Annotated in this window: 212 protein-coding genes, 7 tRNA genes, 3 pseudogenes and 1 riboswitch (1 of these 223 running past the window's edge); of the genes and pseudogenes, 102 read left to right on the top strand and 120 right to left on the bottom strand. The window is 70.3% G+C overall.

Features of this window, described 5'->3' with window-relative positions:
* Positions 1-3 precede the first annotated feature (3 nt).
* Positions 4-807: a prepilin peptidase gene (locus Vlu01_RS14885; protein WP_203999214.1), complete on the bottom strand. Its 804-nt coding sequence runs from the start codon at positions 805-807 to the stop codon at positions 4-6.
* A gap of 575 nt (positions 808-1382) precedes the next feature.
* Between Vlu01_RS14885 and Vlu01_RS14880 the strand changes: the two genes are divergently transcribed.
* The 12 genes from Vlu01_RS14880 (at position 1383) to Vlu01_RS14825 (ending at position 10553) form a co-directional block, all read left to right on the top strand.
* Positions 1383-1952 carry a hypothetical protein gene (locus tag Vlu01_RS14880; RefSeq protein ID WP_203999212.1) on the top strand — a complete coding sequence of 190 codons (570 nt, stop codon included), beginning with the start codon at positions 1383-1385 and terminating at the stop codon, positions 1950-1952.
* 131 nt (positions 1953-2083) lie between these two features.
* Positions 2084-2977: a hypothetical protein gene (locus Vlu01_RS14875; RefSeq protein WP_373307396.1), complete on the top strand. Its 894-nt coding sequence runs from the start codon at positions 2084-2086 to the stop codon at positions 2975-2977.
* Between the two features lie 49 nt (positions 2978-3026).
* Entirely contained in the window at positions 3027-3689 is a 663-nt protein-coding gene (locus Vlu01_RS14870; protein ID WP_203999210.1) for an SAF domain-containing protein, read from the top strand.
* A gap of 2 nt (positions 3690-3691) precedes the next feature.
* A complete protein-coding gene (locus Vlu01_RS14865; RefSeq protein WP_203999208.1) occupies positions 3692-4492 on the top strand; it encodes a CpaE/TadZ family protein in 801 nt (266 codons plus the stop codon).
* On the top strand, positions 4482-6017 hold the full coding sequence (locus tag Vlu01_RS14860; protein WP_203999206.1) for a TadA family conjugal transfer-associated ATPase: 1536 nt from the start codon (positions 4482-4484) through the stop codon (positions 6015-6017). Before Vlu01_RS14865 ends, Vlu01_RS14860 begins: the two co-directional genes overlap by 11 nt.
* 4 nt (positions 6018-6021) lie before the next feature.
* Complete coding sequence (locus tag Vlu01_RS14855) at positions 6022-6924, top strand: type II secretion system F family protein (protein ID WP_203999204.1); 903 nt, start codon at positions 6022-6024, stop codon at positions 6922-6924.
* Entirely contained in the window at positions 6921-7784 is an 864-nt protein-coding gene (locus Vlu01_RS14850; protein WP_203999201.1) for a type II secretion system F family protein, read from the top strand. Before Vlu01_RS14855 ends, Vlu01_RS14850 begins: the two co-directional genes overlap by 4 nt.
* A gap of 26 nt (positions 7785-7810) precedes the next feature.
* Positions 7811-8014, top strand: a complete 204-nt coding sequence (locus tag Vlu01_RS14845) for a hypothetical protein (protein WP_203999198.1) — start codon at positions 7811-7813, stop codon at positions 8012-8014.
* 3 nt (positions 8015-8017) lie between these two features.
* Positions 8018-8464, top strand: a complete 447-nt coding sequence (locus Vlu01_RS14840; RefSeq protein ID WP_203999193.1) for a TadE/TadG family type IV pilus assembly protein — start codon at positions 8018-8020, stop codon at positions 8462-8464.
* Positions 8446-8913, top strand: coding sequence for a TadE/TadG family type IV pilus assembly protein (locus Vlu01_RS14835; protein ID WP_203999456.1), 468 nt, complete (start codon positions 8446-8448; stop codon positions 8911-8913). Before Vlu01_RS14840 ends, Vlu01_RS14835 begins: the two co-directional genes overlap by 19 nt.
* Entirely contained in the window at positions 8910-9335 is a 426-nt protein-coding gene (locus Vlu01_RS14830) for a pilus assembly protein TadG-related protein (protein ID WP_203999191.1), read from the top strand. Before Vlu01_RS14835 ends, Vlu01_RS14830 begins: the two co-directional genes overlap by 4 nt.
* 15 nt (positions 9336-9350) lie before the next feature.
* Positions 9351-10553: a LysM peptidoglycan-binding domain-containing protein gene (locus Vlu01_RS14825; protein ID WP_203999189.1), complete on the top strand. Its 1203-nt coding sequence runs from the start codon at positions 9351-9353 to the stop codon at positions 10551-10553.
* Between the two features lie 64 nt (positions 10554-10617).
* On the opposite strand, the gene Vlu01_RS14820 is transcribed toward Vlu01_RS14825, so the two are convergent.
* Positions 10618-11469 carry a Rieske (2Fe-2S) protein gene (locus Vlu01_RS14820; protein ID WP_203999187.1) on the bottom strand — a complete coding sequence of 284 codons (852 nt, stop codon included), beginning with the start codon at positions 11467-11469 and terminating at the stop codon, positions 10618-10620.
* 207 nt (positions 11470-11676) lie between these two features.
* On the opposite strand from Vlu01_RS14820, the gene Vlu01_RS14815 reads away from it, so the two are divergent.
* On the top strand, positions 11677-12462 hold the full coding sequence (locus Vlu01_RS14815; protein WP_239095896.1) for a hypothetical protein: 786 nt from the start codon (positions 11677-11679) through the stop codon (positions 12460-12462).
* 22 nt (positions 12463-12484) lie between these two features.
* Here Vlu01_RS14815 and Vlu01_RS14810 read toward each other — a convergent pair whose 3' ends face one another.
* From Vlu01_RS14810 to Vlu01_RS14780, 7 genes are all read right to left on the bottom strand, one after another.
* Positions 12485-13531, bottom strand: coding sequence for a C40 family peptidase (locus Vlu01_RS14810; protein WP_203999185.1), 1047 nt, complete (start codon positions 13529-13531; stop codon positions 12485-12487).
* Between the two features lie 22 nt (positions 13532-13553).
* Complete coding sequence (locus tag Vlu01_RS14805) at positions 13554-14039, bottom strand: poly-gamma-glutamate biosynthesis protein PgsC/CapC (protein WP_203999183.1); 486 nt, start codon at positions 14037-14039, stop codon at positions 13554-13556.
* On the bottom strand, positions 14036-15313 hold the full coding sequence (gene pgsB / locus Vlu01_RS14800; protein ID WP_203999180.1) for a poly-gamma-glutamate synthase PgsB: 1278 nt from the start codon (positions 15311-15313) through the stop codon (positions 14036-14038). The genes Vlu01_RS14805 and pgsB overlap by 4 nt, the downstream gene beginning before the upstream one ends.
* 2 nt (positions 15314-15315) lie before the next feature.
* Complete coding sequence (locus tag Vlu01_RS14795) at positions 15316-17517, bottom strand: HAMP domain-containing protein (protein ID WP_203999177.1); 2202 nt, start codon at positions 17515-17517, stop codon at positions 15316-15318.
* Positions 17518-17636: 119 nt separating this feature from the next.
* Positions 17637-18698 carry a CapA family protein gene (locus Vlu01_RS14790; protein WP_239095895.1) on the bottom strand — a complete coding sequence of 354 codons (1062 nt, stop codon included), beginning with the start codon at positions 18696-18698 and terminating at the stop codon, positions 17637-17639.
* 233 nt (positions 18699-18931) lie between these two features.
* Positions 18932-20404 carry a dihydrolipoyl dehydrogenase family protein gene (locus Vlu01_RS14785; protein WP_203999450.1) on the bottom strand — a complete coding sequence of 491 codons (1473 nt, stop codon included), beginning with the start codon at positions 20402-20404 and terminating at the stop codon, positions 18932-18934.
* 91 nt (positions 20405-20495) lie between these two features.
* A complete protein-coding gene (locus tag Vlu01_RS14780; RefSeq protein WP_203999171.1) occupies positions 20496-21407 on the bottom strand; it encodes a phytoene/squalene synthase family protein in 912 nt (303 codons plus the stop codon).
* Between the two features lie 63 nt (positions 21408-21470).
* Between Vlu01_RS14780 and Vlu01_RS14775 the strand changes: the two genes are divergently transcribed.
* The 11 genes from Vlu01_RS14775 to Vlu01_RS14725 all read left to right on the top strand — a co-directional run bounded on the left by Vlu01_RS14775 (position 21471) and on the right by Vlu01_RS14725 (position 29107).
* Positions 21471-22625, top strand: coding sequence for a polyprenyl synthetase family protein (locus Vlu01_RS14775; RefSeq protein WP_203999169.1), 1155 nt, complete (start codon positions 21471-21473; stop codon positions 22623-22625).
* 30 nt (positions 22626-22655) lie between these two features.
* Entirely contained in the window at positions 22656-24137 is a 1482-nt protein-coding gene (gene crtI / locus Vlu01_RS14770) for a phytoene desaturase family protein (protein ID WP_203999166.1), read from the top strand.
* Positions 24138-24192: 55 nt separating this feature from the next.
* Positions 24193-24783, top strand: coding sequence for an isopentenyl-diphosphate Delta-isomerase (gene idi / locus Vlu01_RS14765; protein WP_203999163.1), 591 nt, complete (start codon positions 24193-24195; stop codon positions 24781-24783).
* Positions 24773-25714: a MerR family transcriptional regulator gene (locus tag Vlu01_RS14760; RefSeq protein ID WP_203999160.1), complete on the top strand. Its 942-nt coding sequence runs from the start codon at positions 24773-24775 to the stop codon at positions 25712-25714. Before idi ends, Vlu01_RS14760 begins: the two co-directional genes overlap by 11 nt.
* A 141-nt stretch (positions 25715-25855) precedes the next feature.
* On the top strand, positions 25856-26644 hold the full coding sequence (locus tag Vlu01_RS14755; RefSeq protein WP_203999156.1) for a polysaccharide deacetylase family protein: 789 nt from the start codon (positions 25856-25858) through the stop codon (positions 26642-26644).
* Between the two features lie 154 nt (positions 26645-26798).
* Positions 26799-26871 (top strand) — tRNA-Glu (locus Vlu01_RS14750).
* A gap of 33 nt (positions 26872-26904) precedes the next feature.
* Positions 26905-26978: transfer RNA gene (locus Vlu01_RS14745), tRNA-Asp, on the top strand.
* A 102-nt stretch (positions 26979-27080) separates the two neighbouring features.
* Positions 27081-27154, top strand: a tRNA-Phe gene (locus Vlu01_RS14740).
* A 180-nt stretch (positions 27155-27334) separates the two neighbouring features.
* The gene (locus Vlu01_RS14735; protein WP_203999154.1) at positions 27335-28057 is read left to right on the top strand and encodes an adenylate/guanylate cyclase domain-containing protein; all 723 of its coding nucleotides are present in this window, start codon (positions 27335-27337) and stop codon (positions 28055-28057) included.
* Positions 28054-28551, top strand: coding sequence for a Pycsar system effector family protein (locus Vlu01_RS14730; RefSeq protein ID WP_239095905.1), 498 nt, complete (start codon positions 28054-28056; stop codon positions 28549-28551). The genes Vlu01_RS14735 and Vlu01_RS14730 overlap by 4 nt, the downstream gene beginning before the upstream one ends.
* A gap of 229 nt (positions 28552-28780) precedes the next feature.
* Positions 28781-29107: a tyrosine-type recombinase/integrase gene (locus Vlu01_RS14725; protein WP_239095894.1), complete on the top strand. Its 327-nt coding sequence runs from the start codon at positions 28781-28783 to the stop codon at positions 29105-29107.
* 243 nt (positions 29108-29350) lie between these two features.
* On the opposite strand, the gene Vlu01_RS14720 is transcribed toward Vlu01_RS14725, so the two are convergent.
* Positions 29351-30184 carry a hypothetical protein gene (locus Vlu01_RS14720; protein ID WP_203999148.1) on the bottom strand — a complete coding sequence of 278 codons (834 nt, stop codon included), beginning with the start codon at positions 30182-30184 and terminating at the stop codon, positions 29351-29353.
* Between the two features lie 196 nt (positions 30185-30380).
* Between Vlu01_RS14720 and Vlu01_RS14715 the strand changes: the two genes are divergently transcribed.
* The gene (locus Vlu01_RS14715; RefSeq protein ID WP_203999147.1) at positions 30381-30893 is read left to right on the top strand and encodes an SRPBCC family protein; all 513 of its coding nucleotides are present in this window, start codon (positions 30381-30383) and stop codon (positions 30891-30893) included.
* A gap of 37 nt (positions 30894-30930) precedes the next feature.
* Here Vlu01_RS14715 and Vlu01_RS14710 read toward each other — a convergent pair whose 3' ends face one another.
* A complete protein-coding gene (locus Vlu01_RS14710) occupies positions 30931-31320 on the bottom strand; it encodes a hypothetical protein (protein WP_203999144.1) in 390 nt (129 codons plus the stop codon).
* Between the two features lie 154 nt (positions 31321-31474).
* On the opposite strand from Vlu01_RS14710, the gene Vlu01_RS14705 reads away from it, so the two are divergent.
* Positions 31475-32833: an ABC transporter substrate-binding protein gene (locus tag Vlu01_RS14705; protein ID WP_203999141.1), complete on the top strand. Its 1359-nt coding sequence runs from the start codon at positions 31475-31477 to the stop codon at positions 32831-32833.
* A 57-nt stretch (positions 32834-32890) separates the two neighbouring features.
* Here the strand turns inward: Vlu01_RS14705 and Vlu01_RS14700 are convergent, their stop codons facing one another.
* Both Vlu01_RS14700 and Vlu01_RS14695 read right to left on the bottom strand, forming a co-directional pair.
* Positions 32891-33634 (bottom strand): enoyl-CoA hydratase/isomerase family protein, encoded by a 744-nt coding sequence (locus Vlu01_RS14700; protein ID WP_203999139.1) that lies wholly within the window; start codon positions 33632-33634, stop codon positions 32891-32893.
* Entirely contained in the window at positions 33631-34518 is an 888-nt protein-coding gene (locus Vlu01_RS14695; RefSeq protein WP_203999136.1) for a 3-hydroxyacyl-CoA dehydrogenase family protein, read from the bottom strand. The genes Vlu01_RS14700 and Vlu01_RS14695 overlap by 4 nt, the downstream gene beginning before the upstream one ends.
* A 194-nt stretch (positions 34519-34712) precedes the next feature.
* On the opposite strand from Vlu01_RS14695, the gene Vlu01_RS14690 reads away from it, so the two are divergent.
* Complete coding sequence (locus tag Vlu01_RS14690) at positions 34713-35009, top strand: hypothetical protein (RefSeq protein WP_203999133.1); 297 nt, start codon at positions 34713-34715, stop codon at positions 35007-35009.
* Positions 35010-35095: 86 nt separating this feature from the next.
* Here Vlu01_RS14690 and Vlu01_RS14685 read toward each other — a convergent pair whose 3' ends face one another.
* Positions 35096-35875: a class I SAM-dependent methyltransferase gene (locus tag Vlu01_RS14685; protein ID WP_203999129.1), complete on the bottom strand. Its 780-nt coding sequence runs from the start codon at positions 35873-35875 to the stop codon at positions 35096-35098.
* A 54-nt stretch (positions 35876-35929) separates the two neighbouring features.
* On the opposite strand from Vlu01_RS14685, the gene Vlu01_RS14680 reads away from it, so the two are divergent.
* Positions 35930-36310 (top strand): PPOX class F420-dependent oxidoreductase, encoded by a 381-nt coding sequence (locus Vlu01_RS14680; RefSeq protein ID WP_203999126.1) that lies wholly within the window; start codon positions 35930-35932, stop codon positions 36308-36310.
* Positions 36311-36409: 99 nt separating this feature from the next.
* Here Vlu01_RS14680 and Vlu01_RS14675 read toward each other — a convergent pair whose 3' ends face one another.
* Positions 36410-36619 (bottom strand): BldC family transcriptional regulator, encoded by a 210-nt coding sequence (locus Vlu01_RS14675; RefSeq protein WP_007073996.1) that lies wholly within the window; start codon positions 36617-36619, stop codon positions 36410-36412.
* A gap of 258 nt (positions 36620-36877) precedes the next feature.
* A complete protein-coding gene (locus Vlu01_RS14670) occupies positions 36878-37717 on the bottom strand; it encodes a DUF8083 family protein (protein WP_203999123.1) in 840 nt (279 codons plus the stop codon).
* Between the two features lie 275 nt (positions 37718-37992).
* On the opposite strand from Vlu01_RS14670, the gene Vlu01_RS14665 reads away from it, so the two are divergent.
* On the top strand, positions 37993-39075 hold the full coding sequence (locus tag Vlu01_RS14665) for a Glu/Leu/Phe/Val family dehydrogenase (protein ID WP_203999120.1): 1083 nt from the start codon (positions 37993-37995) through the stop codon (positions 39073-39075).
* Positions 39076-39363: 288 nt separating this feature from the next.
* Positions 39364-39576, top strand: coding sequence for a DUF3073 domain-containing protein (locus Vlu01_RS14660; RefSeq protein ID WP_155217192.1), 213 nt, complete (start codon positions 39364-39366; stop codon positions 39574-39576).
* Between the two features lie 146 nt (positions 39577-39722).
* Here the strand turns inward: Vlu01_RS14660 and amcA are convergent, their stop codons facing one another.
* The 5 genes from amcA to Vlu01_RS14635 all read right to left on the bottom strand — a co-directional run bounded on the left by amcA (position 39723) and on the right by Vlu01_RS14635 (position 44484).
* Positions 39723-39959, bottom strand: a complete 237-nt coding sequence (gene amcA, locus Vlu01_RS14655) for a multiple cyclophane-containing RiPP AmcA (RefSeq protein WP_203999117.1) — start codon at positions 39957-39959, stop codon at positions 39723-39725.
* A complete protein-coding gene (gene amcB, locus Vlu01_RS14650) occupies positions 39928-41031 on the bottom strand; it encodes a cyclophane-forming radical SAM peptide maturase AmcB (protein WP_308440944.1) in 1104 nt (367 codons plus the stop codon). Before amcB ends, amcA begins: the two co-directional genes overlap by 32 nt.
* Positions 41032-41207: 176 nt before the next feature.
* On the bottom strand, positions 41208-42362 hold the full coding sequence (gene purM / locus Vlu01_RS14645; RefSeq protein ID WP_203999111.1) for a phosphoribosylformylglycinamidine cyclo-ligase: 1155 nt from the start codon (positions 42360-42362) through the stop codon (positions 41208-41210).
* Between the two features lie 64 nt (positions 42363-42426).
* Complete coding sequence (gene purF / locus Vlu01_RS14640; protein WP_203999108.1) at positions 42427-43989, bottom strand: amidophosphoribosyltransferase; 1563 nt, start codon at positions 43987-43989, stop codon at positions 42427-42429.
* A 162-nt stretch (positions 43990-44151) separates the two neighbouring features.
* Positions 44152-44484 (bottom strand): sterol carrier family protein, encoded by a 333-nt coding sequence (locus Vlu01_RS14635; RefSeq protein WP_373307395.1) that lies wholly within the window; start codon positions 44482-44484, stop codon positions 44152-44154.
* 132 nt (positions 44485-44616) lie between these two features.
* On the opposite strand from Vlu01_RS14635, the gene Vlu01_RS14630 reads away from it, so the two are divergent.
* Positions 44617-46878, top strand: coding sequence for a carboxypeptidase-like regulatory domain-containing protein (locus tag Vlu01_RS14630; protein ID WP_203999102.1), 2262 nt, complete (start codon positions 44617-44619; stop codon positions 46876-46878).
* A gap of 19 nt (positions 46879-46897) precedes the next feature.
* Here Vlu01_RS14630 and Vlu01_RS14625 read toward each other — a convergent pair whose 3' ends face one another.
* The 4 genes from Vlu01_RS14625 to purS form a co-directional block, all read right to left on the bottom strand.
* On the bottom strand, positions 46898-47656 hold the full coding sequence (locus tag Vlu01_RS14625) for a 2-phosphosulfolactate phosphatase (RefSeq protein ID WP_203999448.1): 759 nt from the start codon (positions 47654-47656) through the stop codon (positions 46898-46900).
* A gap of 4 nt (positions 47657-47660) precedes the next feature.
* On the bottom strand, positions 47661-50516 hold the full coding sequence (purL, locus tag Vlu01_RS14620; protein ID WP_203999099.1) for a phosphoribosylformylglycinamidine synthase subunit PurL: 2856 nt from the start codon (positions 50514-50516) through the stop codon (positions 47661-47663).
* Between the two features lie 67 nt (positions 50517-50583).
* Positions 50584-51267, bottom strand: coding sequence for a phosphoribosylformylglycinamidine synthase subunit PurQ (gene purQ / locus Vlu01_RS14615; protein WP_203999096.1), 684 nt, complete (start codon positions 51265-51267; stop codon positions 50584-50586).
* Entirely contained in the window at positions 51264-51527 is a 264-nt protein-coding gene (purS, locus tag Vlu01_RS14610; RefSeq protein WP_203999093.1) for a phosphoribosylformylglycinamidine synthase subunit PurS, read from the bottom strand. Before purS ends, purQ begins: the two co-directional genes overlap by 4 nt.
* Before the next feature lie 407 nt (positions 51528-51934).
* On the opposite strand from purS, the gene Vlu01_RS14605 reads away from it, so the two are divergent.
* Positions 51935-52615, top strand: coding sequence for a S1 family peptidase (locus Vlu01_RS14605; RefSeq protein WP_203999090.1), 681 nt, complete (start codon positions 51935-51937; stop codon positions 52613-52615).
* Positions 52616-52639: 24 nt separating this feature from the next.
* Positions 52640-53200: a YbjQ family protein gene (locus Vlu01_RS14600; RefSeq protein WP_203999445.1), complete on the top strand. Its 561-nt coding sequence runs from the start codon at positions 52640-52642 to the stop codon at positions 53198-53200.
* Positions 53201-53345: 145 nt separating this feature from the next.
* Here the strand turns inward: Vlu01_RS14600 and purB are convergent, their stop codons facing one another.
* A complete protein-coding gene (gene purB / locus Vlu01_RS14595; RefSeq protein WP_203999087.1) occupies positions 53346-54770 on the bottom strand; it encodes an adenylosuccinate lyase in 1425 nt (474 codons plus the stop codon).
* Between the two features lie 103 nt (positions 54771-54873).
* Here purB and Vlu01_RS14590 point away from each other — a divergent pair, with 103 nt between their 5' ends.
* Complete coding sequence (locus tag Vlu01_RS14590) at positions 54874-55116, top strand: type II toxin-antitoxin system VapB family antitoxin (RefSeq protein WP_203999083.1); 243 nt, start codon at positions 54874-54876, stop codon at positions 55114-55116.
* Positions 55113-55514, top strand: a complete 402-nt coding sequence (locus Vlu01_RS14585) for a PIN domain nuclease (protein ID WP_203999080.1) — start codon at positions 55113-55115, stop codon at positions 55512-55514. Before Vlu01_RS14590 ends, Vlu01_RS14585 begins: the two co-directional genes overlap by 4 nt.
* An 805-nt stretch (positions 55515-56319) precedes the next feature.
* Here the strand turns inward: Vlu01_RS14585 and Vlu01_RS14580 are convergent.
* The gene (locus Vlu01_RS14580) at positions 56320-57612 is read right to left on the bottom strand and encodes an acetyl-CoA C-acetyltransferase (RefSeq protein ID WP_203999077.1); all 1293 of its coding nucleotides are present in this window, start codon (positions 57610-57612) and stop codon (positions 56320-56322) included.
* Between the two features lie 54 nt (positions 57613-57666).
* Here Vlu01_RS14580 and Vlu01_RS14575 point away from each other — a divergent pair, with 54 nt between their 5' ends.
* The 7 genes from Vlu01_RS14575 to Vlu01_RS14545 all read left to right on the top strand — a co-directional run bounded on the left by Vlu01_RS14575 (position 57667) and on the right by Vlu01_RS14545 (position 64740).
* Positions 57667-59040 carry a 3-oxoacyl-ACP reductase gene (locus Vlu01_RS14575; RefSeq protein ID WP_203999074.1) on the top strand — a complete coding sequence of 458 codons (1374 nt, stop codon included), beginning with the start codon at positions 57667-57669 and terminating at the stop codon, positions 59038-59040.
* Entirely contained in the window at positions 59040-60038 is a 999-nt protein-coding gene (locus Vlu01_RS14570; RefSeq protein WP_203999070.1) for a MaoC/PaaZ C-terminal domain-containing protein, read from the top strand. Before Vlu01_RS14575 ends, Vlu01_RS14570 begins: the two co-directional genes overlap by 1 nt.
* An 85-nt stretch (positions 60039-60123) precedes the next feature.
* Positions 60124-60876 (top strand): NUDIX hydrolase, encoded by a 753-nt coding sequence (locus tag Vlu01_RS14565; protein WP_239095893.1) that lies wholly within the window; start codon positions 60124-60126, stop codon positions 60874-60876.
* A complete protein-coding gene (locus tag Vlu01_RS14560) occupies positions 60873-61847 on the top strand; it encodes a protein kinase family protein (protein ID WP_203999068.1) in 975 nt (324 codons plus the stop codon). The genes Vlu01_RS14565 and Vlu01_RS14560 overlap by 4 nt, the downstream gene beginning before the upstream one ends.
* 10 nt (positions 61848-61857) lie before the next feature.
* Complete coding sequence (locus Vlu01_RS14555; RefSeq protein ID WP_203999065.1) at positions 61858-62817, top strand: hypothetical protein; 960 nt, start codon at positions 61858-61860, stop codon at positions 62815-62817.
* Entirely contained in the window at positions 62814-64100 is a 1287-nt protein-coding gene (locus Vlu01_RS14550) for an adenylosuccinate synthetase (protein WP_239095892.1), read from the top strand. The genes Vlu01_RS14555 and Vlu01_RS14550 overlap by 4 nt, the downstream gene beginning before the upstream one ends.
* 25 nt (positions 64101-64125) lie before the next feature.
* Complete coding sequence (locus tag Vlu01_RS14545) at positions 64126-64740, top strand: DedA family protein (RefSeq protein WP_203999062.1); 615 nt, start codon at positions 64126-64128, stop codon at positions 64738-64740.
* Positions 64741-64789: 49 nt separating this feature from the next.
* Here the strand turns inward: Vlu01_RS14545 and Vlu01_RS14540 are convergent, their stop codons facing one another.
* On the bottom strand, positions 64790-65428 hold the full coding sequence (locus tag Vlu01_RS14540; RefSeq protein WP_203999060.1) for a TetR/AcrR family transcriptional regulator: 639 nt from the start codon (positions 65426-65428) through the stop codon (positions 64790-64792).
* Positions 65429-65495: 67 nt separating this feature from the next.
* On the opposite strand from Vlu01_RS14540, the gene Vlu01_RS14535 reads away from it, so the two are divergent.
* The 6 genes from Vlu01_RS14535 (at position 65496) to Vlu01_RS14510 (ending at position 71877) form a co-directional block, all read left to right on the top strand.
* Positions 65496-65948, top strand: a complete 453-nt coding sequence (locus Vlu01_RS14535; protein WP_203999058.1) for an SCP2 sterol-binding domain-containing protein — start codon at positions 65496-65498, stop codon at positions 65946-65948.
* A 1-nt stretch (position 65949) separates the two neighbouring features.
* Positions 65950-67164 (top strand): acyl-CoA dehydrogenase family protein, encoded by a 1215-nt coding sequence (locus Vlu01_RS14530; RefSeq protein WP_203999056.1) that lies wholly within the window; start codon positions 65950-65952, stop codon positions 67162-67164.
* 19 nt (positions 67165-67183) lie between these two features.
* Entirely contained in the window at positions 67184-68749 is a 1566-nt protein-coding gene (locus Vlu01_RS14525; protein WP_203999054.1) for an AMP-binding protein, read from the top strand.
* A 196-nt stretch (positions 68750-68945) separates the two neighbouring features.
* Positions 68946-70313: a hypothetical protein gene (locus Vlu01_RS14520; RefSeq protein WP_203999052.1), complete on the top strand. Its 1368-nt coding sequence runs from the start codon at positions 68946-68948 to the stop codon at positions 70311-70313.
* Entirely contained in the window at positions 70310-70942 is a 633-nt protein-coding gene (locus tag Vlu01_RS14515; RefSeq protein ID WP_203999050.1) for a hypothetical protein, read from the top strand. Before Vlu01_RS14520 ends, Vlu01_RS14515 begins: the two co-directional genes overlap by 4 nt.
* A gap of 377 nt (positions 70943-71319) precedes the next feature.
* Positions 71320-71877: a hypothetical protein gene (locus Vlu01_RS14510; protein WP_203999048.1), complete on the top strand. Its 558-nt coding sequence runs from the start codon at positions 71320-71322 to the stop codon at positions 71875-71877.
* Between the two features lie 29 nt (positions 71878-71906).
* Here the strand turns inward: Vlu01_RS14510 and Vlu01_RS14505 are convergent, their stop codons facing one another.
* From Vlu01_RS14505 to Vlu01_RS14460, 10 genes are all read right to left on the bottom strand, one after another.
* On the bottom strand, positions 71907-72590 hold the full coding sequence (locus tag Vlu01_RS14505) for a response regulator (protein WP_203999045.1): 684 nt from the start codon (positions 72588-72590) through the stop codon (positions 71907-71909).
* A 46-nt stretch (positions 72591-72636) separates the two neighbouring features.
* Entirely contained in the window at positions 72637-73944 is a 1308-nt protein-coding gene (locus Vlu01_RS14500; RefSeq protein ID WP_203999043.1) for a sensor histidine kinase, read from the bottom strand.
* A 57-nt stretch (positions 73945-74001) separates the two neighbouring features.
* Positions 74002-79092, bottom strand: coding sequence for a DNA repair ATPase (locus Vlu01_RS14495; protein ID WP_239095891.1), 5091 nt, complete (start codon positions 79090-79092; stop codon positions 74002-74004).
* Entirely contained in the window at positions 79085-81106 is a 2022-nt protein-coding gene (locus Vlu01_RS14490) for a flotillin family protein (RefSeq protein WP_203999040.1), read from the bottom strand. The genes Vlu01_RS14495 and Vlu01_RS14490 overlap by 8 nt, the downstream gene beginning before the upstream one ends.
* Positions 81107-81237: 131 nt before the next feature.
* Positions 81238-81948 carry a hypothetical protein gene (locus Vlu01_RS14485; RefSeq protein ID WP_239095890.1) on the bottom strand — a complete coding sequence of 237 codons (711 nt, stop codon included), beginning with the start codon at positions 81946-81948 and terminating at the stop codon, positions 81238-81240.
* 60 nt (positions 81949-82008) lie between these two features.
* Entirely contained in the window at positions 82009-82605 is a 597-nt protein-coding gene (locus Vlu01_RS14480; RefSeq protein ID WP_203999037.1) for a hypothetical protein, read from the bottom strand.
* Positions 82602-83108 carry an RNA polymerase sigma factor gene (locus Vlu01_RS14475; RefSeq protein ID WP_203999034.1) on the bottom strand — a complete coding sequence of 169 codons (507 nt, stop codon included), beginning with the start codon at positions 83106-83108 and terminating at the stop codon, positions 82602-82604. The genes Vlu01_RS14480 and Vlu01_RS14475 overlap by 4 nt, the downstream gene beginning before the upstream one ends.
* 340 nt (positions 83109-83448) lie before the next feature.
* Positions 83449-84699, bottom strand: a complete 1251-nt coding sequence (purD, locus tag Vlu01_RS14470; protein WP_203999030.1) for a phosphoribosylamine--glycine ligase — start codon at positions 84697-84699, stop codon at positions 83449-83451.
* A gap of 84 nt (positions 84700-84783) precedes the next feature.
* A complete protein-coding gene (locus Vlu01_RS14465; RefSeq protein WP_239095889.1) occupies positions 84784-85371 on the bottom strand; it encodes a putative endonuclease domain-containing protein in 588 nt (195 codons plus the stop codon).
* A gap of 565 nt (positions 85372-85936) precedes the next feature.
* A complete protein-coding gene (locus tag Vlu01_RS14460) occupies positions 85937-87226 on the bottom strand; it encodes an adenylosuccinate synthase (RefSeq protein ID WP_203999027.1) in 1290 nt (429 codons plus the stop codon).
* A gap of 125 nt (positions 87227-87351) precedes the next feature.
* Between Vlu01_RS14460 and Vlu01_RS14455 the strand changes: the two genes are divergently transcribed.
* Positions 87352-88347 (top strand): diacylglycerol kinase family protein, encoded by a 996-nt coding sequence (locus Vlu01_RS14455; RefSeq protein ID WP_203999024.1) that lies wholly within the window; start codon positions 87352-87354, stop codon positions 88345-88347.
* A 123-nt stretch (positions 88348-88470) separates the two neighbouring features.
* Positions 88471-90402: a MinD/ParA family ATP-binding protein gene (locus Vlu01_RS14450; RefSeq protein WP_373307394.1), complete on the top strand. Its 1932-nt coding sequence runs from the start codon at positions 88471-88473 to the stop codon at positions 90400-90402.
* Positions 90403-90497: 95 nt separating this feature from the next.
* Here Vlu01_RS14450 and Vlu01_RS14445 read toward each other — a convergent pair whose 3' ends face one another.
* The gene (locus Vlu01_RS14445; RefSeq protein ID WP_203999018.1) at positions 90498-90926 is read right to left on the bottom strand and encodes a DUF3151 domain-containing protein; all 429 of its coding nucleotides are present in this window, start codon (positions 90924-90926) and stop codon (positions 90498-90500) included.
* Between the two features lie 245 nt (positions 90927-91171).
* On the opposite strand from Vlu01_RS14445, the gene Vlu01_RS14440 reads away from it, so the two are divergent.
* On the top strand, positions 91172-92419 hold the full coding sequence (locus Vlu01_RS14440) for an LOG family protein (protein ID WP_203999015.1): 1248 nt from the start codon (positions 91172-91174) through the stop codon (positions 92417-92419).
* 112 nt (positions 92420-92531) lie between these two features.
* Here Vlu01_RS14440 and fbaA read toward each other — a convergent pair whose 3' ends face one another.
* Positions 92532-93557 (bottom strand): class II fructose-bisphosphate aldolase, encoded by a 1026-nt coding sequence (fbaA, locus tag Vlu01_RS14435; RefSeq protein ID WP_203999012.1) that lies wholly within the window; start codon positions 93555-93557, stop codon positions 92532-92534.
* A 157-nt stretch (positions 93558-93714) separates the two neighbouring features.
* Positions 93715-94098 carry a phage holin family protein gene (locus tag Vlu01_RS14430; RefSeq protein WP_203999009.1) on the bottom strand — a complete coding sequence of 128 codons (384 nt, stop codon included), beginning with the start codon at positions 94096-94098 and terminating at the stop codon, positions 93715-93717.
* Positions 94099-94264: 166 nt separating this feature from the next.
* Between Vlu01_RS14430 and Vlu01_RS14425 the strand changes: the two genes are divergently transcribed.
* The 3 genes from Vlu01_RS14425 (at position 94265) to Vlu01_RS14415 (ending at position 97439) form a co-directional block, all read left to right on the top strand.
* Complete coding sequence (locus Vlu01_RS14425; RefSeq protein ID WP_203999428.1) at positions 94265-94477, top strand: hypothetical protein; 213 nt, start codon at positions 94265-94267, stop codon at positions 94475-94477.
* A 122-nt stretch (positions 94478-94599) separates the two neighbouring features.
* Positions 94600-96183: an LPXTG cell wall anchor domain-containing protein gene (locus Vlu01_RS14420; RefSeq protein WP_203999006.1), complete on the top strand. Its 1584-nt coding sequence runs from the start codon at positions 94600-94602 to the stop codon at positions 96181-96183.
* 320 nt (positions 96184-96503) lie between these two features.
* Positions 96504-97439 carry a DUF368 domain-containing protein gene (locus Vlu01_RS14415; RefSeq protein WP_203999003.1) on the top strand — a complete coding sequence of 312 codons (936 nt, stop codon included), beginning with the start codon at positions 96504-96506 and terminating at the stop codon, positions 97437-97439.
* A gap of 51 nt (positions 97440-97490) precedes the next feature.
* Here the strand turns inward: Vlu01_RS14415 and Vlu01_RS14410 are convergent, their stop codons facing one another.
* The 9 genes from Vlu01_RS14410 to clpB form a co-directional block, all read right to left on the bottom strand.
* Positions 97491-97868, bottom strand: a complete 378-nt coding sequence (locus Vlu01_RS14410) for an ArsR/SmtB family transcription factor (RefSeq protein ID WP_203999000.1) — start codon at positions 97866-97868, stop codon at positions 97491-97493.
* 57 nt (positions 97869-97925) lie between these two features.
* Positions 97926-98456: an orotate phosphoribosyltransferase gene (pyrE, locus tag Vlu01_RS14405; RefSeq protein ID WP_203998997.1), complete on the bottom strand. Its 531-nt coding sequence runs from the start codon at positions 98454-98456 to the stop codon at positions 97926-97928.
* 167 nt (positions 98457-98623) lie between these two features.
* Positions 98624-99442, bottom strand: coding sequence for an SDR family NAD(P)-dependent oxidoreductase (locus Vlu01_RS14400; protein ID WP_373307386.1), 819 nt, complete (start codon positions 99440-99442; stop codon positions 98624-98626).
* A gap of 45 nt (positions 99443-99487) precedes the next feature.
* A complete protein-coding gene (locus Vlu01_RS14395) occupies positions 99488-100153 on the bottom strand; it encodes a hypothetical protein (protein ID WP_203998994.1) in 666 nt (221 codons plus the stop codon).
* Between the two features lie 121 nt (positions 100154-100274).
* Positions 100275-101069, bottom strand: coding sequence for a hypothetical protein (locus Vlu01_RS14390; protein ID WP_203998992.1), 795 nt, complete (start codon positions 101067-101069; stop codon positions 100275-100277).
* A 130-nt stretch (positions 101070-101199) separates the two neighbouring features.
* Positions 101200-101799, bottom strand: a complete 600-nt coding sequence (locus Vlu01_RS14385; protein WP_203998989.1) for a DUF4178 domain-containing protein — start codon at positions 101797-101799, stop codon at positions 101200-101202.
* A 73-nt stretch (positions 101800-101872) separates the two neighbouring features.
* Complete coding sequence (locus Vlu01_RS14380) at positions 101873-102913, bottom strand: hypothetical protein (RefSeq protein ID WP_203998986.1); 1041 nt, start codon at positions 102911-102913, stop codon at positions 101873-101875.
* Positions 102914-102983: 70 nt separating this feature from the next.
* Positions 102984-103370 (bottom strand): hypothetical protein, encoded by a 387-nt coding sequence (locus Vlu01_RS14375; protein ID WP_203998983.1) that lies wholly within the window; start codon positions 103368-103370, stop codon positions 102984-102986.
* A 62-nt stretch (positions 103371-103432) separates the two neighbouring features.
* Positions 103433-106024, bottom strand: coding sequence for an ATP-dependent chaperone ClpB (gene clpB, locus Vlu01_RS14370; protein ID WP_203998980.1), 2592 nt, complete (start codon positions 106022-106024; stop codon positions 103433-103435).
* 233 nt (positions 106025-106257) lie between these two features.
* On the opposite strand from clpB, the gene Vlu01_RS14365 reads away from it, so the two are divergent.
* Positions 106258-106686, top strand: a complete 429-nt coding sequence (locus Vlu01_RS14365) for a hypothetical protein (RefSeq protein ID WP_203998977.1) — start codon at positions 106258-106260, stop codon at positions 106684-106686.
* Between the two features lie 56 nt (positions 106687-106742).
* Here Vlu01_RS14365 and Vlu01_RS14360 read toward each other — a convergent pair whose 3' ends face one another.
* The 5 genes from Vlu01_RS14360 to dnaK form a co-directional block, all read right to left on the bottom strand.
* Complete coding sequence (locus Vlu01_RS14360) at positions 106743-106979, bottom strand: hypothetical protein (protein ID WP_203998975.1); 237 nt, start codon at positions 106977-106979, stop codon at positions 106743-106745.
* A 180-nt stretch (positions 106980-107159) separates the two neighbouring features.
* Positions 107160-107597 (bottom strand): heat shock protein transcriptional repressor HspR, encoded by a 438-nt coding sequence (locus Vlu01_RS14355; RefSeq protein ID WP_203998973.1) that lies wholly within the window; start codon positions 107595-107597, stop codon positions 107160-107162.
* Positions 107598-107625: 28 nt separating this feature from the next.
* On the bottom strand, positions 107626-108798 hold the full coding sequence (gene dnaJ / locus Vlu01_RS14350) for a molecular chaperone DnaJ (protein ID WP_203998970.1): 1173 nt from the start codon (positions 108796-108798) through the stop codon (positions 107626-107628).
* An 85-nt stretch (positions 108799-108883) separates the two neighbouring features.
* A complete protein-coding gene (gene grpE / locus Vlu01_RS14345; RefSeq protein WP_203998967.1) occupies positions 108884-109651 on the bottom strand; it encodes a nucleotide exchange factor GrpE in 768 nt (255 codons plus the stop codon).
* A 46-nt stretch (positions 109652-109697) separates the two neighbouring features.
* On the bottom strand, positions 109698-111569 hold the full coding sequence (dnaK, locus tag Vlu01_RS14340; RefSeq protein ID WP_203998964.1) for a molecular chaperone DnaK: 1872 nt from the start codon (positions 111567-111569) through the stop codon (positions 109698-109700).
* Positions 111570-111788: 219 nt separating this feature from the next.
* Between dnaK and Vlu01_RS14335 the strand changes: the two genes are divergently transcribed.
* The 10 genes from Vlu01_RS14335 (at position 111789) to Vlu01_RS14290 (ending at position 126933) form a co-directional block, all read left to right on the top strand.
* Positions 111789-113654, top strand: coding sequence for a GTPase domain-containing protein (locus Vlu01_RS14335; protein WP_239095888.1), 1866 nt, complete (start codon positions 111789-111791; stop codon positions 113652-113654).
* Positions 113655-113659: 5 nt separating this feature from the next.
* Positions 113660-115336: a GTPase gene (locus Vlu01_RS14330; protein WP_203999424.1), complete on the top strand. Its 1677-nt coding sequence runs from the start codon at positions 113660-113662 to the stop codon at positions 115334-115336.
* Between the two features lie 51 nt (positions 115337-115387).
* Entirely contained in the window at positions 115388-116608 is a 1221-nt protein-coding gene (locus tag Vlu01_RS14325) for a hypothetical protein (RefSeq protein WP_203998961.1), read from the top strand.
* Positions 116609-116757: 149 nt separating this feature from the next.
* Positions 116758-117486, top strand: a complete 729-nt coding sequence (locus Vlu01_RS14320) for a hypothetical protein (protein ID WP_239095887.1) — start codon at positions 116758-116760, stop codon at positions 117484-117486.
* 634 nt (positions 117487-118120) lie between these two features.
* Complete coding sequence (gene pdhA / locus Vlu01_RS14315; protein WP_203998958.1) at positions 118121-119296, top strand: pyruvate dehydrogenase (acetyl-transferring) E1 component subunit alpha; 1176 nt, start codon at positions 118121-118123, stop codon at positions 119294-119296.
* The gene (locus Vlu01_RS14310; protein ID WP_203998955.1) at positions 119296-120285 is read left to right on the top strand and encodes an alpha-ketoacid dehydrogenase subunit beta; all 990 of its coding nucleotides are present in this window, start codon (positions 119296-119298) and stop codon (positions 120283-120285) included. Before pdhA ends, Vlu01_RS14310 begins: the two co-directional genes overlap by 1 nt.
* Before the next feature lie 5 nt (positions 120286-120290).
* Positions 120291-121751 carry a dihydrolipoamide acetyltransferase family protein gene (locus Vlu01_RS14305; RefSeq protein WP_203999408.1) on the top strand — a complete coding sequence of 487 codons (1461 nt, stop codon included), beginning with the start codon at positions 120291-120293 and terminating at the stop codon, positions 121749-121751.
* Between the two features lie 218 nt (positions 121752-121969).
* The gene (locus Vlu01_RS14300) at positions 121970-122107 is read left to right on the top strand and encodes a hypothetical protein (protein ID WP_165521953.1); all 138 of its coding nucleotides are present in this window, start codon (positions 121970-121972) and stop codon (positions 122105-122107) included.
* Positions 122108-122448: 341 nt separating this feature from the next.
* Positions 122449-124947 carry an LppU/SCO3897 family protein gene (locus Vlu01_RS14295; protein ID WP_203998952.1) on the top strand — a complete coding sequence of 833 codons (2499 nt, stop codon included), beginning with the start codon at positions 122449-122451 and terminating at the stop codon, positions 124945-124947.
* A 150-nt stretch (positions 124948-125097) separates the two neighbouring features.
* Entirely contained in the window at positions 125098-126933 is a 1836-nt protein-coding gene (locus tag Vlu01_RS14290) for an NHL domain-containing thioredoxin family protein (protein WP_203998948.1), read from the top strand.
* A gap of 66 nt (positions 126934-126999) precedes the next feature.
* Here Vlu01_RS14290 and Vlu01_RS14285 read toward each other — a convergent pair whose 3' ends face one another.
* The 3 genes from Vlu01_RS14285 to Vlu01_RS14275 are packed head-to-tail and all read right to left on the bottom strand — an operon-like array spanning position 127000 to position 129246.
* Complete coding sequence (locus Vlu01_RS14285; protein WP_203998944.1) at positions 127000-127749, bottom strand: LamB/YcsF family protein; 750 nt, start codon at positions 127747-127749, stop codon at positions 127000-127002.
* Entirely contained in the window at positions 127733-128590 is an 858-nt protein-coding gene (locus tag Vlu01_RS14280) for a 5-oxoprolinase subunit C family protein (RefSeq protein WP_203998942.1), read from the bottom strand. The genes Vlu01_RS14285 and Vlu01_RS14280 overlap by 17 nt, the downstream gene beginning before the upstream one ends.
* The gene (locus Vlu01_RS14275; RefSeq protein ID WP_203998939.1) at positions 128587-129246 is read right to left on the bottom strand and encodes a 5-oxoprolinase subunit B family protein; all 660 of its coding nucleotides are present in this window, start codon (positions 129244-129246) and stop codon (positions 128587-128589) included. Before Vlu01_RS14275 ends, Vlu01_RS14280 begins: the two co-directional genes overlap by 4 nt.
* A 105-nt stretch (positions 129247-129351) precedes the next feature.
* Between Vlu01_RS14275 and trhA the strand changes: the two genes are divergently transcribed.
* Positions 129352-130029 carry a PAQR family membrane homeostasis protein TrhA gene (gene trhA, locus Vlu01_RS14270; protein ID WP_203998936.1) on the top strand — a complete coding sequence of 226 codons (678 nt, stop codon included), beginning with the start codon at positions 129352-129354 and terminating at the stop codon, positions 130027-130029.
* A 71-nt stretch (positions 130030-130100) separates the two neighbouring features.
* Here the strand turns inward: trhA and Vlu01_RS14265 are convergent, their stop codons facing one another.
* On the bottom strand, positions 130101-130373 hold the full coding sequence (locus Vlu01_RS14265) for a DUF6458 family protein (RefSeq protein WP_203998920.1): 273 nt from the start codon (positions 130371-130373) through the stop codon (positions 130101-130103).
* Between the two features lie 115 nt (positions 130374-130488).
* On the opposite strand from Vlu01_RS14265, the gene Vlu01_RS14260 reads away from it, so the two are divergent.
* Positions 130489-131028 carry a SixA phosphatase family protein gene (locus tag Vlu01_RS14260; RefSeq protein ID WP_203998917.1) on the top strand — a complete coding sequence of 180 codons (540 nt, stop codon included), beginning with the start codon at positions 130489-130491 and terminating at the stop codon, positions 131026-131028.
* A gap of 34 nt (positions 131029-131062) precedes the next feature.
* Here Vlu01_RS14260 and Vlu01_RS14255 read toward each other — a convergent pair whose 3' ends face one another.
* The 4 genes from Vlu01_RS14255 to Vlu01_RS14240 form a co-directional block, all read right to left on the bottom strand.
* Positions 131063-131332 (bottom strand): DUF6458 family protein, encoded by a 270-nt coding sequence (locus Vlu01_RS14255; RefSeq protein WP_043961115.1) that lies wholly within the window; start codon positions 131330-131332, stop codon positions 131063-131065.
* A 328-nt stretch (positions 131333-131660) separates the two neighbouring features.
* On the bottom strand, positions 131661-133517 hold the full coding sequence (locus Vlu01_RS14250) for an acyl-CoA dehydrogenase (protein WP_203998914.1): 1857 nt from the start codon (positions 133515-133517) through the stop codon (positions 131661-131663).
* Positions 133518-133674: 157 nt separating this feature from the next.
* Positions 133675-134802 carry a PP2C family protein-serine/threonine phosphatase gene (locus Vlu01_RS14245; protein ID WP_203998911.1) on the bottom strand — a complete coding sequence of 376 codons (1128 nt, stop codon included), beginning with the start codon at positions 134800-134802 and terminating at the stop codon, positions 133675-133677.
* Between the two features lie 100 nt (positions 134803-134902).
* A complete protein-coding gene (locus Vlu01_RS14240) occupies positions 134903-135538 on the bottom strand; it encodes a septal ring lytic transglycosylase RlpA family protein (protein ID WP_203998908.1) in 636 nt (211 codons plus the stop codon).
* Positions 135539-135717: 179 nt separating this feature from the next.
* Between Vlu01_RS14240 and Vlu01_RS14235 the strand changes: the two genes are divergently transcribed.
* Positions 135718-136269: a phosphoribosyltransferase family protein gene (locus Vlu01_RS14235; protein ID WP_203998905.1), complete on the top strand. Its 552-nt coding sequence runs from the start codon at positions 135718-135720 to the stop codon at positions 136267-136269.
* A 21-nt stretch (positions 136270-136290) separates the two neighbouring features.
* Here Vlu01_RS14235 and Vlu01_RS14230 read toward each other — a convergent pair whose 3' ends face one another.
* On the bottom strand, positions 136291-136806 hold the full coding sequence (locus Vlu01_RS14230; protein WP_203998903.1) for an alpha/beta fold hydrolase: 516 nt from the start codon (positions 136804-136806) through the stop codon (positions 136291-136293).
* 102 nt (positions 136807-136908) lie between these two features.
* Here Vlu01_RS14230 and Vlu01_RS14225 point away from each other — a divergent pair, with 102 nt between their 5' ends.
* On the top strand, positions 136909-137340 hold the full coding sequence (locus tag Vlu01_RS14225) for an ASCH domain-containing protein (protein ID WP_203998900.1): 432 nt from the start codon (positions 136909-136911) through the stop codon (positions 137338-137340).
* A gap of 111 nt (positions 137341-137451) precedes the next feature.
* Here Vlu01_RS14225 and Vlu01_RS14220 read toward each other — a convergent pair whose 3' ends face one another.
* Complete coding sequence (locus tag Vlu01_RS14220; protein ID WP_203998897.1) at positions 137452-138330, bottom strand: LLM class flavin-dependent oxidoreductase; 879 nt, start codon at positions 138328-138330, stop codon at positions 137452-137454.
* 107 nt (positions 138331-138437) lie between these two features.
* Positions 138438-139358: a hypothetical protein gene (locus tag Vlu01_RS14215; RefSeq protein WP_203998894.1), complete on the bottom strand. Its 921-nt coding sequence runs from the start codon at positions 139356-139358 to the stop codon at positions 138438-138440.
* A gap of 149 nt (positions 139359-139507) precedes the next feature.
* Between Vlu01_RS14215 and Vlu01_RS14210 the strand changes: the two genes are divergently transcribed.
* On the top strand, positions 139508-140149 hold the full coding sequence (locus Vlu01_RS14210; RefSeq protein ID WP_239095886.1) for a hypothetical protein: 642 nt from the start codon (positions 139508-139510) through the stop codon (positions 140147-140149).
* A 447-nt stretch (positions 140150-140596) separates the two neighbouring features.
* Here the strand turns inward: Vlu01_RS14210 and Vlu01_RS14205 are convergent.
* A tRNA-Gly gene (locus Vlu01_RS14205) sits at positions 140597-140670 on the bottom strand.
* A gap of 329 nt (positions 140671-140999) precedes the next feature.
* Between Vlu01_RS14205 and Vlu01_RS14200 the strand changes: the two genes are divergently transcribed.
* Positions 141000-142001 carry a zinc metalloprotease gene (locus Vlu01_RS14200; protein ID WP_203998891.1) on the top strand — a complete coding sequence of 334 codons (1002 nt, stop codon included), beginning with the start codon at positions 141000-141002 and terminating at the stop codon, positions 141999-142001.
* Positions 142002-142060: 59 nt separating this feature from the next.
* Here Vlu01_RS14200 and Vlu01_RS14195 read toward each other — a convergent pair whose 3' ends face one another.
* Positions 142061-142597, bottom strand: a complete 537-nt coding sequence (locus tag Vlu01_RS14195; RefSeq protein WP_203998888.1) for a pyridoxamine 5'-phosphate oxidase family protein — start codon at positions 142595-142597, stop codon at positions 142061-142063.
* Positions 142598-142674: 77 nt separating this feature from the next.
* Between Vlu01_RS14195 and dcd the strand changes: the two genes are divergently transcribed.
* Positions 142675-143253, top strand: coding sequence for a dCTP deaminase (gene dcd / locus Vlu01_RS14190; RefSeq protein ID WP_093409429.1), 579 nt, complete (start codon positions 142675-142677; stop codon positions 143251-143253).
* 64 nt (positions 143254-143317) lie between these two features.
* Here the strand turns inward: dcd and Vlu01_RS14185 are convergent, their stop codons facing one another.
* From Vlu01_RS14185 to Vlu01_RS14170, 4 genes are all read right to left on the bottom strand, one after another.
* Positions 143318-144352, bottom strand: coding sequence for an NlpC/P60 family protein (locus tag Vlu01_RS14185; RefSeq protein WP_203998885.1), 1035 nt, complete (start codon positions 144350-144352; stop codon positions 143318-143320).
* A gap of 13 nt (positions 144353-144365) precedes the next feature.
* Positions 144366-144499, bottom strand: a riboswitch (cyclic di-AMP (ydaO/yuaA leader).
* A 194-nt stretch (positions 144500-144693) separates the two neighbouring features.
* Positions 144694-145704: a C40 family peptidase gene (locus tag Vlu01_RS14180; RefSeq protein ID WP_239095903.1), complete on the bottom strand. Its 1011-nt coding sequence runs from the start codon at positions 145702-145704 to the stop codon at positions 144694-144696.
* Positions 145705-145956: 252 nt separating this feature from the next.
* Positions 145957-148152, bottom strand: coding sequence for a (Fe-S)-binding protein (locus tag Vlu01_RS14175; RefSeq protein WP_203998882.1), 2196 nt, complete (start codon positions 148150-148152; stop codon positions 145957-145959).
* A gap of 276 nt (positions 148153-148428) precedes the next feature.
* On the bottom strand, positions 148429-148695 hold the full coding sequence (locus tag Vlu01_RS14170; RefSeq protein ID WP_203998879.1) for a cell division protein CrgA: 267 nt from the start codon (positions 148693-148695) through the stop codon (positions 148429-148431).
* A 224-nt stretch (positions 148696-148919) separates the two neighbouring features.
* Here Vlu01_RS14170 and Vlu01_RS14165 point away from each other — a divergent pair, with 224 nt between their 5' ends.
* The 4 genes from Vlu01_RS14165 to Vlu01_RS14150 are packed head-to-tail and all read left to right on the top strand — an operon-like array spanning position 148920 to position 152878.
* The gene (locus Vlu01_RS14165) at positions 148920-149720 is read left to right on the top strand and encodes a DUF881 domain-containing protein (RefSeq protein ID WP_203998876.1); all 801 of its coding nucleotides are present in this window, start codon (positions 148920-148922) and stop codon (positions 149718-149720) included.
* Between the two features lie 7 nt (positions 149721-149727).
* Positions 149728-151917, top strand: a complete 2190-nt coding sequence (locus tag Vlu01_RS27570; RefSeq protein ID WP_239095885.1) for a class E sortase — start codon at positions 149728-149730, stop codon at positions 151915-151917.
* Between the two features lie 2 nt (positions 151918-151919).
* Positions 151920-152222, top strand: a complete 303-nt coding sequence (locus Vlu01_RS14155) for a hypothetical protein (protein WP_203998873.1) — start codon at positions 151920-151922, stop codon at positions 152220-152222.
* Positions 152223-152227: 5 nt separating this feature from the next.
* Positions 152228-152878 (top strand): aminodeoxychorismate/anthranilate synthase component II, encoded by a 651-nt coding sequence (locus Vlu01_RS14150; protein ID WP_203998870.1) that lies wholly within the window; start codon positions 152228-152230, stop codon positions 152876-152878.
* 48 nt (positions 152879-152926) lie between these two features.
* Here the strand turns inward: Vlu01_RS14150 and Vlu01_RS14145 are convergent, their stop codons facing one another.
* Genes Vlu01_RS14145 through Vlu01_RS14110 form a run of 8 tightly spaced genes read right to left on the bottom strand, consistent with a single transcriptional unit; the run spans position 152927 to position 162612 of the window.
* Positions 152927-153562, bottom strand: a complete 636-nt coding sequence (locus Vlu01_RS14145) for a SanA/YdcF family protein (RefSeq protein ID WP_203998867.1) — start codon at positions 153560-153562, stop codon at positions 152927-152929.
* A 47-nt stretch (positions 153563-153609) separates the two neighbouring features.
* Positions 153610-155439, bottom strand: coding sequence for a Stk1 family PASTA domain-containing Ser/Thr kinase (pknB, locus tag Vlu01_RS14140; RefSeq protein WP_203998864.1), 1830 nt, complete (start codon positions 155437-155439; stop codon positions 153610-153612).
* The gene (locus tag Vlu01_RS14135) at positions 155436-156818 is read right to left on the bottom strand and encodes a serine/threonine-protein kinase (protein WP_203998862.1); all 1383 of its coding nucleotides are present in this window, start codon (positions 156816-156818) and stop codon (positions 155436-155438) included. Before Vlu01_RS14135 ends, pknB begins: the two co-directional genes overlap by 4 nt.
* Position 156819: 1 nt before the next feature.
* The gene (locus Vlu01_RS14130; protein WP_203998860.1) at positions 156820-158325 is read right to left on the bottom strand and encodes a peptidoglycan D,D-transpeptidase FtsI family protein; all 1506 of its coding nucleotides are present in this window, start codon (positions 158323-158325) and stop codon (positions 156820-156822) included.
* The gene (locus Vlu01_RS14125) at positions 158322-159809 is read right to left on the bottom strand and encodes an FtsW/RodA/SpoVE family cell cycle protein (protein ID WP_203998858.1); all 1488 of its coding nucleotides are present in this window, start codon (positions 159807-159809) and stop codon (positions 158322-158324) included. Before Vlu01_RS14125 ends, Vlu01_RS14130 begins: the two co-directional genes overlap by 4 nt.
* A gap of 26 nt (positions 159810-159835) precedes the next feature.
* On the bottom strand, positions 159836-161290 hold the full coding sequence (locus tag Vlu01_RS14120; RefSeq protein WP_203998856.1) for a PP2C family protein-serine/threonine phosphatase: 1455 nt from the start codon (positions 161288-161290) through the stop codon (positions 159836-159838).
* Positions 161287-161775: an FHA domain-containing protein FhaB/FipA gene (locus tag Vlu01_RS14115; protein ID WP_013730762.1), complete on the bottom strand. Its 489-nt coding sequence runs from the start codon at positions 161773-161775 to the stop codon at positions 161287-161289. The genes Vlu01_RS14120 and Vlu01_RS14115 overlap by 4 nt, the downstream gene beginning before the upstream one ends.
* Before the next feature lie 6 nt (positions 161776-161781).
* A complete protein-coding gene (locus Vlu01_RS14110; RefSeq protein ID WP_203998854.1) occupies positions 161782-162612 on the bottom strand; it encodes an FHA domain-containing protein in 831 nt (276 codons plus the stop codon).
* Positions 162613-162835: 223 nt separating this feature from the next.
* On the opposite strand from Vlu01_RS14110, the gene Vlu01_RS14105 reads away from it, so the two are divergent.
* The 3 genes from Vlu01_RS14105 (at position 162836) to Vlu01_RS14095 (ending at position 164894) form a co-directional block, all read left to right on the top strand.
* Positions 162836-162921 (top strand) — tRNA-Leu (locus Vlu01_RS14105).
* A 63-nt stretch (positions 162922-162984) separates the two neighbouring features.
* Positions 162985-164100, top strand: coding sequence for an NAD-dependent epimerase/dehydratase family protein (locus Vlu01_RS14100; RefSeq protein WP_203998852.1), 1116 nt, complete (start codon positions 162985-162987; stop codon positions 164098-164100).
* A complete protein-coding gene (locus tag Vlu01_RS14095) occupies positions 164097-164894 on the top strand; it encodes a WecB/TagA/CpsF family glycosyltransferase (RefSeq protein WP_203998850.1) in 798 nt (265 codons plus the stop codon). Before Vlu01_RS14100 ends, Vlu01_RS14095 begins: the two co-directional genes overlap by 4 nt.
* Positions 164895-164954: 60 nt before the next feature.
* On the opposite strand, the gene Vlu01_RS14090 is transcribed toward Vlu01_RS14095, so the two are convergent.
* Positions 164955-166829: a S8 family peptidase gene (locus Vlu01_RS14090; RefSeq protein ID WP_203998847.1), complete on the bottom strand. Its 1875-nt coding sequence runs from the start codon at positions 166827-166829 to the stop codon at positions 164955-164957.
* Positions 166830-167050: 221 nt separating this feature from the next.
* Between Vlu01_RS14090 and Vlu01_RS14085 the strand changes: the two genes are divergently transcribed.
* Positions 167051-167650, top strand: a complete 600-nt coding sequence (locus Vlu01_RS14085; RefSeq protein ID WP_203998844.1) for a hypothetical protein — start codon at positions 167051-167053, stop codon at positions 167648-167650.
* Here the strand turns inward: Vlu01_RS14085 and Vlu01_RS14080 are convergent.
* From Vlu01_RS14080 to Vlu01_RS14070, 3 genes are all read right to left on the bottom strand, one after another.
* Positions 167618-168013, bottom strand: a complete 396-nt coding sequence (locus Vlu01_RS14080) for a hypothetical protein (protein WP_203998842.1) — start codon at positions 168011-168013, stop codon at positions 167618-167620. The genes Vlu01_RS14085 and Vlu01_RS14080 overlap by 33 nt on opposite strands.
* Positions 168014-168216: 203 nt before the next feature.
* Positions 168217-168438 (bottom strand): DUF397 domain-containing protein, encoded by a 222-nt coding sequence (locus Vlu01_RS14075; protein ID WP_203998840.1) that lies wholly within the window; start codon positions 168436-168438, stop codon positions 168217-168219.
* Entirely contained in the window at positions 168414-169289 is an 876-nt protein-coding gene (locus tag Vlu01_RS14070; protein ID WP_203998837.1) for a helix-turn-helix domain-containing protein, read from the bottom strand. The genes Vlu01_RS14075 and Vlu01_RS14070 overlap by 25 nt, the downstream gene beginning before the upstream one ends.
* Before the next feature lie 566 nt (positions 169290-169855).
* On the opposite strand from Vlu01_RS14070, the gene Vlu01_RS14065 reads away from it, so the two are divergent.
* Complete coding sequence (locus Vlu01_RS14065; protein ID WP_203998834.1) at positions 169856-170143, top strand: hypothetical protein; 288 nt, start codon at positions 169856-169858, stop codon at positions 170141-170143.
* Positions 170144-170270: 127 nt separating this feature from the next.
* The gene (locus Vlu01_RS14060; protein WP_373307382.1) at positions 170271-170663 is read left to right on the top strand and encodes a hypothetical protein; all 393 of its coding nucleotides are present in this window, start codon (positions 170271-170273) and stop codon (positions 170661-170663) included.
* Positions 170664-170672: 9 nt separating this feature from the next.
* Here Vlu01_RS14060 and Vlu01_RS14055 read toward each other — a convergent pair whose 3' ends face one another.
* Positions 170673-171503, bottom strand: coding sequence for a PASTA domain-containing protein (locus Vlu01_RS14055; protein WP_239095884.1), 831 nt, complete (start codon positions 171501-171503; stop codon positions 170673-170675).
* A gap of 99 nt (positions 171504-171602) precedes the next feature.
* Positions 171603-172292 carry a PASTA domain-containing protein gene (locus tag Vlu01_RS14050; RefSeq protein WP_203998828.1) on the bottom strand — a complete coding sequence of 230 codons (690 nt, stop codon included), beginning with the start codon at positions 172290-172292 and terminating at the stop codon, positions 171603-171605.
* Between the two features lie 122 nt (positions 172293-172414).
* On the opposite strand from Vlu01_RS14050, the gene Vlu01_RS14045 reads away from it, so the two are divergent.
* The gene (locus Vlu01_RS14045) at positions 172415-173752 is read left to right on the top strand and encodes a hypothetical protein (RefSeq protein WP_203998825.1); all 1338 of its coding nucleotides are present in this window, start codon (positions 172415-172417) and stop codon (positions 173750-173752) included.
* A gap of 53 nt (positions 173753-173805) precedes the next feature.
* On the opposite strand, the gene Vlu01_RS14040 is transcribed toward Vlu01_RS14045, so the two are convergent.
* Together Vlu01_RS14040 and Vlu01_RS14035 are read right to left on the bottom strand one after the other, a co-directional pair.
* Positions 173806-175284 carry a glutamate-cysteine ligase family protein gene (locus tag Vlu01_RS14040; protein WP_203998822.1) on the bottom strand — a complete coding sequence of 493 codons (1479 nt, stop codon included), beginning with the start codon at positions 175282-175284 and terminating at the stop codon, positions 173806-173808.
* Positions 175285-175620: 336 nt separating this feature from the next.
* Positions 175621-176202, bottom strand: a complete 582-nt coding sequence (locus tag Vlu01_RS14035) for a YceI family protein (RefSeq protein WP_203998819.1) — start codon at positions 176200-176202, stop codon at positions 175621-175623.
* Between the two features lie 104 nt (positions 176203-176306).
* On the opposite strand from Vlu01_RS14035, the gene Vlu01_RS14030 reads away from it, so the two are divergent.
* Positions 176307-176813 carry a MarR family winged helix-turn-helix transcriptional regulator gene (locus Vlu01_RS14030; protein WP_203998816.1) on the top strand — a complete coding sequence of 169 codons (507 nt, stop codon included), beginning with the start codon at positions 176307-176309 and terminating at the stop codon, positions 176811-176813.
* Between the two features lie 294 nt (positions 176814-177107).
* Here the strand turns inward: Vlu01_RS14030 and Vlu01_RS14025 are convergent, their stop codons facing one another.
* The 3 genes from Vlu01_RS14025 to Vlu01_RS14015 form a co-directional block, all read right to left on the bottom strand.
* Complete coding sequence (locus Vlu01_RS14025) at positions 177108-179591, bottom strand: ATP-binding protein (protein ID WP_203998812.1); 2484 nt, start codon at positions 179589-179591, stop codon at positions 177108-177110.
* Positions 179592-179782: 191 nt separating this feature from the next.
* On the bottom strand, positions 179783-180937 hold the full coding sequence (locus Vlu01_RS14020; protein ID WP_203998808.1) for an acyl-CoA dehydrogenase family protein: 1155 nt from the start codon (positions 180935-180937) through the stop codon (positions 179783-179785).
* A 77-nt stretch (positions 180938-181014) separates the two neighbouring features.
* Positions 181015-182547 (bottom strand): acyl-CoA carboxylase subunit beta, encoded by a 1533-nt coding sequence (locus Vlu01_RS14015; protein ID WP_203998805.1) that lies wholly within the window; start codon positions 182545-182547, stop codon positions 181015-181017.
* A 215-nt stretch (positions 182548-182762) separates the two neighbouring features.
* Here Vlu01_RS14015 and lysA point away from each other — a divergent pair, with 215 nt between their 5' ends.
* Positions 182763-184073, top strand: a complete 1311-nt coding sequence (lysA, locus tag Vlu01_RS14010) for a diaminopimelate decarboxylase (RefSeq protein ID WP_203998802.1) — start codon at positions 182763-182765, stop codon at positions 184071-184073.
* 31 nt (positions 184074-184104) lie between these two features.
* Here the strand turns inward: lysA and Vlu01_RS14005 are convergent, their stop codons facing one another.
* From Vlu01_RS14005 to Vlu01_RS13990, 4 genes are all read right to left on the bottom strand, one after another.
* Entirely contained in the window at positions 184105-185016 is a 912-nt protein-coding gene (locus Vlu01_RS14005; protein ID WP_203999392.1) for a hydroxymethylglutaryl-CoA lyase, read from the bottom strand.
* Between the two features lie 207 nt (positions 185017-185223).
* Complete coding sequence (locus Vlu01_RS14000; protein ID WP_203998799.1) at positions 185224-186561, bottom strand: acetyl-CoA carboxylase biotin carboxylase subunit; 1338 nt, start codon at positions 186559-186561, stop codon at positions 185224-185226.
* Positions 186562-186727: 166 nt separating this feature from the next.
* Positions 186728-187354: a TetR/AcrR family transcriptional regulator gene (locus Vlu01_RS13995; protein ID WP_203998796.1), complete on the bottom strand. Its 627-nt coding sequence runs from the start codon at positions 187352-187354 to the stop codon at positions 186728-186730.
* 42 nt (positions 187355-187396) lie between these two features.
* Positions 187397-188581, bottom strand: coding sequence for an FAD-dependent oxidoreductase (locus Vlu01_RS13990; protein ID WP_203998793.1), 1185 nt, complete (start codon positions 188579-188581; stop codon positions 187397-187399).
* Positions 188582-188690: 109 nt separating this feature from the next.
* On the opposite strand from Vlu01_RS13990, the gene Vlu01_RS13985 reads away from it, so the two are divergent.
* The gene (locus Vlu01_RS13985) at positions 188691-189356 is read left to right on the top strand and encodes a TetR/AcrR family transcriptional regulator (protein WP_239095883.1); all 666 of its coding nucleotides are present in this window, start codon (positions 188691-188693) and stop codon (positions 189354-189356) included.
* Between the two features lie 20 nt (positions 189357-189376).
* On the opposite strand, the gene Vlu01_RS13980 is transcribed toward Vlu01_RS13985, so the two are convergent.
* Positions 189377-190267 (bottom strand): sulfurtransferase, encoded by an 891-nt coding sequence (locus tag Vlu01_RS13980; protein ID WP_203998788.1) that lies wholly within the window; start codon positions 190265-190267, stop codon positions 189377-189379.
* An 86-nt stretch (positions 190268-190353) separates the two neighbouring features.
* Positions 190354-191139 (bottom strand): SGNH/GDSL hydrolase family protein, encoded by a 786-nt coding sequence (locus Vlu01_RS13975; protein WP_203998786.1) that lies wholly within the window; start codon positions 191137-191139, stop codon positions 190354-190356.
* 137 nt (positions 191140-191276) lie between these two features.
* Between Vlu01_RS13975 and Vlu01_RS13970 the strand changes: the two genes are divergently transcribed.
* Both Vlu01_RS13970 and Vlu01_RS13965 read left to right on the top strand, forming a co-directional pair.
* The gene (locus Vlu01_RS13970) at positions 191277-191915 is read left to right on the top strand and encodes a formylglycine-generating enzyme family protein (RefSeq protein ID WP_203999387.1); all 639 of its coding nucleotides are present in this window, start codon (positions 191277-191279) and stop codon (positions 191913-191915) included.
* Positions 191916-191990: 75 nt separating this feature from the next.
* Positions 191991-193238 (top strand): COG1361 family protein, encoded by a 1248-nt coding sequence (locus tag Vlu01_RS13965; RefSeq protein ID WP_203998784.1) that lies wholly within the window; start codon positions 191991-191993, stop codon positions 193236-193238.
* A 163-nt stretch (positions 193239-193401) separates the two neighbouring features.
* On the opposite strand, the gene Vlu01_RS13960 is transcribed toward Vlu01_RS13965, so the two are convergent.
* Positions 193402-193752, bottom strand: a complete 351-nt coding sequence (locus tag Vlu01_RS13960; protein ID WP_203999375.1) for a hypothetical protein — start codon at positions 193750-193752, stop codon at positions 193402-193404.
* Between the two features lie 322 nt (positions 193753-194074).
* Here Vlu01_RS13960 and Vlu01_RS13955 point away from each other — a divergent pair, with 322 nt between their 5' ends.
* Both Vlu01_RS13955 and Vlu01_RS13950 read left to right on the top strand, forming a co-directional pair.
* A complete protein-coding gene (locus Vlu01_RS13955; protein ID WP_239095882.1) occupies positions 194075-194884 on the top strand; it encodes a helix-turn-helix domain-containing protein in 810 nt (269 codons plus the stop codon).
* Positions 194869-195057 (top strand): DUF397 domain-containing protein, encoded by a 189-nt coding sequence (locus Vlu01_RS13950; protein ID WP_203998780.1) that lies wholly within the window; start codon positions 194869-194871, stop codon positions 195055-195057. Before Vlu01_RS13955 ends, Vlu01_RS13950 begins: the two co-directional genes overlap by 16 nt.
* A 63-nt stretch (positions 195058-195120) precedes the next feature.
* On the opposite strand, the gene Vlu01_RS13945 is transcribed toward Vlu01_RS13950, so the two are convergent.
* The 3 genes from Vlu01_RS13945 to Vlu01_RS13935 all read right to left on the bottom strand — a co-directional run bounded on the left by Vlu01_RS13945 (position 195121) and on the right by Vlu01_RS13935 (position 198704).
* A complete protein-coding gene (locus Vlu01_RS13945; RefSeq protein WP_203998778.1) occupies positions 195121-197874 on the bottom strand; it encodes a DNA methyltransferase in 2754 nt (917 codons plus the stop codon).
* 2 nt (positions 197875-197876) lie between these two features.
* Positions 197877-198125: a hypothetical protein gene (locus Vlu01_RS13940; RefSeq protein ID WP_203998776.1), complete on the bottom strand. Its 249-nt coding sequence runs from the start codon at positions 198123-198125 to the stop codon at positions 197877-197879.
* A 141-nt stretch (positions 198126-198266) separates the two neighbouring features.
* Positions 198267-198704 carry a hypothetical protein gene (locus Vlu01_RS13935; protein WP_203998773.1) on the bottom strand — a complete coding sequence of 146 codons (438 nt, stop codon included), beginning with the start codon at positions 198702-198704 and terminating at the stop codon, positions 198267-198269.
* A gap of 131 nt (positions 198705-198835) precedes the next feature.
* Between Vlu01_RS13935 and Vlu01_RS13930 the strand changes: the two genes are divergently transcribed.
* The 6 genes from Vlu01_RS13930 (at position 198836) to Vlu01_RS13905 (ending at position 204151) form a co-directional block, all read left to right on the top strand.
* A complete protein-coding gene (locus Vlu01_RS13930; protein ID WP_203998770.1) occupies positions 198836-199999 on the top strand; it encodes a sensor histidine kinase in 1164 nt (387 codons plus the stop codon).
* Entirely contained in the window at positions 199996-200643 is a 648-nt protein-coding gene (locus Vlu01_RS13925) for a response regulator (RefSeq protein WP_203998768.1), read from the top strand. Before Vlu01_RS13930 ends, Vlu01_RS13925 begins: the two co-directional genes overlap by 4 nt.
* Before the next feature lie 96 nt (positions 200644-200739).
* Positions 200740-202482 carry a proline--tRNA ligase gene (locus Vlu01_RS13920; RefSeq protein WP_203998765.1) on the top strand — a complete coding sequence of 581 codons (1743 nt, stop codon included), beginning with the start codon at positions 200740-200742 and terminating at the stop codon, positions 202480-202482.
* A 72-nt stretch (positions 202483-202554) separates the two neighbouring features.
* A complete protein-coding gene (locus Vlu01_RS13915) occupies positions 202555-202980 on the top strand; it encodes a CBS domain-containing protein (protein WP_203998763.1) in 426 nt (141 codons plus the stop codon).
* 90 nt (positions 202981-203070) lie between these two features.
* Entirely contained in the window at positions 203071-203499 is a 429-nt protein-coding gene (locus Vlu01_RS13910) for a SufE family protein (RefSeq protein WP_203998761.1), read from the top strand.
* A gap of 19 nt (positions 203500-203518) precedes the next feature.
* A complete protein-coding gene (locus tag Vlu01_RS13905; protein ID WP_203998760.1) occupies positions 203519-204151 on the top strand; it encodes a DsbA family oxidoreductase in 633 nt (210 codons plus the stop codon).
* A gap of 47 nt (positions 204152-204198) precedes the next feature.
* Here the strand turns inward: Vlu01_RS13905 and Vlu01_RS13900 are convergent, their stop codons facing one another.
* From Vlu01_RS13900 to Vlu01_RS13885, 4 genes are all read right to left on the bottom strand, one after another.
* Positions 204199-204747, bottom strand: a complete 549-nt coding sequence (locus Vlu01_RS13900) for a YbaK/EbsC family protein (RefSeq protein ID WP_203999373.1) — start codon at positions 204745-204747, stop codon at positions 204199-204201.
* A gap of 107 nt (positions 204748-204854) precedes the next feature.
* Positions 204855-205052 carry a hypothetical protein gene (locus Vlu01_RS13895; protein WP_203998759.1) on the bottom strand — a complete coding sequence of 66 codons (198 nt, stop codon included), beginning with the start codon at positions 205050-205052 and terminating at the stop codon, positions 204855-204857.
* Positions 205053-205293: 241 nt separating this feature from the next.
* Positions 205294-205926 carry a GAP family protein gene (locus Vlu01_RS13890; protein WP_203998758.1) on the bottom strand — a complete coding sequence of 211 codons (633 nt, stop codon included), beginning with the start codon at positions 205924-205926 and terminating at the stop codon, positions 205294-205296.
* 7 nt (positions 205927-205933) lie between these two features.
* The gene (locus tag Vlu01_RS13885; RefSeq protein WP_203998756.1) at positions 205934-206194 is read right to left on the bottom strand and encodes a hypothetical protein; all 261 of its coding nucleotides are present in this window, start codon (positions 206192-206194) and stop codon (positions 205934-205936) included.
* A 173-nt stretch (positions 206195-206367) separates the two neighbouring features.
* Here Vlu01_RS13885 and Vlu01_RS13880 point away from each other — a divergent pair.
* Positions 206368-210842: pseudogene (locus tag Vlu01_RS13880) on the top strand (HAD-IC family P-type ATPase); the annotation flags it as partial.
* Here Vlu01_RS13880 and Vlu01_RS13875 read toward each other — a convergent pair.
* The 10 genes and pseudogenes from Vlu01_RS13875 to gyrB form a co-directional block, all read right to left on the bottom strand.
* Entirely contained in the window at positions 210774-211727 is a 954-nt protein-coding gene (locus Vlu01_RS13875) for an L-threonylcarbamoyladenylate synthase (RefSeq protein ID WP_203999371.1), read from the bottom strand. The pseudogene Vlu01_RS13880 and the gene Vlu01_RS13875 sit on opposite strands and share 69 nt — an antisense overlap.
* 173 nt (positions 211728-211900) lie before the next feature.
* Positions 211901-212500: a hypothetical protein gene (locus tag Vlu01_RS13870; protein WP_203998751.1), complete on the bottom strand. Its 600-nt coding sequence runs from the start codon at positions 212498-212500 to the stop codon at positions 211901-211903.
* Positions 212501-212566: 66 nt separating this feature from the next.
* Positions 212567-213304, bottom strand: coding sequence for a hypothetical protein (locus Vlu01_RS13865; RefSeq protein ID WP_203998749.1), 738 nt, complete (start codon positions 213302-213304; stop codon positions 212567-212569).
* A gap of 96 nt (positions 213305-213400) precedes the next feature.
* Positions 213401-213473: transfer RNA gene (locus tag Vlu01_RS13860), tRNA-Ala, on the bottom strand.
* A 37-nt stretch (positions 213474-213510) separates the two neighbouring features.
* Positions 213511-213639, bottom strand: a complete 129-nt coding sequence (locus tag Vlu01_RS27565; protein WP_210936323.1) for a DLW-39 family protein — start codon at positions 213637-213639, stop codon at positions 213511-213513.
* Positions 213640-213683: 44 nt separating this feature from the next.
* Positions 213684-213757, bottom strand: a tRNA-Ile gene (locus Vlu01_RS13855).
* Between the two features lie 274 nt (positions 213758-214031).
* A pseudogene (locus tag Vlu01_RS27945) lies at positions 214032-214592 on the bottom strand (DUF3566 domain-containing protein); the annotation flags it as partial.
* Positions 214593-214726: 134 nt separating this feature from the next.
* A pseudogene (locus Vlu01_RS27940) lies at positions 214727-214943 on the bottom strand (DUF3566 domain-containing protein); the annotation flags it as partial.
* A gap of 4 nt (positions 214944-214947) precedes the next feature.
* Positions 214948-218727 carry an intein-containing DNA gyrase subunit A gene (gene gyrA, locus Vlu01_RS13845; protein WP_203998745.1) on the bottom strand — a complete coding sequence of 1260 codons (3780 nt, stop codon included), beginning with the start codon at positions 218725-218727 and terminating at the stop codon, positions 214948-214950.
* A 132-nt stretch (positions 218728-218859) separates the two neighbouring features.
* Positions 218860-220806, bottom strand: coding sequence for a DNA topoisomerase (ATP-hydrolyzing) subunit B (gene gyrB / locus Vlu01_RS13840; RefSeq protein ID WP_203999369.1), 1947 nt, complete (start codon positions 220804-220806; stop codon positions 218860-218862).
* Between the two features lie 537 nt (positions 220807-221343).
* On the opposite strand from gyrB, the gene Vlu01_RS13835 reads away from it, so the two are divergent.
* Entirely contained in the window at positions 221344-221925 is a 582-nt protein-coding gene (locus tag Vlu01_RS13835) for a hypothetical protein (RefSeq protein WP_203998743.1), read from the top strand.
* Between the two features lie 42 nt (positions 221926-221967).
* On the opposite strand, the gene Vlu01_RS13830 is transcribed toward Vlu01_RS13835, so the two are convergent.
* From Vlu01_RS13830 to dnaA, 5 genes are all read right to left on the bottom strand, one after another.
* Complete coding sequence (locus Vlu01_RS13830; RefSeq protein ID WP_203998741.1) at positions 221968-222582, bottom strand: DciA family protein; 615 nt, start codon at positions 222580-222582, stop codon at positions 221968-221970.
* On the bottom strand, positions 222572-223705 hold the full coding sequence (gene recF, locus Vlu01_RS13825; RefSeq protein WP_203998738.1) for a DNA replication/repair protein RecF: 1134 nt from the start codon (positions 223703-223705) through the stop codon (positions 222572-222574). The genes Vlu01_RS13830 and recF overlap by 11 nt, the downstream gene beginning before the upstream one ends.
* A 16-nt stretch (positions 223706-223721) precedes the next feature.
* Positions 223722-224594 (bottom strand): phosphogluconate dehydrogenase (NAD(+)-dependent, decarboxylating), encoded by an 873-nt coding sequence (gene gnd, locus Vlu01_RS13820; protein ID WP_203998735.1) that lies wholly within the window; start codon positions 224592-224594, stop codon positions 223722-223724.
* Between the two features lie 40 nt (positions 224595-224634).
* Positions 224635-225768 (bottom strand): DNA polymerase III subunit beta, encoded by a 1134-nt coding sequence (dnaN, locus tag Vlu01_RS13815; RefSeq protein WP_203999365.1) that lies wholly within the window; start codon positions 225766-225768, stop codon positions 224635-224637.
* A 778-nt stretch (positions 225769-226546) separates the two neighbouring features.
* Positions 226547-228361: a chromosomal replication initiator protein DnaA gene (gene dnaA, locus Vlu01_RS13810; RefSeq protein WP_203998732.1), complete on the bottom strand. Its 1815-nt coding sequence runs from the start codon at positions 228359-228361 to the stop codon at positions 226547-226549.
* Positions 228362-228977: 616 nt separating this feature from the next.
* Between dnaA and rpmH the strand changes: the two genes are divergently transcribed.
* The 4 genes in view from rpmH to yidC are tightly spaced (at most 44 nt apart) and all read left to right on the top strand, a layout consistent with a single transcriptional unit that may run on beyond the window.
* Positions 228978-229115, top strand: a complete 138-nt coding sequence (gene rpmH / locus Vlu01_RS13805; RefSeq protein ID WP_013736606.1) for a 50S ribosomal protein L34 — start codon at positions 228978-228980, stop codon at positions 229113-229115.
* A 33-nt stretch (positions 229116-229148) separates the two neighbouring features.
* Entirely contained in the window at positions 229149-229562 is a 414-nt protein-coding gene (gene rnpA / locus Vlu01_RS13800) for a ribonuclease P protein component (RefSeq protein WP_203998729.1), read from the top strand.
* A gap of 44 nt (positions 229563-229606) precedes the next feature.
* Positions 229607-229846 carry a membrane protein insertion efficiency factor YidD gene (gene yidD / locus Vlu01_RS13795; RefSeq protein ID WP_203998726.1) on the top strand — a complete coding sequence of 80 codons (240 nt, stop codon included), beginning with the start codon at positions 229607-229609 and terminating at the stop codon, positions 229844-229846.
* A gap of 3 nt (positions 229847-229849) precedes the next feature.
* A protein-coding gene (gene yidC / locus Vlu01_RS13790; RefSeq protein WP_203998723.1) for a membrane protein insertase YidC crosses the window boundary here: on the top strand, positions 229850-230686 show its 5' portion. The gene runs 153 nt beyond the window's last position; 837 of the gene's 990 nt are visible here — the first part of the coding sequence; its start codon is at positions 229850-229852; its stop codon lies beyond the right edge, outside the window.

The raw sequence follows: 230686 nt of genomic DNA, 5'->3' as shown, positions 1-230686 counted from the left end.
GATTCACCACACCAGCAGTAACGCGCCGAGCGTGCCGAGGACCAGGTACGGCCCGAACGGCAGGTGGCTCGACCAGCTGGCCCGGCCACTGATCAGCAGGGCCAGGGCGACCAGTCCGGAGAGGGTGAGTGCGAGGAGCAGCCCGAGCACCGGCAGGCTCCAGCCGTACCAGCCCAGCAGGGCGCCCGCGCTCAGCGCCAGCTTGGCGTCGCCGATGCCGAAGCCTCGCGTACCGAGCAGCAGGGTGGTGGCGGCGAAGAAGAGCGCCATCCCGAGCCCGGCGCCGATGGCACGCAGCCACGGCGCGGCCCCGGCACCGGTCAGCGCGGCCAGCCCGAGCAGCAGCCAGACGCCGGCGGCCGCCGGCACGGTCAGCCGGTCCGGCAGCCGGTGCACCGCGAGGTCGATGAAGAGCAACGGCACCGCGAAGGCCAACCACCACGCCGCGACGACCACCTCGACCGCGGGTGGACGGGCCAGCAGCAGCGCGGCCACGGCGGCCAGGACGGTCAGTTCGACGATGGCTGGCGGCGCACCGACCCGTGCGCCGCAGCCACCGCAGCGGGCGGTCGGGCCGAGCGCCGGCCATGGGCGGTGCAGGCTGATCGGCGCGCCGCAAGCGTCGCAGCCGGCCCGGCGATCGGTTCCCGGAGGTACGGCGTGTCGGGCGACGGCGTACCGCAACAGCGGGGTGATCGACAGCGCGGCGGCGGCGAGCTGCCACGGTCGAGGCGCGTTCCCCGACGGCGGCACGTCCGGCGTGACGGTGCGGTCCGGAGGTGCCGGCGACGCGGGTTGCCGGGTCATGTCATCAACCCCCTTACGGAGGGTAGTGTGGCCAGTCGGTTCGAGTGGCGGTCCCGAGCTCCGGCACCCATTGTCATACCGCTGTTCGAGGGTCGGCGTGAATGCCAGCTATCAGTTGATGCAAATCCCATGAACCGCAATCGACGACCAATTCGCGGCGTTTTTCCGGGGGACGGATCGGACCGATTGCCATTTCCCGCCCCATTGCGACTGGTCCGTCGCGTACCCAGTCGGCAGTGGGATCGTCCGGGTCGCCGTCCGCGCCCACCCGAGCCGCACCCCGAGCCGATCAAGGTCGGCAACCTTCCGGTAACCACGCCGCGCCACCACCCTTCATAACTCTGAGTGTTCGTATGAATTGCCTCTGTTGCATCGGCCGGCGTCAGCCTATGCTCGCCCCTTGGATGTGACGCAACCCACGTCCACTACCAACGAGCAGCCAGGCCAGTGCATTCACAGGAGATCCGTAAACGTAAATGTGGCTGCGCATGAACAGGCCGGAGGGATCCCGTCCGGTCGCGCTACCGCACGGCCCGGCGACGGCGTCCGCCGGGCGGCACCGAGGAGGGCACGAGGTGCGAGCACGGCAACTGAGCCGCTGGACGGCCAGCCTGGTCGCGGTCGCCACGGTCGGCACGAGCACCGCCTGCGGCAGCACCCAGGAAGCATCCACCGCCGCAGCACCCGAACGGAACAACTCCGCTGGCGCCGAGCGGGTCGCCGACGAGGCGGCTGCGGAGAAGGCGGCGTTGGCGGCCTACTCCGGCTACCTCGCGGCATCCCGGACCGCGAGTCGGCGCAGCGACCCGCAGGAGCCGGAGCTGACCCGGTTCCTCGCCGACCCACTGCTGACCAGGGTCCGGTTCAGCCTGCGGCAGGCCCGCCAGAACGGCGCCGTCAGCGCCGGCACGCTGCGCTCCGAAGGTCCCACCGTCATCTCGATGGACCTGGAAGCCGACCCGCCCACGGTCGAGATCCAGGACTGCGTCGACGCCAGCAACTACCGGCTGGTCTACCTCGCCGACGACAAGGTCGTCCCGGGCACCCGTGGCTCCCGTCATCTGGCCACCGCCACGGCGGCCCGTTATCCCGACGGTCGCTGGCGGATCAGCAGCGGCGCGGCGCACCAGGACCAGCCGTGCTGACCGGGTGGAGCGGCAGTCGCGGCCACGAACGGCACGCCGACCGGGTCAGCTCGCCCGGCCGACCTGGCCCGGTGCCGGCAAGCCACCGACGCCGACCGTTCGCCGCCCGTACCGTCGATCTCCGGCGGGTCCTGCTCGGCGGCGCGCTGGCGCTGCTGCTGGCAGGCGCCGGCGCGGTCCCGGCGACCGCAGCCGACCCCGGTGCCGAATGTCCACCGGCCCAACCGAACTGCAACGTCTGGGACGACGACCCGGGTACGCCTGGTGGCGGCGGCAACGGTGGCGACAACGGCGGCGGCAACAACGGCGGCGGGGGCGGCAGCGGTGTCTGCCAGTGGGAAGGCCGCACCATCCCCTGCTACGACGACCTGCTCGGGTGGTTCAACAGCGGCGACGGCTGCTACTACAAGCTTGCCGAGTCGCCGCCCACGGAACCCCCCGAGGGACAGCAGTGGTACCTGAAGAGCTGCAACGGTGGTGCTCTGGGTCAGGGAACCCTCGAGCTGCTGGACACGCCACCGCCGGGCTTCGGCGCCCCGCCGGATCCGGAGGAGCTGGCCCGCCGGGCGTTCGCCTCGATCACCCTGCTCGCACCCCGGGCGGCGGTCGCGCCACGCAAGTCCGTCGGCCCCGGACTGGTCGGTCTGCCGGTCTGGATGTGGGCCGAACGAGGTGCCAACCAGTTCGGCCCGTTGAGCGCCGAGGCCACGGATCGCGGCCTGACCGTGACGATCCAGGCCGAGGTGGACCGGGTGGTCTGGGACATGGACAACGGCGACGAGGTCATCTGCACCGGCCCCGGCACCCCGTACGACCGCCGAGGTTCGCATGCCGGGCAGCCGTCCCCCGACTGCGGCTATGACAGCGGCTACACCCGGGCGGACACGTACACGGTCCGGGCGACCACGCACTGGTCGGTGACGTGGACCAGCAACGGCGGTGACAGCGGAAGCATCGGCGGGGTCACCCGCACGACCGGCCCGGTCGAAATCGAGATCAACGAGCTCCAGGTGGTGGCGCGGTGAGTGAGCCGGTCCTGCGCGCCCCGCAGTCGCGAACGAAAGGTTGGCGCCGATGAGCGTGGCGACCCGCAACGGAACTTCTCCGGTGGACGCGCCGGTCGCCCCGCCCCGGGTGGTTCGCCAACGTCGGGTCCGGCCCGGCCTGCTCGGCCTCGCCGTCCTGCTGATCGCCCTCGGTGGGTTGGGGTCGGCGTTCGCGGTGACCTCGGTTCGGGCCACCGGCAGCTACCTGGCGGTGGCCCGGGCGGTCGAGGTGGGCAGCGTGGTACGCGCCGACGACCTGATGTCGGTGCAGGTGGCCGGCGGTCAGGGGCTCGAACCGGTGCCCGCCTCCCGACTCGCCGACGTGATCGGGATGCGCGCCGCGGTCGCGCTGGCCCCGGGCTCCCTGCTGACAATGGCCCAGCTCACCGACGATCCGCTGCTCGGCCCCGGGCAGCAGCAGCTCGCCCTCGGGCTACGCGCCGCTCAGGTGCCCGCGCCGAAGCTGCGACCCGGTGACCAGGTGTTGCTGGTCAGCACCCCGAGCAACGACAGCGGCAAGAGTTCCTCGTCGGGGGGCACCCGGTTCACCGCGACCGTCACCGACGCCGTTTCCACCGACGGGCGGGACGAGGTCGTCGTCTACCTGGCGCTCGCCATCCGGGACGTGCCGGCGGTGGTGGCGCTGGCCGCACAGGATCGGATCGCGGTCGTGCTGACCAAGGCGGCCTGAGCATGGCCATCATCGCGCTGGTCTCGGCCAAGGGCTCGCCGGGGGTCACCACCACCGCGTTGGCCTGCGCGTTGAGCTGGCACCGGCGGCTGATTCTCGCCGAGTGCGACCCGGCCGGCGGCTCCGTCCTCGCCGGTTACCTCGGTGGCGCGCTCGACGGGCCACGCGGCATCGGTGAGCTGGCCGTCGGTGAACTGCGGGACGGCAACATGGAGACCGCGTTCTGGTCACAACTGGTGGACCTCGACGCGCCGCGTCGCGAGCGGCTCCTGCTGCCGGGAGTGGTCGACCCCGCCCAGGCAGGCAGCGTCACCCCGCTCTGGCAGCGCTTCGCCGACTTCTTCGCCGCTCTGGACCGCGGTGATCCGCCGTACGACGTGATCGTCGACTGCGGACGGCTGCACGTCCTGGGCCCGCCCTGGCCGTTGCTGCGCGCCGCCTCGGCGGTGCTGGTGGTGACCCGGGCACAGCTGCCCGACCTGTCCGGCACCCGGGCCATGCTCCAGGCCATCGAGCGGGACTTCGTCGAGCACCGGGTGCCGTCGGGCACGCTGCGGCTGCTGCTGGTCGGCGGCGGTCACGGCAAGAGTGAGGTCAGCAAGGCCCTCAAGCTTCCGGTGATCGCCCGGCTGCCGCACGATCCGCGTACCGCGGAGGTGTTGAGCCTCGGCGGGACGGTGCGGGCCAGCCGGCCGTTGCTGCGCGCGGCCCGCGAGTTGGAGGTGCCGATCGGCGCGCTGCTGGAGCGTCGGCGGGCCCGGTTGGCGTGGCCCGTCTCCCAGGGGGTGCCGGATGCGATTTGAACCGGTCTCGTCGGACCCGCGTCGGCAGCCACCGGGCGCCACCTCCACCGCCCCGCCGCTACCTCCCGTCAACGGTCGGCACCATGAGCCAACGCAGGTGCCGGTTCCGGTCGCCGCGCCGCCGGCAGCCCCACCGCCCCGGCCACGGGTCGATTTCCAGGTGGTACGCGAGCTGCGCCGGCAGCTCAGTGAGCGGCTCACCCGGTGGCAGCGCGGCCGGGAGTTCAGCGTCGCCGAGGAGGACACCGAGCGGGCCCGGCTCGCCGTCGAACTGGTCGCCGAGTACGCCGACTCGGTGCGTCGTGCCGGCACGCCGATGGCCGCCGGTGCGGAACGGCTGCTGCTCGACCAGGTGACCGCCGAGCTGGCCGGTCTCGGTCGGCTCCAGACGCTGCTGGTCGACGACACCATTGAGGAGGTGCACATCCTCGGCTGCGACCAGGTGCGCATCGCCCGGCACGGTGGCGGCGTCGACTGGGCCGACCCCATCGCCGACAGCGACGACGAGCTGGTGGAGATCCTTCAGGCTGCGGCCCGACGGGCCGGTGCGACGGAACGCTCCCTGTCCACCTCGAAGCCCACCCTGGACCTGCAACTGCCCGACGGCAGTCGACTGGCCGCGGTGTTCCTGGTCAGCCACCGCCCGTACGCGGTGATCCGCAAGCACAACACCCTCGACGTGACCCTGGACGACCTGGCCGGCGGCCGGGGCGACCTCGACGAAATGATCGACCCGCTGCTGCGGGACTTCCTCCGGGCGTCGATGCGGGCCGGTCTGAACATCATGGTCGCCGGGCTGGCCGGTGCCGGTAAGACCACCGTGATCCGGGCCATGATGAGCGAGATCCCGCCGGACGAGCCGTACGTGCTGCTGGAGGAGAGTCGGGAACTGCTCCCGGCCCGCCGCAGCGAGCGGCACCGCGCGGTGATGAGCTTCGAGGCCCGGGAGGGGCACGGCGAACGCGGGCCGGACGGTCGACCCGCCGGCGAGGTCAACATCGCCGACCTGATCCCGGTGTCGCTGCGCATGGGCGTGCTGCGGATCATCGTCGGCGAGGTGCGCTCCCGGGAGATCGTGCCGATGCTCCAGGCGATGACCACCAGCCGGGGATCGATGTGCACCATCCACGCACGTACGCCGGCCGGGGTGAGCGAGCGGATCATCGAGTTGGCGCTGTCGCACGGCCGTGAGATGACCGTCGACCAGGCCCGCCGGATGGCCGGCAACGCACTCGACCTGATCGTCTACGTCAACATCGACGACGAGACCGGCATCGGCGGGCGCAAGCACCGCTTCGTCTCCCACGTCGAGGAGGTGCTGGGGGTCGGTGAGGGCAGCCGGATCACCACCACGCAGGTGTTCGGCCCCGGCCCGGACGGTCGGGCGGTCCCGAAGCACCTGCCGGAACGCGTCCGGGACCAGCTGCTGCGGGTGGGCTACGACGCCCGGCTGCTGAGTCGCTGGATCGAGGTCGGCCAGGGTGCCTGGCGGCGGCCCCGGCAGACCCGACTCGGTCGGCGGTGAGCCGGTGCGTACGAACATCGAGCTGATCGCCCTGGTCTCGGGCGCGGCCTGCGTGGCCGGCCTGGTGCTGGCCGTCGTCGCGCTCGTCGGCACCCGCCGACCGCCCGGCCGGGCACCTGGCGCGGGTCCGGGGCTGGACCGACTCTGGCGCGGCTCCGGCACCACCGTCCGTGACCAGCGGGCGCACCAGACCCTCCTGGTGGGCGCGGTGGTCGCTGGCGCGCTGGCCTTCCTGCTGACCGGTCTGCCCGTGGTCGGCCTGCTGGTCGCGGTGGCGGTGCCGGGCACCCCCTGGCTGTTCTCCGTCGGCCGGGCCGAGCAGCGGGCCATCGCCCGGATCGAGGCGGTCGGCGAATGGACCCGCCGACTCAAGGACGTCTCCGCCACCGGGCAGGGGCTCCAGCAGGCGATCATCGGCACGGTCACCACCGCACCGGAGGAGATCCAGGAGGAGGTACGCCTGCTCGCCGCCCGGCTCCAGGCCGGCTGGCTGGCCCGCTCCGCTCTGCTGGCCTTCGCCGACGAGATCGGTGACCCGGTCTGCGACCAGGTGGTGGCGGCGCTCATCCTGCACCTCACCGACCGGGGCGAGCGCCTCGGCGACGTGCTCGGCTCGATCGCCTCGGCGGCCGCAGCCGAGGTCGCGACCCGCCGGGAGATCGAGGCCAAGCGCACCCAGCCCCGGTTCGCGGTCCGCTTCCTGACCGGGATGACGCTGGCCACCATCGCGTACGGACTACTCAACCGCGAATACGTCCAGCCCTATGACACGCCGTTCGGGCAGCTGGTGATGGCGGTGCTCGGTGCCGCCTTCGTGGCGTTGCTGGCCTGGGTGCGCTCGATGAGCCAGCCGCCCCGACCGGCCCGGTTCCTGCCGGCCCCCGACCCGAGCGAGGTGGTGGCGTGAACCTGCATCTCACCCTCGCGGTGGTGGCCGGTGCCACGCTCGGGTTGGGCGTGTTCCTGGTGGTCCGGGAACTGGTTCCGGCGACGCCCGCGCTCGGCCCGGCGCTGCGCCGGCTGCACCAGCCGCCGGGGGCCGCCCACCCCCACCCCGCCGACCGGCGTCTGGACTGGCTCACCGGGCTGGCCCGCTGGCTGCGCCCACCACACCGGCAACTGGCCCTGCTCGATCGCACCTCCGAGCAGTACGCCCTCTCCCTACTGCTGTCCGCCCTGATCGGACTCAGCGCTCCGGCACTGCTCAGCGTCACGCTGCTCAGCGTCGGCGTCTCGTTGCCGCTGGCCGTGCCGGTGCTGGGCAGCCTCGGCCTGGCGCTGCTCTGCGCACTGGTGGCGCACCGCTCGGTGCTGGCCAAGGCCGACGCCGCGCGCGACGAGTTCCGCCAGGCGGTCTGCACCTACCTCGACCTGGTCGCGTTGCAGTTGTCCGCGGCGCACGGCCCGGTGCAGTCGCTGGAGCGGGCCGCCGCGATCTGCGAGGGCTGGGTCTTCGACCGGATATCCGAGGCGCTGCGGATGGCCCAGATGCAGATGCACTCGCCCTGGGACGAGCTACGTGATCTCGCCGACCGGATCGGCATCCCGGAGTTGGGCGACGTCGGCGCGATCATGCGTTCCTCCGGGAGTGAGGGCGCCCAGGTGCACGAGACCCTGCGCAGCCGGGCCGACTCGCTGCGCGACCAGATCCGCACCGACAACCTGGCTCGGGCCGAGGGGGTGACCAGCCGGCTCGACATTCCCGGCGCGCTGCTGGTCTTCGTCCTGCTCGGCTTCGCCATCTATCCGTTCCTGGCCCGCCTCTAGGCCGACCCGATCGAAGGAGCCCCCGAATGTCCGTCCTCACCTATGTACACGTCGCGCTGCGGGCGCGCCTGGCCGAGCTGCGCGGCGACCGTGGCGACAGCCCGGTGCCGACCGCTGTGATCATCTTCGGCCTGGTGGCCGTGGCGATGGCGGTGACCGCCGCCGCCCTCGGCGCGGCCAACGACTGGATGGACAACATCCCGACCCACCAGGACCCGTCGAGCGACTGACCGATGTTCCGTCGCCTCTCCGCCGGCTGGTGCCGGGTGGTCGCCGCCACCCGGCACCGTCTGCTGCCCGGCGACGGCGAGCGGGGCGGCAACCCGGTCGAGCTGGCGGTGGCGCTGCCGGCGGTCCTGCTGATGCTGTTCGCCTCGATCCAGGTCGCCGCCGTCTTCGTCGCCCGGTCGACCGCGCTCAACGCGGCCCAGAGCGGGGTCAACGCGGCGCGGCTCTTCGATGCGCCGGCCGGCGCCGGTGAGCAGCGCGCCACCCGGTTTCTCCGATCCGCCGGAGACTGGCTGGTCGACTGGGAGGAGCCGGGGCCGAGCTGCGTCGTCACGGAGACCGACGTGACCTGCACGGTGACCGGCAAGGCTCTCTCGGTGGTGCCGGGGGTCAGCTTCTCCGTCCGGCAGACGGCACACGGGACGGCTGAACGCTGGACGGAGCCGTCATGAGCCGGGGTTCGGTGTCGATCGAGGTGGCGGTGCTGGCACCGGCCTTCGTGGCGATGATGGTGCTCGGTGGAGTCGCCGGGCGTACCGCGGTGGCCAGCGCGGCGCTGGAGGCCGCCGCACACGACGCGGCCCGGGCCGCCTCAATCTCCCGGGACGCCTCCGCTGCCCGCGACGCGGCGCGGGAGGCGGCCCGTCAGCAGCTCGACTGGCGGGGTGTGGCCTGCACCAGCGCCCCGCAGGTGACCTTCGACGGCTCGGTCGGCGGGCGCTCGGCCACCTTCGACCAGGCGTTCGGCAGCGCCATCGGGCAGGAGGCCACGGTCACCGTCGAGATCGCCTGCACCGTCTCCTACGCCGACATCAGACTTCCGGCGCTGACCATGCCGAACGGGCAGCGGCTCACCGCGTCGTTCACCTCACCGCTGGACCGCTACCGGAGCCGGGGATGAGGGCCGGGCGCGGTGACGCGGGTCGGGTGAGCATCTTCCTGGCCGTGGCTCTGGTCGGGGTACTCGCCATCATCGGCATGGCCTTCGACGGCGCCGGTCAGCTCCGGTCGCTGCAACGCGCCGAGAACCTGGCCGCCGAGGCGGCCCGCGCCGGCGGCCAGGCCATCGACCGGGCCACCGCCATCGAGGGCGGGCCCAAACGGATCAACCGCCGCCAGGCTCGCAGTGCCGTTCGGGACTACCTCGCCACCGCCGGGGCCAGCGATCACACCGTGACCTTCCCGGTGGTCGACGGCGAAACCCTGATCCGGGTACGCGTCGAGGTCACCTATGACCGGGCAATGCTCGGCCTGCTCGGCTTCTCCAACACCGTCACCGTCTCCGGTGAGGCGACCGCACGGGCGCTGACCGGGGCTCCCTAGGGAAGGAAGGTAGCCATGGCCGCATCGGGTGGCACCGCCGTACGGCGGGTCGGTCGGGTGCTGACCGGGTTCGGTGCGCTGATCGCGCTGATCGGCCTGCTGGTCGGCGGCCCGATCGCGCTGCTGGCCTTCGCCGGCAACCCGCTCCCCGACCACGTACCCACGCTCGGGGAGATCGGTACCACGCTGACCAGCCGCGACGATGGGCAACTCTTCCTCCGGGCGTTGGCCATCGCCGGCTGGTTCGGCTGGGCCACCTTCGCCCTCTCGGTCCTCGTGGAGCTGGGTGCCCAGGCGTTGGACCGGCCCGCTCCCCGGCTGCCCGGCATGGGCCGGCAGCAGCGGGCCGCCGCCGCGCTGGTCGGGTCGGTCGCGCTGATCCTCGCCGCCAGCCCCGCCGCCACCGCCGCAACCACGGCGTACGCCGCCCCGGCGTACGCGCCGGTGACGGCACCCGCGGTGTCGGCCCCAGCGGCGACCGGACCGGCGGTGGTCGCCATGGCGGCCGGACCGACGACGACGGCCACGCGGGCGGCGGAGAGCGGCGACACCTCCACCGACGCGCCGGTCTACCGGGTCGCCAAGGGCGACTACCTCGGCGGGGTCGCCGACCGGTACCTCGACGACTTCGACGACTATCATCGCCTGGCCGCGCTCAACAAGCTGCGTGACCCGGACCGGATCCGTCCCGGCCAGCTCATCAAACTTCCCCAGGAGGCGCACGACCAGGGTTCCCGGCCACACGCCACCGGCCGGCTGGTCGCGCCGAAGCCCCGGCCGACGCCCGGCCCGGAGCGCACCGAGCAGACCCGCCCCGCACCGGCCAAGCCGGGCGAGGCGGTGCAACGGCCCGGCGAGACGGTGGAACTGCCGGGCGGCTCGACGGAACAACCCGGTGGCGTGACGGACCGGCCTGGTTCGGCCACGCCCGCGCCGGCCAGTCCCGAAGGGCGGCAGCCGGAGCCGCCGCGCGATGAGACGCCGGACGACCATCCGCCGGTCGTGACGGTGGGTGCGGCCCGAGCCGGCGAACCCGACCGGGTGAACCGTCCGCTCGCCGTCTCCGCCGTGCTGGCCGTGGCCAGCATCGTCGGCGCGCAGATCGGCGCGGTGCTCGGCCTGCGTCGCCGCCCAACCGTGTCCCGCGCCGGCACCCGACACCACCCGCCCGTTCACGTGCCTCGCGAGTTGCCCGTGGGCCGACACCGCAAGGACTGACGGTTCAGGCAGGACCGTGGCGGCCGGGACCACTCAGCGCAAGGGCGTCCGACCGAATGCCGGGTCAGGGCAGTCTGGCCTCCAGGCGGCCGTCGACGATCCGAGTCGGTAGGATCTGCTGGTCGTTCGGGGACGGGCCGTGCACCACCTCACCGCCGTTGAGCCGGAAGGTGCTGCCGTGCCACGGGCACACCACGCACGCGTGCCCGTCGATCTCGCGTACCTCGCCCTCGCCGAGCGGGCCACTCTGGTGCGGGCAGCGCTCCAGCATGACGGTCACCTCGTCGCCGTGCCGGTAGAGGATCACCGACACGTCGTCGACCTTGCGGGTGACGAGTTCCCGCTGCGGCAGGCTCGTCATCTCCGCGACCGGATGCCAGCCTTCGCTGATCAGATGCAGGTCGGAGACGCTCACGTTCACCTGGGCACCCTGCTTGTACGCCAGGTGCCCACCGAGGTACGCGCCGGCACCGGCGGCGCTGAGCCCGAGCCAACCGAGGGTGCGCCCGAGTCCGTGCCGGCCGGACAGGCGCGCGGCCAGCGAGGCGCCGTACAGCGCCAACCCGACGGAGTTCGACGCGGCGTGCACCAGGCCGACCCGACGTTGGTCACGGGAGAGCCCCGCCCAGTCGTTGAGCCCGGCGACCGCCGCCGGCAGCGCGCTCAGCGTGCCGACCGCGGTCAGGGTGGTGGCGGCTCTCCGTTGGCCGGGCATCAGGTCCAGCACGGCCGCGCTGATCCACGAGCCGACCGGCAGTTGCACCATCGCCGGATGCAGTGGATGGCCAAGCCAGACGCCGTGCAGCAGGTCGCGGACCCGCTGTGGGCGCAGCACCCCCTGCACCGCCTGCTGCAACCGGTCACCGAACCGGTCGAGTCCGGAAGCTTGCTCGATTTTCGTCAACAAAGCTCGCACGGGTAACGACTTCCCGTCGTACGCCGACCCAAACCGGTCGTCAGGGACGAACAGCGATAGCCTGCACGGATGCGCAGATCGCCCACGGTTGCCCCGACCCGACGGGACCTCCTGGCGACCGCGGCGGGAGCCGCCCTGCTCGGAACCACAGCATGCAGCCCCAGCCGGCCGGCTCCGCAATCAGCTGCGGATCTCGATCCGGACACCGTGATTGCTCAACTCACCAAGAGCCTCTCGCCGAACGGCGACTACCGCGACCCGGATCAGCGGGAGAGGTCGGCGGCCCGCCGCGCGGCCCGCGCACTGCTCTCGACGCCGGGCCGCGCCGGTGAGGCCGATCCACTCCTCAAGGGGCTCGGTTTCGCCGCGCACCACGGCGTCGATCCGGCCACCGGCCGAGCATGCAGCCTGTATCTCGCCGACGGCTCCGACCGCAGAACCTGGGGCGTGATCCTGGTCGACCGGACCGCTGCCGCGCGTACCGTGATCGAAGTGCCGCACCCCGGCTTCGACATCAACACCGAGAAACTCGGGTTGGCGCTGCAACGTCGGGTGCCGGGCAGCATCCTGCTCGTCGCCGGAGCGCACCGGCAGGCCGCCGAGGGAGCCGCCGATGTCGCGCACAACGACCGGTCACTCTTCCACGTGCTGGCGGTGACACTCGGGGCGGCTGGCCTGTCGCAGATCCAGTTGCACGGTTTCGCCGACCGCAACCTGCCGACCTCCGACGCCGTGGTGTCCACCGGCTCGGCACCGACCAACAAACTGGCCAGCCGGATCGCCGACGAACTGTCCGACCTGAACCTGCGCACCTGCCGTGTCTGGGAGCGGCGGTGCGGGCAGCTCGAGGGCCGGACCAATCAGCAGGGGCGGGCTGCGGCGGACGACGACGGGGTCTTCGTTCACCTGGAGCTGAGCTGGACCGTCCGGCGCGACGCAGCGGCCAGCGATCGGGTGGTGGCGGCGATGGCAGCGCAGCTGACCGACGGATGAGCCGGATGGTCGCGATGGTCGGTCACACGCGGCGGGCGGTGCGCCAGCGCAGCGCCCAGTAGCCGGTGCCATCGAGGATGGATTCCCCACCAAGGTCACCCATGGTCGGTCCGTTTGCCGTGGTACGGCTCGAGATGAAGCGATGATGCCCTCGGTCATCGACTCCGAGGTAGATGCCGGAGTGTTCGATGTTCGCTCCCTGCACCGGTCCGGCGTTGAAGAAGAGCAGGTCGCCGGGGAGTAGGCGATCCAGCTCGCGGGCCCGCTTACCGGTGTTCGGCATCAACAACGTACCGGGGCCGACCGCTGCCATCGCGGTCGACCGACGCGGCAGTCCGGGGCCCGCGTTGTTGGTGCCGAGCAGCGGAAACCCCATTCGGTAGCCGTAGACCATCCGGAGGAAGCCGGAGCAGTCCAGGCTGAGGTAGTGGTCGGGGTGCGGCTTCTCCTGCTTATCGGGAAAGCTCCAGGAGATCCCCAGATAGTCGTAGAAGTCGGAGTTCTCCGCTCGACCATCCGGGTCGATGTCGGAGAGCGGCCCGAAGGCGGCGTCCCCCGAATACTGCCGCCCTTCCCGGTCCTTCTTCGGCTTACCCAGGTAGGTGTATTCCCGGGCCACCGCCAGCACGTCCGGCGAGCGGTCGTCGCGCGCCTTGGCGAACCAGTCCACGAACCACTTCTCGGTTTCCGCGCCGTCCCGCCACGGTCGGGGCGCCAACCGTACCCAGAACTCGGTGTGCAGCTTGGCCTTGGTGAATCGAGGTTCGGCGAAGGTCCGCTTCGGGCCGATCAGGTGCACCGTACGGGAGCCGTCGGTCATGATGGCAACGGTTTCCCCTTGGTCGTCGAGCACCTGCGTCCGGTCCGGTTCGGTGAGCCGAACGTAACGGAGCCCGGCGGCCACCGGGGTCGCGGCCTGCACGACCTGGGCACCGATACTCAGCTCGATCGGAGTCGGCGTGGCCTGCCGGGCCGCGACGTAGGTGAAGGTGCCGCCACCGATCAGGAGGGTGAAGACGGCGACGACCATCAGCACCGCCTGGCTGCCGGAGTACGTCCGGTAATCCATGCCTGTCCTCATCTGTCAGGTCTCAGGTGACCGGCACGAAGCCGGCCACCACACCGCTGAGTGCCACGCCGTAGGTGATGGCGGTGACCATGATGGTGGCCACGACGGTCGCCTTCGGTGGCTGCCGCACGAGCTGATAGGCGATCAGGCCCGGAGCCACGAAGCCCAGCGTCTGATGCGCGAAGAGCAACGGTAGGTCATTCTGCACGACAACGAAGAGCGTCATCTGAAGGAAGACGCTGAGCAGCACGATCGCCGCGAAGAGGCGCTTGCCGTAGAGAATCACCATGCGCTGCATCAGCCGCGTGAGTGCGTACGTGACCACCGTCATCACCACGATCACGCCAGCCTGTAGCGGATCTTCGATCAGCGCCAGAGCGATCCAGCCCGGCGTGATCATGCCGCCGGGCGAAAGGTTGGTGGTCAGGTAGCACAGCAGCGCGAAGACCAGGCCGATACCCAGACAGGCGGTCGCGAGCTGGGCGCTCAGTTCTCCTCCGAACGTCATCGGCGGACTCCTCCCAGGAAGACGGTCTTGGCGTCCACGTCGAACCCGGGAGTGCTCGGCATACGCAGCATCGATTCGGCGCGGGTACGGGCCTGTGGCTCCCAGCTCGGCAGGGCCGCCAGTTCGTGCAGCAGGACCTCACCCTGGCCGTGGATGTTACCGACGGCGACCACCGACCCGTCCGGCGCGGTGGCCGCCATCACCTCGCTGATCAGCCGCTCAGGCGGAAGCTTTCCGCCCAGGTCGACCACCTGACCCTGAAGCTCCGCCGGCACGTTGACCCGGGCGCTGCGGGTCATCTCGCCGATCAGTACGACGCGCTGCGGTCGCACGCGGCCGGCAAGCGTACCCATCTGCCCGTTACGCTCCATCCGATCCGGTCGGCAATTGATCACCATCGTCAACGGCCGGGTGATGAGCTGCTGCTTTTCGAGCTGCTGAATGTTCATGTACGTGGATTCCGGATCGTTGGCGGCGAAGATGTTGGCGAACCGGACTCGCTTGTCCCGATAGAGGACACGGGCAACGGAGAGCACACCCGGGTCGGGCGGCGCCGCCCACATCCCGGCGAGGGCACTGCGGCGATCGACACCGAGTTGCTCGGCCACGGCGAGTGCGATCGCCACGTTCTCCTTGAATGTGATCCAACCGAAGCCCGCCATCTCCTGGTCGGTCACCGACTCGGGATCGACCGCGAGCAACCGGCAGTTCCGCTTGGCCGCCTCCTTCTCCAGGATCGCCAGGCGTTCCTTCTCGGCGGTGATGCAGACGCCACCCTCGGGCATGGAACGGCTCAGAGACCGGGCCACGTCGTCCAGAGTGGGCCCCATCTCGGCCAGATGGTCCTCGCGGACGTTGCACAGCACACCGATGTTCGACCTGATCAACTTGCTCTGGTTGATCTCCTGAAGTGCCGGCATCACCGCCATGCACTCGATCACCAGAGCGTCCGGATGGTAGACCGCAGCGCGGCGTACGATGCCGATCTGCTCCACGACGTTGGCGATACCGAACTTCCGGTGCACCGGTTCCTCGCTGGCGTCCGGAAAGATGAACCGGGCTGCGGTACCCGTGGTCTTGGCCACCACGACCTTGCCACCACCCCGCAGTGCTCCGGCGCAGAGTCGGGTGATGGAGCTCTTGCCGCGGATTCCGTTGACGAGCACCCGGTGCGGGATGATCTTCAAGTTGCGGTAGTGGTTGCGCTGCTCGATCACCCCGGCGACCAGCAACGCGAGGCAGCACAATCCGTAGACGGTGTATAGGTAGAACACGATCAGCCCTTCGTCCCACGGCTGCCGGCCGCCGCCGATCGAGCTCGCGGCAGGACCGTGGTACGGTCCGCGCCGCCACCACGAAGGCGCAGCGCTCCACCGAAGCGGGCGGAGCCGGTGTGACGCACCTGCCGGCAGATTTCCAGGCACATCGCGATTGCTCCGATGTCGTCGTGTCGCTGTGGTGGCACCGGCAGCTCGATGGTTCCGTCGCTCATCCGGTCGGCGAAGTAGGCCAGCCGACGCAGCGGCCGGACGAAGATGAAGAGTTGCCACGCGTGGGTGAGCAAGGCGATACCCGCGACCGCGCCGGCGGTCAGCAGCATCCAACGCCCCTCGATGAGCTCCGGCAGCCGCAGCCCGGCCACATCCTGCTCGATCACGACCGCCCATTCGAGGTGGGTCACCGTTGCCGGTGTGGTCAGTCCCGCGGCGGCAACCAACGCCGGGTCACCGTCGGCGGTCTGCGACCGGCCGACCGTGACACCGGGCAGAGCCTCCACAGCGGCTTGCCTCGCCAGGTCACCCTGCAACGGCTGGAAGGCACGGAATCCCTCAGAGTCCAGGATCGTCCTCAGCTCGGCGTCGACCACCCTTGCCCGGCCATTGACCCGGCGGACCTGGCCAAGCAGGCGGTCGGGGTCGTATTCGCCGACGATCGCGTAACCATCGGTCATCTGTCGGTAGGCGTACACCACGGGCAGCCGGTCCACCGTCCCGTCGAGGTGGATGCCGACCTCGCCGGGCAGAGGCTGGACGGTACGCAGTGGCTTCCGGCCAGCACTTGCCAGCACCGTGCCGTCGCGGTCCACGAGGTAGAGCGACCGCAACCGCGGTTCGGTGCCCACTTCACGGTCGAGCCTTTCGGCTACCTTCGGCAGGTCCGACACGTTCACGCCGTACGAAACCCGGGAGACGGTGGCCAGGCCACCGTCGAGCAGATTGCCGAGCGCGTTGCTGGCCTCTTCGACGCGACTCTCCTCGTCGCGTAGCAATTGCACCGGGATCGTGGGTTCGGCGGCCTGGAGGGCCACCACGACGGCTCCCATCGGCCAGAGAAACGCCACTGCCAATGCGACGCTGAGCCCCTGCAGCACTGTCGGTCGCCAGCGTTTGTCGGACGGGTAGCGGTCGCCGGAGGTCAGTGCCAACGCCCGAGCGACCCGGTGTGCCTCCCTGATCCGTAGCTTGCGCCGATTCGCCGTGACCGCACCGCACGCGTCGGCCTTGGCCTGGTTCAGCAAGGTCCGGACCGGCCGCACCAGCGACAAACGCATGATCCAGAAGCTCAGTAGGGCGACGACGAGCAGGCTGAGTCCCAACACCAAGCCCTTGATCAACGATGTCCCGGTGCTGACCTTCGAGGTGAGCAGCGAAACGATCACCAGGCCGGTGTCGCCCACCGGTGCGGAAGTGACGAGTAGTCGACGATCCGACCACTCCTTGACGATGACCTGCCGGCTCTGTCGGGAGTCGGAGCTGGCCAAGCCGTGGAACACCGTTGGCAGGTGCGCGGGTTCGACCGCGTTTGCGCCCTGCATCAGGCTGATGGTGCCGTCCGAGGTGACGGTATGGATACCGTGCCCGGCGTCGGGATTCAGCCGAAGGTTGCGCATCGTGACCGGCTGCGTCGCCAGCAGCGCCCGGGTTTCGTCCAGCGCGATCCCGTAGATCAGCAGCGGCCCGTCGGCGTCGGTGACCGCGATCGCGGTGCCAATCGGCAGTTCCGCAGGCAGCAGATCGAGCGGCAACCCGGCACCCTTGGCAGCGACCACGCGCCGCGTCCCGGTCTCCACGACCGAGGCTCCGCTGATGTTGCGACCATCGGTGATCACTTTGCTCAGCAGGTCGGCGTCGGTCATCTCACCGCGCGCCTGGACCATCCGGGTCAGTTCGTCCCGTCGGGTGCCGACGTCCAGGCGGATGCTCGACACGAGCTTGGACACGATGTCGCGCTGCGAGTCGACGACGGCCGGCAGCACCCCTCGCTGTGCGTTGACCGCGAACCCGAGGACGGCTGCGACGACGATGAACATCGCGGCGCACAGGTAGACCAGCGAGGGCGCGCTCGTACCCGCCGGAAATGCCGCCGCGGGCAACTGTTGGTCCAGAGCGCGGCGTCGCCACGCCAGCAGCTGCGCCTGGTCGTGGACGGGGTCACCCGACGACCTGTGTGACGCGAGCCGCGCTGCCCTGTCTGACACTGGCAACAACCTTCCGCGGAGAGCGGCCGGCTGATAACCGTCCAGCTCGTCAGCAGGGTGGCCCCCCGACCGGCGCAGATGCTAGCAAGGTTCATTCCAACCCGTGGGGCGCAGGGTACTCACGGCGACGGCGCGACGCCCCGGACCACCAGTCCTCGGGTGTCGGCCGCCCTCGTCAGGAGGTTGCCCTCGATCCGCTCGACTGCGGCTTCGTAGATGCTGCGCCGTCCCGGCGAGAGTGTCGGGTCGGCCAGTCTCCGCTCCAGGTCCACCAACCGGATGTCCGGATTCAGATCCACGAAGGTGGGAATCGCTTCGATAGCCGCCACCTTCCAGGAGCGTGCCTGACCGGTCGCTTTGAACGTCACCCGGACCATCACACCGTCCCGGTTCGCGTTCACGGGTTGAGCGTGCCGGGCGATGTGGTTGCCCATCCCGTAGACGACCCAGGTGTCACCGATCCGCTCGACCGGCTGCACGACGTGCGCGTGATGGCCGAAGATCAGGTCCACATCCTCGATCGCGGCCACCTCGCGAGCCCACATCTGCTGATCTACATCAGGCTCGTGCTCGTACTCGGTGCCCCAGTGCATGCTCACCACGACGATCTCCGCGCCGGCCTGCCGGGCGCGGGCGGCCGCCCGTCGGATGGCCTGGACGTCGATGAGATTGCTGATCCAGCCTTTACCGGCGGGCGGACGCAGCCCGTTGTAGCTCTTCGTGTAGCTGAGGTGTGCGACCTTCACGTCCTTGACGTCGTAGATCTTGGCCGCACCGGCACCACGTTCGGTGCGGTAGCTACCGGTATGCCCCAGGCCAGCCTCGTCCAAGGTGTCGAGGGTGCGCTGGACACCGTCGTACCCCTGATCGATGGTGTGGTTCGAGGCGGTCGAGCAGCCGTCGTACCCGACGGCCTTGATGCTCTGCACGATGTCCGGCGGCACGCTGAACCTCGGGAACCCGATGTAGGGGCCTCCGGGGGGCGACAGCGGGGTCTCCAGATGACACAGCGCCAGATCCGCCTCGGAGATCGTCTGCCGCACCGGTTCGAGCATCGGCCCGAAGTCGAGGCGGCCGGCTCCGTCCCGGCGCGCCTGGTCCCACAGCTCAGGGTGGACGAGGATGTCGCCGGATCCGAGCACCGAGATCGTGCGTCCGGACACCGATACCGGAGCGGCCATCGGTCGAGGGGTGCCGATGGGTTCGGACGAGACAGACGACCAGGGCCCGAGTACGTAGATCGCACCGGACGCGACCGCGAGTGCCGTCACACAAGCCAGGACTGCCCGAAGCGGGCCGCCGCCTGACTGAGAATTACTCACCACCGGGCCAGGCTAATGCGTCGACCGCCTGTCGCTGCGGCCCCCCGACCGCCATCGGGTTCGGACCCCGACGGACGGCCGTGGACGCGGTATCAGCTGAGGTCGCGCAGCGCCTCGGAGATCGCCCGGTGGAAGGTCGGGTACGCGTAGATCATGTGCCGGAGCTGGGTCAGCGGGACGGCCGCGTGCACGGCCACCACCAGACCGGAGAGCACCTCACCGCCAGCCGGGCCGACCGAGGTGGCGCCGATCAGCACTCCCTGGTCGGCGTCGGCGACGAGCTTGATGAAGCCGACCTCGTCGGTGCGGTGGATCCAGCCTCGGGTCGACGACGGCAGCCGGGTGAAGCCGACCTGCACGTTGATGCCACGCTCTCGGGCCTGCTGCTCGGTGAGGCCGACCGCGCCGATCTCCGGATCGGTGAAGGTGACCCGGGGCAGCGCCCGGTAGTCGGCGCGCGGCACCGAACCCGCCGAGCCGCTCGATCCGGTGGCGGCGAGCGAACTGGCCGCGCCGACCGCGCCGCCGACCACGCTGGCGGTACCGCTCGGGTCTGCGCCACCCGCCGCGCGTCGGTGCTGGTCGAGCACGTCGGCGACCACGATGGACGCCTGGTACATGGCGATGTGGGTGAAGGCCCCCTCGCCGGTGACGTCGCCGACCGCCCAGATGCGGTCGGTGACGTGCAGCCGGTCGTCCACCGGCAGGTATCGCCCGCTCGTGTCGACGCCGACCGTGTCCAGCCCAAGTTCCTCCAGGTGGGCGCGTCGGCCGGTCACCACCAGGAGCCGCTCGGCGGTGAACTCCTCCCCCTCGGTGCCGCGCAGGGTGAAGCCCGCAGCGTCGTGCTCGACCCGAGCGGCCTTGACGCCGGTGTGGATCTCCACCCCGTCGGCCCGCAGGGCAGCCGCAGCCGCCTCGGACGACTCCGGCTCCTCGACCGCCAGTACCCGGTCGAGCGCCTCGACCACGGTGACCCGTACGCCGAAGCGGGCGAACACCTGGGCCAGTTCCAGCCCGATCGCCCCACCACCCAGCACCAGCAACGAGGCCGGCAGTTCCTCGACCTCGACGGCCGCACGGTTGGTCCAGTACGGGGTCTCGGTCAGCCCGTCGACCGGCGGCACGGACGGACGGGTGCCGGTGCCCAACACGATGCCGTGGCGTGCCTGGAAGATCTGGTCACCGACCCGCACCCGGCCTGGACCATCGATCCGGCCGCTGCCACGGACGAAGCGCCCGCCCTTGTCGATGAACCGCTGCACCGCCACCTGGTCGTCCCAGTTGTCGGTGGCTTCCGCCCGGATCCGCCGCGCCACCGGCGCCCAGTCCGGCGTGACCTGCACGGTGCCGCCGAGCCCGTCGACCCGGCGGGCCTCGGCGAGCGCGTTCGCCGCTCGGATCATCATCTTGCTCGGGATGCAGCCCCAGTACGGGCATTCCCCACCGACCAGGTCGCGTTCGACGCCGACCACAGCGAGTCCGGCCTCCGTGAGCCGCCCGGCGACCTCCTCCCCGCCGACCCCGAGCCCGAGCACCACCACGTCCACCAGTTCCGGCTGCACCATGCGGCCAGCATCTCCCACCGGCCCGCCGCCGGCCAGCCGGAGCGTCTCGGCCGCCGCGCGGGTGCAGAGCGCGACCGGGTACGCCCACTCACCCCATCGGCGGTCCGGGCACGGCGACCGGGGTGCCGGCCGGGGTCAGCAGGGCGCGGGTGGCCACCCCCAGCCGACGCCGCTGCGGCACCGTGGCCCGGCGGGCGAAGACGTCGTAGTCCTGGGCGGCCACCTCGTCGAGGATCCCGCCGTAGAGCAGGTAGGCGGTACGGATGCAGGCCTGCGAGGCACCGTCGAGCAGGACCACGCCGGGCGCGGCGGCGAGATAGTGCGCCTGGGCGCGCGCCACCTCGTACCGGATCAGCTCACGCACCGGTTCGCTGGCCCGCCCGGCGGCGTGGCAGGCCCACAGGTCTTCCCGCGTCACTCCGAAGGCGGCCAGGTCCTCGTCGGGCAGGTACGTCCGCCCCCGGATGAGGTCCTCGCCGACGTCGCGGATGAAGTTGGTCAGCTGGAACGCGAAACCGAGCTGCCGGGCCGGTTCGCGGGCAGCCGCCGGGTCGGAGCTGCCCAGGATCGGCAGCATCATCGTGCCGATGACCGCGGCCGATCCCTCCATGTAGTCCAGCAGGTGCTGGTAGGTGCGGTAGGAGGCGACGGTCAGGTCCATCGCCATGCTCTTGAGGAACGAGGCGAAGTCCTCCCGATCGAGATCGAAGACGGCGATGGTGTGCAGCACCGCCGGAAGCAGCGGATCGGTCACCCGCGCCCCGTGCAGCCCGGCGACGAACCGGCCGCCCCAGTCGTCCAGCCGCGCCGCGCGCTCGGCCGGTGGCAGGGCGTCGGTCTGATCGACGATCTCGTCGGCGTAGCGAGTGAATCCATACAAAGCGTGCACATGCCGCCGTTTCCATGCGGGCAACAGCCGGGTGGCGAGATAGTAGGTGCGGCCGTGACGTCGGTGCAGTTCACGGCATCTGGCATAGGCATCGGCGAGATCCAGGTCCACCGGCCCTCCTTTGATTCGACGCACCAATCGACGCAACTTGAACCTTAAGGTACGCTCGGCGGCATGGCCAGCGACGAACCAACGGGTAACCTCCTTCGGGTGGTGACTGAGCAGCCGATCGGTGGAATCGATCCGATCGCTGCCGTGCTGGCCGCGTACACGCGGGACATCGTCACGGCCGTCGACCACACCCTGGCCGAGTTCCTGACCGCCGAGGTCGACGCGCTCACCGCGATCGATCCGGCGATGGGCGGCTTCGCCGCCACCGCCAGGGACTGCGTCCTCTCTGGTGGGAAGCGGGTCCGGCCCACGTTCGCCTACTGGGGGTGGCGCGGCGCGGTCGGCGGCGACACTCCGGTCACCCCGGTGCTGCCCGCACTGGCCACCCTGGAGTTGCTGCACACCTTCGCGCTGGTGCACGACGACGTGATGGACGCCTCCGCCACCCGACGGGGCCGACCGACCGCGCACGTGGCGGTGGCCACTCAGCACGCTGCGGCCGGCCGCAGCGGTGACTCGGGGCGCTTCGGTGAGGCGGTCGCCGTACTCATCGGCGATCTCTGCATGGTCTGGGCCGACCAGCTGCTGGCCCTCGCCGACCTGCCGGCAGACCGACTGTTCCAGGTTCGGCACGGCTACGACCGGATGCGGGTGGAGACGGTCGCCGGGCAGTACCTCGACGTGTTCGGCGAGACCGACCCGGAGAGCTGGTCGGTGGACCGGGCGCTCCGGGTGGCCCGGTACAAGACCGCCAGCTACACCGTGCAACGACCGCTGCTCTTCGGGGCCAGCCTGGCCGGCATCGACGGAGACAGCACGCTGGCCGCCGCGTACACCCGCTACGGGCTGGCTGTCGGCGAGGCTTTCCAGCTCTGCGACGACCTGCTCGGTGTCTTCGGCGACCCGACCACCACCGGTAAGCCGGCCGGCGACGACCTGCGCACCGGCAAACCGACGGCGCTGCTCGTCCTGGCCCGGGAACTGGCCACCCCGGCGCAGTTGCGGGCACTCGACGGCGCCGACCGGCGCGCCGCCGAGCCGGAGATCGCCCGACTGGCCGAGGTGGTGGTCGACACCGGCGCCGTGCGACGGATCGAGCGGATGATCGACGAACGGGTCGAGGAGGCGTTGGCCGCGCTCGACGCGGTCGCCATCGACGAGACCGCGCGTACCGCGCTGGTCGGCCTCGCGACCGCCGCCACCCACCGGCGGGCATGATGGGCTTCCTGCACAGAGAGGTGGTCGCCGGTGCGGACCGTTGACGGGCGTACTGATCAGGTGGTGGTTGTCGGCGCCGGCCTCGGCGGGCTGGCCTGCGCGCTGCACCTGGCGGGCAGCGGACGTCAGGTGACCGTGCTGGAACGTGAGGCGGTGCCGGGCGGACGGGCTGGCCGGCTCAGCGTCGACGGCTACGAGTTCGACACCGGCCCCACGGTGCTCACCATGCCCGATCTCATCGCCGAAGCACTGGCCGCGGTTGGTGAGGAGCTCACCGACTGGCTCGATCTGGTGCCACTCGATCCGGCCTACCGTGCCTACTACCCGGACGGCTCCACGCTGGATGTGCTCACCGACACGGCCGCGATGGCGGCGGAGATCTCCCGGGTCTGTGGGCCCCGGGAGGCCGACGGCTACCTGCGTTTCGTCGACTTCGCCCAGAACCTGTGGCGACTGGAACGGGCCGACTTCATCGAGCGGAATCTCGACGCCCCGACCGACCTGCTCACCGGCAACCTGCTCAAACTCGTCGCCACCGGCGCTTTTCGGCGACTGCAAACCAAGATCGACCAGTTCTTCCGGGACCCACGCACCCGACGGATCTTCTCCTTCCAGGCGATGTACGCCGGCCTCGCCCCGCACGACGCGCTGGCCATCTACGCGGTCATCGCGTACCTCGACTCGGTGGCCGGCGTCTTCTTCCCGCGCGGCGGCATCCACGCGGTCTCCCGAGGGCTGGCCGGCGCCGCCGAGAAGCACGGCGTCCGAATCCGATACGGCACCACGGTCAGCCGCGTGGAGACCGCGAACGGCCGGGCCACCGGGGTGGTGACCGCCGACGGCGAATTCGTCCCCGCCGACGTCGTGGTGCTCAATCCCGACCTTCCGGTGGCCTACCGCGACCTGCTGCCGCCGGCCCGGCAGCGCCGGCTCACCTACTCGCCCTCGTGTGTGGTGCTGCACGTCGGCTCGACCCAGGGCTACCGGCGCATCGCCCACCACAACATCCACTTCGGGCGGGCCTGGCAGGGCACCTTCGACGAGGTCATCCGGCGGGGGAACCTGATGTCCGATCCGTCCCTGCTGGTCACCAACCCGAGCCGGACGGACCCGGCGGTGGCACCCACCGGCCGGCACACCTACTACGTGCTGGCTCCGGTGCCGAACCTCGACAGGGCACCGTTCGACTGGCGCGGTGACCTCACCGCCCGCTACACCGACCAATTGATCACGACGCTGGAGGAGCGCGGCTACGTCGGCTTCGGCGCGGGCGTCGAGGTGCTACAAGCGATCACCCCGGCGGAGTGGGCCGAGCAGGGCATGGCCGCCGGTACGCCGTTCGCTTCCGCGCACACCCTGTTCCAGACCGGCCCGTTCCGGCCGTCGAACCTGCACCGCTCGCTGCCCAACGTGGTGTTCGTCGGCTCGGGTACCCAACCTGGCGTCGGCGTACCTATGGTGCTCATCTCTGGCAAGCTTGCTGCCGCCCGGATCACCGGGCGGCAGCAGTGAAGCCCGAGGAGCGAACGATGCCGAGGTCGACGGTCACGAACGGAGGATGGCGCTGATGCCGCAGTCCCGGGAGAGCCATCTCGTCGAACTGGTCGACGGCAGCGGCCGGCCGGTCGGAGAGGCCACGGTGGCCGTCGCCCACCAGCCGCCCGGTCAACTGCACCGGGCGTTCTCCGTCCTGCTCGTGGCGCCCGACGGGCGGGTGCTGCTCCAGCGGCGCGCCGCGACGAAGACCCGCTTCCCGTTGCGCTGGGCGAACTCCTGCTGCGGCCATCCGCAGCCGGGTGAGGCCCTGACCGAGGCTGCCAACCGGCGGCTGTCGGAGGAACTGGGCGCCGGCCCGGTGCCGCTGCGCGAGATCGGCGTCCACGTCTACCGTGCCGAGGATCCGGCCACCGGGCGGATCGAGGTCGAGTACGACCACGTCCTGCGCGGCGAGTTCCCCACCGACGCGTCGCTACGCCCGGAGCCGGCCGAGGTGGCGGAGCTGTGCTGGGTCGAGCCGGACGAACTGGCCGCCGCGCTGCAGCGCGATCCCGACTCCTACGCGCCGTGGCTGAGTGGCGTACTGGATCGGCTGCTGCAGCCCTCGGAACCGCCCGGGCAGCCGGCCGACGACGCGCCGGAGCGGCCGGGTGGCCGATGAGGCGCTGAGCGCAGGCGTCGTCGCCCAACGCTTGGGGGTCGCGGTGACCACGCTGCGTACCTGGCACCAGCGGTACGGGCTCGGGCCCAGCCACCATGTTCCCGGCCACCACCGGCGCTACACGCCGGCCGACCTGGCGCGGCTCGAGGTGATGCGGCGACTCACCGCCGAAGGGGTCAGCCCCGCCGAGGCGGCCCGTTGGGCCCGTCAGGCGCCCGACACCATCGCCTCTGTCGGCACCTCCCCCGGCAAGCGCCGGGCACGGGACGGCGGCGGTACGACCATCCCGGTCGGCCGTGCCGGCCCGGCGGTCCGTGGGCTGGCCCGCGCCGCGATGCGGCTGGACGCCGACGCCATCAACAAGGCGATCACCCGCGCCATCGCCGCAGACGGCGTGGTCACCACCTGGAACCGGCTGCTGCGGCCGCTGCTCGTCGGTATCGGCGAGCGGCACGCCGCCACCGGTGCGCTGATCGAGGTCGAGCATCTGGTGACCCGCTGCGTTTCGGCGGCGTTGGGTGCGGTGGCGTCCGCCGGCCCGGCTTCCGGGCCACCGCGGGTCCTGCTCTCCTGCGCCGACGAGGAACAGCACAGCCTGCCGCTGGAGGCGTTGGCCGCAGCGTTGGCCGAGGCCGGCGTCGGCTACCGGATGCTCGGTGCCCGAGTGCCGGTGACCGCACTGCTCGCCGCGGTCGCCCGGACCGGACCGGCTGCCGTGGTGCTCTGGTCGCATGCTCCGGCCACCGCCGATCCGGCGCAGCTCACCGCCCTGCTCACCGCGCCGAGCCGACCGCTGCTGGTACTCGCGGCCGGGCCGGGCTGGCAGGCCCGGACCCTGCCGGCCGGGGTGGTCAGCCCCACCGACCTGACCGAGGCGGTTTCGCTCACCGTCGCCGTGCACGACTCGCAGCATCGTCCGGCAGCCTCCTGACCGCCGCTTCGGCTGAGGTGTCGCCACCGCCCACGCACGTACGCAGGGCGTTCGCGTACTGACCCACCGTCCATCGACTCGAATCAGGTGAACTAGCGTCGGTGGGTCCGCGTACCCCGAACCCCCTCTCGGGAGCGAACGATGCGTCATCGCGCCCTGCTGGCCGGCCTGACCGGCCTGCTCACCCTTCTCGTCGCCGGCTGCGGCGACGACACCGGCCCTCCGGCGGCCTCAGCACCGGCCAGCCCGCCGCCCTCGGCCGCCCTTCCACCGGAGGCGTCCCCGTCGCCGACCCGCACCGTGGCACCGAAGCCACGGCTACGGCCGCTGCCGGCGAAGCTGCCGGCCGGCCTGGTCCGCACCACCGGCTCGGAGAAGGTGGCGCTCACCTTCGACGACGGCCCGAGCCCGACCTGGACGCCGAAGGTGCTGGACCAGTTGAAGGCGGCCAAGGTGAAGGCCACCTTCTGTGTGGTGGGAACGCAGGTCCGTAAGCATCCGGAGCTGCTCCGGCGGATCGTCCGGGAGGGCCACCAGCTCTGCAACCACAGCTGGAACCACGATCTCGACCTGGCCCGGCGGCCGATCCCCGAGATCCGCGCCGACCTGGTGCGTACGAACCGGGAGATCCGGCGGGCGGTCCCCGACGCGAAGGTGCCGTTCTACCGGCAGCCCGGTGGCCGGTGGACCGCCGAGGTGGTGAAGGTCGCCAAACAGCTCGACATGCGCTCGCTGCACTGGACGATCGACCCGAAGGACTGGGCCAAGCCGTCCGCGACCACCATCGAGAAGCGGGTGAAGCGCTCGGCCCGCCCCGGTGCCGTCGTCCTGCTGCACGACGGGGGCGGCAACCGCTCGGCCACGCTCGCGGCCTGCAGCAAGTTGATCACCGTCCTCAAACGTGACCACGGCGTCAGCAAGATTGCCTAGAACCTTCCCGAGCTGGTGTTTTCCACGGCGCTGTGGCTACCGCCATACCGGTTTGGTCGACCGGTACGCCATCACGTATGCTTTCGAAGCCTCCGGCGGGGCCGGATGGGAGCAAGACCGCTCAACGTTGCGAATGTGCAATGATGGCGGGGCCGCCCTCATCGTCTAGCGGCCCAGGACGCCGCCCTTTCAAGGCGGTAGCACGGGTTCGAATCCCGTTGGGGGCACGGTCCGGCTCAGGCCGGAGGCAACACCAGCAAGGTCCTGTGGAGCAGTTGGAGTGCTCGCCGCCCTGTCAAGGCGGAGGTCGCGGGTTCAAGTCCCGTCAGGACCGCAAGCGCTGACGCCGCGCACCTCGCGCGGCGTTCTGCGTATCGGGGCATGTGACCCGTCCCAGCGGAGACCCCGCAGGTTGGTAGCATGAGCCGAGCACCACGGCCAGGTAGCTCAGTTGGTACGAGCGTCCGACTGAAAATCGGAAGGTCGGCGGTTCGACCCCGCCCCTGGCCACATAGCCTTTCGCCGGGCTACAAGAGCGCCGACCAGCGGAAAACGCCGGTCGGCGCTCTGCTGTCGTATGGATTATTGATCTTGCCTGATTGGCCGCTACTACCCCTCGTGATCCGTCGTACGCCGTCCCCTATCGCACACGGATCGCACACAACTTCATGAGCTGAGGACAGCATGGGCGTGGCAGACGACATCACCGCCGCTGTGGGGGCGGTTGTCAACGCTGACTGGAACGTACGCACCGGCACTGTGGTGCCAACCACAGACACGATCACTCTTAAGAACGGGGCCGTAGAGGTGGACGCGGTCTACCTCTACGCCGACATGGCCAACTCATCTGGGCTTGCAAGGGACTTCGCCCCCAAGACAGCGGCAAAGGTCATCCGCGCCTACTTGGACGCGACGTGCCGCGTCATCAAGTTTCGCGGTGGTCAGATCCGCAGCTTCGACGGGGATCGTGTAATGGCGATCTTCATGGGCGGGTCGAAGAACAGTGAGGCTGCGCAGTGCGCGCTGAACATCAACTACGTGGTTAAAGAGATCGTCCGGCCGGCTCTCGAAGCCCGGCTCACCTCGCTCAAGAGCAAGGGTTTCGAGCTCCAACACTGCGTCGGCGTGGCATCCGGCACCGCGCTGATCGTCCGTGGCGGGGTACGGAACGAGGACAACGACCTAGTCTCGATTGGCCGCCCCCCGAACGTGGCAGCCAAGCTGAGTGACGTGAGGGCCTGGCCCTACGCCTCGTACATCACCTCGGACGTGTTCCGCCGCCTGAAGGACGAGGTGAAGTACAAGAACCCTGGGAAGCCGGACCAGGAGATCATGTGGAGTGGCCCCTATAGCCAAGACGCTGGCGGCGCGCCGGTCACCGTATACCGCTCGTCCTGGCAGTGGAAGCCATGACCTCCACTGATCCGACCGAAACCGCCTGGAAGATCCATGCCGCTCTCGTTGACTGGACAGGCAAGGTAGATGCCAAAGCTTCGTTTGCTCTGACGATCGAGTCGGCTGTGCTGGCAGGAGCGGTTGGCCTGTCTAACTCAGGGTCTAGGTTCGGCAACCTCACTGGCTTTTGGCCACTCCTGATCTTCTGGGCCGGGGCAGGCCTCCTGGCTGTCTCGGTGGTCCTCTCCGTGCTCGTGGTGATGCCACGGACCCGGAACAAGAATGTCCCGACTGAGTGGCCTTCTAACTTCATTTACTTCGGCCACCTCCAGCACTGGTCACCGGAGCCCTTGGAGAAGGCGCTGCGGGATCTTGACCCCCTGCCCATGCTCAGCCGACAGTTGGTTGTCATGAGCAAGATTGCCTGCACCAAGCATCGCCGGGTACAGGAGTCTTTAGGGATCGCTCTCTTCGGCGCGTTTCTCGTGGCTACTGCCGGCATCATTGCCTGATCCTGCTGCGTCAACCTCCGCCCGCAACGCCTTCTGCCATCCCGTCTGCCATCGACCCACCTACCAGGGAGCGGGCCTGCCCCCAGGGGACAAGGTGGAGCGCCCAACCGGACGAACGACCTTGTCCCCCTGGGGGCAGGTCTGCTCGGCTCCGCCTGGGTCGATGGCGGATGGGATGACTCCCCCATCCTGGAGCCGGAGTGCCCCCGCCGGAGGCATGCTCCTGAATTTGCCCAGTCAGGAGGCCGGCCGGCCCGGCCGATGCCGGCCGAAGGTCGCCAGCAGGCCGGGGCCGGGCCGGCGCGGCCCGCTTGCGGGCCGCCTTGATGATCTGACCTTCCACGACCTGCGGCACACCGGTCAGACCCTCGCCGCGCAGACCGGAGCGACCCTGGCCGACCTGATGAAGCGACTCGGGCACTCGTCCATGGCAGCGGCCCGCCGATACCTGCACGCCGTCGACGGCCGAGACCGAGAGATCGCCAAAGCCCTGTCCGAGCTCGCCGCGCATGGCGATGTCGCGCGGCTGCCCCGGCACATCACGATGCGAAGCTAGTCGCACGGCCATCGCACGCCGACCCTCTGCGGTGCCCTGACCAGGGAAAATGCATGTGCCTGAAAATCGGAAGGTCGGCGGTTCGACCCCGCCCCTGGCCACATAGCCTTTCGCCGGGCTATTGCAACGCCGATCAGCGGAAACGCCGGTCGGCGTTTTGCTTTGCATCAAACGCCTGGTTGATCATGAGGTTATTGTCGCGCCACGCCGGGCGGGGTGACAACAACCTCATGATCAACCCCGCTAGTGTTGCCGGCGCTCCGTCACGCCGCTCTGGATCGCTTCCCACACGCTGCGCCCGGCCTGTAGCAGGGTTTCCCCCGCCTGCTCGGCCAACTGTCGCGGACCGGACGTCTCGGCATGCTCGGGCGGGCCCTGATCGGGCGGCTCAGCCCCTTTCCCGGCGGGACCCTCGCGCTCAGCTTTCCCGGCGGGGCCGTGGCGCTGAGGCCGGTCGGCGACCCCGCCGACGGGGCCCACCTGCTGGCCCAGATCATCCGTGGCCCCACCGACCGGCCCCGCGTCTGACGCCATCCGACTCTCCGGGCTCTCCGGGCTCTCCGGGCCGGCGACCTCGTCCCGCCCACCGACGGTCCTGGCAGCGGGTCGCTCGGGCGGTCGGCTCGCCGGGCTGGCGAGCCGGGAGGCGGCCGGTGCGGCCGCGGTGGCCACCTGCCCGGCCTGTGCCGCCGCCCGGTCCACGTCCTCAAGGGCCGCGCTCGCGGTGCGGGCAAGCGCATCGATGACCTGCGGGTTCCGGTCGATGGTGGTCAGCGCGCGGTCGAGGATCGTCACCAGCTTCTCCAGGCGCACCTTCAGCAACGCCTGTGCCTCCACGCCCTCGATGTCGAGTTCGACGCCCTCGACGCGTACCCGGATGCCGGCGTCGAGCTGGAGCAGACCAGCGAGCCGGGCCCGCAGGGACAGGTCGGCGTCCAACTGGTCCACGGAAAGCTGAATCGACCTGACCGAAACCGTCGGAACGTCGAGCAGCACGTCCGGCTCGGGCTCTGCGCCACCGGTTGGACCGGTTGACCGCCCGGAACCGAGCCCGGAGGGCTCTTCGTTGTCTCTCATGTCCCGCCCCGCCTCACCGTCGCGGACCGCCCGGCGACGTCCCGCCGCGCATACCCGCTCTGTGGGCAGCCATCCCGGCAGTCCTCCGGTACACCGGCGCATGATTGATCGACATCCGCGAGTGCGACGGTCATCAGGCGGGACGAACATCGGAGAAAGCTGCGCATCCGGGCATGAGCCGGTATGGTCCGGGCCCATGGGACAGGGGATGGCCGAACCTGCCGACATCCAGCAGGATCTTGAGCGGTTCGCACTCCGCAGCACCCTGTTCGTCCCCGCCTCCGCCGAGCGGGCGTACGAGGTTTTCACCGGCCGGCTCGCCGACTGGTGGGTGACGGAGTACACCTGGTCCGGGCCCGCCGTCCTGGTCGAGCTGGGAATGGAGCCCCGACCCGGCGGGATGCTCTACGAGATCGGGCCTTACGGATTTCGCAACGACTGGGGCCGGGTACTGACCTGGGATCCGCCCCGCCGGCTGGTGTTCACCTGGCAGATCGGCGCGGATCGCGCACCGGTGCCCGACCCGGCACGAGCCAGCGAGGTCGAGGTGCTCTTCACTCCGGCCGAGTCCGGCACCCAGATCGAGGTGGCGCACCGGCACTTCGACCGGCACGGCACGGCCGCCGAGGGCTACCGGCGTGCCCTGACAGCCGGCTGGCACGAACTGCTCTCCCGCTACGCGGCGACACTGATCCATTCGCCGGCATGAACGCTGTGCCGCCCGCCGCGACGAGCGACATGAGCGGTCAGGTGGCCCGATGCCGCAGCGTCGCCACGGTCGAGCCGGCCAGTGTGAGCAGACACTCAGGCAACAGTCCGTCGTCGGCCGCCGCGCCGAACAGCGCGCGGGCGGTGTCGAGGTCGTCGTTGGCGTACGCGCTGACGAAACGGGCCACCCACCGAGCGTCGTACCCGGCCTGGTCGATGTCGGGGAAGTCGAGCGCGCAGGCCCCGGGCGGCACCGGATCGCCGACCATCGTCGCGGCCAGGCACCACGCCACGTCGTACGCGCCGGCCAGGCCGGCCCGGTCGACCACCTCGTCAAAGGTCCCGGTCACCGCGTCGGGGTCTCCGTCGAGGGCCGAGCTGAGGATGGCAGCGGCATCCTCGAACATCTGCTGTGGCGAGTCGGTCACGGAACGCACAGTACGGGTGCCGGTCAAGGAAGCCGCTGCGGTTACTCTCCGCTCATGAGGGAGGCGACCTGCGGATAGACCTGCCTCCACGGTCCCGCCGCCCGTCACGGCACGCTAGTCTGCGCAGCGGACCTTCGCCCGAGGAAGGACGACCATGCACATGTCACGCGGCTCGCGGACGGCCATCCTGGCTGTCTGCGCCACGGTCCTGCTTGCCACCAGCGCCTGCGGGGATGACCAGCCCGAGGAGGCGGCCGCCCAACAGGTGCGCCTCTACGGCACGGACGGCAACATGAACAACTCGTACCCTGAAGAGTTGAAGGATCGTGCCGGTCTGGTCGACGGGATGAAGGGCACCACCCCGCTGACGCCACTGCCGGAGAACTTCAAGAACCGGCTACGGTCCGTGGATCCCACGCTGGCCGACTACCTCTACTCCGCCGAGACGTACGACGCGGTGGTGATCAGCGCACTCGCAGCGCAACTCGCCGGGTCGACCGATTCCGCGGCGATCGCCAAGCAGATCGTGGGCGTCACGAACAACGGCACCAGTTGCACCACGGTGAGCCAGTGTCTGCGACTGGCCCGCCAGGGCACCGACATCGAGTACCGCAGCGTCTCGATCACCCGGGCCGGCTTCACGGACGCAGGCGAGCCGGCCACCGCCAGTTACGCCACCCTGCACTTCGACGGTCAGCAGCTCAACGACGCCAAGACGGAGTTCGTCGGTGCCGGTGACGAGTCGACGGCCAGCAAGAAGGCCCCGCCGAAGGCCAAGCGGCAGGACGGCGACTTCTCCGACTCGCAGAGCGGTGCACCGCTGGTCCTGGGCGGTCTGCTGCCCAAGACCGGTGACCTGGCACTGGCCCACCCGCCGATGGCGGCCGGTGCGGCGCTGGCGCTCAAGGAGATCAACGCGGCCGGCGGGGTGCTCGGCGAGGACGTGGTGTGGATCGACGGCGACGACGGCACCAACCCGACCGTGGCCAAGGCGACCGTGGCGAGCCACGTCGAGGACGGCGTACACGTGATCATCGGTGCCGGTGGCTCGGGCATCTCCGCGGCCGTGCTGCCGGACGTGGTGGAGGCCGGTCTGATCCTGTTCTCCCCCTCGAACACGGCGGCCAGCCTGACCGATGCCGACGACAAAGGCCTCTACTTCCGCACCGCGCCGCCGGACAGTCTGCAGGGGCGGGCGCTGGCCGATGTGATTCTCCGGGACGGCCCGCAGAAGATCGCAATCGTGGCGCGTCAGGACTCCTACGGCGAAGGGCTCCAGGAGGTCGTCCGGGCCGAGCTGGAGCGGGCCGGATTCGGCGGCGACAAGGTCAAGCTGCTCGGCTACGAGCCCGTGGAGGACGCCGAGGCCACGCCGATCAACTTTGCCGAGGGCGCCAAACAGATCAAGGAGTTCGCCGCCGACGCGGTGCTGATCATCGGCTTCAGCGAGTCCGCCGCGGTGATCCGGGCGCTCGCCGACGCAGACGTACCGTTGGCCGCTCTGACCTCCTGAGCCACCCGACGCAGACGGCCGCACCAGACGGTGCGGCCGTCGCCGTCTCCGGGCACCTCAGCGCCCGCGCCGCCGCTCCAGGAACTCCGTCATCCGACGCTGCTTCTCCTCGTCGGTGAAGAGCACCGCCTGACTGACCAGGTCCAGTTGTGGATGCGCGCCGGTCGGGGCGTCGACGGCGAGTTTGGTCAACCGCAGCGCCAACGCCGACCCCTTGGCCATCTCGTCGATCAGCGCGTGGGCCGCCGGCAGCAACTCCTCGGGCGCGGCCACCACCTGGTTCACCAGGCCGATCCGCAGCGCCTCCGCCGCGTCCACTCGCCGGCCGGTGAACAACAGCTCCTTGGCCCGGGTCTCGCCCACCAGCGCCGGCAGCCGGTGTGTGGCGCCGGCACCGGCCAGGATGCCGAGCCGCACCTCCGGCTGGCCGAAAATCGCCCGCTCCGAGCAAATCCGAAGATCGCAGGCGTACGCCAGTTCGGCGCCGCCGCCCAGTGCCGGGCCGTCGATCGCCGCCACGGTGGGCATCGGCAGCGCCCGGATCCGGGCGAAGGCCGCCGAGTTGATCGCGGCCAGTGCGTCCAGCCGGCCGCGCTCCCGCAGTTGGGCGATGTCCGCTCCACCGGCGAAGATCCCGTCGGTGCCACCGGTCAGCAACAGCATCCGGGGGCGGGCCTCCAACTCGGCACAGACCTCGTGCAGGGCCGCGATCAGATCGGCGTCGATGGCGTTGCGTTTCTCCGGCCGGTCCAGCGTGACCACCAGCCGGTCCGGCTGTTCCTCGACCCGCAGCCCGCTCATCGCGTCGCCTCCAGCGGTTCGGTGCCGCCCGCCCGCACACCGTCGGTCCACCGGTAGAAACCGTGCCCGGACTTCTTACCCAGCCGACCGGCGGCAACCAGCTCCACCAGCAGCGGTGGTGGGGCGAACCGGTCACCGTACGCGGCCTGCAACGTGCGCGCGATGTCCAGACGCACGTCCAGACCGACCAGGTCGGTCAGCTCCAGCGGGCCGACCGGGTGTCGGTAGCCGAGCACCATCGCCTTGTCGATGTCGGCGGGGCTGGCGACCCCGTCGGCGACCATCCGGATCGCCTCCAGTCCGAGGGTCACGCCGAGCCGGGAGGTGGCGAAGCCGGGCATGTCGCGTACCACGACGGGGTCCTTGCCCAGGCGACCAGCGAGCGTGACGGCCGCCTCCGTGGTCTGCGGCGCGGTGGCCGGCCCGACCACGATCTCCAACAGCGCCATCGCCCAGACCGGGTTGAAGAAGTGCAGCCCGCAGAAACGCTCCGGCCGGGTCAGTTTCGCCGCGAGGTCGGCGATCGGGATGCTGGAGGTGTTGCTGCCCAGCAGCGCCGGGCGCAGCGCCTCCGCCTCGGCGAGCACGGCCCGTTTGAGCTCGAGCCGCTCCGGTACCGCCTCCACGATGACGTCCGGTGCCGGTGCGACCTCGGCCAGTCCCGCCCGCAGGGTGATCCGTGCCCGGTCGGCGTCGGCCTGCTCGGCGCTGAGCCTGCCGCGCCGCACGGCCCGCTCCCAGAGCTCGTCGAGCCGCCGCAGCGCCGCGGCACCGCGTTCCCGATCCACCTCCACAAGTTCCACGGCGTGACCGCTGCCGGCCGCCACGTACGCGATGCCGAGACCCATCGTGCCGGCACCCACCACCACGAACCGTTCCGTCATCGCGACACCACCGCACAGTGAGAAGGGGCCCTTCGCTGACGCCTGCGGCGCGCGGGGTCGCCGCAACGCCGGTTGTCAGCCCGTACGCTCCGCTCAGTCATGCTGCGACCCTATGCAGCGCCGGCCCCGGTCCCATGCGTGGGGGCGGCCGGGATCGGGTACAGACCGCCGACAACCAAGGGAAGGACGAGCAGATGAGCCAGGCACCGGAGACCGTGAACGGCACGGGCGCCGAGGAGACCGTCGAGACGCGCGGCGACGAGCGCGTCGAGCTGCTGCGTGCCGACACCAACAACGACGGCCGCACCGACGTGTGGGTGGTCGACACCGACGGCGACGGCAAGGCCGATCTTTTTCAGTTCGACACCGACGGGGACGGCAAGGTGGACATCACGATGGTGGACATCGACGAGGACGGCCAGCCCGACGAGGTGGTCGACGGCGACGGTGGTCTCCCCCCGGAGCAACTCCCGCCCACCATCCAGGTCTGAGCGGTAAGGAAGGGCCCCCTGTTATCGCCTCCGGTATAGCAGGGGGCCCTTGTTAACCGCCGCGCCGTCGCAACCGGTTAGCTGGCTCAGGCGGTCAGCTGCAGGGTGGCGAGGTAGTACGGGGCGTCGTGGCTGTCCACGTCGACCAACTGCCAGGGGGAGCCGTGCACCAGCTCGGCGAGTTCCTCCGGCGAACAGACCAGGTAGTCGAACCAGGGTGTACCCAGCTCGCGGTAACGCAGCCGCAGCCTCAACTGCCCGCCCAGGCGGCCCCGTCGCCGATTGTGCTCGTGGTACCCGGTGTGCACCGGATCCCGGGTGCCGTACGGGTCGGTGCCATGGGCGATCACCTGCGCGCCGGGGCGGGCCAGTGCCGCCAGCGCGGCGAGGAAGGTCGGCGCCCGTTCCCGTCCTTCGATCAGGCCCAGGTTGTTGCCGAGCAGCAGGAAGGTGTCGTATCGCCGCCCGCTCGTGGCGTGCTCGTCGACGGTGGCGTGCACCAGGTCGCGTACGCCTCGGCGACGGCACACCTGCAACGCGCCGGCTGAGGTGTCCAGCCCGGTGACCGGTACGCCCCGCTCCTGGAGCAGCAGCGCGATCCGTCCGCCGCCGACACCGACATCAAGCGTTGCCCCGCGTACCCGGTCGACCGCCCGATGGTCGTGCGGCTGCCAGTCCTGCGGTTCGTCGAGATAATGAGCGGCGGGTGCGCCGTTGACCAGCCCGTCGTCCCGCTCGATGATCTCGATGACCGGGCGGGGCAGGCGCCCACCGGCCAGTGGTCGGGGGCCGATCCCGGTCGCCACGGCCAGCGCGTCGCGCAGCAGTTCCCCGAAGACATCACCGATCCGTGGCTCTCCTGTCACGTGCTTCACGCTATCCGGCCGCTCAGCCAGCCACCGCGCCCGTATCCTGTCGGCGTGACCACGTTGGACCGCCTATCAGCAGAGAAGTACATCCTCCTGACGACGTTTCGCAAGGACGGTCGCGCGGTACCGACCCCGGTCTGGGCGGTCCGCGACGGCGACGCTCTGGCGGTGTGGTCGGCGGCCGACGCCGGCAAGGTGAAGCGGATCCGCCGCAGCGGCAACGTCACGGTGGCCCCCTGCGACGTACGCGGCCGGCCGCACGGCGAGGCGGTGCCCGCCCGGGCGAGCCTCTACGACCCGGGTGCGACCAACCGGATCCGTGGTCTGATCAAGCAGAAGTACCGGGTGATCGGCCGGCTGACTCTGCTCGGCAGCAGACTGCGCCGAGGTGAGGGTGGCACGGTGGGCATCCGGGTCGAACTGACCGACTGAGTTTCGCGTTCCGGCTTGCCGGACCTCGTTGATCCGGACATGGCGAAGGGCGGCGGAACGAGTCCGCCGCCCTTCGTAAAGCTCTGCTGTCCGACCTGGTCAGTCCCCCTGGCGCTGCTGCGGGATCTGTCCCTGCAGCAGTGCCCTGACCTCAGACTCGCGGTATCGGCGGTGTCCGCCGAGGGTCCGGATGGCGCTCAGTTTGCCAGCCTTCGCCCAACGGGTCACCGTCTTCGGGTCGACACGGAACATCGACGCCACCTCGGCCGGCGTGAGTAGCGGCTCTGGTTCGTGCGTTCGCGATGCCATCGGTCACTCCTCCACATGTATAGACATCGGCCGGGGTCCCGCCGGCCGACGCGTCTCCCATGGTCCGGCTAGTCCCCGATGTCCGACATGGGCCGAACGGCCGAACGTCCTTAGACGGACGGATGAACCATGCCCGATTTATACGACTTTTACACCACAGAAAGTAACTTATTCGGACTCATGATCACGGTTCGTGATGCGTCAACTACGAGGACCCCTCGCGTTAAGGCCGAGAAATCAGGACATTGACCACAAAGGTCAGTTGCAGCGCTCCAGGAGTTGAACCGCGCGCCACCGCGCAACCAGCTTGTCGTACGCCGCTGACGCTTCCTCCGCCTCACCCCGGGACAACCCGGCCAACCCGGTCGCGACCAGCTCCGGTGAGTCATCCTCGGCCAGCGTCTCGTCCGAGAGCAGATCGACCAACCCGCCGTAGTCCAGTTCCACCACCGAACGCGGGTGGAACTCCTCAAGCCAGCGCGCCGCCTCCTCGACCGCCTCCGTGATCGGCGCGTCGCCAACCGACTTGCGGAGCACCGCGAGCGCCCGGGACGAGCGACGGCGGGCTTTGGAGATCTCCGTCCGGAAACGCAGCGAGCGACGGTCGGGGACGGTCACGTGGTTTCGCTCCTGCGCCTCGAAGAGCACGAACCAGCGCAGTGGCACACCCCAGGTCGCGATCTGTTCGTGCACCCGGGGGACGCCGTGCTCCAGCACCCGGGCACCGCTGCGCCAGTCCTCCACCACCGCCTTGGCCTGCCCGGCCAGCACCGGCGGCACGAAGGCGTCGGCCAGCACCGGCGGTACGCCGTCCCGCGCGCTCAACGCCGCCTCAGCCACCCGGATACGCAGGTTCCACGGGCACACCAGCAGGGTCTCGTCGGTCTCCAGCACGTACGCCTCGTCCGGCAGGTCCGGCAGTCGGGTCCAACCGGCGCCGAGCGCCTCGATCACGGAGGTCCGCTGCCGGCCCGGCCCCTCGACCGGCGCCACGGCCCGCCCCTGCTCGACGTAGCGCCGCCAGTAGGACTGGCGATCTCGGTCGAAGGCAGTCAGGGGCTCGTACACGCGCAGGTATGAAGCGAAGAGCGACGGCACGGCGCGATCCTCCCACGAACGGCAAGCCGAGCGTTGCTCGGCGTCACCGCTCGACGCGGCGCGGCGCGCGATCAACCTGGGCGAAGCCTCCGCCGATGCGTCCTCGCTCGCGACAGCGGCGGGGCCGGGGCGGACCGCCCGCAGGACGGGATGGCCGCTACTCGGGAGAGCGGCGCGACGCGCTCCGATACTAGGCTCGCACCACCGGCAGCATCCCCGCCGACGTTGACCAGGTCCGCGCCTCACAAGGGCGCCCGCCGACACAGGAGCCAGTCATGGGCGTATTCGCCACCACGGACGACCCGGAGTCCACAGGCCACGAGCAGGTCGTGTTCTGTCAGGACAAGCAAACCGGCCTGAAGGCGATCATCGGCATCTACTCCACCGCGCTGGGCCCCGCGCTCGGCGGCACCCGCTTCTACCCGTACGCCAGCGAGGAGGCCGCCCTCGCCGACGTGCTCGACCTCTCCCGCGGCATGGCGTACAAGAACGCCCTCGCCGGGCTGGACCTCGGCGGCGGCAAGGCGGTCATCTGGGGCGATCCGGCGCAGATCAAGAGCGAGGCGCTGCTGCGCGCCTACGGCCGCTTCGTGGAGTCGCTGGGTGGGCGCTACTACACCGCCTGCGACGTGGGCACCTACGTGCCGGACATGGACGTGATCGCCCGGGAGACCCGGTACGTCACCGGCCGCAGCGTCGAGCACGGCGGGGCGGGCGACTCCTCCATCCTCACCGCCTGGGGCGTGTTCCAGGGCATGCGGGCGGCGGCCGAGCACGTCTGGGGCGTACCGACCCTGCACGGCCGGCGGGTCGGCGTCGCCGGGCTGGGCAAGGTCGGCAAGTACCTCGTCGGTCACCTGTTGGAGGACGGGGCCGAGGTGGTCGCCACCGACGTCAACCCACAGGCACTTGAGTGGGCGCGTACCACGCACCCCCAGATCCATCTTGTCGACGACGTCTCCGCACTGATCTCCGCCGACATCGACGTGTACGCTCCGTGCGCCCTGGGTGGCGCGCTGAACGACGACACGGTGGGGGCACTGCGCGCCAAGGTGGTGACCGGGGCGGCCAACAACCAGCTCGCCCACTCCGGCGTGGAGAAGCTGCTCGCCGACCGGGGCATCCTCTACGCCCCCGATTACGTGGTGAACGCCGGCGGCGTGATCCAGGTCGCCGATGAGATCGAGGGTTTCGACTTCGAACGGGCCAAGCTGCGCGCCACCCGGATCTACGACACCACCCGGGAGATCCTCCGTCTCGCCGACACCGACGGCGTACCGCCCGCCGTGGCGGCGGACCGGCTGGCCGAACGACGGATGGCCGAGATCGGCCGCCTGCGCGCGATTCACCTGCGCTGACGACGCGCCTCGGGGGCGGGCTGGTGGTCCCGCCCCCGGCGCCGCCGAACGGGCGGATGATCCGGCACTTTCGTGCCGATTTGCCCCGTGTCACGACCAGTCTCGGCATCGCTCCTTACCGGGTACACTGGGTGACGTCCTGACGACCGCAACGCGCGGTCGTAGTCATAGGTAACCCGAGGTGCCGAACGGTGGCATCCCCATGTACCGTAAGAGCCACGAGAGATTCCTGACGTCATCGGGGCCCGCCTTCGGGCTGCCCCGCATTCTGTGCGAGGGGGTCGAGCCATGGGGCGCGGCCGTGCTAAGGCCAAGCAGACAAAGGTGGCCCGGGAGCTGAAGTACCACTCCCCGAACACCGACCTCGCCGCCTTGCAGCGAGAACTCGGCGGCGGCGGCAAGTCGGACCGCAACTTCGACGACGACTACAAAGAGTACGTCGACGACGACGAGGACCACTCCGACGACGACCCGGACAACTGGGTCCGTCCGACCCGCTGACCCCCGGTCGCATATCTGAGCACGCGGTGTCCCCGCGTGCTCACGTATGTGCCGGCCACGCAGCGGCGTGCAGCACCCGACGAGTCGAGGGCCCACCATGGCCGGACGATGATCCGGCGACGTGGCGGGCCCTCGACGAGGACTGGTCAGCGGGGACGGTTGTTCCAGTTGTAGAACGTCGGGATGTTTTCGAAGTGGTTCCAGGCGCAGACGGCGCTGGCGCCATCGCCACCCGCCACCTCCGCCCGTATCTGACGCGCGACCTCGGCCTCGTGGAGCAGGGCGTTGAGTCCGGCAGCGGCTTCCCGCACCCGGTCGGCGACCCGGTCAGGCTCGTCTCCCGTCACGGTCTCAGGCTCCCGGCGACTGGTGATCTCGGGCATGCTCCAACACTCCCTCCAGTAGGCGGATCTTGCTGTTTCGGCAGTGCTCGGTCTCCGTACCGTCAAAGCGCCCCAGCTCGAAGTAGCGGTTGGCCGCGTGGCCTCCGCCACAGAAACCGAAATACGGGCAGGAGGAGCGGCACGCCTCCACGCCGTCGATGAACTCGCCGACCCACGGAGTGCGCTCCGCGTCCGCCAGGATGGTGTGTAACGGGGTGGCGAGCACGCTTCCACTGGAGAAGTCGCCGTACCGAGGATCGGTGAAGCCCGCCAGCTCGGGCGAAAGCACCACGACCGAGCCGTCGTACGCCACCGTCGGTATCGGGTCGAGCCGGGTAGGCAGCAGATCGCCCGCCGTACCGTCCAGCACTGCGGCGGCGTACCGCAACGACCACTCCACCTCCCGCAGGTGGATCCGGGGATTCCGCCGCCAGGCCGCGACCAGCTCGGCCCAGAATGCGGTCACCACCGGAGCCTCATGGGCATTGTCCCGGGTGTTGACTCCCTCGGTCTCCTCGATGTTGACGCCGAGCACCTCACACCCGAGGTCGAGGAAGTAGTCGTACAGTTCGGTGGCCCGGCCCGGCGAAGGGTCGTTGACCACCGCGAGCGCCGAGAACGGCAGCCCGTGTCGACGCAACGCGGCCACCCCGCGGACGATCCGGTCGTACGCCGGTCGGCCCGCCCGGGTGACCCGTTCGCCGTTGCGGTCGCGCGGCCCGTCCACGCTCACGCTCACCCGCATCCGGTGCCGGGCGAAGAACTCGCACCAGGCGTCGTCGATCAGCGTGGCGTTGGTCTGGACGTGGTGCTCCACCTCCGGCCCGAAGGGCGCCATCAACTCCGCCAGCCGCTCCCGACCGGCGGCCAGCGGCTCCCCGCCGTGCCAGACCACGGAGAACCGGTCGGTGGACGCCCACCGGTTCACCGAGGCGGCCACCGCCTCGGCCACCGCGACCGGCATCTGCCGGTCCGCCGCCCGAAACGGCAGATAGCAGTACGCGCAGTCGAGGTTGCAGAGGGTGGTGGGCTGCATCACCACGTACGACGGGACGGTGGCCAGGCCCCGCATCCCGCCCAATGACCGTCCCCGCGCAGCCATCGCCCTCCTCCGTAGCGGTCTTGGGCTGCCGGGCGCGACCCGGCCGGGGCGCGCCCCACAGCTTCTGAGGGTGCCCTTCAGGCTAGGCGGCGACGGCCACTCGGGTGAAGCCCTGATCAGGTGGTCGAACAATCATCGTAAAGTGATCATCCTCGGGTGTGCTGGCCGACCATCCGCACCTCGCCGGTGCCCTCGATGATCTCGCCGACCTGCCAGGCGTCGACGCCACGGCCGGTGAGCGTGGCCAGCGCGCGGTCGGCGTCCTCCGCCGACACGATCGCGAACATGCCGACACCCATGTTGAAGGTCGCTTCCATCTCCGGGTCCTCGATCCGGCCCTTGGACTGGATCAGGTCGAAGATCGGCTGCGGCTTCCACGTCGACCGGTTGACCACCGCGTCCACGTGCTCCGGCAGGATCCGCACCAGGTTGCCGGGGATGCCGCCGCCGGTGACGTGGGCCAGGGCCCGCACGTCAGCCTCCGCGATCAGCTTGAGGCAGTCCTGCGCGTAGATCTTGGTGGGGGTGAGGAGTTCCTCGCCGAGGGTGCGCTGGCGGCCGAAGTCGTCGATCACCACGTCCAGTCGCATCCGGCCGGCACCGAGCAGCACGTGCCGGACCAGGGAGTACCCGTTCGAGTGCAGACCGGACGAGCGCATCGCGATCACCACGTCGCCCACCTCGACCCGCTCGGAGCTGAGGATCTCACTCTCCTCCACCACACCGACGCCGGTGGCGGAGACGTCGTACTCGTCGGGGCGCAGCACCCCCGGGTGCTCGGCGGTCTCCCCGCCCAGCAGCGCGCAGCCCGCGTACCGGCAGCCGTCGGCGATGCCGGCGCCGATCTCGGCGACCTTGTCCGGCACCACCTCACCGGTGGCAATGTAGTCCAGCAGGAAGAGCGGCTCCGCGCCGCAGGCGACCAGGTCGTCGACGACCATCGCGACCAGGTCGATGCCGACCGTGTCGTGGATGTTCATCTGCTGGGCGATCACCAGCTTGGTGCCGACGCCGTCGGTGGAGGAGGCCAGGATCGGGTGCTTGTACTTCGAGGTGTCCAGCCGGAACAGGCCGGCGAAACCACCGAGGTCGCCCATCACCTCCGGCCGGCGGGTCTGCTTCACCTTCGACTTGAGCAGCTCCACGGCACGGTCGCCCGCCTCGATGGACACGCCGGCGTCCTTGTACGAGACCGAGCGTTTGCGCGCCGGGCGGCCGGCACCGGCCGTCCAGGGCTGACGGTCCCCGTCAGCGCCGCTCGGGCTGCTTCCTGCGCCGCTGCGCTCGGACACGTGCGTCACGGTTCTCCCCTTTGTGGTTCTCGGCTGTCGCGTCGACGGTGACCGGCGCCGCAGCCGGGTGGTGCTACGGGCGGTGTGTGGTCGCCGACGGTTTGAGTTCGCCGAAACTGCTGTCGAGTTGCGGGACGAGGTGCTCGGCCGGCTCGATGTCGTCGGCCGCGTGGTTGGCGACCCGGCGGCCGATCCCTTCGAGCACGTGTTTGCCGATCAGGTTGTCGACGGGCAGCTCGATCGGGTACTCCCCGTCGAAGCAGGCCCGGCACAACCGGGTCTTCGGCTGCTCGGTCGCGGCGATCAGACCCGACAGCGAGACGTAGCCGAGCGTGTCCGCCCCGATGGAGCGCCGGATGTCGTCGTTGTCGAGACCGTTGGCGAGCAGCTCCGCCCGGGTGGGGAAGTCGATGCCGTAGAAACAGGGCCAGGAGACCGGCGGAGCCGAGATGCGTACGTGCACCTCCACCGCACCCGCCTCGCGCAGCATGCGCACGATCGCCCGCTGGGTGTTGCCGCGGACGATGGTGTCATCGACCACCACCAGGCGCTTGCCCCGCACGTTTTCCCGCAGCGGGTTGAGTTTGAGCCGGATGCCGAGCTGACGCAGCGTCTGCGACGGCTGGATGAAGGTGCGCCCGACGTACGGGTTCTTCATCAGGCCGGCGCCGTAGGTGATGCCGGACTCCTCGGCGTAGCCGATCGCAGCCGGAATGCCGGACTCGGGGACCCCGATGACCAGGTCCGCCTCGACCGGGTGCTCCTTGGCCAGTTGACGCCCGATCTGCATCCGGGCGGCGTGCACGTTGCGGCCGGCGATGGTGGCGTCCGGCCGGGCGATGTAGACGTATTCGAAGAGGCAGCCCTTGGGCTCGGGGGCGGCGAACCGGGTGGAGCGCAGCCCTTCGGCGTCGATCGCGATCAGCTCGCCCGGCTCGACCTCGCGGACCACGCTGGCGCCGACGATGTCCAGCGCCGCCGTCTCGCTGGCCACCACCCAGCCGCGCTCCAGCCGCCCGAGCACCAGCGGGCGTACGCCGTGCGGGTCGCGGGCGGCGTAGAGGGTCGACTCGTCCATGAAGACGAAGCTGAATGCGCCGCGCAGCCGAGGCAGCACCTCCAACGCGGCGGCCTCTACGGAGAGGTCGGGTCGGCTGGCCAGCAGCATGGTGACCAGCGAGGTGTCGTTGGTCGAACCGTCCGCGCTCAACCCCTGCTCGGCCGCCTCCCGTTGAAGCTCGGCGGTGTTGACCAGGTTGCCGTTGTGCGCCAGCGCGATGGTCGTTCCCGACGTGGTGGCCCGGATGGTGGGCTGCGCGTTTTCCCAGGTCGAGCCACCTGTCGTCGAATAACGGGTGTGCCCGATGGCGAGGTGCCCGCGCAGGCTGGCCAGGGTCGGCTCGTCGAAGACCTGGGCCACCAGACCGAGATCCTTGTAGACCACCACGCCGGAACCGTCGCTGACCGCGATGCCGGCCGCCTCCTGGCCCCGGTGCTGCAACGCGTACAGCCCGAAGTAGGTCAGGTTGGCGACCTCTTCGCCTGGAGCCCATACGCCGAAGACACCGCAGGCGTCCTGGGGGCCGGGTCGCTGGGGGTCAAGGTCGTGGCTCAGCCGGCCGTCGCCTCGGGGCACCTGCCGCTCCCTCTTGCTGGTCTGGACTGGCCTGGCGGAACCACTGGGGCTGTTCCGCACTCCTATGGCCGGGACCACACTGTCGTCGCCTGACAGTGTACGCGAATCCATGTCGCCACATACAGTCACACTGTCACCGCTTTGTGTCACCATGCTCAGCAGTCACTCCAGTTCGAGCGGCAGATACGCGGACAGGTCCGCTCGCACTCCGCTCGACTTGACGCGACCCTCCGTGACCGCCCGGGCCCATTCGAGGCGTCCGGTGGCCAACCCGAGCCAGGTTTCCGGATCCATCTCCACTGTGTTGGGCGGAGTACCGCGGGTGTGTCGCGGTCCCGGTACACACTGAACTGCACCGTAAGGTGGGACACGCACCTCCACCGATCGGCCGGGGGCGCGGTCCGCGAGGAGGGTCAACAAGGCCCTGACCGCCTCGCGGAGCACCGACCGTTCGGGCGTACGCCCCTCATCGAGCGCCGACAACGCCGCCACTATCGAGGCGGACTTAATGTACGGAGAGGACACGACGGGACGATACGGCGTCACCGCGCCGGCCGTCACGCTGGCCCTGGGTCGCGCCGATCCAGCCAGACAAGGCATAGTTGCCGACGGCGTATTCGTACCGTGATGTTCCCCGGCCCGGCACCCGCCGGTCAGGGGAGGTCAGTCCGGAAGGCGGTGGACGTGTCAACACACCGACGAGCCTGGCACAAGCGGGCCGGTGTGGTTGTGGCGCTGACGATCAGTGCCCTGCTCGCCGTCCCTGCCACACCCGCCTTCGCCGCCACCGTCAACGTCGTGCCCGGCTCGGTGAACGTCAACGCCGGCAGCGACGCCACGGTGACGGTCCAGGTCACTCCCGGCGAGGGTGACACCAGCGCCGAGATCAGCCTGACCGGCCTTCCCGCCGGCGTGAGCTGCGCCAGGGGCTGCGGCAGCATCCAGTTCAACGGACCGGCACCGAGGACTCAACTGCTGACGTTGCGGGCCAACGACAACGCCCGCAACGGTTCCAGCGCCGTCACTGTTCAGGTCCAGCCGGACAGCTCCGACCCGGCGACCGCCAATCTGCAACTGACCGTCCGCGGTGAGCAGGCCCCGCCCCCGCCGCCGACGACGCAGGCGCCGCAGACGGTGCGATCGATCTCCGGCAAGGTCGTCAACCAGGCCGGCGAAGCGGTGTCGGGCGCGTACGTCCTGCTCAAGGACAGCGCCGGCAAGCAGCGGGACACCACCACCAACGGCGACGGCAACTTCCGGTTCACCGGCAGCCGTGACAACCCGATCGCTCCCGGGCGGATCGACATCGGTGCGAGCGCCGAGAACAAGAACGCCGTGGCGAGCTTCACCGCCAACGCCGGACAGAGCATCACCGGGCGTCGGATCACCCTGCCGATCGCGGCCTCGGCCAGTCCGAGCCCCACCCCGTCGGCGAGCGAGTCGGCGGTGCCGACCGAGGATCCCTTCGAGGAGGAACTCGGCGAGGAGGAGGAAACTCCCGCCGAGAGCGCCGCCGCTCAGGCACCGATCTCCAACGAGGACTCCGGCGGCTTCGGCAACTGGCTGCTGATCCTGCTGGGCGGTCTCTTCGTGGCCGTCGGTGTCGGCACGATCGTGCTGCTCTGGATGAAGCGCAAGGAAAACGAGGACGTCGAGCCCGAGGGCGACGTTCCGGCTGGCGCGCCAGCCGGCGCGGTCCCGGCCGCCCGTGGCTCGTTCGCCAGTGCGGACGACCAGACCCGGGTGGTGAACCGGGTCGGCGCCGCGCCGGACCCGACCATGGTCGGCGGCCCCGGTCTGGCCAACGCGCCGACGATGATGCACCAGCCGGTCGTGGACGACGTCCCGCCGGACCCCTACGGCGCACCGCCGCAGCCCTACGGTGCCGCGAGCGGGCCGGCCGGCTGGTCCGGTGGGGGCGGTTATGGCGACGAGCCGGGCGGTTACGGCACCCCCGGCTACGGCAACGCTCCCTCGTCCGGTGGCGGCTACGGCAACGCCCCGTCCTCCGGCAGCGGCTACGGAAACAGCCCGTCGTCCGGCAGTGGCTACGGCAGCCGTGACTACGGTGCCGGCAACGCCGGCTCGGAGTACCCGCCGGCCGGCGGTGCCGGCTACGGCGAGCGGTACGACGAGCCGACCGGCCGCTACAAGGGTGAGGAGACGACCTACCCGGTCCCCGCCGACCCGTACGCCACCGGCGTGTATCAGCCGGAGGCCGGACAGGGTTACGGTCAGCCCGAGCCCGGCGGTTACGGCCGCAACGAGGCCGGCGGTGCCTACGGTCCGGGCGGCGACCCGGCCCGCGGTTACGGGTCGGGCGAGCCGGGCGGCTACGGCCAGAGCGAGGCGCGCGGTTACGGCCAGGGTGAGGCGACGCGCGGCTACGGGCCGGGCGAGCAACCGAGCGGCGGCTACGGGCCGGGGGACTCGACGCGTGGCTACGGACCGGGACAGGCGGGCGGCGGCTACGGTGCCGCGGAGCCGAAGGCCGGTTACGACCAGCCGGCCGGTGGCTACGGTCAGGAATCCGGGCACCAGCACGGTGGCTACGACAACACCAGGTACGACGGCGGTTACGACCAGGGTGGCTACGGCGGCGGCCAGAGCGGCGGCGGCTACGGTCAGGACTCGCCGTCGCGTGGCGGCTACGACCAGGGCGGCTACGGCGGTGGCCAGGCCGGGGGTTACGGCGGCGGACAGGAACCTCCCCGTCAGCACGGCGGCTACGACAACGCCTACGACCAGGGTGGTTACGGCGGCGATCAGGCCGGGGGTTACGGCGGCGATCAGGGCGGCGGATACGGTGACCCGGCGCAGACCGGCCGCAGGCGGCCCGACGCTGGCCAGGACCGCGGCGGACGCCGTCTGGACTGGCTGGACGACTAGGAGCTCACCCAGCGTTTCCTCAGGTCGAGACGGAGAAGACGCCCTGGCGGAGCAGCGGAACGACGTCGGAGGTGTCGAGGCGTACCGCGATGTCGACGTCCTCGGCGAAGCCGCCCTCGATCAGTTCGCGACCGGACACACCGCCGCGGATCGCTGCCGGTACGTCCGGGATGCTGGCCAGCGCGGCCAACGCGACGGCCGCCTCCACGGAGAGGCCGCCCGGCGCACCGGAGAGGGCGTCGAGCACGCTGGCCGCACCGAGTTGGTCCTCCACCGCTGGACGTAACGATCCGTCCGCCCACCGTTCACCGGCGGCCACCACGCCGATCGGGGCGGTGGTCGAGCCGTACCCCTGGTCGGTCAGCCAACGCCCGACGGCGCGGGCGTTGCGCAGGTTGGCCGCGAGCACCGGTAGTCCGGTGGCGCTGGCGGCGGCGCTGATGGCCGACCCGTTCGGCGACGGCAGCACCAGGTCACGTACCACCGGTGCCCGACTGAGCGCGGCCGGCGACAGCGACCACGGATGTTCGCGGGTGACCTGTCGGCGACCGGTCGCGGCGACCGCGCCGACCCGGCGCGCGTAGGCGGCGGCCTGTTCACCCCAGGGGAACGGATGTACGCGCATCCCCCGCCCGACCGCCACCTCGACGGTGGTGGTGAACGACAGGACGTCCACCACCACCAGTACCGCGCAGACCCGGCCGAGTTCGGCCGCACCCGCCAGACCCCAGTCGAATCGGACTCCCGATCCGGGTTGGGCGGATACGGCCGCGGCCAACGCCTCAGCGCTCGTCGGGCGCAGCGGGCTGCTCGGTGTCACCGTGCTGCGGAGCGTCCGTTCCGGACGCCTCGGGGCTGCTCGTCGGGGCCGGGTCGGCAGCCTCGGCCAACTCGACCTGACCGGTACGCACCGGCGGGGTGGCCCGCTCAGCCGGCCGGTCGGCCGCTGCCTCGGTCGGTTCCGCCGCCAACACGCCCTCGACCTGCGCCGGCTCGGCCTGCGTCGGTGCGGCCTGCGTCGGTGCGGCCTGCGTCGGTGCGGCCTGCTCGCCGCCGCTGGCCGGCTCCGGGTTCTGCCCGGCTGCAGTCGTCGCCGCGTCGGTAGCGTCGACCCCCGACACGGCGTCGAGGTCGACGGCCGGCTCGAACGCGCCGACCGGCGCGTCGAAGACGACCTCGGCTGCTGCCGGGGCGGGCACCTCGAACGACTGCACGCCGCCGAACAGGGCGGGCAGGGTGCCGGTGTGTGCCGTACGCAGCTCGTCCAGGCCGATCCGGAACTGGCCGTGCACCTCCAGCGCGCCGCCCGTCGGGTCGGTGACGCCGATCAGCTCCCACGACACGCCGTGCTCCCCGCAGAGCGCGGTGAAGGCCTTCTCGTGGCCGCGGGGCACCGAGACGAGCACCCGGCCGGCGGACTCGCTGAACAGGAAGACGAACGGCATCGAGTTACCCGCGAAGCGCTCCGGCACCGCGATCCGGGCCCCGACGCCATGACGCAGGCAGGACTCCACCAGGCTCTGCGCGAGACCACCGTCGGAGAGGTCGTGCGCGGAGCTGAGGTGCCCGACCCGGGCCGCGTCGGCCAGCAGGCCGGCGAGCTGCTTCTCGCGCGCCAGGTCGACCTGCGGGGGTACGCCACCAAGGTGTTGGTGGGTGACCCAGGCCCACTCCGAGCCGGAGAGTTCCACGTGCGTCTCGCCGAGCAGGAAGAGCTGGTCATGCTCGGCGCCGGGACGCGGAACGAAGCCTGACGCCACCCGGTCGGCCACGTTCTCCAGCACGCCGAGCACGCCGACGACCGGCGTCGGGTGGATGGCCGCGGCTCCGGTCTGGTTGTAGAAGCTGACGTTGCCGCCGGTCACCGGGATGCCCAGCTCGGCGCAGCCGTCGGCCAGCCCGCGTACCGCTTCGGCGAACTGCCACATCACGCCCGGGTCCTCCGGCGAACCGAAGTTGAGGCAGTCGGTGACGGCGATCGGAGTCGCGCCGGTGACCGCCACGTTCCGGTACGCCTCGGCCAGCGCGAGCTTGGCACCCTGGTACGGGTCGAGCCGGGCGTACCGGCCGTTGCCGTCCACGGAGAGCGCCACACCCAACCCGGTGCGCTCGTCGATGCGGATCACGCCCGAGTCCTCGGGCTGGGCGAGCACGGTGTTGCCCAGCACGTAGCGGTCGTACTGCTCGGTCACCCAGGTCTTGTCGCAGAGGTTGGGTGAGGCGATCATGCGCAGCACGGTCTCGCGCAGGGTGTCCGGGTCTGCCGGCCGGGGCAGCGTCTCCGCCCGGTCGGCCTGGAGGAGGATCAGGTCCGCCGGCTCGCGCATCGGACGGGCGTAGACCGGCCCGTCGTCCACCAGCGAGCCCGGCGGTACGTCCACCACCAGGTGGTCCCGCCAGGTGATGCGCAGCCGGCCCGGCGAACCGTCCGGCTCGGGCGCGGTGACCTCGCCGATGGCGGTGGCCCAGACGCCCCACTTCTCGGCGGTCTTGAGTACCGCCTCCAGCTTCTCCGGCGCGACGACCAGCAGCATCCGTTCCTGGGATTCGCTGGCCAGGATCTCGTGCGGCTCCATCGAGGGCTCGCGCAGCGGCACCCGTTCCAGCCACACCCGCATGCCGGTGCCGGCGGAGGCGGCCGTCTCGGTCAGGGCGCAGGTCAGGCCGGCGCCGCCGAGGTCCTGGATGCCGACGACCAGTTCGGCGTCGTACAGCTCCAGGCACGCCTCGATCAGCAGCTTCTCCATGAACGGGTCACCCACCTGCACCGACGGGCGACGCTGCTCGCTGCCCTCGGTGAAGGTGGCACTGGCCAGCACCGACACCCCGCCGATGCCGTCCCGGCCGGTCTTGGCACCCATCAGCACCACCACGTTGCCGGGGCCGGTGGCGTCCTTCTTCTGCAGCCGATCGACCGGCAACACACCCAGGCAGAGCGCGTTGACCAGCGGGTTGCCCTGGTAGCAGGGGTCGAAGACCACCTCGCCACCGATGTTGGGCAGGCCGAGGCAGTTGCCGTAGCCGCCGACACCGGCAACCACACCGGGCAGCACCCGGGCCGTGTCGGGGTGGTCGGCGGCACCGAAACGCAGCGGATCCATCACCGCCACCGGACGGGCGCCCATGGCCAGGATGTCGCGGACGATGCCGCCGACACCGGTCGCCGCACCCTGGTACGGCTCGACGAAGCTCGGGTGGTTGTGCGACTCGACCTTGAAGGTCACGGCGAGCTCGTCGGAGATCCGCACGACGCCGGCGTTCTCGCCGATGCCGGCGAGCAGCCGGTCGCTCGGCGGTGCCTTCTCGCCGAACTGCCGCAGATGCACCTTGCTGGACTTGTAGGAGCAGTGCTCGCTCCACATGATCGAGTACATCGCCAGCTCGGACTGGGTCGGCCGGCGGCCCAGGATGTGCCGGATGCGGTCGTACTCGTCGTCGAGGAGCCCCAGCTCGGCGTACGGCTGAAGTTCCTCCGGGGTGCCGGCGGCGCGGGACACGGTGTCCGTACCGTCGGTCCAGTCGGTGGCCTCCCGGACGGCGGCGTGCCGGGCCGGGGTGACCGGCGGTACGGCGGCCGCCTGCGACTGCGCCGGAACCCCCTCCGGGCTTTCCCGCACCGGGTCCGGATGCGTGGTCATGACGTCTCCTTGTTGCGCTCGCCGCCCGACGGGCGGGTGAGCCGACCGATGATCCCGCCGCGGACGGTCACGCCGGGGCTCCCACCAGGTGCTTCAGCACCGAGGTGAAGAAGCCGAGGCCGTCGAGGGAGGGTCCGGTGAGCGCCTCCACCGCGTGCTCGGGATGCGGCATGATGCCGACCACGTTGCCGGCCTGGTTGGTGATCGCGGCGATGTCCCGCTGCGAACCGTTGGGGTTGCCACCCACGTAGCGCGCGACGACCCGGCCCTCGGCCTCAAGCTCGTCCAGCGTGTTCGCGTCGGCGACGTAGCAGCCCTCGCCGTTCTTGACCGGGATCAGCACCTCCTGGCCCGGCTGGAACGTGTTCGTCCAAGCGGTGCCGGTCGCTTCGATGCGCAGGATCTGATCACGGTTCCGGAAGTGCAGGTGCTGGTTGCGGGTGAGTGCGCCGGGCAGCAGGTGCGCCTCACAGAGGATCTGGAAGCCGTTGCAGATGCCGAGCACGGGCAGGCCGCCACCGGCGGCGTCGATGATCTTCTCCATCACCGGCGCGAACCGGGCGATGGCACCGCAGCGCAGGTAATCACCGTAGGAGAAGCCACCGGGCAGGACGACCGCGTCCACCCCGTGCAACTCCGCGTCACCGTGCCAGAGACGGACCGGTTCGGCGCCGGCGATCCGTACGGCCCGGGCCGCGTCCCCGTCGTCCAGCGAGCCGGGGAACGTCACCACACCGATCCGGGCGGTCACGACCGTGCTTCCGCAGGTTCGTCGGCCTCGACCAGACGGACCGTGAAGTCCTCGATGACCGGGTTGGCGAGCAGCTTGTCGGCGATCTCCCGGGCCCGGTCCAGGTCCGGTTCACCGGTAAAGTCGATCTCGATCCGCCTGCCGATCCGTACCGAGGCGACGTCATTGACGCCGAGCCGGGGCAGCGCGTTTGCGACGGCCTGGCCCTGAGGATCGAGGATCTCGGGCTTGAGCATGACGTCGACGACGACGCGAGGCACTGGGCACTCCTGACTGTGTACGCAGTTGGGTGCCGACCCACAACGGGCGAGCGCAGCCAGCCTACCTGGCAGATGCCGCACCAGCCGCACCGGCCGGACGCCGCCAGGGTGCTGTTCGACTCGACTCGTACGGACCGATCGGGACCGATACGGGTTCGTTGCGATCCCGATACAGCTTCGTTGCCGGGTGCCCAGCCGGCCAACCGATCACGCGACGTCCGGTGGCGGGAAATCCAACTGTTACATCATCATGTTCCGATGAACCTCTTGTGAAACACCTCACCGGGCCCTACCGTACATCGTCAGACGTCGATTTAACGACGTCGCCGGTGGCGGATCACCCCCGTCCGCCACCCCAGGCGGGCCCGGCGAACCCGGGTCCTGTGAACCCCCAAGGAGCCCTCCCGATGCGCATCCGATCCCTGATCGCGGTCTTCGCCACCGCCATGGCCGGCGTGCTCGGCGCCAGCTCCGGCGCCGTCGCCTCACCCGTCACCCCCTACATCATCGGCGGCGGCACCGTCTCCTCGGCGCCATGGGCCGCTGCGGTCTTCAGCAACGGCTCGTTCACCTGCTCCGGCACGATCATCGCGCCGCAGTGGGTGCTCACCGCCCGGCACTGCCTCGGCGGCTCGATGTCGGTCCGGGTCGGCAGCGTCAACCGCTCCTCCGGCGGCGTCACCCGCACCGTAAGCGCCACCTACGGCCAGTACGACGTCGCCCTGATGCGGCTGTCCAGCTCGGTGAGCACCAGCTACGTCACGCTGGCTTCCAGCAACCCGCCGGTCAACTCGACGAACTCGATCTACGGCTGGGGCATGACCTGCTACAGCGGCTGCTCGGCGTCGACCCAGCTCAAGACCGCGAGCGTCCGGGTCACCAGCACGAACGTGAGCGACGCGTACGGCGGACAGGCGATCCGGAGCACCCGGATCAACGGCAACGCCTGGCGGGGCGACTCGGGAGGCCCGCAGTTCTACAACGGTCAGCAGGTCGGTGTCGCCTCCACCGCCGACGGCCAGAGCATCCAGAACTACGGCAGCGTCGCGTACAACCGTGCCTGGATCCGGTCCGTTTCCGGCGTCTGACGGTTAGCGCCCGTGGCGGCGCGGATGGTGGGCCCTGCGCCCGCCGTCCGCGCCGCGTCGTTTTTCATCATCCGAGCAGGTGAACAGGGCTCACGTTGCGCCGCAGCCGCGCCTGCCAGCATCGGAAACGTGCTGGTCGTGACGACGGATCTACTTCCCGGCTACGAGATCCGCCAGATCCTCGGCGAGGTGGTCTCCTCCATGGCCAGGACGCGCAACCCGTACCGCGAAGGGGTGAAGAACCTGCGCGGTGGCGCGTACGACCCGATGGCGCCGGACAACCTCACCCGCTGGCGTACCGACTCGGTTGCCCGCCTCGGCGAGGAGGCCCGGCGGCTCGGCGCGAACGCCGTTGTGGGGATGCGGTTCGACAGCCGCGACTGCGGCGAGATGTGGATGGAGATCTGCGCCTACGGCACCGCCGTGATCGTGGTGCCCAAGGTCCCCGACGTCATGCCCCCCGACCAGCCCCTAGTGGCGGCGGAAACCGCCCAGGACCCAGCCTTCGCCGAGTCCCCCGGCAAGCTCGCCGAACCCCCCAGCGCCCCCACCCTCGGCACCGCCCCCGAAACCCCCACCCGCTAACCCAACCCGCTGCCCCACCCACCCACCCACCCGCTCCCACCTGGTTGATCATGAGGTTATTGCGCTCCTGCCCGGCGTGGCGCGACAACAACCTCATGATCAACCGGCTTTGCCGGGGTGGGTGAGGTGGGTGGGGTGGGGGGGGTTAGAGGATGGGGGGTGGGGTGTAGGTGGCGGCTTGGGGGTGGGATTCGACGATCTTGGTGATTCTTGCGGCGACTGCCTGGATCTGGGCGGGGGCGGCGCCGACGAAGGCGGCACGGTCGGCGACCAGGGCGTCGATCTCGGGGCGGGTCAGGGCGAGCCGGGTGTCGGCGGCCAAGCGGTCGAAGAGGTCGTTGTCGGGGGTGCCCTTCTCGCGCATGGCGAGGGCGACCGACACGGCGTGTTCCTTGATCGCCTCGTGGGCGGTCTCCCGGCCGACGCCCCGGCGGACGGCCGCCACCAGGATCTTCGTGGTGGCCAGGAACGGCAGGAACCGCTCCAACTCCCGATTGATCACCGCCGGGTACGCACCGAACTCGTCCAGCACGGTCAGGAAGGTCTGGAACAGTCCGTCGGCGGCGAAGAAGGCGTCCGGCAGGGCCACCCGGCGCACCACGGAGCAGGAAACGTCCCCCTCGTTCCACTGATCGCCGGCCAGCTCGCCGACCATCGACAGGTAACCCCGAATGATCACCGCGAAGCCGTTGACCCGCTCCGACGAGCGGGTGTTCATCTTGTGCGGCATCGCGCTGGAGCCGACCTGCCCCGGCTGGAAACCCTCGGTGACCAGTTCCTGACCGACCATCAGCCGGATCGTGGTGGCCAGCGACGACGGTGCTGCGGCGGTCTGCGCCAGCGCGGCGAGCACGTCGAAGTCGAGCGACCGTGGGTAGACCTGCCCGACGCTGTCCAGCACCCGGTTGAAGCCCAGGTGCTCGGCGACCCGCCGCTCCAACTCGGTCACCTTCTCGGCGTCGCCGTCGAAGAGGTCGAGCTGGTCGGCGGCGGTACCGACCGGCCCCTTGATGCCCCGCAGCGGGTACCGGGCGATCAGGTCCTCCAGTCGCTCGTACGCGATGATCAGCTCCTCGGCGGCCGACGCGAAGCGCTTGCCCAGCGTGGTGGCCTGCGCCGCCACATTGTGCGAGCGCCCGGCCATCACCACGTCGGCGTACTCGTGCGCGTGCCAGGCCAGCCGGACCAGCGTCGCCACCACCCGGTCCCGGATCAGCTCCAGCGACCGGCGCACCTGGAGCTGCTCGACGTTCTCGGTCAGGTCCCGGGAGGTCATCCCCTTGTGCACGTGCTCGTGCCCGGCGAGCGCGCTGAACTCCTCGATCCGCGCCTTCACGTCGTGCCGGGTGACCCGCTCCCGCGCCGCGATCGAGGCCAGGTCAACATCGTCAAGGACCCGCTCGTACGCCTCGACCACCCCGTCCGGCAGCGCCACGCCGAGGTCCCGCTGCGCCCGGAGTACGGCGAGCCAGAGCCGCCGTTCCAGGCGTACCTTCTCCGCCGGCGACCAGAGGGCGACCAGCTCGGGTGAGGCGTACCGGTGGGCGAGCACGTTCGGGATCGTCGTCACATGGCGCATTCTTCCGTACCCGCCCGGGAGCGGGCACAACGCGGGTTCCGCGCCGGACGCTGATATCATTTTCCGGGATCGTATATACACCTTGGGGGTTGACATGTCCCGCACTGTGATCGACTTGGACGACGAGGCCCTCGCCGAGGCTGCCCGCCACCTCGGCACCACGACGAAGAAGGAGACCGTCAACGCCGCGCTACGAGAAGTCGCCGACCGGCGGCGTCGAGCGGCGGCCGTGGAGCGGATGCGGCAGATGGTTGCCGAGGGAGAGATCGACCTCTCGACAATCGAAAGCACTGAGAACGGCGACCCGTCTGAGGAGCGCTGGAAGGCCGCCGCGTGAGCGAGGGCTATCTGATCGACACCAGTGCGCTGGTGCGGTTTTACCGCAGGCAGACAAGCCCATCCTGGGACCAGACTGTCACCTCAGGACTGGTCGGGCTCTGCGAACCCGTTCGCCAGGAATTCCTACGAGCCGTGGGCGGGCGTCCCGCCTACTACGAGGCCGACAACCTGCTACGGGAGACCTACCCCTATTACCCCGTCCGGGAATCCATCTGGCAGGACACGGCGGAGTTGCAGCAGCGACTCGCGGACAAGGGCTGGCACCAGTGCGCCAGCCCTGTCGATCTCCTCGTCGCGCTCACCGCCGCGCATCACAAGCTCACCGTGCTGCACGCGGATGCCGATTTCGAAACGATCGCCCGCATCACCGAACAGCCCGTACGCAGGATTGACTGACCTCCAACCGTTCACCCTTCCGCGACGCCCTTGAACTTGTCGGTGCCCTCGCGCCAGTCTTGCCTTCGCCCTGCTCGAAGAGCGAGGGCAGCACCTCGTAGGCGTCGGTGCGCACTCGCGAGTACTCCAGGACTGGCCCTGCCCCGAACGCCGTCGCCGGCTGCTGGAGCGATACACCCCGCGAACGCCTCACGCTCCACATCTACCTGGGTATGCAATTGACCGACGCCATCTCGGACCTTCGCCACCTACCCGCCGACACGCTGCACGCCCGCTTCCTCGACTGGCTCCCACCAGCCCAAACCAGAAGCGATCTTGATCGTGCTGGACCGAGGACAGCGGCCCAATGTCGGCAACAACCCACTCACGTGTTGCCAAACCGTCGGGCTCCGGCTGGTCACGACGCCCATGGGCCTGGGGGTGGAGATCTTGTTGCGTTGTGGCCCTTATAGCGGCGTTCGTGGTCCAAGATCGCAATCCTCAGGCCGACCTGGAAATAGCTTGTGGTCGCTGGCGAACGAGTCCACACGCCAACCCATATACCCGTTTTTCCTACAATTTCAGTTCGGAACCTCCCAGGGACTCCGTGCACCGGAGGTTCCTAGATCATTGAGGACCCGGTGTCGCGCTACTGCTCAGCGCGTTGTGCGTATGTTGAAGCAGAGCAAAGGACGCGAAGCGAAGACAGCAGACCCCGGCCGCATGACGGAGCGCGAGCAAGCCTCTGCCGCCGCTTCGGCAGAGCTACCCGCCGGCCGGAAGGGAAAAGCGGTGCACCGGCGGGAAACCCGTCTACGGCTGAAGATCAGCGTTCCAGGATGGCGGTGACGCCTTGGCCGCCGGCGGCGCAGATGGAGATGAGGCCCCGGCCGCCACCCTTCTCGGCGAGGAGTTTGGCCAGGGTGGCGACGATCCGGCCGCCGGTGGCGGCGAACGGGTGACCGGCGGCCAGCGACGAGCCGTTCACGTTCAGTTTGTCGGTGTCGATGGCACCGAGCGGGGCGTCCAGGCCGAGCCGCTCCTTGCAGAACTCCGGTGACTCCCAGGCAGCCAGCGTGGCCAGCACCTGCGAGGCGAACGCTTCGTGGATCTCGTAGTAGTCGAAGTCCTGGAGGGTGAGCCCGGCCCGGGCCAGCAGCCGGGGCACCGCGTACGCGGGCGCCATCAGCAGCCCTTCGTCGCCGTGCACGAAGTCCACCGCGCCCGTCTCCGACCAGGAGAACCAGGCCAGCACCGGCAGGTTGTGTTCGCGTGCCCACTCCTCGCTGGCCAGCAGCACCGTGGAGGCGCCGTCGGTCAAGGGTGACGAGTTGCCGGCGGTCATGGTGGCCCGCTCGGCGTCCGGCCCCTTGGCGCCGAAGACCGGCCGCAGCTTGCCCAGCTTCTCCAGGGTGGTGTCGGGGCGGAGGTTCTGGTCGCGGGTCAGCCCCAGGTAGGGGGTCACCAGATCGTCGAAGAACCCCTTGTCGTACGCGGCGGCGAGCCGCTGGTGCGAGCGCAGCGCCAACTCGTCCTGCGCCTGTCGGTCGACGTTCCAGCGCAGCGCGGTCTGGGCGGCGTGCTCACCCATGGAGAGGCCGGTCCGCGGCTCGGCGTTGCGTGGGATCTCCGGCTTGAACGGCTGGGTCGGGCGCAGCTTCGCAGCGATCTTCAGCCGCTCGCCGAGGGTGCGGGCGGAGTTGAGTTGGAGCAGGACGCGCCGCATGTCCTCGTTGACGGCGAGCGGGGCGTCGGAGGTGGTGTCCACGCCACCGGCGATGCCGACGTCGAGCTGACCGAGGGCGATCTTGTTAGCGATCAGGATGACCGCCTCCAGGCCGGTGCCGCAGGCCTGCTGGATGTCGTACGCCGGGGTGCGCGGGTCGAGCTTCGAGCCGAGCACCACCTCGCGGGTGAGGTTGAAGTCCTTCGAGTGCTTGAGCACGGCCCCGGCGACGACCTCGCCGACCCGTTGCCCGGCCAGACCGAAGCGGGCGATCAGCCCGTCGAGCGCGGCGCCGAGCATGTCGGCGTTCGAGGCGCTGGCGTAGCGCGAGTTGGAGCGGGCGAAGGGGATCCGGTTTCCGCCGATGACCGCGACCCGTCGAACGTTCTGCACGATCCGTCTCCTCGAAAGTGTTGCCGGCACCTTACTCACCAGTAGGCTACGCCTATGACCGACAGGTATGCGAGCTTCGTCCAGTCGGGCGCCGGGCGGGCGCTGGTCAAGCGCCTCGGGCTGCCCGATCCGCCCCGGCTGCGCCGGCACACGCCCGGCGAGCCGATCCTGCCCGGGCTGATCCTGCTCGGTGCCGCCACCGGCGGGCGGCTCACCGAACCGGTCGGAAAAGCCCTGGCCGCCGCCGGGCTCGCGCTGCGCGATCCGGCCACCGCCGTGCCCGATCCAACAACCGGTCGTACGCCGGAGAGCGCCGCCCTCGTCTTCGACGCTACCGGCATCACCGACTCGTCCCAACTGCGTCAACTCTACGATTTTTTCCACCCGCAGGCCCGGGCCGTGCAGCCCAGCGGCCGGGTGATCGTGCTGGGCACACCACCGGCGGAGTGCGGTACGCCCCGCGAGGCGACCGCCCAGCGGGCCCTGGAGGGGCTGACCCGCAGCATCGGCAAGGAGTTCGGCCGGGGGATCACCGCACAACTGGTCTACGTCACGCGGGAGGCGGACGCGGGCACCTGGACCAGCCTGGAGGCGACCCTGCGGTTCCTGCTGTCGGGTCGCTCCGCGTACGTCTCGGGGCAGGTGATCCGGGTCGGCGCCGGTCAGGCCACCGCACCGGCCGACTGGGACCGCCCGCTCGACGGGCAGGTGGTGCTGGTCACCGGCGCGGCCCGCGGCATCGGCGCCGCGTTGGCCCGGGTGCTGGCCCGCGACGGCGCGACGGTGGTGGCCCTGGACATTCCGGCCGCCGGGGACGAGTTGGCCTCGGTGGCCAACGAGATCGGCGGCAGCGCCGTCCAGCTCGACCTGACCGCCGCCGACGCACCGACCCGACTCGCCGAGCACCTGGCCAGTCGGCACGGCCGAGTGGACGCGGTGGTGCACAACGCCGGCATCACCCGGGACAAGACCCTCGGCCGGATGGACGCCGACCGGTGGGACCAGGTCATCGACGTCAACCTCTCCAGCCAGGAACGGATCAACGATCTGCTGCTGGAGCGCGGCCTGATCCCGGCGGGCGGGCGGATCATCGGCGTTTCCTCGATCGCCGGGATCGCCGGCAACCGGGGCCAGACCAACTACGCCACCAGCAAGGCCGGGGTCATCGGGCTGGTCGACTCGCTCGCCCCGGCGCTGCGGGAACGGCAGATCAGCGTCAACGCGGTCGCCCCCGGATTCATCGAGACCCGACTGACCGCCCGGATTCCGCTGATGCTGCGGGAGGCCGGCCGCCGGATGAACAGCCTCTCGCAGGGCGGGTTGCCGGTGGACGTCGCGGAGACCATCGGCTGGCTGGCCTGGCCGGCGTCCGGTGCGGTCAGCGGCAACGTCGTCCGGGTCTGCGGCCAGAGCCTGCTGGGGGCGTGATGGCACGGCGCGCAGGTGACGAGGAGCCGGCCGACCTGTCGGTCGGCGAGTTGATCGATGGTCCGACGGAGGCGTTGACTCCGGAGCTCCTGGCCGCCGCGCGGGTCGCTCCGGTGGAGGCTACGGGTGGGCAGCCGGCGGGGCGGTCCCGGGTCGACCTGCCCCGGCTGCCGGCGGCCGGGCCGCTGTACCGGCGGGCGCTGCTGAACGCGGTGCCCGGGTTGGGTGGCCGGCGTGGTGCCGGGGTGCCGGCGGTCGAGTTGGCCGTGGACGCGGTGGCGGTTGATCCGGAGCGGCTGGCCGACTACGACCGGGTCTGCGGGTTCCGTCTCGCCGACCGGCTGCCCGCGACCTTTCCGCACGTCATGGGCTTTCCGTTGGCGTTGCGCCTGATCACCGCGCCGGATTTCCCGATCCCGCTGACCGGGGTGGTGCACGTCGGCAACCGGATCACCGTACGTCGGCCGGTCACCGTCACCGACCGGCTGGACTTCCTCACCTGGGCGGAGAACCTGCGCCCGCACGACCGGGGACGGCAGGTGGACGTCGTGCTCGTCGGGTCGGTCGACGGCGAGGAGGTGTGGCGCGGCGTCTCGACGTACCTCGGCCGGCAGCGCACCCCGGACGGCGGTGCGCGGCGCGACCAGGGTGAGCGCCCCGCGCCGCCGGCCGCCACCGCCCGCTGGCAGGTCACCCCCCGGGTGGGTACGGACTACGCGAGGGTCTCCGGCGACCACAACCCGATCCACACCTCCCGGCTGGGGGCCCGGCTGCTCGGCTTTCCCCGGCCCATCGCACACGGCATGTGGAGCAAGGCCCGGTGTCTGGCGGCCCTGGAGAACCGCCTGCCCGAGGCGTACACGGTGGAGGTGGCGTTCAAGCTGCCGGTGCCGCTGCCCAGCACGGTCGCCTTCAGCGCCACCGCACTCGACGCTGGCTGGGATTTCAGCCTGCACGACCGGCGCGGTCGCCCGCATCTAGTGGGCACCATCCGCTGAGCGGGGGCCGGGTACTTGCCCGGCCCTCTCTTTTGCGCTAGGTTCTTCTCAAGTTGAGATGTTCTCTGAGTGAGAGTGATCGAGCGTGAACGAGCAGGATTTCCTGGCCGCCTACGACCCGGGCGCCTACCCGGCGGTTGCGGTCACCGTCGACATCGTCGCCCTGACCATCCGCGACGGGGTGCTGCACCTGCTGCTGATCCGCCGCGGCGAACAGCCCTACGCCGGCCACTGGGCGCTTCCCGGCGGTTTCGTCCGGCCGGACGAGGACCTCTCCTCAGCCGCCCGGCGGGAGCTGGCCGAGGAGACCGGTCTCGACGGCGAGCCCCTGCGCCGCGTCCATGTCGAGCAACTGGCCTCCTACGGCGCGCCCGAGCGCGACCCCCGGATGCGGGTCGTCTCGATCGCTCATCTCGCCTTCGCCCCCGACCTGCCGGACGCGACCGCCGGCACCGACGCCGCCGAGGCGGCCTGGGTGCCGGTCGCCGACCTGACCAACCGCCAGCTCGCCTTCGACCACGGCCAGATCGTCTCCGACGGGCTGGAACGCGCCCGCTCCAAGCTGGAATACACCCCGCTGGCCACCCGATTCCTGGCACCCGAGTTCACCATCGGGGAGCTACGGGCCGTCTACGAGACCGTCTGGGGGCATCAGCTGCACGCCGGCAACTTCCACCGCAAGGTGCTCTCGGTGCCGGGTTTCGTGGAGAGCACCGGGGCCAGCACCGAGCGCGGCGGCAGTCGGGGCGGTCCCCGGTCCCGGCTCTACCGCGCCGGGGACGCCCGGCTGCTGCACCCCGCGCTGCTGCGCCCGGCGCGCGAGGAGGAGGTGCGATGACCACCGACGAGGCGATCCGCCTGGTCACCATCGCCCGCGACGACGACGAGTTGTTCGGCGTCGACGCGCCGGAGCGGCGCTATCGGGAACTCGTCGGCGCCCTGCACCCCGACCGGCTGGGTTGGGTGGGCCCGGGCATCCGAGCCGCCGCCGTCGACGCCTTCCACCGGGTCACCGACCGCTGGCGGGCCCGGCGGGTGACCGTGCTACGCGGTTACCGGTGCGGTCGGCCCGCGTACTCCGGAGACCTCGCCGACCTGTACGACGTCGGCGCGGACCGGCTGCTCAAGCTGCCCCGCGACGCGGCCGACAACGATCTGATGGTCCGCGAGCAGCGTGCCCTGCGCACGCTCGCCGAGCGGGCGGACCCGCGCTGGCTGCCGTACGTGCCCCGGCTGGTCGACAACTTCACCCACCGTGACGCCGAGACCGGGGCGGAACGCCGGATCACCGTGCTCGGCACCGCGCCTGGCCTGCACAGCCTGGTCGAGGTGAAGCGTGCCTATCCGGACGGGCTGGACGCCCGTGACGTGGCGTGGATGTGGCGGCGGCTCCTGGTCGCCCTCGGCCTGGCCCACCGGGTGGGCGTGGTGCACGGCGCGGTGCTGCCGTCGCACGTGCTCATCGACCCCGACGCCCACGGCCTGGTGCTGGTCGACTGGTGCTTCTCCACCGAGCCGGGCGGCATCATGCCGGCGATGGTGCCCGATCACGAGGACTGGTACCCACCGGAGGTCTTCGACCGTGGCCCGTGCGGGCCCGGCACCGACATCTTCATGGCCACCCGCTGCATGACCTGGCTGATGAGCCGTCAGGCCCCGCGCCAACTGCTCGACTTCGCCCAGGGATGTCGGCAGCGGTTCCTGAAGTTCCGTCCCGACGACGCCTGGCAACTGCTGCGCGAACTCGACGAGGTGCTGCACCGGCTCTACGGTCCGCGCACCTTCCGCCCCTTCACCCTCAACCCCTAAGGAGGCTGCCATGGGCAGCGGAGCATGGTCCACCGATGTGTACGACGCCGCCGACCGGTACCGCCGGGCCACCGGCACCAGCGCCTTCTCCTACAGCGACAGCGGGGCGCGGGTGGTGCACCCGGCGCTGGACCCGCGTGGCGTGGTCCGCGAGAGCCGGGACAGCGCCGAGCACCCGCACTCCACCCCGGTCGCGGTCCTCTTCGACGTGACCGGCTCGATGGGGCATGTGCCCCGCGTGCTGCAGGCCAAGCTGCCGCAACTGCTGGGGCTGCTGCTGCGGCAGGGGTACGCCCGCGACCCGCAGATCATGTTCGGTGCGATCGGTGACGCCACCTGCGACCGGGTGCCGCTGCAGGTGGGGCAGTTCGAATCCGACAACCGGATGGACGACGACCTCGGCCGGATCGTGCTGGAGGGCGGCGGTGGCGGCCAGATGCGGGAGTCGTACGAGCTGGCGCTGTATTTCATGGCTCGGCACACGGTCACCGACAGCTGGGAGAAGCGTGGTCGACGCGGCTACCTGTTCGTCATCGGCGACGAGTTGGCGTACCCGCAGGTGAAGTCCGCCGAGGTGGCCCGGCTCATCACCGACGACCTGCGCGAGGACGTGCCGTTGCGGCAGATCGTCGACGAGGTCACCCGCCGGTGGGACACCTACTACCTGCTGCCCAGCGGCAGCCACTACTCGGGCAACCGCAAGGTTCTCGACTTCTGGCGCGGTCTGCTCGGCCAGCAGGCGCTGGAGTTGGACGACCTGGGCGCGGTCTGCGAAACCATCGCGCTCACCATCGGTCTCGGTGAGCAGGCCATCGACCTCGATCAGGGCCTGCAGGATCTGGACCGGGCGGGCTCGGCCGCCACCGGCACCGTCTCGAAGGCGCTCGCCCGGTTGACCGGGCGGTCACGGGCCGAGGTATCGCAGCTACCGGCCAACCGGACCACCGGACGCGGAGTCGTACGGCTGTGAACCTTGACGCGGTCCGGCAGCACGTGATCGTGGTGGACCTCGGGTACGGCGACGCGGGGAAGGGCACGGTCGTGGACTGGCTCTGCGCCACCCGGCCGGTACGAACGGTGGTGCGGTTCAACGGGGGTGCGCAGGCGGCACACAACGTCGTGCTGCGCGACGGCCGGCACCACACGTTCGCCCAGTTCGGGGCCAGCACCTTCCACCCCGGCGTCCGGACCCACCTGTCCCGGCACGTGGTGGTGGACCCGCTGGCGCTGGCCGTGGAGGCGGACCACCTCGCCGCTGTCGGGGTACCCGACGCGCTCGACCGGCTGACCGTGGACGGGGAGGCCCTGCTGGCCACCCCGTACCACCGGGCCGCGAACCGGGCCCGGGAGCTGGCCCGTGGAGCCGACCGGCACGGTTCCTGCGGGCTGGGGGTGGGCGAGGCCGTCGCGTACGGCCTCGCCCACCCCGACCAGGCGCCCCGGGTTGCGGACTGCCGCAGCCCGGAGGTGCTGCGCCGCCGGCTGACCGCGCTGCGCGACCGGCTCAGCGCCGAACTCGGTCCGCTGGACGCCCCGCCGGTCGCCGACTGTCTACCCGCGTACCGGGCCTTCGCGGAACGGGTGGAAATCGTCGAGCGGAGCTGGCTCGCCCGGGAGCTCAGGGCCGGGACGTGCGTGTTCGAGGGCGCGCAGGGAGTGCTGCTGGACGAGTGGCACGGCTTCCACCCGTACACGACGTGGAGCACCACCACCTTCGCCAACGCGGAAGGGCTGCTGGCCGAGGCCGGACTGGCGGGATCAGCGACCCGGCTCGGCGTGCTGCGGACGGTCACCACCCGACATGGGCCGGGTCCGCTCGTCACCGAGGACCCGACGCTGCCGCTGGCCGACCCGCACAACCCGACGAACCCGTGGCAGGGTCGATTCCGGTTCGGCCACTTCGATGCTGTCGCCCACGCGTACGCCCTGGCGGTGGCCGGTGGGGTCGACGGCCTCGCGCTGACCCACCTGGATCTCGTCGGTCAGGGTCTCGACCTGCGGATCTGCCACCGCTACACCGACCTGGACCGGTTGGTGCCGGGCCCGCCCGGCGACCTCGACCGGCAGGCACGACTCACCGAACGCCTGCTCCAAACCCGCCCGGTGTACGACGAACCGCCGCCGGTCGACTGGCCCACAGCGGTCGAGCAGGCCCTCGCCACCCCAGTGGTACTCACCTCCCACGGCCCCACCACTGCCGACAAGGAAGGGCACCTTGTTAACGCCTGGTGTAGAGGAAGGGCCCCCTTTTAACAGGCCGTGCCGTGAACATGGGTCCATGGAGACCGCGCTCGAGCTGCTCCGGCAGATCCTCACCTCACCGTGGGTGTATCTGCTGATCTTCGGGCTCACCGCCGTCGATGTGATCTTTCCACTGGTACCGGCCGAGGCGGCAGTCATCACGGTCGCCGTGCTCGCCACCGGAGGCCAGCCGAACCTGGTGCTGGTGATCGTGGTGGCCTTGCTCGGCGCCGCCGTCGGCGACCACGTCTCGTACGCGATCGGACGCGCTGGCGGCGCGCGACGGCTGGCCTGCTTCCCGGCGGACAGCCGCCGTCGGGCCGGGTCGGAGTGGGCCCGGCGGGCCGTGGACCGGCGCGGCGGCATGATTCTCACCGCCGCCCGTTTCGTTCCCGGTGGCCGGACGGCGGTGACCCTGACCATGGGTGCCGTCCGCTACCCGCTGCGGCCGTTTCTCCTCTTCGACGTGATCGCCGCCGGCCTGTGGGCGCTGTACTGCGTCCTGCTCGGCCTCTTCGGTGGGCTGGCCTTCGAGCGCGACCCGCTGCGCGGCATCCTCACCGGCCTTGGCCTCTCGCTAGCGGTGACCTTGCTGGTGGAACTGGCCCGCTGGCTGCGGCACCGCGCCCAACGTCGAGCGGGTGCGGATTAGTTAACAGGGGACCCTTGCTCTACCGGAGGCGTTAACAAGGTGCCCTTCCTTACGGCTCGGGCGGGTGCCAGGTGATGCCGAGCAGCAGTTGCGCCGCACCGAGCCAGGCGACGTTCATCATCCGCGTGGCGGTCTTCTCCGGGTCGGCCTCCGGATGATCGGCCAGCCAGTCGGCCAGTGACTCGCTCGCGCCGACCAAGGCGTACGCGACTACCTCAAGCTCGGTGCCGGCCACCTCGCGCCCTTCGGCGCGCAAGGCGTGGTCGAGCATCCCGGCGACCACCTCCACCAGCCGCGCCCGCATCGCGGTCAGCTCACGCGCGAACGGCTGCTCGGCCCGGGCCTGCCGGTAGAGCACCGCCCAGCCGTCCCGGTGCGCGCCGACGAAGCCGAAGAACGCCCGCAGCCCGCGCCAGAGTCGCTCGTCGGCCGGCAGGTCGGGGGCGGCGGCGCCCGCGATGGCCTCCATCATCCGGGTGCTCTCCCGGTGCAGGCAGGCCACGAAGAGTTCTTCCTTGGTACCCAGGTAGGCGTACACCATGGGTTTGGAGATGCCGGCCACCTCGGCGATCTCGTCCATGCTGGCGCCGTGGTATCCGCGTCTGGAGAAGACCCGTACCGCGGAGTCGAGCATCTGTTGCTCCCGTACGGCACGCGGGAGGCGCTTGAAGGCGGGACCGGTGGACACCTTGCGAGCATACCTACCCATGCGTAAGGTTACGCGCGAGTAGCCATTGTCCGAGAGGTGCTTTCCCATGACTGACTTCGACCCGGCCAACTTCGCCAACGTCGGCCCGAAGGAGTTCGCCCAGCTCGTCAAGAACACGCCGGAGAGCAAGCTGGCCGAGGTGATGTCCGGCGACCTGCGCGGCAAGATTCTCGGCGAGGTCTTCGGGCGGATGCCGCAGTTGTTCCGCGCCGACCGGGCCGGCTCCACCAACGCGGTCATCCACTGGAACATCACCGGCGCCCCCGACGGTGGCACCGACACCTACGAGGTGGTCATCGCCGACGGTGCCTGCACCGTCAACGAGACCCCGCAGCACGACCCCCGGCTGAGCCTGACCCTGGGCCCGGTCGAGTTCCTGAAGGTCGTCTCCGGCGGCGCCAACCCGGTCATGATGTTCATGACCGGCAAGCTCAAGGCCAAGGGTGACCTGGGCCTGGCCGCCAACATCGCGAACCTCTTCGACATCCCCAAGGCCTGAGATGGTCGAGTTCTCGCTCGACCTGAACGAGGAACAGCGGGATCTGCGTGACTGGGTGCACGGCTTCGCCCGCGAGGTCGTGCGCCCGGCCGCGGCCGAGTGGGACGCCCGCGAGGAGACGCCCTGGCCAGTCATCCAGGAGGCGGCGAAGGTCGGGCTCTACGGCTTCGAGTTCCTGGCCACCTGCTGGGCCGACCCGACCGGGCTGTCCCTGCCGATCGCCAGCGAGGAGCTGTTCTGGGGCGACGCCGGCATCGGGTTGAGCATCTTCGGCACCTCCCTGGCGGTCGCCGCCATCTACGGCGCAGGCACCCCGGACCAGCTCGTCGAATGGGTGCCGCAGTGCTTCGGCGACGTCGACTCGCCGGCCGTCGCCGCGTTCTGCTCCTCCGAGCCGGAGGCCGGTTCGGATGTCGCCGCCATGCGTACCCGGGCGACCTACGACGAAGCCACCGACGAGTGGGTGCTGCGCGGGCAGAAGGCGTACGCGACCAACGGCGGGATCGCGGGCGTACACGTGGTGACCGCCTCGGTCGAACCAGACCTGGGCTCACGGGGACAGGCCGCCTTCGTGGTGCCGCCGGGCACCAACGGGCTCAGCGCCACCCGCAAGCTGCGCAAGCTCGGCCTGCGCGCCTCCCACACGGCCGACGTCTTTCTCGACGACGTCCGGGTGCCGGGCCGGTGCCTACTCGGCGGCAAGGAGGCGCTGGACGAACGTCTGGCCCGCGCCCGCTCCGGGCAACGCGCCTCGGGTCAGGCCGCCATGCGTACGTTCGAGCTGTCCCGACCCACCGTCGGCGCGCAGGCGCTCGGCGTGGCCCGGGCCGCCTACGAGTACGCCCTGGAGTACGCGAAGGAGCGGGTCCAGTTCGGTCGACCGATCATCACGAACCAGGCTGTCGCCTTCACGCTTGCCGACATGAGGATGGAAATCGACGCCGCCCGTCTGCTGGTCTGGCGGGCCTCCTGGATGGGCCGCAACAACCGGCCGTTCACCGCCGGTGAGGGCTCGATGTCCAAGCTCAAGGCCGGCGAGGTGGCCGTCTCGGTGACCGAGAAGGCGGTCCAGTTGCTCGGTGGTGCCGGTTTCCTCCGGGACCACCCGGTCGAGCGCTGGTACCGCGATGCCAAGATCTACACCATCTTCGAGGGCACCTCGGAGATCCAGCGGTTGGTCATCTCCCGGGCGATCTCCGGGATGCAGATCCGCTGATCGCCAGGAGGTACGCGGCATGGACCTGCCGTTCATCGTCACCACGCTGACTCGGCGGGGCCTGCTCGCCCCGGGCCGCCCGATCCGCGTCGCATCCCAGCTCAACGCGTTGCGGAAGTGGGGCTGGAGCCTCGCCGGTGAACTACGTCAGGCGGCGGCCCGGGACCCGGACCGGGTCGCGCTCATCGACGACCGGGGCACCGAGCTGACGTACGCCGAACTGCTCGACCGGTCCACCCGGCTCGCCCGCGCGTTGCGCGCCGGACTCGGCGTCCAGCCCGGCGACCGGGTCGCCGTACTCTGCCGCAACCATCCGGGGCTGATCGAGACCGTCGTCGCCGCGACGCTGCTGGGCGCCGACGCCGTGCTGGTCAACACCGGGCTCTCCCCGGCGCAGTTGGCGACCGTGGCGCAGGAGCAGCGGCTGCGGGTCCTGGTCCACGATGACGAGTTCACCGAACTGACCCTCGGGCTGCCGGCGGAGCTGCACCGCCTCGACGAGCAGGCCCGGGAGGCACTGATCGCCACCGCCCTCCCCGGCGAACTCGACCCGCCCGAGCGGGACGGCCGGATCATCGTGCTGACCTCCGGCACCACCGGTGCGCCGAAGGGTGCCCGCCGGCCCACCCCGAACGGGTTCGGCCCGCTGGTCTCCATCATCGACCGGATCCCGCTGCACGTACGGGACCGGGTGTTGATCGCCGCGCCGATCTTCCACACCTGGGGGTACGCCGCCCTGCAGGTCTGTTTCGCCCTGCGGGCCACCATCGTGCTGCACCGTCGTTTCGACCCGGCCGCCACACTGGACGACCTGGTGCGGCACCGCTGCCAGGCACTGTTCGCGGTGCCGGTGATGCTGCAACGACTGATGGAGATGCCGGCGCCGGAGCCCCGGCCGCCGCTGAAGGTGGTCGCCGTGAGTGGCTCGGCGCTGCCCGGTGGCCTGCCGGCGGCGTTCATGGACACCTACGGTGACGTGCTCTACAACCTGTACGGCTCGACCGAGGCGTCCTGGGCGTCCATCGCCACCCCGGCCGACCTGCGCCAGGCGCCCACCACCGCCGGGCGGCCACCACACGGCACCCGGCTGGAGATCCGCGACGACGAGGGCAAACCGGTCACCGCCGGTCGGGTCGGTCGGATCCTGGTCGGCAACGAGATGCTCTTCGAGGGCTACACCTCGGGTGCCGACCGGGAGCGCCATGACGGCCTGCTCGACACCGGCGACCTGGGTCGGATCAACCCCGACGGGCTGCTCTTCGTCGACGGGCGGGCGGACGACATGATCGTCTCCGGAGGTGAGAACGTCTTCCCCGCCGAGGTGGAGCAGCTGCTCACCCAGCTCCCCCAGGTACGCGAGGCCGCCGTCATCGGCGTACCGGACCCTGACTACGGCCAGCGCCTCGCCGCCTTCGTCGGCCTCCATCCCGGCGAGCGACTCGACGCCGAGGCGGTCCGCGAGTACGTCCGACGCTATCTCGCCCGGTTCTCCGTGCCCCGCGACGTCGTCTTCGTCAAGTACCTGCCCCGCAACGCCACCGGCAAGGTGCTCACCCGCGAACTGCGCCGTTACATCGTCGGCTGAGCCCGTACCGCGCTGGTTGCAGGCGGCCGGGACGACTACCGCGACGGGTGGAACCGAAGATCAAACCTGTACCGGATGATTCGCCACGCCGCCGTCCCTAGCGTGTCAGTCGGTGCCTTGCCTGCCCGGTGTCGCATGGGGGGTCACCGGGGGAGGGCAGGGCGCCGACATCTGTCACATCGAGGAAGGTATGTGCGTGTCGACGGGGAGCTGGCTGGGCACCAAGACCGGTGGGGCGCGGTTGTCGAGGCGGGGGATGCTGGTCGCGGGCGGGCTGCTGCTCGCCGGTTGCGGTGGCCGCGAGCGTCCCTCCATCGAGAGCAAGGACGCCGGAAGCGCCAGGGACAAGAACAAGCGCCGGCTGAGGGAGATCCTCGACCGGCAGACTAAGGCCGTGAAGGAAAAGGACGAGAAGGCGTACGTCGCCGACCTGGACAGCTCCAACACCGAACTGGTCGAACACGAGCGGATGGTCTTCGCGAACCTGTGCCAGTTCGAGTTCGCCGAGTTCGGCTACAACACCCAGCGGGCCATCCCGTACGGCGATCACACCTTCGGGCCGGTGTTCCGGATCACCCAGTTGACCGCCGACGAGAGCCCGGTAGGCGCGACACCGGCGGAGACCTTCCGGTACCGGCTCGCGCCGAAGGACGGCCGGCTGGTGATCGCCGAGATCACGCCGGCCACCATCGAGACCCAGAACGACTCGATGCTCAACGGTCCGCTGGCCCACGAGGCATGGAACATGACCCCGCTGCGGGTGGTGCAGGCCGCGAAGGACGTCTGGTTGGTCGGCGACAAGAGCGTGCCGGATCTTGAAAAGTACGCCTCGGCCGCCGCCGCCGAGGCGGCAAACGTGGGGAAACTGTGGGGTGGTCGGGCGCGCTTCCCCGGCAACGTCATGTATCTGACGCGCGACGACGACAACTACCGCGCATGGTTCAGCCTCGGCAGCTCTTCCACCTTCCTGCCCGAGATCAGCGGTTTTCAGTCATCCCGAATAGGCGTCCGGAAGAACGGTCAGGTCTACACGGAACAGCGCGCCGGCGCCGCCACGCTGATCAATCTGAAGAACATCCGGGACTACTACGCGGGTGAAGACCCCCGGGTGACGATGCATCACGAACTGGCTCACTCCGTGACCGCCCAGACAAGAGCCACCACCTCCATCATCTCGGACCTGGGCGCCCCCACCTGGGCGGTCGAGGGCTTCGCCACCTGGGCGACCGGTGTGCGGTGGCCGTCGGAGGCGAGCAGATACCGCAGGCAGCTACGAGCCGAACTGGGGTCGTTCAGGGGCCTGCCGTCCTCGAAAGACTTCTACGGCGCGAAGCGCAGCTTGAACTACCTGTTGGGCTGGTCGATCTTCGCCTACATCGCGCAGATCAAGGGGCGGGACGCGGCCGTCGAGTTCTATGCCCAGGTCATCCCCCTCAATGACACGCTGGAGCCGTTCGTGGAGCTACCGATCTTCGACGGCATCTGCGAACGGACGCTCGGCACCTCGGCGGGCGCCTTCCTCGAGGGGTGGAAGCGTTTCGTGCGCAGGGGGGCAGGGGCATGACCGGTCCCACCGCCTCGCCACCCGGTGGCACCACACCGTCCGACCCGCCACCCGGTTCGCCGGCTGGCGTCCCCGCGCCGACGCGGGTACGGAGTTGGCGTCGTGTGCTCATGGTCGCGGCGATCGTCGGTCTGGTCGGCGCACTGGTCGCCGGACTCGGCGCCTACCTGCCGACCAGCCGGTATCAGGCCACCGCGACGACCGTGCCCTGCCGCCGGGTCGTCTGTATCCCGGTCCTCAAGGCCAGTGCCGTGATTGACGCGCTGAAGGCCAAGGGACACCCCTGTGAGCAGGAGCGGGACGAGTACTGGAAATGCGAACTGATGGTCGGCACCCTCACCTTCGAGACCACCATCGAGGAGGTCGAGGGGTTGATCTCCGACGTGAGCATGCTGGTCGTACGCCCGCCTGACGAGGAGCCGACGGAGGCGGTCATGGACTACCTGCTGTGGCTCGCGGCACTGCCCTACACCGCCGACGAGGCGCTGACCGAGGAGATCCACAACTGGGTGGTCGATCGGGTCGAGGCCAACGAGGACGCCGAAGCGGAGATCGGCGGCTATAACTACTACGTCGTCACGAGCAATCCGGGGTCCATCCGCCTCCGGGTCATCGGAGCGCTGCGATGAACCAACATCCGCCCGTGCACTACTCACCCGACGGCAGACACTGGTGGGACGGCACCACCTGGCGTCCGGTCGCCCCCGGTATTCCGGCTCCGCCCGTGCCATCGGCCGCCGGCCCGTCCACTCAGTCTGTTCAGCCCGCAATGCCGGTGCCGCCGGTCCCACCTGGGCCGCCGATCGCACCTGGACCGCCGGTCCCACCGGTGCCGCCGGTCGCTCCTGGGCCGCCGGTCCTACCTGTGCCGCAGGTCCCAACTGAACCGCCGGTCCTACCTGGGCCGCCGGTCCCGCCTCCTCCGCCGGTTCCGCCCGCGATGCGGGTTCCCGGGCCGCCGATGCCGGTTCGGGCTCCGGTCCGGTCCACCGGCCCGAGCAGAGCGGTGACCGTGCTGGTGACCGTCGCCGCGCTGCTGGTCGGCATGCTCGGTGGTGGCGTCGCCGGGGCGCTGGCTGGCACAGTCACCGGCACACCGCCGGGCAGCAGTGAGCCGCCGCCGGTGCCCGAGAACTTCCCCGAGGGAGACGACCGTTACCTCCCGGGCGTCACCGTCACGCTGGTCGCGAAGCGGTGGCTGGAGCAGGCGAACTCGTGGACCTGCGCGCCGGAACCGGAACCCGACCTGAAACGCGGCAAGTACGAGACCCGGTGCGAGGCACCGGGCGCGGACGGCTCTGTCTACGTCGTCATCAATCATGACGACGACGCGAAGGTGACGGGCATCTGGGTCGCCTGCCGCTACCGCGCCGGCTCGCGGATGTGCCGCACCCTCTTCCAGAGCTTCGCCGACACACTCCTGCAGTCGCAGCGAGAGTTGATCAAGCCGGCCGCCGACTGGGCGAAGAAGAACGTCGACCGGGACAGCTCAGCCGTCTACGGTGGCATCCGGATGGAGATCTCCCTGTCGCCGCACGAGATGCGGGCCGCCCCGTGGGTGTGAGGGTCCGGCCGATCGGATCGTCCGCCGCGTCAGTCCGATCGATGCCCGGGTGTCACCAGACCGGTCTCGTACGCGAGGACGACGGCCTGCGCCCGGCTCGTCAGGTCGAGCTTGCCCATGGCCCGGTTCAGATGGGTCTTCACGGTGGCCTCGGAGATGACGAGGTGGCCGGCGATCTCGGTATTCGACATGCCGCGACCCACCATCTGAAGCACCTCGCGTTCGCGCGCGGTCAGTGCGTGCAACTCGCGCCGCGGCTCGGGCACCGGCCCGGATCCGGGCAGCGACCGGGTCACGTACGCCTCGACCAGGCGCCGCAGGATGCTCGGCGCGAACAGCATGGTCCCGGCCGCGACCGTGGCCACCGCGTCGAGCAACCGCTCCGGTGGCGTGTCCTTCAGCAGGAAGCCGGAGGCTCCGGCGCGCAGCGCGTCGTAGACGTACTCGTCCAGGTCGAACGTGGTCAGGATAAGCACCTTCGGAGCCGGCCCGGCCGCCGAGGCGACGATCCGTTCGGTGGCGGCGATGCCGCCCATCCCCGGCATCCGTACGTCCATCAGGACGACATCGGGTGTGGTCCGCGCGGCCAGCCGGATCGCCTCCTCACCGCTGTCGGCCTCGCCCACCACGACGATGCCGGGCGCTGCCCGCAGCAGCGCGGCGAGCCCGCTGCGGATGAGGACCTGGTCGTCCACCACGAGCACCCGAGTCATCCGCTCATTGTGGACGACGGCGACTGACCGGAACCGCCCGCGGTGCTCACCGCCGGGCGGCGTGCGACTCCGGCGACGGAGGCGGCGGGGACGTGGGCAGGGTCAACCGCACGGTGAAGCCGTGTTCGTCCTGCTCGACCCGGACCGTGCCCCCGTACTGCCGGGCGCGCTCGACCATCCCGATCAGGCCGCGGCCTCCGCCGGTCCCGGCCGGGCGCGGCAACCGGCGGGACCGGTGTCGGGGCCCCTCGTCGGCGACGGTGGCGACGAACTGGTCCGGCTGGTGGTCGAGCGTGACGGTGGTCGCGCCACCCGAGTGGTTCAGCACGTTCGTCAGGGCCTCCTGAAGGAACCGGAACGCGCACAGGTCGGGACCGGGAGGTAGGTCGCGAGGGACGCCGGTCACCACGGTCCGGACCGGCACGCCGGCGGCTCGGATCCGGGAGAGCAGGTCGTCGACGCGCGCCAGCCCCGGCGCGGGCTGCTCCGGCGTGGGCGAATCGGTGATCTCGGGCTGGCCCGGCCGCAGGACGCCCAGCATGCCGCGCATCTCGGTGAGGGCCTCGCCGACGGTGTCCCGCACGGTACGCAGCGCCGAGCGCGCGGCCGGCGGATCGGTGCTCAGGACATACCAGGCGAGTCCCGCCTGGACCGATACCACCGACAGATGATGGGCGACGACGTCGTGCAGGTCACGGGCGATCCGCAACCGCTCGTCGCTGACCGCCCGCCGCGCCAGTTCCTGCCGGTCGCGGCGCAACTCCTCGGTCAGCGCCGCGAGTTGCTGGCCGCGCTCGTTGAGCCGCCGGGCGGCGCTGCCCAGGTAACACACCACCGCCGGCCACACCAGACTCTGCGTGAGGGCGGCGAGGAGGGAGCCCTGCCGGTCGAGCAGGCCACCGTACAACCAGACCAGAGCGGGCACCGACGCGGAGGCGACGGTCGGGCCGGCCGGCCGGGCGGCGGCGACGGTGTAGAGGGCCAGGAGGGCACCGGAGCTGTTCACCACCGGGTGGTATCCGAGGGTGATGTACCCCGCCCAGATGGCGCAGAAGAGCAGCAGCACCGTCACGGGTGCCCGGCGTCGGCCCACCAGCGTCAGGGTCGCCAGGCAGGTCAGCGCCCACGCCGGGCCGTCGAAGTCGCGGTACAGCCCGGTCGAGTCGCCGACGCCGATACCGAGACTCACCGCGCCGGTGGCCGCCGCGAGCGCGCCGTCGAGCAGCCACGGACGCCGTCCGCTGAACCGTCGCATCCGCTCGTACGCGGTCGACCACCACCCGCCGGCCGGCGACGGATGCTGTGGTCCACCCTCCACCAGGTCGTCCGGGAACCCGTCGTGGCCCTGCCGCATCCGGGCACGGTAACCGGTGCGGCGCGTTAAGAAGGGGCCCCTGCTCTACCGGAGACGTTAATAGGGTGCCCTTCCTTTCCCGATGGCGGCGGCTACGCCGCTGACGCGGTCGGCGAGCAGGCCGAGGGCGCCGACGGCGCGGTCGACCGGGTCGTCGCCGGCTCCGCCGAGCGCCTTCGAACGCTGGTAGGCCGATTTCACCTCGGCCCAGCGGTGGGCCTGCTCCGGGGTGAGCCGGCCGCGCAGCTCGGCGAGCTTGAGCAGGTTGGCCTCCGCGCCGGCCGCGAGGGTCTGCGCCTCACCGACGTAGTGGTCGTCGATGATCGCCTCCAGCTCCTCGTCGGTGAGCACCGGCACGATCCGTTCGGCCAGCTTGTTCATGTTCCGGTACGACCCCTGGAGCTGGAACGGCGGTTCGGTACGCGCATCGTCGGACTGCGCCGCCGAGGCGATGTACGCCTGGTTGTTCGCCAGCACCACCTGCTGCGCCCGCAGCAGCTTGCGCAGCACCGAGACGACCTGTTCCAGCTCCACCGGCTCGTACGGATGGGACAACTGGTCGGCTCGCGCGGTGTCGTCGCCACGAGCCATTCGCACCAGCAGTTCCAGGTCGACGCGATCCCGGCCGGAGAGGGGGGCCAGCAACGGGTTCGCGGTGAGCGCGTTCTCGATGTAGCTGAGCGCGAAGACCTCCTCGCGTCCGGAGAGGACGTCGCCGAGGTTCCACACGTCGGCCCGGTTGGCGAGCATGTCCGGCACCCGGAAACGTCGCCCCGACTCGGTGTAGGGGTTGCCTGCCATGCAGACCGCGAACCGCTTACCGCGCAGGTCGTAGGTGCGGGTGCGGCCCTCCCAGACACCCTCCATCCGGCGCTGCCCGTCGCAGAGCGAGATGAACTTCTGCAACAGCTCCGGGTTGGTGTGCTGGATGTCGTCCAGGTAGAGCAGCACGTTGTTGCCCAGTTCCAGGGCGAAGGAGAGCTTCTCGACCTCCTGCCGGGCGGTGGCGTCGGGCGCTTCCGCCGGGTCCAGTGAGGTGACCTTCGAACCCAGGGCCGGCCCGTTGACCTTGACGAAGACCAGGCCGAGCCGACTGGCCACGTACTCCATCAGGGTGGTCTTGCCGTAGCCGGGCGGTGAGATCAACAACAGCAGGCCCGACTGGTCGACCCGCTTGCCGTCGCCGGTCGCACCGAGCTGCCGGGCCAGGTTGTCGCCGATCAGCGGCAGATACACCTCGTCGAGCAGCCGGTTACGGACGAAGGCGTTCATCACCTTCGGCCGGTACTCCTCCAACCGCAGCCGCTCCCGCTCGACCTCCACCAGCGCGTTACGGCGCCGCTGGTAGTCCCGGTACGCCGGCACCAGCTCGGTGCGGAACGTGCGGGTCCGGGCCAGCGTCTCGTCCAGCCGTACGTCCAGCGTGGAGCCCTCGATACGCGGGTGGGCGCCGAGCAGGCCCTCGACCGTGTCCGTCATCGCCGCCGCGCTGTCCTCGCGGGCCAGTTCGGGCCCGCACAGCTCGACGGCGATCGCCTCCGGCAGGTCGTAACCGGACAGGTCGCCGTCGCTGGTGGCCAGGAAGGCGGTCAGCCACGCCTCGATCAGCTGGTACCGGCCGGCCAGGTCGGCACCGAGCGCCCGCAGGTCGTCGTCGAACTCCCGGGACGAGCGGGACTGCGGCCCGCCGAGCGCCCGACGAAACCGGTCCAGCATGGCCCGCGCGCCGCTGCCCGTGACGAAGCGCACCGGCGGTGCGGCGAGTTCCTGGAACAGGTACTCCCCGGCGAGCGCGGTGCCGCCGGGCGGCACCGGAACCCCGGCATCGCGCAGGAACACCTCGATCGCCTCGCCGAGCTGGCCGCAGAGCAGGTCGGCGGCGTCCTCGCCATCCGGACGACCGAACCGCGCCCGGGCCCGAGCCAGCGAGGCGGCGCGGGCCGTCCAGGTCGACCGGGTCGGTTCGTCGGTGGCGTACCGCCAGAAGAGTTGCGCGGCAGCCCGGTCGGCCGGCGGGAAGCGCAGCAGCCCCGCACCGGCGTGCAGGCGCAACAGCACCCGCAGGATCTCGGCGGCGTCGTGATCGTGCACGCCGCGCTCGTATCCCTCGTCGTAACGGGTCTCGGCGATCTCCCGGACCAGGTTCCGCAGCCCGTCGGCGTCCACCGCCGCCGTGTGCAATGCGTCCAGGTCGAGCCCGTCGCGGCCCGCCTCGGCGGCGGCGAGGATCGCGGTGGCCAGGTACTCGGAGCGGTACACCTGCGCCGACTCGGAGACCAGCAGCTGGTCCCAGAACCGGCGGGTCTGCTGGAACTCCTCGTCGCGTACCGGGGCGCGGTAGTCGGTGCCGGTCACCGCCACCACCATCCGGCCCTCGGCCGGCACCACCGCCACGTCGATCGGCTGGGTGTTCACCGCGAAGCGGTGCCGGCCCAGCCGGATCGTCTCACCGCCGTCGGCGTACAGGTCGAGGCGGTCGCGCAGGCCACGCCCGGCCTCCTGGCGGGCGGCCCGGACCCGGCCGTCCAGTTCCTCGGCCCGCACCGCGTCGCCGAGCGTACGCAGCTCCTCGACCACCGAGCGCAGCTTGCCCACCATCGGGTCGGACGCGAAGTAGGTGTTGATCTCGTCGAGTGAGCCGAGCGTGCCGGCCCGCCGCTGCACGCTGACCATGATCCGGTCGGCGGAGGCGACCAGCCGGTCGGCTCGTCGGGCCCGCTCGTCCAGCAGCGCCTGCTTGCGGGAGGAGAACGCCTCGTAGATGTCGGTCCGCCGGGTGGCCAGCTCGGCGAGGAAGTCGTCGAACTCGCCGAACCGGGACTCCAGCTCCTCCACCCGCAGCAGCAGCCGACCGAGCTGCTCGTCGCAGCGTTCGGCGGTGTCCGCCGCCGCCAGCGCCCCGGTCACCGCCTGGCCGAGCAGAGCGAACTCGGCGGCGAAACCGGCCCGCCCCTCCACCGCCGCCAACTCCTGGCGCCGCTTGTCGAGCACCGCCCGGGCCCGGTTGACCGCGCCCAGCACCTCGCCGACCCGGCCCAGGATGCCGGTCCGTACGGTGGCGTCGGCGATGTCCAGCCCGCCCACCACGTCGGTGATGGTCTGCAGGCCGTCGGTACGGGCGGCCAGTTCGTCGCGGACCGTGCTCGCCTCGGCCACCGTGCCGATTTCGGCGGCCCGGGCGGCGAGCCGCTCCACCTCCTGTTGGTAGCCGGTGAACGCCTCGTCCCGGCGGAGGAACTCCACCGCCCGGCGGCCGGCCGCCGCCAACTCCTCGTCCAGCCGGCCGGCCAGCTCGTCGATCCGGTCGTGGTCGACGTAGCGCAGCTCCCGCAGCGTCTCCAGGTGCCCGCGGGCCCGGCGCAGGCCGCCCAGCTGGGCGACCCAGTCGTCGGCGGTCAGCGGCGCCTCACCTCGGGCCCGACGGGCCAGCGAGGCGATCTGCTCGGCGCTGGCGTCCAGCTCCGCCCGCGCCCGCTCGGTGAGCGTCCGGACCTTCTCGTGCTCCTCCAGCACGGCGGTGGCGGTGCGGCGCAGCCCGGCCAACGGCGTGGCCAGGTCGCCGAGTTCGTCCTCGCCGAGCCAGTGGTAGTGGTCGGCGATCCGGGCGCAGGCGGCGATCATCGCCTCGTACACCCCGGCGGTGGCGACACCGTCGACCATCCGGGTTGTCGAGAGGCAGTCCGAGATGCCCCGCACCAGGTCGGCGTTGCCGACCCGCTCCAGCGGCCCGGTTCCGGCCGGCTGCGCCGCCGCGTACGCGTCGGAGACGTACGGCGTCTGCCAGATCTGCATGGGATGGACCCGGGTCGGCTCCTCGGAGGTCGCCCGGAACACCACCAACGTTCCGTCGTCGAAGAGCGAGAAGCCGTGGCACGGGATCGGCGCGGAGACCTCCTTGCGGATCGCGTTGTACGGCAGCAGCAGGGAGCGTCCGTCGGCTCGGGCATGGAAGACGTAGAGCACGTCCTCACCGTTCGGGGACCGCACCACCCGCTCGAACTCCAGGTCCGCGACCTCGGCGTCGAAGGTGCGGGTGACACCGGTGGCCAGGTGGTAGCCGCCGGGAAAGATGATGCCGTGGTCGTCGGGCAGCCGCTGGCAGGCGACGCCGATACCGTCGAGCCGGACCACCTCCCGGGTGAGCGTGTTGAAGACCAGGTGCCGCCACTGGGTCTCCTTGTACGGCCGCAACCGCAACAGGATCAGCGGCCCCACCCGCGCCCAGTGCACGTCGGCGTCGGCCAGGCTCTGCAACGGCTCGTCCACCGGCTCGCTGTAGATGCCCTCGCCGACCTCGGTGTTGTTCTCCACCTTCACGGTCAGCGTGCCGCCGACCGTCTCCACGAAGACCTCGCCGTCGATGGAGATGTGCGGGTGCCGGCCGAGGATGTGGTCCTCGCGGGTCGTCTCGATCCACTCGAAGTCGTGTGACGGCGGGAAGACGTGCTCCCGCTCGCCCCGGCTGTCCAGGTACTCGGGTGTGCCGTCGACGTCGACCCGCCACCGCAGCACCCGGATGTCCTCGGTACGCGGCCCGGTCTGGAACACCGCCAGCAACCGTCCGTCGACCCGACGCAACTGCAGCAGGCGGGCCTGGCGGTAGTAGCGGTACAACTCGCCGAAGTCACGGACGAACTGCGGGTCACGAAGCAGCCCGGGCAGCTCGTCGTGGCCCGCTTCGTCGAACCGGAACCCGGCCACCTCCGACCCGCCCCGGGACTCGCCCGGCTCGCCGGACCCGCCCGGCTCCCGGGTGAACCGGTGCAGCGAGAAGACGTCGTCGACTGAGGTCTCCGGCTTCAACCCGATGAACACGTTGTAGCCGAACAGCATCAGCCCGCCCACCGAGACGATGTCCCGGGGTACGCAGTTGTGCTCCGTACGGATCCGCTCGGTGCTCAGCAGCCGCAGCTCGGTACTGCCGAAAACCTCGAGTCGCCGGGCGTTGAGCGCCTCCGCCCGCCGGGACAGCTCCGCCGCCTGCGTGGCGAGCCGCCGGCGCAGCACCTCGTAGCTACCGTCGTCCAGTCCCGGGCGGGTACCGGCGTCCGCCGCCCCCGGCCCGGTGGGGTCCGGGGCGGCCGGTGCCGGTCCGGCGTCGCCGGGCGTACGCCCGACAGCGGCCGGACCGGCGGTCGGCTCACTCACCGGCGGGCTGCCGTGGGCCGGCCAGGGCGGCGACCGGAGTCTCCGCCACCCCGAGGCGTTGCGCCGCCTTCAGCAGCTCCTGGAGCTTGCTCTTGTCCCCGCCGCCGGAGCGCATCTGCTGCATCAGGAACGCCGACAACGTGAGGTTCTGCAGGCTGGCGGTGTCGACCGAGCCGACCATGCGAGCCAGGTCGTCGGTGAAGCTGGCGCTGCCGTCCAGCCACGGCTGGGCCAGGTTCTTCGCCACGTCCGAGTGGGCCACGAAACCGTCCACGCTCTTGCCGTACGAGATCGAGCTGAGCAGCCTGTCGAAGAAGACGCTGTCCCCACCGACGATGTCGATGTTCGCCTTCTCCAGGCCGGTGGCGACCAGCTTGGCCTGCGCCTCGGCGACCTGGCGCTGGGTGTCCAGGCCGGCCAGCCGGACCTCCTTCTCCAGTTCCAGGCGCAGCCGGTACTCCTCGTGCTCCCGGGTCGCGTCGTCCAGCGCGGCCATCGCGGCGGCCTTCTCGGTGAGACCCTCTGCCTCGCCCTTCAGCTTCTCGCGCACCGCGTCGGCGGCAGCCACGGCCTTCTCGCGCTCGACCGCGGCCTCGGCGCGTCCGACCTTCTCGATCGCCTCGGCGCTGCGCTCCTGGACCTGCACGTCGGCCAGGCCGGCCGCTGCCGCCTCGGCCTGGACGCCTTCGGCCAGCCGGATCTTCGCCCGGGTGTCCAGCTCGGCGGCCTGCTGCCGGGCCTCGGCCAGCACCAGTTCCTCGCGGGCCTTGTGCTTCGCCGCCGCCTCGGCGGCCTCCGCCGCCTTGATGTCCTTGACCAGGTTCTCCTGCGCCTCGGCCTCGGCCTGGATGACGAGCGCCTGTCGGGTCCGCTCGGCCTCCTCGACCACCCGCAGCCGCTTGATGTTCTCCTCCTGCTCGGCCACGGTCTTCTCCACCGCGATCCGCTCCCGGATCACCTCGGCGATGGCCCGCTTCTCGGCCTCGACCTCCTTGTCCTTGGCGATCGTGCTCAGCTCGGTCTCCCGGTCCCGGCCGATGACCTCCAGCAGGCGGTCCTTCTCGATGCGCTCGGTCTCGATGGCGATGACCCGCTCGCGGTTCTTCTCCGCGACCGCGATCTCCCGCGCCCGGTTCTCGTGCTGGACACCCAACTGCTCGTCGGTGCGGATGTTCGCAGTCTCGGCGCGCAGCCGCTCCTCGGCGCGTACCCGGGTGATCTCGGCCTGCTCGCGGGCCCGGACGGTCTCGATCTCACGCTGCTGCTTGGCCTCGGCGTCCGCCTGCCGCCGCTCAAGCTCGAGGATCGCCTCCCGGGCGTCGACGTTCTGCCGGGTGATCTCCTTCTCCTCGCTGCGGCGGAACTCGTTGGTCCGCACGTGCTCCAGCGCGGTCAGCTCGGTGATCTTCCGGATGCCCTGGGCGTCGAGGATGTTCTTCGGGTCGAGCTGCGCCATCGGCGTCTGCTCCAGGAAGTCGATCGCCGCGTCCTCCAGGCTGTAGCCGTTGAGGTCGGTGCCGATCACCCGGATGATCTGATCGCGGAACTCGTCGCGCTTGGTGTAGAGGTCGACGAAGTCGAGCTGCTTACCGACCGTCTTGAGCGCCTCGGAGAACTTCGCGTTGAACAGCTCCTGGAGCGTCTCCCGGTCGCTGGCCCGCGCGGTGCCGATCGCCTGCGCCACCTTGATGACGTCCTCGACGGTCTTGTTGACCCGGACGAAGAAGGTGATCCGGATGTCGGCCCGAATGTTGTCGCGGCAGATCAGACCCTCGTTGCCGGTCCGTTCGATGTCGATCGTCTTGACCGAGATGTCCATGATCTCGGCCTTGTGCAGGACGGGCAGCACGACCGCGCCGGTGAAGGTCACATCGACCCGCCGGACCTTGGAGACGATCAGCGCCTTGCCCTGCTCGACCTTGCGGAACAGCCGGCTGACCATGAACACCACGCCGAGCGCGACGAGCAGGACGACGGCGAGGAGTACGCCTATACCGGTGGTGATGACATCCATGGTTGGGCGCGCGTGCGGTGGCGACCGGCCGACGGGCCGGGCGGGACGCCCGCGCATCCTCCTTTCGGGGCGGCTCAGGGGCGGCATGGGGCGGGCCGGCGGAAGGGGATCGGCCGACTGCCCTCGACGGGTCAGTGGGAGCTATTCGGGATCTGTCTCATCGGGTCGAAGGCGGGTCCGGCGGGCATCACCCAGAAGAACTCACCGTCGGTGTCGTAGTCGTAGATCAACGCGGAGCTGCCGGCCGGCATCTTGTCGTCGCCCGGTTGCCGGACCTGCACCACAGCCGACGAACCGTCGGCCGCGGTCACCTCGGCCTGACCGAAGTCGGCGGTGACCGTACCGGTGCGCACGACGCAGAGGCGACCGACGAAAGCGTGCCGGGTGGCGTCCGTCTCGGTCGGGAAGAGCCGGCTCAACGGCACCGCGACCAGGCGGGTCACCAGCCAGGCGCAGGCTGCGGCGCCCAGCAGGACACCGACCGAGACGGCGATCCGGGTGCCGGAGTTGAGGCCGAGGCCGTCGAGCAGAGCGGTGCCGGCGAGGCTGACGAACCAGGCCACCGCCACGAGCAGGGAGAAGATCACGGCACTGGGCACACCGCCCAGACCGAGACCGGCCAGCACGGTGCCCGGCACGCCGTCGACGTCGAGGTCGTCGCCGAGATCCAGAACACCGGTCAACACCAGCAACCAGTACCCGACCACGACCACCAGGAGAAAGCTGAACAGTACGGTCGGAAAACTGAGCGCCGTGCCGAGAAAACCGGTCACCGCGTCCTCCTCCCCGCCCGGTGGGTCCTGGCCCGCCACCAGCACGATGATCGTGACATGGGGTGTCAACGCCCCACGGTGGCCGATCGGCTGATCCAGGCAACCTGACCGGTCAAGATCGTCGGCCCCTCACCGGAGATTGGCCTCGATCAGGGCATCCAGCGTTGCCGATCGGATCTCGGCATCGGTCGCCGTCACCGCCATGAACCAACTGCACCCGTCCGGTGCCCACGCCGACAGGTACGCGGTGGACGTCGCCGGTTCGTCCGTGGCCAGAACCTCGGCACCGGTCGGCATGGTCACCTTGCGCGGCGTACCGGGCAGGCCCAGCGGCGCCTCGAAGTTGAACACCACGACCAGCCGGGACACCGGACCGCTGCCCTCGTACGCCGACCGGATGCCGGTCGGCACCACCTCCGGCCTGGCCATCCGCAGCACCGCCGCCGTGGCGTCGACCGGTTGCAGACCAGGCGGCAGGCCCCGCAGCTCGGGCATGGCCGGGCTGGCAGACGGCCCGGCTGCGGGCAGCGATCCGTCGCCGTGCCGCGCGGTCGCGGCCATGAACACCGCCATCCCGACGACTGCGCACGAGGCGAGCGCGGCGGCGACGGCTCGTACCCTGCGGCGGCGACGCAGGCGGGTCCGCACCGCCGGCATGGGGTCCGGGGCGGGCGGCCCGGCATCGGCCGTCCAGACCTCGCGCAGCGCGTCCCGGATGTCGGTCACCCCGCCACCTCCCGTTCCGCGCCTACCCGGGTCACCGGCAGACCGGACCGCACGGTGTCGAGGGCGCGATGGCGCAGCGACCGGACGGTTGCCGGGCGACGTCTCGTCGCCGCCGCGATCGACTCGTCGTCCAGGTTGTCGAGATAGGTCATGACCAGCACCACCCGCTGCACCGGGGGAAGCCCGGCGAGCAGCCCGCGTAGGTGACCGTGATCGGCCCGGCCGACCTCGTCGGCAACCACCGACGGTGGCGCGGCCAGGGCCAGCCGGACCCGGCGGACCATCGTCCGCAGCCGGCTCACGTGCCGGCGAACCATCGTGACCTTCGCGTACGCGAGGAGACCGCCCTCGGCCGGGAGGCGGTGCCATACGGTGGCCATCCGCAGGTAGGTCTGCTGGAGGATTTCCTCGGCCTGGTCCGGATCGGCGGTGACCGCGCGGGCGTACCGCCGCAGCACCGGCGCGGAATCGCGTACGAACGTCTCGAACTCGTCGGCGTCCATCCCACCTCCCTCACCGGTAAGTAACGCCACCACCGGTGCGCCGAGTTGCAGTGCCGCCCATCGGGTTTTCGCCGACGGGCGGTACGACTCGCGACAGTGCGGGGATGAGCACCATCAGCGCCGAGCAGACAGACCAGTATGTCTGCCCTTCTCGACCTGGGCAGACCGTAGCAACGATCAGGGTCGCCCCATCGTCCCGAGAGGCATACGAGTTCAATGTCGGCATGCGGCCCCTATGGGCGCACAGCACGGCCACCCCGCCAATTCGTGGCGAAGCAACACCAAAGTGGACCCCAGGTCGCCGTTCCGGCCGAACTGGTGCCCCTTACCCGGAGGCCGGTCAGGCGGGAACGGCTATCCGGCCCTCGACCGCGGCGGCAGCGATGTCCCGGCGGTAGTGCGAGCCGGGCAGCGTGATGCCGGACACCACCTGGTAGGCGGCGTCCCGGGCGGCGGCCAGGTCCGGGCCGGTGGCCGTACCACAAAGGACCCGACCACCGGCGGAGAGCAGGGCGCCGTCGGCGGTCCGGCGGGCGGTGCCGGCGTGGATCACACCAGGCTGCTCTCCCCCGGTGATCACATCACCGGTACGCGGCCCGGCCGGATAGCCCTCCGCGGCGACGACCACCGTCACCGCGGCGCCGGTACGCCAGCGCAGCGGCGGATGGTCGGCCAGCGAGCCGGTGGCGGCGGCGTGCAGCAGCCCACCCAACGGCGTCTCCAGCAGCGCGAGCACCACCTGGGTCTCGGGGTCACCGAAGCGGGCGTTGAACTCGATCACCCGAGGGCCGTCGGCGGTGATCGCCAGTCCGACGTAGAGCAGACCGGAGAAGGGGGCGCCCCGGCGGCGCATCTCGGCCAGCGTCGGGTGCACCACGTCGCGCATGACCTCGTCCACCAGGCCATCCGGTGCCCACGGCAGCGGCGCGTACGCCCCCATGCCGCCGGTGTTCGGGCCGCTGTCGCCGTCACCGGCCCGCTTGAAATCCTGCGCCGGCAGCAGCGGCACCGCCGACTCGCCGTCGGTCACCACGAACAGCGACACCTCGGGGCCGGCGAGGTACTCCTCGACGACCACCCGGCCGCACTCGCGCGCGTGCCCCTCGGCCGCAGCGCGGTCGTCGGTGACCACCACGCCCTTACCGGCGGCGAGCCCGTCGTCCTTCACCACGTACGGCGGGTCGAACCTGTCCAGGGCGGCGGCCGTGCTCGCCTCGTCGGCGCAGGCGAACGCACTTGCCGTAGGAACACCGGCGGCGGTCATCACCTCCTTGGCGAAGGCCTTGGAACCCTCCAGCCGGGCCGCCTCGGCCGACGGCCCGAAGACCGCGATGCCCTTGGCCCGGACCGCGTCGGCCACCCCGGCGACCAGGGGCGCCTCGGGCCCGACGACGACCAGGTCCGCGCTCACCTCGACGGCTAGCCCCGCCACCGCCACCGGATCGACCAGATCCACGGACCGCAACTCCGCCACCGCCGCGATACCCGGGTTACCAGGCGCCGCGATCAGCGCCTCGACCGAAGGGTCATCGGCCAGCCTCAGCGCGAGCGCATGCTCCCGCCCCCCACCACCAAGCAAAAGAACCCGCACGGCCAGTCATCCTACCGACCCATCCACCACTCCCGTTGATCATGAGGTTGTTGCCACCGACACGCGGTACGACGGGCAACAACCTCATGATCGATCGCGCTGGACAGCCCGCTGCATGGCCTGACGCACGGTCCAGGGGATGTAGTCGGCGTGGAGGGTGTCGGCCCAGGTGAAGCGGAGCACGGCCCAGCCCGCGTTGAGCAGTCGGTTCTGCCTACGGCGGTCGGCGAAGACTGCGTCGGGGCCGCTGTGCGGCCCCTGCCCGTCAGCCTCCGCGATGATCCGGTACCGCCGCCAGCCCAGATCACCGACGCCCAGCAGATAGCCGTCGTGGTCCCGGACCTCCACCTGCAGGACGTCGGGCGGGACCCGCCCGTCGACGCAGCGCAACCGGGTCCGCGTCTCCAGCGGAGACTGTGCCCGGCAATCCGCCTCGGCAAGGTAACCACGGGCCGCCACCGCTCCGCACCGCCCCCTGATGAGGCGATGGATGTCGGCGAACTCATCCTCTCTGACCAATCCCTGGTTGAGCGCCGAGTCGACGACGCACACCGCCGGAAAGCGGGTCAGCCTCAGAACGAGATCGGCGACTGTACGTACCGGCCGGGTGGTGACGATCCCGGCGACCGCGACGAGTTCCCTCGGTCTGATCGCGAGTTGGTGCAGCGTCACTCGAGGGTCGGTCGATCTCGCCGACCTCGCGGCGACGCCGGGGACCGAGATGTGAATCTCTTCCGACCGTCGAGCACCAGCGATTTCGTGCAACTCGGCCGCCGTCGTCAGCACTGCGGCCGCATCGGGACCGAATGAAGCGACCGCCGCCCTGATCCGCGCCCGACGGGGCACCCCGTCGTGAAGATCAGCATCTACCAGGTACGCAGCTCTGGCCACCGCGCGCCATCGGCCCGCCCGGCAGAGACGATGCACCTCGTGCACTGTCAGACCGGCGGCACGGGCCTGAACCAACGTGATCACTGAATCCTGCAGGGCCGCCACCTGCCGAGCCACCGTCAACGCATCCACCCGGATGACTGTCCCAGGCTCCCAAGACCGATTAAGCCCCCTGTGGAAAACCCGCCTCCCCCTGTGGAAAACTCCCCCACCCTCACGCGTTGATCATGAGGTTGTTGTCGGCCCCACGGCGTGTCGCGGGCAATAACCTCATGATCAACGCTGAGCGACGGGTGGGGGTGGGGGTGGGGTGGGGTGGGGTGGGGTGGGGTGGGGTGGGTGGGGTTTAGGGGAGGAGGGGGTGGCGGGTTACGTTTTCTTCGCGGCCGGGGCCTACACCGACCACGCTGACGCGGGTGCCGGTGAGTTCCTCGATGCGGGCGATGTAGCGGCGGGCGTTCTCCGGCAGGTCGTCGTCGGTCCGGGCCTTGGTGATGTCCTCCCACCAGCCGGCGTGCTCCTCGTAGATCGGAACGGCGTGGTGGAAGTCGGTCTGGGTCATCGGCATGTCGTCGACCCGCTTGCCGTTGATCTCGTAGCCGACGCAGATCGGCACGGTGGGCAGCCCGGTGAGCACGTCCAGCTTGGTGATCACCAGGTCGGTGACGCCGTTGAGGCGGCAGGCGTACCGGGCCACGACCGCGTCGAACCAGCCGCACCGGCGTTCCCGGCCGGTGGTGGTGCCGTACTCGTGGCCGATCTTGCGTAGGTGCTGACCGTTGTCGTCGAACAGCTCGGTCGGGAACGGACCGGAACCGACCCGCGTGGTGTACGCCTTGCTCACCGCGATCACCTTCGTGATCGCGGTCGGCGGGATGCCGGCGCCCACGCACGCCCCACCGGCCGTCGGATTCGACGAGGTGACGAAGGGGTAGGTGCCGTGGTCCATGTCGAGCATGGTGGCCTGGGCACCCTCCAGCAGCACCGTGTCGCCACGGTCCAGAGCGTCCCAGAGCATCGCCCGGGTCTCCGCGATGTACGGCCGCAGCCGCTCCGCGTACGCCAGGTACTCCTCGATGGTGGCGTCGACGTCGATCGCCTTGCGGTTGTAGACCTTGAACAGCACCTGGTTCTTCTCGCGCAACGCGAGTTCCAGCTTCTTGCGCAGGATGCCCGGGTCCAGCAGGTCCTGGACCCGGATGCCCATCCGGGCGACCTTGTCGCCGTACGCGGGACCGATACCCCGGCCGGTGGTGCCGATCCGCGAGCTGCCGAGGTACCGCTCGACGACCCGGTCCAGCGCCCGGTGGTGCGGCATGATCAGGTGCGCGTCGCCGGAGATCCGCAGCCGGGAGACGTCGACGCCCCGCTCGGCCAGGCCGTCGATCTCGCTGAGCAGCACCTTCGGATCGACCACCACACCGTTACCGATGACGATCACGGCGTTCGGGGAGAGGGCACCCGACGGCATCAGGTGCAGCGCGTACTTCTGTCCGTCCGGGGTGATCACCGTGTGGCCGGCGTTGTTGCCGCCCGAGTAGCGGACCACGTAGTCGACCCGCTCACCCAGCAGGTCGGTAACCTTGCCCTTGCCCTCATCGCCCCACTGAGCGCCGAGGAGCACGATCGCTGGCATCTTCTCGCCTCCAGAAGGCTCGGGTGCCAGATGGCGACCGGTCAGCGAGCCCGGGGTGTCAGGCTAACAAGTAGTGACGGCACGACCGGCAGGGGTCGCGTCGGGAACAGCAGGAGGAGCTACCCGTGTACGACGTGGTGCTGCTCACCCTCGGCTCCGAGCGGGACGCTCCGGGAGCCGGGTGTGGCAGTGGCGGAGCCTGCTGTGGTGGCACCGACCCGGCCAAGGCTCGCGAGGAACGCTGCGAGACGCCGCGCGTACCGGTACTGACCTGCGCCGATGTGCTCACCGCCCGGGGTGCCCGGGTCGAGACGGTCACCGCCCGTTCGGACGCGGAGATCGACGAGGTGCTGAGCCGGCTGGACGGGCCGCCGCGGCCGGACGGGCTCACCTGGCCGGACGCCGATGCGAAAACCCGACTCGTGGTCGCCGTGGCCGGTGACGCACAGTTGCGCGCCGTGCTACGTCGCATGGTCCGGCGGTACGCGCCATCGCCCAGTCGCCGCCCGACCGACCTGGCCGGCAACCGGACCGTGCCGGACCTGCCACCGGTCGGCGTACTGCCGCTCGATCCAGCCCACAGCACGACGCACCGTGACCTCGCCGCCCAGCTCGGGCTGCCCCGCGATCCGGCGGCGGTGGCCGCCGCGGTGCTGGACGGCACGGCACGCCGGCTCGACCTGCTGCGCCACGACGGCGGCTCGGTGACGTTGGACGGCGCACTGCTCGGCGCTGCCGGCGAGGACAACACCCCGCTGCCCTGGCGTGGCCGGGTGGAAGTGGACGACACCGTGCTGTCGAACGGCGACGAACCGCTGCTCGCCTGCGCGATCGGCAACGCGGGCGGGTACGCCCGACTCGACGACGTGGCGTTGCTCGCCGGACCCGACCCGACCGACGGGCTGGTCGAGGTGGCGGTGGCCGTACCGGTGGTCACCCGGTCGCGGTGGGGGCGACGCCGAGTACGCCTGGAAGTCCGGCGGGCCCGGGGCCGGGCCGCGTCGGTGCTGCCGCGCGACGAGGCGGCGCTGCCGTACCTGGACGACGGCGTGGCGGGGCAGCTGACCCGCAAGCGGTCCTGGTGGACCGAGCCGGGCGCTTGGGCGGTCTGGACGGCCTGACCTGCCCGGCCGGCGCACCGGAGGTCCGGGTCGGCCGCTGGGCCTATCCTCGTCAGGAGGAATGGGGAGGACACCGTGGTGGACGACAACGCCGACCGGGTGCACGTGCCCGGCCAGCAGGGGATGCCGGAACGGGACATCGAACCACTCTGGCCGCCGGAGCAGATCGACAGCTTCGGCGCGCCTGCGTGGGATGCTCCGCCACCGGTGCCACCGACCGTGCCACCTCCGTCGGCGCATCCGTTGCCCGGGCAGCCGACCGATCCGCCGCAGTACCCAGGGCCGACCTATCCGCCCACCACACCAGGGCCGCCGCCCCCACCCGGACGGCCGACACACGCGCCCGGCGCGCCGCCCTCGTCCGCGGACTATCCGTCGTTGACCAGCGACACGCCGACCGCCACCGGCTGGGAGCCGGGACCACAGCCCGGGCCCGCTCAGGTCGACCTGGACCTGCCTTTCACCCTGGACCGGCCCACCACCGTCGCGCCCACTCGCGACGCTGGGTCGACCGACACGGCGTCGCAGGACCCGGCCGACGATGTGGAGACGGCCGCCGACACCGATGCCGACAGGGGCGCGGCACCGGTGACCCGACCGCAGACAGAATCGCCGTGGGCCCATCCGCCGCAGCGTTCCGGCTCCGACCCGGCCGCGCCCGCCGAGACCGTGACCGGCACCGCCCGCCCCACCTGGGCCGGGCCGGCGCAGCCGCTACCACCGATTCCGCAACCGTTGCCGCCCCAGCAACCCGGCCCGTACCCTTTCGCCGCGCCGCCGACGCCCCAGCACGGCAGCGCTCCGGTGCCGCAACCCGGTACTCCTCTGCCGCCCGTGCCATCCGACGGCGGCATGTCTCCCGTCTCCCCGCCCCTCGGTCCGCTACCGGCGGACGCCGGGACCGCCACACCGCCTCATCCTGAGCAGATTCCCGCGCCCGTCGCGCCGCCGCACCCGGGAGCGCCCCCCGGTCCGTTCCCACCACAGCCAGCCTGGAACGCCGCACCCTGGCAACAGGGTCCGGTGCCGGCAGTGCCGCCGACACCCCCGCAGCCCCACCCGGTGACCAACACCGCGTCGCGGGTGCCGTCGGCGTACGCGGAGCCGGCCTGGACACCGGAGGCAGGTGCCGCGCCCACGGCCGAGGACTTCGCCCGCCGCCGGCAGGTGCGCCCGGCCGACCCGGTCGCGACGACCGGACTCCGTGCCGTGGTGAACAAGACGGGCCTGGTGAAGCTCCCGCCAGGGCGGCAGGAGTTGGAACGCAAGCGGGACATCGAAATGGTGCGCCGCAACTTCGGTGGGCTGCGGCAGGTGACCGTGGTCAATCCGAAGGGCGGCGCCGGCAAGACCGTCGCCATCCTGCTGCTCGCGATGACCTTCGGTCAGAATCGCGGCGGATATGTGTTGGCCTGGGACAACAACGAGACCCAGGGCACCCTCGGCATGCGCGCCCAACAGGACTTCCATTCCCGTACGGTGCGGGACCTGCTCCGGGATCTCGGCCAGTTCCACGGTGCCCAGGGGCGGGTCGGCGACCTGTCGCAGTACGTCCGCTCGCAGGGCGAGGGGATGTTCGACGTGCTCGCCTCCGACGAGTCGGCCACCGGCGGCGAGATGCTCACCGCCAGCGCCTTCGGCGAGATCCGCGAGGTGGTCAGCCGGTTCTACAAGTTGATCTTCGTGGACACCGGGAACAACGTCCGGGCGCAGAACTGGCAGGCCGCCATGGACGCCACCGACCAACTGGTGGTCACCATGTCTGCCCGTAACGACTCGGCCGAGACAGCCGCCCGGATGCTCGACCACCTGGAACAGAGCGGGCGGCATCGACTGGTCCGGCAGGCGGTCACGGTGGTCTCCATGCCGCCGTCCCGCAAGGAGATCGACCTGCCCGCGATCCAGGAGCACTTCGCCGCGCGTACCCGCGCGGTGCTGCTGGCCCCGTACGAACGCCTCATCGACACCGGCGAGCCACTCCGGTACGCGCACCTCTCGGCGGCCACCCGGGACGCCTGGCTCAAGATCGCGGCCTCGGTGGCCGAGGGCCTGTAGCGCCGACGCGTCGACGCACCGCCGACCCGGGCGTACCCGACCGGTCAGGGCGTACCCGACCGGTCAGGGCGGCGCGTCGACAGGTCGGCAAGACGTCAGTTGCTGGCCAGCGCGTCGGCTGCGGCCGGATCGCAGTCGCGCAGGAACTGTGCGCAACGGGCCGCCTCGTCCGCCTCGCCGATCGCGTCCGCCGCTCGGGACAGCACGTAGAGGCAGCGCAGGAAGCCCCGGTTCGGCTCGTGTGACCACGGCACCGGCCCATGTCCCTTCCATCCGCTGCGCCGCAGCTGGTCCAGACCTCGGTGGTAGCCGGTGCGGGCAAACGCGTACGCCGGCACCACCTGGCCCTGCGCGAACGCCCGGGCGGCGAGCGCCGCCCACGCCGCACTGTGCGTCGGGTACTGGGCCGCCACCTCGGCGAACGCCTCGTCGCTGCCGGCCTGCTTGGCTGCGGCCAGGGCGGAGTCGGCCTCGACGTGCGCGGGCAGGAGCGTGGCGGGCGGCTCAGGTAGGAGGTTCTGCATCGTCCCATTCAACCCGCTTCGCACGGCGGCCCGCGAGGGGGGCCGGTGAGCCGGTCGGCTGAACGGCCGAGAGGTCGGTCACGCCTGTGGCCCATGCCGCCGTCCGGCGGTATCCACTACAACTAGGGGACCGGCGCCTCCCCAGGAACCGGGATCACGGGAGCCCGGCCAGGCCGCCGGGCTCCCGTGCCGATGTCGCCCGGGGGCCGTCCACGGCATTTGCGCCGGACCGGCAGGATGATCCGATGCCGACTCCACCCCCCGCAGACGTCATCGAGCCGCACATCTGGACCGACGAGATCCAGACCCGGGCGGAGTTCGACCGGCGGTTGGCCACCGGCAGCCTGGTCGGGCTCACCGTGCAGGGACTCCGACTGGATCTGGCACCGGTGCCCGACCTCACCGAGATCGACGTGGCCGGGACGCTCTTCGTCGGGTGCCGCTTCGCCTCCCGGCAGGTCGGAGCCGACCTGGTCCGTCGGGGTGCCAACGTGGTGCCGCCGTTCTCCCGGCTGCCGTACCCAACCCAGCCGTCCCACCTCTACACCCCGGAGGACCTCGCCGCCGGCTTCACCGAGGGCGGTTTCGCGGCAATGTACGACAGCCGGATCTACGCGCACTTCCGGGCCCACGGCGGGGCCATGCCGGACGTACGGGAGGCACTCTGCCAGCGGCTGCACGACCACGGCGTGGACAACGCGCTCGCCGACGCCACCCGAGCCTGGCTCTCCACCCACGGACCGCAGTCGGTGGTCGGGGTAATGGGTGGGCACGCGGTCCGGCGGGGCAGTGAGCCGTACCGGACGGCCGCAGTGCTCGGTTGGGAACTGGCGCGGGCGCACCGCCTGGTGGTCACCGGCGGCGGGCCAGGGGTGATGGAGGCCGCCAACCTGGGTGCCTACCTGTCGACCCGGCCGGTCGAGGACCTCACCGCGGCCATCGACCTGCTCGCCACCGCGCCGGACTACACCGACCACGACCGCTACACGGCTGCCGCGCTGCGGGTGCGGGAACTCTACGGGCGGTCGGTCTCGCCGCCGGTCAACGGCACCGAACCGGTGACCGCCTATCGCGCGGACTCGGCCGCGCTCACCACCGGCGACCTGGACTGGGCCGGCTGCGGCGGCCTCGCCGTGCCGACCTGGCTGTACGGCCACGAGCCGGCCAACCTGTTCGCGGGCCGGATCGCCAAGTACTTCTCCAACGCGATCCGGGAGGACACCATCCTGCGGCTGGCCCGGGGCGGCATCGTCTTCGCCCCCGGCCGGGCAGGAACCGTGCAGGAGGTGTTCCAGGCGGCCACCAAGACCTACTACGGCACCGACGGGGTCAGCGGCGCGTACGTCTTCCTGGACCGCGCGTACTGGACGACGGAGTTGCCGGTGGAGTCGCTGCTGCGTCCACTGCTGGCCACCTCCCCCTCCGGTGACCTCTCCGACACCGTGCACCTGACCGACGACGTCCACGAGGCCGTCCGCCTGCTGACGGCGTAAGGAAGGGCACCTTGTTAACGCCTGGGGTATAGGAAGGGCCCCCTGTTAACAAAAACGCGACGGGCGGCCGGCCCAAGTCGAGCTGGCCGCCCGTCCGGGCGACGTCAGTACGTCACTTGGTCATCGTGGTGCCGGTCGAGCGCAGGTGCTCGCAGGCCTCCGCCACGCGGGTGGCCATGCCGGCCTCGGCGGCCTTGCCCCACACCCGCGGGTCGTACATCTTCTTGTTGCCGACCTCGCCGTCGACCTTGAGCACGCCGTCGTAGTTGCGGAGCATGTGATCCGCCGCCGGACGGGTGAAGGCGTACTGCGTGTCGGTGTCGATGTTCATCTTCACCACGCCGTAGTCGAGCGCCTCGCGGATCTCCGACAGCAGCGAGCCGGAGCCACCGTGGAAGACCAGGCTGAGCGGCTTCTCCTTGCCGTACTTGGCGCCGACCGCCTCCTGGATGTTGTTCAGGATCTCGGGGCGGAGCTTGACGTTGCCCGGCTTGTAGACACCGTGCACGTTGCCGAAGGTCAGCGCCGCCATGTAGCGGCCCTTCTCGCCCAGGCCGAGCGCCTCGACCATGGCCAGACCGTCCTCGACGGTGGTGTAGAGCTTGTCGTTGATGGCGTTCTCGACGCCGTCCTCCTCGCCGCCGACGACGCCGACCTCGATCTCCAGGACAATCTTGCCCTTGGCGGCCTCGTCGAGCAGCTGGGCCGCGATCTCCAGGTTCTCCGCCACCGGTACGGCCGAGCCGTCCCACATGTGCGACTGGAACAGCGGCTCCTGGCCGTTCTTGACCCGCTCCTGCGAGATGGCCATCAGCGGTCGGACGAACTTGTCCAGCTTGTCCTTCGGGCAGTGGTCGGTGTGCAGGGCGATGTTCACCGGGTACTTCTTGGCCACCTCGTGGGCGTACGCGGCGAACGCCACCGCGCCGGTGACCATGTCCTTGACCGAGGGGCCCGAGAGGTACTCGGCGCCACCGGTGGAGACCTGGATGATGCCGTCGCTCTCCGCGTCGGCGAAGCCCTTGAGCGCCGCGTTCAACGTCTGCGAGGACGTCACGTTGATTGCCGGGTACGCGTACCGGCCCGCCTTGGCGCGATCCAGCATCTCGGCGTAAGCCTCGGGGGAAGCGATGGGCATGTCGAACGCTCCTTACTTGCCGCTGTCGGCCGTACGGCCGCTGTTCTCCGCAGGGGCCCGGCCGGGCGGCCGCCTGTTCTACCTTGATGCGCCGGACCGCGCTGTCCTCCGCGGGCAGTATCCCGTAGCGGAGCCGGACGGGCACAACCGGGCCGGCTCACCGCCGGTCCGCTGGATCCGGCACCACCACGCTGATCACCCAGGTGACCACCGCCATCACGATGGCTCCCCAGAAGGCCGCCCAGAAGCCGTCCACGTCGAAGGGCAGATCGATCGCCCCGGCGATCCAGTTGGTCAGCAGGAACAGCAGGGCGTTGACCACGAGCGCGAACAGGCCGAGAGTCAGCAGGTAGAAGACACAACCCACGACCTTGATGACCGGCTTGAGCACCGCGTTGACCAGACCGAAGATCAACGCCACGACGAGCAGGGTGAACACCGTGTCGTAACGGCTGCGTCCAGTCACCTCGACCCCGGGCACGATCAACGTGGTGATCCACAGTGCGACGGCGGTCACCGCAAGTCGGATGAGGAAGCCCACGGCACCATCCTGGCACCGGTGGCAGTCGTCGGTGGGTCGATTCGGCCGACTCGGTCAGGGCGACGGCGTACCCTCGGCGGCCGCGTGGCCGGCCGGTTCCCAGCACTACGCCGGCACACCCCGTACGGTGGGTGGGTACCCGCACGCCGACACCCGGAGGCATCGAATGGGCCAGCCCGACGAGGACTTCGCCCCCGGCGATCACCTCAGCCCGGAGGAGCGTGATCTGGAGGCCGAGCCGGCCGACGCCGTCGAGCAGGCCGCCGTGGCCGACCCGAGCCAGGTCGAGGTCGAGCCGCACCGCGGCTTGGAGGTCAACGACTGGGACGCCATGGAGCAGGCCCGCGTGGTCGGCGCCGACGAGGACGACTACCGCTGACGCACCGATCGATCAACCTTTCGGCCGGACTTCATCCGCGATGGTCGACACGGACAGCGAGGACCTTAGAGATTCCTTAACATCCGGGGGCTTCACCCGCACCCTCACGGGAGGACCCCTTCATGCTCACCCACTGCACTCGGCGTCGACTGGCCGGGTTGGGGGTGGCTGGCGCACTCGTCGCCGCCGTCGCCGCCCCTGCCACCCCCGCATCCGCCGAGGAGTCCCAGGTTTCGCTGGGTGTCTACTTCGGCGACACCACCATCGCCGCCGGATCAGCTGGAAAGATCGACAGCCCGATCCTGTTCGCCTCGTCCACGGTGGTGGTGCACGACCTCACCGTGCGCTACGACTTCACCAGCCTCGCCGGCAGGGCCACCGTGACGTCGGAAAGCGACTCCAGCTACTGCTCGACGCCCGAACCGAATGTTCTGGTCTGCACGGATCCGTTCGAGGTCGAGCTGTACGAGGGCGGTTTCGGCGGTCGCTACTCGGTGGTCATCGCGCCGACCAAGGGCGCGAAGGACGGCGACGAGGGCACCGTCAAGGTGAGCCTCAGCGCCACCGGCTACACCCCCGTCGCCCACGAGGCGCGGGTGCGGATCGGTGAGGGCGTCGATCTGGCCGCCGGCCCGCCGACGGAGCGCTCCGGCAAGCCGGGCTCGGCGTTCACCGTGCCGCTGAAGGTCGGCAACCCCGGAGAGACGGTCGCCAAGGGTGCCGTCGCCGTCTTCTACAACGACTACGGGATCCAGCCCGCCAAGCAGTACTCCAACTGCACCTACGAGGGCACCTTCCTACGCGCCTGCCACTTCGACCGGCCGCTGGAGCCGCGTACCAGCTATGTCACCACTCTCGCCTACCGGATCGCCAAGGACGCGTTCGCTCCGGGCTACGACCACGGCGAGATCCTCTGGATGACTCCGGCCGAATTCGAGGACTACACGGCGTACGTGAAGAGCCGCGGCGCCACCCTCGGCAAGCCGGGCACCGGCGGCAAGCTGCTGCTGGACGAGGCCGGCCCGGGCATTGCCGCGCGGAGCTTCCAGGCGGACACCCAACCGGACAACAACTGGTCGCACCTGGCGGTGACGATCACCGGGAAGAACAGCACCGACCTGGAAGCTGTCGGTGACGAGGTCTCCGGTGCGCAGGGCGACGAGGTCGACGCGGTCGTCGGCTTCCGCAACAACGGTCCGGCCACGTTGGACAACGGCCGCTCGGGGTCGTCGGTCACCAACCTCGAGATCGAGATTCCGAACGGCACCAGCGCGGTACGGGTCCCCGACAACTGCTCCCCGGTGCGCGGCGAGAACGAGTGGGGCGAGCCGGGGGAGCCGAACGGGCGCACGTACCGCTGCTACCCCAGCTGGTTCATCAAGGCCGGTGACGAGGAGACCATGACGTTCGGGCTCCGGATCGACAAGGTCGTTCCGGACTCCACCGGCGACGTCAAGGTCAACGTCCCCTGCCAGTGCGACGGCGGCTTCTATGCCGACCTGAAGCCCGCCAACGACATCGCCAAGCTCGTCGTCAACCCGAGCGGCGGCCAGGGCGGCGATGGCGGTAGCGACGGTGACGGCGGTGAACTGCCGATCACCGGTGCCAACACCGCCCTGATCGCGGGCGTCGGCGGCGTACTGCTCGCCGCCGGTGCAGCCGGCTTCCTGCTGGCCCGCCGCCGCCGTACCCGCTTCACCGCATAGCCCCACCCACACCCGGTGCCCCGCCGACCCCTCGGCGGGGCACCGCTGTTCCCCCCGCCGCCGCAGCACCTCTTTCGCCGATCATGCAGTAATGGCGCCCGGAGTGAGAACAATGTTCCGGTTTGTTTGGTGCCACAACTGCATGATCGGCGAAGGATTGGGCGTGGGGCGGTCAGGGTTGGTCTACGGCTTGGGGCGGTTGGTTGGCGGCTTTGCGTGGCCAAGGCGGTCGGCGGCGGCACCGGTAGCGTGGGTGGCCGTGGCCGTGGCGGTGGCCACGCGGGGCAGTGATCGCAGCAATCAACGGAACGGAATTCTTCATGGCATTGGGCGAACGAGTAGGCCATGTCCTACGCGGCACGGCCATCGGCGTGGCCGAGGCCGTGCCCGGGATCAGCGGCGGGACGATCGCGCTGGTGACCGGCGTCTACGAGCGGCTCATCGCGTCCGCCGGGCATCTGGTCAACACCGTGCGGTACGCGGTCTCCGACCTTCCGCGTGGGCGCGGCTGGACGCGGGCGGGTCACCAGCTACGGCAGGTGCACTGGGAGGTGGTGATCCCGCTGCTGATCGGCATGCTGCCCGGCCTGCTGATCGCGGCGAAGCTACTCGAACCGCTGCTGGCCGATTATCCGGAGCAGACCAGGGGGCTCTTTTTCGGACTGGTCCTCGCCTCGGTGCTGGTGCCGATCTCGATGATCGGCAGGCCGTGGCGAGCGCTGGAGGTAGGGGCACTCGTCGCCGCCGGGGTGGCGGCGTTCCTGCTGACCGGCTTGCCGCACGCCACCATCGAGCCACACCCGGTGGTCGTACTGGTAGCGGCGGCGGTCGCGGTCTGCGCCCTGGTCCTGCCCGGCATCTCGGGGTCGTTCCTGCTGCTGACCGTCGGCCTGTACGAGCCCACCATCAGCGCCGTCAACAACCGCGACCTCGGCTACCTGGCCGTCTTCGCGGCAGGCATGATCATCGGCCTGTCCCTCTTCGTCAAGCTGCTTCAGTGGCTGCTTGAGCATCACCGCCGGATGACGCTGGCGGTGATGACCGGCGTGATCCTGGGCAGCCTGCGCGCGCTGTGGCCGTGGCAGTCCGAGGACCGTGACCTGCACGCACCGGGCGACCACGTGCTGTCCATCGTGGCCCTGGCCCTGGTGGGTGCCGCCGTGGTCACGGCAATGGTCATCGCCGAGCGTCGCCGGCTGCGCCGGGCCGCCCGGGACCTCACCGAGGAGACGTACGAGACGACGCACGTCCGCTGACACCCACCGCTTGGTGGCTGCCCTGGTGGGCGGCCACCAAGCGGTTCTGGTTCAGCGAGCCTTCTTGGTGGCCCGCTTACGCGGCGGGGTCAGCAGGTCGGCGATCGTGGCGATCGCGCTCGGGACCAACCGGTAGTAGGCCCACACCCCGCGCTTTTCCCGCTCCAGCAAGCCGGCCTCGGTGAGGATTCGGAGGTGGTGACTGACCGTCGGCTGGGAGAGGCCGAGCGGCGCGGTGAGGTCACACACGCACGCTTCGCCCTCGGGTGCCGACTGGATCAGGCTGAGCAGCCGCAGCCGAGCGGGATCGGCGAGGGCCTTGAGGACCCCCGCCAGCCGCTCGGCGTCGGCGCGTTCGATCGGCTCGCCGGCAAGCGGCGAGATCTGAGGCATAGTCATTTCGGCCAACGCAGTTCCCACGCATTCCATCCTTCCACCAGCAGCATCGATCTGCCTGCATATCAGCAGATCCGAATAGGCAGACTTTTACGCCACAAGGCCGAGGTCAGCCAACGTATAGGCCGCCCGATAGGGCAATCCGGCGGCTCGCACCGCGTCGCCGGCACCACGATCAACGATAACCGCCACCCCCACAACCTCGGCTCCCGCCTCGCGAAGGGCCTCGACCGCGGTCAACACGCTTTCCCCGGTGGTGGAGGTGTCCTCCACCGCGAGCACCCGACGCCCGGCCACGTCGGGCCCTTCGATCCGGCGTTGCAGCCCGTGCGCCTTGCCCGCCTTACGAACCACGAACGCGTCCAACGGACGCCCGGCGGCGTGCATCATCGCGACGGCGATCGGGTCGGCCCCCAGGGTCAGGCCACCCACCGCGTCGTACGACCAGTCGACGGTCAACTCCCGCAGCACCCGTCCCACCAACGGTGCCGCCCGGTGATGCAGCGTGACGCGACGCAGATCTACATACCAGTCGGCCTCCCGCCCTGAGGAGAGCACCACCCGGCCATGGACCACAGCCAGGTCGGAGATGAATTTGCGCAGGTCGTCGTGGTCCCCCATGGCGATAGAGGGTACTGCGCAAGTCTGTGTGCCGCGTGTGCGGGCCACGCTGGTCAACCCCTTCGGGGGACCGATGAGTGGCGATGTCCGGTTACGCTACGTCGATCATTCCGACGGATCGAGTGACGTCACCGTCGCCGGCAGGCCGCCGGCCGCTGAACCGTCGGTCAGCGACGGTCGCGACCGATCCGCCCGCGGGTGTCCCGGGAGACCAGGTCGAGCAGCCGACGCGGTGCGTGTCGCAACCCGACCACGGCCAGCTTGTATTTCCACGACGGGACGCTGACCAACTTGCCTTTGCGCAGGTCACGCAGGGCTTCATCGACCACATTGGTCGCGTCGAGCCACATCCATTCGGGGGTTTTCGACATGTCGATGCCGGCGCGTTGGTGGAATTCGGTACGGGTGTAGCCCGGGCAGAGCGCCAGCACGCGTACGCCGAAAGGGCGGGCGGACTGCCCGACGGACTCGCTGAAGTTGGTGACCCACGCCTTGCTGGCCGAGTACGTCGAGCCGGGCATGACCGCGCCGAAACCGGCAACCGAAGAGACATTAATCACTGCCCCGCTGCGCCGCTCGGTCATCCTGGCCAGCGCGGCGAGGGTCAGCCGCAGCACCGCGTGCACGTTCAGCCGCAGCAGTCGAGTCTCGTCCTGAACCGACGACCGGAGGAACGGCTTGTTCAGGCTGATGCCGGCATTGTTGACCAGAAGCTCGACGGGCGGGCCGTCGGTCAGCCGTCGTTCGACCGTGACGCAACCGTCGTCGGTGGACAGATCGGCGGTGATGGTCTCGGTCTCCACGCCGTGCCGGCCGGTCAACTCGGCGGCTTGCGCCGCCAGCCGGGTCGCGTCGCGGGCGACCAGCACCAGGTGCCATCCGTCGGCGGCCAGCCGGGTGGCGAACGCCGCCCCGATACCCGCCGTCGCTCCGGTGATCAACGCCCATCGATCACTGCTGGTCCGGTCGGGCGTCACGGGCGTCATCACCTCGGCGGGTACAGGGGGCGACATCGACGCCCCGGGCGGCGGTCACTGCTGGTACGGCGGTGTCGGCGGCTGGTAGGGAGGTGCCGCCGACGGATGTCCGAACGGTGGGGTGGACGGCTGGTGCGGGGAGGCCGGACGCTGGGGTGCCGGCCGTCGCCGGAACCAGGCGTTGGCCGCCGGCAGCGCCAGCAGCACGGCTACCACAAGGTAACCGAGCACCTGGGCGATCGAAAGGGCGGCGGTGAGCGGAATCCACCAGGCCGGGTGGGCATCCGACACCAGGGCGAGCAACTCGGCGGTCCCCAGGTTGTCGCGGAATTCCAGAGGCACTGCGCGCTGCACGATCAGCGTGACCAGCCCACCACACCCGCAGAACACACCCAGCCCGGCGACCACCCAGGTCGCCACCCGTGCCGCAGGCAGGCGGGCGGCCAGTCCCAGCGTCAGCACGACGAGAAGCAGACCGGCGAAAATACTCAGCACCGCCGACACCACGACCGAGGCCCGCAGCAGCCCCACCACCGCGTCGACCTGACCGGGATCGGCCTCGGCGCCGGCCGTCGAGCGGAACCGGTCCACCGTGCCGTCGATGGACGCGAGCCCGATCATCGCGAACACGAGCGCGCCGAGTGCCATCACCGCCAGTGTCGCCACAGCCAGCATGACCGCAGCCGGCCGGCGGGCCGGTGCCTGTTCGGGATACGACACGACGGGTCCCTCCGGTAGGCGTCGGAAAGCAACCTACTCGGAGGGACCCGTCGCGGTCGTGCTGATGCGGGTGTCGAAATCGGCAGGCCGGTCAGCACATCGGCACCCGCGCGACCGAGGGTCAGCCGGGACGATCGGTGGGCGGCTGCGTACCGGGCTGGTCCGGGCCGTCGGCAGGCGGGGTCTGCCCACCCGGCTGACTGCCCTGGTCACCGGCCGGAGGCTGACCCCCGGTGCCCGGATAGCCGGGCTCGGCCGGCTGCTGTGGGGCACCCGGGTAGCCGGGGGCCGGCGGGTAGCCGGGCTGGCTCGGGTACGCACCGCCGGGCGTCGGCGGCTCCCACTGCTGGGTCGGCTTGCGGAAGAATTCGTTGGCCTTCGGCAGCGCCAGCAGGATCAGCGCCACCAGCAGCGAGATCAGGCTGATCACCCCGAGCAGGATGCTGACCGGCGTGGTCCAGCTCGGCAGGGCGTCCTCCAGCCGACGCTGGATCTCCTCGCCACTGGGCATGTCGCCGCTGGTCTCGCCGGGCGTACCGAGATTGCCGGCGAACCCGCTGAGCAGATTCAGCCCGGTGCAGCAGAACAGGATGCCACCGACGATCCAGGTGGCGATCCGGGAGCCGTTCTTGCCGCGCAGGTTCAGCAGACCAAGGGCGAACAGCGCGAATGCCACCACCAGCAGGAAAATCGCGGTGCCAACGCCGATCACGACCGTGATGTCGGCGATGTTCTGCGCCCCCTCGACGGTGGAGTCCCGGTACGCCTCCTCCATCACCTCGCGGACGGTGCCGATGGTGGCCAGCGAGATGATCACGCTGATCAGCTGACAGATCGCGAACAGCAGCAGCAGGTAGGTGGATATCGTCACCACGCCCGGCCGCGACCGGGTCGGGGTGTTTTGAGGATCAACCATCTTTCTCCCTTCCTGGAACGCGCTTCACCGTATCGGCAACGGACCAATCCGGCACGCTGCGACGCCGAGTGGTGGGCACGTCACCAGCCACCTGGCCGGCCGGGATCGATCGGACGGGCGGTTGTCCTGCTCAGGAGCTCTGCGGGTGGACGGTCACCTCGTCACTGTCGAGCCGCTCCCCCCGGGCCATCTCCCAGCCCGCCTCGCCGTACGCCTCGAAGGTGAGCCGCGCCCCGCCCGGGGCCCGGTAGTCGTGATAGCGCATGGTGCCGCTCGGTGCCAGCCCGGCGACCTCGGAAGCGGTGTACCGAGCCTGACCGGACTCGTGCCAGCTGTAGCGCCGGTCGCCGAACTCGACCACCGGTGCACCCGGCGTGACGGTGGCATCGCGTGGTGCCGTTTCCCACAACACCAGTTCGAATCCGGGGCTCTCCGCCACCGAGAGTCGACGCCGGCCACCGTGCTCGTCCAGGTCGTCGAGGAGGTGCTCGGCCCACCTCCACTCACCTTCCACCAGACGGATCGAACCCCGCACGGCATACGCGGCGTCACCGATCTCGACGATGTCGCCGACCTCGATGCGGCGCGGATCGCGTCGCTGTCCACCGCTTCGGCGCTGCCGCGGAGCCACCGGCGCCCGTGACCGGTTGTGCCACCAGCGCAGCGCGAGCACGACTACGACCAACCCGACCAGGCTGGCGGCGGCCAGGTACGCCGATGTGCCGTCCACCCGGTCACCTCCCGAGACAGTTCAGCGGAGACGTCGACCATGATCCGGGCAGGTCACGCCGCTCGCCAACCGGCTACCGATCCGGCTGATCCGAGCCACCGGAGGCGGCACCGCCCGGTGCGCCACCGTCGGGGGCGGCCGGTCCGTCGGACGCGGGTGGAGCAGCCGGTGCCGGTGGTGTCTCCTCGGCGACCGGCGAGGCCGCCTGGTGCGGGGGATACCCGGCCGGATCCGGACTGCCCATGGCACCGGGTGCGACATACCCGGGATACCCGCCCACCGCATACCCCGCACCGGGCACCCCGTAACCGGGCAGCGGGTGACCCGGCGGCGGATATCCGGGGTGCGGTAGGTGACCGGGCGGCGCGGGATAGGCGGGATAGCCCATGGGCATGGGGTAGCCGACCAGGTGTGCGTTCGGGATGTCTCCTCCGCCGCGCGGCCAGGCCGCTGCCGGCTCGGCGCGGGGCACGAACCAGCGGTGGGCCGGTGGCAGCGCCAGCAGCAGCACCACCGCCACCGTGAGCAGGAACACCAGCAGCACGCCGAGGCCGGCCAGCGGAAGGAAGACGTCGAACGGGCTCGTCTGGCCGTAGAGCGCCTCGCTGAAGTCCGACTCCTGCCAGTAGTCGTCGACCGGCGGCGGCACCTCTTCCGGGTACGTCTCGTCGATGTACGGCCCATCGGTCATCGCGAACATCAGACCGAACGGGATCAGGAACGCGCCGAGACAGCCCTGGACGACGCAGAGCAGCAGTTGCACGCCACCGGCCACGAAGACCATCGTCCGGGCGGTGTTGCTGCCCGCGCGTACCCGGGGCGCGGTCAGGCCCAGCCAGAGCGCCAACAGCAGGGCGGGCACACCGAACACGACCGCCATCACGACGCTGCCCCAGCGTTCCGCGCGTACCTCTTCGGGGTCGGCGCCGGGCACCCGCTGCACGGCGCGGTCGATCGCGGCGTTCCACTGGACCGCCTCGACCACCACCAGGGCAATCAGGCCGAGCAGGATCAGCACGGTGGCGAGTTGCAGCCAGAAGGCCACGGTGACGGTGCCGGGACGAGGCGGACGGGGCGGTGGCACGGCTGCCGACGATTCGGCGGTCGCGGTCATACCCGGGACGGTACGGCCCGACGGCAAGCGTCGGCAATGCCGTTCGAACGGACCCGACCCGTCGATCAGATCACGCTGCGGCGAGCCGCTCTGCGGCGTACTCCCCGACGGTGGTGCGTCCCATCACGCAGCCGGTGAAGGTGTTCAACTCCGCCGGATCCGCGCGCAACGTCGTCCAGGCCGCTCGGCCGGCCGCCGGATCCAGCCGTTCCAGCAGGGTGGCGGCGTACACGCGGCCCGCGGGGCCGCCGGTGGTGAGCAGTCGGTCGAGCAGGTCGCGTACCTCCGCCGGGTGGTCGGTCACGGCCGCCGCGACGCGTTGGTACGCCTCGGTCTCGGGCAGCACCCTGCCCGCGATTCCGACCCCGCCGAACGCCAGCGTGTTGGCGCGACCAAGATCCGCGACGGCCGTCGCCAGCTCCGGTTCCTTTTCCTTCTTGCGCCGCATCCCGAACATGTCTCCATCCTCGCCCCGCAGGCCCGCCTCCGCTCGTCGGAGGCGGGCCTGCGGGGACGGGATCAACTGGACGTGACCGACAGGCCGTCCTTGCTGTCCCGAAGGTCGACCCGAACCGTGTCGCCGTCGCGGACCTCGCCGGCGAGCAGGGCCCTGGCGAGTTGGTCGCCGATCGCCGACTGGACCAGGCGGCGCAGCGGACGAGCACCGTAGATCGGGTCGTACCCGTGCTCGGCGAGCCACTTCCGGGCGTCGTCGGTGACGTCCAGGGCCAACCGACGGTCTGCGAGGCGCTGACGCAGCCGCGCCAGTTGGATGTCCACGATGGCCCGCAGGTCGTCACCGAGCAGGGCGGCGAAGACCACGATGTCGTCGAGCCGGTTGAGGAACTCCGGCTTGAAGTGCGACCGGACCATCGCCAGGACGCCCTCGCGGCGCTGCTCCTCCGCCAACGTCAGATCGCTGATCACGGCCGAGCCGAGGTTCGACGTGAGGATGAGGATGGCGTTGCGGAAGTCGACCGTACGCCCCTGGCCGTCGGTGAGCCGACCGTCGTCGAGCACCTGAAGCAGGATGTCGAAGACGTCCGGGTGCGCCTTCTCCACCTCGTCCAGCAGGATCACCGAGTAGGGCCGGCGGCGCACCGCCTCGGTGAGCTGGCCGCCTTCCTCGTAGCCCACGTAGCCGGGCGGAGCACCGACCAGGCGAGCCACGGAGTGCTTCTCGCCGTACTCGCTCATGTCGATGCGGACCATCGCCCGCTCGTCGTCGAAGAGGAACTCGGCGAGCGCCTTGGCCAGCTCGGTCTTGCCGACACCGGTCGGACCGAGGAAGAGGAAGCTGCCGGTCGGGCGGTCCGGGTCGGCGACTCCGGCGCGCGCCCGACGGACGGCGTCGGAGACCGCCCCGACCGCCTCGGTCTGGCCGATCACGCGGTCGCGCAGCGACTCCTCCATCCGCAGCAGCTTGGCGGTCTCACCCTCCAGCAGCCGGCCGGCCGGAATGCCGGTCCAGGAGGCGACCACGGCGGCGATGTCGTCCGCACCGACCTCCTCCTTCAGCATCGCTCCGGCGGACTGGAGCCGGGCCAGTTCCTCCTCGGCGGTGGCCAGCTCGGCCTTGAGGGCGGGGATGCGGCCGTACCGCAGCTCGGCGGCGCGTTCCAACTCGCCGTCGCGCTCGGCCCGCTCGGCCTCGCCGCCGAGGCGCTCCAGTTCCTCCTTGGCGGTGGAGAGCTTGGTGATGTGACTCTTCTCCAGTTGCCACCGCTCGGAGAGGGCGGTGAGCTGTTCCCGCTTGTCGGCCAGTTCCTTGCGCAGTCGCTCCAGGCGCTCGGCGGACGCGGCGTCCGGCTCCTTGGCCAGCGCCATCTCCTCGATCTCCAGCCGGCGCACCGCCCGCTCGATCTCATCCACCTCGACCGGGCGGGAGTCGATCTCCATCCGCAGCCGTGAGGCGGACTCGTCCACCAGGTCGATCGCCTTGTCCGGCAGGAAACGGTCGGTGATGTAACGGTCGGAGAGAGCGGCGGCGGCGACCAGGGCGGCATCGGTGATGCGTACGCCGTGGTGCACCTCGTAGCGCTCCTTGAGCCCCCGCAGGATGCCGATGGTGTCCTCCACGGTGGGCTCACCGACCAGCACCGGCTGGAAGCGGCGCTCCAGAGCCGGGTCCTTCTCGATGTGCTCGCGGTACTCGTCCAGCGTGGTGGCACCCACCATGCGCAGCTCGCCCCGGGCCAGCATCGGCTTGAGCATGTTTCCGGCGTCCATCGAGCCCTCGCCCTTGCCGGCGCCCACCACGGTGTGCAACTCGTCGAGGAAGGTGATGACCTTTCCGTCGGAGTTCTTGATCTCCTCCAGGACCGACTTCAACCGCTCCTCGAACTGCCCCCGGTACGACGCACCGGCGACCATCGCGCCGAGGTCGAGCGAGACCAGTTTCTTGTCGCGCAGCGACTCCGGCACGTCGCCGGCCACGATCCGCTGAGCCAGGCCCTCGACGATGGCGGTCTTGCCGACGCCCGGCTCACCGATCAGCACCGGGTTGTTCTTGGTACGCCGGGACAGCACCTGGATCACCCGACGGATCTCGGAGTCCCGGCCGATCACCGGATCGATCTTGCCGTCCCGGGCGCTCGCGGTCAGGTCCACGCCGTACTTGCTCAGGGCCTGGTAGGTCTGCTCCGGATCGGCGCTGGTCACCCGGCGGTCCCCGCCGCGCACCGTCGGGAAGGCCGCCACCAGGCTCTCCTCGGTGGCACCGGCGGCCTTGAGCGCGGCGGACACGGCACCGCCGACCCGGGCCAGCCCGGCGAGCAGGTGCTCGGTGGAGGTGTACTCGTCGCCCAGCGGGCGGGCGATCTGTTCGGCGGCGCCGATGGCGTTGACGAACTCGCGGGCCAGGGTCGGCTCGGCGATGCTGGAGCCGCGCGCGGCGGGCAACGCGTCGACGGCCCGCTGGGTGGTCCGGCGCAGCTCGGTCGGGTCGGCCCCGACCGCGCGCAGCAGGCCGGCAGCGGTCGAGCCCTCGGTGTCCAGCAGCGACAACAGCAGGTGCCAGGGTTCGACGGTCGCGTGCCCGCGCTGGTTCGCCAGAGCAACGGCACCGGTGATGGTCTCGCGGCTGCGGGTGGTGAGGCGTTCGGTGTTCATGGGCTCCCCTGGATCGGTGTGTCCACTGGTACCGACAGAACCAGAGTTGAGTCTATTCCACTCAACCTAGCCGTTGTGATCTACACCACTCATTCCTGTCGTTGACCAAGAGATGCGGAATTGCTCCCCGCAGGGTCTACCGGTACTCACCAGTACCGCGTTAACGTGTCGGGCCAGCAGCCAGGGTTCGCGGTGGGCGGACGCCCCCGCGGGCGAAAGCGGAAGGTTGGCCGGTGAGCGTGCAGGAGTCAGCGTTCCACGGCTTCGCCAACCCCGTCGACCCCACCCCGGCGGAGTTGCGAGCGTGGGCTTATCACCCCGATTCGGTCCCGTTGTCGTCGATGCCGCCCGATTGGGATCTACTGGTCTCCGGTGACCGGTTGGTGATGACCCTGTTCGACCTTGCCATGGACATTCATTGTCCGGCCCGCCGCTTCGCGCTGCACTGTCTCTACATCTACGCCGCCGACGGAATCCGGACGAACTTCCGGGCGCACCCGAAGCGTCGCTTCCGCAAGCTGGTCGACCAGGCCGAGCGCAACGGTGACGAGTTGATGCGCACCTGGGCGCACAACAGCCGGGTCCTGCTGACCCGGCCGGAGCTGTTCGTGTACCGGGAGTGGTGCGAGGGCGGCCTGGTGCGGGAGAACCGCCGGCTCTGAGCGCGCCGAACGGGCCGGGACCCCCCGTGGCTCCCGGCCCGCACGTCGGCGGACCGTCAGCGCGACCCGCCCTGCTCTCGACGGTGCTGGTCGCTGCGCACCTGGCCAGCGCCACGGCCGACCCGACCGCTCTCCGCGCCGACCCGATCGCCCCGGCCGTCGAACCTGCCGGCCTGGATCTGGTCGGAGAACCGTCCCTTGGTGATCCGGTCGAACCGGTGTCGGACGCTCTCAGCCAGGTCGTCGAAGCGTTGCTCCGTCTCCTCGGCCACCCTCTTCGCCGATTCCGTCATGGCTCCCCCCGCCAGATCGGAGTCCGGATTGAGATGGTTTGGAGCTGGTTCCTGAAGGTTAGTCGAGACAACCCGTCCAACGCTCGGGTTTTGCGAAAACGAGCAGCGACGTGCGGAGGAACGAAAAGGGGGTGTGGCTCCTCCTGCCGGAGCCACACCCCCTTTTTTGCCCTATGGGCGTCAGCGTCCAGGGCTGCGTCGGGGACGCCAGACCACCAGGGCGGTCGAGGTCTGGTTGGTGGGGACGATGTCACGGCCGGGGAAGCGGGCCAGCGACTCCAGTTCCGCCATCCGGCGGTACGCGGCGTCCAACTCGGCCTCCAGCTCGGCGACCCGCTGCTGTGCCTGCTCCAGCAGTCGCTCCAGCCCGATGATCCGCTTGATTCCGGCGAGGTTGACGCCGTCGTCCTGGCTGAGCCGCTGCACCTCACGCAGCAGCACCACGTCCCGAACGCTGTAGCGCCGCCCGCCACCGGCCGCCCGGCCGGCCTGCACCAGGCCGAGCCGGTCGTACTGACGCAGCGTCTGTGGATGCATTCCCGCCATCCGCGCCGCCACCGAGATCATCAGCACCTTGGCCTCGTATGCCGGGTCATCCGAGCCGACGAACCCGTCCATCCCGCTCACCTCCGGACCGCTTCACCGATCAACCGACTCGACGCACCCGCGCGTCGAGATGTTCCCGGGCAGCCGGCGCGGTCTGCTCGGCGAACGTCTCCAGGGCGGCCCGAGCCTCGTCCGAGACCTGCGCCGGTACCACCACGTCGAGGGTGACCAGCAGGTCACCGGTCTGTCCGTCCCGGCGGCTGACGCCCTTGCCCCGGGCCCGCAGTACGCGGCCGCTCGGCGTACCCGGCGGTACCCGCAGGGTCACCGCGCCGTCCAGCGTCGGCACTCGCAGATCGGTGCCGAGAACCGCCTCCGCGAACGTGATCGGCACGGTCAGGGTGAGGTCGTCGCCAGTACGCCCGAAGATCTCGTCCGGCCGGACCTTCACGTGCACGAACAGGTCGCCCGCCGGACCGCCACGCTCACCCGGCTCGCCCCGGCCGGCCAGCCGGATCCGCTGGCCGTCGGCCACTCCGGCGGGAAAACGGACGTTGAGTGTCCGGGTCTTGGTGACCCCGCCGGTGCCCCGGCACTCCGGGCACTTCTCGTCCACCACCGTGCCCACGCCCTGACAGTTGCGACAGGGCTCGGAGAAGCTGAACGCACCCTGGTTCCGGTTCGTGACCCCGGCGCCGTGGCAGACCGGGCAGGTGCGTGGCAGCGTCCCCGGCTTGGCACCGTTGCCGTGGCAGGTGTCGCAGACACCGGGTGCCCGCAGCGTCAGCGGCAGGGTCACGCCGCGTACCGCGTCGTTGAAGTCGAGCGCCACCTCGGTCTCGACGTCGCGGCCCCGGGCCGGACCCGGCGCGCCTCCGCTTCCGCCTCCGGAGAAGATCGAGCTGAACAGGTCGGAGATGTTGCCGCCGGCGAACCGGCCGCCACCCGACTGCGCGCCGCCGAACAGGTCGGAGACGTCGAACGGCGCACCGCCCGGCTGACCCCCCTGGCGGGCACCGCGCCGGAACGCGCCCGAGCCGAACAGCGAGCGCATCTCGTCGTACTCGCGGCGCTTCGCATCGTCGCCGAGCACCGCGTACGCCTCGGACACCGCCTTGAAGCGTTCCTCGGCCTTGGGGTCGCCGGGATTGTGGTCCGGGTGCGACTCGCGGGCCAGCTTGCGGTACGCCTTCTTGATCTCGTCAGCCGGGGCGGCCTTCGCCACGCCCAGGACCGCGTAGTAGTCCTTCTCGATCCAGTCCTTCGAACTCACCCGTACACCTCCTCCCCAGCTCCGTGCCCGGTCCGCCCCGCCCGCCAGTGCTCGGCGGGCGGGGCGGCCGGGTCACCGTCGCGCACTACTCCGGATCGGCGACCGCGACCATCGCGGGCCGCAGCAGTCGCTCACCGACCTGGTAGCCCCGACGCATCACCTGCACGCAGGTCGACTCGGTCACGTCGGCCGAGGTCTGGTGGGCCACCGCCTCGTGGCGCGTCGGGTCGAACGGGTCGCCCTGCTCACCGAACGGAGCCAACCCGAACTTGCCCAACGCCGCGATGAGCTGCTCGGCCACCGAACCGAACGGGCCGACCAGGTCGCCGTGCTCCCGGGCCCGGTCGAGATCGTCCAGGATCGGCAGCAGCGCGGCGAGTACGGACGCGGTGGCCTGCTCGGTGACCAGGCCACGGTCGCGCTCGACCCGCTTGCGGTAGTTGGCGTACTCGGCCGACACCCGCTGCACGTCGCGGGTGCGCTCGTCCAACTCGACGCGGAGCGCCTCCAACTCGGCACCCAGCCCACCGGCGGTCGACTCGGCCGACGACTCGCCGACCGCACGTGCCGGAGAGTCGACCACCGGCGGGCCTCCGGAGGCGGACGGTTCACTCAGCGCGCTCGCCTCCACCTCGATCGAGTCGACCACGATTTCGGCCTCCTCGACCAGACCCTCCGCTGGCTCATCCGGTCCGGCGTCCGCCGCCGTACCGTCCGGCTCCCGGATCTGGCTGATCTTGCGATTGTTACGGATGACGACCCGCGGCGCGTCGCCGGCGGCCGGCTCGGACGCCGAGCCACCCGGCGCCGCCCCGGTGTCACCCGGGTCAGCGGCTCGTGGCTTCTCCGTCATACGACTCCCTCATCCCTCTGCCCGTGAGCTCGGGTGGCCAGGACCGTCACTTCTTGTCCTCGTCCACGATCTCCGCGTCGACCACGTCGTCGGCACCGGACCGCGCGCCGCCGGCCTGCGCACCACCGGTCGCACCGGCATCACCGGCCGGGCCGGCCTCGCCCCCCGCCTGGGACTGCTCGGCCTGCTGGGCGTAGAGCAGCGAGCCCGCCTCCTGGGAGACCTGCGCGAGCCGCTCGTGCGCCGACTTGATCTTCTCGATGTCGCTGCCACCGAGAGCGCCGCGCAGCTCACCGAGAGCCTCGTTGAGCTTCTCGCGGTTCTCCGCGGGGAGCTTCTCACCGTTCTCGGCGAGGAACTTCTCGGTCTGCCACTGCAGGGCCTCGGCGACGTTGCGGGTCTCGGCCTCCTCGCGGCGGCGCTTGTCCTCCTCCGCGTGCTCCTCGGCGTCCCGGCGCATCCGCTCGATGTCGTCCTTGGGCAGCGAGGAGCCGCCCGTGATCGTCATCTTCTGTTCCTTGCCGGTGCCCAGGTCCTTGGCGTGGACGTTGACGATGCCGTTCGCGTCGATGTCGAAGGTGACCTCGATCTGCGGCACGCCGCGCGGGGCCGGCGGAAGGCCGGTCAGCTCGAAGGTGCCGAGCTTCTTGTTGTACGCGGCGATCTCGCGCTCGCCCTGGAAGACCTGGATCAGCACCGACGGCTGGTTGTCGTCGGCGGTGGTGAAGACCTCGGAGCGCTTGGTCGGGATGGTGGTGTTGCGCTCGATCAGCTTCGTGAAGATGCCGCCCTTGGTCTCGATGCCCAGGCTCAGCGGCGTCACGTCGAGCAGCAGGACGTCCTTGACCTCGCCCTTGAGCACGCCGGCCTGAAGGGCGGCGCCCACGGCGACGACCTCGTCCGGGTTGACACCCTTGTTGGGCTCGCGGCCGGTGAGCTGCTTGACCAGGTCGGTCACGGCCGGCATCCGGGTCGAGCCGCCGACGAGGATCACGTGCTCGACGTCGGAGACCTTGATGCCCGCGTCCTTGACGGCCTGCTCGAACGGGCCCTTGCAGCGGTCCAGCAGATCCTGCGTCATCCGCTGGAACTCGGCCCGGCTGAGCGTCACGTCCAGGTGCAGGGGACCGGCCGCGCCGGCGGTGATGTACGGCAGGTTGATGTTGCTGGTGGTGGCGGCCGACAGCTCGATCTTGGCCTTCTCGGCGGCCTCCTTGAGCCGCTGCATCGCCATCTTGTCCTGCGACAGGTCGATGCCGTGCTCGCCCCGGAAGGTCTTCACCAGGTGGTCCATGATCCGCTGATCCCAGTCGTCACCACCGAGCAGGTTGTCACCGCTTGTCGACTTGACCTCGATGACACCCTCGGCCAGTTCCAGCAGCGACACGTCGAAGGTGCCGCCACCGAGGTCGAAGACCAGGACGGTCTGCTCCTTGGAGCCCTTGTCCAGCCCGTACGCCAGCGCCGCCGCGGTCGGCTCGTTCACGATCCGCAGCACGTTGAAGCCGGCGATCTCACCGGCCTCCTTGGTGGCCTGACGCTGGCCGTCGTTGAAGTAGGCCGGGACGGTGATCACCGCGTCGGTGATCTGCTCGCCCAGGTAGGCCTCGGCGTCCCGCTTGAGCTTCATCAGCGTCCGGGCCGAGATCTCCTGCGAGGTGTACTTCTTGCCGTCGATGTCGACGGACCAGTTGGTGCCGACCTCCCGCTTGACCGAACGGATCGTCCGGTCCGGGTTCGTCACCGCCTGGCGCTTGGCGACCTCACCGACGAGCACCTCGCCGTTACGGGCGAACGCGACGATCGACGGGGTCGTCCGCGAGCCCTCAGCGTTGGCGATGACGGTGGGCTCACCGCCCTCCAGAACGCTGACGCAGGAGTTCGTCGTGCCGAGGTCGATACCGACCGCACGTGCCATCTTCGCTTCCTCGCTTCGTTACGTTGAGCAGGTGACGGGCCCTCCCGTCGCGCTGCGCGGCAGGTGCCGCCCCCAGCGACCCCACCTCAAGTTGAGTGGACTTGACTCAATAGTGCCACGCCCCCGGAAATCGTCAAGTCAGGGTTGAGTCGGATGGGCGCAACTCGTCAGTCCTACTGACTGGTTGTCTTACCTTGTGTCGTCGGGCACGCTTTAGCGGTGACGACGCACGGCGATCCCGCCTCACTGTCCGGCGCGCCCGCCGTCGCAGCCCGCACCGGGTTCACCGGCGCCGGGGAGGACCGGCCCGGGGCCACCGGGGACGACACCCTGCCAGACGCCCTGACCGGCCTGCGTGCCGCGATCGGGGAGGCCCGGTTCCCGCTGGCGCTGCCCTCGGCCGAGCCGGCGGCGCGTAGCGTCGCCTCCCTCGCCGACCAGCTCGACGACTACCTGCTGCCACGCCTGGCCCGCCTCGACGCACCGCTGCTCGTGGTGGTCGGCGGATCCACCGGCGCCGGCAAGTCGACCCTGGTCAACAGTCTGGTGCAGGCCCGGGTCAGCGCTGCCGGGGTGCTGCGGCCCACCACCCGATCTCCGGTCCTGGTCTGCAACCCGGCCGACTCTGCCTGGTTCCGCCGGGGCGAGCTGCTGCCCGGGCTGACCCGCACGAACCAGCCCGGCGACGATCCCCGCACCCTGCACCTGGTCACCGCCCCGGCGCTCCCTCCTGGGCTGGCTTTCCTGGACGCCCCCGACGTCGACTCGGTGGTCGACGCCAACCGGGCCCTGGCCAACCAACTGCTCGCCGCCGCCGACCTCTGGCTCTTCGTCACCACCGCCGCCCGCTACGCCGACGCCGTTCCCTGGGAACTGCTGCACGGCGCGCGGGTCAGAGGTGCGGTGCTCGCCCTGGTGCTCAACCGGGTGCCCGCGGAGGCGACCGACGAGGTGGCCACCCACCTGGCCGAGATGCTCGCCGAACAGGGGCTCGACTCGGCACCGCTGTTCGTGCTCCCGGAAACCTGGATCGACGGGCAGGGCCTGCTACCGGGCCGGAGCACCGCCCCGCTGGCGGACTGGTTCGCCCGGCTCGCCGCCGACGCGGACGCCCGCTCGGCGGTGGTCCGTCAGACGTTGGGCGGTGCGCTGGCCCTCCTGCACCCCACCGTCGAGCGCCTGGCCGCCGCCGTCGACGAGCAGGTCGCCGCCGTCGATGCGATGGACGACCGGGTACGCGCGGCGTACCGGGCCGCGCACCGGACCGTCGAGCAGGGGCTGCGCGACGGTCGGCTGCTCCGTGGCGAGGTACTCGCCCGCTGGCAGGAGTTCATCGGCACCAGCGACATCTTCCGCACCCTCGAGGCACGGATCGGCCGACTGCGGGACCGGGTCATGGCCGCGTTCTCCCGTCGCCCGGCCCCCGCCGTGGAGCTGCGCGACGCCATCGAGTCGCAACTGGTCACCCTGCTGCGGGGCGTGGCCGCCGAGGCGGCAGAGCACGCGTACACCGGATGGAAGGCGCACCCGGCCGGCGCGGCCCTGCTCGAACCCGACCTCGCCCACCACTCCGCCGACCTGCCGCAGCGCGCCGAGCGGCTGGTCCGAGACTGGCAGCGCGGCGTGCTGGAGCTGGTCCGGGCCGAGGGCGGCGACCGACGCTTCGTGGCGCGGACGGCGGCGTACGCGGTCAATGCCACCGGGCTGGCCGTGATGATCGCGGTCTTCGCCTCCACCGCCTTCATCCCGACCGGGCTGGAGGTCGCCACCGGGGCCGGCACCACCCTCGCCGGTCAGGCCGTGCTCCAGGCGATCTTCGGCGACCAGGCCGTGCGTACCCTGGCCCGAAAGGCCAGAGAAAATCTGCTGGAACGGGTGACGGTGCTGCTGGACGAGGAAGCCACCCGCTATCTCGCGCGAACCCGGCAGGCCAGACCGGCGGCCCGCACCGCGACAGCCCTGCGTCAGGCGGCCGAACGCGTGGAGGCGGCCCGGTTGCGCAGCGGCTTCGCCGACACCGCACCCGTGCTCAGCGCCGACGCGCCGGATGTCGACGCCCCGGTGACCGATGGGGAGCAGCCGTGACCGGCATGGGCGGACGCCTGCGGGAGGCGTTGCGTATCGCCGACGGCCGGGTGGACGCCGACCAGTTGGTCGCCCGGCTGGAGGCGGTGCGGCGATTCCTCGGCATCGTCGACGGCCACCTGCCGGACACTCCGTTGGTGCCGGCACGCACCCTGGTCGAACGGGCCGGCACCCGGCTGGCACTCTCCCGCGACCACACCGTGGTGGCGTTGGCCGGTGCCACCGGCAGCGGCAAGTCGAGCCTGTTCAACGCCATGGCCCGGATGGACCTCTCGCCCGTCGGGGTACGCCGACCCACCACGGGTGTCACCCACGCCTGTGTCTGGGGCCCGCTCGACGGCGGCAACCGGCTGCTCGACTGGCTCGGTGTGCTGCCCCGCCACCGGTTCGTACGGGAGAGCCTGCTCGACGGGGACGACGAGTCGACGCTGCACGGGCTGATCCTGCTGGACCTACCCGACTTCGACTCCGTCGAGCACTCGCACCGGCTGGAGGTGGACCGGCTGCTCGGCCTCGTGGACCTGATGGTCTGGGTGGTCGACCCGCAGAAGTACGCCGACCGGGTGATGCACCGCAGCTACCTTCGCGAGTTCCACCGGCACCGGGACGTGACCGTGGTCGTGCTCAACCAGACCGACCGGCTGTCCCCGACCGAGGTGCCCCGGGTCCTGGCCGACCTGCGCCGCCTGCTCGACGCGGACGGGCTCGACGGGGTGCCCCTGCTCGCCACCAACGTCGCCGATGCCGACGGTCCGGAAAGGTTGCGGACAGCGCTGGAGCGCACCGTCGCCGAACGTCAGGCCGCGTTACGTCGTCTCTCCAGTGACGTGGACGCCGTCGTCGCCACGCTGGACGAGATGGTCGGCGCGCCCCGCACCGCGCTCGCCAGCGACGATCCCGCGGTCGCCGCGCTGGACCGTGCCCTGTGCGCGGCAGCGGGGATTCCCACCGTCGTGGAGGCGGTCGAGCAGGCGTACCGGCACCGCGCGGCGGCGGCCACCGGCTGGCCGTTGATGCGGTTCTGGCGGCGGCTGCGCGCCGACCCGCTGCGCCGACTGCACCTGCCCGAGCGGCGGGTCGGTGGGGACCCGGCGGAGAACCTGGTGGCCGCGACCTCCGTGCCCGAGCCCAGCGCGGCCGACAAGTCCGCGCTGGCGCTGGCCCTACGTACGGTGGCGGAGCGGGCCGGTGCCGGGCTGCCGAACGCCTGGCCGGACGCGATGGCCACGGCGGCCCGGTCCCGCCTCGGCGACCTGCCGGACGCCCTTGATAGCGCGCTCGCCGGCACCGACTTCGGGATGGACCGCCCTCGCATCTGGTGGCGACTGGTCGGCGGGTTGCAGTGGCTGCTGACTCTCGCCGCGGTGGCCGGGTTGGGCTGGCTGCTCCTCGGCTACGCGGTGCGGGCGTTGGGATTGCCGGCGCTGCGGCATCCGATGGTCGGTGAGGTGCCGGTGCCGACCCTGCTGCTGCTCGGTGGACTGCTGGCCGGGCTGCTCGTCGCCGCCCTGATCCGCCCCTTGGTGAGGTGGGCGGCCCGGCGGGCCCGCCGACGGGCCGAGGCGCAACTGATCCGGGCCGTGGCCAGCGTCGGCGAACAGCACGTGCTGAACCCGGTGCGTGCCGTCATCGCCGCGCACGCCGACGCGCGTACCGTCCTTGAGGTCGCCCGCCACCGTTGAGCCGGCCCGCGAACGTTCCTGGACGCAACGCGATCGGCGTAGGGTCAGGTCATGGCCACGCCAAAGACCCCTTACGACGCGGTGCTGCACGCCGCACGCGACGTGACCAAGCTCGACTCGGCCTTCGACGCGGAGATGCTCGGCGCGGCACTGCTGGGCAGCGTGTACGAGGTCGCCGAGACGGACCGGGAGGCGGCGGTGCGGGACTTCGTCGGCGGATTCCTCGCGGCCACGTCGAGACGGCGAGCGGTCGCGGCGACGACGGTCCGGGCCGTCTTCGCCGCCCTGGTACCGGACGCCGCCGGCGCGGACCGGGTCCGGCCCGGTGCGACCGCACCGGCCTGGTCCGGGCAACTCGGCAAGGTGCACCTCACCGGCACCTGGGCGTACGGCGACGTGTACGGCGACCAGACCTCCTACCTGGCAACGTTCGCCTATGACAACGCCATCGGTGGACCGGAACACGCCCTCGTGGCCCTGATCGACCACAACATCGGCATCACCAAGGACGTCTTCGTCGGCGGCCCGGCGAGCCGGATCCTGGAGCAGGTCCAGCAGCTGTGCGCCGAGGACGAGCTGACCTGGTTCCGGGAGGAGAGTCCGACCCGGGTGCGTGACGAGGTGAGCCGCCACCTGGCCGTCACCGATCACCTGGGTCAGCTGCCCGGTGCCGCCTCGCTGGCCACCGACCGGGCGCTCGTCGGGGCCCGGTTGGCGGTCCTGCCGGCTGCGACCGCACCACCGCCCCGTCGGGCGGACGACCCGCTGCCCGACGCCGAACGGACCGCAGAGATCCGCCGCTTCCTGGCCTCACCTGACGCGGCCCGGGCCGGACTGGACGCGGTCGACGGTGCCGAACTGGCCTCGCTGCACTTCTGTCTGGGCCTGCTGCTCGACCACGCGGCCACCTTCCCCGACGCGGATCCGCTCCGGTGGAGTCCGACCGTCTCCGGCCTCTTCCTGCTCGACTGGGTGCACCGCCGGGCGGTGCTCGACATGGACGACGCGGCGATGCTGCCCCGGGTGTTGCGCGCCTGGGCCGGATACGCGGCCCGCAGGCGCGGGCTGCCCGAGGCGGCCGCCGCCGCGACGGACGCCGCGATCGAGGAGATGGTGCCGGAGTTCGTCCGGCTCTACGCAACCGGCGAGCGGCGCAGCCCGGCCACCGCCGCAGTGGCGCAGTTGATGGCAGACGGCATCGACCCGGACGATCCGGCAGCCCTGGACGCCTGGATCGAGGCCAACCGGCACCGCCTCGCTGACGACGGCTGAACATTCCAGGGTGCCATCGCATCCCTCCGTCGACCGGCGGCTGCCGCCGTCGGACCGGCGGTCGAGCGTCCGGTCAGTGGTCCGCCTCGCGGCCGGCGCCGTCGGTCGAACCGGCGGGTCGACAGCGGTCGCGCCGTCGGATCCGGGCGGTGCGGCTGCGTTCGGGTGTGAACGGCGGCACCAGTTCGGTGACCGGGTGGGTCGGTGAGGAGTCCGACGTGGGTTCGGCATCGCCCGGGGTGACCGATGGACTGACCGACGCGGTCGGAGCGGCGGGCCCGGAAGGTGAACTCGACGCGGTCGGGTCGGTGACCGGCGGCGGATCACTCGACGCGGTCGGGTCGGCGGACGCGGAAGGATCGCTCGACGGGCTCGGCTCCGTGGTCGGTGGAGCGCTCGACTCGGTCGGGTCGACGGCGTCGCTCGGGTCGGCCGAGGCGGTCGGCGGGTCCGGATCGTCGGTCGGCGAGGGCGAGCCGCTGGTCGGGGCCGGCGTCGGTGTACGGATCGGGGTTGGCGCTGGACGCGGGGCCGGTGTGCTGCTGGGCGGTCGAGGAGCCGGTACGGTCGCCGGGGCGCTGGGGCGGCGGGCCGGCGCGTGCTCGACCGGTGTGCCGACCGTCGTCAGCCGTGGTGTCGGCACCACGGGGTTGACCGGCGGTGCCGCCGGCTCGACCGAGGGCACCGCGGTCGCGGTGGCGGTCGGAGCGCCGGTGGGTGGCGGCGGGACCACCACCGGACCGATGGAGGGCGTGGGGATGAACGGCGTGCCGCCGTCCGGCAACGCCGTGCTGCCGACCGTCGCGGAGCCGGTGCTGATTGCGGCGAGAACCGGCATCGAGGCCGTGCCGGCGAGTAGCGCCACCGTCAGTAGATAGCCCCGGCTGGGCCCGGCGGTGCGCACGGCCCGGTGCGCACCCACCACGCGGCGGTAGCCGGGTGCCCGGTGCCGTCCGAGGATCGGCGTCCCGGGATCTTCACCTGGTTCGGACACCACGCTCTCCTCGTCGTCGCCCCTGGCCGGGGCCGCCCCGATGGGCACCCCGGCGGGCCGCCGAAGCTGGATCCGGCCCGCGCGATCAGCCTGGGCCAGTGACTCTGCGTAAGCCAACCCCACACCGCGTGTCGACACGCGTATCTGGCCGAATGGTGACGAACCATCACCGGATCGGTCGCGCGTCGCTGGACCCGACAGTCCGGCTCTTCAGGTAACGAAGCGGGCCGGCCAGCGGATGCGGGCCGGGCAGGGTGTGGGACGCCTCACCTCTGATGCGAGACTGGAGGCACGGCGGCAGCGCAGCCGCGACCTCCGCGCACCCACGCGGTAGGCGCGACTGGGCGCCGGCGCTCCCGAACCGGGTTCGGCCAGAATCCGGCTCATGCCGCGCGGCAACCCCTACCGGGGTCAGGCGCGGCCGCCAGGAACCATCCCGGCACCAGCCGGGGCGGGCGCACGAGTCGCGCGGCCGGGTGACCCCCCGGTGCCGACGCAGACACGACAGGGAGAGACGGATGGCAAAGGGCGACCCCGGGGCCCCGGCCCGCGGCCGGCGAGCCGCGCCCCGATCCAGGAAGGCCACGACCGGCGATCCGGAGCTGGTGCAGCTGCTCACGCCCTCGGGTGAGCGGATCGAGAGCGTGACCGGTCCGGACGGCATCGAGTACCGCGTCGACTTCACTGACGAGGAGTACCGCGGCCTCTACCGTGACCTGGTACTCGTGCGGAAGCTGGACGCCGAGGCGACCGCCCTGCAACGGCAGGGCGAGCTGGGCATCTGGGCGAGCCTGCTCGGCCAGGAAGCGGCGCAGGTCGGTTCCGGTCGGGCGCTGCGTACCCAGGACATGGCGTTCCCCACCTACCGCGAGCACGGCGTGCTCTACTGCCGTGGCATCGACCCGATCATGCCGCTGGGCCTGTTCCGCGGGGTCGACCAGGGTGGCTGGGATCCGAACGAGTTCAAGTTCAACATGTACACGATCGTGATCGGGGCGCAGACCCTGCACGCGACCGGTTACGCCATGGGCGTCGCGATGGACGGCAAGACCGGCACCGACGACGGCGAGGCGGTGATCGCCTACTTCGGCGACGGCGCCACCAGCCAGGGCGACGTCAACGAGGCGTTCGTCTGGGCCGGCGTGTTCAACTCCCCGCTGGTGTTCTTCTGCCAGAACAACCAGTACGCCATCTCCGAGCCGCTGGAGCGGCAGACCCGCATCCCCCTCTACCGGCGGGCCGCCGGCTTCGGCTTCCCCGGCATCCGGGTCGACGGCAACGACGTGCTGGCGACGTACGCGGTGACCCGGCACGCGCTGGACAACGCCCGGCACGGGCAGGGCCCGAGCCTGATCGAGGCGTACACCTACCGGATGGGCGCGCACACCACCTCCGACGACCCGACCCGCTACCGCATCGCAAGCGAGGTCGAGGCGTGGCAGGCCAAGGACCCGATCGCCCGGATGAAGGCGTTCCTGGAGCGAGAGAAGATCGCCGACAGCGGTTTCTTCACCGAGGTCGACGAGCAGGCCCGCCGGGAGGCGGTGGACCTGCGTGAACGGGTGCTCGCCATGCCGAACCCGGAGCCGAGCACCATGTTCGACCACGTCTACCCCAACGGGTCGCCGCTGCTGGACGAACAGCGCGCGCAGTTCAGCCGGTACTTTGACTCGTTCGAGGGGAGCGCGCACTGATGGCCACGGAGACGCTCACCCTCGGCAAGGCCCTCAACATCGGCCTGCGCAAGGCCCTGGAGAACGACCCGAAGGTCGTCATCATGGGCGAGGACGTCGGCAAGCTCGGCGGCGTCTTCCGGATCACCGACGGATTGCAGAAGGACTTCGGCGACCAGCGGGTGATCGACACTCCGCTCGCCGAGTCCGGCATCATCGGCACCGCGGTCGGCCTGGCCATCCGTGGCTACCGGCCGGTCTGCGAGATCCAGTTCGACGGTTTCGTCTACCCGGCGTACGACCAGATCGTGTCGCAGGTGGCGAAGATGCACTACCGCTCGCGGGGCAAGCTCAACATTCCGATGGTCATCCGGATCCCGTTCGGCGGCGGCATCGGCGCGGTGGAGCACCACTCAGAGTCACCCGAGGCGTACTTCGCGCACACCGCTGGTCTCAAGGTGGTCTCCTGCGCCAGCCCACAGGACGCCTACGTGATGATCCAGCAGGCCATCGCCTCGGATGATCCGATCGTGTTCCTGGAGCCCAAGCGGCGCTACTGGGAGAAGGGGCAGGTCGACCTGGACGCCCCGCTGTCCGAGGCGTACCCGCTGCACGCGTCCCGGGTCGCGCGGGCCGGCACCGACGCCACCCTGCTCGCGTACGGCCCGATGGTGCGTACCTGCCTCGACGCGGCGACGGCCGCTGCCGAGGACGGGCGGAACCTGGAGGTCATCGACCTGCGCACGCTCTCCCCGCTGGACCTCGGCGTGGTGTACGAGTCGGTGCGGCGCACCGGCCGCGCGGTGGTGGTGCACGAGGCACCGTCCAACGTCGGTCTGGGTGCGGAGATCGCGGCCCGGATCACCGAGGAGTGCTTCTACTCCCTGGAGTCGCCGGTGCTGCGGGTGGCGGGCTTCGACACCCCTTACCCGGCGGCCCGGGTGGAGGAGGAGTACCTTCCCGACCTCGACCGGGTGCTCGACGCCGTCGACCGCACCTTCGGCTGGTGAGCGGCATGTCGCGGATCAAGGAGTTCAACCTGCCCGACCTGGGCGAGGGCCTGACCGAGGGTGAGATCCTCGCCTGGCTGGTCAAGGTGGGCGACACGATCGAGTTGAACCAGCCGATCGTCGAGGTGGAGACGGCCAAGGCGGCCGTGGAGATTCCGGCGAAGTGGGCCGGCCAGGTTCAGGCGATCTTCCACCCGGAGGGCACCACGGTCGAGGTCGGTACCCCGATCATCGCGATCGACACCGACCCGGGCGCCGGCCCGGTCGAGCAGTCGACCACCGGTACGCCCGCCACCGACCTACCCACTCCGTCAGCGGCGTCGTTGGCCGCCGTCGAGGACGCTCCGACCGAGGGCGCGGTCGAGCCGGGCCTGATCGGCGGCCCCGCCCCGGGTGGCCGTACCGCCGTTCTCGTCGGCTACGGCCCGCGTACCACGGCGGCGAAGCGTCGCCCCCGCAAGGGCACGGCCTCGGTCACCAGCACGCCGGCAGCGACCGCGCCGGTGCAGGCTGTCCCGGCTCAGGTCGCCCCGGCACCGGTCCAGTCCACGGTCGAGGGCAACGGTCGGAGCAACGGCGTGGTGCTGGCCAAGCCGCCGGTACGCAAGCTCGCCAAGGATCTCGGGGTTGACCTGGGCACGCTGATCGGCTCCGGACCGTCCGGCTCGATCACCCGGGAGGACGTACAGCGGGCCGCGGCAACCCCGGCAGCGGCCGAGCCGTCGACGGTCAGCTCCGTGGTCAGCTCGGCCGCGAGCTTCGGCGCGGACCGCGAGCAACGCATTCCGGTCAAGGGAGTACGCCGGCTCACCGCCGAGAACATGTCCCGTTCGGCCTTCACCGCCCCGCACGTCACCGAGTTCCTGACCGTGGATGTGACCCGGGCGATGAAGGCGTTGGACCGGCTGCGCGGGCGGCGGGAGTGGCGCGACGTACGGGTCTCGCCGCTGCTGCTGGTCGCCAAGGCGGTGCTGCTGGCGGTCCGGCGACACCCGATGGTCAACTCCAGTTGGGCCGGCGACGAGATCGTCGTCAAGGAGTACGTCAACCTGGGGATCGCGGCAGCCACCGAGCGCGGCCTGATCGTGCCGAACATCAAGGACGCCGGCCGGTTGACCCTGCGTGAGCTGGCCGACGCGATGACCGACCTGGTGCAGACCGCCAAGGCCGGGAAGACCTCGCCGGCCGACATGTCCGGCGGCACCCTGACGATCACCAACGTCGGGGTGTTCGGGGTGGACACCGGTACGCCCATCCTGCCGCCGGGCGAGTCGGCGATCCTGGCCTTCGGTGCGGTCCGCGAGCAGCCCTGGGTCCACAAGGGCAAGGTCAAGCCGCGCCTGGTCACCACGCTCGGCCTCTCCTTCGACCACCGGATCATCGACGGCGAGCTGGGTTCGAAGTTCCTCCGCGACGTGGGCGACTTCCTCGCCGATCCGGAGGCGGCGCTGCTCGCCTGGACCTGACGCGTCACGACGACAACGGCCGGTGTGCCACGGGTTGAGGCCCGGCACGCCGGCCGTTGCCATTCGGTGAAGAAAAAGTTGCCCACCGGCACCTCTGACCGAAGATTCTTAGGCTGGTGGTCCAGCTCACCTAATAATCGCTGGCAATATCCGGGGTGCTGCGCTTCAATAGAAGGGACGACGGGACGACAACCGAATAGTCCAGGAGGAGAGACACCATGAGCATGATCGAGCGAATCCGCAACCGCCGCGACGCCAACCGCCGCGCCCGCGCCATCGAGCGGGCCCTGCGCTCCGCCAGTTCGCCCGCAGTTCGCGACGAGATCCTCGCCATCGCCCAGCGTCACATGCACTGACGCCACACGACGTTATCCGCCTCCTCCAGATCGACGACCCGCCCGGGCGAACCGGGCGGGTCGTCGGCGTTACGACCGGCCGTTGACACCGGGATACCGCCCCGCCGCAGCGCCCGGTACGGTGGGCTCGGTCGTAGTCCGCGCTCGGGAACGGACCGAGGCGATAGAAGCACCTCGACACCACCCAGCGACGGACAGTGACGATCGAGCTCCCCGGAAGCCCACCAGCGGCTACCGGGTTACGGTGCGGGGAGCCGGCACGGCCGGTACGCCGGCACCGCCGGCTGCCCTGCCGAGACCATCGGCAACGGCGGCCGACATGTGATGGAGGAGGCGCACACATGACGTCCGAGGGCCCGCACCGCCCCGGCCAGGAGCCGGAAGAGGTGCCGCCGGGCGGCGGCGGACCGGCGGCGTACGGCGACCGACCGGCTCAGCAGGACAACGGGTACGGCGCATCCGCCCCCGACCTCGGTTGGGCTCCACCGCCACCCGCACGCCCGGACGCCGCCACACCAGCATGGGCGAACCAGCAGGGCAACGCGTGGGGCAGTGCCCAGTCGACCCGGCAGGCGGACGCCACCACGCCGGACGCCTGGGACCAGCCCGCCGGTAACCAGCCCGGCTGGGCGACCCCGGGTGACCAGCCGCAGCAGCCCGCTCCGGGTTGGGCGTCGGCCGGACCGCCCACATCGGATCAACCTGCCTGGGCCAACGGCGCCCAGTCCGGGCCGGCCTGGGCCAGCGATCCCGCCAATGGGGACACCGCGCACCCCGGCGACTGGGCACCGAATCAACCAGCCCCGAGCCAGCCGGACTGGGCCGGCGGGCAGCCCGCCCCGGGGCAACCGGACTGGGCCGGCGGGCAGCCCGCCCCGGGGCAGTCCAACCCGGCGGCACCCGGTGGGTGGACCGGCGGCCAGCAGCCGGACTGGGCCAACGCACCGCGTACCGATGAACAGCCTCCCAGCTGGGCCTCGACCGCTGGTCAACCCGATCCTGCCCAGCCCGCCTGGGCACCGGCCGAGCAACCGGCGCCCACCCGCGAGCCGGCGGCCCGGGCCAGTGCCCAGGTGCCGACCCCCGGCGAAGGTCTGCAGCAGCGACCCGCCGACGGATCCTCCCGCGCCGAGGCGTGGCCGACCGAGCAACCGGAACAGCCTGACTGGGCGACCGGCCAGCGACGGGAGCCCGCCGCTGGCGGCTGGGCCGGCGAGCAGCCGGCAGAGGGCTGGCACTCGGGCGGTGATCGACCGGCACAGCCCGAGTGGGCCACGCCGCCCCGGGAGGAGCCGACCGGCTGGGCCGGGGGCAATCCGGCACCGCCGTCCTGGAGCCCGTCCGCCGAGCCGCTCCCCTCCCGGACCGCCGCCGACCGATCCTCCTCGCCCGACATCCAGCCGTGGGCACCGGGTGAGGCGTGGGGTCAGGCAGCGGCAGAGCCTGCCGCCCCTCGTACCAACCCCGAGCCCGACGCGGGTCGGCCCGCCGACGCCCCGGCCTACCAGCCCACGCCCGCCCCGGGCATCTCCCCGGCGAACATGCTGCCGTTGCCACCGCAGGAGCAGCGGGTGCCGGGCGCCAGCCTGGCCGCCACACCGCCCGCAGCCTTCGCCCAGCCCGCGGCGCACCCCGATGACCCGGCCGGACCGGCCGGCGGCCCGGTCGACCAGCCGGCCGGCGGCGTGGCCTGGGGCCAGCCCGAGGCCCGACACGACGATCCCCAGTCCCCGGCCATTCCGGCGCCGCGCACCTCCCCGGAGTCCGAGGGTCGGACCACTCCGGCAACCGGCAGCGGCATCGCGGCGAGCGCCTCCGTGCCGCTGTCCAGTCGGGTCATGCCCCCGGCGGACCACGCGGTTCGGCCGACCGGTACACCCGCGCCCCAACCCCGGGTGTACGGCCGACCGGCCCGCCCCGAGCACACCGAGGAGCCGGTCCAGGAGCACGGCGAGCAGCCACTGGTGCCCCGCTTCGACCAGAGTCCGGGTCGGTTCGACTTCGACCCGGCCGCGGAGCGCGGCGACCAGGGCCCGGAGCGGTTCGAGCCGGCCCCGGAGCCTCGCTTCCCCGACCGGGAGCCACCACTGGGTGGGCCGAACGCCTTCGCCGGCCCGGCCGCCCCGGCTTCGCCGGCCGCCCCGCCGGCCCCGCCCGCCCCGCCCTCCTTCCCGCCGGGGATACCGTCCTTCGTGGACGCACCGCCGACCAACCGGCCGGTCAACGGGGTACGGCCGCACGCCGAGCCGGAACACCCGGCCGACCCGTTCGCCGGTGCACCACGCGACCCGTTCGGCAGCCCGGGCAATGATCCGTTCGGCGGGCCGTCCGAGCGTCCAGGCACCTACGGCTCTCCCGTCCGCTCGGAGCCGGGCGGCGAGCACAACATGTTCCCTCCACCGCCGCAGTCCGCGCCGCCGTGGAGCCCGGGTCCGGGCAGCGGGTCGGGTGATGCGGAGCAGGGTCGCTTTGAAGCATTCAAGCCGGTGGCCGAGCCGACCCCGGAAGCCCCGCCACCCAAGGTGCGCAACGGACGGGTCCTCGCCGCGGTGCTGGTCGCCGCCGTGCTCATCCTGGCCATCCCGCTCGGCCTGCTGATGCTCCTCGGCATGATCGGCGGCTCGGACGACGCGAACGCCTTCGACCCGCCGGTCGGCTCCTGCGTCAAGCGCTCCGGCACCACCGCCGTAGCCGCCGACTGCTCCGAGCCGGAGGCCTTCAGCGTGGTGTCCAAGGTCGAGTCGAAGGACAAGTGCCCCGACCCGGCCATGCCGCACGTGGACCTTCGCGTTGCCACCGCCAACCCGGTGCTCTGCCTCAAGGAGGCGACCGGCGGCTGAGATCGCGTAACCGACGGCGGGGTCACGGGTAACCGTGCCCCCGCCTCGTGCTGTCCGGCCGACTTCCGACGGAGCCGGCCGGGTGTCGGGTACGCCTCTCCGACCCGCCTTCCAGCCGGCCGGCATCCGCTGGTAGGGCACGATGGGAGCATGAGTGCACGCGTGCGGGCTCCCGAGCTTCGAGGTCGGGCCTGGTTGAACACCGGCGGGCGAAAGCTGACGCTCGCCGACCTGCGAGGCAAGATCGTCATCGCGGATTTCTGGACCTTCTGCTGCATCAACTGCCTGCACGTCCTCGACGAGCTGCGGCCCCTTGAGCAGAAGTACGCCGACGTGCTGGTGGTGATCGGCGTGCACTCGCCGAAGTTCGAGCACGAAAAGGATCCGGACGCACTGGCCGCCGCTGTCGAGCGGTACAGCGTGCACCACCCTGTGCTCGACGACCCTGAGCTGGACATGTGGCAGCAGTACGCGGCCCGCGCCTGGCCGACCCTCGCGGTGATCGACCCGGAGGGGTACGTGGTGGCCACCATGGCGGGTGAGGGTCACGCGAACGGGCTGGCCCGGCTGATCGACGACCTGATCGCCACCCACGAGGCCAAGGGCACCCTGCACCGGGGAGACGGCCCGTACGTCCCGGTCGCCGAACCGGAGACCGCCCTCCGCTTCCCGGGTAAGGCGGTGGCCCTGCCCGACGGCGGCCTGCTGGTCTCCGACTCGGCGCGGCACCGCCTGGTCGAGCTGGACGGCGACGGTGAGACCGTGGTCCGTACCATCGGCACCGGCGAGCGCGGCCGGACCGACGGCTCCGCCGGTGCCGCGACCTTCTCCGAGCCGCAGGGGCTGTGTCTGCTTCCGCCACACGTGGCCGAGGTTGCCGGCTACGACCTGGTGGTCGCCGACACCGTCAACCACCAGTTGCGGGGCGTACGGTTGGCCACCGGCGAGGTGCTCACCGTGGCCGGCAGCGGACGGCAGTGGCGGTCCACGGTCGACGATCACGCACACGACGCCCTCGCGGTGGACCTCTCCTCGCCCTGGGACCTCGCCTGGTACGACGACAAGATCGTCATCGCCATGGCCGGTATCCACCAGCTCTGGTGGTTCGATCCGATCAAGCGCACCGCCGGCATGTACGCCGGCACGACGGTTGAGGCGCTGCGCGACGGGCCGTTGGCGCAGGCGTGGCTGGCCCAGCCGTCCGGGCTCGCCGTCTCCACCGACGGCACCCGGCTCTGGGTCGCCGACAGCGAGACCAGCGCCATCCGCTACGTCGAGGACGGCGTCCTGACTACGGCCGTGGGTCAGGGTCTGTTCGACTTCGGTCACGTGGACGGGCCGGCCGCGCAGGCCCTGCTTCAGCACCCGCTCGGCGTCTGTGCCCTGCCCGACGGCTCGGTGCTGATCGCCGACACGTACAACGGTGCCGTACGCCGCTACGACCCGGCCAGCGATCAGGTCGCCACCGTCGCCACCGGTCTGGCCGAGCCGAGCGACCTGGTGCTCACCGCGGACGGCTCGGTGCTGGTGGTGGAGTCGGCCGCGCACCGGATCACGCGGCTCGCACCCGGCGCGCTCTCGGCAGCCGGCGCGGAGACCGTCGACGGTCCGCGGCACCGCACCGAGCGCAGGCCGACGGACCTGGCCGTGGGCGAGGTCGTCCTGGATGTCGTCTTCACCCCGGCCCCCGGGCAGAAGCTGGACGAGACCTTCGGACCGTCCACTCGACTCGTCGTGTCGGCGTCACCGCCGGAGCTGCTGGTCGAGGGGGCGGGCACCGGCACGGAGCTGTCCCGCCGCCTGGTGATCGACGGCTCGGTGCCCGAGGGGGTGCTTCAGGTGACCGCTCAGGCGGCGACCTGTGACGCCGATGTGGAGCACGCGGCCTGCCATCTGACCCGGCAGGACTGGGGCGTACCGGTGCGGGTGGTCGACGGCGCTGCCGCCCGGCTGCCATTGGTCCTGCGGGGCATGGACGCCGGCTGACACCCGCCCGCGCCGTTAGGAAGGGTCCCTTCCTCTACACCAGGCGTTAAGAAGGTGCCCTTCCTTTCAGCTGAATGGTGCTGGGGTGACCCCGGCGTTGACGAGGGCGGCGCGGACGAGTTCCGCGGCGGCCACCGCGCCGGGGGTGTCACCGTGCAGGCACACCGACTCCACCGCGCACGGGACCGTACTGCCGTCGACGGTCACCACGACCCGCTCGGTGGCCATCCGTACCGCCCGGCGGGCCACCTCCTGTGGGTCGGTGACCAGCGCGTCCGGTGCGGTGCGCGGTACCAGGCGACCGTTGGGCAGGTAGTTCCGGTCGGCGAATCCCTCGGCCACCACCCGGATGCCGGCACCCTGGGCGAGCTGGGCCAGCACCGACCCGGGTGGGCAGAGGACTGGCAGCTCCGGGTCGTAGTCGTCGAGGGCGGCCACCAGGGCCGCCGCGGGCATCTCCTCGCCGGCCGCCGCGTGGTAGAGCGCGCCGTGCGGCTTGAGGTAGCGAACCCGGGTGCGGTACGCCCGGCAGAAGGCGTTGAGCGCGCCGAGCTGGTAGAGCACCTCGTCGCGCAGCTCCGCGAATTCGTACGCGATGTGCCGCCGACCGAAGCCGGCCAGGTCCCGGTAACCGACCTGGGCGCCGACGGCGACTCCCCGCTCCGCGGCGGCAGCGCAGACCCGGCGCATGGTGGCCGGGTCACCGGCGTGGAAGCCGCAGGCGACGTTGGCGGAGGTGACCAGGTTCAGCAGGGCCTGGTCGTCGCCGAGACGCCAGATGCCGAAGCCCTCCCCGAGGTCAGCGTTGAGGTCCATGGAACCTGACCGTAGTACCTGGACGGGCCTGCGCGAGTGGGGTCACGTCGTCCACCACCGCGATGACCGGGTATCCGCCGGTGGTGGGGTGGTCGGCGAGGAAGACCAGTGGTTGACCGTCCGCCGGCACCTGCACCGCGCCGAGGACGAGCCCTTCGCTGGGCAGTTCTCCGGGCACCGCGCGGGGCAGCGGTGCGCCGCTGAGGCGCGCCCCGACCCGGTTGCTCAACGGGCTCACCTGGTACGCCGTTCCGAGCAGCGTTTCCAGCGCCGCCGGAGTGAACCAGTCGTGCCGGGGACCGAGCCGAACGGTGAGCCGCAGCTCCGCCGGGGGTGTCCTGGGCACGGTGACGTCGACTGGGGCAGGCGGACCGGCGGGTGTACCGAGCGGCAGCAGGTCACCGTCGCGCAGTGGGGCCGGTCCGAGCCCGGCGAGGGTGTCGGTGGAGCGGCTGCCCAGCACCGGTGCGACGGCGATACCGCCGGCCACCGCGAGCCAGCAGCGCAGGCCCCGTCGGGCGGGACCGATGCGCAGCACCGCCCCGCCCGGTACGGCAAGTGGACGGCCGGTGTCACCGGGGCGATGGCCGACCCGCACGTCGACCTCGGCACCGACCACGGCGACCGTGGTGGCCCGGGTGGGGCGCAGCTCGCAGCCGGTCAGGGTGATCTCCAGCCCGGCTGTGGGTTCCGGGTTGCCGACCAGCCGGTTGGCCAGGCGCAGGGCGGCCGGGTCGAGCGCACCGGATCGGGGTACGCCCAGGTGTGCCCAGCCGGGCCGGCCGAGGTCCTGCACGGTGGTCAACGCCCCGGCCCGGAGCACCTCGACGAGGCCGTTCACTGGTCCACCAGCCGGACCCGGGTGCCGGGGCTGAGCAGCGCAGGCGGGTCCGCGGTCACGTCGAACAGGGTCAGTTCGGTCCGCCCGATCAGCAACCAGCCGCCGGGGGAGGCGGTGGGGTATATCCCCGCGTACCGGCCGGCCAGGGCGACCGACCCGGCCGGCACCCGGGGCCGGGGTGTCGGCAGCCGTGGCACCGCGAGTTCGGCGGGCAGCCCGGTGAGGTATCCGAAGCCGGGTGCGAACCCACAGAACGCGACCTGGAACTCGACGTCCCTTAGGCGACGGACGACCCGTGGTACGTCCGTCCGCCAGTGAGCCGCCACCCGGGGGAGGTCTTCCCCGTCGTACGTCACCGGTATCTCCACGAGGCGGGCGGCTGCGACGGTGGGGAGTGCGGTGACCGTCCAGGTGGCGAGCCGGGCGGCGGTGGCCGGCGGATCCGTGACGCCGTCGAGCAGCACGGTGGTGGCGGCCGGCACGATCTCGACGGCGGCCAGCTCGCCCAGGTCACGGCGGCGCCACAGCTCCGCCCGCCACGCCTCGACAATGCTGGCCACGTCGGTTTCGCCTCGGGGCGGGACGGCGGGATCGGCTTCCTCCGGCAGGGTGAGGTCGAGCAGGAGGGCGTGGGTGCCGACCCGTCTGATCCGCATTCCGTAATCTTCCCGGAGCGCGTGCGCTGCCGGGTAGTCCACTGGCCGGGGAGGGTGACCAGTTACACTACCCGAAAGTAACCTACGCTGTCGTAACCTGAGCGAGTGACCACCTCAGCACGCCCCCGGCTCAAGCCGGTCGACATCGGGAAACCCCGGATGCGCGGCTGGCTGCACACGTACGCGTTCTTCGTCGCTCTGGTCTGCGGCATCGTGCTCTGTTCGATCGCCGCCACCCGTCCGGGCTGGACCCCCCTGGTCAGCTCCGCCGTCTACAGCCTCACCGTCTGTGGCCTTTTCGGCACCAGCGCGCTGTACCACCGTCGAGTGTGGTCGACGCGCGGCTACGCGGTCATGCGCCGGATGGACCACTCGATGATCTTCCTCTTCATCGCCGGCACGTACACACCGTTCTGCCTGCTGCTGCTGGAGACCCGGGCCGCCGTCATGATGCTGTCGATCGTCTGGGGCGGCGCCCTGGGCGGTGTGGCGTTGAAGCTGATCTGGCCGCACGCCAACCGGTGGATCTCCGCGCCGCTCTACCTCGCCCTCGGCTGGGTGTCCGTGGCGATGCTGCCCGACATCCTCCGCCAGGGCGGCGTCACGGCGCTGGTGCTGCTCGCCGTGGGTGGCGCGATCTACACCGTGGGCGCGGTCTTCTACGCGCTACGGCGCCCCAATCCGTGGCCCACCGTCTTCGGCCACCACGAGTTCTTCCACGCCTGCACCCTGGTCGCCGCGATCTGCCACCACATCGCCATCTACTTCGCACTCTTCGCCTGACCCGGGTACGACGACAGCGGGGGTGGTGAGCCTCGTCGCTCACCACCCCCGCTGGGTCCGTTGGGCGGAAGTCAGATCGTGGGACCGGGTCGGCGCACCTCGCGGTACTCCTGGACCCTGCGGTCCTCCTGAATCGGCACGGCACGGTCGGCCACCACCCGCTCCTCGACGACCGTACGCCGGCGCGAGTTCCAGAAGTAGAGGGTGACGATCAGCCCGGCGACGCCCGCGAGCATCAGCACCCAGCCGACGACGCTCAGGTTGAGCCAGCCCAGGTTCGCCTCCACGGCGAACGCGAAGATCGCGCCCAGTGCGATCAGGAAAATACTGCCACCGATGCCCATCTCGTCGTCTCCTTGGCTATCGAAGCTGGTTCCACTCCGCCGCGGCCACGGATGAGGTTGCGGCACCGACCGACTTACCCCGGCACGGAGATCGCCAATCGGGCAAGCTGGAGACATGACGGACGGCACGCGCCATGAGCGGACGCTGGTGCTGCTGCGGCACGCCAAGGCCGAACAGCCCACACCGGGCCGTCCCGACATCGAACGCCCGCTTGCCGCTCGGGGCCGCGCGGACGCCGCTGCCGCAGGAGCCTGGCTGGCCCGACACGGGCTGCTGCCGGACGTGGTGCTCTGCTCAGCAGCCGTACGCACCAGGCAGACCTGGCACGACGTCCAGTTGGGCATGACCGGCTCACCGCCGGAGGATGGTCCCGCAGGTCCGGCCCCGGCGGTCCGCTACGAACCGGACGCCTACGAGGCACATCCGGAGGATCTGCTGCGGTTGATCCGGCAGGTGCCGCCGACCGCGGCGACGGTCCTGCTGATCGCCCACAATCCTGGCATCTCACTGCTGTCCGCACTGCTCGATCCGCCCCGGGCCGATCCGGAAGGGCTGCGGACCAGCGGGTTCGTGGTGCATCGGACAGCCGCGCCCTGGGCGGCACTGAACCACGCGGCGACCAGGATCGAGAAACGGCACACCGCACGCGGCTGAGACGGCGTGCGGTGTGGGGCCGAGGCGAACGGCCTCAGCTCGGCGGTGCGGTCGGTGGCGGTGGATCGGGAGGTGGCGGCATCATCGCGGTCGGGTGCGAAAGTCGGTTTTCCTCCACGATCAGTGTCCGGGCCCGCTTCCGACGATCCTGCCAGAACCAGAGCGTGGTGAGCAGCACGGCCAGCCCGGCCAGGATGAAGACCCAGCCGACGGCCCGCAGGTCGACCCACCAGACGTTGGCCCGGATGGCGAAGGTCAGGATCGCGCCGATCGCGATCAGGAAGATCCCACTACCAATGCCCATGTGCGCGGCACTCCCCCGTGCGGTTGCTCTGGGCGTACTCGGACTGGTGCGTGACGGTTACCCGCCGGCCCGGCATTTACCCCGCCGTTGGCGGCGAACATCGCCGGCTCCCGGCCCGCCGGCCTCGGGTGCTGGTGCCTGTTGGTCCCCTTTGCTCTGCTTCAACCCGCGCAACGGTTTATCGGCAAGGTCGGTGCGTATGGGTAAGCAGAGCAAAGGACGACCGGCACCGTACGACGACAGCCGGCGGGGCTGCGCCCCGCCGGCTGTCACGTTGACACGGGTCGCGACGCGTTGCTGCCACGCGTCGCGGTCGGTCTCCCGTGGCTCAGAAGGCCTCCTCCGGGAGGTCCATCACGTCCAGGTCGGTGTTCTCGATGATCCGGCGGTCGGCACCGATGCGGGGCAGCACCTCACGGGCGAAGAACCGGGCAGCGGCCACCTTTCCGGTGTAGAACGCCTTGTCCGCCGCCGTCACCTCGCCGGCGAGCGCCTTCAGCGCCACGTCGGCCTGCTTCTGCAGCAGCCAGCCGACAACCACGTCGCCGAGCGCCAACAGGAATCGGCGGCTGCTGAGCCCGACCTTGTACAGCGCCCGGGCGTCCCCGCCCTGGGCCTCGCCCAACCAGCCGGTCATCACGCCGAGGATGTTCTGGATCTCGGCGAGCGCCTTGCCGAGTGCCTGGCGCTCCTCCTTGAGCTGGCCGTTGCCGGCCTCGGTGGCGATGAACTCCTGGATCTCGCCGGCCACGGCCATGAGCGCCTTGCCGTTGTCGCGGACGATCTTCCGGAAGATCAGATCGAGGCTCTGGATCGCTGTGGTGCCCTCGTACAGGGTGTCGATCTTGGCGTCCCGGACGTACTGCTCCAGCGGGTAGTCCTGGAGGAAACCGGAACCACCGAAGGTCTGCAGGGACTCGTGCCCGAGCAGCTCGTAGGCCCGCTCCGAGCCGACGCCCTTGACCAGGGGCAGCAGCAGGTCGTTGACCCGCTTGGCCAGCTTGGTGGCCTTCTCGTCACCGGTCGCCTCGGCGATCGCGACCTTGTCCTGCCAGGAGGCGGTGTAGCAGACCAGGGCCCGCAGACCCTCGGCGTACGACTTCTGCAACAGCAACGAGCGTCGTACGTCGGGGTGGTGGGTGATGGTGACCCGGGGCGCGGTCTTGTCCGTCGACTGGATCAGATCAGCGCCCTGCACCCGGTTCTTGGCGTACTCCAGGGCGTTGAGGTAACCGGTGGAGAGGGTGGCGATCGCCTTGGTACCGACCAGCATCCGGGCGTACTCGATGATCATGAACATCTGCCGGATGCCCTCGTGCTTGTCGCCCATCAGCCAGCCCTTGGCCGGCACGCCGTGCTCGCCGAAGGTCAGCTCGCAGGTGTTGGAGACCTTCAGGCCCATCTTGTGCTCGACGTTGGTGGCGTACACGCCGTTGCGCTCGCCCAGCTCACCGGTGTTCTCGTCGAAGTGGTACTTCGGTACGACGAACAGCGACAGGCCCTTGGTGCCGGGGCCGCCGACGCCCTCCACGCCGACCGGGCGGGCCAGCACGTAGTGGACGATGTTGTCGCTCAGGTCGTGCTCGCCGGAGGTGATGAAGCGCTTCACGCCCTCGATGTGCCACGAGCCGTCCGCCTGCGGGATGGCCCGGGCCCTACCGGCGCCCACGTCCGAGCCGGCGTCCGGCTCGGTGAGCACCATCGTCGAACCCCACTGCTTGTCGACGAAGAGCTTCGCCCACTTCTTCTGCTGCTCGGTGCCTTCGACGCGCAGCACGTGAGCGAAGGACGGGCCGGAGGCGTACATCCAGATCGGCGCGTTCGAGCCGAGCACCAGCTCGGCGAGCGCCCACCACAGCGTCCGGGGAGCGTTGCTGCCGTCCAGCTCCGTGGGGAGGTCCAGCCGCCAGAACTCGGAGTCCATGAACGCCTGGTACGACTTCTTGAACGACTCCGGCAGCGGCGCGGTGTGCGTGGCCGGGTCGAAGACCGGTGGGTTGCGGTCGCTGTCGGTGTAGCTGGCGGCCAGGTCCTCGCGTGCCAGGCGGTCCATCTCGGCGAGGAAGGTCCGTGCCGTGTCGACGTCAAGGTCGGAGTACGGCTCCTGGCCGAACGCCCGGTCCGCCCCGAACACCTCGAACAGGTTGAATTCGAGGTCCCGAAGGTTGCTCTTGTAGTGGGTCATGTTGCTGGCCCCGCTTCCGGACAGGTGTTACCGATCAGTAACCCCGACTCTATTACTCGCGGGTAGGAAGCGACAACCCGGTCCTGATAGTGACGGGTATTACACACCCGTCGTTCACCCTGATCGTCATCGGTCACCGGGCACCCCGGGCGGGTTGTCACCCCTCGGCCGCGCCGACCTCCCAGCTCGGCACCGCCGCCGTCGTATCGCCTGGCGAGCCCGTGTACTCCATGAGAACCAGCGCGATGTCGTCGTCCAACCGACCGTGCACCCATTCGACCAGAGCGGTCTCCAGCGAGGCGAGGCCGTCGCCGACCGTACCGTGGCCGAGCAACCGCCAGGCCCGGTCGGCGGTGGGGAAGAACTCGCCGTCCCGGCGCGCCTCGCCGAGCCCGTCGGTGAACAACAACAACCGATCGCCCGGCTCCAGCCGTTCCACCCGTGGTCGGACCACCGGCATGAAGCCCAGCGGGGGTGCCGGCGCCGGTGGCTCAAGAGAGATCACCGCGCCACGACGCAGCAGCAGCGGCGCGGGATGCCCGCAGTTGACGATGGTGAGCGTGCCACCACGCTCCTCGACCAGCGCGGCGGTGACGAAGTCCTCGTCGCCGACGTTGCGGGCCACTGCTCGGTCCAGGTCCGCCACCACGGCGCGCAGATCAGCCCGCTCGTACGCCACGTGCCGGTACGAACCGAGCACGATGCTCGCCAGCCGGACCGCCTCCAGCCCCTTGCCGCGCACATCACCGATGATCATTCGTACGCCGTACGGCGTCTCGATCGCCTCGTAGAGGTCGCCGCCGATCTCGGCCGTGGCGGTCGACGATATGTATCGTCCAGCCACGGAGAGCGCGCCCACCTGCGGGCCGAGCGGGCGCAGCACCGCCTGCTGAGCCACCATGGCCAGCTTCGACAACTCGGCGATCTGCTCCGCCTGCCGCTGCCGCACCGCCGCCACCGCCCCTGCGATGCCGGTGCCCAACGCGATGCCCGCCACCGCAATGGCCGTGGAGAGCGTGACCGTCCGCTCGGCCAGGGCGAAGGTGGCCCCCAGCACGGAGGCGGTGGCACCCACGCCGAGCACGACCCGCCATGAGGCGAGCGCGGCGGCCAGGAAAGGTGCGGCCACCATCAGCGCGATGTGGTTCGCGGTACGACCATCCGCCAGTTCGACCGCCGAGACGATTCCGAGCAGGACAAGGGCCGCGCCGAGGCCGGCGCGGGATCCGGGGCTCAGCGGGCCGCGGCCCGGCTGGAGGAGTTGCGTGCGTACATCCGACAGCATGCCCGATGTACGTGTACGAAAGAATGAGCCTGGCCCCTCGGACGAGACGGTTCTGGCCACGAGGATCCAACGCCGGAGCCGATCGCGGCGCTCCACCGCCTCAGCCGAGCACCTCGTAGCGAACCTCGATGTGGCCGAGGTCGAGCGACGCGATCTCGCCGAACGCGGCCCGCGCCAGGTCCAGACAACGTCCCTCGATGAACGGACCGCGATCGTTGATCCGGACGGTGACCGACTTCCCGTTGGCCGGGTTGGTCACCCGCACCTTCGTGTCGAAGGGCAGCGTCTTGTGAGCGGCCGTCATCCCCTCCGGGTTGAACGTCTCGCCGTTGGCGGTCATCTGCCCCTGCCAGTAGAAGGAAGCGCCACAGGAGCCCGTGTCGACCACCGGGCGAGCCGTCGTCTTCTTGGCCGTCGGCTTCGGCGTCGGGCTGGCCGTACGCTGCTTGCTGCGCGACGGCGCCTGCGCGGTGCGGCTTGGCGTCGGACTCACCGTCGGGCTCGGCGAGGCGGTGACGCTGGCACTCGGTGACGCGCTCGGCGAGCCGGACGGCGTGGTGCTCGTCTCGGTGGTGGGTGACAGGTCGATCGCGGCTGGTCGTACCGGCTCCGACCCGGCGGTCAGCCGTACGGCACCGAAGGTGCCGCCGACGGCGAGCGCGACCGCCACGACGGCGCTGGCCGTGATGCCAGCCGGCGAGGCGATCCTGCGGGTACGGGAGTGCTTACCAGCCACCAGCACGGTCCTTTCTCAGCGGGGCGAACCGGGTCGGACCATAACGAGAGAAGCACTTCCGACGTCAACGTGATCATGTTGGTATGTCCGTAATTGAGGTGATACGTGAAGCCGATCATCCGATCCGTGGTGGGCCAGGTGGTCCCGTGCTCGGCAGTTGCCTGGCGCAGGATGATGACATGCCCGCTGAGCTGAGCAAGCGCCTCGTCGAGCTGTTTCGATGGGTCGACCCCGGCCCGGGTTCGAGCCACCTGGTCAGCGACACGTCGGGGTGGTGGCGGGACCCGGCGACGCTCGCCGCACTGGGGCCTGCGCTGGTCGCGCCGTTCCGGGCTGTCCGACCCACGGTGGTCGTGTCCCCGGCCGTCACCGGATTCCTCCTCGGGCCACTGGCGGCCACCGCCCTCGGCGTGGGATTCGTGGCCGCACACAAACCCGGTGACGGGCGGCTGCCTGCAGGCCCACTGACCTGGGCACAGAGTCCCCCCGACTTTCGCGGCAGACGGGTGGACCTCGCGGTGCGTGACCGCCACCTGGGCCCGGGGGACCGGGTGCTGGTGGTGGACGACTGGGTGGACACCGCCGCCCAGGTACGCGCCGTCTACCAGATCTGTACGACGCGAGGAGCCGAGCCGGTCGGCACGGCAGCCGTGGTGGACGGCTGCCCGCCCACGGTCACGAAAGAGCTCCGCATCGCTGCCCTCCTGACCCCCGCCGACCTTCCCGCTTGACCCGGTTTCCGCTGCCCGTGGTCAGCGGACGAAGTCCTCGACCACGGTGCAGACCTGGCCGAGCGCCTCGGCGGAGCGGGCCAGCGGGCCAGGCACCATCAGCGCGTGATCGGCGCCCGGGATCTCCAGCACGTGCGGGGTCAGCCGCCGAGCGACCCCGCCGTCCCAGGACGAGTCGGCGGTGCCGCCGACCAGGATGAACGGCGCGGTGGCCCGACGCAGCGCGTCGACCACGTCGCCCCGGTGCAGCAACGGGGTCAGCCAGACGGCGGGCAACCCCCGGCTGGCCGCGAGCGGAGCGGCAAGGGTGCCGAGCGACTTGCCGACCAGCAGGTCCGTCCGCTCGTGCAGCGTGGGAGCGACGTGGTCGCAGACCCACCTGCCGATGGTGTCGATGTCGAAGTCCTCCGGCACCTGCCAGGAGATCCCGTGCAGTCCGAAACCGACCCGGCGCAGCGCCTCGCCCAGGTAGAGAAAGAGGGGGTACCGGGTGTCGTACCCGCGTCCCGGGATGAGCACCGCACGTCGGTCCGCCATGGGCATCTCCTTGTCTTCGGCCATCGACCGTACCCCCTCAACCCCGGCTGGTGAGGGTTGAGCAGTGCCGAATGCCCGGGATCGGGCGGTAGCGTCGCCAGGATGTGGCCACGAATCGGCGGACTCCGCACGCTGGACCTCGGCACCCCCGGCGACCTACGGACGCGCCTCAACACCCTCGTGCTGGCCGGCGTGAAGACCGCCACCGCCGGCCTGCTCGCCGAGTACACCGAAGAGGGCGAGGAACTTGAGCACGTCGGAGAGCGGCTGGCTCTCGTCGACGACGCGGACGCACTGGTGGCTGTTGTCGAGGTGACCGGCATCGAGGTGACCAGGTTCGCCGAGGTGCCGTGGGACTTCGCCCGCGCCGAGGGGGAGGGCGACCGCTCCGTCGAGGAGTGGCGGGCAGGGCACGCCGCCTACTGGGCGCGCGTCGGCACCCCGGTCACCGACGACAGCGAGATCGTCTGCGTACGCTTCCGCCTGGTGTCCGCCGGTGTCGGCGGCGTCGCCACCGGCGACCTCGGCACCTGACCAACCGTCCGACGAGCTGGCAGCCCGGCCGGAACAGCCGACAGCCGGGCCGGAATGCCGGCGTAGCGTCTCGGTGCCTGAGCGGGCAGTTCCGGTGGGTGATCCGCAGGGTCAGCCGCGCAACTCGGGCAGGAGGCGGGTGGCGACCTCCACCAGAACCGCCTCGTCGCCGGCGTACCAACTGCTCTCTCGTGGCCAGTGCGTGATCACATCGGTGAAACCGAGCTCCGCCGCCCGCTCCACCTGATCGGCGAAGAACTGTGCGCTACTCAACGAGAAGACAGGTGCCGAATCCAGCGACAGGTACCGGTCCAGGCTGGCCGGGTCACGGCCCTCGGCCGCCAAGGTCCCGTCGAGTCGGGCAACCACCTCGGCCACCCCGGCCCACCAGTCGTTCAGGGCGTCACCGCCGACGCCGGTGGTCACCCAGCCCTGACCGAAGCGGGCCGCGATCCGCATCGACCTCGGGCCGTTGGCGGCCACCACGAACGGTGCCCGAGGATCCTGTACGCAGCCCGGATTGCTCCGCGCGTCCACCGCCGCGAACCAGTCGCCCCGCCACGTGGTCCCGTCCTGGCGCAGAATCGCGTCGAGCAACTCGGTGAACTCGGCGAACCGGTCCACCCGCTGCCGTGGCGTGAGCGGTTCACCGCCGAGCACCGCCGCGTCGAACCCGATGCCGCCCGCGCCGAGACCGACCAGCGCCCGCCCACCGGAGACATCGTCCAGCGCGGTCACCTGCCGGGCGAAGGCCGCCGGATGGCGGAAGTTCGGCGAGGCCACGAGCGTGCCGAGACGGATCCGGGAGGTCGCCGTCGCAGCGGCGGTCAACGTCGTCATCGAGTCGAACCAGGGCCCGTCCACCAGGTCGCGCCAGCCCAGATGGTCGTACGTCCAGGCGTGGTCGAAACCCCACTCGTCGACGCGCCGCCACCGGTGCCGGGCCACCGACCAGCGCTGATCCGGCAGGATCACGATGCCAATCCTCATGATCACCAGCCTACGGTGACCTCGGCCGCACCGCGTGATCGCGGCAGGAGCCCGGCCCGAGAATCACTTCTCGGCCGGGCTCCGTCGCGGTGCCTAGGCTGGCGGGTTCACATGAGGGCTTCGACCGCGGCGGGTGCCCGGGTCAGCATCACCGTGGTCGGCGGGATCTCGACCTCCACGGTCTTGCCCTGATAGTTCGGGTCATTCGCCCAGGCGTTGCCGGTGACTTCGACCTTCCCCCTCTGGAACGGGGTGGTGCCGGTCGGGTCCGCCGTAGCCGACCAGTGCGCCGTCTCACCCTGGACGCAGTTGACCCGGCCGCTGAACGGACCACGAATAATGACCTTGTTCTTGACCTGGGTGACCAGGCCGGTCAGTTGCACCGTGGCATTCGCGTTACAGACCAGCGTGCCGTTCACCGTGGCCTTGCCGTTGAGCTTGCTGAAGACGCCGTCCGCAGCGGGCGTGACGGTCAGCTCCAGCGGGGCCGGCGGTGGCGGATTGCCGATCACGACCCGCCCGCGCAGGGCCGGCGTGCCGCCCTCGCAGTGCTGCTCGAAGGTGGCATCGAGGCGCTCCACGTAGCCGTGCGGGCCGAAGGCCACGTCGGCGACCACGAACGAGCCGGTGATGGTGTTGCAGCCTCGCCCGTTGCCGCCGATGTCGATGCCGGCGCCCGCACCGCTGAACGGCGCCCGCGTGGCGTCGGGATAGTTGCCGACGGCTAGTTGCTGCCCGGCCGGCGCCTTGAGGTCCATCGACCACCAGTCTCCGTTCCTGCCGTCGATCGACAGATAGACACCGCGAAGCTGGTCGTCGGCGCGGATCGACAGCCGGTCGCCTGCGGCGGTGTCGTAGCTGTAGGTCGCGCCGCCGGTGATGTAGTCGCCCGGGTCACCGGTCATCGTGAAGGTGCCGGCGGTCACCGGCTCTGCCTGGGCTGCGGTCGCCCCCGTGAGCAGGCCGGTCGCGGTGACGACGCCCGCGATGAGCGTCGCCGCGATGGCCCTGCTGGTCCGCATGGTCATGGATGCCTCTTTCTACAGGGAGTAGGCGCTTCCTCACCGGATAGCCTAGGAACAGCGGGCTTCGCCCACCGCCCCGACGGTCAAAGTGGACAGTAAGCGTGGAAGGCCGACCATGGCGCATCCGGCGGGTGCCGAGGAGTGGAGCAGGCATGTCGACCGAACCGGAACCGGGCCTCGCGCCCGAGGACGCGGAATCCCGCAAGACCAGGGTCGATCCGATCATGATGGGTTCCATGGAGGTCACCAAGGACGGGCGAAGCTGGCGGATCGGTACGGCCCGCGACATCGCCTGGATCGCTGGCAAAACCACGGAAGGCTTGTCGATCACTACGGCGATACCACCGGTGTTCGACGCCTACGCCACCTTCCACCCGCCCGACGGCGTGAGTGTCGAAGCCCATGAACGCGCTGTGATCGACGTACTCACCCAGCACACCCCTGACCAGCCCTGGTGGCTGGGTTATCTGGACACGGGCGCCCACAACGTCGTCTTCCCCCTCGCGCCGAAGGCGTTCCTCTACTGGAACTGGCCCTATGTGCTGGTCGAAGCAGGCCCCGAACAAGCCCTCGACTGGCGGACCGGCCACATGCGCGCCGGCGATGGGTCGTTGCCCGATCTGTTCTTCCCCGCAGATCACTCCTGGCTCGTCTCCGCCCTGTGGGACGACATATGGACCGACATCGGCGGGACCACCGCACTGATCACCGCCCTGCACGACAATCCGCTGGTCAACGCTCGCCGGGTCGGGACCGACGAAGACGCCCTTCCACCAGGACTCACGCGTGACTAGTGCGGTGTCCAGGAACGTTGGCGGTGTCGCGGCGAGGTCCAGGCGGCGATCCGGAAGGCTGAGCGGACCGCCGAGAGCGACGGATCGACGGCCTGGTCAGGCGGCTCGTTGGGGTCAACCACGCCGAAGCTGATCGTCGGCTGACGAAGGGGCTTCCATGCGTTGGTCCTGCACTTGGATCTCTTGCCGAGATCGGTGGGCCCCCGGGTTGTAGCTCTCGTCTATTGGACCCATCAGCCTCGCGCCCACGCCACTACGCCGGACATGACGTGCGAGCCAGACAAGCCCAGCCAAGATCAGGACGAGACTGCCGACAACCATCAGTAGCGCCACGACCGCATCCACGCGACACAGCCTAGGACGAGGTAGGGCCGCTCCCTGTTTCAGCATGACCTAGAACCACGGAAGCCCTGGCGGGACATCGGTCCTGACCAGGGCTTCCGTACGTGGAGCGGGTGACGGGAATCGAACCCGCACTGTCAGCTTGGGAAGCTGATGTTCTGCCATTGAACTACACCCGCAAGCGACGTCACTCTACCCGAGTCCCCCACACCGCTGCACCCAGGGCTCCACCCCCGCCCCTTCACCCCGCGCCCTGCGCGTCGCGGTCGGCCACAGACAGCAACATCCCCGAAGTTGCTGCGTCGCGGCGGGGCGGAGGCAGCAACATCCCCGAAAGTGCGTGGATCTTGGAGTGCTGGCGGGCGGCGGGGGTGGGAGATCGGCAAGAAGTTTCACCCCCGCAACATATGGCCATTCTCAAATCTATCGATGGGTTGTAACGTCTGCTCCACGTTTTCCGCACGACGCGACACAACCCCCGGTCGCGTCGCCAGAAAGAGGTGGGCTCATGGGACCGCGTCCCTTCCTGCTGAACCGGCGCATGGCCGGCATCGCATCGACGTCGTTCGCCCTGCTGCTCGGCGTGGCCACGGTCGGCCTGCTGCCGGCCGCCACCACGACCGCGGCCCCGGCGGCGGCCGCCGTCACCGCCCACGAGGTGTGTGAGGATCCGACGGGCACCCTGGCCAGGGTCAAGGGTGGCAGCGCCGTCGAGCACGATCCGAACGAGCTGACCCTCGCCCAGGTGCACCAGCGCGAGGCCGAGTTCGCCGACATCCTTCAGGAGCGAGCCAAGCGAGTTGGCCAACGTACGCTGAACGCCCAGGCCGCAGCGGCGTCGGTCAACATCCCGGTGGTGGTGCACGTGATCCGCCGGGACACCACCCGGGCCGGCGGAAACATCCCCGATTCGATGATTCACTCGCAGATCAGCGTGCTGAACCAGTCGTTCAGCGGCGCGACGGGTGGCGCCGCCACCGCCTTCGCGTTCCAGCTGCAGAGCATCAACCGGGTCACCAACTCGTCGTGGTACCCGATCCGCCAGGGTTCGTCCGCCGAGCGGCAGATGAAGACCCAGCTGCGTCAGGGCAACAAGTCGACGCTCAACATCTACCTCGGCGCGCTCAGCAACAATCTGCTCGGGTGGGCGACCTTCCCGCAGAGCAGCCTGAACGTCATGGACGGCGTGGTCGTGCTGAGCGAATCGCTGCCCGGCGGCACCGCCACCAACTACAACCAGGGCGACACCGGCACCCACGAGGTCGGCCACTGGCTGAACCTCTACCACACCTTCCAGGGCGGCTGCTCGGGCAGCGGAGACCAGGTCTCGGACACCCCCGCCGAGGCCTCGCCGGCCAGCGGCTGTCCGACCGGGCGGGACACCTGCTCAAGCTCGGGCCTGGACCCGATCACCAACTTCATGGACTACTCGTACGACTCCTGCATGTACCAGTTCACCCCGGGCCAGGCCACCCGCATGATCAACGCCTGGAACGCCTACCGCGCGTAGCAGTACCGCGTACGCCGGTGCCGGCTCCGTGGGACGGGGCCGGCACCGGCGTGTGTGGGTCAGGCAGCACAGCGGTGATGCCGCCCGGAGCGGGCCGGCACCGGACGGGTGGCCTGAGGTGCGACGCCGGCCGGGTCGAGCCAGACCTGAACAGCCGGACGGGACGCCAGCTCACTCGGCCCGCCCACGGACTGCTCACGTCGGGCCAGCATCGCCACGTCGACCGTGAACTCGAAGAGACGCCAGTCGGCGTGCGGAGCGGCCCGCGCCGCGAGCGCCAGCCGGGCGACGGTGGCGTCGTCCGTGACGGGTCGGGCCCGCCCGGCGACGTACGCCTCGTCGTCGCTCTCCTCCGGCGGAAAAGAGTGCAGTGCGTAACGGCCGTCGCGTTCCAGGTCGCGCCGCTTCGGTGAGTCGATCACGAAGCAGAAGAGACCGTCGTCGGTGATCACCGGGGAGACCGGGTGCACCCGGGGCCCGCCGTCGGCGCGGACCGTGGCCAGATAGCCGAAGCCAGGGCCGTACTGCTGCATGAGAAGGCGGATCCCGTCGGCGAGGCGAGGCTCGTCAGCGGCGAATTCGGACCAGGAAGCCATGCGGACATCCTATCGAACACACGTTCGAATCGGGTAGTCGGACACGCCCGTCATATACCGACAGCTATGGTGTGGCGATGCTGCTCTCCGACCGCGACCTGGTCTCCGAGATCAAGGCGGGCACCCTGGCCCTCGAACCGTTCGAGCCCACGCTGGTGCAGCCTTCCAGCATCGACGTACGTCTGGACAAACTGTTCCGGGTCTTCAACAACCATCTCTACACCCACATCGACCCGGCGACCCGGCAGGACGACCTCACCTCCGCTGTCGAGGTACCCGACGGCCAGGCATTCGTGCTGCACCCGGGCGAGTTCGTGCTCGCCTCCACGCTTGAGGTCATCTCGCTGGGTGACCAGCTCGCCGGCCGACTCGAAGGCAAGTCCAGTCTGGGACGACTCGGCCTGCTCACCCACTCCACCGCCGGCTTCATCGACCCGGGCTTCTCCGGTCACGTCACCCTGGAGCTGTCCAACGTGGCCAACCTGCCGATCACCCTGTGGCCCGGCATGAAGATCGGCCAGCTCTGCATCTTCCGGCTCTCCTCGCCGGCCGAGCACCCGTACGGATCGGCTGTCTACGGCTCCCGCTACCAGGGTCAGCGCGGGCCGACGCCGAGCCGTGCCTGGCAGAGCTGGCGCACCTGGCCCACCCGCTGACAGCGCAGGTGGGCCAGGCAGCTACCCCGGCCGGGTGACCAGTGACGCAGCGCCGGTCACCCCACTACCCGGGCCTGCCGAAGCTGTGCACGGGGCTGCTGTCGAGCCGCTTCATCTTGACCGGCTGACCCGCCCGGGAGGCGTGCACCACCCAGCCATCGCCGACGTACATGCCGACGTGATGCAGGTCCCGGTAGTAGAAGACGAGGTCACCGGGGCGTAGCGCGTCGCGGCTGACCGACGCGGTGACCCGACGCTGCCGCGCCGCGTTGTGTGGCAGCGAGACACCGGCCCGGGACCAGGCGGCCAGCGTCAGCCCGGAACAGTCGTACGCGTTGGGCCCCTCGGCACCCCACGAGTACGGCTTGCCGATCTGGGCGCAGGCGAAGGTGACCGCCTCGCCGGCCGGCCCGCCCGGATAACTGGCCGGGCAGGGGGCGGGTCGTAGCGGCCCACCGCCCCCTTTGCCGTACGCCCGTAGCCGGAGCCGCTGCAACCGATCGATCTCGGCGTCGATCTGTCGCCGCTTCGCCACGAGATCGGCCTCGGTGCGGGTGAGCTGGGCAATGGTGCGGTCCAACCTGGTCTTGGCGGTGCCGAGTTCGTCGCGCAGTTCACTCGCCTGTCGGACGTCCTGCTGTTGGAAGCGGGCGTAACGGTCGAGCAGGCCGAGTTGCTCGACGACCTCGCCCGGTGACCGGGAGCCGAGCAGCATGTTGACGGCCCGCACCTGCTCTCCCTTGTAGGCGCGGGCGGCGAGCTTGCCGACCCGGTCCAGGGCGTCGTCCACCTGGCGTTGCAGCGGCGCGATCCGGGCAGCCAGTGCCTCCGCCTCGCGGCGCTTGCCGGCCAGGTCCTGCCGGGTGGCGTTGTGCTGTTCGATGACGGGTTCGAGCCGATTCCAGTCCTCGTCGATCCGACGCTCGAGGTCGGCGACCGTCGGGTCGGCCCACGCCACCGCCACGCCGCCGGTCAGCAGCACGGCGGTCGTGGTCAGGGCGGCAAGTGTGTAGCGGTACCAGCGGAAACGCGGCGCAGCCGCCGACTGGCCGGGTATCCCCGGCCGCGATGACGGTGGCCGCGGGGCATGGTGTGCCACCGGGCTCGGTACTCCTTCCTCCCCGTACCGCCGACCGGGTCGGCTGACGGGTTCGGGCGGGAAGGGGCGCCCTACCGCAACCTCACGGACTCACCCCGGCTACCGGGGTCTCCAGCTCGCGCACGAGCGACTCGGCGGTGTCGGACCGTTACCGCCCGGGGTGGGCGGACCTGCCAGCGGCCGACGATTGCCCAGCGTAGGGACGATCGGTGTCGATACGCAACACAACCGCGCCATCACTCTGGGTGCTGACATCCGACAATGACGAGGGCCCCCGGCAACTTGACCAGGGGCCCTCGAAGGTTCCTGCGCGACGGCTCAACCAGCGCGCTGGTGGTGCCTCAGCCGGGTCGGCGGAATCCGGCGACCGGCATGGTCGTGATGGGCGAGACGTTCACCGGCTTGCCGGCCCGTGGCGCGTGCACCATCTGGTTGTTGCCCAGGTAGAGGCCGACGTGGCTGACGTCGCTGCGGAAGAAGACCAGGTCACCGGGGCGGGCTTCCGACCGGGAGACAGCCTTGCCCTCGTTCCACTGGGCACCGGTGAAGTGGGTCAGGTAGATGCCGGCGGCCTTGTACGCGTACTGGGTGAGTCCGGAGCAGTCGAACGAGTTCGGCCCGGTGGCGCCCCAGACGTACGGCTTGCCGACCTGTGCGCAGGCCGTCTTGATGGCGGTACGCGCGGCCGCGCTGACCACGTCCTTGATGGTCGGGCAGTTGGTCGTCTTCACCACCGTCACCGGCAGCGACTTCTCCAGCCGCTTGATCTCGGCGTCGATCTGCTTCTTCTTCGCCGCCAGCTGCTTTTCCTTCGCCTCCTGGTCGGCGATCAGACCGTCAAGCTTGGCCTTCTGGTCGTCGTACTTCTTGCGGATCTTCATGACGCCCTCAAGTTCGCGGCGCTCCTGCGCGGCGAGTCGATTGAGGAAGGCCATCTGCTCACCGAGCTCGTCGGGCTTCGTGTTGAGCAGCACGACGCCGATTTCCTTGGAGGGGCCGGTGATGTAGTAGCGGGAAGCGAGATCAGCCACCCGGTTCATCGCCAGCTCAGTCTCCAGGGCCAGCGGCTGGATCTTCTTCTCCAGGCTCTTCGACTTCTGCCGGTTGACCCGCAACTGAGAGCGCACCTTGTTGTACTGCTCGATGGTGGGTTCCAGCTTCTGCCACTGCTTGTCGATCTGGGCCTCGATCTCCTCAACCGAGGGTGCGGCGTACGCGGGGGCGGCGAGTAGGCCGGCACCGACCGCGGCGGCGGCGACGAGGACTACCAGCCCACGCGCGGCCCTACGCAGGGCGCCCGGACGGGATCGTCCCGGCGCGTGACGGTGAAGGGGCATGGTTGCCACCGGCAGCGTCTCCTTTGCAACCGACCACCGGGCGTCCCGCGAGCGGTAAGGGGCGGGAACAGACGACCCACGGCGGTCGGTGCCCAACATTAGGGAACGCTCGGTGGGGAAATCAAGGAGACCAACGGCTCATTCACCTTTGCGCGACGGTACGCGTACTAAGGGTGTCGGCCAATTCGTTACGGTTATGTACGTCAATACGAAACCGGGCGGGGCGGCACCGTTCAAGGTGCCGCCCCGCCCGTGCGTACGCGCCGGTCAGCCAGCCACCGGCGTACTCTCCTCGACGCCCCCGACCGGGCCCGGCTTGACCGACCGGAGCAGCACGCTGGCCACGTCGATGACCTCGACCTGGTCCCCGGCGTCCTTGCCGTTCACCCCGTCGCTGAGCATGGTCGAACAGAACGGGCAGCCGACGGCGACCGTCCTCGCCCCAGTGGACATGGCCTCCTCGACCCGATCCACATTGATCCGCTTGCCGATCCGCTCCTCCATCCACATCCGGGCGCCACCGGCACCGCAGCAGAAGGAACGTTCGCTGTTGCGAGGCATTTCGGTCAACTCACCCTCGATCGCGCTGCCGAGCACCTCACGTGGCGGAGTGAAGACCCGGTTGTGCCGCCCGAGGTAACACGGGTCGTGGTAGGTCACCCCGCCGTCGACCGGCTGGACCGGGGTGAGCCTGCCGGTGGCGACCAGGTGGGCCAGCAACTGGGTGTGGTGCACGACCTCGAACTCACCGCCCAGTTGGCCGTACTCGTTGCCCAGCGTGTTGAAGCAGTGCGGGCAGGTCGCGACGATCTTGCGCTTGGCCTTCTCCCGGCCCTCGAACGCCTCGTTCAGGGTCTCGACGTTCTGCTGGGCGAGCATCTGGAAGACGAACTCGTTGCCGATCCGCCGGGCCGGATCCCCGGAACAGGTCTCACCCTCGCCGAGGATGGCGAAGGAGACACCGGCCTCGTTGAGCAGGGTCGCGACGGCCCGGGTGGTCTTCTTGGCCCGGTCTTCGAACGCCCCGGCGCAGCCCACCCAGAAGAGGTACTCGAAGTCGGAGACCTCACCGACCCGGGGCACCTCGAAGTCGAGGCCCTTGGTCCAGTCCTCACGAGTGTTCTGCGGTGCGCCCCACGGGTTGCCCTTGTTCTCCAGGTTGCGCAGCATCACGCCGGCCTCGGAGGGGAAGCTGGACTCGATGAGCACCTGGTAGCGACGCATGTCGACGATGTGGTCGACATGCTCGATGTCCACCGGGCACTGCTCCACGCAGGCACCGCAGGTGGTGCAGGACCAGAGCACGTCAGGGTCGATGACGCCGCCAGCCTCGGCATCGCCGATCAGCGGCTTCTCCGCCTCGGCGAGGGCCAGCACGTCGACATGGGCGAGCTGCGCGGCGGTGGCCTTCTCCTCACCGGTGAGGTCCTTGCCACCACCGGCCAGCAGGTAGGGCGCCTTGGCGTACGCGTGGTCGCGCAGGCTGAGCACCAGCAGCTTCGGCGACAGCGGCTTTCCGGTGTTCCAGGCCGGGCACTGCGACTGGCAGCGGCCGCACTCGGTGCAGGTGCTGAAGTCCAGCAGTCCCTTCCAGGTGAACTGCTCGACCTGGGCGACGCCGAACTGGTCCTTCTCCGGGTCGGCCTCCTCGAAGTCGAGCGGCTTGCCGTCGCTCATCATCGGCCGCAGCGCGCCGAGGCCGGAGTTGGCCGCCGCCGGCTGGCGCTTGAAGAAGATGTTCGGGAAGGCGAGGAAGCGGTGCCAAGCGACACCCATCGTCACGTTCAGCGAGATCACGATGACCCAGACCATGGAGATCGAGATCTTGATGAGCGCGGCGACGCTGACGCCGGACTCCCAGCTCGGCAGCAGGCTACCGACCGCGTGACTGAGCGGGGTGGCCCAGGCCGGGTACTCGAAGTGATCGGTGGCCACCTTGAAGCCACGGATCACGAAGCCCATGACCAGGACGGCGAGGACGACCGCCTCGACGAAGTAGCCCTGCCACATGGTGGAGCCGGTGAATCGCGACCGGCGTCCCGCCCGGTTCGGCCGGTTCGCCAACCGGATCGCGATCAGGACCACGATGCCGATGACACCCAGAATGCCGATCCACTCGGTGACCAGCCCGTAGAGCGTCCAGGCGCCGATCAGCGGCAGCCCGCCGGTCGGCGACACCACCTCGAAGTACGCCTCAAGCACCAGCAGCGACAGGACGACGAAGCCGACCATCACGAACCAGTGCGCCGCGCCCACCACGCTCCAACGGAGCATCCGGGTGTGCCCGGCGGTCTCCGCCAGCATGGTCCTGGTACGGCTGAGCTTGTCACCGGAGCGGGTCGGATCGGGCTGACCCAGCCGGATGACGGCCACCATCTTCGAGACCGCGCGTACCGCAAGCCACACCGCAACGGCGGTGATGGCGGCCGCGAGGATCGTGGTGACGATCTGGACGCTGCCCATCGAGTTGGCCTCCCGGTCTGCTGCCTGTCGAGCGGCTCGGCGACCGGGGTGTCGGTGCGATCGGCCGACCCGCCGCCGCACCTCAACCTGATCGGTCGATGACCTCGCTCCGCTCGGTCATGCAGTGCAGCCTACGCGCAAGGTTACCCAGCAGTAACGTGAGTCATCTCGCACCCGGGGGCCACGCTGCCCTCCGCACACCTTAGGAGGCCGGCGGCACCACCGCTCGGGCGGGCCGCCGGGGGGTGCCGGACGGCCGTGGCGTCGAGTCGTGGGTCAACGCCAGCGGGAGAGCACGATCAGCGAGGCGACCATCGCGCCGAAGCCGACCGCCAGGTTCCAGTACCCCAGCTCCATGACCGGGTACTCCTGCTCGGAGAGGTAGTAGACCACCAGCCAGCCGATGCCGAAGACGATCAGCGACACCGCCAGGACCGGCAGCCACACCGGGCTGGGCTTGTTGGCGGCTGCGGTCGTCGCCGTCGGGCGGACGTCCGTAGGCGGGGTGTACACCTTCTTCTTGCGGACCTGAGACTTGGGCACGGCGCTCTCCAGAGGGGTTACGACCTCGTCCGGCCTGACAACCGGGCGCGAGGGCGACGGTCCATGGCCAATAATGTTCGACAGCTAGCGTAGTCCGGAAGACCCGTCCGATCCACGAATGAGGCGAGACCGGTACCGGGCGGCACCGGAAAAAGAGCGAGACGGCTGTCGTTCCGGCCCACACCGGGCGACGTCGGAGCAGAACGACGAGGGGGAACAGGCTCGTGGAGTACACGTCCGGTGCAGCGTCGTGGCAGAAGGCGCTGCGACGACTTGTCGCCGGGTTGCTACCCCGGCGGCCTCGTCAACGCCGACCCGGCTGGTCGGTCGGCGTACCGCTGATCGCCCTCGCGGCAGGTCTGCTCTTCACCACCACGGCCACCACGGCCGGCGGCACCGCCCTGCGCGAGGACCGTCGGCCGCAGCTGACCGAGCTGATCGAGGATCGCCGCGAGCAGGTGGCGACGAACGAGGAGCGGGCCGCCGCGCTGCGCGGGGAGCTGGAGAGCCGGACGGCCGTCCTCGCCAACTCCGACGGCCCGATCAGGGAACAGCAGCAGCGGGCCGACGACAGTCGGGCCGCCGCCGGCTTCACCGCCCTCACCGGCTCCGGCCTGACCGTCGAGCTGAACGATGCGCCGCAGCTCAGCAACCTGCCCGAAGGGGCCACCAACGACGACCTGGTCGTCCACCAGGGCGACGTGCAGGCCGTGGTCAACGCACTGTGGGCCGGCGGCGCCGAGGCGATGTCAATCATGAACGTGCGCGTCCTGGCAACCAGCGCGGTACGCTGCGTGGGTAACACCCTGCTGCTGCACGGGCGGGTGTACTCCCCACCTTTCAAGATCGTAGCAATTGGCGATCCCGCCGCACTCCGGCAGGCCCTCGCCGCTTCCGAGGGAGTCCGGTGGTTCAGGGACGCGGTCGACAACTACCAACTCGGCTACTCAGAGACCCCCGGGACCGTCACGGTGCCCGCCTTCGAGGACTCCACCACCCTGCGTTCGGCGACAGTGCCGCAGTGAGCACCCGGTGAACCCCCAGTCCGACGGTCGGCACCGCGACCAGACCGACGAGCCCACCGCCTTCCTGCCCAAGGTCGAGCGAGCAGAGTCCGCCGGAGCCCGTCAGGCGGGCGCCTGGCCGGACCCGGTCCTGCCCACCCGGTCCGGGCGGCCCCAGGCACCGCACGACCCGACACCGGCCACCGCTCCGCGGCCGGCCGACCAGGCTCCTGCCCCCGGTTGGACGCCGGACGGTCAACGACCGACCAACTCCGGTCGCTTCGACGGAGCCGCCGAGACCAGCTCGCCGGGCCCCGGCCGCTGGGACACGCCTCCGGCAGCGGATCCGCCTGCTCGGAGCACAACCGCGCCCGCCACACCGAGCGCCTGGAACGCGGCCCCGGCACCGGAGCGGACCAGCACGCCTCCGGTCGACCGTCGGGGCGCCGACAGCCCGGAGCGGCCGACCGCAGCCGCCGGGCGTTGGGACACCGCGCCGGCCACAGACCACCGGGCGAGCCAGTGGGACGCGCCGGCAACGGCCGCGCGTACCGCCAATCAGTGGGACCCGGCACCGGACGCGCAGCGCGCGGCCGATCCGGGCCGCCCGGCGAACCAGTGGGATGCCGCTCCCGGTCCGGGTCGTGACGCCGCCGGCCGGCAACCGAGCGCGGGGAACAACGACCAGTGGAACGGCGTACCCCTGCCGTCGGGCCAGCCGGACATTCCGGTGGGGCCGACGCCGTGGCGCGGCGCTTTCCAGCCGACCCGGGGTGCTGGTGACACCGAGCAGCAGTACGGCGCGCCCTACGGCGATCACGCACCGCGTCCCGTCTCCGGGCAGGCCAACCAGGTAGCACCGCAGGCGCCACGCCCCGGGCCGGACTGGCCCGCCGGAAACGGTTCGGCCTACCCGGTATCCGGCCAGCCACCGGCGACGCCGTCCTGGTCGGCTGAGGGTCGGGGCACCCCGGGCGTCGAACCACCACGGCAGTCGACGGACCGAGCACCCGGTCCGGCTGACTGGTCCGGTGAGGGCCCGACCGCGCTGATACCGAAGGTCGGCGGCCTGGCCGGCCCGGCAGTCGGTGGCCGGGGAACGGAGCCGACCAGGCCGAACCAGGCGACGAACGGGCAGCCCGTGGCGAGCCCGGGAGCCACGGATCGTCCGGTCACCCCGACCAGCCCCGCCGCTGGCCAGCAGCCCCGCCCGGCCGCACCCGGCCAGTCGACGGCACCGGGGCAAGCGTCCGCGCCCGGCCAGCCGTCCGCGCCGAACCGATCGGCCGACCCGGCGGCGACCGCCCTGATTCCGGCGGTCACCGCGACCCGGCCAGGTGCTCCGCCCGCACTGGACTCGACCGCCCTGATGGGTGCCGTGCCCAGGCCACCCAAGGGCGAAGAACCGTCCGACGGATCTGACCAGCCCGCGGAGGCACCGAAGCCGCGGCGCGGCGATCGGGTGGTGCAGTTGCGCCCCCACCAGACAGGTGAGGGCTACAAGAGCGTCTACTCGGAGCTGACCCGCCCGTCGATCTGGTCCCGGGTGCGCACCGGTCTCCGGTTCAGCGGCGAGTTGCTGATCACTTTCGGCCTGGTGGTGCTCCTCTTCGCCGGCTACGAGATCTGGGGCAAGTCGGCGATCGTGGACGCCCACCAGGGCGAGCTGAGCGAGCAACTGGCCCAGGCATGGGCACCCGAGCCGGAGACGGATCCGACGGTCTCGGCGTCAGCCAGCCCCTCCGCCAAGCCGAAGCCGGCGGTGCACGGCACGCCGATCGCCGGCCTCTACATTCCGAAGTTCGACAAGGAATGGATCGTGGTGGAGGGTGTCGGCCAGAAGGACATCCGGTACGCGCCGGGCCACTATCCGGACAGCGCCGGGCCGGGCCAGGTGGGCAACTTCTCCGTGGCCGGGCACCGGAACCGGGCCACCTTCTGGCGACTGGACGAACTGCGTAAGGGTGACCCGATCCTGGTCGAGGGCCGCAACGACTGGTACGTCTACCAGGTCACCGAGAGCCTGATCGTCAAACCGACGCAGGTTGAGGTGGTGGCCCCCGTTCCGGGGCGGCCAGGTGTCAAGCCGACCAAGCGGATGCTGACCTTGACCACCTGCAACCCGAAGTTCGACAACTACGAACGGTTGATCATTCACGCCGAGTTGACGCGTACCCAGCCGAAGGCCGAGGGACGCCCGGCGGAGTTGGGGACCTGACGATGTACGCCTGGATCTGGCGCAAGCTGCCCTTCGGGCTGCCCGGCAAGCTCGTCGGCAGCCTGCTGCTCGCCACCACCATGGTGGCGTTGCTCTGGTATGTGGTGTTTCCCTGGGCGGAACCGCTGCTTCCCTTCGACGACGTGCAGGTCACCCAGGACGACTCCGGTGTGCCGGGCGCACCCGACGGTGACGTCGGTCCCGGAGACGAGGGCGCTGTCGACGACGCCCCGTCGGGCGACGAGCACGACCTGCCGTACGACACCGACCGGAACAACACCCCGCCACCCGACGAGGACGAGTGATCCCGATGCGCGTCCTGGTGATCGACAACTACGACTCGTTCGTCTTCAACCTCGTGCAGTACCTCGGCCAGTTGGGCGTGGAGTGCGAGGTACGACGCAACGACGAGATCGAGGTGACCGAGGTCGGCCGGGTCGGCGCGACCGGCGTCCTGCTCTCGCCGGGTCCGGGTACCCCCGACCGGGCCGGCATCTGCCTCGACGTGATCCGCGAGTACGCCGGCAAGCTGCCGATCTTCGGGGTGTGCCTGGGTCACCAGGCCATCGGCGAGGCGTTCGGGGCGACCGTCACCCGTGCCCCGGAGCTGCTGCACGGCAAGACCTCGGAGGTCCGGCACGACGGCACCGGTGTCCTCGCCGGCCTGCCCGACCCCTTCACGGCGACCCGCTACCACTCCCTCGCCGTGCTGCGGGAGACGCTGCCCGACGAGTTGGAGGTGACCGGCTGGACCGCCTCCGGCATCGTGATGGCGATGCGGCACCGCACCCTGCCGATCGAGGGCGTCCAGTTCCATCCCGAGTCGGTGCTCACCGAGGGCGGTCATCTCATGCTGGCCAACTGGCTCGCCGCCTGCGGCCACCCGAAGGCGCTGGACCGCGCCCCGGAACTGGCCGCCGAGGTCGACGCCCGCCGCCGGGCCGCCTTCGCCACCATTTGAGCCACCGGCACCGCGCGCTGCGGTGTCACATATTGTCGCCCAGGTCGGTCAGCGGGCCAGGGCGTCGGAGATGCCGGGGTCGGCGGGTGAGGTGACGGCGGGTGGCCGGTCGCGGATGACGTCCCAGGCCGCCTTGCCGCTGGCGAGGTAGTCCCGAGCTGCCTTGCGCACCAGCAGGCCGGTGCCGCAGCCCGCACAATTGGCGGTCACCCCGTCGGCGTCGATTCCGACGTGCCGACACAGTGTCACCGCCCGGGACAGGTGGTAGGACTGGGTGACGATCAGGGCACGCTCGATGCCGTACACCTGGCGGGCGCGTAGGCAACTGTCGTAGGTGTCCAGGCCGTGCGGGTCGGCGACGACGCGCTCCGCATCGACGCCGAGCCGCTCGGTCAGGTGGGCGGCCATGATCGCCGGTTCGTCGCCGGACTCGCCCGCACCGTCACCCGAGACGAGGACCACCCGGGCCCGGCCGTTGCGCACCAGCTCGGCGGCGGTCTCCAGCCGCCCGGCGAGCCGGATGCCCGGTCGCCGGCCGTTCTCTGTCACGGCGGTGCCCAGGACGATCACGACATCGGCGGTCGGGGCCTCGGCCGCTGGATGGACGTGGCCGCGCGCACCGATGGTCGTCCAGAGCCAGGGCAGGCTGGCCAGCAGCAGCGCGATCACCACCGGCACGGCCATCCGGAGCAGGCGTCGCTTCAGCCGGTTGACCGGAGGATCGGACCGCGTCACTCCTCGGCGAGGCGGAACGGGGAGATCGACGGCAGCAGCCCGCCGCCGCTGCCGCCACCATCGTCGTCGTCATCCGGCGGTGGGGTGGTCGGCGGCGTGCTGGTCGGCGGGGTCTGGGTCGGCGGGTCCGGGTTTTCCGGCTCCGGCACCGAGACGACGATCTTCACCGTGCTGCCCTTGGTGCGCTCGGTGTTGGCGTTCGGGCTCTGGTCGAGCACCCGCCCGGCCTCATCGGCGGGAACCTCGTCGCCGAGTTCGGGGTCGACCTTGAAGCCGGCGCGTTCCAGGGTCCGCGTCGCCTCCGCCTGGGACAGGCCGACCACCGACGGCACCGCCACGACGTTGCCCTCGGAAACGGTGAGGGTGACGTCGCTGCCTTCCGCGACCTTCTCGCCCGATGGCGGGTCGACCTCCAGCACCTGACCCTCGCGCTCCGCACTGTCCTTTTTCTTGACCTTGACGTTGAGCTTGAGATTCTTGAGCAGCGTCTCGGCGCTCTCGCGGGTGCTGCCGACGAGGCCGCGCGGGATTTCCACCTCAGGCTTGCCGCCGCAGATCCGTACGGTCACCGTGCTGTTCGGCGCGGCCCGCTCACCGGCGGGTGGGGACTGGTTGGTGACCGTCCCCTCCTTGCAGTCCGAGGTGTACTCCGGCTCACCACGCGCCGGCACGAAGCCGTCCCGCTCGATCTGGGCGAACGCGTCAGCCTGGGTCAGCCCGGTGACCGTGGGTACCGCTGCGTCCTCCGGCTCGCCACGCTCGTTCAGCAGCAGCGCGGCGACCAGGGCGATCACCGCGAGCACGCCGAGCGCGGCGAACATGGCGATCAGCCAGGAGGATGCCTTCCGCTGGCGCGGGTCACCCACCCGGGCGGGTATCTGCCGGGTCTGCGTCGCACCCCCCGACGGGTACCCCGGGCGGCCGGCCGCAGCCATCGCCACGGTCTCGTCCTCGCGCATCACCGGAGTCGCCATCACCGGCCGGCCCGCGGCCGCGCGGAGCAGGTCCGCCCGCATCTCGCCGGCGCTCTGGTAGCGGTTCAGCGGATTCTTCGACAGTGCCTTGAGCACGATCGCGTCCACCGCCGGATTGACGTCCGGGTTCAGGTCACTCGGGGTCGGCGGCGCCTCCCGCACGTGCTGGTACGCGACACTGACCGGGCTGTCGCCGACGAAGGGCGGGTGCCCACAGATGAGTTCGAAGAGCACACAGCCGGCGGCGTACACATCGGAGCGGGCGTCGACCGCCTCGCCCCGAGCCTGTTCCGGTGAAAGGTACTGCGCGGTGCCGATGACCGCGCTGGTCTGGGTCATCGTGGTGGCGCCGCTGGCCAGGGCCCGGGCGATGCCGAAATCCATCACCTTGACCTGGCCGGTCTGGGTGAGCATCACGTTGCCCGGCTTGATGTCGCGGTGGATGATGCCGTGCCGGTGGCTGAAGTCCAACGCGGCGCAGATGTCGGCGGAGATCTCCAGCGCCCGCCGGGGTTGCAGCCGACCTTCTGCGCCGAGCACCTCCTTCAACGTGCGCCCGTTCACGAACTCCATCACGATGAACGGAAGCGTCTCGCCGGTCGGCGCCTGCTCCTCACCGGTGTCGTAGACGGCGACGATGGCGGGGTGGTTGAGGGAGGCGGCGTTCTGCGCCTCCCGCCGGAACCGCATCTGGAAGGTGGCGTCCCGGGCCAGGTCCGTCCGAAGCATCTTGATCGCGACATCCCGACCGAGCCGCAGGTCGCGACCGCGATGCACCTCAGCCATGCCGCCATAGCCGAGCAGCTCGCCGACCTGGTACCTGCCACCGAGCAGGCGGGCCTGCGCTGTCATCGCGTCTGTCGTCCTTCGCTCGTCGTCGTCTTGTCGCCGCCCGGTCGGGGCTGATCCAGTCGACGGTACGCCGTAACGACCGAATCGTCTCGCCCGTCGGACCGCAGCACGTCGGACGTCACCGTTGGCACGGAAGCCCCACCCGGCGTGCCCGCGCCGAGGTTGTTCCGCCACTGGTAGGAAATCACGCCGGAGCAGATGAGTACCAGTGCGCCCAGCATGATGGCCAGGAACACCATGCCGGCCCGTGACCGTCGAGGCACCGGATGTGATGGGGCGGGTTGCGGAGCGTACCCGGGCGGGACCGTGGCCGCGCCACGCGGATAGCCGGCAGCCGCCGGTGCCACGGTGGTGGGGCGGTGCACGGCCGCCGGCGGACGGGCCTGCGGGTGAGCCGGCGGCAGCCGGTGCCCCATGGCCTGCGGATGCGCGGGCGCCGGGGAGTGCGGGGCCGCAGCCGGACGCGGCGGTTGTGGCGGCGGAACCTGCGCTCGGCCCGGCGCCGGCGAGGCGGGCGCGGCCGAGATCGGCGCGGCCTGACCGCCGGATCGTGCCTGCCGGGACAGTGCGGTCTTCATCTGCCGTGCCACGCCGGCCAACGCGGCGGCACTCGGCCAGCGATCCTTCGGGTCCTTCGCCAACGCCCGCTCGACCACCGCGCGGACCTGGGGCGGGATGTCGGAGGGCAGCGGCCGGGGCGTCTCCCGGACGTGCCGCATCGCGATGTCGAGCGGGTTGTCACCCTCGAAGGGCCGCCGGCCGGCAAGGCACTGGTAGGCGACCACGCCGAGCGCGTAGACGTCGGAGGCGGGGGTGGCGACCTGGCCGGTGGCCTGCTCCGGCGAGATGTAGGACGCGGTGCCGAGCACCGATCCGGCCGCGGTGAGCTGCCCGACCAGCTCCGACCGGGCGATGCCGAAGTCGGTCAGCACCAGCGTGCCGTTGGGCCGGACCAGCAGGTTTCCGGGCTTCACGTCCCGGTGCACGATGCCCTTCACGTGAGCCGCGTGCAGCGCGTCCGCGGCCTGGGCGACCAGTGCCATGGTCCGCGCCGGGGTGAGCCGGCCGACCCGGCTCAGCGTGGCCGAGAGCGGGTCACCCTCGACGTACTCCATCACCAGGAAGGCGATGTGCTGGTCGTTGCCGAAGTCGTAGACGTCGACCACGCCCGGGTGGTTGATCGTCGCCATGGTGCGGGCCTCGCCGCGGAATCGCTCGGCGAACCCCGGCTCGTCCAGCAACGCCGGGAGCAGGCTCTTGACCGCCACCGTACGCCCGAGCACCTGGTCGGTGCCGCGCCAGACGTCGCCCATGCCGCCACTGGCGATCCGCTCGTCGAGCCGGTAGCGGTTACCGAGCTGCACACCCGGACTGAGCATGTCAGCGCCCCCCGGGCTCGGCGATGGCGGCTCGCATGATCTGACCGGCGATCCGGGCGGCCTCGGCGCTGCCGCCGCTGCCGGCCTCCTCCAGGACGACGCAGACGGCGGAAACCGGTTTGCCGTTGGAGTCGAGGGCGAACCCGATGAACCAGCCATGATCGGGGCGGTCCGGAGCGGACTGCGCCGTGCCGGTCTTGCCGCCGACGGTGTAGCCGTTGATCCGGGCGTTGCGGCCGGTACCGTTCTGCACCACGCTGACCATCATGTCCCGCAGGTCGGCGGCGACCTGACCGCTCACCGGCCGGCGTAGCTCGCGTGGGTTGGCCGTGTCGTAGACGGTGGTGCGATCCGGTGCCAACAGCTGACGCACCAGGTACGGCCGCATCTGGCTGCCGCCGTTGGCCACCGCCGCGGCGATCATGGCGCCCTGCAACGGGGTCATCCGCACGTCCCGCTGACCGATGGAGGACTGGGCCAGCGCCGCCGGATCGGTGCCGCCGTCCGGGTTCGCCATGCTGCCGGTGCGGCTGGCCGCCACGCCCAGGCCGGTCTCGCCGAGCCGACCGACGGTCAGGTCCTCCTGCTCGAACCCGAACTGGCGGGCCTTTTCCTTGAGCACGTCGGGGCCGAGCTGCACGCCGAGTTTGGCGAACCCGGTGTTGCAGGAGTCGGTGACCGCCTTCATCAGGGTGACCTCTGCCTGCGGGCAGATCGACGGCACCGCGTTGGTGATCGCCTCCCCGGAGGTCGGCGGGGTGTAGCTGGAGCCGGCCGGGATGTTCGTGTCCTGGCCGATGCCGTTCTCCAGCGCGGCCGCGGCCACCACGATCTTGAAGGTGGAGCCGGGCGGCAGCACCTCGCCGAGCGCCCGGTTCCGCAGCGGCCGTGCCGCGTCCTTGTCGAGCTTGTTGTACGCGGAGGTGGCCTCGTTGGTGTTGTGACTGGCCAGCGGGTTCGGGTCGAAGCTGGGGATGGAGACCAGCGCCTGCACCGCCCCGGTGGCCGGGTCGACGGCGATCGCCGCCCCCTTGGTCGCCCCCCGGTTGTTGTTCCGCAGCTCGTCGTAGGCGGTGTCCTGGGCCCGCTTCGAGAGGGTGAGCAGCACGTTGCCGCCGGCGGTGGTGTCCCCGGTGACCATGTCCCGCAACCGGTTGACGATGAGCTGGTCGCTGGTGCCGGCGAGGAAGTCGTTCTCGGCGCGCTCCAGGCCGGTCGCCGACCCGTTGACCGGCTCGTACCCGAGCACGTGGGCGTACTTTGCGCCGCCCGGGTAGGTGCGCAGGTACTTCAGCTCGCCGTCGGTCTCCTTGCTGACCGCCAGGGCGGTACCGCCGGCCTCGATGTTGCCGCGCTTGCGGTCGTACTTGGCGACCTGGACCCGACCGTTGTAGTCGCTGGTCCGGTACTCGTCGGCCTTGTACGCCTGGATCCAGTTGAGGTTCGCGAAGAGCAGACCGAACAGGACGATGACGACGACGCCGACCCGACGCAGGGGTGCGTTCACGGCTTGATCACCTCCGTGGGGGCACCGTGCAGCTGCTCGGGCGGGCCGGAGGGCCGGGTCACCTTGCCACCGGCGCCGTCGACCGGGCGGCGGCCGGCGTCGGAGACGCGCAGCAGCACCGCGATGAGCAGCCAGTTCGCCATCAGCGAGGAACCACCGGCGGAGAGGAACGGCGTGGTCTGGCCGGTGAGCGGGATGAGCTTGCTGATCCCGCCGACGATCACGAAGACCTGGAGGGCGAGGGTGAAGGCCAGGCCACCGGCGAGCAGCTTGCCGAACGAGTCCCGGACCGCCAGGGCGGCCCGCAGCCCCCGCTCCACGATGAGCAGGTAGATCACCAGTAGCGCGGAGAGGCCGAAGAGGCCGATCTCCTCACCGATGCCGGCGAAGATGAAGTCGTTCTGCACCTCCGGCAACAGCAGCGGCTGGCCACCGCCGGGCCCGGCACCGAACAGCCCGCCCGAGCCGAGGGCGAGCAGCCCCTGGACCAGCTGATAACCCTCGTCGTAGGGCTGGGCGAAGGGGTCGAGCCAGATCTGTGCCCGCAGGTAGAAGTTTGCGAACGGACCACCCACCGCGTCGCCGAGCACGTACGCGAGATAGGCACCGCCGAAGAAGAGAACCAGGCCGATGAGCAGCCAACTGACCCGTTCGGTGGCGATGTAGACGGTGGCCACGAACATGCCGAAGTAGAGCAGCGAGGTGCCCAGGTCCTTCTCGAAGACGAGGACCAGCAGACTGATCGCCCAGACGACGAGCACCGGGCCGAGGTCACGCCCGCGCGGGAAGTCGATGCCGAGGAACCGGTGACTCGCCAGCGACAGCACCTCACGCTTGCGCACCAGGTAGTAGGCGAAGAAGACCAGCAGCGCGAGCTTGGCGAACTCACCGGGCTGGATCGAGAAGCTGCCGATGCGTACCCAGAGCTTCGCGCCGTTGATCTCGGAGATGCTGGCCGGCAGCACCGCCGGCAGCATGACCAGCACGATGCCCGCCAACCCCAGGGTGTACGCGTACCGGGAGATCGACCGGTGGTCGCGCATCAGCGCCAGCAGCCCGGCGGCGAGGACCACCGAGATCAGCGTCCAGGCGAGCTGCCGTCCGCCGATGCCGGCGAAGATGGCCAGATCCGCTCGTTCCTCGGGGGCCGCCTTGGCCAGGTCGAGCCGGCGGAGGAAGCCGACGCCCAGCCCGTTGAGCAGGGCCACGGCCGGCAGCAGGGCCGGATCGGCGAACGGCGCCAGGAACCGGATAACCAGGTGCATGCCGAGGAACACGGCGGTGAGCGTGGCGGCCGGCACCCAGAATCCCGGAGTGACCGTGTCGAGCACCTTCGCCTCGACCATCGCCCCGTACGCGGCGACCAGCGCCATCGCCAGCAGCAGCAACGACAGCTCGGCGTTGCGCCGGGACCGGGCCATGCGTACGCCGGGTCGCTCGCCCGCGGTCGCGGGCGAGGAAGCCGGGGTGGCCGGTGCGGTCACAATCGTCCTCGGGTCGGAGCCGGTGCCTACTCGGGCGACCGGCAGGCCGCCGGGTCGACCGTGGGCGTGAAGGTATCGACGGGCGGCGCGTCGGGGGTGCTGTCCGGTGCGGTGGTGGAGGCGTCGTCCGGCGTGCCGGGCGACGTGGCCGCTCCCCTCGGTGACGTGCTGCCCACCGGGCTCGGCGAGCCGACCGGGACGCTCGGCGTCGATGACGGCGAACCCACCACCGAGGGCGTGGGGCTCGGCGTCGGCGGGCAGAGCGGCTTGAGGTTCACGTTGGTCGGGCTGTCCATGGTCAGCTCCGCCAGCCGCCGTTCCGCGTCCGGCTCACTCTTCGCCGGGATGCCCTGTTTGACCTGCTCCTGGGCGGCCAGGGTGAGGTCGTCCAGCTGGGCGCTGCTCTCGGAGTGCACCGTGGAGAGATCCACTCCGGCGATCTGGCCCTGGATGCCACGGAACACGGCAACCTGGCCGTTCTCCGTCGCGCCCACGTAGTACTGACGCTGGGTGTAGCTCCAGCCGGCGAACACCCCGCCGCCGACGAGCACCATCATGGCGGTCGTCATTGCCAGCGCACGCAGCGGACGGCGGCGCGCCTCGGGTTCGTCGTCGGCGTTCGCGGCGGACTCGTCGGGGGTCGGCGGCCGAGGCGCGGAGAGCGCCGAGGCACGAGCCGCCGGGGTGGAGACGTCCGCCGAGGTGGCCATTCCACGGTCCCGGGCTGCCGCACCACCGACGATCGGCGCCGCCTCGACGATGTCCCGGTCGGTGGCGTCGGCGATGATCACCGTGATGTTGTCCGGACCGCCACCGCGCAGAGCGAGCTGGACGAGCCGCTCGACACACTGCTGCGGGTCGGCGTACTCCCGCATGGTCTCGCCGATGGTCTCCGCGCTCACCACGCCGGAGAGTCCGTCGGAGCAGATCAGATATCGGTCGCCGGTCAGGACCTGCCGAACCGAGTACTCGGGGTCGATGTCGCGGCCGTCCAGGGCCCGGGTGAGCAGCGAGCGCTGCGGGTGGCTGCTCGCCTCCTCCGGGCTGATCCGGCCCTCGTCGACGAGCATCTGGACGTAGGTGTCGTCCTTGGTGATCTGCGCGAACTCTCCGTCGCGCAGAAGGTAGGCCCGCGAGTCGCCGATGTGGACCATGCCCAGCTTGCTGCCGGAGAAGAGGGTCGCGGTCAGCGTGGTGCCCATCCCCTCCAACTGAGGGTTGGCCTCCACCGTCTCGCGGAGCTGCTGGTTGGCGGTGCCCACGGCGGAGCGGAGCGCGTCGACCAGGGCGTCACCGGGGACGTCCTCGTCCAGCGGCGCCATGGCACCGATGACGATGTTGCTGGCGACGTCACCGGCGGCCATGCCGCCCATGCCGTCGGCAACGGCGAGTAGCCGCGGCCCGGCGTAGACGGAGTCCTGATTTCCGTCTCGGATCAGACCGCGGTCGCTGTGGGCCGCATAGCGCAGGGTCAGAGTCATGGCCGTAATTCGAGAGAGGTGCGGCCGATCCGGATCGGCACGCCGAGGGGGACGGGGGTTGGTCCGGTGACCTTAGCGCGATCCAGGTACGTCCCGTTAGTCGAACCGAGGTCCTCGACGAACCACTGCCCGTCACGCGGCACGAGCCGGGCGTGTCGCGCGGACGCGTAATCGTCGGTGATGACGAGGGTGGAGTCCTCGGCACGACCGATCGTTATCTGCGCCTCACCCAACGTGATTCGCGTGCCGGCCAGTTGACCTGCGGTCACCACCAGCTGGTGCGCCGCCCGCCCCCGCTTCACCTTCGCCGGCTTCGCCGTCGCCTGACCGGTCGACGCGCCCACCGTCCGTGGTGCGGCCACCAGTCGACCCGAGCGGGCCCCCGCGAAGAGGTCCCGGCGGATCACGCCGACCACCGTGAACACGAAGATCCACAGCAGGACGAGGAATCCGAACCGGGCAACGGTGATAACGAGTTCCGGCAAGGCGGGTCAGCCGTCCACGCGGAAGGTCAGGGTGGTCGTACCGAGCTGGATCATGTCACCGGGATTCAACGCCACGGCGGAGACCCGCTGGCCGTTGACCATGGTGCCGTTGGTCGAGCCGAGGTCGGTCAGCACTACCTGCCCACCGTCGAAGTCCAGCCGGGCGTGTCGCCGGGAGATGCCGACGTCCGGCAGGCGCAGGTTGGCCTGGTCGCCACGACCGATCACGGTCGAGCCCATCTGCAGCGGATAGGTGCGGCCGTCGCCGGAGACCAGCCGGATGTTGCGCCCGCCACCGTGACCCGGCGGCGGGCCGTAGCCACCACCCTGGTCGTACGACGGATAGCCGGGCGGACCGGCGTCGTATCCGGGCGGACCGGCGTCGTATCCGGGCGGACCGGCGTCGTATCCGGGCGCCGAGACCGGGGCGACCTCGCCACCGGTGTAGACCTCGGCGGTGACCCGGAACATGCCGGTATCCAGTCCTTCACCGCGTTCGATCTCGACGATCACGTCTCCGTAGACCGTCCACGCCTGCTCACCGATGAACTCCGCCTGCGACTGGGCCAACTCCTGGGCCAGCGCGGCGGCGTACGGCGCCAGCCGACTATGGTCGTACGGCGAGAGATCGATCACGTAGCGGTTGGGCACCAACGTGCGCCCACCAGCCAGGATGGCCTTGTGTGCTTCGGCCTCCCGCTGCATGGCGTTGAGGATCTCCACGGGGTGGACCACCCCTTTGAAGACCTTGGCGAAAGCCCCTTCGACCAGGCCTTCCAGACGCTTCTCGAAGCGTTGCAGCACGCTCACCGGCTCCTCCTCGGGTCCCGAGGACATGATGGTATCCGTCCAGAGCGCACGCAGCTCACACGCCGCTCGGCCGGCAGGCCACGGCCCGTTCGGACGGCCCCTGATTGTCGTGCTACTCTTTCGTCCGCCACGAACGGTAACCGCTGCGAGCAGCGAAAGCCATTCGTGGCAACAGACCAAGGTCACGTAATATGGCCGAGGCCCGCCGGCGAAGCCCGGTGCAGGTCGCGTTCGACCGAGGTCAAGCCACGGGGAAGTGGCGGAATGGCAGACGCGCACGGTTCAGGTCCGTGTGTCCGAAAGGACGTGGGGGTTCAACTCCCCCCTTCCCCACCACAGCCGAGGGCTCCGCTAATGCGGGGCCCTCGCTCCGTATGGGGGCGTACCGAACGTCACGCTATGCTCCGATGGTTTCTGCCTCCGACGCACCAGGAGTGGCATGTGAGTGTCGCATTCGTGACCGGGTCGGGTGGTCTGATCGGCTCCGAGGCGGTCCGGCACTTCGCCGGCATCGGTCTCGACGTGGTCGGTATCGACAACGACATGCGGCAGGAGTTCTTCGGCGAGGAGGCGTCCACCGCGTGGAACGTCCGCCGGTTGACCGACGAGCTGGGTGACGCGTACTCCCACCACAGCATCGACATCCGGGACCGGGCGGCGCTCGGTGCGCTGTTCGGACGGTACGGCCGGGACGTTGCTGTGGTGATCCACACTGCCGCGCAGCCCTCGCACGACTGGGCGGTACGCGATCCCTTCACCGACTTCGACGTGAACGCCGCCGGCACCCTCAACGTCCTGCAGAGCGTCCGGGAGCACTGCATCGACGCCCCGGTCATCCACTGCTCCACCAACAAGGTGTACGGCGACCGGCCGAACAGCCTGCCCCTGGTGGAGCTGGAGACCCGTTGGGAGATCGAGTCCGGCCACCCGTACGAGCAGGGCATCCGCGAGGACATGTCGATCGACGCCTGTCTGCACTCGATCTTCGGTGCCTCGAAGGTCGCGGCGGACATCATGGTGCAGGAGTACGGCCGCTACTTCGGCATGAAGACGGCCTGCTTCCGGGGCGGGACGTTGACCGGCCCGGCGCACTCGGCGACCGAGTTGCACGGCTTCCTCGGTTACGTGATGCGGGCGAACATGGAGCGCCGCACCTACAAGATCTTCGGCTACCAGGGCAAGCAGGTCCGCGACGCGATCCACAGCTCGGACGTGGTCTCCGCGTTCGAGGCGTTCTTCCGCAATCCCCGCTCGGCCGCCGTCTACAACCTCGGCGGCGGCCGGCACTCGAACACCTCCAACCGGGAGGCGTTCACCCTGGCCGAGCAGATCACCGGCCAGGAAATGATCACTGAATACGTCGCGGCCAACCGGATCGGCGACCACAAGTGGTGGATCGGCTCCAACGAGGCGTTCCAGGCCGACTACCCGGACTGGAAGCAGGTGTACGACGTACCGATGATCATGCGAGAAATCTACGAGGCCAACGTGGACAAGTGGGTACCGGGAGCATGACCAAGAAGAACGTGCTCGGCGTGCTGGTCGACGCGACCACCTACGCCGAGGCCACCGAACAGGTCGTGGCCGCCGCCCAGGAACGCCGGCCGCTGGCGCTGACCGCGCTGGCCGTGCACGGTGTGATGACCGGCGTGCTGGACCCGGCACACAACGCCCGGCTCAACTCCTTCGACGTGGTCACCCCGGACGGTCAGCCGGTGCGCTGGGCACTGAACCTGCTGCACGGTGCCGGCCTCTCCGATCGGGTCTACGGTCCGACGCTGACCCTGCACGTGCTCTCCCGCTTCGCCGACGAGGGGCTTCCGGTCTACCTGTACGGCTCGACCGATGAGACGCTCGCCCGGCTGATCCCGGCGCTGGAGCGGATGTTCCCGGCCCTGAAGATCGCGGGGGTGGAGGCGTCCAAGTTCCGCGGCGTGCAGCCGGGCGAGGACCGCGACATCGCCGAGCGGATCAAGGCGAGCGGCGCCCGGCTGGTCCTGGTCGGGCTCGGCTGTCCCCGGCAGGAGATCTTCACGTACGCGATGCGCCCGCTGCTGGACATGCCGATGATGGCCGTCGGCGCGGCCTTCGACTACCACGCGGGGCTGCTGCGCCAGCCGCCGCCGTGGATGCAGCGCGCCGGGTTGGAGTGGTTCTGGCGCCTCGGCCTGGAACCCAAGCGACTGTGGCGGCGCTACGTGATCCTGAACCCCGCGTACCTGGGTCGCCTCTTCGCCCAGAAGACCGGGCTGTGGAAGGCCCGGCCGCCCGCGCCGGCCACCGAACGGCCGACCGGGTTCGCGGTCTGACCCGACACGACGAGCGGGCCCCGGCGCTACGCCGAGGCCCGCTCGTTCGCTGTCCGGACGTCAGAGGGTCAGCGTCCAGGTGTTGATGTAGCCGGTGTCACCGCCGTAGACGTCGCGCACCTGGAGCCGCCAGGTGCCGTTCGCCGCCTCGCTGGAGAGGTTCACCGTGTAGGTGGTGTTCACGTTGGCATTCCAGTCGAGGATGCTGCTGTTCTTCAGCCGGTAGGACGAGCCGTCCGGGGCGAGCAGGTCGATGACCAGGTCGCCACGGTAGGTGTGCACGATGTTCACCGCGACGGCCGAGGACGACGAGGCGTTCCGGTTGCAGCCGGAGATCGTGATCGAGCTGGTCACCGCCGAGCCCGCGTCCGGGATCGACACGTCGGTGCCGTTGGTCCCGGAGCAGCCACCGCCACCGCTGCCGGTGACCGTCAGCGAGTACGTCGCGCTTCTGGTGCCGGAGGCCGCGGTGCCGGTGACGGTCACCGGGTACGTGCCGGCCGGCGTGCTGGCCGAGGTACTGATGGTCAGCGTGGACGACCCGCCCGAGGTGACGCTGGCGGGGCTGAACGAGGCGGTCGCCCCGGACGGCAGGCCGCTGGCCGAGAGGCTGACCGACTGCGCCGATCCGTTGGTGGTGGCGGTGGCCACCGTCGCGGTCACCGAACCGCCCGGCGCGGTGGAACCGGAGGTCGGCGACACCGAGACCGAGAAGTCGTTCGTCGGCGGCGGAGTGCTGCCGTTGACCACGTAGAGCAACTGGTTCGGGGTTCCCGTGCCGACGTTCGAGATCACGTTCGGGGTGGAGTTGTTGACCAGGTAGTCCCGGACCTGCTGGGGCGTCCAGGACGGGTTGGCCGAGAGCACCAACGCCGCCGCACCGGCGACGTGCGGCGAGGCCATCGAGGTGCCGCTGATGGTGTTCGTCGCGGTGTCGTTGGTGTGCCAGGCGGAGGTGATGCTCACCCCGGGTGCCAGGATGTCCACGCAGGTGCCGTAGTTGGAGAAGCTCGCGGCGGCGTCGTTGCTCTGGGTGGCACCGACGGTGATCGCCGGAGCGGCCCGCGCCGGCGAGTAGTTGCAGGCGTTCTGCCGCTGGCCGAGGGAGTTGCCGTTGCCGGCGGCCACCGCGTACGTGACGCCGGAGTTGATGGAGTTGACGACCGCGTTGTCGACCGCGGTGTTCGCCCCGCCGCCGAGGCTCATGTTGGCGACGGCCGGCTTCACCGCGTTGGCGGTGACCCAGTCGATGCCGGCGATGACGCCGGCGTTGGTGCCGCTGCCGGAGCAGTTGAGCACCTTGACCGCCACCAGGCGGGTCGCCTTCGCCACGCCGTACGCCGAGCCGCCGACGGTGCCCGCCACGTGCGTACCGTGGCCGTTGCAGTCGGTGTTGTTGGAGTCGACCGTGTTGGTGCCCCAGGTCGCCCGACCGCCGAAGTCCGAGTGCGTGGTCCGGATGCCGGTGTCGATGACGTACGAGGTCACGTTCGTGGCCGTGTTGGGGTACGTGTACGAGCTGTTGAGCGGCAGGTTCCGCTGGTCGATCCGGTCCAGGCCCCAGGACGGGGGGTTCGTCTGGGTGCCTGCGATGGAGACGACGTGGTTCTGTTCGACATACGCGACCGCAGGGTCGGCCGCGATCCGCGCTGCGGCCCGCGCGCTGACGCGTACCTCGGCGCCCCGCACGGCCGCGCTGTAGGTCCGGGCCGTCGCACCGCCGTGCCGGCGCAGCAGCCGGTCCACGGAGGAGCCGACAGCCGTACGGCTGACCTCGCTGTCCTTGAACACGACGATGTAGCTGCCTTCGACGGCGGTCGCGCCGCCGGCGCTTCGAACGGTGCCGACCGGCTCGGCCGCCATGGCCGGCGTGGCCGTGGCCACCATCGCCAGCGCGGCCAGCCCGACGAGTACGGACCTTTGTGGAAGAGCCATCTTCCTACCTCCCTCCGATCGGCGTCGACCGTCCATCTGCTCGTGACAGATTGATCGATGAATGCCGATCAAGGTGAGGGTAGTTGGACGCGTGCGGACAGTTAAACATGTCGGATCCCTCATAACATCGACGAGATGGTTCCCCTACGGGGACGGGGTACGGGACGAACGGGGGGTGGGCCCGGATTCGGCGAGCCGGAAATCGGGCAAGGCTGATGGGCATGCAGAGCCATCTCGCCCTCCTGCTTCCGGTCGCCGCCGTCTGGTGGGCCGCTGGTTGTGTCGCGGACGGGCTACCCCGCCTGAAGCACGCTCGCGAGCTGCGCCAGCACACCGGCTGGTTACTCGCACTGACGCTGACCGGGCTCGGTCTGCTGGTGGCTCTGCCGATCGCCGGTCTGGCCACTGCCGGGCCAACCCTGGCAGATCGAGCCGCCGACGGGCTGGTGCTCGCCGCCCTTCCCGCCCTGCTGGTGGCGGTCTGCACGGTGCGCCGGCTGCGGCGACTGTGGGCCGGAGCGGGCGCACTGGCCGTCACCTCCGGAACACCCGCCCCGCACGGTCTACGCGCCGCCGCCGCACACCCGCTGCTGGGACTGCCGTTACAGGTCACCGGGTTGGCACTGCTGCCGACCGTGGTCGGCGCGAGCGGCGTCGGCCAACTCCTCGGGCCCTCGGCAACCGGGCCGGCGATCACCGTCGCGGCGCTGGCCGTCGCGGCGATCGGCGTACGCCACGCGTTGCGTCACAATCGGCTCGCCGAGCGGGCCATGCCCCAGCGGGTGTCCTCATCGCGTCCGGCCGGTGCCTTGCACATATAGCAGTTCCAGGATCGCCCGGGTCGCCTCGAACCAGCGGTCGAGCCACTCGGGCGGCGGCACACTGCCCTTCGGTGGCAACTCCATCAACAGGCCACGAAGCAGCGGATGGTCCACGAGGGAACCGTCGTCCACGGTCGACCAGCCGGCGGCCGGGAAGGACGGCTCGGTGAGCGGATTCGGGTCCAGCGACGGCAGGGTGAGCGACGACGACTCCGCCGCCGTGGTTTCCCGACCCGGGTGCTCGGTCTCCGCCGACACCACCTCGGTCAGTACGGTGTCCCGCCGGGCTCCGCGATACTTGCCGCCGAACCGTTCCGGTTTACCCGGTCCGTTGGTGAGGTTCTCCGACCCGATACTCGTCATCCGTCTCGCCTGCCTCGCTCGGTTACCCGCCCTGCCGGGGGGATGTCGACCAGCGCGTACCGAGAGGTACAACGACACGGCCACGATGTGGCGACGGCAGCCGGCGTGCAGGCGTCGATGCTCACCTGCCGAAACCGGTCACGACAGCAGGATCCCCGTTCGGCCAGTGGCCGAACGGGGATCCGTCGTACCGTCCCCGGACGTCAGGCCCGGGGGAACGCGCCGTCCCTGGTGCTGGCGACGAAAGCGTGCCAGTCACCCGGTGCGAAGACCAGGGCCGGTCCGGCCTTGTCCTTCGAGTCCCGGACGCCGACCGCCCCGGTCACAAACGCCACCTCGACGCAGTTGTCACAGTTCGGCCCGCTCTTCGAGCTCTTGAACCATGTCGCCTGCGTCAGGTTCACGGAGAATCCTTGCGTCGCCACTTCCACAACGGCTCCTCTGCCAGTCTCGCGATGTACTCGACGGACTCCTCCGGACGCTTGGCCGCTGCTCGAATGTGATCGAAGATGAAGCTGTACTTCTGTAGTTCGTCGCTCTTCTCCAGGAAGAGCCCACCCGTGGCGTTCTCCGCGTACACGACATCCGGATCACCGGGTTCGGGGAAGCTGAGGATCGTGAAGGTGCCGTCCATGCCGGCGTGCGCCCCCACCTCGAACGGCAGGACCTGAAGCGTCACGTTCGGCAGCTGGGCCACCTCCACCAACCGCAGAAGCTGGTCACGCATGACCGTGTCCCCGCCCACCGGACGGCTCAACACCGCCTCATCGAGCACCACCCACAGATCGACCGGATCATCCTGGGTCAACAACGACTGACGGCCGAGTCGGACACGCACCCGTTGCTGCACCTGATCAGCGCTGAAATCGGGGCGGGCCGCACGGATCATCGCGCTGGCGTAGTCCTCGGTCTCCAGCAGTCCTGGCACCACCTGCTGCTCGTACGCGCGAATGGAACTCGCCGCCGCCTCCAGACCGACGTACGCCCCGACCAGCACCGTGCTGTAGGGGTGCCACCAGCCCTTCTGCCGAGCCTCACGGGCGATCTGCACCAGCTCGTCGCTCTCGGCACCGACCACCCCGTAGATCCGGAGCATGTCCCGCACGTCCCGGGGAGTCGCGGTGGTGTGGCCCGTCTCGATGCGCGACACCTTGGAGGCCGAGCACTCCAGCTGCTCCGCCACGGCCTCGATGGTGATGCCGGCGGCCTCGCGCTGTCGGCGCAACTCCGCGCCGAGCCGGCGCCGCCGGATGGTCGGGCTGCGCCGCTCGCTCACCGTGTCACCTCTCCGCTTCGACGCGCCGCTCTCACCACTCGCCCACGGCGCGATCCTCCCCGGCGAGGGTTCGCGGCTTGGATGGTGCCGGTCCTCGGCCGGCCGCGGCGGCGAAGCCGGCTCTCAGTGTGCCGCCCGGGGGCCGACGCGTTCAAGCGCCGTTTCGCGCGAGCCGCTCACGTATCGGCAAAAGTCGACGTGCAACTTGCATGACGCACGCTCCTGATGCACTCTGTGCGTATGACCCGGGTTACTGACCGTCTCCGATCCGTCTCCGCGAGTGATCAAGACCGTGGAGAAGCGGGTCACGGACACTCCCGGTCGTCACCTGCCGGCACGGCCCCCGGAACTGGGAGCCGCATGTCCATCTCTGACGGCGACGGCCACGGCGACACCTCCTGATCAGCCGACCGATCCCGCTGGAGTTACGCCACCAGCAACTCCGCACCCGACGGACCGCGCCACCGACCCCGGCCACCGAGACACGACCTCGACGCCAGGGCCGAACAAACCCCCATCGTCCTCCGCCGGCCCTTCCCCGCCGGCCGACCCTTCCAGGAGCCAATGTGCTTCCCCGCTCCGGTGACGTACTGCACGTGACACGCGAGGCGAGTGTCCAGTTCCGCAGACCCATCCTGTTCCGGGTGATCCGGGTGCTCGACCGCCCCACCTACGACGGCTGGCTCTGGCTCGAAGGCTACGAGTTGAATGCTGCGGGGGACGCGGTCAACCGTCGCCCGATCTTCGTCCAGCGGGCCGGGTTGCGGCAGGTCCAGGCCGCCCCGCAGCCGCGTCCACACACGGTACGGTCGGCTCGCCGGCCCACCGTACGGACTCCGGTTCGGGTGCACTGAGCCGTCACGGACACCACCCGCGTTCAGGTGAAAAGGATTCGGGGGGCATGCCGCCGTCATAGAATCGGTATGCCCACCCCGGCACGTCTCCACCCCGCGCCTCCCGGACCCCGAACCTGGGATGGCCATGGTCAATATGTCCGCGCGGGAGCCACACCGGTCCCGTATCGCCTACACCTTCGGACTCGTGGCGCTTCTCGGTGCCGTCGTCATCCTGGTGGTGCTGGGCCGCGATCCCGCCCTGTCAGCCACCCGGCTGGCTGAACCCGTACCGGCCCCGGAGATCACTGTCGTGGAGAGCGAACCGGTCGAGCCCGACGCTCTGTTCGGCGGGGTGTGGGACGCCCACGGTGACGCCGAGCAGCCCACGTACCCGACTGAGCAGGACCCGCCGGCGCGGGCCACGAGTGATCACAGCCGGGAGGAACTCAGCCGCTCGCTGTTCTGGTCCGGGGTGTTCGGACTGGCGATCTCCCTCGCCGGTCTCGGGCTGGTCGGCACCAGACGCCGCATGTGGTGACCCCGGCGATCACTCGGTGGGGCTCACCGCCACGGTCGGCTCGGTGGTCGGCTCATCCGTCGGCGGCGACGGGCTCGGACTCGCCGCGGCCACCACCAGCCGCACCTCGTCGCCCGCCTCCGCCAGTTCGCCGGCCTCCGGGTCGGTGGCGATGACGGTCCCGGGCGGCTGGTCCGACGGGCGGTACTCCACCCGGTAGTCGAGGTCGAGCCCGTCCAGCGCGGCCCGTGCGGCGGCTTCCGGCAGACCGACCAGCGGCGGTATCGGCACCTGGACCGGGGCGGCACTCGTCGTCGGTGGTGGTGACGGGGACGGGGACGCCGTGGTCGGTGACGGCGACGCCGTGGTCGGTGAGGGCTGGGCGGTCGGCGAGGGAGATTCCGTTGACGGCCCGCCGCCGTCGAGCCCTTGACGGGCCAGCCAGAACCCGCCTCCGATCAGCGCGAGCAGGAGCAGCAGCAGGACACCCCAGAGGATCGGTAGCCACCACGGTCGGCCGGACTGCTCCTCGGGGTACCAGTCGCCACCGCTCAGCTCCCGGTCCGCTCCCGGCCGCACCGAAGGCACCTCCGCGCGCCCGGACCAGGCCGCCGACCCGGAACGCTGGGTCGGCGGCAGCGGCGCGGTGGCATCGGCGGGCATCGCCGGCCCACCGGTTGCCCGGTCCATCGGCGCGGTCTCGTCGGGAGCGCGCCCCAGCAGCGCGGTCTCGTCCGCCGCCCGCACCGGCTCCTCGGTGGTACGCCCCAGCGGCGCGGTCTCGTCCGGGTCGTCCGGCGGGATCTGTCGGGTCCGGTCGTCCGGTTGCCCGTCGGTCGGCTCCTGGCGGTCGTCGCTCATGGCACGTCCTTTCCGCCGGCCGGGCGGGCAACAGGCCCCTCGATGGTCAACCTAGCGGTTCTGCCGGTCATCGGTCGGCATCAGCGTGTCGGGTCCGCGTCACGGAGCCGGAGCGGTCGCCTCCACGCTCGGCGACGTGCCGCACCAGATCTGAACCACGTCGTTCCACCTGCCGACCGTCCCGCCCACCGGTTGTTGTGACGTGACCGTCCCGGAGCGTCCGTTGGGGTAGCGAGGGGAGAAGCCGTCGTCGACGAGTTCGGCTCCCGCCTCGTTGCACGTCTCACCGGTCAGGTCCGGCACCTCGTTCGGTGGTGCGGCACCAGCGACGTTGACCTTGACCGTGACACCGCGCCGGACGGGCGTACCCGGGGCCGGATCGGTGCTGCGTACGCTGGAACTGTCACCGCTGCCGAAGACGAGCTGCCAGCCCAGTCCCCGATCCCGCAGTTCGTCCCGGGCCTCTTCGAAATCCATGCCGACCAGGTGCGGCACGGTGAGTCCGGTCGGCCGCGAAGGGCTGGGGCTGCCGCTCGGCGTGGCCGAGGCGGTCGGCTTGGGACGCTCCCTCGGCGGCGAGGTCCGGACGGCCGGGGTCGGGGTGAGGGTGTCGGACACGCCCGATGACACCGGGTCCGGCCCTACCTGGTCGCCGGCGAGCACCCAGCCACCGGCCGCACCGATGATCGCCAGCAGTACGGCAGCGGTCCCACCACCGAGGATCACCTTCGTCCGATCCGGACCGGTGTCACCGCGCCCCGGCCGCCCGCCCGTGGTTCCGTCCGTCATCCCGCCCACCACCTCATCACCCGCGACCGTAGCGACCGGGGCCAAGCACTGTCCGTAATCGTTGCCGGTTGGTGCCCGCGCACGACTCGCCGCACCGACCACAGGACGTTACGCTGCCCGGCATGGCCAGACAGGGCTGGGGAGGATCGATCGCCACTGCGGCCGGCGTGGCAGCCGGCGCCGGAGCGGCCCAACTAGGTTTCGGGTACGGCCTGGGCATTCTCAACTGGGCACCCAGCGAGGCGACCGCCGGCACTGCGGCCTGGGTGGCCAGCCTGATCTGGGCCACCTGGATCGCCGCCACCTCGACCATCTTCGGTGCGGTCTGCGCGCAACGGCTGCATGACCGCCGTCAGGCCGGGGCACCGTCCGAGGCGGTAGTCAGCGGGTCAGCGTCGTCCGACCCTCCGGTCCCGCCCGACGGTGAACCGCCAGTCGTCAAGCAGGCCGGTGGCGGGCTGTGGGGGGTCGCCCTGGCCGTGGCCGCCGGACTGGGCGCGCTGATCACCGTGTTGCTGGTCGCCGTGCCGGCACGGGTCGCGGTGGTGCCGGACACCCCGTCCCCCCGAGACATGGCCGCCGGGTACGCGGCTGTCGGCGTGCTGGTCGGGACGCTCGTGGCGGTCTGGGCGCTGCGGTGCCGCGCCGCCGCCACCAACGTCATCGCCACCGCCGGCTGGCTCTGGCTGCTCGCGGTCATCGCCGTCGTCGACTCGGTGCTCGCCGGTCGCGGGCTGACCACCGCGCAGCTCGGCATCTGGCAACTCAGCTCGGACAGCGACCAGTTCTGGGTTCGGGACTACTTCTACTGGCCCGGTGCGGTGCTGTCGCTCGGCTCGGCGCTGGTGATCGGCGCGCTGGCCGCCCGCAGTGGCGTAGGTGCGACCGACCGCCGGGTCGGTGCCACCGCTTCTGGTGCCGCCGGGCCGCTGCTGGTGGCCGTCGCGTACTTCCTCGCCGTGCCGAGGCTCACGGCGATCAGCCCGGAGCAGGTGTCCGCCCACCTCATCGCCCCGTACGCGGTGATCGTGGGCGTCGGCGGGTCGGTCCTGGTGGCGGCGCTCGCCCAGCGGTCGGCCCGGCTGGCGCAGAGCCGGTCGAGCAGTCCCGACCCTGCTGCGGTGGTGCCCCGGCAGCGGGTCGCAGACGACGACCGGGTCACCCGCGAGTCCGAGCCGGCAACCGGTCGGTCCGAGCCGGGCACCGAGCGCCTCGACGGGCCGGCAGCCGGCGAAGTGGCAAAGTCGCGGACGGAAACCGCGCCCGGATCCGCCACACCCAGACCGGCACGAGTCAAGCCGGCAGCGCCGAAGCCCTCAGCACCGAAATCGAAGGGGCCGGCTGAAGGATCGGTGGAGACGGGCGAGACGACCGACACCTCGCCGTCCGTGACGTCGTCCGACAGCGACGAGACACCCGAGGGCGGCCGACGCGTCCGGCAACAGCGGCGCGGCCGCTAGTCACCAGCCTGCTCCCTGGTAGAACGGCCCGCCAGCCCTCTTGCCGGTCGCGTTCAGTCGAGCGGCCAGGTGTGCACCGGTTCGTTGGTGTACTGCAACTCCGCATAGCGCTGGAGCATGTGGTGCAGGGCGGCCCGGCGGTCCAGACCCAGGTGCCGCTCGGCGGCCCACACCGTGCTGGCCTGCCAGACCGCACCGTTGCGCCCGGTACGGCAGCGTTGCTCGATGATGCCGAGCAAGCGATCCCGGTCGGCGGGGGCCACGCCGAAGCCGTCCAGGCCGGACGCGGCGAGCGGCAACAGCGTGTCGAGCACCAGGGTGGTCACCGGAACGTCGCCCAGCTGCGGCCAGTGCAGCACCGCGTCCATGCCCCGGCGGGCAGCGGCGTGGAAGTTCTCCTCGGCCGAGCTGAAGGTGAGCTGGCTCCAGATCGGGCGGTCGGCCTCGGCCATGCCGCGTACCAACCCGAAGTAGAAGGCGGCGTTGGCCAGCATGTCGACGACGGTCGGCCCGGCCGGCAGCACCCGGTTCTCGACCCGCAGGTGTGGGCGGCCGTCCATGATGTCGTAGACCGGTCGGTTCCACCGGTAGACGGTGCCGTTGTGCAGCCGCAGCTCAGCCAGCTCGGGCACGCCGCCGGCGTGCAGGACCTCCACCGGGTCCTCGCTCTCGCAGATCGGCAGCAGTGGCGGGAAGTAGCGGACGTTCTCCTCGAACAGGTCGAAGATCGAGGTGATCCACCGCTCACCGAACCAGACCCGGGGTCGTACGCCCTGGGTCTTCAACTCGTCCGGCCGGGTGTCGGTGGCCTGTTCGAACAGGGCGATGCGGGTCTCCGCCCAGAGCTGACGGTCGTACAGGAAGGGTGAGTTGGCGCCCACCGCCACCTGGGCAGCAGCGATCGCCTGCGAGGCGTTCCAGTAGTCGGCGAAGCTGTCCGGCGCGACCTGGAGGTGAAACTGGAGGCTGGTGCAGGCCGCCTCCGGTGCGATCGAGTCGTTGTGCGTACGCAGTCGCTCGACGCCCCGGATGTCGAGTTCGATGTCCTCGCCTCGGGCCCCGACGATCTGGTCGTTCAGCACTCGGTACCGCTCGTTGGTGGAGAGGTTGTCCGCCACCAGGTGTCGCTCGTTCAACGTGGGCAGGATGCCGACCAGGACGATCCTGGTGTCCGACCGCGCCGCGCGCTCGTTGGCCCGGTTGAGGCTGGCGCAGAGGTCTCGCTCGTAGTCCGCGAAGCCGTTGCCGGAGATCAGCCGAGGATTGGCGTTGAGTTCCAGGTTGAACTGCCCCAGCTCGGTCTGGAACAACGGGTCGGCGATCGCGGCGAGGATCTCCTCGTTGCGCATGGCCGGCTCGGCCGCCGGGTCGACCAGGTTCAGCTCGATCTCCAGGCCGGTCATCGGCCGGTCGGCGTCAAAGCCGAAGTCGTCCAGCATCAGCGCGAACACGTCCAGGCAGCGACGGACCTTCTGCCGGTACCGGACCCGATCCTCACGGGAGAAGACGGCCCGATCGACATCCCTGCCCATACTTCCTCCCGGCGCGCGACGCCCACGGAAACGGTGCCGCCCCGGAGCGCACTGTGAACCATACTCGCTGGAAACGTCGAGCCCAGCCACCCCGAAGATCGGTCCATTGGCGCAGTCCACCCCGCCGTTGAGGTCGACCGCGCCGACTCGACCAGGTCGGTCGCTTCCGCTCCGACTACCTACCCAGCCGCAGCCTCGGGCCTCTGGTGTCGAACGACGAACAGGTTGTGACAATTCGCACCAGCACCGCCGCCGATCGGCTCCGGCACGAGCAGGCGTACCCGGGCAGCCGACAGGCCCGCGCGGTGCGGGCGCGGGCCTGTCGGAGCATCCGGATCAGGACTGGCGAATAGCCTCGCCCTCGATCTCGATCTTGACCTTCTTGCCGACCAGGACACCACCCGACTCCAGGGCGACGTTCCAGGTCAGGCCGAACTCCTCGCGGTCGATCTCGGTGCTCGCCGAGAACCCGAAGATGTCCTGACCGAAGGGGCTGCGGCCGACACCCTCGAAATCGACCTTGAGGTCGACCGGACGGGTCACGTCCTTGATGGTCAGCTCGCCGGCCAGGACGAACTCGTTGCCCTCGTGCGACTTCACTCCGGTGCTGCGGTACTCCAGGGTGGCGAACTTCTCCACGTCGAGGAACTCCGGGCTGCGCAGGTGGGCGTCCCGGTCCGTCTGGGCGGTGTTGATGCTGGCGGCCTGGATGGTGGCGGAGACCGTGGACGCGAGCGGGTCCTCAGCGATGGTGATGGTGGCGCTCGCGTCAGCGAAGTCGCCGCGGACCTTGCTCACCATCATGTGCCGGGCGACGAAGCCGACCCGCTTGTGCGCTGCATCCAGCAGGTAGGTGCCGGCCGCAGGGATGGTGAGACCGTTCCACTCGCGGGTGACCGGATCGGTGCTGCTGGTCATGAGAAACTGCCCTCCAGGAAGATATTGTTGAGTAGCACAACGTCTGCTGCAGCAACTATATCGCTAACAATATTCCTGCTGTCAAGTACTGGTACGATGTACCTGTGGAAACGAACGCCTTCGACGACCCGCGAATCACGGCCGTCGGTCTCCTCTTCGAGGTACACGCCGGGCTGGCCGCCCGATTCGCCACCCAACTGGACGAGCACGGTCTGTCATCGGTCGAGTTCGAGGTGCTGACCAGACTGACCCGGTCTCCCGCCAACCAACTACGAATGACAGACCTTGCCGCCCAGACCTCACTCTCCACCAGTGGCGTGACCCGCGTGGTGGACCGGATGGAACGAGACGGGTTGATCACCCGCCGCGCCTGCCCGTCCGACCGGCGCAGTTCGTACGCGGTTGTGACGCCCGCAGGCCTACGCCGACTCGACGAGAGCCTGCCCGGGCACCTGCAACTCATCGAGGACTGGTTCACCGGGCAACTCGACCCGGCCGCACTCGAGGCGCTACTCAACGGTCTGCGCCGGGTACGCGACGCCGTGCATCCCTGCGCGACCGCCGGGAGCGACTCCGCCGACGCGCCAGCCGACTGCGACAAGGAGGGGTGAGGTGATCTGCACAGGCTGCTGAGCCTACAGCCCGGTCGATCACATCCGAACCCTCGGTGTAGTCGGCGACAGCCAAGCGTGACATCACCGGCAGAAAGACCGGCAGAACCGCTGGATAAACAGGCCACAGGCCGCCAAACCCGACAGAGTATCCCACCGCTCCCCGCTAATCTCGCAACGGCGGGGGGCAGCGGGGGCACCGGCGCGGGCGATGAGCGAGGGGTGGCAACAGGGGGCTTCCTCGTCCGCGCCGCCCCCGTCCCCCGACACCGGCAAGCCGGGGGCCGCGCTGCCTCATCGCCCGTCGGCCACCGGGCCGTTCCGGGTCACCGAAAGCGCGTAGAGCAACTCCTCCTCGTGCTCCAGCAGCCGGATACCGCCCTGCCGGCAGGCCAGGTCCACCCGATCGAGGACAGCCGCGTCGGAGGTGCTGGCCGCCAGGCCCACCAGTGCCTCCACCACCGTGCGTCGGTCCCGGCCGGCCTCGTCCGGCTCCGCCGCAGCCGCGAACCACTCCGCCGCGACCTCCCGGTCCCCACGGCGCAGCGCCAAGTGCCCCTCGATCAACGCCCCGGTGCCGTCGAGTGGACGCAGCTCGGCGAGCACCTCGGCGGCCTCAGCCGCCCGACCGTCCTGGGCGAGCGCCAGGCCCAGCGTGCCCAGCACCTGCCGTCGACTACGCGGACTGCCCAGATCGCTCAGCGCCGCCAGTACCCGTCGGGCCTCGTCGACCGCGTCGCCGTACCGGCCCTCAAGGCGAAACACCTCCGCGACGGTGCCCCGGGCCAGCACCCGCAGCCGCTGCTCCGCGCACTGTCCGCCGAGCCGGTCCACCACGGCCAGCCGGCGACGTGCCGCGCCGAGGTCACCAAGTCTGATCTCGTGCCACGCCAGCTGATGCTGCGCGACGGCCATCCGCCGGGTCAGACCATGCTCGGAGGCCAGGGCCAACACCGCCTCCGCCTGTTCCCGCGCCTGACCCGGTCGTCCGGTCGCGGCCAGCAGGACGCCGAGTACCGTGCGCGCCTCCAATTCGCCCGGTACGTCACCGATCCGACGGAACTCCGCCAACGCCGTGCGGGCCCTCGGCAGCTCCATCGCCGCCGCACCGTGCTCCCCAGCGAGCGACGCCACACCGATCGAGGCCCGCGCGCGCAAAGCCGGATCGGCATCGGCGGTACGCGGATCGGCCAACAGACGCAGCAGCCACTGCCGGCCGACCACGTCCCGCCCGCGTAACCGCCACCACCGGCGCAGGCTCACCGCGAGGCGTAACGCGGTCAGGGGATCGTCGACCGCCGCGTACGCCAGTGCCGAGCTGACATCGCCGGTTACCTCGTCGAGACGGTGGGCCGCGGCACCGGCGCCGGCACCGGTCAACCCCGACGCGGTCCGCTCCACCAGCCGGGTCACCAGCCGAGCGTGCCGGCGTCGGATCACGGTCGACTCGCCGGCGCCGGACGCCTGCTCGACGGCGTAGTCCCGGACGGCGTCGAGGAGCCGGAACCGGAACGAGCCACCCCCTCGTACGCTCAGCAACCCGAGATCGAGGAAGCGGTTCAGCAGGGGCACCGGGTCGACGCCCGTGCCGGCGAGCATCTCCTCGGCCATCTCCACCGACCATCGGTTGCCGAAGGCGGCGAGTTGGCGCAGCGCCGCCCGCTCCTCGTCGGCGAGCAGCCGGTAACTGGTGGCCACCGCGTCGCGCAGTGTCTCCGCCACCGCGGTGCGGGCTTCGTCGCCGCGTGGCCGTGTCTCCCAACCGCTGGGTGTGGCGGCCGAGGTGTCCAGATCCAGCACCCGGTCGCCGTACCGGTCGAGCAGTTCGGTCAGGTCGAGCAGCCGACCACGCGCCGCCATCAGTTCGATGGCCAGCGGCAGCCCACCCAGCCGACGCACCAGCGCGGCCAACGCCGGCAGTTCGGCATTGGTCGGCGGTTCACGCCGGACCTGCGCCAGCCGCGAGGTGAACAGGGTGACCGCCGGACAGCGGGCCAGGGTGGCCGGATCGGTGGCCCCCGGTGGCGGCACCTCCAACGGCGACACGGGACGCACCCACTCACCCGGCAGCCCGACCGGATGCCGGCCGGTGACCAGCACCCGCAGCGACGGCACCGCATCGACGAGCCGCCGCAGGGTGCCGGCCACCGGGTCGGGTGCCCGTTCCACGGCGTCCACCAGCAGCAGCGCCCGCCGGTCACCGAGCCGCGCGGTCAACTCGGTGTCCCGGGCGACGCCGAAGACGGTCAGCACGGCGGCAAGCACGTCGGCCGCGTCCGACCCGGCACCGATGAGGACGCCCGCGACACCGCCGGCATGGGCCGGTGCGGCGGCGTGGACCGCTGCCAACGCCAGTGCCGTCTTGCCGACGCCGGCCAGCCCCACCAGGCTCACCACCCGGGGACCGCGCGGCTCGTGCAACAGAGTGGCCAGTTCGGAGAGATCGCGCTCCCGGCCGATCAGCTCGGGCGCGGGTGGCAGTCCCATCGGCGTACCGACCTCGGGCTGTGGGGTCACCGTGCCGGTGCCCCGGGCGGCGGCCAGGAACGCCGCCCGGGCGGCGCCGGTCAGCCCGAGCGCCTGGGCAAGCAGCTCGACGGTGGTGCGCTGCGGTCTGGTGGAACGCGCACGTTCCAGGTCACGGACCGTCCGTACCCCGATGCCGGCGCGGGCCGCCAGCTCAGCCTGGGTGGCACCGGCGGCCAGCCGATGCGCCCGCAGCAGCTCCGGCAGACCGGCGTGCGGCGGGCCGGATTGACGATCATGACCGGGAGCCATGGGCACGGACAATACGGGCCAGGACCGACATCGGACACGGGATCGTCGGCCACCCGACGATGTCCTGCCGAAACCTGACTACCACCCCGCGTTGCCTGGCGCGGACGTGCTGATGGACCAGATCGCGGTGGTTTACGGGTGACCGGCGGGCCTGGCTGGCACCGGTCGGAGCAGAGGACGGACCGGCCCGCTCACATCCCCAGGTCCCGAGCGATGATCATGCGCTGCACCTCGGAGGTGCCCTCACCGATCTCCAGGATCTTGGAGTCCCGCCAGAACCGGGCCACCGGGTACTCGTTCATGAAGCCGTAGCCACCATGGATCTGGGTCGCCTCCCGGGCGTTGTCGACGGCGATCGTGCTCGCGTGCAGCTTGGCGATCGCCGCCTGCCGCTTGAACGGCTCGCCGGCCAGCATCCGGGCTGCGGCGTCGTAGTAGGCCAGCCGCGCGGTGTACGCCTTCATCTCCATGTCGGCGATCTTGAACTGGATCGCCTGGTAGTTGCCGATCGGTTGACCGAAGGCGTGCCGCTCCTTGGCGTACTTGACCGACTCGTCGACGCAGCCCTGGGCGAGCCCCACGGCCAGCGCGGCGATGGCGATCCGACCCTCGTCGAGGATGCGCAGGAACTGGGCGAAGCCCCGACCGCGTTCGCCGAGCAGGTTCTCCGCCGGCACCCGACAGTCGTCGAAGGTCAGCTCGTGGGTGTCCGAGGCGGTCCAGCCGACCTTCGAGTAGCCGGGCGCGACGGTGAAGCCGGGCGTACCGCTGGGCACGATGATGGAGGAGAGTTCCTTGGTGCCGTCCGGCCGGGTGCCGGTGACGGCGGTGACGGTGACCAGCGCGGTGATGTCGGTGCCGGAGTTCGTGATGAACGCCTTCGAGCCGTTGATCACCCACTCGCCGGTCGCCTCGTCCAGCACCGCCCGGGTCTCGGTGCCACCCGCGTCCGAGCCGAAGCCCGGTTCGGTCAGCCCGAACCCGGCCAGCGCCTCGCCGCTGAGCAGTCGGGGCAGCCACCGGGCCTTCTGCTCGTCGGTGCCGAACCGGTAGATCGGCATCGCGCCCAGCGAGACCGCCGCCTCCAGGGTGATCGCCACGCTGGAGTCCACCCGGGCCAACTCCTCCAGCGCCAGGCAGAGCGCGAAGTAGTCCCCGCCCATGCCGCCGTGCTCCTCGGCGAAGGGCAGACCGAACAGACCCATCTTGCCCATCTGGCGGATGATCTCGTACGGGAAGGTGTGCTGCTCGTAGTGCTCGGCGATGACCGGCGCGACCACCTCGCGGGCGAAGTCCCGCACGCTGTCGCGTAGCGCCTCGTGCTCCTCGGTGAGCCGGAAGTCCATCGGGTTCCTCCTGTGTGGACGGTCCGCCGGGCGCTCGTGACGCCGGGACGGGTACGTGCTGGTGGCGGGCGGGCGACTCAGACCGGGGTGACGCCGTGCCGTCGCCGGGAGAAGTGCCGCTGCTTGCCCCGCGCCGCGGCGAACCGGCGCACCAGTTCGGCCCGCAGCTCCTGCGGCTCGACGATCGCGTCGACCACCAGTTCGCTGGCGAGGCGTACGACGTCGATGTCCCGCTCGTACTCCTCACGCCGAGCGGCGACGAACGCGGCCCGCTCGGCCTCGTCCTCGATCGCGGCGATCTTGTTGGCGTACACGGCGTTCACCGCGGCCTCCGCGCCCATCACGGCGATCTTCGCGCTGGGCAGGGCGATGGTGGCGTCCGGCTCGAAGCCCGGCCCGGCCATCGCGTAGAGGCCGGCGCCGTACGCCTTGCGGACCACCACACAGATCTTGGGTACGGTCGCCTCGGAGATCGCCGTGATCATCTTCGCGCCGTGCCGGATGATGCCCTGCTTCTCCACCGCACTGCCGACCATGAAGCCGGGCACGTCGCTGAGGAAGAGCAGCGGCACGTTGAACGCGTCGCAGAGCTGCACGAAACGGGTCGCCTTGTCGGCGGAGTCGACGAAGAGCACCCCGCCCTTGAACATCGAGTTGTTGCCGACCACCCCGACGACCTCGCCGTTCAACCGACCGAAGCCGATGGTCAGCTCCTTGGCCCAGAGTGCCTGGATCTCGAAGAAGGAGTCCTCGTCGAGCAGGCCCTTGACGTACCGCCGCATGTCGAACGCCTGCCGCTCGCTCGCCGGCACCAGCGCGGCGAGGTCGGCCTTGGCCGGCGCCTCGACGGCCGCGGCCACGGGCGGCTGCTGCGTCCAGTTCGCCGGCAGGTAGGACAGGTAGCGCTTCACCACGTCGAGCGCCTCCGCCTCGGACTTGCAGAGGAAATGTCCGACGCCGGACTCGGCGCAGTGCACCCGCGCCCCGCCCATCGCTTCGAGGGTGGTCTTCTCGCCGGTGACCATCTCGACCATCCGGTCCGAGCCGAGGTACATGCTGGCGTTGCCGTCGACCATGGCGACCACGTCGCAGAAGGCCGGGATGTACGCACCGCCGGCAGCGCTGGGCCCGAACAGGGCACAGACCTGCGGGATCGAGCCGGAGGCACGGACCTGATTCCAGAAGATCTTCCCGGCGCCGCGCCGCCCGGGGAACAGCTCGACCTGGTCGGTGATCCGTGCTCCCGCCGAGTCGACCAGGTAGACCATCGGGACGCCGGTGTCGTACGCCCGCTCGATGATGCGGATGATCTTTTCGACGGTGCGGGCACCCCAACTGCCGGCCTTGACCGTGGAGTCGTTGGCCATCAGGCAGACCTGACGGCCGTCGATGGTGGCGGTGCCGGTGACCACGCCGTCGGCGGGCAGCCCCTCGGCGAGGGCGTTGGCGTAGAGGCCGTCCTCGACGAAGCTGCCCTCGTCGACGAGGATCGCGACCCGTTCCCGGGCGAACAGCTTGCCCTTGGCCGCGTTCGCCGCGTGGTACTTCTCCGCGCCACCGGCACGGACCCGCTTACGCAACTGCTCCAGTGCCGCACCGTCGAGCGTCACGCCGCCCCCTCGCCGCCTTCCCGCCGCCGTGGCACGGGAACCCACCAGCCTGAACGATCGTTAGGGTATCGCATCGCGGCCTGCGGCGGCGACTCACCGCCCCCACCCTCGCCTCCCGGGCTGGTGACCTGGACACCGTCCCGAGGGGCGGATTTGGATCGATCCGCGTCAGGTGGCCCGATATCCTGACCGCCGATCTCCTGAATGAGGAACAAATGGATGAGTTCGCCTATCGCGACGGCGCACTGCACTGCGAAGGGGTGCCGCTGACCTCGGTGGCCGAGCAGTTCGGCACACCCACGTACGTGTATTCGGCGAGCACCCTGATCGATCACTACCGCCGCTTCGCGAAGGCGTTCGACGCGATCAACCCGCTGGTCTGTTTCTCGGCCAAGGCGCTGAGCAACGTGCACCTGCTCCGGCTGCTCGGTCGGGAGGGCGCCGGCGTCGACGCGGTCAGCGGCGGCGAGCTGCACCGGGCGATGCTGGCCGGCATCGACCCGGAGCGCACCGTGCTGGCGGGGGTGGGCAAGTCGGAGACCGAGCTTCGGGAGGCGGTCCGGCGCGACATCCGGTGCATAAACGTCGAGTCCGAGGCCGAGGTGGAGCTGCTCTCGCGGATCGCCCGGCAGGAGGGTAGACGGCCCCGGCTGGCGATCCGGGTCAACCCGGACGTCGCACCGGACGAGCGCACCCCGGCGCGTACGACCACCGGCACCCGGGGCGGCAAGTTCGGCGTGGACATCGACCGCGCGGCGACGCTGTTCAACCGGGCCGCCGCCGACGATGCGCTGCGCGTCGAAGGTTTCCACGTCCACCTCGGCAGTCCGATCTTCGACCCGCAGGTGTACGCCACCGCCATCGACCGCCTGCTCGCCCTGGTGGCGATGCTGGAGCAGGCCGGGCACCGGATCACCACGTTGAATCTCGGTGGTGGATTCCCGGCCGAGTACCTCGACCACACCGCACCGAGCTGGGACGACTTCGCCGAGGTCATCATCGCTCGGATGGCCGACTTCACCGCCCGTGGCGGGCAGGTGATCTTCGAGCCGGGCCGGACGATCGCCGCGAACGCCGGCGTCCTGATCAGCACCGTCCGGTACCTCAAGCAGGCCGGCGAGCGGCAGCTCGTGGTGCTCGACGCGGGCATGACGCACCTCGCCCGGGCCGCGCTGTACGACAGCTACCACTTCATCTGGCCACTCCAGCCCCCGGCGGAGGCGACACCGGGCTCCCGGGACGTGTCCGGCCTGGCCGGACTCACCGAGTACGACGTGGTGGGCCCGATCTGCGAGTCCAGCGACTACCTGGCCCGAGCCCGGTCGCTGCCCGAGCTGAAGGCGGGCGCTCACCTGGCGATCTTCACCGCTGGCGCCTACGGCATGACGATGACCAGCAACTACAACAGCCAGCAGCGTCCGGCCGAGGTGCTGGTCCACGGCGACCAGGTGCGACTGATCCGGCGGCGGGAGACCTACGACGATCTGGTCGCCCTGGAACTGCTCGACGAGGTCGACGGTCAGTAACGCCCGATTCGCGTTCCGGGTGCCGGGCGGGTCAGGAGGGCAGGGCGGTGAGCCGGGATCGCGGCCCGGCGCGCAGCACGCCGGAGGGCAGGCTGCGGCCGGTCAGCTCCTCGGCCAGCTCGGCCACCTCGATCAGGGCGTCCAGGTCGATGCCGGTGTCGACACCCATGTCGTGCAGCATGTGCACCGCCTCCTCGGTGGCCAGGTTCCCGCTGGCCCCGGGGGCGTACGGGCAACCGCCGAGACCGCCGACGCTGGCGTCGAACTCGGTCACCCCGAGTTCCAGCGCGGTCAGCAGGTTGGCCAGCGCGGTTCCCCGGGTGTTGTGGAAGTGCAGCAGCACCGGCACGTCCGCGTTGCGGTCGCGGACAGCGGTGATCAGGTCACGGACGCGTCGGGGCGTACCCATGCCGGTGGTGTCACCGAACGCGACGCGGTCGGCGCCGTCGCGGACCACCCGGTCCACGATGGCGGCCACCCGTGCCGGATCGATGTCGCCCTCGTAGGGGCAGCCGAAGCTGGTCGCGACGATCACCTCGGCGTGGGCGTCGGCGTCGTGCAGCAGGTCGATCAACTCGGCGATGTCGTCCAGTGACTCCTCGGTGGAGCGGTTGACGTTGCGCCGGTTGTGCGTGTCGCTGGCCGAGACGACCACCTCGATCTCGGTGAAGCCGGCAGCCAGGGCCCGCTGCGCACCTCGCGTGTTCGGCACCAGCGCCGAGTAACGCACCCCGTCGACCCGCTGCGCCCGTCGCCACACCTCGTCGGCGTCGGCCATCTGCGGAATCGCTCTGGGGTGCACGAACGACACCGCCTCGATCCGGCGTACTCCCGTCCGGGAGAGCGCGTCGAGCAGCCGCACCTTGGCGTCGGTGGGGATCGGCGCCTCGTTCTGCAACCCGTCGCGTGGCCCGACCTCACGAATGGACACGTACTTCGGCATCTCCGCCATGCGGCCACCCCACTGTGACACGTCCCTGCTGCTGACACCCCCAGCATGTCACGCCACCCACCCCCAACCCACCTCCGTGCCACTCCGGTGATCATGAGGTTGTTGTCCCGACACGCCGACCAGGGTGACAACAACCTCATGATCAACCGGGTGGGGAGGGGTGGGTGGGTGGGTGGGTGGGGAGGGGAGGGTGGGTGGTTAGCGGAGGCGGGAGACGATGGTGGTGTCGTAGTTGCCGGAGAGGAACTCCTGGTTCTCCAGCAGGTCGGTGAAGAAGGGGAGGTTCTGCTTCGGGCCAGCGAGCTGGAACTGCGCCACCGCAACCCTCGCCCGCTCGATGGCCTCGGCGCGGTCGGCGCCGTGCACGATCAGTTTCGCCATCAGGCTGTCGTAGAACGGGGTGACGGTGTTCCCCTCGACGTAGCCGGAGTCGACGCGTACCCCCTCGCCGGTCGGCTCCACCCAGGTAGTGATCGTCCCCGGGCCGGGCAGGAACCGCTTCGGGTCCTCGGCGTTGACCCGCAGCTCGATGGCGTGACCGCGCGCGGTCAGCGTGTCCGGGTCGAAGGTCGGCGGCAGGCCGGCGGCCACCCGCAACTGCTCCTCGACCAGGTCGATGCCGTGCACCAGCTCGGTCACCGGGTGCTCCACCTGTAGCCGGGTGTTCATCTCCAGGAAGAAGAACTCCCCGGAGGCCGGGTCGAGCAGGCACTCGACAGTGCCCGCGTTGCGGTAGTCGACCGCCTCGCCCGCTCGCACCGCCGCGGCCATGAGGCGGGCGCGGAGTTCCGGCGAAACCGCCGGCGAAGGTGACTCCTCCACCAGCTTCTGGTTGCGCCGCTGCACCGAGCACTCCCGCTCGCCCAGCGCCACCACCCGGCCGTCAGCCAGGCCGAGGATCTGCACCTCGACGTGACGCACCCGGGGGAAGTACCGCTCCAGCAGCACCGAACCGTCGCCGAACATCCGCTCGGCGAAGGCGCGAACCTTGTCGTACTCGGTGCGCAGCGCGGCCTCGTCGGCGGCCACGCCCATGCCCATGCCACCGCCACCGGCGGCGGCCTTGACCATCACCGGGTAGTCGATCTCCGCCGCCGCCGCGACCGCCGCCGCCAGGTCGGCCGCCGGCTCGGTGGTCCCGGCCGCCACCGGCACCCCGGCCGCCGCCATCAGGTTCCGCGCATTGATCTTGTCGCCCATCGCGCTGATCGCGTCCGCGCCGGGTCCGACCCAGATCAGGCCGCTGGCCTCGACGGTACGGGCGAAGTCGGCGTTCTCCGACAGGAAGCCGTAGCCGGGGTGAATCGCCTGCGCGCCGGTCGACCGGGCTGCGGCGAGGATCGCCTCGGTGTTGCGGTAGCTCTGGGCCGGGTTGGCCGGGCCGACGCAGACGGCCTCGTCGGCCTCGGCGACGAAGGGCAGGCCGGCGTCGGCCTCCGAGTGCACCGCGATCGCACGCACCCCGAGCCGCCGGGCGGTACGGATGATCCGGCGGGCGATCTCGCCCCGGTTCGCGACCAGCAGCGACTCGATCATGTTTCCTCCGCGTGTCCATCTACTGAGACGCGTGCAAGGAAACCACGCCGGCCAGGATGCAAGGAAGGGCCCCCTGTTAACGCCTGCGGTATAGCAAGGGCCCCTTGTTAACGGCAGGGGAGGCGCGCAGCAGCTCGGCGGCCGAACCGACCGGCGCGGACTCGTTCTAGGCGGGCTGGGTGGGGGCGAGCAGCGCGGCCAGCGTGGCGGCGCGCAGCAGCTCGGCCCGACGCCGGTGGTCGACCTCGCCACCGAGGAACGGGGTGGAGTTCATCAGGCCGAACGCGGCGTGTGCCAGCACCCGCGCCTCACCGTCGGGCAACCCCGGGTGCAGGGCGGTCAGCACGGTGACCCACTCCTCGACGTAGAGCCGCTGAAGCCGGCGGATGCGCCGTCGCGGCTCCTCCGGCAGCCGATCCAGTTCGTGCAGGTGCAGCGCGATGACGGCCGGGTTGGCGAGCGCGAAGTCGACGTGGAAGTCGATCAGCGACTCCAGGGCGGCGCGCGGATCGCCGGGATGCGCGGCGCGGCGTTGCCGACCACCGTCGAGCAGCCCTTCGCTGACCGGCGTCAGTGCGGCGACCAGCATCGCTTCCTTGCCGGCGAAGTGGTGATAGAGCGCCGGGCCGGTCACGCCGGCAGCCGCGCCGATGTCGTCCATCGATACGCCGTGGTAGCCCCGGGAGGCGAACAGACCCACCGCGATCTCAAGAATCTCGTCCTTACGGGACCGGCGTCGTCCCGCCCCCGTGGCCCCGCCGTTCGCGCCCCGGGCCTGCTGCTCCACCGTCACCGGGCCAGCGTAGACCCGGCTGTCGACAGCGCGGGACCGTGGTTACCCGCCAGTCCGCTTGCCGGGACCTGCGACTGACACCAGGCGTTGGTTGAGGCCGGCGAGCCGCAGCGCGATCCGGTGCCGCACCGGCGGCAGCAGCGAGATCAGTCGCAGCAGCACGTCCCGGGCCGGTCGAGCGGATGACGGCACGGTGGCGAGGCGGGTCAGCCGGTCGGCGAAGTCGGCCACCTCGTGTGCGAGTGGGCGGCGTCGGGCCGCGTACTCGTCCAGCCGGGTCTCGTCGGCTCCGGCCAGCACGTCGGCCAGGGTGTCGCCGAGGTCTACCGCGTCGCTGATGCCGAGGTTCATGCCCTGCCCGCCGGCTGGGCTGTGCACGTGTGCGGCGTCGCCGGCCAGCAGCACCGGCCCGGAGCGGAACGTCCCGGCGACCCGTCGGTGCAGCCGGAACCGCGAGGACCAGAGCACTTCGCGCACCTGGTCCGGTCGTTGCCGGAGGCCACGCTCGTCGAGCAGGCGTTGCAGGTAGGCCGCGTCCGGCTCGGCGGGCGGATCGGCGACGGTGGCGACGAGGCGTACCCGCCCGTCGGGCAGCGGCGCCCAGACCAGCGGCCCACCCCGGGCGAGGAAGATCGACGCGCCGTCGCGGGGCAGGACGCTGTCGACGCGTACGTCGGCCAGCACGAACGACTCCTCGGAGCCGGCAGATTTGGTGAATGTGATGCCGGCCAGCTCACGAACGGTGCTGTTGATGCCGTCGGCACCGATGACCCATCGGGCGCGCACGCTCGTGCCGTCGAGGTCCGCCACCGTGCCGTCACCGTCGTGGCGCAGGCCGGTGAGCCGGTACGGGCGCAGCACCCGCACGCCCGCCTCGGCCAGCCGGTCGGTGAGCACCTCCTCGGTCACCGACTGGGAGACCATCAGCGCGTACCGGTGACGGCTGGGCAGGCCACCGAACGGCACGGTGACCAGCACCCGATCCCGGTCGCGGACGCTGAACCGGGCCGATCGCAGCCCTCGGGCCACCAGGGCGGCGCCGGCTCCGACCAGGTCGAGCACCTCCAGGGTGTACGCGTGCACGACCGCCGCCCGCGAGGTCACCGCCGGCTTCTCCCGCTGGTCGACCACTGTCACCTCGACCCCTCGTCGGGCCAGGGTGAGTGCGGCGGTGAGCCCGGTCGGGCCCGCGCCGACGACCAGGACGTCCGTTCGTTCGGGCAGCATGACGACCTCCTCGACCGAGCTTTGCCAACAGGTGTTGGCAAACACTTGTTGGCAACGGTAGGTCGCCCCGGATTGGGAAGTCAACAGTCGTTGGCATACCGTCGGTCACATGACGGAGGGCGTACCCGAACGGGCTCAGAACATGGTCGCGGAGTCGGTGGCCGGCGGCGTGCGCCGCAACTCGGAGGCGACCCGGGCGGCCATCCTGCGGGCCGCCCGCCACCGCTTCGCTGCCGACGGGTACGACCGGGCGACGATCCGGGCCATCGCGGCGGACGCGCGGATCGACCCCTCGATGGTGATGCGCTACTACGGCAGCAAGGAGAACCTGTTCGCCACGGCGGCCGAGTTCGACCTGCGGCTGCCCGACCTGAGCGACGTGCCGGCCGATCGCCTCGGCCTGGCGCTGGTCAGTTACTTCTTCACCCGGTGGGAAGGCGACTCCACCCTGCCGGCGCTGCTGCGTACGGCAAGCACCAACCCGGCCGGGGCGGAGCGGATGCGCGCCATCTTCACCACCCAGCTCGGCCCAGCGGTCGCCCGGATGGTCGCCGACCCCGACGAGGCCCCACGGCGCGCCGGCCTGGTCGCCAGCCAACTGCTCGGCGTCGCGCTGACCCGCTACGTCCTGCGCCTGCCCCCGATGGTCGACATCACCCCCGCCGAGCTGATCGACTGGCTAGCCCCCACCATCCAGCGCTACCTACGCGACCCCACCCCACCCTTCGTTGATCATGAGGTTAGCGGCCGGAACAGAGATCGAACCTGCCACTAACCTCATGATCGACCAGGAGGTCAGCGCGGGTCGGGGCCCTGCACGACGGGGGCCCGGACCAGGTTGCCCCACTCGGTCCACGAGCCGTCGTAGTTGCGCACCTTCGGGTAGCCGAGCAGGTGGCGCAGCACGAACCAGGTGTGGCTGGAGCGTTCGCCGATCCGGCAGTAGGCGATCACGTCGTCGTCAGGGCTCAGCCCGAGCTGGTCGGCGTAGATGGCCCGCAACTCGTCGGCCGACTTGAAGGTGCCGTCGTCGTTGGCGGCGGACTTCCACGGCTTGTTCACCGCACCCGGAATGTGCCCGCCGCGCAGCGCGCCCTCCTGCGGATAGTCCGGCATGTGCAGCATCTCGCCGGTGTACTCGCCCGGCGACCGCACGTCCACCAGCGGCCGGTCGGCGGCGATGTGCGCCGCGACCTCCTCACGGAACGCCCGCACCGGCGCGTCGTCGCGCTGCGGCACCGGATAGTCCGCCCGAGGCCGGTTCGGCTTGTCGCGGGTCAGCTCACGCCCCTCGGCGATCCACTTCTGCCGGCCGCCGTCGAGCAGCCGCACGTCCGGGTGGCCGAAGAGGGTGAAGACCCAGAGGGCGTACGCGGCCCACCAGTTGAAGTTGTCGCCGTAGAAGACGACCGTGTCGTCACGGCCGATGCCCTTGGCGGCACAGAGTTCGGCGAACCGTTCGGCGTCCAGGTAGTCCCGGGTCACCTGGTCGTTCAGCTCCAGATGCCAGTCAATCTTGACGGCACCCGGGATGTGACCACTGTCATAGAGCAGTACGTCCTCGTCGGACTCGACGACCACCAGACCGTCGTCGCCCAGATGCTCAGCCAGCCAGTCGGTGGTGACCAGTCGCTGCGGGTCCGCGTACGACTGAAGTCGGGGATCGGGATCGTTCGGCACAGACATGGTCACCAAACTACGCCGCACCCCCACCCACCTGTCCGTTGATCATGAGGTTATTGCCCCGGTCGAGCCTAAATCGGGCAATAACCTCATGATCGACCGGAAGAAGGGTGGGTGAGGGGGGTGAGGGTGGGGCGTTTGGCGGTGCGGGTGTCGCCGGAGGAGCGGCCAGTCAGGCGGCGAGTGATCCAGGGAGCCAGGTGTTGGCCGGCCCAGCGGAGGTCGGCGGTGCGGGCGGAGAGCCAGGGGGTGGGCTCCGGGTGCGGCGGAACCAGCAGCCACTCCTCGTCGCAGCCGACACCGAGGGCGCTCAACACCTGGCCGGCGACGCGGCGGTGCCCGGCCGGGGAGAGGTGCAGCCGGTCGGTGCTCCAGAGCAGCGGATTCAGGTACGTGTCGTCGGCGTACAGGTCGACCAGGATGGCCCCGTGCCGCTCGGCGGTCTCCCCGACAGCCTTATTGAGCAGGGCGACCCGGGGCGCGATCAGCCGTTGGCCGGGCAGCCGCGCCATCACGTCGGCGAACCGGAACAGCAGCACGTCGGCACCGGTGGCGCGCATCCGGCCGACCACCTCGTCGAAGCGGCTGACCAGGGTGTCCGGATCGAAGCTGCGGCGCAGCACGTCGTTTCCACCCGCCGCGAAGCTGATCAGGTCGGGCTTCATCGCCAGCGCCGCCGGGGCCTGCTCGGCCACCACGCTCGGGAAGGTCCGCCCCCGGATGGCCAGATTGGCGTACGCGAAGTCGGGCCCGGCCTCGGCGGCCAGCCGGGTGGCCACCAGATCCGCCCAACCCCGGAAACTGCCGTCCGGGTAGGCGTCGTCCAGCCCTTCGGTGAAGCTGTCCCCGACCGCGACGTAACTGCGCCAGCGCACTGCTCACTCCTCCGACCTGCGAGTAGGGCGAATAGGAAGGGAACCCCTGCCTACCGCCGGAAGTTTTCCACCGGTCACCCCTCCGGCGGTGCCCCGTGCGGCCGAACGTGGCGGACGTCATCGACACTGCACGGGTGATGGTGTCCATCCCCGCCGGGCGGGTGCAACTCTCCGACCGCCGGACCGAACGCCGGTGGTCGGTCGAGGTCGAGGCGTACCAACTCGCCGCCTTCCCGGTCACCCAGACCGAGTACGCGCAGGTCACCGGCGAGCGTCCCAGCACCTCCACCGGCGCGGATCTGCCGGTCGAGAGCGTCTCCTGGTGGGACGCGATCCGGTTCTGCAACGCCCGCTCGGAGCGGGAGGGGCTGCGGCCGGCGTACCGGATCGACGGCGAGCACGTCGAGTGGGACATCTCCGCCGACGGTTACCGGCTGCCCACCGAGGCCGAATGGGAGTACGCCTGCCGCGCCGGCACGACCGGCCCCCGCTACGGGCCGCTCGACGAGATCGCCTGGTACCGCGACAACTCCGACGGACACGTCCACGAGGTCGGCGGCCGGCAGCCCAACCCCTGGGGCCTGTACGACATGTTGGGCAACGTGTGGGACTGGTGCTGGGACATCTACGACGCGGAGGTCTACGGCAGCTACCGGGTGCTCCGGGGCGGCGGATGGTTCGACGAGCACTGGAGTTGCCGCGCCTCGGTACGCCGCCGCAGCCACCCGACCTTCACCGTCGACGACGTGGGCTTCCGGGTGGCACGTTCCGGCTGACCGGGGTATAGCGTGACGACCCCGTGGCGAATAGTGTCCTGAACCACACTCTCTGCTTACCTGAAGGATCCCACCGTGGCCGTTCGCCGTCGATGGCTGTCCCGGACAGCCGCTGCCGCGCTGCTTCTGCTTGCCGGAATCGCGGTCCCCGCAGCTCCCACCCGCGCAGTGGAGCCCGGGGAGCCGAAGTTCACCTTCGATGTGACCGGCATGACGGTCACATCGGGGGTCAGCATGAAAAGGGCCTACCTGAGGATCACCAACCTGACCGACGAAACCCCGATCGCTATCGAGTTCCGCGTTCGGCCGATTCTCGAACCTGACTACTGGATCGACAATGCCTACCTCCAGTGGGCGACCCAAACCGCCAGCTCTGGCGAGTGCGACGGCGATGTCGACGGGTGGTACTGCTCCATCAACCAGAGCATTGGCCGTGACCTACTGCCGGCGCCCGGCGGCACCGCGGACATCCCCATCGACATTTATGTCTCGGAGAAGTCGGAGCCATTCGAAGGCAGGTTCTACGTCCAGGTCACCATGATGTGGGACGAGTACACGAACCGGACCACCGACCGGAGGGAGTTCACGCTCGCCTTGGTCGACGCGCGCGAAGCCGATCTGTCGGTGGTGGCGCCGGACGTCACGCAGTCGGTGCGCGTCGGTGCCGGTGGCCGGCTCGAAAACACCGGAACGTTGAATCCGGGCGAAACGGGCGCGGTGCGGTACCGCATCGTCAACCAGGGCGAGAAGGCGGTCAGCGGCGTCCGGGTGACGCTGCGCCTGCCGGAGAAGGTGACCTTCACCCGACCGCCGCAGGAGTGTGTGATCGACGACGATGGGCGGTCCGCAGTCTGCACCTACGATTCGCTCGCGCTCGTACCGACAGACGAGACCGACCCGAAGGATCACGTCCACTCCGCTGTCGAGCTGTACAACCTGGTGACGGTGCCAGCCGACATCAAGGCACCGGTCACGCTGGCGGGCGGAAGCGTGCAGGTCGAGGGCCTGACCGACGGCATCAGCGCCCGCTCGGCCCCGAAGCGGACGGATCTGCCCGCGAACGCCGTCGCCGTACCGGCGGCCGACGTCGACGCCACCGACAACAAGGACGGGTACGCCGTCGTGGTCGCCGCCACCGCCGGGGACGGCGACGGCGGGAACGGCGGGGACGGTGGCGGGGATGGTCTGCCGGTCACGGGGCCGCAGGCCGGGCTGATCGCCGGAGCCGGTATCGCCATGGTCGCCGCGGGCATCGTGCTGCTGCTCGCCCGACGCCGCCGATCGGTTGCCTTCGTCTCCGGCGAGGACACCACCGCTTCCTGACCTCTCTGCCACCGTCCTGACCCGGAACGGTCCTGACCCGGAACGGTCCTGACCTAGACCAGCCCTGACCCGGACCAGCCCTGGCCCCGGAACGGCCCCTGACCCCGGACCAGCCCTGACCCCGGACCGGCCTGGACCTGGACCGGCCCCGGGTTGGTCCGGGTCAGGTGGTGCGGCAGCGGCCGGTGCAGGCCGACGGCAGGGCGGCAGCCGGGCGACGGTACGGGGCCCACGCCACGAACCGCTGGAACAGCTCACGCGGCGTCGGGCCGCCCTCCGGGTCGAGCCGGAACAGGTCGTGGGTCGCCTCGTAGTAGAGCCCGGACAGGTAGATCGACAGGTCGAGCCAGCGGTCGTCGTACTCGACGCGGAGCAGCAGACGGGCCTCGGCGCACGGCCAGGACAGCCCGCAGGCGCGGCACAACCAGAGCGGGCGCAACGGCAGATGCTTCGGGCTGTTCACCGGATGCCGCCGGGGCCACGCGGCCGCTGGGCCGCGACGCGGCACGGGCATCCCGGCAAGGCGACCAAGCGATGGTACGGCCGGTCGCTGGGGCTGCTCCGGGTCGGTCGGAGCACCGACGACGTCCGGGCGCGGCTCGTTCGGTTCAGGCATCTTCACCTCCGGCGGCGAGAGGGAAGGGGCCGCCCCGGCACGGGGGAAGCGGGGCGGCCCCGGCGCAGCCCCACCCCGTCCCCGATGGATGGGAGCAGGACCGCCAGGTGACAGTGTGGTGACCGCGTGACTACTGTCGGAAGGGGTCGGCGCTGGCCGTGGCGGGGTCGCAGGCCGGCCGGGAAGCCCACCCGAGCAGTCAATGGATCGTGGAGGCACTGTGGAATCCGAGCCAACCGCTGAACTGATCCGGGCACAGTTGCGTCGGCTACGGCTGGCCGCCAACCTGAGCCAGGAGGATTTCGGCAAGCAGGTGCACTTCTCCGGCTCGCAGATCTCCGCGATCGAGTTGGGTCAGCGTCCGTTCGACCGGCTCTTCCTCAAGCGGGCCGACGAGGTCCTGAACAGCGACGGCCTGCTGCTGGGGCTGCTCCGCATCGCCGAACTGCACGGCCAACCTGGTTGGCTGAGGCCCTGGCTGGACGCCGAGCGCAGTGCCGTGCAGTTGCGCTGCTATCACCCCACGTTGATCCCCGGGTTGCTCCAGACCGAGCACTACGCCCGCGCGGTGATCCGCGCCGACGACATGCTCAGCGACGAGGAGGTGGAGCGGCGGGTGGCGATACGGATGGACCGGCAGGCGATTCTCACCCGGCCGGACCCGCCGATCCTGATCGCGGTGATCGAGGAGGCGACGCTGCGGCGGGTCGACGAGAGCTTCCGGGGCATCATGACCCAGCAGATCGTCCACCTGCTCGACTGCGTGAAGCGCGGCGGCGTGCTGATCCTCGTCATCCCCGCCGAGGTGAGCGTGCACGTCGGGCACGCCGGCCCGTTCAGCCTGGCCAGGGGAGCCGACGGCGACTGGCTTGGCCACTTGGAGAACCACGTCGGCGGCGCGACCATCGACAGAACTGAGGAACTCGCTACCCTGCACGCCAGGTGGGAGGGAATCCGCAGCGTCGCCCTCCCCAAGGGACAGTCCGAGCTGCTCATGAAGGAAGTGATGGAGTCGTGGTCCACGATCTGACCGGTGCGACCTGGCGCAAGTCCACCCGCAGCGCGGGCGGCGAGTGCGTCGAGGTGGCCGACAACCTGCCCGGCGTGGTCGGCGTACGCGACAGCAAGGACGCCAGCGGCCCGGTGCTCGCCTTCACCCCGACCGCCTGGCGTCGCTTCGTCTCCCACACCAAGCACCACTGACCCGCACACCCGCAGAGCAGAGAGACGGTTCCGGTGCCAGGTCGGCACCGGAACCGCGTGTGATCAAGCGACCGGTAGACCAAGCTGCTGGGCAACCGCCCTGCCGTCCCGCCCGCCGAACGGGTCGTAGGGGCGCTGCCCGGCAGCGATCTCCGCGTTCAGGGTGAGTAGCCGCCCGGTGATCTCGTTTTTGTCCTGAGCGATCGACCTGGGCCAGCCGTAGCAGGCCGCCACCGCCTCGTCCAACTCCCGGTGGAGATCCTTCAGATCCGCGTAGGCTCCCTCGTCCACCAGGTTGTAGAGCCGGGTCAGCCCGAACTGCTCGGCGGCGCAGATCTCCTGCCGCCGCGCGATCACCCGCCGGCTCGCCTCGGCCACCCGCTCCCGCTTCTGATCCTTTACTGGATAAGGCCAAGGGAAAGAGGAAAACACTGTTGAGTTGGTGTAACGTGGGTCGCCCTTAATTGTCGAAAGTCGTGTAGCCGCCCAGTTCTTGTGTGTCGCTGAATCCAGGATTCCCATGGAATAGTCGTCGTCGTACGCGAAGATTATGGTCGCGTCACTAGCACACGTCCATGAATCACACCAGCAAAGCATGATCCTTTTACCGTGGCGACCGCAGGCTATATATCGAGACTTGCCTATAAGGGCAGTCCGGAGTCCTGGTCTAGCCTCGCCAAATTGCCACCATCTTTGCCGGTAGAGCGCTCGGTTGTTGCGCTCCCTGAACGGCTTAACTCGTTCGCGTACAATCTTCAAGGCGCGTGGGTAACGTTCGGCTACTTCGAGCGGCATCTGCGCAAAGTCGATAATCCACCGCCTGCCCCTCTGTCGAGGATCTTCGGTGATATCTTCGCTCGTTAGGTAAGGGCGAATCACTTTTTGGTAGTCGACCTCGTGGTTGTTGAGGATTTCCCTGGCTATCGTCTCGGTCAAGACGAAACCATCCCCCACTGGAATCGGTCCCTGAAAACACCTTGCCTTGTTTCCGACGAGCGGCTGCGCCTCACTTGTTGAAGTTTGAGGGGTGCGAAGATCCGACGTGATTCCGGTGACTGGATTATTGTCGAGGATGCACTCGGTGGGCGGTTCGGCCGGTGACTTGATCCAGTTGACCAGGCTGACGTGGACCTTGGCCTCGCCTGGCCAGACCTGGCTGGAGACGGCGTCGGTGATTACACCGTTGTTGCTGGTGATGTACTCCAGGCTGGCCGAGCGGGCGCGGTTCTGGGCGATCGAGTTGGTGCCGACCAGACCGGCGCGCTGGCCAGGCTTGAGGTGCTGGTGGGCGCGGCGAAACCAGTAGACGCAGAAGTCTTTGATGCCGACCTGGAAGGTGTTGCTCAGCCACTTGAGATAGTCGTCACCATGCGCGTCACGCATCTGCTGCGAGCCGAGGAAGGGCGGGTTGCCGACGATGCAGTCGGTCTCCGGCCAGGGCACGCGCAGGGCGTCGGCGGTCCGGATCGAGCCCAGGCTGACCAAGGGCAGCGGCGGTTCGGCCGCGCCGTACTGCTCGATCATCTGCCGGTGCCCCATCCAGAGGGTGACCCGAGCGACGGCGGTCGCCATCGGCACCACGTCGATGCCCTGCATGTTGTGCAGCGGGAAGAAGGGCAGCCCGGTCGGCACGGGCAGGCCCGACGACTTCGCCAGGGCTGCGATCCGCTCCTTGAGGGTGTGCTCCAGGTGGCGCAGCTCCCGGTAGGCGACATAGAGGAAGTTGCCGCAGCCGCAGGCCGGGTCGAGCACCCGGAAGCGGCACAACTCCTCCAACAGCGCGACGCCCTCGTCCGGGGTGGTCACGGCGTCGATCCGCGCCCGCCACGGCTTGACGATGGTCGGCCGGACGATTTTCAGAATGTCGATCTCGTGGGTGTAGTGGGCACCGAGCGCACTGCGGTCCGTGCTGAGAAAACCCTCGATGAGCGATCCGAAGATCGTCGGGTCCACCTGCCGCCAGTTGTACTCGGCAATCCGCAGCAACTCGGTCGCCTCGTCCTTGGTGAGGTGCACCAGCGCGGGCTTGTCGAAAAGATCCCCGTTGACGAATTGCGTGCCCTTGAGGACGCCCTGGCGACCGTAGTCGTCGGGATCGTTGAGTGAGGTGAAGAGGCCGCCGAGCATGAGGTAGGACGACCAGTAGTCGCCGGACTTGACGAGGAACTCCAACGTTCTTTCGGTCGGCCGCCCCTCGATCATGTCGTAGTCCTCGGCGAAGAACAGCCAGACCATCTGGAGAATGAACCGCTGGATCGACTCGGGCGGTGCCGCCTGCCGGCTGAGCAGCCCCTGGTAGACGTTCGCCACCGAGATGGCGGCGGCCTTCGTCAGCTCGCGGCTGCTGTGATGGAACAGCGGCTCGTCCCCGGCGAGCACCATCAGCGACTCGTATCGGTCAGGTAGCTCGCCGAGATCGAACTCCAGTAGCGGGGCGTTCGGGTATTTACCAGGCTCCCAGATCTCGAAGCGCTGGAAGGAGCAGAGCACCACGAACTGGGGTGCCGGCCGGCTGGTGGTCACGTCGGCCGAGTTGTGCCAGTAGTCCAGCGCCTGCTTGCGATGCTGGGCGAGCCGCGCGGTTTCCTTCGGTGCCTTCATCTCGACGATGAGCAGGCCCGGCAAGTGCAGATCCATGATGCCGGTCGACGAGTGAGCGTCCTCGAAGAGCGCACCCGCGTCCTTGCGGTTGCGTCCGTAACAGTCGAACAGTTCGTTGAGGAAGGTCTGTGCTTCAGAGCGTTCACTGCCGGCGTAGGTCTGCCAACGCGCGACGAACTTGATCAGTGCCGCCCGGATCTGCTCACCACTACGCATGGTCAAAAGAGCTTAGGCGAATCCGCGGAGAAATAGGCGCCCTGAAACAGGTCCTTGCGGGCGATTTCCAGGTTCCGGGCGGCAGTGTCCAGCATCCGGGCCAGATCATCGCAGCCCACCGTCATCGAGACCGCCCGCTTCGCCCGTTCCGTCCGCTTGATCGCCTGCTCGATGTTGAGCAGCGCCTCGGATACCTCGCGGAGCCCAGCCTCCCGGGCGGCCTGTTCGGGGGTGTGGTCAAGATCAGACATGCGGGGTCCTTTCGAGGCGGAGCGGACCCAGCGTACGGCCTGGTCCGCCGGTTCCGCGAGCGGAGACGGTCGCCCCGTGACACACCTCCCGTCTACCGGCAACGCCCATGTCATCCGAGGTCAATCGCACCAAGATCTCCCTCAAGGGCGCAGGCGGGTGAGGCCCCAGGCGGCCAGGCCCGCGACGACGCCGACGATGACACCGGTGAAGAGGCTGCTGATCGCGGCGAAGAACCGCAGGATGAGGGCCTGCGCCCCCGGCGCGAGGTCGGTCAGGTTGCCGCCGAGGGTCGGCTGCTCGTCGAAGGCCACGTCCCAGAGCAGCTGATGGGTCAGGGCCAGCAGGACGCCGTAGATCACACCAACGGCGAGCAGGGTCAGGAACGGGTTCGGCACCCGCTTCGCCAACGCCACGGTGATCCACACCGCCGCCGGTACGACCACCAGCAGCAGGTTGACGAAGGTGCGCTCGTGCACCAGACCCAGATCGTGCAGCACCACCCGGGGCAGACCGAGCAGCGCCAGACCGAGCAGGGTGAGCAACGGAAGCCCGAGAGCCGGGCGAGGTGACGTGTTCATGCCGGCAACGCTAGGAACGGTCGCCGGCCGCGCCATCCGTCCACAGACTCGGTGACGGTACGTCGGGAAGCGATCCCCGGTGTCGCCTTCCGACGACTCCGAACGCCCTGACCTCGCCGTACGCTGAGCTGGTGGCCGGCCAGTCGACGCAGCGGAGGGTACGTCCCTGGGTCGCCGACGTGCTCCTCGGCGTGGGCGTCGCCGTGACCGTCTCGATCGTCATCAGCGCGAACGAGGGCGGTCGGCACGGGCCGGACGGTGTCGCGTACCTCTGGGCGGTCGGCCTGGGTGCGCTGATGCTGGTCCGGCGGCGCTACCCGGTGGTGGTGCTGGCCGTCAGCGTGCTCGGCCTGTTCGCCTACTACGCCGCCGGCTACCCGGCCATCGGCCTGGCCGTGCCGGTCGCCGCCGCCCTCTTCTCCGCGGCCGAACACGGCCGGATCGCCGCCTCGATCGTCGCCGCCGTGCTGGTGATCGTGGTCTCGGTGGCCTTCCGGCTCGCCGAAGGGCAGGATTTCTCCTTCGTCGTCGGCTACGAGCTGGCCGGGCACGTCCTGCTGATGGGTGCGGCGATCGCCCTCGGCGACAGTCTGCGGTCCCGGCGCGCCGCGCAGGCGGACGCCCGACGGATCGCCGAGTTGACCGAGGCGCGATACCGGCAGGAGGCGCAGGCCCGCCTGCGCGACGAGCGGATGGCCATCGCCCGTGACCTGCACGACTCCCTCGGTCACACCACCTCGGTGATCGCACTGCACGCCGACGTCGCCCACGAGGCGCTGGGTCGTGACGCCGCCGCCGCCCGGTCGGCGTTGGAGCTGATCCGGTCCACCGCCCGCCGCAGCATGGACGACCTGCGGCGCACCGTGACGCTGCTGCGCTCACCCGGCGACCCGCCCCGCACGGTCGTCTCGCTGGCCAACCTCGACGCGGTCACCCGAGCCGCCTCGGCCGCCGGATTCGACGTCGACGTGCAGGTGGCCGTCGAAACGCCGTTGCCGGCACCGGTGGAGGCCGCCGCGTTCCGGATCGTGCAGGAGGCGGTCACCAACGTGGTCCGGCACTCCGCCGGCAGCCGCGTCGAGATCCGTGCCGAGCAGAACGACGCCCAGCTCACCGTCACCGTCACCGACACCGGCGCCGACCCGATCCCCGGCACCCGAGCGACGCCGGGCACCGGGCACGGTATCGCCGGAATGCGGGAACGGGCCGAGAGCCTCGGCGGCGCGCTCACCGCCGGGCACCGGCACACCGGTTTCGAGGTACGCGCGGTGCTGCCCCTGAAGGAGTCGGTGTGACCAGCGTGCTGGTGGTCGACGACCAGGACCTCGTCCGGGCCGGGATACGCAGCCTGCTGGCGGCCGACCCGCAGCTCACCGTGGTCGGGGAGGCCGCCGACGGCCGCTCCGGCCTGCGCCTGGCCCGTCAGTTGCGGCCGGACGTCGTACTCATGGACATCCGGATGCCGGTGATGGACGGCCTGGCCGCCACCGCGGCGATCCGCGCCGACGAAGCCCTGGCGGCCACCCGGGTGCTGATCCTGACCACCTTCGACGACGACGAGGAGATCATCGAGGCGGTCAGCCTGGGCGCCGCCGGGTACCTGCTCAAGGACACGCCCTCGGACGACCTGCGACGGGCGGTGCACACCGCAGCAGCCGGCGGAAATTTGCTCTCACCCACGGTCGCCCGCCGGGTCATGGAACGGCTCGCCGCCACACCGCGACAGCCGCCGCCCGACCCTCGGTTGTCAGTGCTCACCGAACGGGAGCGTGCCGTGCTGGCCCGGGTCGGGCTGGGCGAGACGAACGACGAGATCGGCCGGGCGCTGTTCATCAGCCCGGCGACCGCCCGCACGTACGTCAGTCGGCTGCTGACCAAGCTCGACGCCCGCGACCGCACCGCGCTCGCCGTCATCGCCCACCGCGCCGGCCTGACCTGACCCACCCACCCCCACCTCCGCGTTGATCAGCCCTGCGGAGGTGGGGGTGGGGGTAATGGGGTGGCTGGGGGGTGTGGGCGGTTTTAGGCTGCGGTGGTGTTGTTACGGATGTCGACGTCGCTGATCCGGACCCTGCGGGAAGATCCGGCGGACGCGGAGGTGCCGAGTCATCGGCTGCTGCTGCGGGCCGGTTACATCCGGCGGGCCGCACCGGGCGGCTACACCTGGCTGCCGCTGGGCCGGCTGGTGCTGGACCGGGTCACCGAGATCGTCCGGGCCGGGATGACCGGGATCGGCGACCAGGAGGTGCACTTCCCGGCGCTGCTGCCCGCCGAGCCGTACCGCACCAGCGGACGGTGGGCGGAGTACGGCGACGACATCTTCACCCTGGCCGATCGGCGCGGCGCCGAGCACCTGCTGGCACCGACCCACGAGGAACTGGCCGCGCTGCTGGTCAAGGATCTGTTCACCTCCTACCGGGACTTCCCGGTGACGCTGTTCCAGATCCAGACCAAGTTCCGCGACGAGGCCCGCCCCCGCGCCGGCCTGCTGCGCGGCCGTGAGTTCCTGATGAAGGACGCGTACTCCTTCGACCTGGACGACGAGGGCCTGCGGGACGCGTACGGCCGGCACCGGGTTGCGTACCAGGAGATCTTCGACCGGCTCGGCCTCGACTACACGGTGGTGCACGCGATGTCGGGCGCGATGGGCGGCTCCGCGTCGGAGGAGTTCCTGGCCACCACGCCGGTCGGCGAGGACACCTACGTCGGCTGCACCGTCTGCGACTACGCGGCCAACACCGAGGCGGTGACCACGCCCGCCCCGGCGGCCGGTGACCCGCACGCGCAGCCGGTCGCCGAGGTGCACGACACCCCCGAGACGCCCACCATCGCCAGCCTGGTCGAGCTGGCCAACGACCGTCGGCTGGCGGGCCGGGCCGACTGGTCGGCAGCCGACACCCTGAAGAACGTCGTACTGACGGTACGCCGGCCGGGCGGCGAGGCCGCCGAACTGCTCGTGGTCGGAGTGCCCGGTGATCGGGAGGTCGACCTGAAGCGGCTGGCCGCCGCGCTGGCACCGGCCACCGTGGACGTCTTCGACGCCTGGGACGAGCACCCCGAGCTGGTCCGGGGCTACCTCGGGCCACAGGTCCTCGACAAGCTCGGCGTCCGCTACCTGGTCGACCCTCGCGTGGTGCCGGGTACCGCCTGGCTGACCGGCGCGAACGAGCCGGGCCGGCACGCCACAAACGTGGTGTGCGGCCGGGACTTCATACCGGACGGCACGGTCGAGGCCGCCGAGGTGCGCCCCGGTGATCCCTGTCCGGCCTGCGTGACCGGCCGGTTGACCATGCGCCGGGGCATCGAGATCGGGCACATCTTCCAACTCGGTCGCCGTTACACCGACGCCTTCGCCGTGGACGTCCTCGGTCCGCAGGGCAAGCCGGTCCGGCCCACCATGGGCTGCTACGGGATCGGGGTGTCCCGGGCGGTGGCGGCGATCGCCGAGCAGCATCACGACGATCGGGGGCTGGTGTGGCCGACGTCGGTCGCGCCGTGTGACGTACACCTGGTGGCTGCCGGCAAGGGCCCGCAGCTCGACGCGGCGCTCGACCTCGGCGGCCGACTCGCCGCCGCGGGCCTGCGGGTGCTGGTCGACGACCGGACGGCCGTCTCCGCCGGGGTGAAGTTCACCGACGCCGAACTGATCGGCATCCCCCGCACCGTCGTGGTCGGACGCCGCCTGAACGACGGGTACGTCGAGCTGCGCGACCGGGCGGCCGGGGAGCGCACCGAGCTGCCGGTGGCAGACCTGGTGGAAAAACTGTCGAGCGGGTAGGCAGGGTCGTGTGTAGCCGTCAGGTGACGGGGTACCGCATCCTGATCGGCTGAATGTTCTCTGGAGGCTCTCATGACCGGTTACCGGGTCGCTGACGTGATGACCAAGCAGGTGATCTACCTGCCGGCGGAGACCACCCTGGACGAGGCGGCAAAGGTCATGAAGGAGGCCGATATCGGCGACGTGGTGGTCACCGACGGCGCCAACCTGGCCGGCATCCTCACCGACCGCGACATCGTGGTACGCGCCGTCGCGGAGAACGCCAGCGCCACCGACACCACCATCGGTTCGATCGTCACCCGGGAGGTCGTGATGATCGAGCAGTTCTGCACGGCGGGTGAGGCCGCGTCCCTGATGCGGGAGCGTGGCATCCGTCGCGTCCTCGTCTGTGACAACGAACGCAAGCTGGTCGGCATCGTCTCGCTCGGCGACCTCGCCATGCAGCTCGACCCCACCTCCGCACTCAGCGAAATCACCGAACAATCCCCCACGGTGTAAGGAAGGGCACCTTCTTAACGCCTGCGGTATAGGAAGGGCCCCTTCCTAACACGTCGACCGGCTCCAGACAGCGGCCGGTAGCCTGGCGGGGTGCCCGAGATGCCGAGCAAGCTGGCCGAGATCGTCGACGAGTTCGCCTCGGCACCGCGTGACGTGGTGCTGGAGATGCTGCTGGAGTACGCCGACGCGGTGCCGCCGCTGCCGGCCGGGCACTCCGGTCATGAGGGCATGGAACAGGTCGTGGAGTGTCAGACCCCGTTCTTCCTGCGTGCCGAGGTGACGCCCGAGGGCACCGTCGACACCGTGTTCGACTGCCCGCCGGAGGCACCCACCACCCGGGCGTTCGCCGGGATCCTCGCCGAAGGGCTGGCGGATGCCACCCCGGAGCAGGTCCTCGCCGTTCCGGACGACCTGTACCAGCGGATGGGCCTGGCGCAGACGATCAGTCCGCTGCGGGTACGCGGTGGCACCGCCATCCTCGCCCGGCTCAAGCGGCAGGTCCGGGAACAGACCCGGTGACCAGCGGGTTGTCCTCCATATGGAGATCGACATCTACGCTGACGTGGTCTGCCCCTGGTGCTGGATCGGGCGTCGCCGGTTCACGCAGGCGCTCGCGTCCTACGACGGCAAGGTGACCATCCGGAATCGGCCCTTCCAGCTGGATCCGTCACCGGTTTCGACGCCACGCCCGACGCTCGACGCCCTGGCCGAGAAGTTCGGTGGCCAGGAGCAGGTCCGGCAGATGATCAGCCGGGTCGTCGAGGTGGGTGCGAGCGTCGGTCTGGAACTGCGTTACGACCGGGCGATCGCGGCAAACACCTTCGAGGCGCACCGGCTGACCAACTGGGCCGGCCAGCGGGACCGTGACGAGGAGCTGGTCGAGGCGCTGCACCGGGCCCACTTCACCGATGGTGTCGACATCGGCTCCCGGGAGGCGTTGGCCGAGGTGGCCACCACTGTCGGACTGGACGGCGACGACGCCCGCCGCTTCCTGGACTCCGACGAAGGGGTGACCGAACTGAGGGCCGAGTTGGCCGCTGCGCGGCAGCTCGGGGTGACCAGCGTGCCCACCTTCGTGCTCGCCGGCAGGTACGCGGTCACCGGAGCACAGGAACCGGACACCCTGCTCGCCGCGCTCACCGAGGTCGAGCGACGGGAAAACGCACGCTGACGCACCAGCCATGTTTCACGTGCAACAACATCGTCATGCTTCGATGGTCAGGCCGGCTTGGCCAGGTCTTCCACCACTCGCGCGCCGGGTAGTGCGGCCAGCGCCGCGCCCGGCAACGCGATCTTGCTGCGTCGTACGCCCGACCCGATCACCACGTACGGCATGGTCGCCACCCGGGCGTCGACCAGGATCGGCCACTGCAACGGCAGCCCGATCGGCGTGATCCCGCCGTACTCCATCCCGGTCAACTCGACCGCGTCGGCCATTGGCGCGAAGCTCGCCTTGCGGACGTCCAGCGCCCGGCGGACCACCCCGTTCACGTCCGCCCGGGTGGTGGCCAACACGAGGCAGGCCGCGTACCGGGTCACCCCCTCGCGCTTACCGGCCACGATCACGCAGTTGGCCGACTCGTCCAAACCGACCTCGTAGGCGGCACAGAACGCCGCGGTGTCGGCGAGGTCGGCGTCGATCGGCGCGACCAGCACCGCGTCGACGTGCACCGGGGAGTCGGTCGGCCACTGGGCGAGCGCGGCGGCAACCGGCGACGCCAACAGGTCGGTACGGGTGCGCGCAGGTTCTGTCTTCAGCGTTCCCATCACGCCTGTGATCGTCGCATCCAGGGTCCGTGACGCGGGCGGGGACCGAACGGACCGGACGGGTGCACGGCCAACGTGTCGAGAGTCGGCCGGTCGGCAACCGGTCGTCAGTCCCCGTGGGTGAGGAAGCCGTGCCGCTCCAGCATCGCCCGGTCCCGGGAGGCGGCCATCTCCTCCGCCCGTGCGGCCTGGACGCGGCGCACCTCGATGTCCTCCAGGGCGTGCCGCACCGCGAGCCGGATCACCCCGTAGAGGAAGACGAACCCGCAGACGTACAGAAGGCTGGTGACGACGAACGTGAGCATGGCTCGACGGTAGGGCGAACGTGAACCCGAGCCGGTGTCATCGGGGCGGCGTTCGCCCGTACGTGTCGGACAGGTAGTCGACCCAGGTACGCCGGCCCACCGGGCGAGCGTCGGTGACCAGACCACCCGACTTCGTCGATGAACGGAAAGAACTGGGTGGCCCGCAGCACCTCCCGGCCCAGCGTGCCGCCCGCGCCCCGCCTCCCGCGCCCCGCCTCCGGCGTGACGCCTATGAGCGGAGTCACTTCGCCAGGTCGGCGGCGGTGAACACCGCGAAGAGCACGATGACCGCCTCACTGATCAACCAGGAGTGGTTCTCCGCCCAGTCCCGGACACGCGGCAGCACCACCTGGGCCCGGCTTCCGAGCAGCAGCAGGGCCAGCAGCGGCAGGGCGAGCAGGGCGAGGGTGAGCAGCACGAAGGGCAGCAGATGCCACCATGGCTGGTCGTGCCGTGCGGCGCTGGCTCCGACGGTGGCCATGGTCAGGTCATTCGACGGCATGCCCAGGAAGAGCAGCAGACCCACCTTCAGCGCGTACCCGGGGCTGGCGTGCTGGAGGTGGCTCATCCAACGCGGCGGCCCGGAGTGCCGGCGCAGGGCCACGACCACCGCCAGCACCCCGAGCAGCGCGAGGACGAACCAGTCGATCCATCGTTCGACGGTGCCCCGACCCACACCGGTAAAGTTGATCTTGAAGAGGCGGACCGCCAGCCAGGTCAGGGTCGTACCACCGAACACGACGAGCGCCGCGCCCGCCAGATAGCCCAGCGAGGCGGCGCGGGGCCGATCGGACGAGGCGAAGAGGACCGCCGCGACCAGTTGGGTGCCGGCGACCATCACCACGGCCAGCGGCAGCAGCGACAGGAAGGTCATCGTCACCTCAGGCGGACTGCAGCGCCTCGCCCAGCCCCTTGGCCAGCCCGGACAGATGCTGGTCAGCCAGCAGGTGCCCGGCGGTGATCACCAGCGCCAGGGGCCACTCGATCACCTGGAACGCGGCCAGTGCTCCGATACCGGCGTAGTACGTGAGCCTGTCCGGCGGTGGCACCGCCACCTCCCCGAGCCACGGCACGTGCACCCGTCGGGTGAATGCCTGCAACGTCTCCCGGGTCCCACTGAGCTGTCGTGTCAGCGCACTCATCCTGCCTCCCCCATTACCGACGACGGCCGACGACAGCCGACGACACCTTCCTCGGATTCCTCCACCGCCGTCTTCCATGCCCACCCGGGCAGGAAAGTTTTCCCAGCTCCCGGGGGCATAAGGGACGTCCGGCCGGGAAGCCAGGCCGCCGGGCACGAACGGTAGGAGGCGAAATGCGGTTTGGCACCGTCGGAGCACCTCCGGTGGTGGGGGCCGCCTCCCGCAGCGTCGGTGCCGCCGCCACCCGACTCGCCCGAACGCTCGGGCTGACCAGCCGACGGATCTGGTCACGTCCCGGACGGCACCACATCGAGGTCCACGGCGTCTGCCAGGACGGTGGCGACACCCTCGCGCGCCAGGTCGAGACCGCGCTGGAGAAGATGCCCGGGGTGAGCTGGGCACGAGTCAACGCGCCCTCAGGACGGGTGGTCGTCGCCGTCGACACGCCCGGACCCAAGGTACGCGAACTCGTCGCCACCATCGCCCGAGTCGAACGCACCTGCCCGCACGAACCGGATCCGGAAATCCCGCCGCCGCACCCGCCTGAGGAAGGACCGCGCACCCCGCGTACCCTCGGCGCCCTCGCCGCCGACGCGCTCGGCCTGACCATCTCCGCGGCCACCCGGATCCTGCCCGTCACACCGGTCCCCAGTGAGGTCTCCGGACTGCTCAGCGCCATCGACATCCATCCAAAGCTGCACCAGCTCGCCAGTTTGAAACTGCGCCGCGACCCCCGCACCGAAGTTCTCTTCCCACTTGCGGAAGCGGTGGTGCAGGGCCTCACCGGCGGATGGACGGGGATAGTGCTCGACGGCGCACAACGGATCGTGCAGTGGGGTGAAAGTCTCGCCCAGCTACGCGCCTGGGAGAAGGCCGAGGCCCGGCTCACCGGCGACCCGGAACGCGCCATCGCCCGGGTACCCGACGACGAGCGTCCCTGCCCGAAACCCGACAGCGCCGTCGAGCGGTACATCGACCGAATGTTCGCCACCGGCGCGGCCGCCTTCGCCGCGGCGACACCGGTGGTCGGTCCGAAACGAGCCGCAGCCCTGGGCCTGTCCGCCCTGCCCAAGGCACCCGGCAGCGGACGCCAGGGGTACGCGGCCCAACTCGGCCGGATCCTCGCACGACGTGGCGTCATCGCGATGGACCGCAGCGTGCTACGCGAACTCGACCGCATCGACACGCTGGTGCTGGACGCCCGGATCCTCGGCTCCGACCGAGGCGTCCTGGCCGACCTGGCCCCGCTGCCCGGAGCCGACACCTCCCAGGTCGCCGCCCAGGCGTTCGCCCTCTTCGACCCGACCGCACCGACCGACGTACACCACCTCGACGGCTGGCGGCTCGGGCCGCTGGACCGGCTCGCGGTGCCGGACCCCGGCGACACCGACGACAGCCGGCAGCTACGCGAACGCGGCGGCACCCTGCTCGGTCTGGCCCAGGGTGACGCTCTCAAAGCCGTGCTGCGGGTCGAACCAGAACCCGCACCCGGCGTCGACGCCCTGCCGACCGTTGCCCGGCAGGCCGGCCTGCGACTCGTCGTGGCCGGCGGCGACCCGGAACGGCACACCTACGCCGACGCGCTGGTGCCCGGCGACGACCAGCTCGCCGAGTCGGTACGCACCCTGCAACGCGAAGGCGCGGTGGTGATGCTCGTCTCCGGCGACCGGTCGGCGCTCGCCGCGTCCGACTGTGGACTGGGCATCGCCGACCAGGACGATCTTCCGCCGTGGGGAGCGCACCTGCTGGTCGGCACCAACCTTCGGGTCGTCGCCCTGCTTATCGAAGCAGCCGGGGTGGCCCGGCGGATGACCGCGCAGAACCTGCGCATCGGACTGGCCGGCGCCGGCCTCGGCGCACTCGGCGCCTTCACCGCCGATCGAGCCCTGCTGCCCGGTCGTACGCTCTCCTCGGTCAACGGGGCCGCGGCGCTGGCCTTCGCGCACGGCGTGTGGCGTGCCGGCCGGTTGACCGAAGGAGCTACCGCACCCGCACCCGCGATCACCGCCTGGCACCTGATGCCGGTGGCCACCGTGCTTGAGCAGCTCGGCACCGGCCACGACGGGTTGACCGAGACCGAGGCCCAGCGACGACAGTCCCACCACCCCGGTGAGGCGGCCGGCCCGGGCGGGTTGCTCCGGGCCTTCGTCGACGAACTCGCCAACCCGCTGACCCCGGTGCTCGCCGCCGGCGCGGTGCTCTCCGCCAGCTTCGGCTCGCTCATCGACGCCGCCCTCGTCGGCGGGGTCATCGGAACGTCCGCGCTGGTCGGCGCGGTGCACCAGCGCAACACCGAGAAGTCGCTGGCCGAACTGCTGTCCCGCTCGGCGGTGACCGCCCGGGTCCGCCGCGACGGTGTCGAACGGGTGGTACCCGCCGACGATCTCGTCCCCGGCGACGTGATCCTGCTCGAATCCGGCGACGCCGTACCCGCCGACTGCCGGGTCGTCAAATCCGTCGGGCTGGAGGCCGACGAGTCCTCCCTCACCGGTGAGTCGCTGCCGGTCAACAAGACCGACCAGCCGGTGGTCGCCGCCGAGGTGGCCGAACGTGCCTCCATGGTCTACGAGGGGACCAGCATCGCCGCCGGCTGTGGCGAGGCCGTGGTCGTGGCCACCGGCGCCGACACCGAGGCCGGGCGCAGTCTCGCCCTCGCCGGGCAGACACCGCCGGTCAGCGGGGTCGAAGCCCGCCTGGGTCGGTTGACCCGCACCGCGATCCCGCTGGCCGCCGGCTCGGCGGTAGCGGTGGCCGGTGCCGGGCTGCTGCGTGGCGTACCGCTGGCCCAGACAGCCGCGACCGCCGCGAACCTGGCCGTCGCCTCCGTGCCCGAAGGACTGCCGTTCCTGGTCAGCGCCGCCCAACTGGCCGCCGCCCGCCGCCTCGCCGAGCACGGCGCGCTGGTCCGCAACCCGCGCACCATCGAGGCGCTGGGCCGGGTCGACGTGCTCTGCTTCGACAAAACCGGCACCCTCACCGAAGGTCACCTGATGCTGGCCGGCGTGGGCAGCGTCGACACCTACGCCACGCTGGAGAAGCTGGACGACCGGCTGCGCCGCACCCTGGCGGCGGCCCTGCGCGCCACCCCGGCCGCCGACGACCCCGAGGAACTGTCCATGCAGACCGACCGGGCGGTGCTCCGGGGTGCCCGCGCCGCCGGCGTCAACGAGCAGGACGGGGCACCCGGCTGGCGCACGGCAGGTGGTCTGCCGTTCGAACCGTCGCGCGGGTACCACGCCACCGTCGGCGAAACCAACGGCGGCCTGCTGCTCAGCGTGAAGGGCGCACCAGAGGCGGTACTGCCCCGCTGCGCCGCCCGACGTGTCGCCGGACGCGACGAGCCGCTCGACAACGCGGGCCGAGAGGAACTGCACCGGCTGCTCGGCGAACGGGCCGGCGCGGGGCATCGGGTCCTCGCGGTCGCCGAGTGCACCGTCGCCGACCCGGACATCACCGACGACGGCGTACGCGGCCTGGTCTTCACCGGTTTCCTGGCGATCGCCGACGGAGTACGTGCCAGCGCCGCGCCGGCCGTCCGCCGGGTCCGTCAAGCGGGCGTGCACACCATCATGATCACCGGTGATCATCCGGCCACCGCCGCCGCGATCGCCGCCACCATCAGCGACGGAGACGCACAACGGGTGGTCACCGCCGCCGAACTCGACACACTCGACGACAACGCCCTCGGTGAGCGGTTGGCCGGCACCGACGTGGTGGCCCGCTGCACCCCGACCCACAAGGTCCGGATCATCAAGGCGTTGCAGAAGTGCGGGCGTACCGTCGCGATGACCGGCGACGGCGCCAACGACGCCCCTGCCATCCGGCTGGCCGACGTGGGCATCGCCCTCGGCCAACGGGGCACCCCGGCGGCACGCGCCGCAGCCGACCTGGTGGTCACCGACGACCGGCTGGAGACCATCATCGCCACCCTGGTCGAAGGTCGGGCCATGTGGTCCTCGGTCCGCCACGCGCTGAGCATCCTCGTCGGCGGCAACCTCGGCGAGATCGCGTTCACCGTGCTGACCGCCGCCGCCACCGGGCGGGCCGCCCTCAACGGACGCCAACTGCTGCTGGTCAACCTGCTCACCGACATGGCACCCGCGCTGGCCATCGCCGTACGGCCACCCGATGCCGACCACGTAGACGGGCTGCTCCGCGAAGGCCCGGACAGCTCACTCGGCCAGACCATGACCCGGGAGATCGGGTTGCGGGCCGCCGGCACGACGCTCGGTGCGACCACCGGCTGGACACTGGCCCGATACACCGGCACCCGGCGACGCGCCGGCACCGTCGCCCTGGTCTCCCTGGTCGGTACGCAACTCGGCCAGACCGTGCTGGCCGGTGGGACCAGCCCGACCGTGCTCGCCTCCACCGCCGCGTCCTTCGGCGTGCTGGCCGCAGTGGTGCAGACCCCCGGGGTGAGTCACTTCTTCGGCTGCACCCCGCTGGGGCCGGTCGGCTGGACCATCGCCACCGGATCCGCGCTCGGCGCGACCCTCGCCAACGGTGCCCTCACCCGATTCGCCGCGCGGTTCCCACAGCCCGAAGACGACCACGCCGACGTCGGGCGGGCCGAGAGCTAGTGCCAGGTGGCGGCGGCGCGACGCAGCCGGTCGTTGACGGCCCGCCCCACACCCGTCTCCGGCACCGGCTCCGCGACGATCTCGGCCACCCCGACCGCGTCCAGTCGATGCAGCGCGTCGAAGAGGCGGGCCGCTGCCTCGGTCAGATCACCGGAGGCGGAAAGCACCTCCACCGCCGCCCAGTCACCCGCCGGCCGGTCCCGGAACGCCAGACAACCACGACCCGCACCGCCGGCACCCGCCAGCTCCGCGCCGGAAACCACCCGCAACGGTGTACGCGGCGCGTAGTGCGCGGCCAACGTGCCCGGTGCGACCGGCTGCCCCGAACTGCCAGGTCGCACCGTGACCGGCCCGGTCACCTTCTCCAACTCCTCGACCGGCAACGCGCCGAGCCGCAACACCACCGGATGGTCCCCCCGGGCGTCCACGATCGTCGACTCGATTCCGCACCGGGTCGGCCCACCGTCGAGCACCACGTCCACGGCCGCGCCCAGCCCGCGTACCACGTGCTCGGCCCGGGTCGGGCTGAGCTGACCGAACCGGTTGGCACTGGGCGCTGCCACCGGCACTCCCGCCGCGGCGATCAGCCGCCGGGCGTACTCGTTGTCCGGCACCCGCACGGCCATCGTCGCGAGCCCGGAGGTCACGATCGGCGGGATCGCGGCCGGCCGGTCCACGATGAGCGTCAGTGGTCCCGGCCAGAAGCGTGCCGCCAGCGCCGCCACCGCCGGTGGCACCGCCCCCACCAGCGGCTCCAGGTCCGCCACGTCGGCGAGATGGGTGATCAGCGGATCGAAGCTCGGCCGCTGCTTCGCCTCGAAGATCCGAGCCGCCGCCCGCGCGTCCAACGCGTTCGCGCCCAGCCCGTAGACGGTCTCCGTCGGAAAGGCCACCAACCCGCCGGTACGCAGCACGGCAGCCGCCTCACCGAGATCACCGTCGGCAGGCAGGACGCGGGGAGATCCGATGCTCACACCTGCGACGCTAGCCTGCGGCCGGCATCCCGCCTGACGCGCCCTGAGGTGTCTTACGAACGGTAGGCGTCGCGCCGGGCGCAAGGGTGGGACGTATCTGCGGGGCTGCTGCTTGACGGGCGGCGAAAGTCGATGCAGCCGATGGTGGATCAGCCGGTGAACCCGCGGACATACGCCGCGAGCGACATGCCGCCCGACCTGCCACCGCCGACTGTCACACAGCCGTCGGCCGGAGCACGCTCCCCAGGGGGATACGCGACGACCCGCAGCGGATGCTGGAAGTGCACGGTCAGGAAGCGCCAAGCCGCCGCGTTCAGCTCCGGTTGCCGAGAATTGGCCACCTCACCCGGGTCGCCAGCATGAAACAGCAACGGGGCACCTGCGCGATCCCGCAGCACCCGGCCAAGGGCCAGCCGCTCAGGGCAGCGTTCGCAGGTCAGAAACCCTTCGTCGGTGCCGTCGAAGCCAGCGGACAACAAATTTGCGAACCCATCCTCCGGCCAGCCGGCAAGGTAGGCCGGAAGGGGTACATCCAGCTCGCCGTCCGCGTCCAGCATGGCCGGCAGCACACCGCTCTCCATCTGACCATGCAGTTCGGGATCCCAGTCGTGAGCCACCCGAAGCTGGTGACCGACGTGGTCGGCAAGCAGCTTCCACAACGCGCTGGAATGCAGCCGGGACTGCGAGAAGACCGGCTGACCAGGATCGCCGGCATACCGAATGACAGTGCCGCCGGGCTGCTCGCTCAATGGCTTACCGAGCCCCCAGCAGATCCGGTTACACGAGCAGAAGAGAAACGCCGATGCTCCCACGTGTCACCCCTGACCTGGTACACCCATTCCACGAGCCCCCAGCATCCACAACCCTGCCGGCCGACCCTCCGGCGTGTGGAAGGCAACGTACACCTCCGCGTACCTCGCCAAGCGGCGATCGTCGCGATTCTTGGCCCAGAACGCCTCCATCAGCCGTTGTATGTCTGTACCTCTGGGTACCTGCACGTACAGCTCACCTCGGTATTCCAACTTCTTCGCATAGTCCTCGAACTGCCGAGCGAACGTGGTCGGCGCCCCACTAAAGGTCTTGATCTCTCTCCGGTACACCTCCCGTCCGCTGGCATCTCGGAAGGAGACGTCCGGTGGAGGATTATTGGCACCGGCCAGTGTCGGCGTCGAGCCGGCTGGCCCATAAAGTGCCCGCTCCGCGTTCGCCTCGGTGAGCACAAAGTCCTTGTGCTGGGCGTGCTCCCTCATCAACAGGTGAATCGACTTCTGAACCGTTGGTTCGTTGAGATTGAGTTCCGCACCGCAGCCCTTGCAGGCAGTACGGGCCAGGCGAATATTGTTGGACAGAATCTCGTGCGGCGACCGGGGAGGTTTCGCCGCCTCGGATGCGGTCTCCGACGGCAACAAGCCCGGAGGCGTGCCCGCTGTGGGCGCGGCGCTACCGTCGGACGATACCTGCGGCACTGTGGTACCGCAGGCCGTCACCGCGAACAGGGCCAGGCCGACGACAACGAGCGCGACACCGCGAGGAACACGGCCGAGGGAATCCATATTGGGGAACATACGGTGATGACATGTCCCGTCGCTGCCCCGTCACGCTGTGGCCTCCGCCGATCCGCTCAATCGACGCGTTATGCCGGCCGTAAGTGGAGCCCAGGGGACTCGAACCCCTAACCCCTGCCTTGCAAAGGCAGTGCTCTGCCAGTTGAGCTAGGGCCCCGTACGGGCGTTACCGCCCGCAGGTCGGAAACCGCCCGTCAGCGCAGGTCCGGCGAGGTGGTCGCCTCGTGCCAGAGGGCGCGCTCGTCGTTGGCTTCCTTGACCTTCTTGGCCACCACTGCGGCCACGCCGACGACACCGACCAGGATCAACAGCTTCTTGAACATCGGGGCTGCCCCTCACGCTCGACGTGCCGTCGGACCATGTGCGGTGGGGCTAGCTGGAATCGAACCAGCGACCTCAGAGTTATCAGCTCTGCGCTCTAACCGACTGAGCTATAGCCCCGCGTAGCGACGAGCAAGGTTAACCCATCCGCCCAGCGGCTCCCAAATCGGGGCCAGGCGCACCGGCCTCGCGTCGCCCCTGAACCTACCGGAGTATCGGCCGCCGGCACACCGGGTTACGACGGCTGCCGTCAGCCCCGCCAACGGCACCTCAGGCACCCACAGGCACGGCAACGTGGCGTACCCGCGTCGGCGCGCCTGCCCCTGCCCGGAAACACCGAGAAGCCGGCCCACGCCACCACGACGGGTGGGGTGGACCGGCTTCGCGGATCGTGTCAGTCGCGCTCGGCGAGGGTCAGCTCGATGCCGCCCACCAGATCGGCGCAGACGTTGTAGACGAACGCCCCGAGGGTGGCGAGGGCGGTGAACAGCACGACGTTGACCAGGCCGAACAACGCCGAACTGAAGATCACACCGCGTGCGGTGATCTGGAAACCCTCCGTGCCCTGTCCACCACCGGCGTTGACCAGGTCACCGAGGCTGTCGTTCACGCTGCTGAACACACCCATCGCGTCCAACGCCAGGTACAGCACCGAGGTCGCCACGACGATGACGATGAACAGCACCACCGACACCGCGAAGGCGAACTTCATCACCGACCACGGGTCGATCCGCTTGAGGTTCAGCCGGGCCCGGCGCGGTCCGCGCGAGGCAGCCGAGCTGACCGAGGTACGCGCGGCGCGTACCGCCTCACCGACCCGCGCGGCACCCACCGCCGGGCTGACGCCCGGGGGCAATCCACCACCGTTGGCCGGGCGTCCGAGTCCGAGCGGCCGGGTGGCGTCCGGCTTCGGACCGGCCCCGGTCACCCGGGGCTGGGTTCCGGTCGTGCCGGTGCTGGCCGCCGGCAGGACACCCGTGGTGCCCGCAGAGGGCTTACCCACGGGAAGAGCCGTCGACTGGGGAGGGGTCGGCTTGCCGACGGAGGTCGTGGTGGCCTCCGTGGCACTACCACCTTCGGTCGCCTTCTCCTCGGCCGCGTCGCCCTCCGGCTCGGCTGTCGGCTTGTCGGGTGGTGGGGCCATACCGGGAGCCCGGGTGAACTTCGGGGCAGGCGCGTCGGCGGGGACCGTGGCCCGGCCTACCGCCGCGCGACCGGTCGTTGGCGTGCCGTTCTGCGCGGCTTCCTCGTCGACCGGGTTGGCCGAGGTCCCCGTGTTCCCCGACTTCGCCTGTGTCTCCGTCATTCAACTAGTCCTGTTCGTCAGGCTCGTCGGCATTGCGAGCAATCGCCACGATAGTCACGCCATCCGGAAGGTCCATCAGCTTGACCCCCATTGTGTTCCGGTCACGCGTACGGCGTACAGGCTTCACCGGAGTCCGGATGACGCCACCGTTGCTGGTGATGGCGAACAGCTCGTCGTCCGGGTCGATGACCACAGCGCCGACCAGACCACCGCGCCGCTCGGTGATCTTCGCAGTCAGCACACCCTTACCTCCCCGGCCCTGCACCGGGTATTCCTCGATCGGAGTACGTTTCGCGTACCCACCGTTCGTGGCCACCAAAACGTCCAGTCCCTCCCGGACGACCTCCATGGCCAGCAGCTCGTCTTCCTCGCTGAACCGCATGCCGATCACCCCGGAGGTGGCCCGGCCCATCGGGCGCAGGGCCTCGTCCGTGGCGTTGAACCGGATCGCCTGGGCGTTCTTCGAGACCAACAGCAGGTCGTCGGTGGGGCCGGCGAGCGCAGCACCGACCAGCTCGTCCTCATCGCGCAGGTTGATCGCGATGATGCCGCCGGATCGGTTGGAGTCGAACTCCTCAAGCCGCGTCTTCTTCACCAGGCCGTTCTTCGTCGCCAGGACCAGGTAGGGCGCCACCTGGTAATTCGGGATCTCGATGATCTGTGCGATCTGCTCATCCGGTTGGAAGGCGAGCAGGTTGGCCACGTGCTGACCCTTGGCCACCCTACTGGCCTCCGGAAGCTCGTACGCCTTGGCCCGGTACACCCGCCCCTTGTTCGTGAAGAACAACATCCAGTCGTGCGTCGAGCAGACGAAGAAGTGGCTGACGATGTCGTCCTGCCGCAGGGTGGCGCCGCTGACCCCCTTGCCGCCCCGACGCTGGGAACGATAGAGATCGACCTTGGTCCGCTTGGCGTACCCGGTCCGGGTGATCGTGACGACCACGTCCTCCCGCGCGATGAGGTCCTCCATCGAGACCTCACCGTCGAACGGAACGATCTTGGTGCGTCGCTCGTCTCCCCACTTGGCGACGATCTCCCCCAACTCCTCCGAGACGATCCGACGCTGCCGCTCCGGCTTGGCCAGGATGTCCTTGAGGTCGGCGATCTCCACCTCCAGCTTCGCCAGGTCGTCGAGGATCCGCTGACGCTCCAGCGCGGCGAGCCGACGCAGCTGCATGTCCAGGATTGCAGTGGCCTGGATCTCGTCGATCTCCAGCAGCCGGATCAGGCCCTGCCGGGCGTCCTCCACCGTGGGCGAGCGCCGAATCAGGGCGATCACCTCGTCGAGCGCGTCCAGCGCCTTCGCCAGACCACGCAGGATGTGCGCCCGCTCCTCGGCCTTACGCAGCCGGAACGCCGTCCGCCGTCGAATCACCTCGATCTGGTGCTCGACGTAGTAACGGATGAACTGCGCGAGGTTCAGCGTGCGCGGCACCCCGTCGACCAGCGCCAGCATGTTCGCGCCGAAGGTCTCCTGGAGCTGCGTGTGCTTGTAGAGGTTGTTCAGCACCACCTTCGCGACCGCGTCGCGCTTGAGCACCAGCACGATCCGCATACCGGTACGCCCGGAGGACTCGTCGCGGATGTCGGCGATCCCGGCGAGCTTGCCCTCCTTGATCAGCTCGGCGATCCGCTCGGCCAGGTTGTCCGGGTTGACCTGGTACGGCAGCTCGCTGACCACCAGCGCCGGCCGCCCCCGCTTGTCCTCCTCCACCTCGACCACGGCACGCATCCGGATCGAGCCACGACCGGTCCGGTACGCGTCCTGGATGCCGGACTGGCCGACGATCAGACCGTGGGTGGGGAAGTCCGGGCCCTTGACGATCTCCAGCAGCGCTTCGAGGGTGGTGGCCTCGTCGGCCTCCGGGTTCTCCAGGCACCACTGCACCGCCGCGCCGATCTCCCGCAGGTTGTGCGGCGGGATCTTGGTGGCCATGCCGACCGCGATGCCCTCGGAGCCGTTGATCAGCAGGTTCGGGATCCGCGACGGCAGGATGGTGGGCTCCTTGGCCCGGCCGTCGTAGTTGTCCTGCAGGTCGACGGTGTCCTCGTCGATGTCCCGCAGCATCTCCATGGCAAGCGGGTCGAGCTTGCACTCGGTGTTGTGGCTGACGAAACCGTCGGAGACGAACGAATGGTCGTCGGTGTCGACCCGGATGCTGTAGACCGGCTGCACACCGGCGTCCGCGATTTCGGCCACCTCGGCGTAGTAGAAGCGCCCGTCGACGAGCGGCTCGACCACGTCGAGCACTTCGGCGTTGGTGATCCGCGCGGCGATCTCGTCGCGGTCCCGCTCCCACCGCTCGACCCGGTCGACGTTGTGTCGGCGCAGCCAGTCCCGCTCGGTCCGCCGGCTCGCGCCGTGCTCGCGGATGAAGTCACCGACCAGCGGCACGTGGTCGCTGGAGAGCGCGGTGCTGGTCGCCGGCACCGCCGCCAGCTCCGACTCCAGCTTGGCCTGCTTGCCGCCGAGGAAGCCGACCTGGGCGGCGAAGATCCGCGCATCCCGGCGGTTGGTGACGACGACCTTGGTCTCGCCGTTGTCGTAACGGCACTGCTTGCTGATCACGCCGAACTCCAGCAGCAACTGCTGGACCTCACGCGCCAGTCGCTCGCTGCGAGTGGAGTACGAAATCTGGATGGTGTTGCGCGGCAGCAGCGAGGAGGAGCCGTAGCCCTCGAAGAGGGCCTGAAGGAAGGCCCGCTTGATCGCGGCCGGTCCCTGCCAGACAAACTCCGGCACGAACTTGCCGGCGCTACGCGTGCCGACCATCTCGCCGAGGACGCTGGCACGCAGGGCGGCGAGATCTTGGATGTCCAACTCGTGCAGGCGGCTGCCCGAGGTGATCGTCCGCTCGCTGACATAGCGGGGGCCACCGACCGCCAGGTCGTAGGCTGCGAGCACCCGGACGAAGAACTCGCGATCGGTGTTGTTGAAGCCCGCGCGGCTCTCGGAGACCCAGCCCTCGCTGACGAAGGCACCGGCGAGGACGGCGGCCTCGACGTGCTCCAGCGTCGGGTAGCCGATCTCGTCCGGCACCGTGCGCTGGAGGACCACCCGGTCACCGGGGGAGATCTCGGCGAGCAGCTTCCAGAGCAGGGTCGGCACGCCGGCCACGTCCACCAGGCAGAGCACCGGGTGGTTGTGGGTACCGGTCAGCTCGTACCCCTCGCGGGTGCGCAGCCGCAGCGTCGGGTGCTCGCCGGAGTGGAAGAACTTCGAGGCGTGGACCAGGTCGCCGCTGCGGTCGCGGACCTTGAGGTCGATGTCGGTCTCGCTGCTCGCCGCCGCGCCCGGCACCACGTCGCCGATCCGCACGCTGCCACCGGCAGCCCTAATACGGACATCTCCGGACAAGCAGTAACGCATCGCCGCAGCAGGATCATTTCCGGGCGAACCGAAGTTGCCGTTGCCGTCGACCAGGGGGTAGCGCAGCGACCAGGGCTGGGCCATCCGGACCAGGGCGTCGTAGATGGCGGAGTCGCCGTGCGGGTGGAACTGGCCCATCACGTCGCCGACGACCCGGGAGCACTTGACGTAGCCTCGGTCCGGCCGGTAGCCGGAGTCGAACATCGCATAGAGGATCTTGCGGTGGACCGGCTTGAGCCCGTCCCGGACGTCCGGCAGCGCCCGCCCGACGATGACGCTCATCGCGTAGTCGAGGTAGGAGCGCTGCATCTCCACCTCGAGCCCGACGGGCTCGATCCGGTCGTGCGAGACGACGGCGGCCGGTGCCTCGGGGACCTCGGGCTCGTTGGGTGTGGACTCGGGGGAATCGGTCACTGTTAACCCTTATCAGACTGAGTGTCGCTTTTGCGCTGTGGATAACGGCTGTGGATACCGGCCAAGCTGTGGATAACTCTGTGGACCAGCAACCGGGCCGGCAGTAGAACCCCGGCCCGGTTGCCCGGTTCGTCAGATGTCCAGGAACCTGACGTCCTTGGCGTTGCGCTGAATGAACGAGCGGCGCGCCTCCACGTCCTCACCCATCAGCACGCTGAACAGCTCGTCGGCGGTGGCCGCGTCGTCCAGGGTGACCTGGCGCAGCGTACGGGTGGCCGGGTTCATCGTGGTCTCCCACAGCTCCGGGTAGTTCATCTCGCCGAGACCCTTGAACCGCTGGATGTCGTCCGGCTTGGCGTTCGGCTTCTTCTGCTGGCGCAGCGCGATCAGCCCGTCGCGCTCCCGGTCGGAGTACGCGTACTGCGCGTCGTCGCCCTTCTTGTTCCACTTGATCTTGTAGAGCGGCGGGGCGGCCAGGTAGACGTGGCCCAGTTCGACAAGCGGACGCATGAAGCGGAACAGCAGGGTGAGCAGCAGCGTCTGGATGTGCTGGCCGTCGACGTCGGCGTCGGCCATCAGCACGATCTTGTGATACCGCAGCTTCTCGATGTCGAAGTCGTCGTGGATGCCGGTGCCCAGCGCCGTGATCAGCGCCTGCACCTCGTTGTTCTTGAGCACCCGGTCGATCCGGGCCTTCTCCACGTTGAGGATCTTCCCGCGGATCGGCAGGATCGCCTGGGTACGCGGGTCCCGTCCCTGCTTGGCCGAGCCACCGGCCGAGTCGCCCTCGACGATGAACACCTCGGACTCGCGCGGGTCGGTGGACTGGCAGTCGGCCAGCTTGCCCGGCATCGAGCCGGACTCCAGCAGCGACTTGCGCCGGGCCAGCTTGCGGGCCTGCTGGGCGGCGATCCGGGCACGGGCGGCCTGGGACGCCTTGGTGATGATGATCTTCGCTTCGGCGGGGTTGCGGTCCAGCCAGTCGACCAGCCGGTCGTTGCAGACCCGCTGCACGAAGCTCTTGACCGGGGTGTTGCCGAGCTTGGTCTTGGTCTGTCCCTCGAACTGCGGGTTGGTCAGCTTGACCGAGATGATCGCGGCCAGGCCCTCACGGATGTCCTCCCCGGAGAGCTTCTCGTCGCCCTTGAGCAGCTTCTTCTCGGCGCCGTAGCGGTTGACCACGCTGGTCAACGCAGCCCGGAAACCCTCCTCGTGGGTGCCGCCCTCGTGGGTGTTGATGTTGTTGGCGAAGGTGTAGACCGACTCGCCGTACGACTCGTTCCACTGCATGGCGATCTCAAGCGACATGCCCTCTTCCTCGGCGCCGTACTCGACCACCGTCTTGTGGATCGGGGTCTTCGAGGCGTTGAGATGCCGGACGAAGTCCGCGATACCACCGTCGTACTTGAAGGTGACCTCGCGGATCTTGCCCTCCTCGCCCTCCGCGACCCGCTCGTCGAGCAGGTTGATGGTGAGACCCCGGGTGAGGAAGGCCATCTCCTGGAGGCGGCGATAGATCGTCTGGAAGTCGAAGTCGACGGTCTCGAAGACGTCCGGGTCCGGCCAGAAGGAGACCGCCGAGCCGGTGCGGTCGGTCGACTCGCCCTTCTCCAGGGGGGTCGGCTTGGAGTGGTGGTACTGCTGCCGCCAGACGAAGCCGTCCTTGTGGATCTCCACCGCCATCTTCGTGGAGAGGGCGTTGACCACGCTGACGCCGACGCCGTGCAGGCCACCGGAGACCGCGTACGCCTTGCCGTCGAACTTGCCGCCCGCGTGCAGGACGGTCAGTGCGACCTCGACGCCCGGCTTCTTGAGCTTGGGATGCAGGTCGACCGGGAAGCCCCGACCGTTGTCGGTGACCCGGACACCGCCGTCGGCGAGCAGCACCACGTCGATGGTGTCGCAGTGACCGGCCATCGCCTCGTCCACCGCGTTGTCGACGACCTCCCACACCAGGTGGTGCAGGCCCCGCTCACCGGTCGACCCGATGTACATGCCGGGCCGCTTACGGACCGCCTCCAGCCCTTCGAGGACGGTGATCGACTCGGCGCCGTACTGCTGATTGTCCTGCGCTGCCACCCTCGGCCACTTTCTCGCGCTCGCCGCGCCGTAGGGCACGTCGAACGCGGGTTCGGCGGACAGGCGCGACGTCGGCACGCGGACCGGCACCGGGGACAATTCCGGGGTACGGGTCGAACGCGCCGGTCGCCGCGGTCGCCCGCGGATCGCGATCGGCTCAACCCGAGTCGGACGGATGATCGCGGGTCCGCACCGGACCCGTGACCCGTCACTCCGCACCGGGTCTTCGTCTCACGCCAATCTTACTGTGCGCGGGCGATAGAACCACCACTCGGCACCCCATCGCAGCGGCTCAGATCTCCGTAGCGGGCCGAATCGCGCTGTCCGCGACTCCCCCTACACAGCAGGGCATGATCAACGAGTCTGTCGCGTGACGGCGCTGTCGGGACCGCCGGTGCAAGGTGGGCGGTACCGGCCGGTACGACCCGGGACGGGCGATCCGTGACTCTCGGGTTGCCCGAGCGGCCTTGATCTTTCAACGTTGGAACCGGACGATCGACCCGATCCACTCGCCCGTGCCTTGAGAGGTGACACCAGATGGGGCTGGACAACGTCGCGGTCCAGTGGCCGCGGACCGGCCGCTTCTACGACCCGGTCGCACCGGCCGAGTTCGTCGATTTCGGCGATATCGTCGAGGTGCCGGGGATCTCGGCGCCGACAGCCGCGCTCGCCGAGCTGATCGCGAAGACAGGTACGGTCCGGGCCACCGCGTACACCGAGGTGGTGGATCTGATCCTCGGGCTCAATGGTGTGCTCTACGCCACAGACGCCGCGGCCGAGGACGAGGATCCGGTGATCGACCCGGACGGGTGCGCCTGGATCGCGGGCGGCATCGAACGGTTCGTCGCCGCGCACCGTCCGCATGGTGAGGCGGTCACCTTCGAGTCGGTGGGCACGGTGCTGCGTGCGCTGCTGGCCGACGGCCGCCTGGCCGAGCAGCAGCTCCGGTGGCTGGACAGCCGGCTGGACGCGCTGCGCGACGACAGCGGTGCCGCGCCGCAGTGGAACTTCACCTGCGCCGAGCTGAGCGTGCTGGCCGCCTTCTACCGGAGGTGCGCCGACAACGGCTTCGCCATCTACGCCGAGTCGGCGGCACCCCGCCGAGCAGCCCAGACGTAGGGCGCGGGCCGTCCACCTGCCGACCGGGAGCCACGACGGCGGTCAGCCGTAGGTGTCGCGGGGGCCTCGGCCGCGTACCCGGCGGGGGCCGCGTGACCACGACGGGGCGGCCGGGCCGTGGATGTGCAGTTTGCGGACCACGTTGTGGCCGACCTCGCGGGCGATCTGTTGCAACAGCGAGCCGGCGAGCAGCCGCAGCTGTGTCGCCCAGGCGGTGGAGCGGGCCTCGACGGTCAGTTCGCCGTTCTCCAGCTTGACCGGTCGGCTGTGCTGGGCGACCTCCGAGCCGACCACCCGTTCCCAAGCGCCGAAGACGGTGGCCTCGGCGGCCGGCTGCTGCCAGCCTCGGGCCTTCATCAGCCGGTTGAGCACCGCGCCAAGCGGCTGGGGGTCGCGGGGGTCCGGTCCGGGGCCGGAGTAGCCGCGCAACCGACGCTCGCCGTCACCGCCTCCGGTGGTGGGGCGACGGGGACGGCCGGCGGCCTCCCGCCGCGCCTTCGCCGCGTCCAGCACGGCACGGGCCAACTGCGGGCCGGAGACGCCCGGCCCGTCGGGGGTCGCCGGCGCGTCGTCGCCGGAGACCGCCGCTGGCGTGCCGGCCGGCGACCGTTCCGGGGGCGCGTCGTCCGGGCCCGGCCGCGATGGCTCAGTCGACACGACGCACCGCCCCATCGGTCACCTCGTACCGGGCACCGCGCAGGGTGGCCGGCACGTCGTCGGCGACCGCACAGGTCACCAGAAGTTGACTGGCTCCGCCGACCAACTCGGCGAGCCGGTTCCGTCGGCCGACGTCCAGTTCGGCGAAGACGTCGTCGAGCACCAGGACCGGTTCGATGCCGTCGTTGCGCAGCAGGTCGTAGCCGGCCAGCCGGAGGGCGAGGGCGTACGACCAGGATTCGCCGTGGCTGGCGTAGCCCTTCGCCGGCAGGGGGCCGAGGGTGAGGGTGAGTTCGTCGCGGTGCGGGCCGACCAGGGTGGTGCCCCGTTCGATCTCGGCGGAGCGGGACTCCTCCAACGCGGCGGTGAGCGCCGCCGCGAGGGCGTCGCGGTCGGTGGTGGGTTCGGCCAGGGCCACCGAAGGTCGGTACGCGATTCCCGCCGCGCCCCGGCCGGCGGCCACCGCGTCGTACGCCTTGGTCACGTGCGGAGCCAGGGCGGCGACCAGTTCCAGCCGCCCGGCGAGCAGTTCGGCGCCGTGCCGGGCCAGGTGGGTGTCCCAGACGGCGAGGGTGGACAGGTCCCCGCCCCGCGACCCACCGGTCTTGCGGGCCAGGTACGCGGTGCGCAGCAGCGCGTTGCGTTGCTTGACCACCCGCTCGTAGTCGGCGCGCACCCCGGCGTACCGGGGTTGGCGCAGCACCAGCAGATCGTCGAGGTAACGACGACGCTCGGCCGGGTCGCCCCGGACCAGTTCGAGATCCTCCGGAGCGAAGAGCACCAGGCGCAGCGCGCCGAGCACGTCTCGGGCCCGGCGGGCCGGGGAGCGGCCGAGGCGCGCCCGGTTGGCCTTGCCTGGGACGATCTCCAGTTCCACCAGGAGTTCGCGGTTGTCGTGCACCACCGCGCAGCGGATCACCGCCGCGGTGGCGCCCATCCGCACCAGCGGGGCGTCGGTGGCGACCCGGTGGGAGTCGAGTGTCGCGACGTAACCCAGCGCCTCGACCAGGTTGGTCTTGCCGACGCCGTTGGCACCGATCAGGACGTTCGGGCCCGGTTCGAGGTCGACGCCGATCCGCTCGTAGGAGCGGAAGTCGACAAGTTCGAGCCGGCGGACGTACACGGGGTCGCGGTGCCGGTCAGGGCTTGCGTACGGCGTGCCCGCCGAACTGCTGTCGCAGTGCGGAGACGGCCTTGAGCGCCGGTGAGTCGTCCTGCCGGGAGGCGAACCGAGCGAACAACGAGGCGGTGATGACGTTGAGCGGTACGGCGAGGCGGACCGCCTCGTCCACCGTCCAGCGCCCCTCGCCGGTGTCCTCCGTGTAGTCGCTGAGCTGGGTCAACTCGGGATCCTCGTCGAGTGCCCGGTCGAGCAGGTCCAGCAGCCAGGAGCGGACCACGGTGCCCTCACGCCAGGACTTGATCACGCCGGGCACGTTGGTCACCAGTTCGGAGGCGGCCATCAGCTCGTAGCCCTCGGCGTAGGCGTGCATCAGGCCGTACTCGATGCCGTTGTGCACCATCTTGGCGTAGTGGCCGGCACCGACCGGCCCGGCGTGCACGAAGCCGTAGTCGCCTTCGGGTTTGAGCGCCTCGAAGATCGGCATGAGCCGGTCGACGTGCTCCTGCGCGCCACCGACCATCAGGCCGTAGCCGTTCTCCCGGCCCCAAACCCCTCCGGAGACGCCCACGTCGACGTAGCCGATGCCGCGTTCGTGCAGCCGCTCCGCCCGAGGGGCGTCCTCGCTGAACCGCGAGTTGCCGCCGTCGATGACGAGATCGCCGTCGGAGAGTACGTCGGCAACTTCGTCGATGGTGGCGTCGGTGACGCCGGCGGGCACCATCACCCACACCGCTCGGGGTGCCGCCAGCTTCTCGGCCAGCTCAGCCATGCTGGCGACGTCGCTGCGCTCCAGGTTGTGGTCCAGTCCGACCACCTCGTGACCGGCGGTGCGCAACCGTTCGCGCATGTTGCCGCCCATCCGGCCGAGTCCTACCAGGCCGAGCTGCATCTCTGGTGACCTTTCGTGGGTGCGGCTGTGCTCTGCCGAGTCAGCGGGACACGCGGATCGGCATGATGAGGTACCGGTACCCACCAATGAGCTCGCCATCCTCGCCAGCCGGGGAAATCACCGCCGGCTTGAAGGCGTCGACGAAGTGCAGTACGGCGAACTGGGTGCCGAGGTTGGACAACCCGTCGATGAGGTACTGCGGGTTGAATCCGATGGTCAACGGCTCGCCGGTGAAGGTGGCCTCCATGGCCTCGCTGGCCCGGGCCTCCTCGGTGCCACCGGCCTCCACCACCAGCCCGTCGGCGCTGAAGCTGAGCAGCACGGGGGTGGCGCGCTCGGCGACCAGAGCGACCCGCTTGACCACCTCGATGAGGGTACTGACCGGCACCCGGGCCTCGGCGTTGTGGCTGGCCGGGAAGAGCGATCGGACCGGCGGGTAGTTGGCACCGTCGAGCAGGCGACTGGTGGTGCGCCGGGTGCCACCGGAGAAGCCGATCATGCCCTCGCCCGCAGCGCCCTGTGACAGGGCCAGGACAACCTGGCCGCCGAGGGGACCGAGGGTCTTGGCGGTGTCGTTGAGCGTCCGGGCGGGAACCAGCGCGTTGAGGCTGATCTCCGGGTCGTCCGGGTTCCACTCCATCTCGCGCAGGGCCAGCCGGTACCGGTCGGTGGCGAGCATGGCCAGGTTGCCACCGGAGAGTTCGACGCGTACGCCGGTCATCATCGGCAGCGTCTCGTCCCGGCTGGCGGCGACCGCCACCTGTGCCACCGCGGCGGCGAACGCGGCCGCGTCGATCGTGCCGGCGCTGGCCGGCATCTCGGGCAGGGTGGGGTAGTCCTCCACCGGCATGGTGGGCAGGGTGAACCGGGCGCTGCCACAGACCAGTTCGAGATGCGCCCCAACCGCGGCGATGTCGACGGGCTTGGCGGGCAGTGCCTTGGTGATCTCGGCGAGCAGCCGCCCGGAGACCAGCGCGGCGCCGTCGGCGTCGCCCTGCACCTCCACGGTGACCTGACTGCTGACTTCGTAGTCGAAGCCGGACACCTGCAGGCTGCCGTCGGTGACGCGCAGCAGCACCCCGGCCAGCACCGGTACGGACGGCCGGTTGGGCAGGCTCTTCGCAGTCCAGGCCACGGCCTCGGCGAGCGCGTCGCGCTCCACTCGGAACTTCATCAATGCCTCCGCGTCGACGTCGACGTCGTCAAACTCTCTCATGCCGGACGCTGCCCACCGACCAGCCTGGCGTGGGGGTGCCCCTCGAACCTTAGGGCGCGAGCGTATCGGCTGTGTGCCCGACCCCGTGGATCGCGTCGCTGCTGACGGGTCTGTCCCGGCAGCTGTCGACCGATCCACAGGAAGTCCAACGGTGATGATTGGTTTTTGTTCTTTCAGAAGAGATAACTCATCATCTTCATCGCACCTGTGCAAACTGTGGAGAACTCAAGTATGGGCAGGTCAGACAGGTTATCTACAGGTGGTTTTGCTGTGGATGAGCGGGGGTAAAACCGGCTTGCCGGTCCACAGGCGGTGCCCGCCCACACAGTTGTCCACCGTCGTCCACCGGTTGTCCACCGGTTATCCACCGACTTTCTCCCCAGACCTGTGGATCGTCGACGGTGTCTCGTCCGCCGTCATCCCCAGAACCTTCAACAGCTTTCCCACAGGTGGCCGGCAGCCGGTGGACAACGGCCATGGTTTTCCCCAGGCGTCCACAGCGGTCCACAACGTTGTCCCCAGGGTTTCTCCACAGCCTGTGGGTAACCGGGTGTTGACGGAAGGTGTTCATCCACCGACGGTGGACAACGAGCTGTGGACAACGAGTGGAAGGCGATGTGGACACGCCTTCGATCGTGTGGCCTAAACCTCGTTGAGGGTCAACCGGACGAGCACGAAAAAGGGCCCGACCGTGATCGGCCGGACCCTCGCCGTGGTCGTGCGACGGGCGTACGCCTCAGGTGTTCTGCTTGATCCGGTTGGTCAGCTCGGCGATCTGGTTGTAGAGCGAACGCCGTTCGGCCATCTGCTGACGGATCTTGCGGTCGGCGTGCATCACGGTGGTGTGGTCCCGCCCGCCGAAGGCCTGACCGATCCGGGGCAGCGAGAGGTCGGTCAGCTCACGGCACAGGTACATGGCGACCTGGCGGGCGTTCACGAGCACCCGGGAGCGGGAGTGCCCGCGCAGGTCCTCCAGGCTCACCCCGAAGTAGTCGGCGGTGGAGACCATGATCTGGTCCGCGGTGATCTCCGGCCCGGTGCCGTCCGGGATGAAGTCCCGCAGCACCTCCTCGGCCAGCGACAACTCCACGTTCGACCGGGTCAGGCTGGCGAACGCGGTGACCCGGATCAGCGCACCCTCCAGCTCCCGGATCGAGTTCGACACCCGGGAGGCGATGAACTCCAGCACGTCCGGCGGGGCGAAGAGCCGTTCCTGCGCGGCCTTCTTCTGCAGAATCGCGATCCGGGTCTCCAGGTCCGGTGGCTGGATGTCGGCGAGCAGACCCCACTCGAATCGGGTCCGCAGCCGGTCCTCCAGGGTCGCCAGCTGTTTGGGCGAGCGATCCGAGGTGATCACGATCTGCTTGTTGGCGTTGTGCAGCGTGTTGAAGGTGTGGAAGAACTCCTCCTGGGTCCGCTCGCGGTTCTCCAGGAACTGGATGTCGTCGATCAGCAGGATGTCGACGTCGCGGTAGCGGCGCTGGAAGGCACTGATCTTGTCGTCTCGCAGCGAGTTGATGAAGTCGTTGGTGAACTCCTCGGTCGAGACGTACCGGACCGAGCGGGCGTTGCCCAACGTGGTGGCGTAGTGGCCGATGGCGTGCAGCAGGTGCGTCTTGCCCAGCCCGGAACTGCCGTAGATGAACAGCGGGTTGTACGCCTTCGCCGGAGACTCGGCCACCGCCACCGACGCGGCGTGTGCGAACCGGTTGGACGAGCCGATGACGAACGTCTCGAACATGTACTTCGGGTTGAGCCGGTTACCGCCGCTGTCCGCGCCGGTCGGCAGCCGACGATCGTCGCGGCCGACCGGGCGATGATCCGGGCCGCTGCGGCCGGGCCCACTGTCGGTGCCCCCGTCGGCCGGTATCGCCCGGATCACGTGCTGGTCCCGGGGTGAGACGCCCGGCTCGTCGCCGTAGCGGGACGCGAAGCCGCGTGGGCCGGTGGGCGGTCGATTGAGGTGTCCGGTCTGTTCGGTGAAGTCCAACCGCTCCTGCGCCCGGCGTCCGGTGCTCTCCGCCGGGCGGACCGGCTCGCCGAACCCGGCGCCGAAGAGGGTGTCCTGACCGTCGGGGGCACCGGGACCGGTGTGGGACGCGTCCTCGACGGACGGCACGTCCGGCGGTGGAGATCGGTCGAAACGACCGGGGTGCGGCTGCTCGGGAATCAACGGGAGCTGTCGCCCGCTCTCGGATTCGGTCGCCGCGCCGTCGACTTCGCCGGGACCGTGGTCCACGGAATCCGAATCCGGCGTGGTGCGGTAGACGGTCCCGGTGGTCCGCCCGTCGTCGGGCACCCGGACGGTGACGGCGACCTGTATCGGTCGTCCCAGCCGGCGGCTGAGCGCCTCGGTTATGGCCGGGCGCAGCCGGGACTCGATCACGTCCCGGGTGAAGGCGTCCGGCACGGAGAGCAGGACGGTGTCCTCGACGATCGCCCGCAACCGGGTCAGCCGCAGGTACGCCCGCTGCTGCGCGGAAATGATCTCGTCGGCGAGCTCGTCGGTCGTCGCCGTCCACACCGCGGCAAGGTCGGTCGTACCGGCCACCGTCGTGCCACCCCCTCGCCTCTGCTCCCGGACGCCGCCGTCTCCCGGTGGCCCGTTCCGGCGGGCGAGATCACGCCACCCACCCGATCGCCGCACCCGGTCGTTCTCCACAAGTTATCCACAGCCTGTGTACCGACCGATTGTGGCCGCCCGCCGGGCGCGGGTCGGACCTGCCCCCTGCCGTGGCTGGGCACTGAAGCGGGGTTCACCGTGCCGAACGATTCACTACCGTGTCCGGTCTTGCCTGCCGGCGACATCGGCGAAACTCCGACGCTGACCGCAATCGGGCACGGTAACAGCGTTGTCGCCGCGTCTTCAACCGCCCACGCACCTCGCTCCTGTCGGCATCCGTGAAAACCACCGCTTCGGTCGCCTTCCGCCGCAGCTCACTGCCGTTTGTGGTCAGGTTTGACGCTGATTGCCCCCCGACCTAGGGTGGAGGGGCTGCTCTCACGCCCTCTGCTAGGGTGATGGGTGCTCGCTGCCCCCGGTCGTGCACCACAAACAGCGGCCACACACCATCGGGCAGCACCGATCGGGGCCACCGCAGCGGCGGCCCGGACCACCACGACCCGGCGATCCACTCGTCCGGGCGTCCGACAACGGAGAGCCTGACGTGAGCAAGCGCACCTACCAGCCGAACAACCGCCGGCGCGCGAAGACCCACGGCTTCCGGCTGCGCATGCGCACCCGGGCCGGCCGCGCCATCATCTCGACCCGTCGCGCCAAGGGCCGCGCCCGCCTGTCGGCCTGAGGCCGGTCAGGTCCGCTCCGGAGGACGTGGCTCGTGCTCGCGGCCGCCCAGCGACTGCGGCGCAGCAGCGACTTCGCCGCAGCGGTTCGTGGTGGCCGTCGAGCCGGACGCGGAGCGCTGGTCGTTCACCTGACCGTGCCGAGCACATCCGGATCTGACAACCAAGCGCCGAAGCCGGCGCGGGACGGCGTGGAGACAGACTTTCCGCCGGTGTCCCGCGCCGGCTTCGTGGTTTCCAAGGCGGTCGGGCCAGCGGTGGTGCGAAACCGGGTCCGCCGCCGGTTGCGGCATCTGGCCCGGGAACGCCTCGTCGATCTGCCGGCCGGAAGCACCCTCGTCGTTCGCGCCCTACCGGCTGCGGCTGACGCCACGTACCAGCGGCTCGGCACCGACCTCGACGCGGCGCTGGCCGCCGCCCGGTCCGAGCGAGGGCGGCGGTCCCGGTGAGCGCGGAGCAGACACCGTCCCGCCCTGCTACCCCGGGTGCCCGGGTGCTGACCGTACCCATCATCGCGTACCGTCGGTGGATAAGTCCGGCGCTGCCGGCCCGCTGTCGGTTCTACCCGTCGTGCAGTGCCTACGCCTTGGAGGCGGTAGCCCGACACGGCGCGCTCCGGGGAGCCGGTCTGACGGTCCGGCGGCTGTCGCGCTGCCACCCATTCCATCCAGGTGGATACGACCCGGTCCCCGAGCCGGGCGGCCGCCGACCTGCCGACGTGACTGGAGCCTGAGAATTGAGTCTCGACTGGATCTACTACGCGATCTCGTGGATCCTGCTGGCCTGGCATTCGGCCTGGGACGCCATCGGCATTCCGGACTCCACGGTCATCGGCACCAACTGGGCGTGGATCCTGGCCATCGTCTTCCTGGTGGTCACGGTCCGGGTCATCCTGTTCCCGGTCTTCGTCAAGCAGATCAAGTCGCAGCGGGCGATGCAGGCGCTCCAGCCGCAGGTGAAGGCCCTCCAGGAGAAGCACAAGGGTGACCGGGAGACGCTCCAGAAGGAGATGATGGAGCTCTACCGGAAGGAAAAGGCCAACCCGCTCATGGGCTGCCTTCCGATGTTCCTGCAGATCCCGGTCTTCCTCGGCCTCTTCCACGTGCTGCGCCGCCTCAACCCGGACCCGGCGAAGAACAACAAGGACATCTACGGCTGGACCGTCGACCAGTTCAACAGTGCCTCTGACGCGACGCTGTTCACTGCACCGATCGCCAGCAAGTTCGGTTCGACCGCAGCGGAACTGGCGCAGCTCGGCGCCAACGGCACCGTCGTGAAGGTGATGGCCGGTGTGCTGGTGCTGGTGATGATGGGCACCACGTACCTCACCAGCCGCCAGATGATCCTCAAGACGGGCTGGGCGGAGGACCCGCAGCAGCGCATGATCCAGCGCCTGATGCTCTACGGCATCCCGCTGTCCCTGCTGATTTCCGGCGCGATCTTCCCGATCGGTGTGATCATCTACTGGGTCACCAACAACCTGTTCACCCTCGGGCAGCAGCAGTGGGTACTCCGCAAGTTCCCGCCGCCGGTGACCGCGACCAGCGGAAAGTCGGGCACCTCCGCGCGTAAC

This window comes from Micromonospora lutea (assembly GCF_016863535.1).
In the GTDB taxonomy this organism is placed as follows: Bacteria; Actinomycetota; Actinomycetes; order Mycobacteriales; family Micromonosporaceae; genus Micromonospora; species Micromonospora lutea.
The sequence above is the reverse complement of the archived record's forward strand: the minus strand, read 5'-3'. Positions and strand labels throughout refer to the sequence as shown.

What these genes read in the sequence shown, in the direction of transcription:
- Vlu01_RS13895 (WP_203998759.1), bottom strand. Translation starts at nt 205,052, where the DNA reads ATGCTCACGTTCGTCGTCACCAGCCTTCTGTACGTCTGCGGGTTCGTC.
- Vlu01_RS14530 (WP_203999056.1), top strand. Translation starts at nt 65,950, where the DNA reads ATGGTCGAGTTCTCGCTCGACCTGAACGAGGAACAGCGGGATCTGCGT.
- Vlu01_RS14515 (WP_203999050.1), top strand. Translation starts at nt 70,310, where the DNA reads ATGACCGGTCCCACCGCCTCGCCACCCGGTGGCACCACACCGTCCGAC.
- Vlu01_RS14005 (WP_203999392.1), bottom strand. Translation starts at nt 185,016, where the DNA reads ATGCCGAAGTACGTGTCCATTCGTGAGGTCGGGCCACGCGACGGGTTG.
- Vlu01_RS14020 (WP_203998808.1), bottom strand. Translation starts at nt 180,937, where the DNA reads ATGGACTTCCGGCTCACCGAGGAGCACGAGGCGCTACGCGACAGCGTG.
- Vlu01_RS14715 (WP_203999147.1), top strand. Translation starts at nt 30,381, where the DNA reads ATGGGACAGGGGATGGCCGAACCTGCCGACATCCAGCAGGATCTTGAG.
- Vlu01_RS13890 (WP_203998758.1), bottom strand. Translation starts at nt 205,926, where the DNA reads ATGACCTTCCTGTCGCTGCTGCCGCTGGCCGTGGTGATGGTCGCCGGC.
- pknB (WP_203998864.1), bottom strand. Translation starts at nt 155,439, where the DNA reads ATGACAGCGCAGGCCCGCCTGCTCGGTGGCAGGTACCAGGTCGGCGAG.
- Vlu01_RS14230 (WP_203998903.1), bottom strand. Translation starts at nt 136,806, where the DNA reads ATGGCGGACCGACGTGCGGTGCTCATCCCGGGACGCGGGTACGACACC.
- Vlu01_RS14045 (WP_203998825.1), top strand. Translation starts at nt 172,415, where the DNA reads ATGGCCAGACAGGGCTGGGGAGGATCGATCGCCACTGCGGCCGGCGTG.
- Vlu01_RS14080 (WP_203998842.1), bottom strand. Translation starts at nt 168,013, where the DNA reads ATGACGAGTATCGGGTCGGAGAACCTCACCAACGGACCGGGTAAACCG.
- Vlu01_RS14460 (WP_203999027.1), bottom strand. Translation starts at nt 87,226, where the DNA reads ATGCCAGCGATCGTGCTCCTCGGCGCTCAGTGGGGCGATGAGGGCAAG.
- Vlu01_RS14545 (WP_203999062.1), top strand. Translation starts at nt 64,126, where the DNA reads ATGGAGACCGCGCTCGAGCTGCTCCGGCAGATCCTCACCTCACCGTGG.
- Vlu01_RS14090 (WP_203998847.1), bottom strand. Translation starts at nt 166,829, where the DNA reads ATGGCTCTTCCACAAAGGTCCGTACTCGTCGGGCTGGCCGCGCTGGCG.
- Vlu01_RS14325 (WP_203998961.1), top strand. Translation starts at nt 115,388, where the DNA reads ATGGCCACGCCAAAGACCCCTTACGACGCGGTGCTGCACGCCGCACGC.
- Vlu01_RS14560 (WP_203999068.1), top strand. Translation starts at nt 60,873, where the DNA reads ATGACCACCGACGAGGCGATCCGCCTGGTCACCATCGCCCGCGACGAC.
- Vlu01_RS14805 (WP_203999183.1), bottom strand. Translation starts at nt 14,039, where the DNA reads ATGACGTTCGGAGGAGAACTGAGCGCCCAGCTCGCGACCGCCTGTCTG.
- Vlu01_RS14225 (WP_203998900.1), top strand. Translation starts at nt 136,909, where the DNA reads ATGTGGCCACGAATCGGCGGACTCCGCACGCTGGACCTCGGCACCCCC.
- Vlu01_RS14440 (WP_203999015.1), top strand. Translation starts at nt 91,172, where the DNA reads ATGCCGACTCCACCCCCCGCAGACGTCATCGAGCCGCACATCTGGACC.
- Vlu01_RS14400 (WP_373307386.1), bottom strand. Translation starts at nt 99,442, where the DNA reads ATGACGCCCGTGACGCCCGACCGGACCAGCAGTGATCGATGGGCGTTG.
- Vlu01_RS14790 (WP_239095895.1), bottom strand. Translation starts at nt 18,698, where the DNA reads ATGGCCGCTCCGGTATCGGTGTCCGGACGCACGATCTCGGTGCTCGGA.
- Vlu01_RS14605 (WP_203999090.1), top strand. Translation starts at nt 51,935, where the DNA reads ATGCGCATCCGATCCCTGATCGCGGTCTTCGCCACCGCCATGGCCGGC.
- Vlu01_RS14840 (WP_203999193.1), top strand. Translation starts at nt 8,018, where the DNA reads ATGTTCCGTCGCCTCTCCGCCGGCTGGTGCCGGGTGGTCGCCGCCACC.
- Vlu01_RS14305 (WP_203999408.1), top strand. Translation starts at nt 120,291, where the DNA reads ATGTCGCGGATCAAGGAGTTCAACCTGCCCGACCTGGGCGAGGGCCTG.
- Vlu01_RS14175 (WP_203998882.1), bottom strand. Translation starts at nt 148,152, where the DNA reads ATGGGCAGCGTCCAGATCGTCACCACGATCCTCGCGGCCGCCATCACC.
- Vlu01_RS14195 (WP_203998888.1), bottom strand. Translation starts at nt 142,597, where the DNA reads ATGGCTTCCTGGTCCGAATTCGCCGCTGACGAGCCTCGCCTCGCCGAC.
- Vlu01_RS14415 (WP_203999003.1), top strand. Translation starts at nt 96,504, where the DNA reads ATGGCATTGGGCGAACGAGTAGGCCATGTCCTACGCGGCACGGCCATC.
- Vlu01_RS14755 (WP_203999156.1), top strand. Translation starts at nt 25,856, where the DNA reads ATGCGTCATCGCGCCCTGCTGGCCGGCCTGACCGGCCTGCTCACCCTT.
- Vlu01_RS14110 (WP_203998854.1), bottom strand. Translation starts at nt 162,612, where the DNA reads ATGTCCTCGGGACCCGAGGAGGAGCCGGTGAGCGTGCTGCAACGCTTC.
- Vlu01_RS14300 (WP_165521953.1), top strand. Translation starts at nt 121,970, where the DNA reads ATGAGCATGATCGAGCGAATCCGCAACCGCCGCGACGCCAACCGCCGC.
- Vlu01_RS14675 (WP_007073996.1), bottom strand. Translation starts at nt 36,619, where the DNA reads ATGGCATCGCGAACGCACGAACCAGAGCCGCTACTCACGCCGGCCGAG.
- Vlu01_RS14775 (WP_203999169.1), top strand. Translation starts at nt 21,471, where the DNA reads ATGGCCAGCGACGAACCAACGGGTAACCTCCTTCGGGTGGTGACTGAG.
- Vlu01_RS14275 (WP_203998939.1), bottom strand. Translation starts at nt 129,246, where the DNA reads ATGCGGATCAGACGGGTCGGCACCCACGCCCTCCTGCTCGACCTCACC.
- Vlu01_RS14000 (WP_203998799.1), bottom strand. Translation starts at nt 186,561, where the DNA reads ATGATCGAGTCGCTGCTGGTCGCGAACCGGGGCGAGATCGCCCGCCGG.
- Vlu01_RS14145 (WP_203998867.1), bottom strand. Translation starts at nt 153,562, where the DNA reads ATGGCCGTGCCGGTGGTGATCGCGCTGCTGCTGGCCAGCCTGCCCTGG.
- Vlu01_RS14410 (WP_203999000.1), bottom strand. Translation starts at nt 97,868, where the DNA reads ATGGAATGCGTGGGAACTGCGTTGGCCGAAATGACTATGCCTCAGATC.
- Vlu01_RS14155 (WP_203998873.1), top strand. Translation starts at nt 151,920, where the DNA reads ATGTACGCCTGGATCTGGCGCAAGCTGCCCTTCGGGCTGCCCGGCAAG.
- Vlu01_RS13960 (WP_203999375.1), bottom strand. Translation starts at nt 193,752, where the DNA reads ATGCCCGTGCCGCGTCGCGGCCCAGCGGCCGCGTGGCCCCGGCGGCAT.
- Vlu01_RS14870 (WP_203999210.1), top strand. Translation starts at nt 3,027, where the DNA reads ATGAGCGTGGCGACCCGCAACGGAACTTCTCCGGTGGACGCGCCGGTC.
- Vlu01_RS14245 (WP_203998911.1), bottom strand. Translation starts at nt 134,802, where the DNA reads ATGCTGTCGGATGTACGCACGCAACTCCTCCAGCCGGGCCGCGGCCCG.
- Vlu01_RS14200 (WP_203998891.1), top strand. Translation starts at nt 141,000, where the DNA reads ATGGGACCGCGTCCCTTCCTGCTGAACCGGCGCATGGCCGGCATCGCA.
- clpB (WP_203998980.1), bottom strand. Translation starts at nt 106,024, where the DNA reads ATGAACACCGAACGCCTCACCACCCGCAGCCGCGAGACCATCACCGGT.
- Vlu01_RS14570 (WP_203999070.1), top strand. Translation starts at nt 59,040, where the DNA reads ATGGCACGGCGCGCAGGTGACGAGGAGCCGGCCGACCTGTCGGTCGGC.
- dnaK (WP_203998964.1), bottom strand. Translation starts at nt 111,569, where the DNA reads ATGGCACGTGCGGTCGGTATCGACCTCGGCACGACGAACTCCTGCGTC.
- Vlu01_RS14235 (WP_203998905.1), top strand. Translation starts at nt 135,718, where the DNA reads ATGCCCGCTGAGCTGAGCAAGCGCCTCGTCGAGCTGTTTCGATGGGTC.
- Vlu01_RS14730 (WP_239095905.1), top strand. Translation starts at nt 28,054, where the DNA reads ATGACCTCCACTGATCCGACCGAAACCGCCTGGAAGATCCATGCCGCT.
- Vlu01_RS14425 (WP_203999428.1), top strand. Translation starts at nt 94,265, where the DNA reads ATGGGCCAGCCCGACGAGGACTTCGCCCCCGGCGATCACCTCAGCCCG.
- dcd (WP_093409429.1), top strand. Translation starts at nt 142,675, where the DNA reads ATGCTGCTCTCCGACCGCGACCTGGTCTCCGAGATCAAGGCGGGCACC.
- Vlu01_RS14215 (WP_203998894.1), bottom strand. Translation starts at nt 139,358, where the DNA reads ATGACCATGCGGACCAGCAGGGCCATCGCGGCGACGCTCATCGCGGGC.
- dnaN (WP_203999365.1), bottom strand. Translation starts at nt 225,768, where the DNA reads ATGAAGTTCCGAGTGGAGCGCGACGCGCTCGCCGAGGCCGTGGCCTGG.
- Vlu01_RS13935 (WP_203998773.1), bottom strand. Translation starts at nt 198,704, where the DNA reads ATGAACACGTCACCTCGCCCGGCTCTCGGGCTTCCGTTGCTCACCCTG.
- Vlu01_RS14535 (WP_203999058.1), top strand. Translation starts at nt 65,496, where the DNA reads ATGACTGACTTCGACCCGGCCAACTTCGCCAACGTCGGCCCGAAGGAG.
- Vlu01_RS14040 (WP_203998822.1), bottom strand. Translation starts at nt 175,284, where the DNA reads ATGGGCAGGGATGTCGATCGGGCCGTCTTCTCCCGTGAGGATCGGGTC.
- Vlu01_RS14420 (WP_203999006.1), top strand. Translation starts at nt 94,600, where the DNA reads ATGCTCACCCACTGCACTCGGCGTCGACTGGCCGGGTTGGGGGTGGCT.
- Vlu01_RS14845 (WP_203999198.1), top strand. Translation starts at nt 7,811, where the DNA reads ATGTCCGTCCTCACCTATGTACACGTCGCGCTGCGGGCGCGCCTGGCC.
- idi (WP_203999163.1), top strand. Translation starts at nt 24,193, where the DNA reads ATGCCGCAGTCCCGGGAGAGCCATCTCGTCGAACTGGTCGACGGCAGC.
- Vlu01_RS14050 (WP_203998828.1), bottom strand. Translation starts at nt 172,292, where the DNA reads ATGACGGACGGAACCACGGGCGGGCGGCCGGGGCGCGGTGACACCGGT.
- Vlu01_RS14630 (WP_203999102.1), top strand. Translation starts at nt 44,617, where the DNA reads ATGTTCCCCGGCCCGGCACCCGCCGGTCAGGGGAGGTCAGTCCGGAAG.
- Vlu01_RS14660 (WP_155217192.1), top strand. Translation starts at nt 39,364, where the DNA reads ATGGGGCGCGGCCGTGCTAAGGCCAAGCAGACAAAGGTGGCCCGGGAG.
- Vlu01_RS14380 (WP_203998986.1), bottom strand. Translation starts at nt 102,913, where the DNA reads ATGACCGCGACCGCCGAATCGTCGGCAGCCGTGCCACCGCCCCGTCCG.
- Vlu01_RS13940 (WP_203998776.1), bottom strand. Translation starts at nt 198,125, where the DNA reads ATGTCTGATCTTGACCACACCCCCGAACAGGCCGCCCGGGAGGCTGGG.
- Vlu01_RS14830 (WP_203999191.1), top strand. Translation starts at nt 8,910, where the DNA reads ATGAGGGCCGGGCGCGGTGACGCGGGTCGGGTGAGCATCTTCCTGGCC.
- Vlu01_RS13980 (WP_203998788.1), bottom strand. Translation starts at nt 190,267, where the DNA reads ATGTCTGTGCCGAACGATCCCGATCCCCGACTTCAGTCGTACGCGGAC.
- Vlu01_RS14360 (WP_203998975.1), bottom strand. Translation starts at nt 106,979, where the DNA reads ATGACGGAATCGGCGAAGAGGGTGGCCGAGGAGACGGAGCAACGCTTC.
- amcA (WP_203999117.1), bottom strand. Translation starts at nt 39,959, where the DNA reads ATGCCCGAGATCACCAGTCGCCGGGAGCCTGAGACCGTGACGGGAGAC.
- Vlu01_RS14210 (WP_239095886.1), top strand. Translation starts at nt 139,508, where the DNA reads ATGTCGACCGAACCGGAACCGGGCCTCGCGCCCGAGGACGCGGAATCC.
- Vlu01_RS14260 (WP_203998917.1), top strand. Translation starts at nt 130,489, where the DNA reads ATGACGGACGGCACGCGCCATGAGCGGACGCTGGTGCTGCTGCGGCAC.
- gnd (WP_203998735.1), bottom strand. Translation starts at nt 224,594, where the DNA reads ATGCAGCTCGGCCTGGTAGGACTCGGCCGGATGGGCGGCAACATGCGC.
- Vlu01_RS14035 (WP_203998819.1), bottom strand. Translation starts at nt 176,202, where the DNA reads ATGACCAGCAGCACCGATCCGGTCACCCGCGAGTGGAACGGTCTCACC.
- Vlu01_RS14665 (WP_203999120.1), top strand. Translation starts at nt 37,993, where the DNA reads ATGGGCGTATTCGCCACCACGGACGACCCGGAGTCCACAGGCCACGAG.
- Vlu01_RS14885 (WP_203999214.1), bottom strand. Translation starts at nt 807, where the DNA reads ATGACCCGGCAACCCGCGTCGCCGGCACCTCCGGACCGCACCGTCACG.
- Vlu01_RS14525 (WP_203999054.1), top strand. Translation starts at nt 67,184, where the DNA reads ATGGACCTGCCGTTCATCGTCACCACGCTGACTCGGCGGGGCCTGCTC.
- Vlu01_RS14690 (WP_203999133.1), top strand. Translation starts at nt 34,713, where the DNA reads ATGAGCCAGGCACCGGAGACCGTGAACGGCACGGGCGCCGAGGAGACC.
- Vlu01_RS13915 (WP_203998763.1), top strand. Translation starts at nt 202,555, where the DNA reads ATGACCGGTTACCGGGTCGCTGACGTGATGACCAAGCAGGTGATCTAC.
- amcB (WP_308440944.1), bottom strand. Translation starts at nt 41,031, where the DNA reads ATGCGGGGCCTGGCCACCGTCCCGTCGTACGTGGTGATGCAGCCCACC.
- Vlu01_RS14390 (WP_203998992.1), bottom strand. Translation starts at nt 101,069, where the DNA reads ATGGTTGATCCTCAAAACACCCCGACCCGGTCGCGGCCGGGCGTGGTG.
- Vlu01_RS13900 (WP_203999373.1), bottom strand. Translation starts at nt 204,747, where the DNA reads ATGGGAACGCTGAAGACAGAACCTGCGCGCACCCGTACCGACCTGTTG.
- Vlu01_RS14490 (WP_203999040.1), bottom strand. Translation starts at nt 81,106, where the DNA reads ATGGATGTCATCACCACCGGTATAGGCGTACTCCTCGCCGTCGTCCTG.
- lysA (WP_203998802.1), top strand. Translation starts at nt 182,763, where the DNA reads ATGGATGAGTTCGCCTATCGCGACGGCGCACTGCACTGCGAAGGGGTG.
- Vlu01_RS13885 (WP_203998756.1), bottom strand. Translation starts at nt 206,194, where the DNA reads ATGAGTGCGCTGACACGACAGCTCAGTGGGACCCGGGAGACGTTGCAG.
- Vlu01_RS13990 (WP_203998793.1), bottom strand. Translation starts at nt 188,581, where the DNA reads ATGCTGCCCGAACGAACGGACGTCCTGGTCGTCGGCGCGGGCCCGACC.
- Vlu01_RS13835 (WP_203998743.1), top strand. Translation starts at nt 221,344, where the DNA reads ATGGGGCTGGACAACGTCGCGGTCCAGTGGCCGCGGACCGGCCGCTTC.
- Vlu01_RS14250 (WP_203998914.1), bottom strand. Translation starts at nt 133,517, where the DNA reads ATGACCCACTACAAGAGCAACCTTCGGGACCTCGAATTCAACCTGTTC.
- Vlu01_RS14265 (WP_203998920.1), bottom strand. Translation starts at nt 130,373, where the DNA reads ATGGGCATCGGTGGCAGTATTTTCCTGATCGCACTGGGCGCGATCTTC.
- grpE (WP_203998967.1), bottom strand. Translation starts at nt 109,651, where the DNA reads ATGACGGAGAAGCCACGAGCCGCTGACCCGGGTGACACCGGGGCGGCG.
- Vlu01_RS14285 (WP_203998944.1), bottom strand. Translation starts at nt 127,749, where the DNA reads ATGGACCTCAACGCTGACCTCGGGGAGGGCTTCGGCATCTGGCGTCTC.
- Vlu01_RS14450 (WP_373307394.1), top strand. Translation starts at nt 88,471, where the DNA reads ATGCCGGAACGGGACATCGAACCACTCTGGCCGCCGGAGCAGATCGAC.
- Vlu01_RS14825 (WP_203999189.1), top strand. Translation starts at nt 9,351, where the DNA reads ATGGCCGCATCGGGTGGCACCGCCGTACGGCGGGTCGGTCGGGTGCTG.
- Vlu01_RS14505 (WP_203999045.1), bottom strand. Translation starts at nt 72,590, where the DNA reads ATGACTCGGGTGCTCGTGGTGGACGACCAGGTCCTCATCCGCAGCGGG.
- Vlu01_RS13970 (WP_203999387.1), top strand. Translation starts at nt 191,277, where the DNA reads ATGGTGTCCATCCCCGCCGGGCGGGTGCAACTCTCCGACCGCCGGACC.
- Vlu01_RS14290 (WP_203998948.1), top strand. Translation starts at nt 125,098, where the DNA reads ATGAGTGCACGCGTGCGGGCTCCCGAGCTTCGAGGTCGGGCCTGGTTG.
- Vlu01_RS13865 (WP_203998749.1), bottom strand. Translation starts at nt 213,304, where the DNA reads ATGGATTCCCTCGGCCGTGTTCCTCGCGGTGTCGCGCTCGTTGTCGTC.
- Vlu01_RS14220 (WP_203998897.1), bottom strand. Translation starts at nt 138,330, where the DNA reads ATGAGGATTGGCATCGTGATCCTGCCGGATCAGCGCTGGTCGGTGGCC.
- Vlu01_RS14255 (WP_043961115.1), bottom strand. Translation starts at nt 131,332, where the DNA reads ATGGGCATTGGTAGTGGGATCTTCCTGATCGCGATCGGCGCGATCCTG.
- Vlu01_RS14150 (WP_203998870.1), top strand. Translation starts at nt 152,228, where the DNA reads ATGCGCGTCCTGGTGATCGACAACTACGACTCGTTCGTCTTCAACCTC.
- Vlu01_RS14085 (WP_203998844.1), top strand. Translation starts at nt 167,051, where the DNA reads ATGCAGAGCCATCTCGCCCTCCTGCTTCCGGTCGCCGCCGTCTGGTGG.
- Vlu01_RS14060 (WP_373307382.1), top strand. Translation starts at nt 170,271, where the DNA reads ATGGTCAATATGTCCGCGCGGGAGCCACACCGGTCCCGTATCGCCTAC.
- Vlu01_RS14705 (WP_203999141.1), top strand. Translation starts at nt 31,475, where the DNA reads ATGCACATGTCACGCGGCTCGCGGACGGCCATCCTGGCTGTCTGCGCC.
- Vlu01_RS14100 (WP_203998852.1), top strand. Translation starts at nt 162,985, where the DNA reads ATGCTCCGATGGTTTCTGCCTCCGACGCACCAGGAGTGGCATGTGAGT.
- Vlu01_RS14500 (WP_203999043.1), bottom strand. Translation starts at nt 73,944, where the DNA reads ATGCGGCAGGGCCACGACGGGTTCCCGGACGACCTGGTGGAGGGTGGA.
- pdhA (WP_203998958.1), top strand. Translation starts at nt 118,121, where the DNA reads ATGGCAAAGGGCGACCCCGGGGCCCCGGCCCGCGGCCGGCGAGCCGCG.
- Vlu01_RS14095 (WP_203998850.1), top strand. Translation starts at nt 164,097, where the DNA reads ATGACCAAGAAGAACGTGCTCGGCGTGCTGGTCGACGCGACCACCTAC.
- Vlu01_RS27565 (WP_210936323.1), bottom strand. Translation starts at nt 213,639, where the DNA reads ATGTTCAAGAAGCTGTTGATCCTGGTCGGTGTCGTCGGCGTGGCCGCA.
- purL (WP_203999099.1), bottom strand. Translation starts at nt 50,516, where the DNA reads ATGACCACGCATCCGGACCCGGTGCGGGAAAGCCCGGAGGGGGTTCCG.
- Vlu01_RS14865 (WP_203999208.1), top strand. Translation starts at nt 3,692, where the DNA reads ATGGCCATCATCGCGCTGGTCTCGGCCAAGGGCTCGCCGGGGGTCACC.
- Vlu01_RS14860 (WP_203999206.1), top strand. Translation starts at nt 4,482, where the DNA reads ATGCGATTTGAACCGGTCTCGTCGGACCCGCGTCGGCAGCCACCGGGC.
- Vlu01_RS14445 (WP_203999018.1), bottom strand. Translation starts at nt 90,926, where the DNA reads ATGCAGAACCTCCTACCTGAGCCGCCCGCCACGCTCCTGCCCGCGCAC.
- Vlu01_RS14600 (WP_203999445.1), top strand. Translation starts at nt 52,640, where the DNA reads ATGGTGGGCCCTGCGCCCGCCGTCCGCGCCGCGTCGTTTTTCATCATC.
- Vlu01_RS14720 (WP_203999148.1), bottom strand. Translation starts at nt 30,184, where the DNA reads ATGAGAGACAACGAAGAGCCCTCCGGGCTCGGTTCCGGGCGGTCAACC.
- Vlu01_RS14475 (WP_203999034.1), bottom strand. Translation starts at nt 83,108, where the DNA reads ATGGACGCCGACGAGTTCGAGACGTTCGTACGCGATTCCGCGCCGGTG.
- Vlu01_RS14375 (WP_203998983.1), bottom strand. Translation starts at nt 103,370, where the DNA reads ATGTTCGGGATGCGGCGCAAGAAGGAAAAGGAACCGGAGCTGGCGACG.
- Vlu01_RS14590 (WP_203999083.1), top strand. Translation starts at nt 54,874, where the DNA reads ATGTCCCGCACTGTGATCGACTTGGACGACGAGGCCCTCGCCGAGGCT.
- Vlu01_RS14310 (WP_203998955.1), top strand. Translation starts at nt 119,296, where the DNA reads ATGGCCACGGAGACGCTCACCCTCGGCAAGGCCCTCAACATCGGCCTG.
- Vlu01_RS14355 (WP_203998973.1), bottom strand. Translation starts at nt 107,597, where the DNA reads ATGGACGGGTTCGTCGGCTCGGATGACCCGGCATACGAGGCCAAGGTG.
- Vlu01_RS13905 (WP_203998760.1), top strand. Translation starts at nt 203,519, where the DNA reads ATGGAGATCGACATCTACGCTGACGTGGTCTGCCCCTGGTGCTGGATC.
- Vlu01_RS14120 (WP_203998856.1), bottom strand. Translation starts at nt 161,290, where the DNA reads ATGACTCTGACCCTGCGCTATGCGGCCCACAGCGACCGCGGTCTGATC.
- Vlu01_RS14025 (WP_203998812.1), bottom strand. Translation starts at nt 179,591, where the DNA reads ATGGCTCCCGGTCATGATCGTCAATCCGGCCCGCCGCACGCCGGTCTG.
- pyrE (WP_203998997.1), bottom strand. Translation starts at nt 98,456, where the DNA reads ATGGGGGACCACGACGACCTGCGCAAATTCATCTCCGACCTGGCTGTG.
- Vlu01_RS13945 (WP_203998778.1), bottom strand. Translation starts at nt 197,874, where the DNA reads ATGCGTAGTGGTGAGCAGATCCGGGCGGCACTGATCAAGTTCGTCGCG.
- Vlu01_RS14135 (WP_203998862.1), bottom strand. Translation starts at nt 156,818, where the DNA reads ATGCTCAGTCCGGGTGTGCAGCTCGGTAACCGCTACCGGCTCGACGAG.
- Vlu01_RS14695 (WP_203999136.1), bottom strand. Translation starts at nt 34,518, where the DNA reads ATGACGGAACGGTTCGTGGTGGTGGGTGCCGGCACGATGGGTCTCGGC.
- Vlu01_RS14055 (WP_239095884.1), bottom strand. Translation starts at nt 171,503, where the DNA reads ATGAGCGACGACCGCCAGGAGCCGACCGACGGGCAACCGGACGACCGG.
- Vlu01_RS14700 (WP_203999139.1), bottom strand. Translation starts at nt 33,634, where the DNA reads ATGAGCGGGCTGCGGGTCGAGGAACAGCCGGACCGGCTGGTGGTCACG.
- Vlu01_RS14295 (WP_203998952.1), top strand. Translation starts at nt 122,449, where the DNA reads ATGACGTCCGAGGGCCCGCACCGCCCCGGCCAGGAGCCGGAAGAGGTG.
- Vlu01_RS13985 (WP_239095883.1), top strand. Translation starts at nt 188,691, where the DNA reads ATGACGGAGGGCGTACCCGAACGGGCTCAGAACATGGTCGCGGAGTCG.
- Vlu01_RS14555 (WP_203999065.1), top strand. Translation starts at nt 61,858, where the DNA reads ATGGGCAGCGGAGCATGGTCCACCGATGTGTACGACGCCGCCGACCGG.
- Vlu01_RS14330 (WP_203999424.1), top strand. Translation starts at nt 113,660, where the DNA reads ATGGGCGGACGCCTGCGGGAGGCGTTGCGTATCGCCGACGGCCGGGTG.
- Vlu01_RS14575 (WP_203999074.1), top strand. Translation starts at nt 57,667, where the DNA reads ATGACCGACAGGTATGCGAGCTTCGTCCAGTCGGGCGCCGGGCGGGCG.
- Vlu01_RS14810 (WP_203999185.1), bottom strand. Translation starts at nt 13,531, where the DNA reads ATGGATTACCGGACGTACTCCGGCAGCCAGGCGGTGCTGATGGTCGTC.
- fbaA (WP_203999012.1), bottom strand. Translation starts at nt 93,557, where the DNA reads ATGCCCATCGCTTCCCCCGAGGCTTACGCCGAGATGCTGGATCGCGCC.